This window comes from Pantoea sp. YU22 (assembly GCF_003970755.1).
GTDB classification, from domain to species: Bacteria; Pseudomonadota; Gammaproteobacteria; order Enterobacterales; family Enterobacteriaceae; genus Pantoea; species Pantoea piersonii.
The window spans coordinates 285599-510843 of sequence record NZ_RYDU01000001.1; the positions used below are offsets into that span (position 1 = coordinate 285599).

The window sequence follows — 225245 nt, forward strand, 5'->3', positions numbered from 1 at the left end:
GCTGGTCAAAATAATCGCATTTGGTTAATTAAAGAAAAGCGGGATTATACAGGAAACCCCTTTGTTAAGCACTGCATGGTTCGGATTAACCCTGAGACAAACAACGCCTTTTTCCTTACTGCATCCAGGAAAAAAACTGTTATTCTTAGTTTGTTACGCGGTCACGATGAGATTCCGATGAAATACCAACAACTCGAAAATCTTGAAAGTGGATGGAAATGGAAATACCTGGTGAAAAAACACCGGGAAGGTGAACTGATCACGCGTCACCTTGAACTCAGCGCTGCGCAGGCGGCCGTTGAGGAGCTGCTCTCAATGGAAAATCGTCCGGTCGATGTGGCTGAATGGATCGCGCAACATATTCACCCGGACCTGGATAATCGTCTTAAACAGACGATTCGCGCGCGTCGCAAGCGGCACTTTAATGCGGAACATCAGCATACGCGTAAAAAGTCGATCGATCTGGAGTACCTGGTGTGGCAACGCCTGGCGGGACTGGCGCAGCGTCGCGGCTGTACGCTGTCGGAAACCATCGTTCAGCTGATTGAAGATGCGGAACGTAAAGAAAAATACGCCACGCAGATGTCGAGCCTGAAACAGGATCTGCAGGCTATTCTTGGCAAATCGGAAACGGGCAGCGAATAACGCGGCGCGTAAACGCTAATCAGCAGACATAAAAAAACCCCGCTTTGCGGGGTTTTTCTTACGGAGTAACTTAAGCCTGCGGCTGAGTTACAACGTCTTTGATACCTTTCACGTCGATTTCTACGCGACGGTCCGGACCCAGGCAGTCGATCAGAGCCTTACGGCCTTTCACGCTGTCACAGGTGTTGCCGGTAACTGGGTTAGATTCGCCCATGCCACGTGCAGAGATCTTGTTAGACGGGATACCTTTAGATACCAGGTAGTCAACCACAGACTGAGCGCGTTTCTCAGACAGTTTCTGGTTGTACTGGTCAGAGCCGATGCGGTCAGTGAAGCCCAGAACGACAACAGAACCGTCTTTCGGATCCATTGAGCTCAGCTGGCTATACAGCTGATCCAGAGCCTGCTGGCCTTCCGGCTTCAGGGTAGCTTTGTTGAAGGTGAACAGCACGTCAGACTTCAGGGTGAAACGCTTGGTTTCAACAACTGGAGCCGGAGCCGGTGCCGGAGCTGCAACCGGTGCAACTTCATCCTGACCGAAGCGGTATGAAACGCCTACGCTCAGCATGCCGTTGTCAGGACGTGCGCCAACAGTCTGCGCATCACCGATGTTGTTAACCCACTGGTAGTCCAGACGAGTTGCCCAGTTCTGAGTCAGAGCGTATTCAACACCCACTGCTGCCAGCGGAGAAACGCCGGTGTCGTGGTCGCTGATGCGGCCATTAACAACGTTGTTCTGAGTTGCGTCAGCGCGCCATACCATACCACCCAGACGGGTGTAGACATCCAGATCGTCAGTGATCGGATAGCTCAGTTTAGCAGCCAGCTGAATGCCCTGTGCTTTGAATGCGCCGTTGTTTACGGTGCCTTTGTTCGGCATACGGCCAAGCCAGTCGTAACCCAGCTCGAAGCCCAGGTACGGGTTAGCCTGGTAACCCAGGAATGCACCAGCGCCAAGCTGAGATTCGTGAGTCGGGCCGTTGTTGTTGCCATAACCGTTACCGTAGTAACCAGTATCATGATACTGAGACCAGCCCAGTTTAGCACCGGTATACCAGGTGTCATCTTTCGGAGCGGCCTGCGCTACGGTAGCGAAGCCAGCCAGTGCCACTGCAATTGCGATAGCTGTCTTTTTCATTTTGCGCCTCGTTATCATCCAAATAGGCAATGAGCAAAAAGGGATGCTCTTGGTTGTAATCCTTCGCCGGGTTAATACGCTCGCTTATGACTCTACCGATAAAAAACGGAGATTATTGAGCACCCTGGCGAGGTAAAGTCTACAACGAGATTGGAAAGTTACAAGTATGATGTGAGGGGATGCTGCAAAAAAACAGGGCTTTATACACATATTCTAACATTTGACCCGGTCTTAATGTCGGCCTCTTTTTGAGCAAAATGCAGCTAAACCATTGTCAAAGCTGGAAGGAAAAGAATCAGTGGCTTAGCTGAAATAAAAAAGGCAAAAGGCGCGAGAAAAATCCTAATTTTACTCAATGAAACAAATCCGACTGAATTTTTAGCCCTTTATTTGGTCGCAGCGTGGTCGCGGAGCTCCCGTTTGGGCGCATAATCAATCCCAGCGCTTTTCCTTCCGCTGCCGCCTGCTCCAGTTCGCGTCGCTCTTCTTCATCGAGATCATAAGGGATCCAGGCGAGCACCACGCTGTAATTCCCTGTACGCAAAGCTTTAATCATCGCTTCTACGGAGGTGCAACGCTCTGAGTCCGCAACGTGCATGCTTTTTTCCAGCGGCAGACCTGACTGCTGCAGCCAGGCGCGATTAAGCTTATGCGCGGGCGTCAGCCACAGCTGCCAGCGAGACTCCTGGCTGAGCTGTTGCAGTAACGGCAGCAGCAACATTTGCATCATGCCGGGCTGTTCGCTGTAGCGCAGTTCCGTGATCCAGCCGCTGTGCTGCGACGGCTTAGAAGAGGAGACATGACGGTGGGCAAAGCCTGCATTATTAAAGTGTTGGGTGCGCATAAGTTAACCACTCAGCATTGGACTGTATGGATATACAGTAATGACTTCCTGGATAAAGATCAACCTCAAATTTGGAAAACGGCTCGCAAAAACGGGAGAAGGTGAGACGGGAACGCAATAATTAATTGAACCCTTAACGGATTTTTTCTATATCTCTAACGGACTGATAGACATGACTTTTTAGTCGTATTTTTGCACAAGGAGAGCGTGCCATGAAAAAACAGCACCCTATCGTAGAACGGTCACGTCACCGTCTGGCCGCCTTAGGCCACATCGAATCGCGTACACAGTTTGGCGGCTATGCGCTGGCGGTTGAAAAAGTGGTTTTCGCGCTGATCAATGATGACGCACTCTATCTGCGCGCCAGCGAAGCATTACGGGAATATGCGGCGCGAAAACCGATGCAGCCGCTGATATTTCGCAAGCGCGGCGCCGCTGTCAGCCTCAATTACTACCGCGTCGACGACGTGCTGTGGAGTGATTCTTCTCAGCTGCTGGCATTGTCCGCCGCTTCGCTACGCACCGCTCAGGAAGAATCTCTGGCCAGACAGGTGCCGCTGCGGCTGAAAGATTTGCCGAATCTTAGCCTGCGAATTGAGCTTCTGCTGCATGAGGCAGGCGTCAAAACCGTGCGGCACCTGATCGACCTGGGATCCAAACAGTGCTGGCTCAGACTCCGGGCGATAAACCGGCATATCGGGTTTAAAACTTTGCTGGCCCTTGAAGGCGCAATAAAAGGGCGGCATGAAGCCGCCTTGCCCCAGGCCGTCAGGGCGGAACTCAATGAGTGGTATCAGCAGGCGCTAAAGGGAGACGCCTCTTAAGAGGGCGCCAGCGTGCGGCGCAGGCGGGCAATCTCCGGCAGCAAGGCCACCAGCAACCCTAACTGCTGTAACACCAGCGGCGCACGCGTCTCCTGATTGGCCGCCATATCGCTGATACGCTGCGTCAGGGCGCTCTGCATACTTTCCGCCTCGGCATCGCTCACCACCTCGGTTTGCAGCACATCTTCGACATAGCAGACCGTGTCGTCGAGCAGCGTCAGCAGCGCACTGTCGTTAAGCTTATCGCGGTGCGCGCCCAGCGCGGAGATATAGCTCAGAAAAGAGTGATTAAGACAGAGCAGCTGGAAAGCGGACTCTTTGTGTTTCTGGTGCGTACGCGACTCGCCGCTCATATTTGAGACCACGGAGGCCAGCTCCGCATCGGCGTTATGGGCGTCGCGTCGCGCGATACGATAAGCCAGGCGATTATCTTTGCCCTGGTGATACTGCTCCATAATCGCATCCAGATAGCGGCAGTTAGCGTTCAGGGTCCGCTCCGCCACCGCTGGCAGCTGCCGGAAGCGCCAGTCGGGCCAGATAAAGGCCACCGCCAGCCAGGCGAGCGCGCATCCCAGCAGCGTATCCACAATGCGCGGCAGCGCGACCTCAAAGCCTTCTCCCAGCAAATTGAAGCAGAGCAGCACCAGCAGGGTGATAAACAGCGTCGCCTGCGCATATTGCACCTGACGAAAAGCGAAAAACAGCACGCCGCTGACCACAATCAGCGCCAGCTGACCTTCGGTTGAGGGCACCAGCCAGAGCACCGGCAGCCCGATAGCAATGCCCGCCAGGGTGCCGCCGATACGCAATGCCAGCCTGCGTCGCGTGGCGTTATAGTTGGGCTGACAAACAAACAGGCTGGTCAGCAGGATCCAGTAGCCGCGGTCAAGACCGGTGAGCTGGATAAAACCATAACCGATACAGAGCACGACAGTCATGCGTACCGCATGACGGAACAGCGCGGAGGCGGGCGTCATATGACGGCTCAGCCGCAGGCGGATGTCGCTCCAGCCGCTCAGTCCCTCACGCGATAGCCGGTTATCGCCCGGCGGGGTTTCGCTGGCCAGAGACTGTTCTGACTCTATCGACCCCAGCTGCGCGTCAATCGCGCGCAGATTGCGCAACAGCCAGAACAGCGGACGCAGATGCGGCGCGTCAGGCTCGTTTTGCTGCAGACGCTCCAGCGCGGTCTGCAATCGATCGAACGCCCGCTCGAAGCGAGGATCGTGCTCCCAGCGCTCACGCATTAAAATGCACTGCGACAGCTGGCGACACGCCTGCGCCTGCATATTCAGCAGCCGCTGAAAGCGGAACAGAATTTCGTTATAGCGCCAGTCGTCGCGCAGCAGATGGTATTGCAGATGGGATGAGCTGGCGCGCTCGTGAATATCCTGCGCCACGAAATAGTAATGCAGGCTGCGACGGGTGCTGCGCGATCCGCGATCGCCGCGCAGACGGCTTTGCAGCGTGGTTTTAGTCAAATTAAGCTGCGCCACCAGCTGGCTGTTAACCATCGCGGTGCGGATCAGCGTAGCGTCATCCTGCGCGTCGCCGTCGGGATCGAACAGGTTCGCTTTGGCCTCAAGATATTGCGCCAGCTGCGCATAGCTGCCCGCCAGTTGCTCCTGCACCGGCCGCACCGGAAACATCAGGTGGCCGAGCAGCGTCAGCAGGTTGTACCAGAGCGCGCCGACCAGCAGCAGTATCGGCTGCATATACCACTGCGAAAAAAGCCCGATGCCCAGCATGGTGTAAACCGCAATCAGCAGCGCGCCAAAGGCGATAGTGGCGTAACGCTGGCCGAGCGCGCCAAGCAGAATAAAGCCCCAGGTTGAGAGCGCCAGCCCGGCCATAAATGCCAGCGGATGCGGAAACAGCAGCTCTACCGAGACCGATGCGATACAAAAGCAGAGCAGGGTGATCAGCAGGTTCCGCAGGCGGCCGCTGAGGCGGTCGTCCAGATCGGCCAGCGCGGCAGCCACCACGCCGAGCGTCAGCGGGATGGTCCAGTCTATCTGATGCAGCCACCAGGGCACCGCCGCACAGCCGGCCAGCGCCAGAAAAATGCGCAGCAGGTAACGCCAGCTGCTGTTAAACAGGTAGTTGCGCCAGCCCGGCAAGGCTTTGGACATCATGTTGCGACCTCAGTAGCGACGACGGGCACTGGCTTCGCGCGCGGCCCGGGCTTCTTCCACCGATACCACGCGGCGGCCGACCGGCCAGAGTGCAATGGCGGCGATCTTGAAATTAGCGAGACCCACTGGAATGCCAATGATGCTGATGCACTGGACGATGCCGGTGGAGATATGCGTCAGACAGAGCCACCAGCCGAAAAAGATCAGCCAGAAAATATTGAGAAAGGTGCCGCCGGTATTCAGCAGCGCGCTTTTACTCTCCGGGCGCAGCACATCCACATGCACCGCCTCGTTGCCGTAAGGTACTAGGGAGAGTTTGGTAATTTCCCAGCAGGAGCGCGTCAGCGGAAGGGTAAAGATCAGGACGATACTCACCAGCGTGGCGAACAGCCAGCAAAGGGTGGTGATAAACCCGCCGAGAATAAAATTAAGAATGTTCAACACTGTGCGCATGGCGTTCTTTTCCTTTTGCTTTCCGCAAGATGTGCCGCCAAGTTTAGCCTGTTTTAAGGCTGGAGCGCCAAGAGTCTGACAGGTAAACTCCCGATATTCTTTTTTCAGGTTCGACGGTGTGGACATGGAACTCAAAGCGACATCGATGGGCAAACGGCTTGCCCAGCATCCCTATAACCGGGTTCGCCTGCTGGCGGCTGGGGTGGAAGTAAGCGGTGACCGGCACGAATACCTGATCCCTTTTAACGAACTGCTGAATATCAGCTGCAAGCGCGGCATGGTCTGGGGCGAACTGGAGTTTTTACTGCCTGACGATAAGGTCGTGCGGCTGCACGGCACCGAATGGCAGGAGACTCAGCGCTTTTATCACTATCTGCTGCAGGCCTGGCAGACGTGGAGCGCAGAGATGAGCGCTATTTGCGCCGCCGTTTTAAGCGAGCTAAAGCAGGAGATCGACCGCTTCGGCGCGCAGGATCGCTGGCTCAAGCGCGGCGAGCTACAGGCGCTGCGCGCCACCATTGAAAAACAGTTCGCCGCGCTGCCGCTGCCGCTGGCGCGCCTGGAGGAGTTTAGCGACTGCCGCGCGCTTTACCTTGATTGCCAGCGCTGGCTTGAGCAGGGCGAAACGGCGCTGCGCCAGCGCAACCGCGACTGGACGGCGCGTATGCTGCAGGAGCATCACGACTTTTTCGCCACGGTGGAAACGTCGCCGCTCAACGCGTCGCAGAGCGAAGCCGTGGTTAACGGCGAAGACGCGGTGCTGGTGCTGGCGGGCGCAGGCAGCGGCAAAACGTCGGTGCTGGTGGCGCGGGCGGGCTGGCTGCTGCGGCGAAAACTGGCCGCAGCCGATCAGATCCTGCTGCTGGCGTTCGGCCGTCAGGCGGCGGAAGAGATGAACGACCGCATCCGTTCCCGGCTGGGCGTCGCCGACATTCAGGCACGCACCTTCCACGCGCTGGCGCTGCATATCATCCGCGAAGGCAGCAATAAGCAGCCGACGATTAGCAAGCTGGAGAGCGATACTGCGGCGCGTCACGCGCTGCTTATCGACATCTGGCGTCAGCAGTGCCACGAGAAAAAAGCGCAGGCAAACGGCTGGCGTCAGTGGCTGCGCGACGAGCTGGAGTGGGAGCTGCCCGAAGGCGATTTCTGGCAGGACGATCGGCTGGCGAAACGGCTGGCGTCGCGCCTTGAACGCTGGCTGGGGCTGATGCGTATGCACGGCGGCGCGCAGGCGGCCATGATCGCCGAGGCGCCGGACGAAGTGCGCGAACTGTTCAGCAAGCGAGTGAAGCTGATGGCGCCACTGCTGAAAGCCTGGAAGAGCGCGCTGAAAGAGGAGGGCGCGGTAGATTTTTCCGGGCTGATTCATCAGGCGATCGCGATCCTGAATAAAGGGCGTTTTATCAGCCCGTGGAAGCATATCCTGGTGGATGAATTTCAGGATATCTCGCCGCAGCGCGCCGCTTTGCTTGCGGCGCTGCGCCAGCAGAACAAGCGCACCACTTTGTTCGCCGTGGGTGATGACTGGCAGGCAATCTATCGCTTCACCGGCGCGGAGATGACGCTGACCACCGCCTTTCATCACTATTTCGGCGAGGGGGATCGCTGCGTGCTGGATACGACCTATCGCTTCAACGATCGCATCGGCGATATCGCGAACCGGTTCGTCCAGCAGAATCCACATCAGTTGCGTAAGCCGCTCAACAGCCTGACGAAGGGCACTAAAAAGGCCACAGGCCTGTTGCCGCAGGAGCAGTTGGAGCCGCTGCTGAACAAGCTGAGCGGATACGCCAAACCCGATGAACGCGTGTTGCTGCTGGCGCGTTATCACCATCTGCGTCCGGAAGTGCTGGATAAAGCCAAAACCCGCTGGCCGAAGCTCAACCTCGACTTTATGACTATTCACGCCAGTAAGGGACAGCAGGCCGATTTTGTTATCCTGCTGGGTCTACAGGCGGGCAAAGAGGGGTTTCCCGCTGCGGCGCGTGAATCGGTGATAGAGCAGGGATTATTGCCGCAGCCGGAAGATTTCCCGGATGCGGAGGAGCGGCGTCTGGCTTATGTCGCGTTAACGCGCGCGCGTCAGCAGGTGTGGTTGCTCTACGATCGCGAGCAGCCGTCACGCTTTGTCGAGCAGTTTCGTCAGCTCGGCGTGCCGCTGCTGCGTAAAGCCTGATCAGTTAAGGCGCGCCTGCAGGTAACGCTCATAGTCTGGAATGGCAATCTCTACTGACTGCGCAAACAGCGGTGACTGAATAATAAAGTTAGCCGTTGCGAGGTTGGTGGCGACAGGGATATTCCAGACGGTCGCGAGACGCAGCAGCGCTTTGACATCGGGGTCATGCGGCACCGCATTCAGCGGATCCCAGAAGAAGATCAGCACATCGATTTTTCCTTCCGCAATCAGCGCGCCAACCTGCTGATCGCCGCCCATCGGGCCGCTCAGCATCGCGTTCACGTTTAATCCGGTATGGCGATTAATCAGATTGCCGGTGGTGCCGGTGGCGTAAAGGGTGTGAGATTCCAGCGTGGGCTGGTTTTGTTTCACCCAGTCAAGCAGTGAAGCCTTGCAGTGATCGTGCGCAACGAGCGCGATATGTTTGCTGGGGCCAAGCGTACGTGTGGTCTGTTCCATAAAGGCGTCCTGGTAAAATCGCGTGCTGAGAAGAGAGTCGCACGAGTTTACCCTGCGCCTTTCCCGCCTATCAACTTGTCCTTAACAATTTGACCAGCGACATAAATTGCTGACGGGTGGCTTGATCAAAGCGATGAAACCACTCCTTAATCGTCGGCGACTGCGCCTCATCGACCCAGACGAATTCAGCCTCGACGGGTGGGGTGGCTGATGCGCCGTCGCGTACGGCTGCAAACTGGGGGACGGAGGCGACCTGGCCGTTACGGTTGTAAAGCATCATCGCTTTTTCCATATCGCTTTCAGCGGAAAGCGGCAGGCGATCGCGCCTGATATCGATCGCCTGTCCATGTTCGTCTACCAGCTGGAAATTGAGCGTGCGATCGAAATAGTGACGCTCGCGGCGAGTCTCCAGCGCAGGCAGACGGATAGTGATGGTTTTCACCTGCGCGTTAAAGGTCACGATCATGGGCGCGGACTGATAGCGCAGCGAGGCATCTTTATGGGCGTCGCGCAGCTGCTCGACTCGAAACAGAAACTGGTGCTGGCCGCGCTCCAGCTCAAGACTATCGGCACCTTTGAGCAGCGAGCCGGAAATTTTGCGCCCGTCCAGCACCAGCAGATCAATCTGCGGATCAAGCTTCAGCGTGATGGCCTGACAGGTTGCCGAGACGAGGAGAACAGTCAACCCCGTCACGACCAGAGAGAGTTTCATGTAGACTCCAGAATAGGGCGCAAAGTTTTGTGTGTAGCAAATTCTTACATTATGGCAGTAAATTTACATTTGAACATATATTTTTGTGCGCCAGTGCAAAATATTGCTGTCTGGAAAGAAGCGGCAGGAAAAGGCGCCACTACATTTAATGCTCTGAAATGAGGAGAAAAAGATGAACGATCAAACTATTCGCGAGGTGTTAACGCGCACACAGCGTATTGCGCTGGTAGGCGCCAGCGATCGTCCCGATCGACCGAGTTATGGCGTGATGAAATATCTGCTGGATCAGGGATACGAGGTCATTCCGGTCAGTCCAAAACTTGCCGGTCAAACGCTGCTGGGGCAGAAAGCTTACGCGAAGCTGGAAGAGGTGCCGGGCAAAATCGACATGGTGGATGTGTTTCGCAATTCAGAAGCGGCGTGGGGCGTGGCGCAGGAAGCGATCGCTGCGGGCGCAGATACGCTCTGGCTGCAGCTGGGCGTCATCAACGAGCAGGCGGCCGTGCTGGCGCAGGATGCCGGTCTGACCGTTATTATGGATCGCTGTCCTAAAATAGAAATTCCGCGGCTGGGCGTGACGCGACAAAAGCAATAGAATTTACAGGCGGCGTCTTGTTGCCGCCTGCGATCAATGCCGCAGGCGCGGCGCCTGCAGCTGCTGGCGGATCGATGCGGCCAGTTCGTCCATCTCCGGCTGTTCCGGATGCTCCGAACTGGTTTCGCCGGAAAGCTGAATCTCTGCGATATAGGTGTGTACCTGATCGCCTTCTTCATCTTCCATCACCACATGATACCAGGGCGCGCGGCGCAGCGTTTCAGTCGCGCCGACCTCGTCCAGCTTCGGCGTATCCAGCGAATATTCGGGATCGACATCCACTATTACGCCCAGCACGCCTGAAAGACGATGCCGAACCTGCTGACCAATACCAAACTTAGTGGCAATCATAGTGACCTCCAGAAAAACTGCCTCCTGATCAATATGGCGTCAGAAGGCACTTTTTCAAGTCACACCACACGACATGCAAAACCTTTCAGGTAGAGACCCTCAGGATAGCTGGCGATGACCGGATGATCGGCCGCCTGGCGGAACTGCTCGATAAACTGCGCTTCGCGGCCCGCATCCAGCGCGGCGTCGGCCACGATTTTCTGGAACAGGTCGGTCGCCATCAGCCCAGAACAGGAGAAGGTCATCAGAATGCCGCCGGGATTAAGCAGCTGCATCGCCAGCATATTGATATCTTTATAACCGCGGCAGGCGCCCGCCAGCTGATTTTTGTTTTCGACGAATTTCGGCGGATCCATCACGATCAGATCGAACTTCTCTCCGGCGTCGCGGTAGCGGCGCAGCAGCTTGAATACGTCGTCGCGCAGGAAATGCGCGCGCGAGACGTCCAGCTCGTTAAGTTCGACATTCTGGCGCGCCACGTCGAGCGCTTCCTGCGATGTATCCACGCTGATCACTTCGCGGCAGCCGCCCATCAGCGCCGAGACGGCAAACCCGCCGGTATAGGAGAAGCAGTTAAGCACGCGCGCATCCTGCGCATAGCGGCGCGTCGCCAGACGGCTGTCGCGCTGATCGAGGTAGTAGCCGGTTTTATGGCCGCCCTGAATATCGACCAGCAGCTTCATGCCGTGTTCGGTAATCGGCAGCAGCGGCGGCGGGATTTCACCGGTGACCGGCCCCTGCGTCAGCTCCAGCCCCTCTTTTTTACGCACCGCCACATCGGAACGGTCATAGATAGCGCATTGCGGAAAGCAGTGCTGCAGCGCGGAGAGAATCGCGGGACGCTGATATTCCGCGCCTGCAGAGAGCAGCTGCAGTACCAGGAAGTTGCCGAAGCGATCGATGGTGACGCCGGGCAAACCGTCAGACTCGCCAGCGATCAGACGGTAGCTGTCTAGCCCGTCTTTTTGCGCCAGCCAGTCGCGCCACTGCCGCGCCTGTTCGAAACGGCGCACGAAGAAGGCGATATCAATCGATTCATCCTGTTGCCAGCTCCAGACGCGGGCGCGAATTTGCGACTGCGGCGAATAAGCCGCGCGCGCAAGAAATTTGCCGTTATGGTCACAGACGTCAAGGGTTTCCCCCAGTTGCGCTTTACCTTCAAGGCGCGCGACGGCACCGGAAAACACCCACGGATGGCGGCGGAGCAGGGATTTTTCACGTCCCTTAGCGAGAATCAATCGAACGGTCATAGTTTGCTATGCTTACCTGAAAAAATGAGGCGCCATTGTCCGGCGGATAACGGGAAATTGCAACGCACAGCGGCAGGAGAGAGTGATGACAACAGCCTGTTATAAAATCTGGGTGCATGGCAGGGTGCAGGGCGTGGGGTTTCGCTACGGCACTCAGGCGCAGGCGTCGCAGCTTGGTGTGCTGGGTTACGCCCGTAACCTTGATGACGGCAGCGTCGAGGTGCTGGCCTGGGGCGAGTCGGAAAAGGTCGACGCGCTCATCGCGTGGCTGAAAGCGGGCGGGCCACGCGGCGCCCGCGTCGATCGCGTCCTGATGGAGCCGCATCAGCCTGCGGAGCCGCCGCGCCGTTTTACGACCGGTTGATCAGAGACACTTCGCCGGTTTAGGCAGGCCGGCGATTTTAGTCGCCTGTTTCGCCGGGCCGTCCGGGAAGAGACGAAAGAGGTAGCGGCTGTTGCCTTTCTCTTCGCCATACTTTTGCGCCATTGCTTTTACCAGCATACGAATGGCGGGCGAGGTGTTGTACTCCAGATAGAAGGCGCGTACGAAACGCACCACTTCCCAGTGCGCGTCGCTCAGAGCGATGCCCTCATTTTGGGCGATCTGCTCAGCAAGCGCCTCGTTCCAGTCATCGCGATGTTTTAAATAGCCTTCGCCGTCGACGTCGATGGTTTTACCGTTAAATTCCACATGTGCTCCTTACTGCCTGATACGGCGGCATTCTAGCAAATTGCGCCGCCAGAAAAAGCAAAACCCCGCCGAAGCGGGGTAGGGATGCCAGTCAGGCTATCTGCGTCTCAGCGCGTTATTAATCGTTGCGCGCAAAGCCTAACAGGCTCAGCAGGCTGACAAAGATGTTGTAGAGCGAGACGTAAAGGCTGACGGTGGCGCGAATATAGTTAGTTTCGCCGCCCTGAATGATATTGCTGGTTTCCCACAGGATCGCGCCGGCTGAAAAGAGAATAAACAGCGCGCTAATCGCCATGTGCAGCGCAGGCAGCTGCAGGAACAGGTTAGCGATAACCGCCACCAGCAGCACGACAAAGCCCGCCATCATCATGCCGCCGAGGAAGGACATATCGCGGCGCGTGGTCAGCACATAGGCCGAGCAGCAGAAGAAAACCAGCGCGGTGCCGCCTAACGCCAGCGCAATCACGTCAGCCATGCCTGCGGCTAAAAATGTGCTCAGGATCGGGCCAAGGCAGTAGCCGAGAAAACCGGTGAAAGCGAAGGCCGCCAGGATGCCCATCGGGCTGTCAGCCAGTTTGTGGGTAAGGAACATCAGGCCGTAGAACCCGACCAGCATTAAAATCAGACCCGGACCGGGCAGGCCCAGCACGGTGCTGGCGGTGGCGGTCACGGCGGAAAACGCCAGCGTCAGGCCGAGCAGGAAATAGGTATTGCGCAGCACTTTGTGGGTGCTAAGCAGCGATGTCCGCGAGGACGAAGCAATAAGTCTGTCCATAATGCGCTCCTTTATCAGAACACGACGTTTGCGCTGAGAATACGCAGCGGCCACAAAACGGGAAAGGCGTTTTACCCTTCTTTACGCGATAAATCGCTGTTTCTCTGAGCGGAATGGTGATTTCGCCAACGAATAACACCGTTTTGGCTGTTTTTCAGGCGAATGAATTCGCACAGGCTTTACATCCTTCGGGGGGATGTTTATAGTGCGCCTCATTGCGGAGGGGTGGCCGAGCGGCTTAAGGCAGCGGTCTTGAAAACCGCCGATGGGAAACCATCCGAGAGTTCGAATCTCTCCTCCTCCGCCACTTTCCTGCTCAGTCAGGAACAGGCGATGCGACAATGTCGTTTTGCCGATGCGTAAAGCATCAATCCGGAGGGATGGCCGAGTGGCTTAAGGCAGCGGTCTTGAAAACCGCCGATGGGAAACCATCCGAGAGTTCGAATCTCTCTTCCTCCGCCACACCAGAAAGGCCAGCACAATGTGCTGGCCTTTCGCATTTCTGCCTCTTCGCTTTTTACGCGTTCCGCTCTTCTCAGGCCGCTTTTGGTCAACTCTGCTATAGTCCACACACGGTTTTTGCAAACATCGGGCGCTTTTCGCGGCCTGGTTAGGTTACACTGTGGGTCGCTATGCTCTGAACAGAGCTAATTGGTTGATAGCCAGAGTGTTTCTCTACTGAACAAATGGAATAGGCACAATGATCAAGAAACTGAGTCTTTGCGCACTGTCGGTACTTGCCGCACTGCCGATCGGCATGGCGGCCCAGGCCGCTGATGGCGACATGCAGCTGCAACAGGTACTGATGTTTAGCCGTCACAACCTGCGCGCGCCGCTGGCCGATAACGGCAGCGTGCTGGAACAGTCGACGAAGAAAAGCTGGCCGCAGTGGAGCGTTCCTGGCGGACAACTCACCACCAAAGGTGGCGTGCTTGAAGTCTATATGGGCAACTACACGCGTCAGTGGCTGGCGCAGCAGGGCCTGGTGCAAAACGGCAGCTGCCCCGACAGCAGCAACGTTTTTGTCTATGCCAACAGTCTGCAGCGCACCGTCGCAACGGCTCAGTTCTTTGTCAACGGCGCTTTTCCGGGCTGTGATATTGCTGTGACCCATCAGGATGCGATGGGCACGATGGATCCGGTGTTCAATCCAGTCATTACCGACGACAGCGAAGCCTTTAACAAAAAAGCGCTGGCGGCGATGACGGCAGAAAACGAGAAGCTGGCGCTGAAGCCTGCGCTGCAGCAGCTGGATAAAATCGTTGATTACAAATCCGCGCCAGCCTGCAACAACAAAAAACAGTGCGATCTGAGCAGCGGCGATAACGTGTTCAGCGCGGAAAACGGCAAAGAGCCGAACGTAAGTGGCCCGCTGAAAGTGGGCAACGCCTTAATGGATGCCTTTACGCTGCAATATTATGAAGGCTTCCCGCTTGAGCAGATCGCCTGGGGCCAGATCAAGACGCCAGAGCAGTGGAAATCGCTCTCCGCCATTAAAAATGGCTATCAGGATGCCCTGTTCACCAGCCCGGACGTCGCGCGCGAAGTCGCCGCGCCGCTGGTAGATTACATCCGCAGCCAGCTGGTGGATCAGGACAAAGCCAACGCGCCGAAAATCACCCTGATGGTGGGGCACGACTCCAACATCGCCTCGCTGCTGAGCGCGCTGCAGGTCAAGCCTTATGAACTGCCGGGTACCTGGGAAAATACGCCAATCGGCGGCCAGGTCGTGTTTGAACGCTGGCACGATGCGAAAAACAACAAAGATCTGCTCAAGCTGGAGTATGTCTATCAGACCGCCGATCAGCTGCGCGACGGCGAGATGCTCAACCTGAAAAATCCGCCAAAGCGCGTAACGCTGCAGCTGGAAGGCTGCCCGACGGACGGCAACGGCTACTGTAGCTGGGAGCAATTTACTCAGGCGCTGAACGGCGCGCTGCAGGGTACGCCGATGGAGCCAGCCGCGCAGCCGCAGCCAGCGGCAGCGGCCGCAGGCAATAGCGACGCCGACAAGCCGGCGGACAGTAAGCCAGCTGCAGATAAAGCTGCCGCCGATAAAGCCGCCGCTGACAAAGCCGCAGCAGAAAAGGCCGCAGCGGAAAAAGCTGCCGCGCAGAAAGCGGCTGAAGCGAAAGCGGCAGAAGAGAAGGCGAAAGCCGCTGAGGAGAAAGCGAAGGCAGAGCGCGCCGCTGCGCAAAAAGCAGCCGCCGAGAAAGCCGCAGCTGAAAAAGCGGCAGCAGACAAGGGCAGCGCCGCCGATAAGCCTGCCGACGCGCCTGCTCAAAAGCCCGTTGAGTCCGCTCAGAACAGCGACGCGAAACAGACCGTCACGCAGTAAAACCTGCAGATGTGAAAAACCCCGCCTCGGCGGGGTTTTTTTATGGGCGGAGCAGATTAACCTGCAATCACCACCAGCTTCTGGTTGGCGAACTCTTTAAGGCCGAGATCTGACAACTCGCGGCCATAGCCGGAGCGCTTAACGCCGCCAAACGGCAGTTCAGCCGCGGTATCGCTTTGCGAATTGATAAACACCATGCCGGTTTCAATCGCCGAGGCGACGCGACGGCCGCGTGTAGTGTCGCACGTCCAGACAGAGCCGCCCAGCCCGTAATGAGAGTCATTAGCCAGCGCAACGGCGGCGTTATCGTCGCCCACCACGTAAATCTGCGCCACTGGTCCAAAAAACTCCTGATAGTAAGCGGGATTGTCCGGCCTGATATCGGTCAGGATAGTGGGCTGGAAGTAACAGCCGACGCCTTCGACCGCTTTGCCGCCGATCAGCAGTGTCGCGCCGTTCTGCACCGCTTCGTCGACCTGTTTCGTCAGGCGATCGCGCGCATCTTTTGAAGAGAGCGGGCCGAGCGTGGTCTGCTCGTCCAGCGGATCGCCCAGGCGGGCCGCTTTCAGCGCTGCGCTGAATTTATCAATAAAGGCGCTGGCAATCTTTTCATGCAGAATAAAACGCTTGGCGGCGGTACAGACCTGGCCACAGTTGCTGAGACGAGCCTGCGCGCCCTGACGCACCGCCTCGTCGATATCGGCATCGTCAAGTACCACAAAGACGTCGTTGCCACCCAGTTCCAGCGTCGATTTCTTCAGATATTTGCCCGCCTGCTGCGCCACGGCGCTGCCGGCGCGTTCTGACCCCGTCAGCGCGACGCCCTGCACACGGTCGTCGGCGATCAGCTCTGCCACCTGGTCGCTGTCGATAAACAGGTTCGTCCAGGCGCCTTCCGGCGCGCCCGCCTCTTTAACCAGCTTGTCAAACACGTCGGCGCAATGCGGCACGATATTCGCGTGCTTCGCCAGCACCGGATTGCCCAGCGCAAGGTTAGGTGCCAGCACGCGCATCAGCTGATAGTAAGGAAAGTTCCACGGCTCGACGGCGACCAGTACGCCAATCGGATGGTACTCTACCCAGGCCTCGCCCAGCTCGCTGGGGTAGGGCTGTGGTTTCAGAATCTCCGCCGCGTGTTCGGCGTAATAACGCGCGATCTGCGCGCAAATTTTTACTTCTCCGCGGCTCTGACCAATCAGCTTGCCCATCTCCTTGCTGGCGATAGCGGCCAGCTCGTCAACCCGGCTTTCAATCAGATCGGCCAGCTTCGCCAGCACCTGCAGACGCGGCTCCATATCGCCTTTGCTCCATGAAGAGTGGAACAGACGATCGGCGGTCTCCAGCGCCTGGCTTACCGCTGCGGCGTCGTGAGACGGCCAGCTTTTCAGCAGCTGATTATTCGCGGGGTTAATGCTCTGATAGGAAGACATAGATTCTCCTTGGTCAGTAAAAAAAGGTGAGGCGGGAAATCCCGCCTCGCAATCAGATATTTTTACGCTCTACCGGCGTGTCGTCCCATGTCAGGACGTCGGCGTCCGTCTTGTCAAAGGCGCGAAACAGCACGTCATCATTGCCTTGCTGACGCCAGATCTCTTCCGCCAGCTTTTCGTCATAGTTGGCCACTTCGAAAATGGCTTCCGCGATTTCCGGGGAGGTGTGACGCAGCGTGGCCCATTCGCCCACGTGGTGTGCTTTCGCTTGATCGTTTGACATAATCTTCTCCTGAGTGAACTTACCCTTTAAGTTTTACCGTCAGCCCGGCAACATGCTCGCCCTGATAGCGGGCGATGTTCAGTTCCTCTTCCGTGGGCTGGCGCGAACCGTCGCCTCCCGCCAGGGTGGTGGCGCCGTAAGGGGTGCCGCCACGAACCTGCGAGATATCAAACAGCTCTTTCGTACCGTAACCAATCGGAACAATCACCATGCCGTGATGCGCCAGCGTGGTCCAGACCGAGGTAATGGTCTGCTCCTGGCCGCCGCCGGTTCCGGTTGATGTGAAGACGCTGGCGACCTTGCCGTGCAGCGCGCCGGAGGCCCATAAGCCACCGGTGCGATCCCAGAAGGTGCGCATCTGACCGGACATATTGCCGAAACGCGTCGGCGTGCCGATCAGAATGGCGTCATACTGCGGCAATATCTCGGGCGTCGCTTCCGGCGCTGCCTGATCGGTTTTTCCGCCGACCTGGGCGAAACGCTCCGCATCCATTGTTTCCGGCACGCGCCGGATATCGACGTCAACGCCCGGGACGCGGCGCGCGCCTTCCGCAACCGCATTCGCCATGGTTTCGATATGTCCATACATTGAGTAATAAAGCACCAGAATTCTGGCCATTGCGCTCTCCATAGGATGTGAAAACCTAAGCAGAAGTATAGAAGAGCTTTCCAGCCCTGCGGCGAGATCGCGAAATTTGCGGTTTTTCTGATGCATTGCATTCCCGTCTCGACCTGCGCACAATGGCGCCCATTGAATCGCTGAAGGTGAGATATGTCGGACGTTTCCCGCACCCTGGCCCTGCGCGTAACGCGTGAAGAGCTGGTGCTGATTTTTATTACCATGATCTGGGGCGGCACCTTCCTGGTGGTGCATCACGCAATGGCCTGGACAGGGCCATTCTTTTTCGTCGGTCTGCGCTTTGCCACCGCTGCGCTCATTCTCGCCTTTCTGTTTCGTCGCGCGCTGGCAGGCACCACGCGGCAAGAGCTGGTCGCTGGCGCACTGATCGGCCTGTCGATTGCGGGCGGTTACGGCCTGCAAACCTGGGGCATGCAGACCATCTCCAGCAGCCAGTCCGCCTTTTTGACCGCGCTCTATGTGCCGGTCGTGCCGCTGTTGCAGTGGCTGTTTCTGCGGCGTCCGCCGGGATTAATGGCGTGGTGCGGCATTCTTCTGGCCTTTCTCGGGCTGCTGCTGGTGGCTGGCCCGCAGGATGGCCGTATCAGCCTTAACCAGGGCGAAATCGCTACCTTACTCAGCACGCTGGCGATTGCCGCCGAAATTATCCTGATAAGCCGCTTTGCCGGACAGGTCGATGTGCGTCGCGTGACGCTGATTCAGCTTACGGTCGCCTCGCTGTGCGCCTTCGCGCTGATGGTGCCGAACGGTGAGTCGCTTCCGGCGCCCAGTCCGACCCTGCTGCTGAGCGCGCTGGGCCTCGGCGCGGCCAGCGCGCTGATACAGGTGACGATGAACTGGGCGCAGCGCAGCGTGTCGCCGACGCGCGCCACCGTGATATATGCTGGCGAGCCGGTCTGGGCGGGCGTGGTAGGGCGCATCGCGGGGGAGAGGCTGCCTGCGGCCGCTATCCTTGGCGGCGCGCTGATCGTCTGCGGCGTTATCGTCAGCGAGCTGAAGCTGAGACGAAAAAAAGCGGCGTCTGCCGCGCCGCTGAAATAGTTACCCCTGCTGTCGCGCCGGGCGCTCCGTCAGGGCCGCGCCGCGACGGCGCAGGATGGCGTTGAGCAGGATAGCGCCAAAGGTGGCGGTGCCGATGCCGCCCAGGGTAAAGCCGCCGATCTTCAGCGAGAAATCGCCTGCGCCCAGCACCAGCGTCGTGGCGACCATAATCAGATTGCCGTTCTGGCTAAAGTCCACATGGTTCTGCACCCAGATCCGCGCGCCCGCGACTGCAATCAGGCCGAAAACCACAATCGAGGCGCCGCCGATCACCGGCGCGGGGATGGCGTGGATCAGCGCGCCAAACTTCGGCGAAAAACCGAGTATCAGGGCGATCACCGCCGCCGCGACGAACGCCAGCGTGGAATAGACTTTGGTGACCGCCATAACGCCGATATTTTCTGCATAGGTCGTGACGCCGCTGCCGCCGATGGAGCCGGAGATAAGCGTCGCCAGGCCATCGCCGACAAAAGCGCGGCCCATCCAGGGATCGAGATTGCGGCCGGTCATGCCCGCGACAGCCTTCAGATGGCCAAGATTCTCCGCGACCAGAATAATCGCTACTGGCGCAATCATTACCATCGCCTGGATATCAAAACCGGGCGCGGTGGTGTGCGGCATGCCGAACCAGGCCGCCTGCGTGACGCCGCTAAAATCGACCGGCTTGCCGAACCCCAGCACGTTGGTCAGCAGCGCGTAAAGCGCCCAGGCGACGATTAACCCCACCAGGATCAGCAGGCGCTGCACCATGCCGTGCGTAAAGACCGCCACCAGCCCGATAGCGAGCACCGTCATCACCGCCATCCAGCTCTCAAAGTCCGAGGCCGCCACGCTGTGTACCGCAATGGGCGCGAGGTTAAGCCCAATCGCCATGACCACGGCGCCGGTGACCACGGGCGGCATCAGACGTTCTATCCAGCGCGTGCCGACTTTCATCACCACCAGACCGATAAGCGTGTAGAGCGCTCCGCAGGCGATAATCCCGCCGAGCGCGACGCTGAGATGTGGATTGAGTCCCTGACCATTAAAGCCGGTCACGGCGATCACTACGCCGACAAAGGCCGCGCTGGAGCCGAGGTAGCTGGGCACGCGTCCGCCGGTTACCACAAAAAAGAGCAGCGTGCCGATGCCTGACACCAGAATCGACAGATTGGGATCGAGGCCCATCAGCAGCGGCATCAGGACGGTCGCGCCGAACATCGCCACCGCATGCTGCAGCCCGAGAATGACCGTTTGTCCAAACGGCAGCGTCTCATCCGGGGCGATAAGTCCGCCGTCCGTCAGCGCTGACTTTTTACGCCATTGAGGAAACCAGGAGCTTGCCATCGTTATCTCCAAAAGTGAGGGATCGTGCCGCGCAAGGCGGATTAGCGGGCATCCTGCCGCAGCAGCGGACAATAGCCGCGATCGAACCAGGCCAGCCCGTGTGCATCGTCGCTGCGACTTAGCGCCAGCACCTCGCAAAACAGCACGTCATGGGTGCCGACGCGGGTAATTTCACTGATGCGGCAGTCGAAAGAGATCAGCGCGCCTTCGAGCATCGGGGAGCCGGTCACGCCGCGGCGCCACTGCGCCGCCTGAAAGCGCTCCGCCACGGGCGTTTTACCGCCAAACAGGCTGGACAGCGCTTCCTGACCCGCCGCCAGGGTATTGACGCAGAGCTGGCGGTTAGCGTCGAATACCGACCATACCGAGGCCGAACGATTGAGACAGACCAGCAGCGTCGGCGGCGTGTCGGTCACGCTGCATACTGCCGAAGCGGTGAACCCGGCGCGACCGGCCGGGCCATCGGTGGTGATGATATTGACGGCAGCGCCAAGGCGCGCCATCGCGTCGCGAAACGCCTGTTTTTCTATCGCAACGGCGTCAGGCATAAGGGAAAGGGTGCTCATCAATGTCTCCTCAGCTGGCGGCGCGCGACGGCGCGGCCTCGCTCTGGTTAAGCCACTGCAACAGCAGCGCATTAAAGCTTTCGGCATCGGTCACGCTCATCGCATGACCGCCCCAGGCCATCGTAATCTGCTGCGCGTTGGGCAGCGCATCGACCAGCTGCGCGCTGCAGCTCCAGGGCACCAGCATGTCATCCTGACTGCAGATCGCCAGCACTGGCTGCCGGATGCGCGCGGCCATCGGCGTGAAGTCGGCGCGCATCAGGGCCTCCAGACGGCGCAGCAGGTTGTCGCGTCCCTGAAAATGGGCGATATGCGCCGCCTCCTCCTCGGCAAGACGCTGCTGGTGCTGCGCCATCCACTCCGCCGGATAGAGAAACAGCGGCTGCGCGCGCGCAAAGGCCTCAGTGCCGACCTTGAGCAGCAGATCCTGCCGCACCTGAAAGCAGCGCCGGGTATGGGGATGCAGCCGCAGCCAGCCGTTGATCACCGCCACGCGCTCCACCTGTTCCGGGTAATCCAGCGCCAGCTGCAGGCCCACCAGACCGCCCAGCGCATGGCCAATCACGCCAAAGCGCGCAATGCCGCGCCGCGCCAGCGCCGCCGCCAGCTCGGTCGCCATCATCGCCATGGTGTAGTCGACCGGCAGCGTCTCCGCGCTGCGCCCGGTGCCGCGCTGGTCGTAGAGCACTACGCGATAGCGCGCGCTTAGCGCCGCCAGCTGCGGCTGCCAGAAAGCCGCTACGCCGCCCAAACCCGATGCGAGCACCAGCGTCGGTGCCGCTGAATCCTGACGTCCCACTATCTCCAGATGCATCACGCCTCCCGCTGACCGATATGCGCTACGCTGGCGATCTCAACCAGCGCATCGGGTTTTACCAGGCCGCACTGAATGCAGAAGCGCGCGGGTTTGTCACCAGCGAAATAGTCGGCATAAACCTGATTGATAGCGGCGTAGTCGCGCCAGTCGGTGAGAAAAATAGAGTTGAAGGTGACATCTTCAAGCGTGCCGCCCGCGGTTTCTATTACGTTTTTAATCGTTTCCAGGACGTGACGCGTCTGCGCGGCGGCGTCGCCGATATGGACGACGTTGTTCTCTTTGTCGAACGGCAGGGTGCCGGAGACATACACCACGCCGTCAGCCAGCGTGCCCGGGACAAAAGGGGCGATCGGCGCGGAGGTGCCCGGCGGAATAATGACAGATTTCGGCATCGCGTTACTCCTTATGGCCCTGCAGGCTTTCGCAGAAGGCGTCTACGCTGGTGACCCAGCCAAAAAAGGTTTCGATATTGAAAATCGCCGCCTGCTGGGCGAAGGGCGGGCCCGCCTGGTAAGTCGCGTCTTCCAGCACCACGCCGAAATATTCAAGGAAAAAACCGTCGCGCAGCGTCGACTCCACGCAGACATTGGTCGCGATGCCGGTAAAAATCAGATGACGAATGCCGCGGCTGCGCAGGATGCTGTCGAGCGGCGTATTGAAAAAGCCGCTGTAGCGCGGTTTCGGCAGCACAATGTCGCCTGGCTGCGGCTGCAGGGCATCCACCAGCGCATAATCCCAGCCGCCCTTCGCCAGCAGCGTGCCCTGCAGCTCAGGCCGTTTACGCATGGTTTTCAGCGCGTTGGATTTATGAAAATTGGGCGAACCGGCGTCGCCCGCCTCGATATAGTGCGGGTCCCAGCCGTTCTGGAACCAGATAATCTGCACGCCTGCCGCGCGCGCGGCGGCAACAGCCTGCGCGATCTTTTCTGTTACCGGCGCGGTGGCGGAAACGTTGAAACCCGCCAGGTCGAGATAGCCGCCAGGCGTGGCGTAGGCGTTTTGCATATCCACCACGATCAGCGCGCTTTGCGCAGGCGGAAAGGCGATCGCTTCCGGGCGCGCGGGCAGCTCAACCTGCGGCAAGGTCTGGGTATGGGCGCAGTAAACGGTACTCATCAGGCGACCTCTCTGTTGTCGTTAATCTGGCGGCGGCACTGCATCAGCGGCTGGATATGCTGGCCAAAATCCTCAATGCCCTGCAGAAAGTCATCGAAGGTGAGCAGCACGCCCTGGGCGCCCTCAACCTGCGCCACCTCGTCCAGCATGCGTGCCACACTGGCGTAGGAGCCGACCAGGGTGCCCATATTGATATTGACGGCGGAAGTAGGATCGGCCATTTGCCGTACGTTGGTATCGCTGCCGGAACGCTTATCCTGCTGGCTTTGCGTGGTTAGCCAGGCGAGCGCTTCGTCGTCGGCACCAGCTTTGTAGTGCTCCCATTTCGCGCGCGCCGCCTCGTCGCTCTCGGCGGCGATAATCATAAACAGCACGTAGGAGCCGACATCGCGACCCGCCTTGTCCGCCGCCTGCTTCATGCGCGCGGCGGTCGGGGCGAAGGCGGCTGGCGTATTGACGCCCTTGCCAAAGCAGAAGTTGTAGTCGGCATGCTGCGCGGAAAACGCCATGCCCGCGTCGCTTTGACCCGCGCAGATGACCTTCATCGGCTTCTGCGGCTGCGGACTGACGCGGCAGTCGTTCATCGTGAAGAACTCGCCTTTGAAATCGGACTGGCCGCTGCCCCAGAGATCGCGCAGCACGGTGACATATTCAGTCAGGTAGTCGTAGCGGCGGCTAAAGTAGTCATCGCCCGGCCAGAGGCCCATCTGCTCATATTCGGGTTTCTGCCAGCCGGTCACCAGATTGACGCCGAAGCGGCCGCCGGAGATGGAGTCGATGGTGGACGCCATGCGCGCCACGATGGCGGGCGGCAGCGTCAGCGTGGCGGCGGTTGCATAGATTTCAATACGCGACGTGACGGCGGCCAGGCCTGCCATCAGGGTGAAGGATTCCAGATTGTGATCCCAGAACTCGGTTTTGCCGCCGAAGCCGCGCAGCTTGATCATCGAAAGCGCAAAGTCGAAGTGGTAGCGCTCCGCCTTTTGTACGATCGCCTTGTTCAGTTCGAAAGTCGGTTTGTACTGCGGGGCGTGGGTGGAAATCAGCCAGCCGTTGTTACCAATCGGAATGAAAACGCCAATCTTCATGTCAAACCCTCTTTGCCGGTAGTTAAACGGTTTGTCGCGCTGCGCGGCGTCCTGCTTCATCCCTGAGAGCAGCGCTTGCTGACAAATTTGCAAAGGTTGTGCCACAAAACAAAAGGTTTTCTTTAACAATGGGTTAAACAAGAGACGCAAAAAAGCTGGACCAGATGGTCAAAAATCGCTGCACGTTTTGCAGGCACGCTGGGCAAAAAAGGTGCAGTCGCTGAATTGGGCAGGCCGGAACGGCTTTGCTATCATGCCCCTACGCTTAAGGAATGAGGTAACGCTGTGAAATCCGATGAAAAAAAACCGACGCGACGTTCGCGCGCCACCGCTGCGAAACGCGCCGCCATTCTGGATGCCGCGCTGGCGCTGTTCTCTCAGTTTGGTATTCATGGCACGCGTCTGGATCAGGTTGCCGAGCGCGCCGACGTCTCGAAAACCAATTTGCTCTACTACTATCCCTCGAAAGAAACGCTCTACGTCGCAGTGCTGAAGGAGATCCTCGACGTCTGGCTGGCGCCGCTGCGCGCGCTGCAGCACGATATGGATCCGCTCAGCGCCATTCGCCGCTATATCCGCCTCAAGCTTGAGGTATCGCGCGACCATCCGCAGGCGTCGCGTCTGTTCTGCCTGGAAATGTTGCAGGGCGCGCCGCTGCTAAAAGGCGAGCTGGCGGGCGATCTTAAACAGCTGGTGGATGACAAGGCGGCGATTGTTGAGCGCTGGATTAACGAAGGCCGTCTGGCTGGCGTTCAGCCGCAGCACCTCTTTTTTATGCTGTGGGCCGCGACGCAGCACTATGCGGATTTCGCCAGCCAGGTCGAGGCGATTACCGGCCAGACGCTGAGCGATCCGCAGTTTTTCGATGAAACGGTCGAAAATGTGCAGCGCATGATTATCGAAGGGATCCGCGTGCGCTGATGCGCCGCGTTTAACCTTATCCCCGCGTCAACGTCCGGCCTGTGATGTTTTCTGCCGCGGAGTCACTTCGATGCGCGAACAGCAGGGGCACATCACCATTGCGGATTTATGCGTGGGAAGAAGGGAAGAACGCTACCTTTACCGGTCCCGGTCAAACGACCGGGACCACGCGTTTTTAACGGGCGGCGCGACGGCGCAGCAGCCAGCCCATGGTAAGCATAACAAACCACAGCGGCGTGACTATCAGCGCCTGACGGGTATCATCCTGCAGCGTCAGCAGCACCAGCACGAACGCAAAGAACGCCATCACCACCCAGCACATCACCTTACCCAGCGGCATCTTAAAACCTGACGCCGCATGGCGCTCCGGATACTTTTTGCGGTAGGCCAGGTAGCTGCAGAGAATAATGGTCCAGACGAACATAAACAGGATCGCTGAAACCGTAGTAACCATAGTGAAAACGGTCATCACGTCCGGGATCAGGTAGATCAGCGCGACGCCCGCCAGCAGACAGAAACAGGAGAAGAACAGACCGGCAGTCGGTACCGCGCGAGCGGAAAGCTGACCAAAAGCGCGGTGCGCCACGCCCTGCTGCGACAGGCCGTACAGCATACGGCTGGTAGAGAAGATGCCGCTGTTGGCAGACGAAGCCGCCGAGGTCAGCACCACAAAGTTAACGATGCTGGCCGCCGCAGGCAGCCCGATCAGCACAAACATCTCAACAAAGGGACTGCGATCCGCCAGCACCTGCGTCCAGGGCGTAACCGCCATGATCACCATCAGCGCCAGCACATAAAACATAATCACGCGCAGCGGAATGGCGTTAATAGCGCGCGGCAGCACCTTATGCGGATCGTGCGTCTCCGCTGCCGCCGTACCGACCAGCTCAATGCCGACGAAGGCGAAGACCGCAATCTGGAAACCGGCAAAAAAGCCGCTTATTCCTTTCGGGAACAGGCCGCCGTGATCCCAGATATTGCTGAGCGAGGCGGTGCCGCCGCCCGGCGAGGGGTAGTGAAGAGTAACCAGTACGATGCCGGTTACGATCAGCGCCACAATGGCGACAATCTTGATAATGGCGAACCAGAACTCCATCTCGCCAAACATTTTCACCGTGGCGATATTGAGCGCGAGGAAAACGAAGACGCACAGCAGGGCGCTCATCCACACGGAAAAGCCAGGGAACCAGAGCTGGAAGTAGGCGGATATCGCCACCACGTCGGCAATGCCGGTGACGACCCAGCAGAACCAGTAGGTCCAGCCGGTAAAGTAGCCCGCCCAGGGGCCAAGCAGATCGGCGGCGAAATCGCTGAATGATTTGTACTCCAGATTGGAGAGCAGCAGCTCTCCCATGGCGCGCATCACAAAAAACAGCATAAAGCCGATGATCATATAAACGAAAATGATTGACGGGCCCGCCAGACTGATGGTTTTGCCGGAGCCCATAAACAACCCGGTACCGATAGCGCCGCCGATGGCGATAAGCTGAATGTGACGGTTATGCAGATTGCGCCGTAGCTTGTCAGGGTTCTCCTGCTCAGCAACGGTATCTTTTGTTTGATCAACCATAAAATCATTCTTCCTGTCTGGATGTTGTGTCAGCTCTGCTGGCTGTTTGTGGTTTCTTGCCTCAGGGCAAGTTGGCATAAGATAGAGGAATAAGACAAAATCCCGCTAATTGTTTTTCTTACAAATGCGACCTTTACATCTTAGTAACATGTCAGTAAATCTTTACGCGGCACAAACTTGCGGCACAACGCTGCTGTTTTAAACGAAAAGCGCCGTTACCAGCGCTAAACCGGCGCGTAGCTTCTACACTTTTGTTCTCTAAATCAAGCTGCTGCGAGAGGGAGAATGCGCGCGATCGTTCTGTTGCTGGTGCTGATAGCCGTCGGATGGTGGAGTCTGCCATGGCTGAAACAGCATTTGCCGCCCCAGTTCAACCCCTTTACGCCGCTGGCGGTCACCGATCCGCCTGGCTGGATGACGCGATATAAACTCAAGCGGCTGGCGGGCAATCCTGAAGCGTGTCTTGACGTTATGCGACGCGCTGAGCAGGCGGGAAGGGTAACCTTTAACGCGCGTCCCGACGTGACGGGCGGCTGTCCGCTGCAAAATCCGCTGCGCATTCAGCGTTTCGGCAAGGTCAGTTTAAGCAGCAGCTTTCTCGCCAGTTGCCCGATGGCCGTCGCCAGCACCATGTATATTCTGCAAAGCCAGCAGCGTCTGGCGCATACATCCGCCTCGCCGCTGGTGCGCATCAGCCATGTCGGCAGCTATGCCTGTCGCAACGTTTATCACCGTAAAGAAGGGCGACTAAGCGAGCATGCGACCGCAGACGCCTGGGACGTCACCGGCTTTCAGTTTGCCAATGGGGAACGCGTCGATGTGGGGAAAAACTGGACGCAGCCGGAGAATAAATCCGCTCTGCTGCATCTTCTCTGGCAGGAGGGCTGTAATAATTTCGGCAACGTTTTGGGGCCGGATTATAACGCCGCGCATGCCGGCCATTTTCATTTTGGCATGCGCGGAACGGGATACTGTCGGTAAATTAGACCGCCGGGTTCAAACCGCGTTTAATCAGGAAATGATTGGCAGGCCAGGAAAATATAAATCCGGTCAGCGTAGCGAGCTGCAACATAAACCAGAAAGCCGCCAGCAGAGGATCGATTTGTTGATTAAGCACAAATTTAAGGGCCAGACTCATAAAGAGGAAAATGCCCGCCTGATAAACCAGCAGCGGAAACGCCTCGGTACGAAATGCTAACAGCAAGGCGCGCCAGACTGAAAGCGCGTCGCGCTGCTTAATCGCCAGAAATTGTAAAAACAGGCCGCTTATCAGCGAAATAGCGAGACAGATAATTGCCTGCATCCAGAGCGGCGTAGCGAAATGATAATGATTCAGCAGGGTGATAATCGGAAGTGTAATCAGTTCGCTAAAGATGCAGGCCGCAGCGGAAAGGGAAGTCGAAATAAATATGGTCGGCCAGCTCGCATAATGATGAATTTTTTGCGGTACTAATAGCGCAAGTTTAAGCTGACGAGAGGGTTTCCGTCCAAGATACCACCAGGCCAGCCAGCCGATGAACGGCATGTAAAGACCGGTCAGCGGCCAGATAATGTTCATTATCCCGACTGGGTGAGGATGGCGGAAAATATCTTTCAGGATCATCAGAGCGGTACAGCCTCCTAATACCAGGAAGGGTAATGCCAGCTGATTCAACATAGTGTGTCCCACCTGCAAAAGTTAAAGCGCATCCGTCAAAACGGCTGAAGGCTGCCAGACGCCTGCCGGCCGTACGTAAAGGTTGTGCAAAGAGTCCGTGTTAAGCGTAGCTCCGATCGCAATACATAGAAACGCCAGGCTTATAAGCCGAGCGGCAAAAAGCGCACAGATTTTAACCTTGGGTCGCTTTTTGGCTTTAGAATAGCTTAACTCTATGTTTACAAATAAATTACGGCGCTAAACTAATTTTACTTAATAGCCATGCTGAATGGCGGTCAATGTATGCGAATTTATTGTCGTTATGCAGATTGAATCTCATTAAGAAAAATCTTATTCTGTTTTTCCAGCCGCTATAATGCTGTGAATGGGATCACCTTTCGTGAAGCACAGGAAACACGTTTTAAGTAAAACACGCACAACCGGACGTAACGTGGTTTTTACTTGCATGCCTGTTTTTTTCTCAATAAAACTTTTTTCTCTTATAAATTTATTTTTTTAAAATGAACAACCTCAATAACCAGACGCATCAGCGTGAGGATAACGCCGAGGCAATATGACTAACGACAATTATTTCGTCTGGCGACGAGAGACGGAAAAAGAATTTCAGGCTATCACTTCAACCGAGGAATTGAAGACGCTCATTCAGACTCAGGTAGTGTCATTAGGCTTCGATAGCTATTCCTTTCTGATTCAGCACCCTGTGCCTTTTACCCGGCCGCGTATTTTTTTGCATAGCACTTACCCGAAAGCCTGGATTAAACGCTATGAGGAAAAAAACTATTACGCTATCGATCCAGTTTTAATGCTATGCCAGCAGCCCGGACGGGGCTTAGAGTGGACGCACGACCTCTTCACTGGCGCCGGTGATTTGTGGAAAGAGGCGCAGGAGCACGGCCTGAATAGCGGTTTTTCCTGCTCCGCCATGGCATCAAATCGCGCCATTGGTATATTATCTATAGCATCCCGCCTGGCAAGCCGGACGCAACATCAACATGTCGAGCTGGAAGTGAAACTGCACTTTCTGGCGGAACTGAGTTTGCGTTCACTTCAGCGTTTTTCTGATGATGCGCTGATGGTGCTAAAAAATGATTTCAGTCAGCGCGAGTTAGAGATTTTGAAATGGACCGCAGAAGGGAAAACCTCGGCTGAAATTTCGCTTATTTTAGCAATTTCGCAACACACAGTGAACTTTCACCAAAAGAATATGCAAAAGCGATTTAATGTTTCCAATAAAACTCAAATTGCCTGTTATGCGGCGGCAATTGGACTGATATAGAAAAAGGCAACTACTAAATTTAGTAGTTACGTTGCCGGAAGCAGTTGTCTACCCTGCGCCGGGACTTTGCCAGGCTGGCGTAGCGTAAATCAATGCAAACATGAGGATGTCAGGGGCGCATGATGAAGATAATTCAAACCCAGTTAAAGGATATGCCGTCCTCTCTGCTGGCCGAACTAGGCAGCTACCGTTATAGCGTATTTGCGCGTGGAGAAGGCTGGTCGATCCCGCCTCGTCTCAGCACGCCGGGTCAGGAGTACGATCGTTTCGATCGTTCGGATGTGACCTGGCTGCTGGCCTGGAACGCGCGTGACGGCATCAGCGGCTGCGCGCGACTGATGCCGTGGCATGAGCCAGCCCAGAGCGAAGGGCTGGTGGTGCCGTTCAGTCACGAAAAAGTATGGGAAATGTCGCGCTTCTCGGCGAAGCTGGAACTGGATGCGGAACTGCCGTTCAACCTGTTATGGCACGCCGTGCAGCTTGCCGAACTTAATGGTATGGAGTATTTGATCAGCTCGGCGACGCCGATGCTGGAGAAGATGTTTGAGGATCACCAGGTCGCCTATGAGCCGCTTACGCCCGGTCTGATCCAGTCGGAGGACAATCTGTTCGCCATTCGTATCCCGGTCGTGCAGCCGGCGCTGGCGGAAAAGTATCGCGGCACGCGGCGCTTCAGTCCGGAAGAGGTACTGCCGTCACTGGGTGTCTCTGTGAACTGGCAGTCGCATACCTGACAGCGCGCCCCCGCTTCGGCGCGGGGGCGAACGCATCACTGACGATACGCAGTCTTAATCTGCTTTATGGTATTGCTGAATACTTCCGCCTGCGGCTTATCACCCAGAGTTTGCACGTAGCGTTCCATATTAATAATCACTTTTCCGGCATCCGCCTGGCCCATTCCTTTCAGAATCAGCGTCACCATCATTTTCAGACAGGCAACTTCATCAGCCAGCTTCAGCGTGTCGTGCGAGGTAACAAATTCTTCATCGCTCATCGTGTTCTCCTTGGGGTTAATCGATCGTGCCGGCATGTTCCGCGCAGCCGTGCATGAGTATATCACAGCGAGCCAATTGCCTGCGAAAGCGAAGCGTAACGGCTGACGATTGCTGTACAGGATATTATTTAAAGTAGCAGTTGAATAATTTTCACAGCCCGGCCGCGACACATTTAAGTCTATTTTTGAATTTTTAGACTGATATAATTTAAGCCTTTGAAAATATTGATTAAATAAAAAGGGTAAATGAACATATTTCATCCGGTCGACATATTTTTGTACTGACTGGAAAGTGTTGATGTAAATCAGCGAATACGGTCAAACATTCGGCCCGTTGATGTTCTTTATTGCGAAAAGCAGGTATCATGCGCGCATTCAATATCAGATTTATTCCTCACTTTAGCTAGCGGAGTGTTCCCCGTTGATCAGTGTTCTTCTTGTTGATGACCATGAACTGGTACGCGCCGGTATTAGACGCATACTGGAAGATATGAAAGGTCTTACGATCGCGGGAGAGGCTTGTTGCGGCGAGGACGCGGTGAAGTGGTGCCGGGCTAACCAGGTCGATGTGATTCTGATGGATATGAATATGCCGGGCATCGGCGGGCTGGAAGCGACGCGCAAAATTGTGCGCTACAACCCCGATATCAAAATTATCATGCTGACGATCCACACCGAAAATCCGCTGCCCGCCAGGGTGATGCAGGCGGGCGCAGCAGGCTATCTGAGCAAAGGCGCCGCGCCGCAGGAAGTCGTGAGCGCCATTCGCTCCGTACACGCCGGTCAGCGCTATATCGCCTCGGATATCGCGCAGCAGATGGCGCTGAGCCAGATAGAGCCGCAAAAAGCGGAATCTCCCTTCAGCTGTTTGTCGGAAAGGGAATTGCAGATTATGCTGATGATCACCAAAGGGCAAAAGGTGACGGAAATTTCCGAGCAGCTCAATCTCAGTCCTAAAACCGTTAACAGCTACCGTTATCGCATGTTCAGCAAGCTGAACATCAGCGGCGACGTAGAGTTAACGCATCTGGCCATTCGACATGGCCTGTTCAATGCGGAGCCGTTAATCAGTAGTGAGTGAAGTTTTCAACGCCAAAGCCTTTCTCAGCACGGTGACCAGTCAGCCGGGCGTGTACCGCATGTACGATGCCTCGGACACCGTGATCTATGTAGGAAAAGCCAAAGATCTCAAAAAGCGCCTCAGCAGCTACTTTCGCAGCCATGTCGGCAGTCGAAAGACAGAGGTGCTGGTCAGTAACATCCATCATATAGACGTCACCGTCACGCATACCGAAACGGAAGCATTGCTGCTGGAGCATAACTACATCAAGCTCTATCAGCCGCGCTACAACGTGCTGATGCGTGATGATAAATCCTATCCGTTTATCTTTCTCAGCGGCGATACCCACCCGCGTCTGGCCTATCATCGCGGGGCGAAACACGCTAAGGGCGAATATTTCGGGCCCTTCCCGAACGGCTACGCCGTACGCGAAACCCTGGCGCTGATGCAGAAAGTGTTTCCAATTCGCCAGTGTGAAAACAGCGTTTACCGCAACCGCTCCAGACCTTGTCTGCAGTATCAGATTGGACGCTGCCTCGGCCCTTGCGTCGCCGGACTGGTGAGCGAAGAGGAGTATGCGCAGCAGACGGAATATGTGCGGCTGTTTCTGTCCGGCAAAGATGACCAGGTGCTGAACATGCTGGTAAAACGCATGGAAGAGGCGAGTACCGGGCTGCGTTTTGAAGAGGCGGCGCGTCTGCGCGATCAGATTCAGGCGGTGCGCCGGATCACCGAGAAGCAGTTTGTCTCTAATCAGGGCGACGATCTGGACGTAATGGGCGTAGCCTACGACGCGGGCATGGCCTGCCTGCACGTACTCTTTATCCGACAGGGCAAGGTGCTGGGCAGCCGCAGCTACTTCCCAAAAGTTCCGGCGGATACCGAGCTGGCGGAAGTGGTTCAGACCTTTGTCGGCCAGTTTTACCTGCAGGGCAGCGAAGCTCGCACTCTGCCTGGCGACATTCTGCTGGACTTCAACCTGCCGGAACGCGAGCTGCTCTCTGCATCGCTGAGCGAGCTGGCGGGACGCCGCGTAACGATCCAGAGCAAACCGCGCGGCGATCGCGCGCGTTACCTCAAGCTGGCGCGCACCAATGCGGCGACGGCGCTGACCACGCGCCTGTCGCAGCACTCTACCATCCAGCAGCGGCTGGCGGCGCTGGCACAGTTTCTTGAACTGGACAAAATCAACCGCATGGAGTGCTTCGATATCAGCCACACCATGGGAGAGCAGACTATCGCATCCTGCGTGGTGTTCGACGCCAACGGGCCGCTGCGCAGCGACTATCGCCGCTATAACATTGAAGGCATTACGCCTGGCGATGATTACGCAGCGATGAATCAGGTACTGCGCCGCCGCTACGGCAAAGCGCTGGAAGAAGATAAAATCCCTGACGTCATTCTGATTGACGGCGGCAAGGGGCAGCTTTCGCAGGCGAAGCAGGTTTTTGCCGAACTGGAGGTCGAGTGGGATAAGTCCCGGCCGATTTTACTGGGCGTGGCGAAAGGCAGCGATCGTAAAGCGGGACTGGAAACGCTGTTCTTCGAGGCGGAAGGCGAGGGCGTTTCTCTGCCCCCGGACTCTCCAGCGCTGCATGTGATCCAGCATATTCGTGATGACGCTCACAATCATGCAATTTCGGGCCACCGAAAAAAACGGGCGAAAGTGAAGAATACCAGCGCGCTGGAAAGCATCGAAGGCATCGGCCCGAAACGTCGCCAGCAGCTGCTTAAGTATATGGGGGGCCTGCAACCGTTGATGAACGCCACGGTTGAAGAGATCGCTAATGTGCCCGGTATTTCGTTCGCGCTGGCGGAAAAAATATATCATTCGCTAAAACACTAGCATTGAAACAGGTGAGGCAATGTAGGAACATAGGGGAAATTCTACCCATTCCAGACAGTTACCGGCATATGCAATTTAACATTCCGACGTGTCTCACCCTGTTTCGAGTCGTCCTGATCCCTTTCTTCGTGCTGGCTTTCTATCTGCCTTTCTACTGGGCGCCTTTCGCCACCGCGCTGATCTTTGTGATTGCCGCCGTGACCGACTGGTTTGACGGATTTCTTGCGCGCCGCTGGAAGCAAACCACGCGCTTCGGTGCCTTTCTCGACCCGGTAGCCGATAAGGTGATGGTGGCGATTGCGCTGGTTCTGGTGGCGGAATATTTTCACTCCTGGTGGATCACCTTACCGGCTGCAACCATGATCGCGCGTGAAATCATTATTTCCGCGCTGCGCGAATGGATGGCGGAAATTGGCAAGCGCAGCAGCGTCGCCGTCTCCTGGATCGGCAAGGTGAAAACCACGGCGCAGATGCTGTCGCTGGTCGCGTTGCTGTGGCGTCCTGATACGACAGTTATCGCCGTAGGCGTAGTGGCGCTTTACATCGCCGCCGTGTTAACTTTCTGGTCAATGTTTCAGTATTTAAGCGCTGCGCGTGGCGATCTGCTCGATAGCTGATCGAAGCGACTTAAAAAGCAGCAAACGGACGCGCTGTGAGGATAATTCTGTTGACTCAGTGCGTCAGGTCAGTAGAATGCATCGCATCGAACGGCAGCGAGGCTGCCAGAAGATAAAGAAAATCAGCAAGTTCCGTTAAATTGCTGAACAATGCGGGAATAGCTCAGTTGGTAGAGCACGACCTTGCCAAGGTCGGGGTCGCGAGTTCGAGTCTCGTTTCCCGCTCCAGTTTTGCAGGTCAGGATAACCTGGCGGCACAGCGGATAAAGGCGCGTTGGCAGAGTGGCCATGCAGCGGATTGCAAATCCGTCCACCTCGGTTCGACTCCGGGACGCGCCTCCACTTTACACCCTGCCCGGGTGGTGAAATCGGTAGACACAAGGGATTTAAAATCCCTCGGCTGTATGGCTGTGCGGGTTCAAGTCCCGCCCCGGGCACCATCTCTACCGATTAAAAATTTCGAATTAAAATAAAGCAGTAGTAAGCAATGTCGTGACCGCCTTCAGGGCGGTTTTTTTGTGCCCGCCTGTCAGACAAAAAACCCGGCGTTAACCGGGTTTTATCGTTAAAACTTAAGACTGCGGCTGTCCCACAGGGCCTGAGCCCAGCGTGCCGCCCGGCGACGCCTGGCCGCTTGGCGCATGAGGACGGCCATCCGATTTAACCGCATCGCTCCGGTGCATACAGCCCGCCAGTGCCAGCACGGCCAGCGTAATGCAGATCCCTTTTTTCACGTTATTCATCGTTGCCACCTCATTCTCCGGTATTGAAAAAGAAAGTATAAAAACGCAATGAAATTAAAGCGTAGCAGGCTGTCGCCAACGCACCAGTCGCAAAGTCTTAAATTCCGTCAGGCTGAAAAATTTGACCCGCCTCTCATCTGATGCAGCCTGGGGTGCAAATCCAGGCGGTATGCGATACTTTCACGCCTCAATAACGCGGCACGGGCCGCGGTGATACAGAAGGAAGCGAGATGCAGGGCGTCGTGAAGTTTATTAAAGGCTGTCTACTGTTTTCCCTGCTGTGGGGCCTGTTTATGTGGTTCTGCTTCTGGCAAAAAGAGGGAATGGAGGTGGGGATGGCGATCGTAAAAAGCCTCTACGCAGGCGTTATCTATCAGGCAATGACGACGATGGTTGCACGCTATAAGGCTCGTCGCCAGGCTAAACCGCTTTAACAGCGATGCGGCGGCCGCCGCATCGCTTACTTACTTTTCCCGCTACTTACTCAAACTTACCGGTCAGGCGACGATGAAAATCGCTGCTGCGCGTATCCAGACCGACAATGGTTACCTGCGCGCCGTGGCGCTGATAGCGATATTCAATGCCGTCGAGAGCGGCGACTGATGACGCATCCCATATTTGCGCATGGGTCAGATCGATAGTGACCTGTTTCGGGTCATGTCCATAATCGAAATGTTCAAACAGATCGTTGCTGCTGGCGAAGAAAAGCGGGCCGCGCACGCGATAGCACACCGATTTGCCGTCGGGACTGACTTCGCGCTCAGCATGAATAACGTGAGCGATACGGCGCGCAAACAGCACGATGGCGACGATAACGCCCGCCAGCACGCCCAGCGCCAGGTTGCCTGTCCACACCGTCACCATAATCGTTAGCGCCATTACCAGCGTCTCTGACCAGGGCATACGTTTGAGGGTGGCTGGCTGCAGGCTGTGCCAGTTCACGGTCTTCACGGCAACCACCATCATAATTCCCGCCAGCACGACCATCGGGATCTGTGCCATCAGCGCGCTCAGGCCGGTCACCAGCAACAACAACACCAGGCCGGCAACGACGGTTGAGACGCGCGTGCGCGCCTTACCCAGCTCGACGTTTACGATAGTCTGGCCGATCATCGCGCAACCGGCGATGCCGCCGTAGAACGCGGCGAAAATGTTGGCCACGCCTAAACCCCATGACTCGCGGCGCTTGCTGGAGAGGGTATCGGTCAGATCGTCCACCAGTTTGGCGGTGAGCAAGGATTCCATCAGGCCGACAAAGGCAATACTGAGCGCAGTCGGCCAGACGATCTGCAGCGTCTGCAGGCTAAGAGGCACCTGTAACGCATTCAGACCGGGCAAACCCGCACTCATAGGACCTTCATCGCCTACGTTGGGCACGCGCCAGCCGAGCAGCAGCGCGACGGCGGTCACGACAACGATAGCGACCAGCGGAGAAGGCACGCTTTTCAGCACGCGCGGCAGCAGCAGCACAATCGCCAGCGTGATGGCAAACAGCAGCCACACCAGCGAATGTTGCCCCCAGACGTGCGGCACCTGCGCAAAGAAAATCAGGACACCCAGCGCGTTGACGAAGCCAAGCATGACTGAGCGCGGAATATAGCGCATCATGCGCGCCAGGCCGGCTATACCGAAGAGGATCTGGATCAGGCCGCCCAGCACCACGGCCGGCAGAATATAGGCTACCCCGTGCGCATGCACCATCGGACCGATCACCAGCGCGACCGAACCGGCTGCGGCGGTAACCATTGCCGGACGCCCGCCCAGCACCGAAAGCGTCAGGCACAGCACCACAGATGCCACCAGACTGACCTTCGGATCGACACCGGCGATAACCGAAAAGGAGATCACCTCTGGAATAAGCGCCAGCGCGGTGATCACGCCAGCAAGACACTCACGGGTGAGCAGGGCAGGGGAACGCAAAACGCGGCCCACGGTCAGGTCGTTGTCCACGGCTTGAGGCGCGGCAACGTCGTTGGGTTGGCTCATAAATTGCAGGCTCTTTTTAATAGTCGTTCTTGCGGCGAAAGCGAAGAACGCAGACGAAATTAAGCAGAAGAGAGTACTGTCTGAGAGGGAAATTTGCCAGCGATCACAAAACTAACAGAATGACTCCGTCCCTGGAGCCAGCATTACACCGACAGATCGTCAGGTGTCTTATGCACAACCAGTTCAAGCAGTTGACGATAGATGTCGAGCGATACCACGTCCGACTCCAGTTCCAGCCGATGGATCAGTTTAGAGATGATCGCTTTATTAGTGACAGGCTTACCCGCCTGTAAAATCTCAGCCACCACTAATCCTAATATTTCCATCTCACTGGCCGCTTTACTGGCCGCTGCGTTGAAGTAATCACCAATTTCTTTATCGGTTTGTGGAATAGCGTTTTGCATGTGTCAGTCCTAAAACAGTCCCAACGTCCAGGTCGGATACCAGATCAATTTACGATGAAACTCCCCTTACATGGACAGATATAAAGGGCCCCAAGTCATCAAAAAAGGACCTCTGAAGGTGGAAATCCACTTACACCTTCAGAGGCGACGCAAACGCATCATTCGTTACGGAATCGTTATCCGATTCATGGGGGCTAAAGTTATACAATGAAGGTGTACACGCACAAGGAGAAATTTGAACGATTTGTGCTATCTGTTAATTATCATATAGATAAATGAGTGCTTCGTGAAGAAAAGCTGTACAAGCTGTTTGTACAATGGAGGGGTTGTATCGATCAGCGGGAAAAAAATGACTTTTTCCCGCGCTGTTTTAGCTAAAAAGTTTTAACTTTGATGTGAGTTTTCGGACCGATTGTTTCTCACCGACCAGCGCCAGGCCCAGCAGCCGCCACTCTTTTGCCGGTATTTCGCGCATCGCTGCGCTAAACGCCGCGTAATCAGTGGTGGTTTGACCTTGTTCAGGAAAGAGCACCAGATCGCACGCCAGCTCCGCGCAGCGGGCGCGCAGATCGTCCATCTCCGCATGGCTGGCTGCCAGCACGGGGATGCCAAGCGGAATCAGGCCGGGGTAGCGGCTGGCATCCGCATCCTGTAAAGGGTCGCCGATCAGCGCAGGATGACGCTGGCCGAGGGTGAGGGCGATCACCGCAGCGGCGTTAGCGGCTTTTCCCGGGGCGAGATCGTTTTGCAAAATCATGACGCAACGAGGGTCTTGCATAGCACTTCTCCAGACAGAAAAAGCGCATTGTGACCAGGCGTTCAGCCTGCGTCTGGAAGATTTGTGCACGCTTGCTGATAGCGTGCCGGAGTGAGATGGCAGGCGCGTTTAAACCAGCGGCCCAGATGGCTCTGATCGGCGAAGCCCAGGTCGGCGGCGACGTCGGCGGCTGCGCTGCCGGCCGCAAGCTGGCGACGGGCCTGGGATAAACGCCACTGCACCAGCCAGGCGTGCGGCGGCAAACCCCACTGTGCCTGGAAGAGGCGAGAGAGGCGGAAGCGATCCACCTGTACGGCATCGGCCATCGCCTGTAAGCCCGGATTAAGCGCATGATGGGCAATCAGCCAGTCGCGCGCCTGCTGCGCCAGCTGACGATCGCGGTCCGCCGGACGCGTTTCGCTGCGCCATAACGGATGCTGGCCCAGCTGCATAAATAAGCGGTCCAGCGTCGCCTCTTTGATCAGTTCGGGATGATCGTGCCACAGCGCGTCAAAACAGTGCCAGACAGCGTAAGCGAGCGCTTTGTCGTTACGCAGCGTGGCGGCGAAGTGCAGCTCGCCGCCCTGGTCGGTGCCGAGCGGCGCCAGCTGCCGGGATAGCTGCTGCGGCGACAGGTAGAGCATGCGATAGGTAAAGCCCTGCGCGTCCACCGCGTCGCCATCGTGCAGCTCCTCCGGCTCCAGCATAAATACCGTGCCGGGCCGACTCTGATGCTGTTTACGGCGCGAGTGAAACTGCTGCACGCCTTGCTCCGTCACGCCAATCAGATAGCTGTCGTGCCAGTGAGGATCGTAGGCATGTCCGGTAAAATGCGCGCGAATCGTCTCGATGCCGCGCGAGGGGTCACGACGCAGATCTATCCAGTTGTTGTTGCGATCGGGCATAGTCAACTCCGGTTTTTCTCCGTCTGGATATGTTCAGGCGCTTAAAAAGCCTGACAACAGAGGCGTCATTTTTTAACGACATGTGCTATTTTCATTAGCAATTTGCTCTGCGTATAATAACGCATTCATTTAGTTAGAAGTCTAACAATTAGGTCGCTACACTTTGACTCTGCACTATAACACGTTCACCCATTTGCTCTATCAAGCTGCCCACGCCTGGCGGCTTGCCGTGGATCGCCATCTTAAACACAGCGGCCTGAGCATGAGCAGCTGGCTGGCGATTGGCCTTATTGCCAGCGAAACGCGGCCCTATACCCAGACAGAGCTTGCGCAGTTACTCGGTCTGGAGGATGCCAGCATGGTGCCACTGATCGATCGGCTGGTGAAGCAGGAGTTGCTGTCCCGCGTGCAGCCGCCGGAAGATCGCCGCAAACGGCATCTGGTGCTGACGGAGAAGGGCAATCAGGCTTTTGCCTTAGTGAAAAATGAGGCGGACGCGCTGCGCGCTGCGCTGCTCGGCGATATCGATCCTCAGGAGCTGGCGACGACGGAGCGGGTGCTGCAACAGCTGCTGACGCGCATGGGAAATATGTAACAGTGGCCAGACGCAATCCCTATGCGCCGCGAGAATGGTTGCCGCATGAAAAACCCATGCTGCCGGGATCGCCTTCAACCCCGATTCATTCGCCGCCAAAACGGATCGCCTTTGGCCTGATCGGCTTACTGATTTCGCTTACCGGCGCGCTGAGCAACGCGCTGGTCACGGCGAACCTCTCCAATCTTCAGGGCACTTTCGGCGCTTACTCCATTGAAATTGCCTGGCTGCCCGCCGTTTACGTGATGGGCAATATCTCCATCAACCTGTTGCTGGTGAAGTTTCGCCAGCAGTTTGGCCTGCGCGTTTTCACCGAAGCCTTCCTGGTGCTCTATGTGCTGGTGGCGTTTTTCCATCTCTTCGCCAACGATCTCAGCTCGGCGATCATCGTGCGCGCCGCGCATGGCATGGCGGGCGCGGCGCTCAGCTCGCTGGGGATCTATTACCAGATACAGGCGTGGCCGGCGAAACATCGGCTTAAGGCGTTGGTGATCGGCCTGACCGCCTCGCAGTTCGCTATTCCGATGGCGCGGCTTTTTTCGACCGAGCTGCTGCAGCTGCAGGAGTGGCGTGGGCTTTACCTGTTTGAGCTGGGTCTGGCGATGATTGCGCTGGGGTGCGTGCTGGTGGTGAAACTGCCGCCGGGCGACCGCATCAAGGCGTTTGAAAAACTCGATTTCGTCACCTTTATGCTGCTGGCACCCGGTATGGCGCTGCTCTGCGGCGTGCTGTCGCTGGGGCGCATCGAATGGTGGTTTACCACCTCCTGGCTCGGCATCAGCCTGGCGATCGCGCTGGTGCTGATCGTCGCGGCGATCGTCATTGAGCACAACCGGAAAAATCCTCTGATCAATACGCGCTGGCTGAGCAGCGGCACGATGGTGCGTCTTGGCATTGTGATGATTATGATACGCATCGTGCTGGCGGAGCAGAACACCGGCGCGGTGGGTTTTTTGCAGCAGCTGGGCCTGCTGAACGATCAGATGCGCGGCCTCTCGCTGGCGATTATCGGCGGCATGACGCTCGGTATCGTCACCAGCGCCCTGACCATCAAGCCGACACATCTTAACTGGCCCATCGTTGTCTCGCTGGCGGTGATGATCGTCGCCTCGCTGATGGATGCGCACTCCAGCCCGGTAACGCGCGCCAACAATATGTATATCAGCCAGTTTTTGCTCGGCTTCAGCAGCACCTTCTTTATGGCGCCCGCGATGCTGATCGGTATCGGCAGCGTCGTGACGCAGCCGAAAAATCTGGTGAGCTTTGTGGTGCTGTTCGGCATGAGCCAGAACCTGGGCGGCCTGATCGGCTCTGCCATTCTCGGAACCTTTCAGGTCTGGCGTGAAAAATATCACTCCAGCCTGCTGGGCGATCAGCTGTCGCTGCTCGATCCTAACGTTACGGATCGCCTCAGCCAGTATGGCGCGCTGTTTAGCAGCCAGGTAGGCGATTCTGTTTTGCAGAGCGCGCAGAGCACCAGCCAGCTACAGAGCGTGGCGACGCTGCAGGCGAACGTGCTGGCCTATAACGATACCTATTTACTGACGGCGGCGCTGGCGCTCATTACCCTGATGTGGGCACTGTGGCGTCTTTCCCGTCAGCGATACCTTAGCTGGCGACAGGCGCGCTTCAACCTGAAGGAGCAGCGCCTGGCGGCCGCGTCACAAGAATCTATGGAGTCACAATGAGTCAGCAGGATGAACTTCAGGCGGCGGAGCGCGAGCGCGCCAACCGTCGGCGTATTCTTTCTATTGCGGCAGGAAGCGGCATCGTTATTCTTGGCGTCCTGATTATTCTCTACGCCTGGCAGCTCTGGCCCTTTACCAGCGCAGTACAGAGCACCGAAAACGCCTATGTGCGCGGGCAGGTGACCTTTATCAGCCCGCAGGTCAGCGGCTATCTGACCTCGGTCGAGGTGGTGGATCTGCAGCCGGTGCAGAAAGGGCAGCTGCTGATGACCATTGACGATCGCATCTATCGTCAGCGCGTGCATCAGGCGCAGGCGCAGTTAGCGATGAAGCAGGCGGCGCTTCGCAATAACCAACAACAGCGCCGCAGCGCTGAAGCCACTATCGCCAGTAATAAAGCCGCGCTGGAGAACGCCAGAGCGCAGGCGCTGAAAGGGGGCTTCGACCTGAAACGCGTCGAGAGCCTGGCCGCCGACGGCTCGCTGTCGGTGCGTGAACGCGATGCGGCGCGTGCCGCTAACGCGCAGGCGCAGGCGCAGGTACGCCAGGCGGAGGCGCAGGTAGCGGTAGCGCAGCAGAACCTGCAAACCGTTATTGTCAATCGCGCCTCGCTTGAAGGCGATGTCGCCAGCGCCCAGGCAGCGCTGGAGCTGGCGGAGATCGATCTGGCAAATACCCGTATCGTTGCGCCGGATGCCGGTCAGCTCGGCCAGCTTTCGGTGCGCAAAGGAGCCTACGTGACGGCTGGCACGCGTCTCACCTCAGTGGTGCCGGACCATAAATGGATTATCGCCAACATGAAAGAGACGCAGATGGCGGCTATTCGTCCTGGCCTGCCGGTGACCTTCCGCGTTGACGCGCTCAACGGCAAACGTTTTAACGGCCATGTGGAATTTATCTCGCCGGCGGCGGGGTCGGAATTCAGCGCCATCTCGCCAGACAACGCCACGGGCAACTTTGTCAAAATCGCCCAGCGTATTCCAGTCCGTATCGCCATCGAATCTGAAGATATGCGCGAGCTGCGGCCCGGCATGTCGGTAGAGGTCAGTATTGACACTGCCGCGCAACCTCGCAGCAAGGCGGTGGAGTGATGCGGCGGCTGTTACTCGCCAGCCTCGCGGCGCTGACGCTGGCCGGTTGCGCCACCGAGGTGGAAAAAGCGCCTTCATCGCTGCCGATCCCGCCGCAGTGGCGTAATCAGGTCGGGCCCGCCGCCGCGCCGGAAGCGGAATGGTGGCACGCCTTTGGCGACGATAACCTTAATCGTCTGGTGGCGCAGGCGCTGCGCAATAACCTCGATATCCTTACGGCGCGTTCGCGCGTCGAGCAGTATCGCGCCCAGCTGCGCGCGGCGCAGGGCGATAATTTCCCTACGCTGAGCGCAGGCGCAGGGGTGACGCATCAGCGCGCGTTGTCTTCAGTTACCGGACAGCCGTACGAGAACGCTGTCTATCAGGGGCTGCTGCAGGCTAACTACAATGTCGATTTCTGGGGGGCGCGCAGCAGCAGCATCGCGGCCAGCGAAGCGTCGCTGGAGGCACAGCGCGCCGCGGCATCGGCGGCAGAACTGACCGTCGCCAGCTCGGTAGCGTCGGGCTATATGAGTCTGGTGGCGCTGGATGAGCAGCTGCGCGTCACCGAAGCGACGCTGGCGACGCGCGGCAATTCGCTGCGGCTGGCGCAGCGCCAGTTCGAAACGGGCTACAGCTCGCGCCTTGAGTGGATGCAGGCGGCGTCCGAATTTCAGACCGCGAAGGCGCAGGTGCCGCAGCTGAAGCATCAAATCGCCCAACAGGAGAATGCCCTGAGCATTCTGGTGGGCATGAACCCGCGCGAGATTGCGCGCCGACCGCAATTCAGCCAGCTTATGCCACAGCAGATGCCGCAGGTGCTGCCGTCGCAGCTGCTTAACCGACGGCCCGATATCGTGCAGGCCCAGCGCCTGCTGCTGGCGGCAGATGAGACGCTCGCCTCGTCAAAAGCGAAGCTGCTGCCAACGCTCAACCTTACCGCGAGCGGCACTCTGCAAAGCAACGAGCTGCACCAGCTGCTCGACAATCCGTTTCGTCTCTGGAGCATAGGCGGCAGCGTGCTGGCACCGTTGCTGAACCGCGAAGCGCTGACGGCGCAGGTCGATGTTTCGATGGCGGCGCGCAATCAGGCGCTTTACAGCTATGAAAAGGTTGTTCGCAACGCTTTTTCAGAGGTGAACGACGCAATGGATGCGATTCTGCAGGGGCAGGCGCAGCTGGCGGAGCTGCAGAAGCAGGAAGAGTATGTGTCCGAGGCGCTGCGCATCGCCAGCAATCGCTATCAAAATGGTTACGCCTCGTATCTTGACGAGCTGGACGCGCAGCGCACGCTGTTCAACACGCAGCTCAATCTGGTATCGGTGAAGAATAATCTTCTGCTGGCGCAGGTCGCGCTTTATCGCGCGCTGGGCGGCGGCTGGCAGGCGCGCTGAACGATATAGATAAACTGAACGCTTTTGCTGCGCTATCAGTAAATCTTTTAATCATTCTGCTTATGAACGACTGGTTCATAAGCATACTTTTGCTTACGTGTCTTTACATTATCTGTTAATATAGTGCGGTTTCGATTGGATCTAAGTAGAAAGGTGTGGATCGGTACGATCCACGCTCAGTAAGCGTATGGAGCTTTCCGCCTGCCTGTAACAGGTAATAAAGGAATAAAAACATGTCTAAGCATTCTCTTATCATAATGACTATTGCGGCAACGTTATTAACGGGCTGTGCACGCACTGCGCCTGTTCATAACGTCGACCAGTCACTTACGCAGCATTATTCTGATAACCAGATGAAAACCGCGATTATTGAGGCAGGGCTCGGTCGCAAATGGGTGATGACGCCCGTCGCGCCAGGGGTAATTAATGGCCGCTATGCGCAGCGCGAGTTTGTTGCCAACATCCGCGTTACCTACACGCCGCAAAGCTATTCCATCCAGTACGTCAGCAGTCAGAACCTGAATGCAAAAGACGGGAAAATTCACGCCAATTATAACCGCTGGGTGAATAATCTTGACCAGGATATTCAGCTGCGTCTGGCCGCTCAGGCTCTGAAATAATGTTGCTCCTGCCGTCGTCATCCTCAGGCGACGGCAGGTGTTTTCCTAAAGAAAAATTGTGGTTTGCCGATATTAAAAATCGCTGCACCTTCATGTTCTGCCGTGTTATGCACGTCAGAGCGTTGTGAAGGCCACACCAGCAACTATCCGTTTTTTTCAATCAGGACATCGAAACATTGCCTGGCTGGCGCTGATTTCGCAAGGTACAAAATAAGAGCGCAGTTATGAATTTGGCATATTCACTTGTTGAATGGCAGGCACTGGCTCCGGGACTGGCCAGTCGGGATGTATGGCAACGCTGGGCGCAGCAACCTCCTGTTTTAGATCCGAATCTTCCTGTGGCAAAACCTCAATTCCTGCCGATGATGACTGCTCGTCGTCTGAGCAGCGGTAGCCGCGCGGCCGTAGAGTGCGGACTCGCCTTACTGGCGCGCCAGCCCGCGGACGCGGTGGTTTTTACCAGCCGTCACGGCGAGCTGGAGCGTAATCTGCGCATCCTTACGGCGCTAGCGGAAGAGCAGGCGCTTTCACCGACCGATTTTGCAATGTCGGTGCATAACTCTGCCGTTGGCAGCCTGACTATCGCCGCGCAGCAACCGCTGGTTTCAACCTCGATCTCTGCGGGGATCGACTCCTTTCAGCAGGGCCTTATTGAGGTCACTGCGCTGCATCAGGCAGGATATAAAAAGGTGCTGTTAGTCGATTTTGAGGGCGCTATCCCCGATTACTATTCTCCCTGGCTGCCGGAGTGCGCTGGACAGGTGCCTTATGCGGTCGGGCTTGTGCTTGCCGTGGGCGACAGCCTCAGATGTTCTGCTCGTTTGCAAACGGGCAAGCTGCCCGTTGCGCTGCCTCAAAGCCTGGCGTTTCTGCACGGTATGCTGAGCGATGCGTCTGAATTTATTCTGCCGGGCGCGCGTATGGACTGGCAGTGGGAGAAAAGCCATGGCTGATTCTTCTCTCGTCATGCGTCGTCGCTTGAACGTTAACTACTACTGGCGGCTGGTGATGACCGCCGTAAGCTTTAGCTTGTTCAGCGTAGGCGGCCTGTTGCTGTCGCTTATCTGGTTTAATCTGCTGCTGCTTTTTCAGCGCAATACAACGCGCCGCCGCGCGCTGGCCCGCCGCAGTATCGCCTGGAGCTTCCGCTGTTTCCTGCGCTTCTGCCGGTTTGTCGGCGTCTATGACTATCGTATTATCGGCGCGGAGCTGTTGCAGCAGGACAAAGGCTGCCTGATTGTCGCTAACCATCCCTCGCTTATTGACTATGTGATGATCGCCTCGGTAATGCCGGAGATGGACTGTCTGGTTAAAGCGGAGCTGCGGCACAACCTTTTCTTCCGCGGCGTGATACGCGCGGCGGACTATCTGATTAACAGCGAAGCTGAAACTCTGCTCCCTGACAGTCAGCAGCGTCTCGCCCGCGGCGACACCATCCTGATCTTTCCTGAAGGAACGCGCACGCGCTACGGCGAAGCGCTTAAGCTGCAGCGGGGCGCCGCCAATATTGCGGTGCGCGCTGGCTGTGCGCTGCGCGTGGTCCATATCAGCTGCACACAGCGAATGCTCGACAAACAGAGCCGCTGGTATCAAATTCCGCCGGTTAAGCCGCTGTTTACCGTGCGCGTACAGGCGCAAATCAGCAGCCATCCCTTTCGAGCAGCCAGCGAGGACGCGCAGCCTCTGGCGGCGCGTCGCCTGACCCGCTACCTGCAGCAGGCACTGGTTCCACCCCAAGAAAAAGACGTTTGACGGAAACACAATGGACGCACTTATCAACACTTTAAAAGAGATGATCATTGAGACGCTGAATCTCGAAGACATCACGCCCGATGATATTGAAACCGATGCGCCGCTTTTTGGCGAAGGCCTGGGGCTGGATTCAATCGATGCGCTTGAACTGGGCCTGGCGGTGAAAAACCGCTATGGCGTGGCGCTTTCCGCTGAAAGCGAGACGCTGCGCGCGCACTTTTTCTCCGTTGCCACTCTGGCGACATTTATTAAACAGCAACAGGCATAAGCGTCAGGAGCCAACCTGTGATGAATAAAGATGAAATCTATCAGGAAGTCGCTTCGTTGCTGACCAGCCTGTTTGAAACCGATCCTGAGGCTATTCGCCCGGACGCGCGTCTGTATGAGGATCTTGAGCTCGACAGTATTGATGCGGTCGACATGGTGGTGCATCTGCAAAAGCGCACGGGCCGCAAAATCAAGCCGGAGACCTTTCGCTCCGTGCGTACTGTGCAAGATGTCGTGGATGCGGTTGATCAGCTAATGCGAGAGAGCGCCTGAGCCGATGTTGTCTGCCGCGTTGCGTCTGCTGAATGCGCTTTCGCTGCTAATGTGGCCGTTTATCGTGCTGCTCGTCGCAGCCCATCCGGAATGGCAGATCCTGTTCTGGCCACTTAGCGTCATGTTTGCGCTGCGCTGGTGGTGGTTGCGCGGTAAGCCCGCTGCGATGACGCGGCTCAGCGCCTGGCTGTCGCTGTTCGGCGCAATCTTTACTTTCAGCGCCGGCGCGCTGCGCAGCCTGCATCTGCTGTTGTGGTATCCGGTACTGGTTAATTTGCTGCTGCTCATTATGTTTGCCGGTTCACTGCGCGGTCCGATGCCGCTGGTGGAGCGTATCGCGCGCCTGCGCGAACCCAACCTGTCGCCGCAAGGCGTCAACTATACGCGCCGCGTCACCTGGCTGTGGTCGCTGTTCTTCTTGTTTAACGGCAGCGTCGCCGCAGCGACCTGTGTGGCAGGAAACCTTAACTGGTGGACGCTGTGGAACGGTGGCGTCAGTTACCTGCTGACAGGCTCGCTGATGGCAGGGGAGTGGCTGGTGCGCCAGCGAATCAGACAAGAAAGATGAAGATATTACCGGTCAGCTTATGGCTAAACGCGCCAGAGGGCGTGGTCGCCTTTCGCGGCGAGCGTCCGCTGCTGCGCAGTACCATGCGCCGTCAGGCCGCTGCGCTCGCCGCGCGCTTCGCCGCCGTGCCGGAGAAGCGCTGGGCGCTCTGTTTCGACGACACCTACCGCTTTTGCGTGGCGCTGCTGGCGGCCTGGTACGCGGGTAAGACGCCGGTGATTCCAGGCCACTGTCGCGCCCGGCAGCTGGAGGAGATGCGTGCGGAAATAGACGGCGTCGTCAGCGATATGCCTCTTGATATCAGGCTGCCGCATCTGATGTGGCATGAAGAAGAAAGCGAGGACGCGCTGCCGCCGCTGCCTGACGATGCTGCGCTGGTGCTTTTCACCTCTGGCTCTACCGGTACGCCGCGCGCCGTACGCAAGCCGCTGGCGGTGATGGAGCGTGAGGCGCAATGGCTTATTGAACGCTGGGGCGCTCAGGCTGCATCGTGTCGGTTTATCGCCTCCGTCAGCCACCAGCATCTGTATGGGTTAAGTTTCCGCCTGTTTATGCCGATGGCGCTCTCTTGTCCGTTTGCGGCGCAACAGATCCTGTACAACGAGCAACTGACGCAGCTGGAACGAGATAAGCCTTACGTTTTTATCAGCAGTCCCGCTTTTTTACGTCGTCTTGACGCATCGCTTGCCGCGCCAGAGTGCGCGCTGGTTATTTCCGCGGGCGGCATGCTGGAAGAAGAGCATGCGGAGGCCGCGCAGCAGGCGCTGGGCTGCCGCATCAACGAGATTTACGGCAGTACAGAAACAGGCGTGATCGCCTGGCGCGAGCATGATGGCGAAACGCCGTCCTGGCGCTGCTTTCCCGCTGTTCGCCTGAACAAAACAGCGGGCGAACGCTGGCAGATTTTCTCAGATTTGCTTCCTGACGCCAGCGGCTGGCTGCTGGACGATCGGCTGGAGACAGACGAGACCGGGCGTTTTCAGCTGGCGGGACGCCACGATCGCGTAGTGAAAATCGAAGATAAACGCGTCTCGCTGAGCGAAGTGGAACGCCGCGTACTGGCGCTGCCAGGCGTAAAAGATGCCGCCGCGCTGGTGATGACGCGCGGCAGCCGTCGCGCCGTCGCCGTTGCCGTACAGCTTGACTGGCAGCCAACAGCCGTGGAGCTGAGTCGGCTAAAACGCCTCTGGCGCGGGCAATTGCATCCCTGGCTGGAGCCGGTCGCGCTACCGCGCTACTGGCGCGTCGTAGAAGAGATGCCTGTCACCAGTCAGAGCAAACGCGCCTGGACACACATTGAGGAGCTTTTTCATGTTGCCGATTGAGCGCAGCCGTAAAATCAGCGGATCGCAGGCGCTGTTTCACTTTCAGGTTGAGGCCGACCTTTTCTGGTTTCAGGGCCATTTTCCCGCGCTGACCATTCTGCCCGGCGTGGCGCAACTCGACTGGGTTATGCACTATACGACCACGCTGCTGGCGCCAGGCAAGGTTTTCAGCGCGCTTGAAAATATTAAATTTCAGCAGCCGGTGCCTCCTGGTTCCCATCTCCAGCTTGAACTCGACTGGGATGAAAGCAAATCCCGTGTCAGCTTCCGCTATCTGCTGCTGCGCGATGGCGAGCAGCAAAGCGCCAGCAGTGGGAAGATCCTGCTGTGCTGAAGACCGACTTTTCGCCCTGCGTGGTGATCCCTTGTTATAACCATGGCGCAACCATGGCGTCGGTGCTTGCGCGGCTGGCCCCTTTTAAGTTGCCGATCATTATCGTGGATGACGGCAGCGACGCCGCGACGCAGCAGCAGCTGGCGCAGCTTCACGCCGATCAGCTTGATATTTTGCGCCTGCCCGCGAATCAGGGAAAAGGGGCGGCGGTGATTTTTGGGCTGCGCGCCGCGAGACAACAAGGTTATACCCACGCCCTGCAGCTTGACGCTGACGGCCAGCATGCCATTGAGGATGTGCCTCTGATGCTGGCGGAGGCGCGCCGCTACCCGGAACAGCTGATCTCGGGTCGTCCTCGCTATGATGACTCGGTGCCTAAAGCTCGACTTTATGGACGCTATGTCACCCACTTTTGGGTATGGGTAGAAACGCTGTCATTCTCCATTAAGGACAGCATGTGCGGCTTCCGCGTTTATCCTCTGGTGCCCGCGCTGGCGCTGTGCGACCGGCGCTCAGTTGGTCAACGAATGGATTTTGATACCGAGATTATGGTGCGGCTCTACTGGCAGGGCACGCCGAGCCGCTTTATCGCAACGCGCGTGGTCTATCCCGAAGCGGGCCTGTCGCATTTCGATGCGTTGCGGGACAATCTGCGTATTTCGTGGATGCATACCCGGCTTTTTTTCGGCATGTTGCCGCGCATCCCAAAGCTGGTGGCGATGCGCAGGCAGCAGAGACACTGGTCTGGCGAGCCAGAGCGACGCGGGCAGACCGGGCTGCGTTTTATGCTGGCGCTGTGGCGCTACGGCGGGCGGTTGCCCTTTACGCTGCTGCTCTGGCCGGTGGTGGCGGTCTACTGGCTGACCGGCTTGAACGCGCGTCGCGCGTCGCAGCGTTATCTGCAGCGCGTTGCCGCCTATGCGCAAAGCCGCCACGTCACGCTTCCGCAGCCGCTCAATAGCTACCGTCACTTTTTGCGCTTTGCTGAAGCGATGCTGGATAAAGTCGCCAGCTGGCGCGGCGACCTGCGCTGGGGCAAAGAGATTGACTTCGCCCCGGGTGCCGAAGTGACGATACGCCGGGCTGAAGGGAAAGGGCAGCTGATTCTGGCCTCTCATCTGGGCGATATTGAGGCGTGCCGCGCTATGGCGCAGCAGGTGAGCGGACTGGTTATCAATGCGCTGGTCTTTACCGATAACGCGCAGCGATTTCGCGCTGTGCTGGAAACTATTGCGCCAGATGCTGGCGTTAATCTACTGCCTGTATCCAGTATCGGCCCGGAAACCGCCATCCTGCTGCAACAAAAAATCGATGCGGGCGAATGGGTGGCGATTGTTGGCGATCGAACCGCAGTAAATCGTCAGCGCGGCGGCGTATCGCGCGTAGTCTGGAGCGATTTTCTTGGACAGCCAGCCCCGTTTCCTCAGGGCCCCTTTGTGCTGGCGTCGGCGCTGCGCTGCCCCGTAATGTTGATGTTCGCGCTGCGCGAGCAAGGGATGTTGCGCGTCTACTGCGAACCCTTCGCCGATCCGCTGCTGTTGCCGCGCGCCACGCGCCAGCAGGCGCTGCAGGAGGTAGTGGATCGCTATGCGCAACGGCTGGAGGCTTACGCGCTGAAGGCGCCGCTCGACTGGTTTAATTTTTTTGATTTCTGGTCGCTGCCTGAGAACCGGGCGCGCCGCGAGGAGTCCCCGGATGAATAACAATCTGCACGCCGTCGAGGTGACGATAACGGTCTCCTTTCACGACTGCGATCCCATGGGCGTGGTCTGGCACGGCAACTACTTTCGCTTTTTCGAACAGGCGCGCGAAGCGCTGCTGCGCCAGGTCGGCTACAGCTACGCTGAGATGGCGGCCAGCGGCTATGTCTGGCCGGTGGTTGATGCCCACGTAAAATATCGCCAGCCGCTGCGCTGCGAAGAGATCGTCCGCGTTAGTGCGCGCATCACCGAATATGAAAATCGTCTGCGCATAGATTATGAAATAAAAAACGCCGCGGGGCAGGTCACGACGCGCGCCCACACGTTGCAGGTGGCGGTAAGCCAGCAAACGCAAGAGATCTGTTTTGTTTCACCAGATGTTCTACTGGAAAAACTGGGAGTAAAGGGATGTTGAAATATCTGCTCAGCGCGCTGCTGCTATGGAGCAGTGTCTCCAGCGCCGTCACGCTGACCGAGCTGCAACAGCGGTTCGCCAGCCAGCCCGTGATCCGCGCCGATTTCGTTCAGACGCGCACTATCGCTGGCATGGCGCAGCCGCTGATATCACGCGGGGAGCTGCTGGTTGCCCAACCGCAGGGACTATGGTGGCATCAGCGCACACCTTTCGCTATGACGCTGCTGCTTGATGATAAGCGTATGGTTCAGACCCTCAACGGTCAGCCGCCGCAGACAGTGACCGCTGAGGCTAACCCGCAGATGTTTCAGTTCAATCATCTGCTGCGCGCGCTGTTTGAAGCGGATGAACGCGTACTGCGAGAGAACTTTACGATCGATTTTCAGGATAAAGGCGACGCGCGCTGGTCGCTGGCCCTGACGCCGAAGTCTGCGCCGCTGAATAAAATCTTCAGACGCATCGATTTGTCGGGCGAGACGTTTCTCGAGCGAATCGACCTGAACGATGCGCAGGGCGATCGCACGCATATCGAACTCAGCAATACCCGTACTCAGCCGCCACAGCTTAGCGCCGAGGAGCGTGCTCGCTTTGCCCCGTAACGCTCGCCTGCTGGCAGGTCTCTGGCTGATTTTCTGCGTCGCGCTGGCGCTAACGCTGGCGTTTATGCTGCCGCGCAGCCCGCTTAACAGCAGCGTGCTGGCGCTGCTGCCGCAGCAAACGCTTGGCGCCGCGCCGTCTGAACTGCAGCAAGGCTTTATGCAGCGCCTCGATCGGCAGCTGGTCTGGCTGGTGACGGCGGACGGCGACAAGGGCAGGCAGGCCGCCGTCTGGTGGCAGGCGCAGCTGCAGACGTTACCGGAGCTGAAAGCAGTTGAGGGCGCGCTGGATGAACAGCGTCAGTCAGAGTGGGGACGGTTCGCCTGGTCCCACCGCAACGGCTTAATCGACGACGCCACGCGTGAACGGTTACGCAATCAGACGCAGGCTGACTGGATACTGGCGCAGCTTTTTTCCGCCTTCGCCGGCGTGAGCAGCAAAGAGATGCAGGGCGATCCGCTTATGCTGACGCGCGGGTCGCAGCTGGCCCTTCAGCAAAACGCCGATCGTATGGTGCTGCGCGATAACTGGCTGACGGTACAGGAGAGCCCGGGAAAGCGCTGGTATTTTCTGCATGGTGAGCTGGCGACCAACGCCTTCAGCATCAAAGAGAATCATGCGCTGGTTATGCGGCTTAAGTCTCTTGAGCAGCAGCTAAAATCACGCTGGCCTGACGCGCAGCTGCTGACGCGTGGCACCGTACTGTTCAGCGACGACGCCAGCCAGCGGGCGCAAAAGGATATGGAAACGCTGGGCGCAGTGACCATCGGCGGCGTGCTGCTGCTGGTGCTGCTGGTCTTTCGTTCGCTGCGTCCGCTGCTGCTCAGCATCGCTTCAGTCGCCGTCGGCGCGATGGCCGGTACGGTAGCGACGCTGCTCTGCTTCGGCGAACTGCATCTGATGACGCTGGTGATGAGTCTCAGCATCGTCGGTATTTCGGCGGACTATACGCTCTATTATCTGACGGAGCGGATGGTGCATGGCGCGCACGCCTCGCCGTGGGAAAGTCTGCATAAGGTGCGCGGCACGCTGCTGCTGGCGTTGGGCACTACGGCGATCGCCTGGCTGTTAATGCTGCTGGCGCCGTTTCCTGGCCTGCGCCAGCTGGCGGTATTTGCCGCCAGCGGCCTGACCGCTTCCTGCCTGACGGTGATCCTGCTCTATCCATGGCTGGTACGCGGTCTGCCAGTTCGTCCAGTGCCGCTGATGGTCTGGCTTGGGCGCTGGCTGGCGGCGTGGCGCCGCAATCGCTATCTGCGCGTCGGCCTGCCGCTGAGCCTGGCGATCTATGCGATCGCGGGCGTCAGCCAGCTGCGCGTCGATGATGATATTGCGAAATTGCAAAGCGCGCCTCCGTCTTTACTGGCGCAGGATCGCCTGATCGCGGCGCTGACCGGTCAGCACACAGATCAAACCTGGTTTGTGGTCTGGGGCGATACGCCGGAGCAGACGCTGCAGCGTCTGGCTAAGCTATCGCCTGCATTGCAGCAGGCGAAGCGAGCAGGCTGGCTGGAGACAACGCGCATCCTGCCGTTACGTTCGCTGCAACAGCAGCAGGAAGATGCGGTGCTGCTGCGCGACGCGGCCCCGCATATTATGGCAAGGCTGCAACAGGCAGGTCTGACTCTGCCGTCGCCCCATATCGAACCCATGCCCGTTACGCCGCAGGCCTGGCTGACCAGCCCGCTCAGCGCAGGCTGGCGGCTATTATGGCTGTCGCTGCCGGATGGGCGTAGCGGCGTGCTGGTACCGGCAGGCGGGGTGCACAACAGCGCAGCGCTGCAGCATCTGGCCGAACAGCTGCCGGGCGTCAGCTGGGTTAATCGCAAGGCGAGCTATGATGCGCTGTTCAGCTTCTGGCGTACGTTGCTGAGTAGTCTGCTGGCACTGGCGCTGCTTTTTATCGCGCTGAGCTACGTGCTGCGTCTGGGAGTAAAGGCGGGTTTGCGCAGCGTCACGCCATCAGCGCTGTCGTTAGCCGTGGCGCTCGCTACGCTTGGCTGGATCGGCGCCTCGCTTAATCTCTTTGCGCTGCTGGCGCTGACGCTGGTGCTTGGCATCGGTATCAATTACACCCTGTTTTTCAGCAACCCGAAAGGCACGCCCCTGACCTCGCTGCTGGCGGTGTCGCTGGCGATGATGACCACTTTGCTGACGCTTGGGATGCTGGTATTCAGCAGTACCAGCGCCATATCCAGCTTCGGCGTTGTGCTGTGCAGTGGGATTTTCAGCGCCTTTCTGCTCTCGCCGCTGGCGCTGCGGCCATCTAAATCAAGGAAAAGAAAATGCGGCGAGTCGTTCTGACTTTGTTGTCGATTTTACTGATGAGCGGTTGCGCCAGCCATGCGCCCGATAGCGCGCGGCCTACCGCCTGGCTCAAGCCTGGCGTGCGCGTCACGCTGCCGCCGCCGGGCTTGACGCCAGGATTCCAGCAACAGCAGTTGCTTACCGGCGAGGTCGGGGGAAAAAGCCAGTCGCTGCTGGTGCTGTTAAACGCGGACGGCGAGAAAATCGAACTGGCCGGATTGTCCTCGGTGGGGATTCGCCTGTTTCGCGTCACCTACGATGCCCAGGGCATTCACAGCCAGCAGCTGATGCCTCTGCCGCAGCTGCCGCCAGCCAGTCAGGTGCTGGCGGACGTCATGCTCAGCCAGTGGCCGGTTGAGGTGTGGCTGCGAACGCTGCCGCCAGGCTGGAAGCTGGAAGATGTGGGGATGACGCGGTTACTGCGCGACGCGCAGGGCAACGTCGTCACGGAAATTGACTACCTACAACGTGGCGGCCAGCGCGAGCCAGTTAGCATCCGGCAGCGAGCGTTTGGCTACCAGATCCGTATTCAACATCTGGATGCATCATGATTTACATCTCCGCTTTTGGCATGCTCAACGCACTTGGTAATGATTTAGCGACCATTGCGCAAAATCTGGGGCGCGGTCTCGCGCCGGGCATGCAGCCGCGTGACGGCTGGCTGAGCGGCGGACGACGCTGCTGGCTTGGTGCGGTAGAGGGCGAATTGCCCGCGGTGCCCCCACATCTGGCGGCGCACAATACGCGCAATAATCAGCTACTGCTGGCAGCACTGGCGCAAATTCGGCCAGAGCTGGATGCGGCGGTGGCGAAACACGGTGCCGGGAGAGTCGCGATTGTGCTTGGCACCAGCACCTCAGGGGTAGATGAAGGCGATCGATACAGGCGCGCGCCTTATAGTGACTATCACTATCAGATGCAGGAGCTGGGCGATCCGTCGCGCTTTCTGGCGAATTATCTCCAGCTTGACGGCCCGGCATACACTATCTCCACCGCCTGTTCGTCCAGCGCGCGCGCCATTATCAGCGGCCAGCGGCTGATCGCCGCCGGGCTGGCGGACGTGGCGCTGGTCGGCGGTGCGGACTCGCTCAGCCGTATGCCGATTAACGGTTTCGACAGCCTGATGTCGCTTTCTGAGCAGCGCTGCGCGCCTTTTAGCCGCGAGCGTGACGGCATCTCTGTCGGCGAAGGCGCCGCGCTGATGCTGTTGACGCGCGAGCCGCAGCCGCTGGCCTTGTTGGGCGCAGGAGAGTCATCGGATGCCTGGCATATGTCGGCGCCACATCCTGAAGGCGAGGGCGCCCAGCGCGCCATGCAGATGGCGCTGAGCAGCGCGGGCATAACGGCGCAGGAGGTGGGCTATATCAACTTGCACGGTACGGCGACGCCGCTTAACGATCAAATCGAATCCAGAGTGGTGCATCGTTTATTTGGCGACCAGGTTCCCTCGAGTTCGACCAAGCATCTTACCGGCCATACATTAGGCGCTGCGGGCGTTATCGAAGCGGCTCTCGCCGCCTTGATCCTGCGCGACAGTTTACCGTTGCCTCCCCAGGATTTTTCAACGACAACCCAGGATGAGAGCCTGCCCGACTGCGGGCTGCTGCTGGTGCGACAAAGGCTGCAAAAACCCGTTATCGCCTCGAACTCTTTTGCATTTGGCGGTAATAACAGCTGCCTGATTTTAGGACGTTTATGATGAGTAAAGCGCTTTCCGCCCGCGACTATTTGCCACATCGGACGCCAATGGTTCTGGTTGACCATGTCATTGCCGTAGATGATGAGAGCGTACATTGTCAGGTTTCCACTGCGCCCGACGGCGTGCTTGCGCCTTTCCTTAATGCGCAGGGCGAGCTGCCCGCCTGGTTTGGCGTCGAGATCATGGCGCAAACCGTGGGGGTCTGGTCCGGCTGGCATGCCAGACGCGCGGGGGCACAACAGATCCAGCCCGGTATGTTGCTGGGAGGCCGAAACTGGCGCGCGGCGGCGGCAACCTTTCCCGGCGCGATTACGCTGGATATTACGCTGCGTCTGCTGATGCGTGACGATCGCATGGGCAGTTTTGAGGGTGAAATCCGTTATGGCGATCGCGTACTCGCCAGTGGCAGGCTAAACACCTATCAACCTGACGAACAAGAGTTACAACAACTGATTTTACAAGGAAAACAGCCATGACGCGTTCCGTGTTGGTTACTGGCGCAAGCAAAGGGATTGGCCGCGCCATCGCACTGCGCCTGGCGCAGGACGGCTTTCAGGTCGCGGTGCACTTTAACCGCGACCTGGAGGGCGCAGAGCAGACGCTGGCGCTTATCCAGACAGCAGGCGGTAGCGCGCGTTTGCTGAGTTTCGACGTGGCGGATCGCACTGCGACGCGCAACGCGCTGGAAAAAGATATCGATGCCCATGGCGCTTATTACGGCATCGTCAGCAACGCAGGTATTACGCGCGACGCCGCTTTCCCCGCACTGACCAGTGATGAGTGGGACAGCGTTATTCATACTAATCTCGACAGCTTTTACAATGTTATCCAGCCTTGTGTAATGCCGATGATCGGCCTGCGTCAGGGCGGACGCATTATTACGCTCTCTTCCGTTTCCGGCATTGCGGGCAATCGCGGGCAGGTTAACTATAGCGCGGCGAAAGCCGGCATTATCGGCGCCACCAAGGCGCTGGCGATTGAGCTGGCGAAGCGCAAAATCACCGTGAACTGCATCGCACCCGGATTGGTTGATACCGGCATGGAGGGGCTGGAGCCGCATGTGGTGGAGGAAGCGCTGAAAATCGTCCCGATGAAACGTATGGGCGCGGCGGAAGAGGTGGCCGGACTGGCGAGCTATCTGATGTCTGACATCGCCGGTTATGTTACGCGCCAGGTTATTTCTATCAATGGAGGCATGCTGTGACGCATCGTGTAGTAGTAACCGGTATGGGCGGCGTCACGGCTTTCGGCGAGCAGTGGCAGGAGATAGCGACGCGGCTTCGCGCCGGTAAAAATGCGGTGCGTCGCATGCCGGAGTGGCAGGTTTACGACGGCCTTCATACGCTGTTGGGCGCGCCGATCGATCACTTTGAATTACCGGCACACTATACCCGAAAACGTATTCGCTCTATGGGGCGCGTATCGCTGCTGGCGACCCGCGCGACTGAACTGGCGCTGGAGCAGGCGGGCTTGATTGATCATCCTGCGCTGGTCAGCGGCGAAACCGGCATCGCCTATGGATCTTCCACCGGCAGCACGGGGCCGGTAAGCGAATTCGCTACCATGCTGACCGAGAAACACACCAATAACATCACCGGCACCACGTACGTACAGATGATGCCGCATACCACAGCGGTTAACGCCGGTCTGTTTTTCGGCCTGCGCGGACGCGTTATTCCTACTTCGAGCGCCTGTACCTCAGGCAGCCAGGCGATCGGCTATGCCTGGGAGGCGATCCGCCACGGCTATCAAAATGTGATGGTCGCAGGCGGAGCAGAAGAGCTGTGTCCTTCGGAAGCGGCGGTATTTGATACGCTGTTCGCCACCAGCCAGCGCAACGACGCGCCCGAAAGCTCGCCTGCCCCTTTCGATCATCAGCGCGATGGTCTGGTGATCGGCGAAGGCGCCGGCACCTTGATTCTTGAGTCGCTGGAGCATGCGCAGGCACGTGGCGCGACCATTTATGCTGAGCTGGTGGGATTTCATACCAACTGCGATGCGGCGCATATTACGCAGCCGCAGCGCGAAACCATGCAGATCTGTATTGAGCGTGCGCTGCACAGCGCTAACCTGACGCCGAAACATATTGGCTATATCTGTGCACATGGTACCGCCACCGATCGCGGCGATATCGCGGAAAGCCAGGCGACGGCGGCCGTGTTTGGCAACAGGACGCCTGTTTCATCGTTAAAAAGCTACTTTGGTCATACGCTAGGCGCGTGCGGCGCACTGGAAGCATGGATGAGTATTGAGATGATGCGTGAAGGCTGGTTTGCGCCGACGCTGAATCTGCTTCAGCCCGCGGCCGAATGCGGTGAGCTGGACTACATTATGGGCGAGCCGCGGCTGCTGGAAACCGATTATATTCAGTCGAATAACTTTGCCTTTGGCGGCATTAACACGTCACTTATCTTTAAACGCTGGCGCGACGCCTGACGTTATCCCTTACTCACTGAACTGCCACTCCTGTGCGTCGCAGGAGTGGCAGTAGCCTGCTTTTAACGGCATCTAGCCGTATGCCACGCTTGTGCCAGTTCGCCTGCAATACGATTTTGCTTGCAATAAAAGTAAGGCTACGCATAATCGCAAACCGTAATAATAATGATTATCAGTAACCTTAGCATTAGGGATCGACTATGCGCCGTTCGCTTTCTTCTCCCGGATTTAAACCGACGCTGCTGGCTCTGTTCGTCAGCACCGGTTGTTTGCCAGTGATGGCTGCTACCACCAGCACCAGTACCGCTTCTTCTTCAGCGACCCGCGAGGCCGCGCCTGCCGCCAGCAGCAGCGAGCAGACCCTGACCGTTACCGCCGCGCCGCAAAGCGACTTCAAACCCGGCGGCGACCAGCTGGTGCCCGCCTATCTTGATGGCCAGATCGCCCACGGCGGCCGTCTCGGTATGCTGGGCGAGCAAAACGCCATGGACGTTCCGTTCAACGTCATCGGTTTTACGTCGAAGATGATCCAGGATCAGCAGGCGAAAACCATCGCCGACGTGGTGAAAAACGACGCGGGCGTGCAAAACGTTAAGGGCTACGGCAATTTTGCTGAAAGCTACCGTATTCGCGGCTTTGAGCTTGATGGTGATGATATGACCTTTGGCGGTCTGTCTGGCGTCGTGCCGCGTCAGGTAATGGACGCTTCACTGGTCGATCGCGTTGAGATTTTCAAAGGGGCAAACAGCCTGCTGAACGGCGCGGCAAGCACCGGCGTCGGCGGCGTGATTAACCTGGAGCCGAAGCACGCGGACGATCTGCCGCTGACGCGCGTGGGAGTCGACTACACCTCCGATTCTCAGACCGGCACCACTATTGATACCGGCCGTCGCTTTGGCGATGACAACCAGTTCGGCGTGCGCCTTAATGCCGTTCATCGCGAAGGCGAAACCGGCGTAGACGGCGAGAAGAAAAGGACCACGGCGGCCTCTGTTGGGCTGGATTATCGCGGCGAGCGCCTGCGTACCTCGCTGGATGTCGGCTACCAGAAAAAAACTTTCCATGACGGGCTACAGGGCGTCAACATCAGCGGCGTCGATTTTATTCCTGCTGTGCCGTCAAACTCTCATAACTACAGCCAGAAATGGGTGTACAGCAATATGGAGTCGGAATTCGGTATCGCGAAGGCGGAGTATGACCTGAGCGACAACTGGACCGCCTATGCGGGACTCGGCGCGCAGCATGCGCACGAAACCGGCAACTACGGCACGCCGAAACTGACGAACAGCGATGGTGACGCGACCATCAGCACGTTCAATACCAACCGTATTCAGGACAATATGAGCGGTATGGCAGGCATGCGTGGACATTTTGCGACCGGCTTCGTCACGCATCAGGTCAATGTCGGCTATTCCGCGCTGACCACCAATGCTAAAAATGCTTACAACATGTCTCTGACCGGGACAGCGACCAATATCTACGCGACTGACGACATTGATGCGCCGTCGCCCAACTTCGCCGGCGGTAAATTCTCCGATCCGCTGACGACGGCGCGCTCGCGTACTCAGGGCTATCTGTTGAGCGACACGCTGGGGTTCTTTGACGACTCGGTACTGCTGACGCTGGGGGCGCGCCATCAAAAAGTCGTGGTGCGCAACTACAACTACAATACCGGCGCGGAAGATACCTCGTCGCGCTATACCAATAGCCGCTGGATGCCGACTTACGGCCTTGTCTATAAACCCTGGCAGAGCATTTCTCTCTATGCGAATCACACCGAGGCGTTACAGCCGGGAGCGGTTGCGCCAGATAACAATACGGTCACCAACCCGGGCGCAATAACCGGTATTGCGCACTCGAAACAGAATGAGGTTGGTGTAAAGGCTGACTTTGGCCGCGTTGGCGGCTCGCTGTCGCTGTTCGATATTCGCAAACCATCCGGCATTATCAACGCTGCTGGCGCCTATGCCATGGATGGCGAAGAGCGTCATCGCGGTATGGAGACCAATATTTTCGGCGAACCTGTGCTGGGGCTGCGTTTGAACGCAAGCGCCACCTGGCTTAATCCAGAGATGGAAAAAACGGAGAGCGGCACCTATGACGGTAAGCAGGCGATCGGCGTGCCCCGTTATAACTATGCGCTCGGCGCCGAGTATGACATAAAACCGCTGGAAGGCCTGACCGCGACCGCCTTGCTGAACCACTCAGGTTCGCAATGGGCCGACTCCGCCAACACGAAAAAGATCGACAGCTATACCACGCTGGATTTAGGGCTGCGCTACCGTATGAAGCTCAACCAGAATGATATGGTCTGGCGCGTGGCGGTCGAGAACGTGACCAATGAGAAATACTGGGCTAACGTCGACAGCACAGGGACTTATCTGACCCAAGGCGACGGCCGCACGCTGAAAGTCGGCGTCAGCTACGACTTTTAACCGGCTAAGAGGGACGCGTTTCGCGTCCCTCTTTTTTGGTACCAGAAAACGCTGGCGGGTCAGCCGGTTTCATTTACACTGTTCGGTGCCGCAAGTCAGCGGCGAGCCACTGATTTCTGTTGAGAACCTATGCTTCCACTGTCGCCGCACGATCCGCAAGATGAGCCCCTTCGCCAGTCGCTGGACGATGCGCACTTCGCCATTCTGGTGCTTGCGGTGACCTCTGTTACGCTTATAATCTTTGTCCTGATGGTGACGCTCTGGATGAGCTAAAGAGAAAATCGTAAGCGGCAGGGATGTTCAGAAGGAGCAAGTATGGAATCGCGAGATGACAAACTGATCGCCATTATTGGTCTGCTGGCCGCCTGTCTGATTGGCGTGGTATTTCTTTTTACTATGACCTGGCTCACCGATGTCCGTCATCCTGCCGATCCTTCGCTTGAAGTGCAGAGCTGCACGCCAAAAAAACCGCCTGCTCACGCCTCCTGAAATCGGGTCTGAAACTTAATTTGCTGACTGCGTAGTACCAGCGCTAAACCTTCATGCAGCGTGCGGTTGCCATTGGGATCGCCAAGCCCAAACAGCGCGCCCGGCGAACGACGATCGTCAGCCCAGGCGGGATACTCCACGACGGGATAGAGCGAAACGCCCTCCAGACCGATGCCCTGATCCAGCGCCAGCATCGCCTCTTCGCTGATATGCTGCAACCAGGGCGCGCGCGCCTCGCCCTCTGCGCCGGTTTCCGCCAGCAGCAGAGGGCGCTGATAGCGCTGCCAGCACTGGGCCAGCAGGCGATGCAGCGGCTGACGCAGCGGATGCGTCGCCGGCATCGGTTCGCCGGGAAAGAACCAGTGATTGTCGGGATAGTAGTTTAACCCGAGAATATCGAGGCAATCTTCGCTGCCGCCCAGTTCGCTGTCGATACGGCCCGCCAGCATATCCCAGGCTTCGAACTGCGCCTGATGCTGCACATCGGCATAGGGTTTGCTGTCCAGGTTATGCGGATCGCTGGCGATCTGCACCAGCGGATCGGTCAGGACGAAGCGCGCATCGGGATAAACTTCGCGGATCGCATGGATCGCCGCCAGCGACGCGCGCACCAGCTGACGCTTCAGCTCCTTGCCGCGGTTGGTGACGTGCGGATTGAACCAGGCGACATCGGCACCGGCCCATGCCCAGAATGAAATCTGATTGATGGGCGTGAAAAAGGGGCGTTCAATGCCTTCATCGCGCATCAGCTGCGCCATCGCGCGGGCGAAACGGGCAAAATGCTCTATAAAGGATGCTTTCCAGATATTCAGATGGTCGGGATAGCCGAAGTGCGCCAGCTCCCAGATAATCTCCATCTCATGACGTCTGGCCGCCTGCAGCATCGGCAGAAAGCTGCTCCAGTCGTAGCTGCCCGGTTCTTTCTCAATCAGATACCAGCGCGCGCCGTCGCGCGCCGTATGCAGACGCTGCGCCGACAGCGCGGCGTAATCTTTCTCCAGCAGCATATCGTGACCGCTGCTGATCACCATATCCAGCCGTTTGCCTGCGGTGCGGCAGGCGGTAGAGCAGGGGAAGCTGCCCTGGAAAAAACTTTTAAACAGCCGGGGATGATGGCGCTGAAGCAGGGATGAATCTGACGTCATGGTCCGCTCCTGTAACTGGCCGGTCGTGATAGTCTGGCTAAGTCTAGCTGAAAAAACGGCGCTGTCTGGCCGTTCTAAGACTGCGCGTATAGCCATAACCGGCGAAGCGTTAAATAATAAGATCGTGTCGATTATTCAGGGAACCCCAATGACCGAAGCGTTAAATCTGCTGACTGAACTGCCTGATGTCAGCTGGCTTGAGGAAATTATCGGCCCGCGCAGTGCCCGCCATCCCGGCCTGAGCGGCATCCATCCGCTTGCGGACGGGCTGGACGCGTTCGCCGCGCGTTACCTGCTGATGGGCAAGGCGGAGCGCACGCTGGATGTGCAGTACTATATCTGGCAGAACGATATGTCGGGACGCCTGCTGTTCTGCGCGCTGCTGGAGGCCGCTGGTCGCGGCGTTAAGGTGCGGCTCCTGCTGGATGACAACAACACGCCTGGCCTGGACGATACCCTGGCGCGTCTCGATCGCCATCCCAATATTACGGTAAAGCTGTTTAACCCGTTCTCGTTCCGTACCATTCGCGCGCTGGGCTACCTCACCGATTTCGCCCGGCTCAACCGCCGCATGCACAATAAAAGTTTTACCGTGGACGGCGTGGCGACCATCGTCGGCGGGCGCAACGTCGGCGATGAATATTTCGCTACCGGCAGCGAACCGCTGTTCGCCGATCTTGACGTGCTGGCGATAGGCCCGGTCGTCGCAGAGGTGACGGAAGATTTCGAGCGCTACTGGCAGAGTAAACCGGTGGCGCCGTTAAAGAAGGTGCTGGACGAGAGCGAACACCAGAAAGGTCTGGTGGCGCTGCCGCCCGACTGGCGCGACAGCGAGGCGGTGCAGCGCTATCTGGCGCGTCTTGACAGCTCGCACTTTGTCAGCCAGCTGGAGCAGGGAACGCTGCGTATGACCTGGGCCCGGGCGCGCCTGCTGAGCGACGACCCGCGTAAAGGGCTGGGCCGCGCAAAGCGCAAGAGCCTGCTGCCGCAGCGCATGCTGGACGTGATCGGCGCGCCGCAGCGGCAGTTCGATATTATATCCGCCTATTTTGTCCCCACGCGCGCTGGCGTCGCGCAGCTGCTGGCGCTGAGACGGCGTGGCGTAAAAATCGCTATTCTGACAAACTCCCTTGCCGCGAACGACGTTTCGGTGGTGCACGCCGGTTACGCCAAATGGCGTAAAAAGCTGCTGCGGCGCGGCATTGAGCTTTATGAGCTGAAGCCGCAATCGGGCGTACCTGACGCGCCTCATGACCGCGGTCTGACCGGTAACTCCGGCTCCAGCCTGCATGCCAAGACCTTTACCGTCGATCAGGAAACGCTGTTTATCGGCTCGTTCAACTTCGATCCCCGTTCGGCGGTGCTGAACACCGAAATGGGGCTGGTGATTGAGAGCGAAGCGCTGGCGCGACAGACCCACCAGCGCTTTAACGCCGCGATGCGCGATCGCGCCTGGACGCTGCGTCTCGATAAGTGGGGACGCGTCAACTGGGTAGAGTATGCAGGCGAAGCGCAGGAGGTGGTGCATAAGCATGAGCCGCGCTGTACCTGGGTGCAGCGCCTGCTGGTGCGGCTGGTGTGGCGTCTGCCTATTGAGTGGCTGCTCTGAAGGTCAGCCGCCCAGGCTAACAGAGACAAACCGCGGGTAACAGGGGCGATTCCCCTGTTACCCGCGTTCTTGCCCTATTTCTTCTGCGGTTTGCCGGAGAACAGGAAGCGCAGCAGCGGAATGCGCAGGTGAATTTCATACAGCAGAAACGCCACGCCGAACACCAGCGCCAGCCCCACAAAGAAGCCCAGCGTGTTATTGCCAATCTGCGGCGTAATAAAAATGCCGTAGAGCAGCGTCAGCGGGTGGTGCACCAGGTAGATAAACAGCGAGGCGTTAACCAGATACATAATGCGCGGCGAGTGGGAATTCAGCATGCGGTGGCCGAAGCTGAAACAGACATTCAGCATGCATAATCCCATCAGCGTGGTAATCAGCGCATCCAGCTCATAGAGCCAGCCGTCGCCGCTGCTGTAACGCTGGTTAAGGCTGTAGGCGATAAAAACCAGAATCGCGCCGAAGCACATCACCGGATTAAAACGCACAAACAGCTGCTTCAGGGCAGGGTGCTTCCACGCCAGCGCGCCCAGCATAAAGAAGGGCAAAAACAGCAGCGTCTGCATCACCATAATGCTGAACAGGCCGTCCATCAGCAGCGCCGGGAAAAAGGTAAATATCGCGCGCCGGAAAAGATCCCACAGCAGCGCATAGCCCATCACCGCCAGCGTCACTTTGCCCCAGCCGATGCGGCTGTAATCGATATGACGATGCTGTCGACGCAGCCAGTTAAAGGTCAGCATGCCGAGCGTGGTCAGTATCACCAGCACCAGCAAAAACCACAGGTGCGAGATCAGTTCCCACATCAGGTTATTGAACTTGCCGTAAAGCGTTAGCGTGTCCCAGTTACCTATCTTGTCCGTCAGCGCACGCAGCATAAAAAACTGAGGCAGCGTAATCAGCGGCACTGCGGTCAGCAACGGAATGCCGACGCGCTCAAGACGCACTTTCAGCCAGCGCTTCGCCTCATAGCGCAGGTAGAGCATGTAAGAGAAGTAGCCTGAGATAACGAAAAAGACCTGCATGCGGAAGGCGTGAATAAAATCATTCAATACGGTCAGCCAGAGTGAGGCTTCCTGACTATTGACGGCCCACTTCTGCGTGGAATAGATGAGGGAAACGTGAAACGGCACCCCCAGCAGCATCAAATACGCCCGAATCGAATCGAGAAAATATTCACGTTCAGGTTTTGCTGTGCTCATAAAGTTCCAGTTTGTTAGTCCGTTTCGGCCAGTTTCGCCCTGAAACTGATTTATGCCGGAGGGAAATTCTACCTGCTGTAAACAGCGTATACTATCAGTTGATTCTGGAACGTTTAATTGTCCTAAAAGCAGGCGTTGTCCTGACGAAACCATGGAACATTCTTTTGGATATGCTGTCGGAAAACCGAATAATCCTTTAAGATAAATGGGTTTGTACTTAGCACACGAAAGGGGGGGATGTGCTGATTAAAGTAGAAAATAAAGGCGGACTGATGAAAATGCGCTGGGTTGGCGCGGCAGTTCTGCTGGCGTTGTACGCCAATAATAGCTGGGCGTTTAACCTTGATGATGTCGCAAAAGAAGCTAAAACGCTGGCAGGGAAAAGTTTTGAAGCGCCTAAGAGCAATTTACCCTCTCAGTTTCGTGAAATGAAATTTGCTGACTACCAGCAGATCCAGTTTAACCACGATAAAGCGTACTGGGGCAAACTGCGTACGCCGTTCAAACTTGAGTTTTACCACCAGGGCATGTATTTCGACACGCCGGTAAAAATCAACGAAGTAACGGCTAACGCGGTGCGCGAAATCAAATACAGCCCTGACTATTTCAACTTCGGCAACGTTAAACACGATGCCGACGCGGTGAAAAACTTAGGGTTCGCCGGTTTCAAAGTGCTTTATCCGCTCAACAAGCGCGATAAAGATGACGAAATTACCAGCTTCCTCGGCGCAAGCTATTTCCGCGTGATTGGGGCCGATCAGGTATATGGCCTGTCCGCGCGCGGTCTGGCGATCGACACGGCGCTGCCGTCCGGCGAAGAGTTCCCGCGCTTTAAGGAGTTCTGGATCGCACGTCCGAAACCGCAGGACAAACAGCTGGTGATCTATGCGCTGCTCGACTCGCCGCGTGCGACGGGCGCCTATCGTTTTACCGTGCATCCGGGTAAAGAAACCACTGTCGATGTGCAGTCGAAGGTCTATCTGCGCGATAAAGTCGGCAAGCTCGGCATTGCGCCGCTGACCAGTATGTTCCTGTTTGGCACCAATCAGCCTTCGCCGGTTACCAACTTCCGTCCGGAACTGCATGACTCCGACGGCTTGTCGATTCACAACGGCAACGGCGAATGGATCTGGCGGCCGCTCAACAACCCGCGTCATCTGGCGGTGAGCACCTACACCATCGAAAGCCCGAAAGGCTTCGGTCTGCTGCAGCGCAGCCGCGATTTCAGCCACTATCAGGATCTCGACGATCGCTACGATATGCGTCCGAGCGGCTGGGTTGAACCGCTGGGCGACTGGGGCAAAGGCCGTGTCGAGCTAGTAGAAATCCCGACGGCGGACGAAACCAACGACAATATCGTCGCCTTCTGGACGCCGGAAAATCTGCCGGATCCGGGCAAAGAGATGAACTTCAGCTACCGTCTGCACTTTACGCGCGACGAAAGCCAGCTTCACTCTGACGATACCGCCTGGGTGAAAAACACGCTGCGTTCGGCAGGAGACGTGAAGCAGTCTAATCTGGTGCGTCAGCCGGATGGTTCTATCGCCTTTACCATCGATTTCGTCGGTAAAGCGATGAGCCAGATGCCGGATAACAGCCAAGTCGCGCCGCAGGTCAGCGTGGGCGACAACGGTGAAGTGGTTGAGCAGAGCGTGCGCTATAATCCGGTCACGAAAGGCTGGCGTCTGGTGCTGCGTCTGCGCGTCAAAGATAACAAACAGCCTACCGAAATGCGCGCCGCGCTGGTTAGCGGTGACAAGACATTGACGGAAACCTGGAGCTATCAGTTACCTGCCAATGAATAATCCGACATTTATTCCAAAAAACTACGTGGAAGCCCTGCCGCTGGATGCGGCAGGAAAAGCCCGGTTAAGCGCCTCGCTGCAACACGCCGAGGCGTTTCACTTCATACACGATACGCTTGGCCAGGATGTAGCCGCCAGCGATCGTCCTGATGATGCGCCGCTTAAGTCAGTTTCCGCCCGCGTCAAAATGGCGTGGCCGGAATCGCTGGCCGACGGAAAGCAGTTCGGTAAGGATTACCTCGATCGCACCACGCTGAAGGCGATGCCAAAGGTCAAACGCTCGCTGATGTTCCCGGAAGCCTGGCGGACCAACCCGCTGGTGCGCGCCTGGAACTCGCTGCGCGGCGAAAAGCTGACGCATCGCTACGCCAGCGCGGAAGAGCAGCGCGCCGAGGAGAAGTGGCGTCATGTCGGATCTATCCGCCGCTATGTGCTGCTGATCCTGACCCTGTTCCAGACGGTTATCGCCACCTGGTACATGAAAACCATTCTGCCTTATCAGGGATGGACGCTGCTCGATCCGATGGAGATGCTGAATCAGAACTGGCAACAGTCGGTGATGCAGATCCTGCCTTATGTACTGCAGACCGGCATTCTGTTCCTGTTCGCTATTCTGTTCTGCTGGGTCTCGGCGGGATTCTGGACCGCGCTGATGGGCTTTTTGCAGCTGCTGATTGGGCGCGACAAGTACAGCATCTCTTACTCGACGGCAGGCGATGAGCCGCTTAACCCGGAGCACCGCACCGCGCTAATTATGCCCATCTGTAACGAAGATGTGGAACGCGTCTTCGCGGGCCTGCGCGCCACCTGGGAATCGGTGGTTCGCACCGGCAACGCGGAGCACTTCGACGTTTACGTGCTGAGCGACAGCTACGATCCCGATATCGCGATTGCGGAGCAGAAGGCGTGGATGGAGCTGGTGCGCGACGTTGGCGGGGCAGGCAAGATTTTCTACCGCCGTCGTCGCCGCCGCGTGAAGCGTAAGAGCGGCAACATCGACGACTTTTGCCGTCGCTGGGGCAGCAACTACAGCTACATGGTGGTGCTGGACGCGGACAGCGTAATGAGCGGCGAATGTCTTACCGGCCTGGTGCGCATGATGGAAGCGAACCCTAACGCCGGTATTATCCAGTCTTCGCCGAAAGCGTCGGGCATGGACACGCTTTACGCGCGCTGTCAGCAGTTCGCCACGCGCGTTTACGGGCCGCTCTTCACCGCCGGTTTGCACTTCTGGCAGCTTGGCGAATCGCACTACTGGGGACATAACGCCATTATCCGCGTGAAGCCCTTTATTGAGCACTGTGCGCTGGCGCCGTTGCCGGGCGAGGGCTCCTTCGCCGGATCGATCCTGTCGCATGACTTTGTCGAAGCTGCGCTGATGCGCCGCGCCGGCTGGGGCGTATGGATCGCCTACGATCTGCCGGGCTCGTATGAGGAGCTGCCGCCGAACCTGCTGGACGAGCTGAAGCGCGACCGACGCTGGTGTCACGGCAACCTGATGAACTTCCGCCTGTTCCTGGTGAAAGGCATGCATCCGGTGCACCGCGCGGTGTTCCTGACTGGTGTAATGTCCTATCTCTCGGCGCCGCTCTGGTTTATGTTCCTGGCGCTCTCCACGGCATTACAGGTCGTGCATACGCTCATGGAACCGACCTACTTCCTGCAGCCGAGGCAGCTCTTCCCGGTCTGGCCACAGTGGCGTCCTGAACTGGCGATCGCGCTCTTCTCGACAACGCTGGTGCTGCTCTTCCTGCCGAAGCTGCTCAGCGTGGTGCTGATCTGGTTCAAAGGGGCGAAACCTTACGGCGGCGCGTTCCGTCTGTTTATTTCGCTGCTGCTGGAAATGCTCTTCTCCGTCTTGCTGGCGCCGGTGCGTATGCTGTTCCACACCGTGTTTGTGGTCAGCGCTTTCCTGGGCTGGGAAGTGGTGTGGAACTCGCCGCAGCGCGACGATGACGCCACGCCGTGGAGCGAAGCATTCCGTCGTCATGGCTCGCAGATGCTGTTAGGCATTGTCTGGGCGGTCGGCATGGGCGTGCTGGATCTCAACTTCCTGTGGTGGCTGGCGCCGATTGTCTTCTCGCTGATCCTGTCGCCGTTCGTATCGGTGATGTCGAGCCGCGCGACGGTGGGGCTGAAGAGCAAGCGCGCAAAACTTTTCCTTATCCCGGAAGAGTACGAGCCGCCGAAAGAGCTGGTGGATACCGACCATTATCTGCAGCTCAACCGCGAGCGCGCCCTGAAGCATGGCTTTATGCATGCGCTGTTCCATCCGGCGTTTAACGCGCTGGCGACCGCGCTGGCGACATCGCGTCACAGGCAGAGTCAGCTGCTTGATTATGCGCGCGATCGCCGCGTCGATCAGGCGCTGAGCGACGCGCCTGAGAAGCTGAGCCGCGAACAGCGTCTGCAACTTATCAGCGACCCGGTGGTGCTGGCACGCGTTCACTCGCGTCTGTGGGAAAACGGCGATAAGTATCATCAGTGGGTGGAAAGCTATCAGAAGCTTGCGCTGAACCCGCTGGCGCTACCGCCGCAGGCGGGTTAAGATTCATAATTGTGTAAAGCGGCAGCAATGCCGCTTTTTTTATGGGCGCATTTTAACGGCATCATTACGTTTTACTGGCGTAATAAGGCGACAAAAGACCTGACGCATTATCTACAATAGCGGCGGGCTGGAATGAGTAACGCGTGTGAAAAGTTTGCTGAAAATAATGATTGTCGCGCTGACGGCGCTACTATTAAGCGGGTGCGGCAGTATTATCAGTCGCGCCGTGCCCGGACAGGGACACGGCAACCAATATTATCCTGGCGTGCAGTGGGATGTGCGCGACGGTCCATGGCGCGTACTGACCATTCTCGACCTGCCGCTGTCGCTGGTGGTGGACACCATGCTGCTGCCGGTTGATGCCCACCACGGACCTTATGAATAATCAGAGCAGTCGATCTGACTCGCTGTTATCATCTTCCCACTCTTGCGCCGCCGTTTCGCCCTCTTCGCTGTCGAGCGGAGGCTCAAGCTGAAATTCCCCTTCATCCCATTCGTGCAGCGTATTCTCGGCTAACCACTCCTGACGCAGCTCGACCTCGTCGAAATCGCCGTCAAAAATTGCCTGTGCCGCTTCGCCGCTGCGGATCGGCAGACACTCGCCCGATTCGCCTTCCTCTTCAAAGAATTCTGCCTGCCACATAATATCGCCATCCTGCATAACGTACTTCTGCAGGCCAAACTGACTGATGCTGGCATCCTCTTCTTCAATGTCGGGATGATCGGCGAGAAACTCTTCACGTGCAGCCTCGATGGCTTCTTCTAAGGTACTGAACATGCTCATTACTCTTCTCCTTGCCTCATTAAAGGGATGTCAGAGAAGGATAGACGAAATTTTTCAGGGGAAAGTACGAAAAAGAGACGGCGGGAGAGAAAGTCATCCCGCCGTCATCGATCAAAGTGATTTTTGCGGAAAGTGCAGCACCGGACGCACCGTTTCACGCATAACGGGCGCAGAGTAGCGAATACAACATTTAATGCAGGGTTTCACTTTTTTAAAATTAATTCGCGCAATAGATAATGCCTGATTCAGGTTATATAGCGTGCCGATAAAAACGATATCTTCTTTACCAGGCATGCGCTTACACTCTTTGCGGTGTAAATAATGATAATTATCCTGATCGGTACTGATGGTTACGTAGTAATAGATGCCTTTATTCATTTTTATGTTCCTGCTAGAGGTTTGCTGTGTGTAATCTTTTTATATTTTTAAAAGAGCAGCTAAATAATTAACTGCTAAGAGCGAAACTACCGATATGTATCTAAATTTTCAAATTCCATAAAGGTATAAAGCAGGCACCTGAAAGGCATAATACTTATATACGACAGGTTTAATCAGACAATGCCTTGTAAAATAAGTTAATTTTACTGCATACATAAGCTAAAGCAAAGAATTGTCAATGAACAAATAAGAAAAGACCTGGAGATAATATAAATCAGATCCAACCAGGATAAATCTCAAACATTAATTTTACAGGTAAAGAATAACGCTATTAAGGGCCGTAAACGCTTTTCCGTCAAAATTAATACAGCAGGCATAAACAATAAATTATTGAGGCAAACCAGCGCAAGTTGTCCTTTAGTTTAAAATGGACCTTACGGAAAGGTCTGTAAGTTTTTAACCTTTAAAAACAAGGAGTTGAGCCGTGATGCGGCTTATTGTAAGCGTAAGCGGTAGTAATGCTTAACGCCAGCGGGTGTAAGAGCACCCGCTGGCGAGAGATTAGTAGCGTGAAGGCTCGCCTTCGGGGCGGGTTTTAAAGCGGCGATGCAGCCACATATATTGCTCAGGCGCCAGCAGCACGCCTTCTTCCACCACTTTATTCATTTGCGCGGCGGTTGCGACATCGCTGTCGAGCGGCATCTGCTCGCTGACGTCAGGTAAAATCAGCATCTGGTAGCCGCGGCCGTGCGGCAGACGACGCGGAACAAAAGGCACCACGTGCGGCTTGCCGCTGCGGATCAGCAGATAGGTGCCCACCGTGGTAGCGGCTTTTTCCACCGCAAAGAAGGGCACAAACACGCTGCTGCGCGGGCCGTAGTCGTGATCGGGCGCGTACCAGATAATATCGCCGTTTTTCAGCGCGCGGATCATGCCTTTCAAATCCTTGCGATCGAGCATGCTTTTGTTGGAGCGCATACGGCCCCAGGTCTGCAGCCAGTCGAGCAGCTTATTATCGTTAGGTCGATAAACGCCGATGCCGGGATTGTAGATGCCAAAAATACGCGCGCCTAACTCCAGCGTCAGAAAGTGCATACCGATAAGCAGCACGCCGCGCTGTTCATCTTTGGCTTTTTGAATATGCTCAAGACCTGAAACATCAAACCACTTTTTAATGCGCCAGTCGGGCCAGAACCATGCCATGCCGGTTTCGATTAACCCCATGCCTACCGACTCAAAGTTATGCTTTACCATCGCATCTCGCTCGCTGGCAGGCATATCGGGAAAGCAGAGTTCCAGATTACGCTGGGCGATGGCGACGCGGCGCTTTAAAAAGCGCATCGCGATACGGCCTAAGCCGCAACCGAGCACGTAGAGTAACGGGTAGGGCAGCAGGACCAGCAGATAGAGAAAAGCGATGCCCAACCAGGTCAGCCAGTAACGGGGATGAAGGAGCTCTCGGGAAAATTGCGGCAGTTGAGTCATAGAGAAAAGCTTATCCTGCGTAAGGCGCCCATTGACGCCAATATCTCGTTGATTTTCCCCTATTGTGCCAGCTTTTCTTCTGCGCTGAAATAAATGCGGGCTGATTGCGCATGCGGCGAACTGAAAATAGCCAGGCCAGCAGAGCGGTTAAAAAGGGGGCCAGATCAATTTTCTTTGCATCCTGGTGCTTTGCTGTATCATGTGCGGCGCAATTTTTTATCCAAAACAGGAACGAACACCATGCCAGTGTTACATAACCTTGTTAACAACAAAGAGCTGAAGGCGCGCATGCTGGCGGAAACCGAACCGCGCACGACCGTCTCGTTCTACAAATACTTCCACATCGCCGATCCCCAGGCTTTTCGCGACGCGCTTTATCTCGGCCTGACCGAGCTGAAGGTTTTTGGCCGCGTCTACGTGGCGAAAGAGGGCATCAACGCGCAAATCAGCGTGCCAGCCAGCCTCTATGAAAAAATGAAGGCTTTTCTCTACGGCTTTGATGCGGCGCTGGATAATTTGCGCATGAATATCGCGCTTGATGACGACGGCAAATCTTTCTGGGTGCTACGCCTGAAGGTACGCGATCGCATCGTGGCGGACGGTATTGAAGATGAGAGCTTCGACGCCAGCGATGTTGGCACCTACCTGAAGGCGGCGGATGTTAACGCGATGCTGGACGATCCTGACGCAGTGTTTGTCGATATGCGCAACCACTACGAATATGAAGTGGGCCGCTTTGACAATGCAATGGAGATTCCGGCCGATACCTTCCGCGATCAGCTGCCGATGGCGGTCGAGATGCTGCAAGAGCAGAAAGACAAAAAAATCGTTATGTACTGCACCGGCGGCATTCGCTGCGAAAAGGCGAGCGCCTGGATGCGTCATAACGGTTTCGAGGATGTGTACCATATCGAAGGCGGCATTATCGAATATGCGCGCCGTGCGCGCGAGCAGGGTTTGCCGGTGCGCTTCAGGGGCAAGAACTTCGTCTTCGACGAGCGAATGGGCGAGCGGATCTCAGACGATGTGCTGTCGCAATGTCATCAGTGCGGCGCGCCGTGCGATACCCACACTAACTGCGTCAACGACGGCTGTCATCTGCTGTTTATTCAGTGCCCGAGCTGCGCCGAGAAGTTTCACAACTGCTGCAGCCCGCTCTGTATGGAAGAGTCGCAGCTGTCGCCGGAAGAGCAGCGCGCGCGCCGCGCCGGTCGTGAAAACGGCAATAAAATTTTCAATAAATCGCGTGGCCGTCTGACGATGGCGATCCCGTCGCCAGAGAAAGAGTAACGCTTCGAGCCTGACGCGCCTGCGTCAGGCTTTTTTCTCTCTTCAGCGGTCGAAGCGGGAAAGCGAGAAGGGCGCGAGATCAAACGAAAAGGGTTTATCAAGCGCAAACTCCGTCGCCAGCTCACCCAGCACGCTGGCAAACTTAAACCCATGTCCGCTAAGGCCGGTAATAATCAGGCGATTTGGCTCATCCGGCAGGGTATCGATAATAAAATCTTCATCTGGACTCACATCGTAGCTACAGGCTTCGCCGTGCAGGCAAACGCCCACCCCAGGCAAGAATTTACGCAGAAACGCAAAGGCGTCACTGCCGTCTTCGGCGAAGCTGCCGAATGGCTTGCGATCTTCCGGCTGCTTCATCGGTTGGCCGCCGTCATGGCGTCCTAATTTCAGCGCATTGTTGTCCGCCGGGAAGCCGTAAAACTGGCTGCCATTCTCCATCTCTACCGTAAAGCCAGGGAATTTATTGTTTTCGCTGTAGCGGCCGTCGGCCTGATACCAGGCGAACACTTTGCGCGTCGGCTTCAGCGGCAAATTGGGCACCAGCTTGCCGACCCAGGTTCCGGCGCTGATCAGCAGTTTACGCGCGCGGAAGGTGCCGTCTGCCGTCACCACCTGCTGCAGATCGCCGTCACGGCCAATCTGCGATACGCCGCAGTTAAACAGCTGCGCGCAGCCCGCCTGCTCGGCGAGCGAAATCCAGCTGCGCACCGCCTGCTCGCACTTCAGATAGCCTGACTGAGGCTCAAACACGCCGATATAACCGTCAGGCACGCTGATCTGCGGCCAGCGCTGCCGAACTTCATCTGCCTGCAGCACCTGCACGTCGAGCTTCCACGCCTGCGCGCTCTCGATCACGTTGCGAATGAATTCTGAGTGAAGGGGCGCAAGATTGATAATGCCGCTGCGGTGCATGATGCGTTCGCCAGCCTGCTTCTCCAGCTCGTCCCACAGCGTCTGCGCGCGTAGCACCAGCGGAACATAGCGTTCGCCTTCGCCGTAGGCGTGGCGGATCAGGCGCGTTTCGCCGTGATGCGTGCCCTGGTTATGCGGCGGATGGCTGGAATCGATCATCAGCACCGACAGGCCCGCCTGGGTGGCATAAAAGCCTGCGGCGGCGCCTACGGAACCGCTGCCCACCACAATCAGATCATAAATCATTGAATGGAAACTCCTGTAAGCCGTAACACGCTCAGCAGCATAACAGAATCAGAAATGAAAAAGGCACCCCTGAGGGTGCCCGTTCATCTGGCGGAGACTAATGTTTGGACTGGTAACGTTCCATCTGCTCGGCCGATTCGATCTTGGCAATGCCAGCTTCGAGAATAGAAATAAATTGCCTTGCCACGTCTGTTGTCAGCCAGTAGGTCGGTCCGACGTCTGCTTCTTCTTCTTTTTGATCCTGCGATGAAAGCGAGTGTAAGCGGATCATCATAGCGTCGTAGCTGTCTACGGTACTGATATCCCAGCCCACCAGCGGGTGAGTCTGAATAACGTCTTTATTATTACTGTCCATTATAACCTCCTTATTACTCGTTAAACGAAGTGCATGATGAGGTTCAATGCGGCTTTTTTATCCAGTAGCGAGACAATTATAACAGAAAATAAGCTCTATCCGATTAAAAAGTGCGGCGAACAAAAAGTGAGCGAAATATTCGGCGTTAAAAAAGGCATTAAAAAAAATAAAATGCCTGACGCATCAGGCAGTTTTTTTGTACGGTGACGCGCGGAAAAAATCAGGCCAGGGGGTCAGCCGGCTGCGCGCTGTGTGGCTTTTGCAACGTCAGCGCCAGACGGGCGAAATGCTGTTGCAAATGTTCGTCATGGTTCTGGTTTTGCGCCTCAAGCGTCAGGTGATGTACCAGCAGCTGAGCGGCGCGCTCGTCGAGGCAGAGAGTAAGACTGGAGAAGGCACTTTCCAGCACCGTCAGGCGACGCTGCTGTTCAGCAATCAGCGCCAGCAGCTCACCGAAGGTCATGGCCTCTTCCGGGTTTTCGGTCATCATTTCGTCGCACCTCCTGTTAAGCATAACGAGCGCAAGAATAGGCGATTGATCGATCTGAGTCTAGATGCAGGAAAAAGTTCTGGCGAGAGGAGAGAGCGATAAAAAAGCCGGATGGCGACACCCGGCAAAAACTGCGCAGTGGCGGTTAATCGGTAATAAACCAGTCGTCAGCGCTTTCCCAGGTTTCCTGTAAAATATCGCTGATACGATCGCGCGTCTCTTTACCGCCGCCCAGCACACTAAGCTGGTTCGCAGTGGCATAGCGCACCTTGACGTGATTCTGGTCGTCGGGAAACTCTTCATCGATACGGCGGGAAAGTTCTGCCGTCAGCGCCTCCATGGCGCCGGACGGAAGCGGGGACGTTTTGGCAACGGTAATTTCAACACGCATAGCAGCCTCCGGATTAGATGCTGTATATATTTACAGTATATTCGGGCCGGAGGCAAGCGAAAGCGCAGATCAGATTTTTACGCGCCAGTTTAAGGTCTCGCCAGCCAGGAAAGGAACCAGCGCATGCTCGCCCATGCTGATGCTCTCTTCTACTTTCCAGGGTTCACGCACCAGGGTCAGCGATCCTTCATTCAGCGGCAGGCCGTAAAAACGCGGGCCGTTCTCCGAACAGAAGGCTTCCAGATGTTGCAGGGCGCCCAGCTCCTCAAAGACGGTGGCATACGCAGGCAGCGACACAGGGGCGTTAAAGACGCCCGCACAACCGCAGCTCGCCTCTTTCAGATGACGCAGATGCGGCGCCGTATCGGTGCCGAGGAAAAAGCGCGGATGACCGCTGGCGACCACGTTGCGCAGCGCTTCCTGATGGATGTTGCGCTTGAGGATCGGCAGGCAGTAGAGGTGCGGACGCACGCCGCCGACCAGCATATGGTTGCGGTTGAACATCAGATGCTGGGGCGTGATGGTCGCGCCAAGCTTGTCGTTGCCCGCCTCGACATACTGCGCCGCTTCCCGCGTCGTAATGTGCTCGAAGACGATTTTCAGTTCCGGATAGGCTTTGCGCAGCGGCTCCATGACCGTCTCAATAAAGCGCGCCTCGCGATCGAAAATATCGATATCGGCGTGGGTCACTTCGCCATGGATTAACAGCGGCATGCCAATCTTCTGCATACGCTCCAGCACGTTGCTAATGGCGGCAATATTCGTAACGCCGTGGCTGGAGTTGGTGGTGGCGTGCGCCGGATAGAGTTTCGCGGCGGTGAAAACGCCCGTGGTAAAACCCTGTTCAATCTCGTTGGGATCGAGCGAGTCGGTGAGATAGCAGGTCATCAGCGGGGTGAAGCGGTGCTCAGCCGGCAGTGCGGCCAGAATGCGTTCGCGGTAGGCGACAGCCGCGGCGACGCTGGTCACTGGCGGCACCAGATTAGGCATCACGATGGCACGTCCGTTAACCGCGCTGGTATAGGGCAGGACCGTATTTAGCATCGCGTCGTCGCGCAGATGAATATGCCAGTCGTCAGGGCGGCGGATAGTAAGTTGCTGAGGGTGTGCAGTCATCAGTGAAGCTCCGGCTAGTCAGGAAACGTAGAGGCGCGTTTTGGCCGGGTACAAAGCATAAGGCGTCGGGCAACCGTTTGCACTTCTTTTCTTACAGGAAAAACGGTCAGGTTCCGATGGCTGGATAGATAACGTGCAAAGGTGGGCGACATGGCCCGCTCGCAGAGCGGTAAAAGCGCCATCCATGGCGGCTCAGCCCGTGCGGTCACGTCGGTAACCGGGCCAGTGCGCGGCCGTCGCTTCTCCGGCGCGGACGCCGTGCTGACGCCCGGTCGGCGCGCGCTTCACTTGTACAGGCGACTTACTGGGTAAAAGGGATTACCAGCTGGCCAGGCTCAACCTTCAGCCCTTTAGCGAATTTCTTCGCCAGCGCCTCGCCTTTGCTGCGATCGACGCTCAGCACGTAGGCTGGCTTCTGATTGAAGTAGCTTTTCAGCGACTGGTTCAGGTAGGGCGTCAGGCTTTTCATAACCGCTGCCATTTTCTCCGGCTGCACCTGCGCGTCGACGATTTCCAGATCGCGCAGATAGACGGCGCCCTGCTGCGCATCAAATACCGGCTGCGCCTTCATTTTGAGCTGCATATCCGCGTCCTGCGGGCCAAACAGCGAGGTGACGCTGATTTTTGCCCTGCCGGTAAGCGTCACCTTGTCCGGCTCTTCGCGGCCGATCTGGCTGCTGAGATCGGTTAACAGAATATGGGCGTTCACCAGACCGGCTACGCCAATATCTTTTTCATAATTGTTGTGTTTTGCCAGCGCCTGGTTCACTTCCTGCTCGCTGATGGTGTACTGCGTAAGCTGATTGCAGCCGCTAACCAGCACGGCGAAAAACAGGGCGACCAGCCCAGGAAATGCCTTTTTCATATTGTCCTCATCCGGATTGATCTAATGCAGGGCATAGGGTGCCTGAATGCGGAAGAGGTGTCATTAAGAAGGCGATGAGAAACGCAGCGCGTCTCTCATCGAATCACGTCAGATGGCAATGGAGGAGAGCAGATTGACCTGCGTCTGTTTCGCCATATTATCGCGGTAGTCGGCGACGCGGCTGGGCCAGTCGATACCGGCCACCAGCGTCAGCGAGCGCAGCAGCGGAAAGAGGTGAATATCATCTTCCGACAGCTCGCCGTTGACCGCATTAGGTTTAACGATCAGTTTGTCGAGCTGACGCAGATCGTCGCTGATCTTTTTGATCAGGCCTGGCGCATGGCTCTTCAGCTCCGCAAAATCGCCCATCGCCGCCTCTTTCTTGTTGCGGAAATAGCTGCGCGCCTCTGGCGTGGCAAACTCGGCAAAAGCGGCTTCAGCGATGCGCGGCAGCAGCAGCTTGTTGATATAGCCGTTTACATGACGCAGCCAGTCGCTGATAGCTGGATTCATCTTGCCATTCAACAGCGGCTCTCGGTCGCTTTTATCGATAAAGCGCACAATATCCATGCTTTCCGGCATCGCGCTGCCGTCATCTTTTTGCAGGATGGGCGCGACCTTCTGACCCACCAGTTTTTTCGGCGTGGCTTCATCGTCGTTAAGCATCACGATCAGTTCTACCGGCAGGTTTTTCAGGCCGAAAATCATGCGTGCTTTGACGCAAAAGGGGCAGTGGTCGTAGATGTAGAGTTTCATCCCGGTCTCCTTTTGATATTCAGGGCAACGGACGCCACCCTGATTGAGGACGTGCCGAGAGTATGGAAGAGATTAGCGGCAAGGGCAAACCGACGCCGCAGGCGGGCCGGGATTTACAATATAAAATCAAGGCGTTTGGCGTCGGCTGTTAACGAATATTTTACCGCAGCAGGGGTGACGGTTATAGTGAAAGCAATGTGTTGGCACCGCTTTCTTTAAGCCTCAGATTTCAGGAGTCATGATGTTTGGCTATCGTTCTGCCGCGCCCAGGGTGCGATTAACCACCGACCGGCTGGTGGTTCGTCTGGTTCATGAGCGCGACGCCTGGCGGCTGGCGGATTACTACGCCGAAAACCGCGCCTTTTTAAAACCCTGGGAGCCGGTGCGCGACGAGAGCCACTGTTATCCTTCAGGCTGGCAGGCGCGGCTGGGCCTGATCGCCGACATGCATAAAAGCGGTTCCGCTTACTATTTCATTCTGATGGATCCTGAGGAAAGCGAAGTGCGCGGCGTCGCGAACTTCAGCAACGTGCTGCGCGGCTCGTTCCACGCCTGCTATCTCGGCTATTCGCTGGGGGAGAAATGGCAGGGGCAGGGACTAATGTTTGAGGCGCTACAGGTCGCCATTCGCTATATGCAACGTCAGCAGAATATTCATCGCATCATGGCGAACTATATGCCGCATAATCAGCGCAGCGGCGCGCTGCTGGCGCGCCTGGGCTTTGAGAAAGAAGGGTATGCGAAAGATTATCTGCTCATCGACGGTCGCTGGCAGGATCATGTGTTGACCGCGCTGACGCGTCAGGACTGGACGCCGGATCGGCGTGGCTAATAAGGAGATAAGAATGAAAATGGCACTTTCACCGCTGGCGTTGCGGATTCTTGGCTGCCTGCTGGAGAAGCAGGTCACTACGCCGGAACAGTATCCGCTGTCGCTGAATGCGGTAGTGACCGCCTGCAATCAGAAATCGAACCGCGAGCCGGTGATGAATCTCACGGAAAGCGAGGTGCAGGATGAACTGGACCGGATGGCGAAAAAACATCTGGTGACCGCTAACAGCGGCTTCGGTCAGCGCGTGGCGAAATATGAGCAGCGCTTCTGCAACTCCACCTTCGGCAACCTGCAGCTTAGCAGCGCCGAGATAGCGATCCTGACGCTGCTGTTCCTGCGCGGCGCGCAAACGCCGGGCGAGCTGCGCACGCGCAGCGGCAGGCTGCACGAATTCGCCGAGGTCGCGGAGGTTGAAAGCACGCTGGCCGGGTTAGCCGAACGAGAAATGGTGGCGCGGCTGCCGCGCGAGCCGGGCAGACGCGAGAGCCGCTATCTGCATCTGTTTGGCGATGAGAAAGCTCCCGCCGAAGCGGAAACGCCGCTGGAAGATAACAGCGATCTCAGCGCGCGCGTCGCGGTACTGGAGCAGTCGCTTTCTGCCTTACAGGCGCTGGTGCAGGCGCTGCTGCATAAAGGAGGGTGAGATGAGAGTGCGAATTGGCGTCGTCGGGCTGGGCGCGATTGCGCAGAAAGCCTGGCTGCCGGTACTGGCGCAGGCGGAGAGCTGGACGCTGGCTGGCGCGTTCTCGCCTGACCAGCAGAAGGCGCGGACGCTGTGCGACAACTACCGCATGGCCTGTTTCTCCTCGCTGAATACGCTGGCGGACGCCTGCGATGCGGTCTTTGTCCACAGCAGCACCGCTACCCACTATGAGATCGTCAACGCGCTGCTGCTGGCGGGAAAAGACGTGCTGGTGGATAAGCCGCTGGCTGACAATTATAGTCAGGCCGAGGCGCTGGTGGCGCTGGCGGAAAAGCGCGGCCGCAAACTGATGGTGGGCTTCAATCGCCGCTTTGCGCCGCGCTATCAGCAGCTACGGGTGGCGATGCCGCAGGCTGCCAGCCTGCGTCTGGAGAAGCACCGCAGCGACAGCGTGGGGCCGCAGGATCTGCGCTTTACGCTGCTCGATGACTACCTGCACGTGGTGGATACCGCGCTGTGGCTGGCGGGCGGTCGCGCCAGACAGCTTCATGGCCATATCAGCACCAACGAGCGCGGCGAGATGCTCTATGCCGAGCACCATTTCAACGCCGGAGGCGTGCAACTCACTACCAGCATGCATCGCCGCGCAGGCAGCCAGCGCGAGCGTGCGAGCCTGGTGGGCGATGGACGATCTATTGACGTGCTGGAGATGCGCGACTGGCAGGAAGAGCGCGGCGACGGCGTGCGCATCGACCCGCCGCCCGCCTGGCAAAGTCACCTGGCCCAGCGCGGCTTTAGCGGCGCGGCGCACCATTTTATTCAGTGCGTGCAGAATCAGACGATGCCTGAAACAAGCGGCGAACAGGCGCTGCTGGCGCAGCGCGTCGTAGAAAAAATGTGGCGCGAGGCGGAAAAGGAATAACGCCTTGTAACACTCCGTGCTGGTCATTTCCCGCCATGGCAGTAGACTATCGCCGGGCGCCGCTGGGCGCCCGCGCTAAGTAGCTCATTTTGCCGACTCTTTTCAGGACGCGCGCCAATTATGAATCTGTTGAAATCGCTGGCAGCGGTCAGTTCCATGACCCTGTTTTCCCGCGTATTGGGTTTTGCCCGTGACGCCATTGTGGCGCGGGTGTTCGGCGCCGGGATGGCCACGGACGCCTTCTTCGTCGCCTTTAAGTTGCCTAACCTGCTGCGGCGTATTTTTGCCGAAGGCGCTTTTTCCCAGGCTTTCGTGCCGATCCTCGCCGAGTATAAAAGCAAGCAGGGCGAAGAGGCGACGCGGCTCTTCATCGCCTACGTCTCCGGCCTGTTGACGCTGGCGCTGGCGCTGGTGACGGTCGCGGGGATGGTCGCCGCGCCCTGGGTGATTCTGGTTACTGCGCCCGGCTTTGCCGATACCGCCGATAAGTTCGCGCTCACCAGCGCGCTGCTGCGCGTGACCTTTCCCTATATTTTGCTGATTTCGCTCGCTTCGCTGGCGGGTGCCATCCTCAATACCTGGAACCGCTTCTCCGTTCCCGCCTTTGCGCCTACGCTGCTGAATATCAGCATGATCGGCTTTGCGCTTTTCGCCGCGCCGCACTTCCATCCACCGGTCATGGCGCTGGCGTGGGCGGTTGTGGCTGGCGGCGTGCTGCAGCTCTTCTATCAGCTGCCGCATTTGAAAAAAATCGGCATGCTGGTGCTGCCGCGCATTAATCTGAAGGATGCGGGTGTCTGGCGCGTAATGCGTCAGATGGGGCCGGCGATCCTTGGCGTCTCCGTCAGCCAGATCTCGCTTATCATCAATACCATTTTCGCCTCTTTCCTCGTCTCCGGCTCCGTCTCCTGGATGTATTACGCCGATCGTCTGATGGAGTTCCCCTCGGGCGTGCTGGGCGTGGCGCTCGGCACCATTCTGCTGCCGTCGCTGGCGAAGAGTTTTTCCAGCGGCAATCACGACGAGTATTCGCGGCTGATGGACTGGGGGCTGCGCCTCTGCTTCCTGCTGGCGCTGCCGAGCGCGGTGGCGCTGGGCATTCTCTCCGGGCCGCTGACCGTCGCGCTGTTCCAGTACGGCAAGTTCTCCGCCTTTGACGCCCTGATGACGCAGCGCGCGCTGATTGCCTATTCGGTAGGGCTGATGGGCCTGATCGTGGTGAAAGTGCTGGCGCCGGGGTTCTATTCGCGTCAGGACATCAAGACGCCGGTCAAGATCGCCATGATTACGCTGGTGATGACCCAGCTGATGAACCTGGCCTTTATCGGCCCGCTGAAGCATGCCGGACTGTCGCTCTCAATCGGCCTGGCGGCCTGTCTCAACGCCGGGTTGCTCTACTGGCAGCTGCGTAAACAGCAAATTTTTCAGCCGCAGCCGGGCTGGGCGAGCTTTCTGCTGCGCCTGCTGATTGCGGTGGTGGTAATGGCGGCGGCGCTGGTGGGCATTCTTTCGCTGATGCCGGCGTGGGAAGAGGGCGCGATGGTCTGGCGTTTGCTGCGTCTGGCGGCAGTCTGCGCGGTGGGCGGCGGTGCTTACTTCCTGACGCTGGGTCTGCTTGGCTTTCGACCGCGCGACTATGCGCGTCGGGCGCATACGTAAAACAGCAAAAATCCCGCTCAGAAGGCGGGATTTTTTTACAGGTGGCTCAAAAAGCTAACGTGCAAGTGACAGAGACGCAGCACAAAGCGTCCCGCCACCTTCCGGTCGCGGGACGCGCAAGCATAACTGTGATGAGCGGCTTGACGGTCGGGTACTGTTACGCCCGCACGTTCACCGCAATCCACTCTTTTATACTTTCCGGCTCAGCGTCGTCTGACCTTTACCCAGCCCGTCCGGGCCGTAAAACGCCTGCGTCTGATGCGGCTTGAGAACAGCCAGCGCCTCTTCGGTAAAACGGATCTGCTGATTAAGCAGCAGACCGCTATGGGTATTGGCGTTATTTAAGCGACGCGTCATCTGGCCAATGCTCTGCCAGCGGCGCGTCATATCACTGTGACCAGCATAAGGCGCCTGGGTGCCGAGCTGACGCTCGGTGCTGCGACGCATCTCGTCGAGATAGCTCAGCGTCGCCAGCAGCGCGCCTTTATCTTCGGTAATGCGCTGCAGCAGATTACTGTTAATCCTGCCCGCGGAGAGTTGAAGCTGCTCCTCTTCGATAACGTTCGAAAGGGAGGAGAGCACCTCCTGCATCTTATCCAGTGTGGTCAACAGGTTGTTCATGGGGATTATTTACCCTCTAAATACGCCTTAGTGTCGGCAATCAGCGCATCGGCGATCTTGCCGGTATCCATTTTCAGTTCGCCATTGCGAATGGCGGTTTTCAGCTGTTCGACGCGCGCCACGTTAATATCATTGCTGCCCGACTGGGTCAGCTGCGACTGCGCGTTGCTCAGGCTAACCTGAGCGGCGGCGGGCGCGGTTGTCGTTGCGGTCGTGCTCGATGCCTGGCGCGTTTTACCGGCTGCGGACTCGTTGTTTTCACGGGTCTGCACGGTGGCGACGGGCTTCAGAGGTTGCGTTCTGTCGATGCTCATATTCGGGCTCCTGTACGGTCAGGGGGAAACTGCCACCTGAATCAGAATAGCGTAATCGCTTAGTTGATTTCTCTATCGGCAGAACAGTAGCGTTCTTTAGTGCCTTATAGCGATATCAGAATATTCCCATCCGCATCGACTTTTCCGCTCACCACCTGGCCATTATCCATGCGCACGCGCACCGACTGCGCCAGTATGGCATTGTTTAACGCTTTGCCTTCGCCGCTGGCGTTAAAGCCCTCTCCGCTGGCGATAACCATCACGCTCTGACCCGCCTTCACGCGCCATGGCTGACGCATCATCGACAGCGTCACCGGCTGGCCCGGCTGAATATCGCGCAGCACGACGGCGTCTGCCACTGAACTGACCTCCAGCAACGCGCGCGCCGGCAGGGTGTCGAGACGGCCGCTCTGCAGGCGGAAATCGTCGGCGCTCACCGTAGAGCCGCGCGCCAGCAGACGCGTCGCCACCAGATATTGGCCGGTGACCTGCACCTGCACCTGAAGAAAACGCCGCGTATCGCCGCAGGTAGCGGCCACGCTCATTGGTCCCCACAGGCGAGTGTTGCCGGGCAACGTAAACTGGGGCGCGTCGCAGGTCGGCCATTGCGCCTGCGGCGTCTTAATTTCAACCATCATGCCTGCCGCATGCTGCACGTCGCGAGCCTGGAAAAAGTGCGTCAGCTGAGCGGGCAGATCGGCGGCGCTGGCGGGCAGGGCGATGAGCGCCAGCAGGCCGGCCAACAGGTGAGTAATGTTACGCATCAAAAGACTCCTTGCTGCTGATGGCGACGAGTGTACTCGCGTCGCGACAAAATCAAGGCGAAAAATAGCTGTGGTTTTTGGCGTTATTCAGACGATAGCCCTTGCTTTTTCCCAATTAAGCTGTCCGCTCGAAATTCTCATTCGCGGAGGAAGCATGCTCGACAAACTTGATGCTGCGCTGCAATTCGGCACTGAAGCCCTCAACCTGCGTGCTCAACGCCAGGAGATCCTGGCGTCAAACATTGCCAACGCCGATACCCCTGGCTATCAGGCACGGGATATCGACTTTGCCAGCGAGCTCAGTCGGGTAATGAAAAACGGCCGCGCCGAAGGCAGCAGCATGGCGCTGAAGGTGACCTCGCCTCGCCATATCGAAGCGCAGGTCAACTCGGCGGCATCGGCAAATCTGCTTTATCGCATTCCCGATCAGCCTGCGGCCGACGGCAATACCGTCGATATGGATCGCGAACGTACCCAGTTCGCGGACAACAGTCTGAAGTATCAGACCGATCTCACCCTCATCAGCAGCCAGATCAAGAGCATGATGAGCGTGTTACAGGGGCAATAAACATGGCACTGCTGAATATTTTTGACATTGCCGGGTCAGCGATGACCGCGCAATCCCAGCGTCTCAACGTTAGCGCCAGTAACCTGGCGAACGCCGACAGCGTCACCGGCCCGGACGGCAAGCCTTACGTGGCGAAGCAGGTGGTGTTTCAGACCGATGCGGCGCCTGGCGCGGCGACCGGCGGCGTAAAAGTGGCGCAGGTGCTGGACGATCCCTCTCCGGCGAAGCTGGTGTATGACCCAGGCAACCCGCTGGCGGACGACAAGGGCTACGTGAAGATGCCGAACGTGGACGTGGTGGCGGAATCCGTCAACACCATGTCGGCGTCGCGCAGCTATCAGGCCAACGTCGAGGTTCTGAACACCGTGAAGTCAATGATGATGAAAACCCTGACGATGGGTTCCTGAGGAAGATAAAACATGGGCATTGCAGTAGGCGTCAATGAGAAACTGGACCCCACGGTCCTCAGCTCGTCCAGCACCGGCACCAGCAACAGCGCACAGGATCTGCAGAACCAGTTTCTGACCATGCTGGTGACGCAGTTGCAGAATCAGGATCCCACCAATCCGATGGACAACAGCCAGCTCACCACGCAGCTGGCGCAGATCAACACCCTGAGCGGCATTGAAAAACTCAATACCACGCTCGGCTCGATCTCCGGTCAGATCAGTACCAGTCAGTCGCTGCAGAGCTCGACGCTGATCGGCCACGGCGTGATGGTTGACGGCTCGCAGGTGCTGGTCGGCAAGGGCACCACAACGCCGTTTGGCGTTGAGCTGACTACCGCCTCTACCGCCACGACCGCCAGCATTAAAGATTCCAGCGGCAACGTGGTGCGCACCATCGATCTGGGCGCGCTCTCATCCGGCGTGCATACCTTCTCGTGGGACGGCACCCTGGCGGACAGCTCTACCGCGCCGGACGGCAAATATACGGTTTCAATCGCCGCCAGCAATGGCAGCACGCAACTGGTGGCCCAGCCGCTCAGCTACGCCTATGTCAACGGCGTATCGACGGCAGACAGCACTACCAAACTGGATCTCGGCACCATGGGCTCCGCAACCCTTGATGAAGTACGTCAGATTCTCTGATTAACCTGTAAGCAGGAGAAATAAACATGTCATTTTCCCAAGCGGTGAGCGGCCTGGGCGCTGCCTCCAGCAACCTGGACGTTATCGGCAACAACATCGCCAACTCCGCGACGGCGGGCTTTAAGTCCAGCACCATCGCCTTCGCCGATATGTTCGCCGGTTCTAACGTCGGTCTCGGTACCAAAGTGGCGGCGGTGATCCAGAACTTTAACGACGGTTCTACCACCACCACCAGCCGCGGCCTGGACGTCGCGCTGAGCGGCAACGGCTTCTTCCGCGTGGCTGACGCCAGCGGCGCGGTCTACTACTCGCGCAACGGCCAGTTTACGCTGGATGCGAACCGTAACCTGGTGAACACCCAGGGCCAGTTTGTGACCGGCTATCCGGTAAGCGGCACGCCGCCGACGGTACAGACCGGCGCCAACCCGGTCGCGCTGAGCATTCCAACCACCCAGATGACGGCGCGCGCGACCACTACCGCGACTCAGGTGGCGAACCTGAACTCTACCAGCACCGTTCCGACGGTGACGCCTTTCAGCGCCAGCAATGTCGACAGCTATAACGCGAAAAGCACCATGACGGTCTATGACTCGCAGGGTAACGATCACACCCTCGACATGTACTACGTCAAAACTGCCGACAACAACTGGACGGTGCACGCGATCGACTCCACTACCGGCACCAGCGCGGGCGATTTCACCGCGGCGTTCGACAGCAGCGGTAAAATGACCGGCCTTAACGGCGGTACGGGTTCAACCGTAAACCTGACCATTAACGGCGCAAACGGCGCGGCGGCAAATCAGACCATTGCGCTGAGCATGCTGGGCAGCCTGCAGCAGAACACCGGCACCACCACCTTCGGCAACCCGACTCAGGATGGCTACGCGCCGGGCGACCTCACCAGCTACGCCATTAACGACGACGGCACCATTACCGGTAGCTACTCGAACCAGAAAACGCAGCTGCTGGGACAGATCGTACTGGCCAGTTTCTCTAACCCGGAAGGGCTGCAGTCGCAGGGCGACAACGTCTGGTCCGCCACCAGCTCCTCCGGCCAGGCAGCGGTCGGTGTGGCAGGCACCGGCACCTTCGGTTCGCTGACCTCCGGCGCGCTGGAAGCGTCGAACGTCGATATGAGTAAAGAACTGGTAAACATGATCGTGGCGCAGCGCAACTATCAGGCGAACGCCCAGACCATCAAAACTCAGGACCAGATTCTTAACACCCTGGTTAACTTGCGTTAATTCACTAACGGGATTGCTTTATGGATCACGCGATATATACCGCGATGGGCGCGGCCAGCCAGACGCTGGATCAGCAGGCCGTAACGGCCAGCAACCTCGCCAATGCCTCAACGCCAGGCTTTCGCGCGCAGCTCAACGCGCTACGCGCGGTGCCGGTCAGCGGCTGGTCGCTGCCGACGCGCACCCTGGTGGCTGCCTCGACGCCCGGCGCCGATATGAGCCAGGGCGCGATGGACAATACCGGACGCACGCTGGATGTGGCGATGGGGCAGGATGGCTGGCTGGCGGTACGCACCGCCGACGGCAGCGAAGCCTATACCCGCAACGGCAATATGCAAATCAGCTCGACCGGCATTCTGACCGTGCAGGGCAATCCCGTTATGGGCGATGGCGGCCCAATCGCGATACCGCAGGGCGCTGAACTGACTATCGCCGCGGATGGCACCATCACCTCGCGTAATGCGGGCGATGCGCCTAACGCGACGGTGCAGATCGGCCGCCTGAAACTGGTGAAGGCCACTGGCAAAGAGCTGCAGCGCGGTGACGACGGCATGTTCCGTCCCACCCAGGCGACGCAGGCGACGCGCGGCGCGGCGCTGGCCAGTGACGCCACGGTGCAGGTGATGCCGGGCGTGCTGGAAGGCAGCAACGTCAAGCCGGTCGAAACCATGGTCGATATGATCGCCAACGCCCGACGTTTTGAGATGCAGATGAAAGTCATCACCAACGTCGACGAAAACGAACAAAAAGCCAACCAGCTGCTTAACATGAGCAGCTAAGGCAGAGGAAAAAAGATGATTCGTTCTTTATGGATCGCCAAAACCGGTCTTGACGCCCAGCAAACCAATATGGACGTCATCTCCAACAACCTGGCAAACGTCAGCACGAACGGTTTTAAACGTTCGCGCGCGGTTTTTGAAGATTTGATGTACCAGACTCTGCGCCAGCCGGGCACCCAGTCTTCCGAACAGACCACGCTGCCGTCGGGCCTGCAGATCGGTACCGGCGTGCGTCCGGTCACTACCGAACGTCTGCATACCCAGGGCAACCTGTCGCAGACCAGCAACTCCAAAGACGTGGCGATCAATGGCCAGGGCTACTTTGAAGTACAGCTGCCGGACGGTACCTCCGCCTATACCCGCGACGGTTCGTTCCAGGTGGATCAAAATGGTCAGCTGGTAAACAACGCCGGCTATCCGGTACAGCCAGGCATTACGATCCCGGCTAACGCCACCAGCATCACTATCTCGCGCGACGGCGTAGTGAGCGTGACGCAGCAGGGCCAGACTAACCCGGCTCAGGTAGGGCAGCTGACGCTCAGCACCTTTATTAACGACGCCGGTCTCGACAGCATGGGTGAAAACCTTTACCAGGAAACCCAGGCGTCAGGCGCGCCAACCCAGAGCACGCCGGGTCAGAACGGCGCGGGTCTGCTCTATCAGGGTTATGTGGAAACCTCTAACGTCAACGTGGCGGAAGAGCTGGTCACCATGATCCAGACGCAGCGCGCTTACGAAATCAACAGCAAGGCGATCAGCACCTCCGATCAAATGCTGCAGAAATTAACACAAATTTAATTCCGGTTATCAGGGCCAGCGCAGGCTGGCCTGAAGTCAACACATCTATAAGGTCGTGACTCCGTGGCGAAGCAACTGAATATTAAGCCTGGACATTGGTTGGTGGCGGTCGTGCTGCTGACCCTTAACGGTTGTGCGTTAGTGCCGCGCACGCCGCTGGTGGCAGGCGCAACGACGGCACAGCCTCTGCCTTCCGCGCCGCCGGTGGTCAACGGCTCTATTTTCCAGGGCGTCGCGCCGCTCAACTACGGCTATCAGCCACTGTTTGAGGATCGTCGTCCGCGCAATATCGGCGATACGCTCACCATTACGCTGCAGGAGAACGTCAGCGCCAGCAAGAGCTCCTCAGCCAACGCGACCCGCGACGGCAGCGCCAGCTTCGGCCTCGATGCCATTCCGACCGGCCTGAATGGTCTGGTTGGCTCCGACGGCGCCAAAGCCAACCTGGGCGCCAACGGCAAAAACGATTTCGCAGGTAAAGGCGGCGCAACCGCCAACAACACCTTTACCGGCACCATTACCGTCACCGTGAATCAGGTACTGTCAAACGGCAACCTGCACGTCGTCGGCGAGAAACAGATCGAGATCAACCAGGGCACCGAATTTATTCGCTTCTCCGGCGTGGTGAACCCTCGCACGATCAGCGCCAGCAACTCGGTATTGTCAACGGCGGTGGCCGATGCCCGTATCGAATATGTCGGCAATGGTTATATCAACGAAGCGCAGACGATGGGCTGGTTCCAACGTTTCTTCCTGAACATCTCGCCGATGTAATGAGGTCATGATGAAAAGTATGAAAAGTTTACTGCTGGGCCTGAGTCTGGCATTCGGCCTCAGCCTGAGCGCCCACGCGGATCGCATTCGCGATCTGACCAGCGTACAGGGCGTGCGCGATAACCAGCTGATCGGCTACGGCCTGGTCGTGGGCCTCGATGGCACCGGCGACCAGACCACCCAGACGCCGTTCACCACGCAGACCGTCAGCAACATGCTCTCCCAGCTCGGGATTACCGTGCCGCAGGGCACCAACATGCAGCTGAAAAACGTCGCGGCGGTTATGGTGACGGCACAATTGCCCGCCTTCGCCCGTCAGGGACAAACCATCGACGTAGTGGTCTCGTCGCTGGGTAACGCCAAAAGTCTGCGCGGCGGCACGCTGGTGATGACGCCGATGAAAGGCGTCGATAACCAGGTTTACGCGCTGGCCCAAGGCAATATTCTGGTCGGCGGCGCAGGCGCGTCGGCGGGCGGCAGCAGCGTGCAGGTTAACCAGCTTAACGGCGGCCGCATCACCGGCGGCGCAACCGTCGAGCGCGAACTGCAAAGCAACTTCGGCAGCCAGAACACCCTTAACCTGCAGCTGAACAATGAAGATTTCTCGATGGCGCAGCGTATCGCCGATGCCATCAACGCACGCGGCGGCTATGGTATGGCGACGGCGCTCGACGCCCGTACCGTACAGGTGCGCGTATCGCCCAACAACAGCTCTCAGGTTCGCATGCTGGCGGAGATCCAGAACATTGACGTCTCTATCCCGGTTGAAGACGCCAAAGTTATCATCAACTCGCGCACTGGCTCGGTGGTGATGAATCGTGAAGTGACGCTGAACACCTGTGCGGTGGCGCAGGGCAACCTGTCGGTCACGGTCAACCAGTCACAAAACGTCAGCCAGCCGAATACGCCATTTGGCGGCGGTCAGACGGTGGTGACACCGCAAACGCAGATCGATATGCGTCAGAGCGGCGGCGCGCTGCAGCACGTCAGCGCCAGCGCCAACCTGAACAACGTGGTGCGCGCGCTCAATGCGTTAGGTGCCTCGCCAATCGAACTGATGTCCATTCTGCAATCGATGCAGAGCGCGGGCTGTCTGCGCGCCAAACTGGAAATTATCTGACGATGGATACGCAATCGCTGATGAACGCGGCTTTTGACAGCCGCTCGCTGAACGACCTGAAGCGCGAAGCCAGCACCGACCCGAAAGGCAAGGCGCTACAGGTCGCGAAGCAGGTCGAGGGAATGTTTGTGCAGATGATGATGAAGAGCATGCGCGAAGCGCTGCCGCAGGACGGTATCTTCAGCAACGAATCGACCAAAATGTTTACCTCAATGTACGATCAGCAGATTGCGCAGGAGATCGGCAAACGCGGACTGGGTATGGCCGATCTTATCGTCAAGCAGATGCAGCCGGCGCAGGAGCCCGACGAGCGCGCCGGCACGGTGCCGATGCCGCTCGACGAGAGCTTTATCTACAGCGCGGCGGCCTCAAGCCAGCTGGAACAAATGGTGCGCAAGGCAGTGCCACGCCTGCCGGTTTCCCCCGCAAACCTGCCGGCCGACAGCAGCGAGTTTATCGCCCAGCTGGCGCAGCCCGCGCAGGCCGCCAGCGCCCAAAGCGGTATTCCGCACCACCTGATCCTGGCGCAGGCAGCGCTGGAGTCGGGCTGGGGCCAGCGCCAGATCCTGACCCGCGACGGCAAGCCGAGCTATAACGTGTTCGGCATCAAGGCGAGCGGCGACTGGAAGGGCGAGACCACCGATATCATGACCACCGAGTATGATCAGGGCGAGGCGAAGAAGGTGCGCGCCAGCTTCCGCGTCTATCACTCCTATTTCGAGGCGCTGACCGACTACGTGAAACTGCTTTCGAACAACCCGCGCTACGCCGCCGTCACCACCGCGCAGAGCGCCGAACAGGGCGCGCAGGCGCTGCAGGCCGCCGGTTACGCTACCGATCCGAAATATGCCCAGAAACTGGTGGGAATGATCCAGCAATTCAAAAATATGGGCGACAAAGTCGTGAAGGCGTACAGCAAAGATTTAACCGATCTCTTCTGAAGCTTAAGCCTCAAGTTTCACTTAAGCGCGCCGATAATACCAGCAGATGCCAGACGCGTTTTTTGCGCACGGGCGAGCACTGATGACTGCCAGCCCGCTTAACGGGAAAGAAAGGAACCGAGATGTCCAGCATAATAAACTCTGCGATGAGTGGGCTGAGCGCCGCACAGGCGGCGCTGAGCACAACCAGCAATAACATCACTAACTACACGGTCGCGGGCTACTCGCGCCAGACGATTCAGTTGGCGCAGGCGAACAGCACGCTGCAGGGCAACAGCTATTACGGCAACGGCGTCAACGTCAGCGGCGTGCAGCGCGAGTATGACGAGTTCATTACGGCGCAGCTGCGCGGTTCCAGCGCCACCTACAGCGCAGCTAATACCCAGTATTCGCAGATCTCCAACATCGACGATCTGCTCTCGACCTCGACCACCAGCCTCTCTACGTCGATTCAGGGCTTCTTTACTAACCTGCAGAACGTGGTGAGCAACGCGAACGACCCCTCTGCGCGCCAGTCGATGCTGAGCAATGCTCAGGGTCTGGTAAACCAGTTCCAGACTACCGCGCAGTATCTGACCAATATGCAGGGCAGCGTCAACACCGATGTCGCCTCAAACGTTGATCAGATCAATACCTACACCAGCCAGATCGCCGACCTTAACAAGCAGATCGGCAAGCTCAGCACCGCAAGCGGCGCGCAGCCGAATGATCTGATGGATCAGCGCGATCAGCTGGTGAACAACCTGAATAACATCGTCGGGGTGAGCGTCTCTAAGCAGGACGGCAACTATATTGTCTCCATGGGTAGCCTGACGCTGGTCAACGGCAACAAAGCCACCAGCCTGGTGGCGATGCCTTCCAGCAGCGATCCGACGCGTACCGCCGTCGGCTATGTCGATAACAGCGCAGGCAACGTCGAGATCGCCGATAAAAGCATTACCACCGGCTCGTTAGGCGGCCTGTTGACTTTCCGTTCGCAGGACCTCGACACCGCGCAAAACCAGCTCGGCCAGCTGGCGGCCGCTTTTACCACCAGCTTTAACGCGGTGCATAAGCAGGGCTATGACAGCAACGGCGATCAGGGCACTGACTTTTTCACCATCGGCAGCCCGACCGTACAGAGCAACAGCAAAAACAGCTCGTCCACAACCGTGACGGCAGCCTGGACCGATACCAGCGCGCTGAAAGCCTCCAACTACACCGTGAGCTATGACGGCAGCAGCTGGAACGTCACGCGCGCCTCCGACAACGTGAAGATCACTGCGACGGCGGGCACGGACGCGTCCGGCAACGCCACGCTGAGCTTCGACGGTCTGCAGCTGACCGTGAACGGCACGCCGAGCGCGCAGGACAGCTTCCTGGTGAAGCCGGTGCAGAACGTGATTGGCGATATGTCTGTCGCCATTACCAGTGAATCGCAGATTGCCGCAGCAGGCGCGACCGGCGGCGAAAGCGACAACCGCAACGCCCAGAAGCTGCTGGCTCTGCAGGACGCGAAAGTCGTGAACGGCAACGCCACGCTGTCCCAGGCTTACGCCAGCATCGTCAGCACCGTTGGCAACAAAACCAGCACGCTGGAAACCGCCAGCACTACTCAGAAAAACGTGGTGGATCAGCTGACCGATCGCCAGCAGTCGGTCTCCGGCGTCAACCTCGACGAAGAGTACGCCAACCTGACCAAATATCAGCAGTACTACATGGCGAACGCGCAGGTGCTGCAAACCGCCAGCTCGATTTTCGACGCGCTGCTTAACATCCGCTAAGGAAAAGAACCATGCGACTCAGTACAAACATGATTTTTAACCAGCAGGTGCGCGGTATCAGCGATTCGCAAGCCTCCTGGCTGAAAGTCGGCGAGCAGCTCTCCAGCGGCCGCCGCGTTAACAATCCATCAGACGATCCTATCGCTGCGTCACGCTCGGTGGTGCTGGCGCAGACCCAGGCGCAGAGCAGCCAGTACGCGCTGGCGCGCACCTTTGCGAACCAGGGGCTGTCGATGGAAGAGAACACGCTCAGCAGCGTGACCAGCACCATTCAGGATGCGCAGACGCTGATCGTTTACGGCTCTACCGGCACGCTGAGCGACGACGACCGCGGCTCAATCGCCACCCAGCTGGAGGGCCTGCGCTCTCAGCTGCTGAACCTGGCAAACAGCAAAGATGGTAACGGCCGCTATATCTTCGCCGGTTACAAAACAGACAGCGCGCCGTTTGCAGACAACGGCAGCGGCGCAGTGAGCTATACAGGCGGCACCGACGCGATTACGCAGAAGGTCGATACCAGCCGCACCATGACTGTGGGGCACACCGGCGACGATATCTTTATGTCGATCACCGGCAACGCGACCAAAGAGCCGGACGGCAGCGCCAGCGAAACCAATCTTTTTAACATGCTCGACAGCGCGATTGCCGCACTGAAGACGCCGCAGGCGGATGCTGACGCCGCTACGCAAAAGACCTTCCAGGATGCGATGGATAAAACCAACCGCGGCCTGGGCAACTCGCTGAATAACGTGCTGACCGTGCGTTCTGAAATCGGCACCCAGCTCTCTGAGCTGAGCACGCTGGATGGGCAGGGCGACGATCGCGACGTTATCCTGAACACCGAAATGAGCAACCTGGTCGATACGGACTACACCTCGGCTATCTCCAGCTACACCATGCAGCAAACGGCGCTTCAGGCCTCTTACAAGACCTTTACCGACATGTCCAAACTGTCGCTGTTCCAGCTTAACGCCTGACAATAAAAAGGAATTCGAGCATGCCTGAACCGGACATGCTCATTTTGCCCCACGACCCTGACCGGTATCGTGGGATTTTTTTTGCCTGTAACAGGGCGCTGCGACGAAAGAAGGGATGGGCAGGCTGATGCGCATGGTGCAAGCGGTTACCTCACCCGTGCTGGCCCAGAGACAGAAATAAAAAACCCCGGCAAGCCGGGGTTTTACTGTGTTGCGTCAGATTATTCCGCGCTTTCAGGTCGGGTCGCAGGCGCGGTGGCCTGATGCGTCGCGCTGTGACCGCCAGCGGAGCCTTTGCCCTCGAAGGCGAACGGCGAGCGTACCCAGTCGCTGTGGCGTACCGGCTCCGGCTGCCAGGCTGGTGCCGGCGCTTTGGTCATCGGCGCGGTGGCGTGATGGGTAAAGCGGACGGCAGCTTCCTGCGGCGCGGCATCGCGCGCCGGGACGGGCGCATGCGGTTCGCTGATCGGCTCAGGTTTGCTTTCCGCCGCAACCGGCGCGTTCAGCACTTCCTCAACCTGCGCTTCTGCTTCCGGCGTGACGTCATGCGCGGCTTCAGCGGCGATCTCGGTAGCGACAGCAGGCGTCTCTTCCTCGACCGGGGCGGCCGGAACAGCCTGTTCGGCAATCGCTTCCGCTTTCGCTTCGTCAGCGGCCGGGATAACGGCAGGCTCATGGTTCACCGGCGCGTCAATCGGCGTGGTGTTATCCGTATTAACCAGCGTTACCGGCGTTTCCGCCTGCGGTTCAGCCTGATGCACCTCGTCAGCAATCTGCGGCGCGATCTCTTCCGCGGCGACCGGCAGCGCAATGACGTCTGCGGTCTCTTGCTGGCTGTAATCCGGCGCTTCCTGCTGCGGCTGCTGAGCCTCAACCGGCTGTGCGACCGGATAACGTACCCAGACTTTGCCGGATGCCATCTCTGGCGAAGCAGCGGCAGCGGCAAGCGGCATGGCGGACTCGGTCGGATAACGCTCGTCACGGTAGCGACGACGACGCTGGCCGCTGACGCGCAGGTGGCGCGGCGAACGGCGCGAGCGGCGTGGCATATTGCCGTTGTCGCGGCTTTCCGCCTCATCCTGATCGTTCAGCACAGGTTCTTCGCTCTGCGGCAGGCTGCGCGCCACTTCTGGCTGCGGCTCAACAGCTTCAGCTACCGGCTGCGTGCTCTCGTCGATAATGCGCACTTTCTGCGCCAGCTGGCGCGGTTTGCGGCGCGGCATGACCTGAACGCGCTCTTCTTCCTGCGCTTCCGGCGTCTCGACCACTTCAGCAACAGCCTGCTCGACGACTTTGCTCGCTTCCTGCTGCGCGCGTTTCTCTTCCTGACGACGACGCTGACGCTCAGCGCGCTGTTCGCGACGCTGCTGTTGTTGCTCTTCACGCTGCTGGCGCGCTTCGTCGCTCAGAACAGGGCTGCGCTCTTCGCGTGCCTCATTCTGCGGCGCCTGGCGCTTATTGCGGCGGTTATCGGCGTTATCGCGCGGCTCGCGGCCTTCACGCGGCTCACGGCTTTCGCGTGGTTCACGGTTTTCACGCGGCTCGCGGCTTTCGCGCGGCTCGCGGTTTTCGCCGTTGCGCGGCGTACGCTCGCGACGGTTATTGTTGCGGCGGTTATTGCGACGATCGCCGCGCTCTTTGGCGCTGCTGTCGCTCTCTTCACTGCTGGCCTGCGGCGTCGGCGTCGCTTCTACGGCCGGGGCAGCCGGTGCGGCTTCATTGCTGCCGAACAGCTTTTTCAGCAGGCGGCTGAAGAAACCGGTGCCGGTAGTGCTGGTGCTTGCTGCGGCCGGTGTCGCGGCGGCGGCGGCAGGTTTGGCCGCAGGCTGCACATCGGCTTTCGGCTGTTCTGCCGGGGTCTCTGCAGGCACCGGCGGCGCGTCAGGCATTACAAAAGCGGCCAGCGCAGGCTGCTCAGGACGACGGCGCTCGGCATGTTCCTCTTCAGACGGCATCGCCATTTCGGCTTCATGCAGCTTCGGCAGGTGATAGCTGAGAGTCTGCGTTTCTTCGCCTTTACGTACGCGCAGCACGGAGTAGTGCGGCGTTTCCATCCGGTCGTCCGGCACGATAATGGCGCGGACGCCGCCCTGGCGCTTCTCAATCGCGTTCACCGCTTCACGTTTTTCGTTCAGCAGGTAAGAGGCGATCTGCACCGGAACAATGGCGTGCACCTCTTTGGTGTTGTCTTTCAGCGCTTCTTCTTCAATCAGGCGCAGAATAGAGAGCGACAGTGATTCATTGTCACGGATAGTGCCGGTGCCGCTACAGCGCGGGCAGACATGATGGCTCGACTCGCCCAGCGACGGGCTGAGGCGCTGACGCGACATCTCTAGCAGGCCAAAGCGTGAAATATGGCTGATCTGAATGCGCGCGCGATCCTGACGTACCGCTTCGCGCAGGCGATTTTCCACCGCGCGCTGATGGCGCACCGGCGTCATATCGATAAAGTCGATAACGATCAGGCCGCCCAGGTCGCGCAGACGCAGCTGGCGCGCGATCTCATCGGCGGCTTCCAGGTTGGTGTTGAACGCTGTCTCTTCGATATCGCCGCCGCGCGTGGCGCGGGCTGAGTTGATATCGATAGCGGTCAACGCTTCGGTGCTGTCGATAACGATAGAGCCGCCGGAAGGCAGGCGCACTTCGCGCTGGAAGGCGGACTCAATCTGCGATTCGATCTGATAATGGCTGAACAGCGGGATTTCGCCGGTGTAGAGCTTGATCTTGCTGCTGAAGTCGGGACGACCGAGGGCGGCGATATGCTGGCGCGCCAGCTCAAGCACCTTCGGGTTGTCGATCAGAATCTCGCCGATATCCTGGCGCAGATAGTCGCGGAAGGCGCGTACGATAACGTTGCTTTCCTGATGGATCAGGAAGGGAGCGGGGCGGTTTTCTGCGGCTTTCTTGATCGCTTCCCAGTGTTTCAGACGGAAGCTCAGATCCCACTGCAGCGCGTCGGCGGATTTACCTACGCCCGCGGTGCGCACAATCAGACCCATACCGTCCGGCAGCTCCAGCGAGGAGAGCGCCTCTTTCAGCTCGGTGCGATCGTCGCCTTCGATGCGGCGAGAGATGCCGCCCGCGCGGGGGTTGTTCGGCATCAGCACCAGATAGCTGCCCGCCAGAGAGATAAAGGTGGTCAGCGCCGCGCCTTTATTGCCGCGCTCCTCTTTATCAATCTGAACGATCACTTCCTGACCTTCGCGCAGCACGTCTTTAATATTCGGACGGCCTTGTGCGTTGTAGCTGGCAGGGAAGTATTCGCGGGAGATTTCTTTCAGGGGGAGAAAACCGTGGCGCTCGGCGCCGTAATCGACAAACGCAGCTTCAAGGCTGGGTTCAATGCGGGTAATTTTACCTTTGTAGATGTTGGCTTTTTTCTGTTCGTGTCCGGGGCTTTCGATATCCAGATCGTACAGACGTTGTCCATCAACCAGGGCAACGCGCAACTCCTCCTGCTGAGTTGCATTAATTAACATTCTTTTCATCGTTTCTGACTCGTTATTCTCACATGAGTGATAAAGCTGCGGGCATAGTTACCCTGGACGAGTTTTGACCGATGGCCCCGTGACTAAGTGCTTTACGTCAACCTCCCGGTTGTCGACTGCGCGAGGGGCGCAAATAACGTCGGTGGCCTGTTTTTCATAAGGGAAAACAGCGCCGTTGCGCTGAAATGCCGGAGAGAAACTGATAACTCCTGCATCTCAAAATTCCGTCCAGGCCGCAACCCGCAGCCCGCTAAGTGCCTGAATTAACATCACGTCTTACGCCATTGCTGCGTGTCCGTTTCATCCGGCAAAATGACTAATTAGCTCTTTTTCTGGCCTGAAGTGCATCAGACGAGAAACTTAAGCATTATTCCATTGCTAACCTTCATATAGCAAGGCGACTTTTATCGCCTGATGAAGATTAGTGATGCATAACACCTTAATATGTCGGACGAATGAGCAGGCTGCTGAAAAAGCCAGCGCACGCTGCGCTTTTTCGTGCGACAAGAGGAGAGTTAAGCACAGAAAAAGGGGTGGCGCTATCACAGGACACTATTTAGAATCGCCGCCATGAAAACTGAGAATCCTGGCGTACAGCTTGTCGCCATCACGGCTGAAAATGCCGGACAACGCATTGATAACTTTTTACGCACCCAGCTTAAGGGCGTGCCGAAAAGCATGATTTACCGCATTCTGCGTAAAGGCGAGGTGCGGGTGAATAAAAAGCGCATCAAGCCTGAATACAAGCTGGAAGCGGGCGACGAGGTGCGCATTCCGCCGGTGCGTGTCGCCGAGCGCGAAGAGCAGACCGTTTCGCCTAAGCTGGAGAAGGTGGCGGCGCTGGCGGAAGCGATCATCTTTGAAGATGACCATATCCTGGTGCTGAACAAGCCGTCCGGCACGGCGGTGCATGGCGGCAGCGGGCTGAGCTTTGGCGTGATCGAAGGGCTGCGCGCGTTGCGTCCGGAGGCGCGTTTCCTTGAGCTGGTGCATCGCCTCGATCGCGATACCTCCGGCGTGCTGCTGGTCGCCAAAAAGCGGTCGGCGCTGCGCTCGCTGCATGAGCAGCTGCGCGAAAAGGGGATGCAAAAAGATTACCTGGCGCTGGTGCGCGGCAGCTGGCCCTCACACCTGAAAGTGGTGCAGGCGCCGCTGCTGAAGAATATTCTGCAGAGCGGCGAACGCGTAGTGCGCGTCAGCAGCGAAGGCAAGCCGTCGGAAACGCGCTTTAAAGTCGAAGAGCGCTTCGCCTTCGCCACGCTGGTCAAGGCAAGCCCGGTTACCGGACGTACTCACCAGATCCGCGTCCATACGCTGCATGCCGGTCATCCTATCGCCTTCGACGACCGCTACGGCGAGCGTGAATTCGACAGTCAGCTGGCCGCTACCGGGCTGCGTCGTTTGTTCCTGCATGCCGCCGCGCTGACGTTTACTCATCCCAACAGCGGTGAGACGCTGCGTTTAGAAGCGCCGCTTGATGAAGAGCTTAAACGCTGCCTGAAGGCGCTGCGTCAGCAGAAAAGCTAACGCAGGGCCGGCGTCACCCCAGCGGGTTGATGCCGACCGTCCGCAACATGCTGTTAAGCGCGATGAGCGGCAGGCCGACCAGCGTGTTCGGGTCGCGCCCCTCCAGCCGTTCAAACAGGCAAATCCCCATCCCTTCGCTTTTAAAACTCCCTGCACACTGTAAAGGCTGCTCTTTTTCTATATAGGTGCGGATCTCCTCATCACTGAGAGGGCGGAAGTGCACCACAAAAGGTTCGCAGCACTGCAATAGCCGCTGGCTGCGGGGATGGTAGAGCGCCAGTCCGGTGTAAAAGGTGATGGCGTTGCCGCTCGCCTGACGTAGCTGCGCAAAGGCGCGCGCGGGGGTATGCGGCTTGCCGGTAATCGCGCCGTTGAGCACGCATACCTGATCCGAGCCGATAATCCAGCTATCGGGATAGTCGGCGGCCAGCGCCTGCGCTTTGGCGACGGCGAGGCGCGTGACCAGCGTTTCCGCATCTTCACCGGCGTGCGGCGTTTCATCCACCTCTGGCGCAGCGGTAATAAAAGGCAGGCCGAGCTTGCCTAATAATGCCTGGCGGAAAGGCGAGGTTGAGGCTAAAAGAATTGAGACAGGCATTTTTTCACAATAGTAATGGCGAATTGGTGACACTCATTTTAAACTGTGCGCCGCACTGGATGCGAATAACTGGTGAAAGATGCTGTTACACGGCCTTTTTCTTTGACTCTATGACGTTACAAAGTTAATATGCGCGCCCTATGCAAAAGGTAAAATTACCCCTGACGCTGGATCCGGTCCGCGCCGCTCAAAAACGCCTCGATTATCAGGGCGTTTACACCCCTGAACAGGTGGAGCGCGTAGCCGACTCAGTTGTTAGTGTGGACAGTGATGTGGAATGTGCCATGTCGTTTGCGGTTGACAGCCAGCGCCTCGCCGTACTGCAAGGTACAGCGGATGTGCAGGTTACATTGCGCTGTCAGCGCTGCAACCAGCCGTTTCCTCACTCTGTCCACGTAAGCTATTGCTTCAGTCCTGTCTCAAATGATGAGCAGGCCGAGGCACTGCCGGAAGCCTACGAGCCGATCGACGTCGATGATTTTGGCGAAGTCGATCTGCTGGCGGTGATCGAGGATGAAATCATTCTCGCGCTGCCGGTCGTTCCGGTGCATGATTCTGAACACTGTGAAGTGTCCGAGGCGGACATGGTCTTTGGCAAATTGCCTGCAGAGGCGGAAAAACCAAACCCATTTGCCGTATTAGCCAGTTTAAAGCGTAAGTAATAGGAGTAAGGTCCATGGCCGTACAACAGAATAAACCCACCCGTTCTAAGCGTGGTATGCGTCGTTCGCACGATGCGCTGACCACCGCTGCCCTGTCTGTAGATAAAGTTTCTGGCGAAACGCATCTGCGTCACCACATCACTGCGGATGGCTACTACCGCGGTCGCAAGGTTATCACCAAGTAAGACTTGCGCTTAGCAAGGTGATACTTTGACACGTTTGACCCTGGCTATTGATGCCATGGGCGGGGATTTCGGTCCCTGCGTGACAGTGCCTGCAGCATTGCAGGCACTGGCCTCTCATTCGCATCTCAATCTTCTTCTGGTCGGCATTCCCGACGACATCACTCCATTGCTTGCCAAAGCGGATTCCTCCTTACTGGGGCGTTTGCAGGTTGTGCCTGCGGAGTCAGTTATTGCAAGCGATGCGCGGCCCTCACAGGCGATCCGCAACAGCCGCGGCAGCTCAATGCGCATTGCGCTGGAGCTGGTGAAAGAGGGACGAGCGCAGGCCTGTGTCAGCGCCGGCAATACCGGCGCCCTGATGGGGCTGGCGAAATTAATGATAAAACCGCTGGACGGCATTGAACGCCCGGCGTTAATGACCGTGCTGCCGCATCAGCAGCGCGGTAAAACGGTGGTGCTGGATTTAGGCGCTAACGTTGAGTCGGACAGCGAAATGCTGGTGCAGTTTGCCGTAATGGGCGCGGTGATGGCGGAAGAAGTATTAGCGATCCCCAATCCTCGCGTCGCGCTGCTCAATATTGGTCAGGAAGAGACCAAAGGGCTGGAGAGTATCCGCGGCGCCGCCAGTATGTTAAAAGCATCCGAACACATTAACTATATTGGTTACCTGGAAGGCAACGACCTGCTTACCGGCAAGACAGATGTGCTGGTGTGTGACGGATTCGTCGGCAACGTCACGCTGAAAACCATGGAAGGCGTGGTAAGAATGTTCCTTTCCCTGCTGAAATCTTCAGGGGAGGGGAAAAAACGGTCATGGTGGCTGAAGCTGCTGGGGCGCTGGATTCAGAAACGTCTGGCGCAGCGCTTCGGGCATCTCAACCCCGACCAGTATAATGGCGCTTGTCTGTTAGGATTGCGCGGAACAGTGATCAAAAGCCATGGCGCAGCGAATCAACGCGCCTTCGCCGTGGCGATAGAGCAGGCAGAGCAGGCGGTGCGACGGCAGGTTCCCGAACGAATCGCCGCGCGCCTTGATGCTGTATTAGCCAGGAGTGACAAAGCCTAGATGTTTACCAAAATTATCGGTACGGGCAGCTATTTGCCTAGCCAGGTGCGTTCGAATGCGGATCTGGAAAAAATGGTGGAGACGTCGGACGAGTGGATCGTAACCCGCACCGGCATCCGCGAGCGCCGCATTGCCGCGCCGGATGAAACCGTGGCCAGCATGGGCTTCGCCGCCGCGCAGCGCGCGCTGGAGATGGCGGGCGTAGAGGCCAGCGAGATCGGACTGATTATCGTCGCCACCACCTCATCCAGCCATGCGTTCCCCAGCTCGGCCTGCATGATCCAGCAGATGCTGGGCATCAACGACTGTGCCGCATTCGATCTGGCGGCAGCCTGCGCAGGCTTTACCTACGCTCTGAGCGTCGCGGACCAGTACATCAAAAACGGCGCGGTAAAACACGCGCTGGTGATTGGCTCCGACGTGCTGGCGCGCACCCTTGACCCGAACGATCGCGGCACCATTATTCTGTTCGGCGACGGCGCGGGCGCCGTGGTATTAGGCGCGAGCGAAGAGCAGGGCATCATCTCTACTCACCTGCACGCTGACGGCCGTTATGGCCAGCTGCTGACGCTCCCTTACCAGAATCGCGCCCATCAGGACGAACCCGCCTATCTCACCATGGCTGGCAATGAAGTCTTTAAAGTCGCGGTGACCGAACTGGCGCACATCGTTGACGAAACGCTGCAGGCCAACAATCTCGATCGCGAAATGCTCGACTGGCTGGTGCCGCATCAGGCTAACCTGCGCATCATCAGCGCGACGGCGAAAAAACTTGGCATGGGCATGGACAAAGTGGTGGTCACACTGGACCGTCACGGCAATACCTCGGCGGCCTCGGTGCCCAGCGCGCTGGATGAAGCCGTACGCGACGGCCGTATCAAACCCGGACAACTGATTCTGCTGGAAGCCTTTGGTGGCGGTTTCACCTGGGGTTCCGCACTGGTTCGCTTTTGATTCACAGGAACTGAAGATGACGCAATTTGCATTTGTTTTTCCCGGTCAGGGTTCACAGACCGTCGGCATGCTGTCAGAGCTGGCGGCAAGCTATCCGCAGGTGGAAGAGACCTTCCGCGAAGCGTCTGACGCGCTGGGATATGATTTGTGGCAGCTGGTCAGCAACGGACCGGCTGAAGAGCTGAATAAGACCTGGCAGACGCAGCCTGCGCTGCTGGCCGCTTCCGTCGCGATCTATCGCGTCTGGCAACAGCAGGGCGGCAAGCAGCCGTCGCTGATGGCGGGTCACAGCCTGGGCGAATACTCCGCATTGGTGTGCGCAGGCGTTATTGATTTCGCCGATGCGATCAAGCTGGTGGAGCTGCGCGGCAAACTGATGCAGGAAGCGGTACCGGAAGGCACCGGCGCGATGCAGGCGATTATCGGCCTGGATGACGCCTCGATTCGCAAAGCGTGCGAAGAGAGCGCGCAGGGCCAGGTCGTTTCGCCGGTTAACTTCAACTCGCCGGGTCAGGTGGTGATCGCCGGAAATAAAGAAGCGGTCGAGCGCGCGGGCGCAGCCTGTAAAGCCGCTGGCGCGAAGCGCGCGCTGCCGCTGCCGGTCAGCGTGCCGTCGCACTGCGCGCTGATGAAGCCCGCAGCGGACAAGCTGGCGGTCGCGCTGGAAAAGATGACTTTCAACGCACCGTCTGTTCCGGTGGTGAACAACGTTGACGTAAAATGCGAAAGCGATGCGGCGGCGATCCGTCACGCATTGGTGCGTCAGCTTTATAGCCCGGTTCGCTGGACCGAGAGCGTAGAATTTATGGCGTCACAGGGCATTACTCAACTGCTGGAAATGGGACCGGGCAAAGTGCTGACGGGTCTGACCAAACGCATTGTGGACAGCCTGACGGCGGCAGCGGTAAACGATCCGACGTCGCTTTCTGCGGCCCTTGAACAGGAATAAGAGGAAAATCATGAGCTTTGAAGGTAAAGTTGCGCTGGTAACAGGCGCGAGCCGCGGTATCGGCCGCGCTATCGCGGAAACGCTGGTTGCACGCGGCGCCAAAGTTGTTGGCACCGCGACAAGCGAAAGCGGCGCAGAAGCCATCAGTGCTTACCTCGGCGATAACGGCAAAGGTCTGCTGCTGAATGTGACCGATCCCGCATCGATCGACAGCGTGCTGGAGAAGGTTCGCGCAGAATTTGGCGAAGTAGACATTTTGGTCAATAATGCAGGCATTACGCGTGATAATCTGTTGATGCGCATGAAAGACGACGAATGGGCGGATATCCTGGATACCAACCTGACGTCGGTTTTCCGTCTGTCTAAGGCAGTTATGCGCGCCATGATGAAAAAACGTGTGGGTCGTATCATTACCATCGGTTCCGTTGTTGGCACCATGGGCAACGCGGGCCAGGCAAACTACGCAGCAGCCAAGGCGGGTTTGATTGGCTTTAGCAAATCACTGGCGCGCGAAATTGCGTCACGTGGCATTACCGTAAACGTCGTGGCACCGGGCTTTATTGAGACGGACATGACGCGTGCACTGAGCGAAGAGCAACGTTCCGGCATTTTGGCGCAGGTTCCGGCAGGTCGTTTAGGCGACGCGCAGGAAATCGCCAATGCTGTTGCATTTTTAGCCTCTGACGAAGCAGCCTACATCACGGGTGAGACGCTGCACGTCAATGGCGGCATGTACATGGTCTGATATTCACGAAATCATTTGCATTATTTGCGGTAAAAACCGCAAAATAGCGTAAAATCGTGGTTCGACCAGCCGGGATTTTGTTGCATCTTTTTCAACATTTTATACACTACGAAAACCATCGCGAAAGCGAGTTTTGATAGGAAATTAAATAGTATGAGCGATATCGAACAACGCGTTAAGAAAATCATTGCTGAGCAGCTGGGTGTGAAAGAGGACGAAGTAACTAACTCTGCATCTTTCGTTGAAGACCTGGGTGCTGATTCTCTTGACACCGTTGAGCTGGTAATGGCTCTGGAAGAAGAGTTTGATACTGAGATTCCAGACGAAGAAGCTGAGAAAATCACTACCGTTCAGGCAGCGATCGACTACATCAATAGCCACCAAGGCTAATGAATATCTTCAGGCGGTCGCTCGACCGCCTGAGTTTTATGCTTGTCCCACAGAGTTTATATTTCCCCTCCCTGGAGGACGAACGTGTCTAAGCGTCGTGTAGTTGTGACCGGTCTTGGCATGTTGTCTCCTGTCGGCAAAACCGTAGAGTCTACCTGGAGTGCTCTCCTTGCCGGTCAGAGCGGCATTAACCTGATCGACCATTTTGATACGAGTGCCTACGCAACCCGATTTGCTGGCATTGTAAGAGATTTTAATTGTGATGAAATCATCTCGCGCAAAGATCAGCGCAAGATGGATGACTTCATCCAATACGGTATTGTTGCCGGCGTGCAGGCTATGCAGGATTCGGGTCTGGTCGTGACCGATGAGAACGCTGGTCGTATCGGCGCGGCGATTGGTTCCGGCATCGGCGGACTGGGTCTGATTGAAGAGAACCACACCTCGCTGGTCAACGGCGGTCCGCGCAAAATCAGTCCGTTCTTTGTTCCTTCGACCATCGTCAATATGGTTGCTGGGCACCTGACGATTATGTACGGCCTGAAAGGCCCCAGTATCTCTATCGCGACAGCCTGTACTTCAGGCGTGCACAACATCGGCCATGCGGCGCGCATTATCGCCTATAACGATGCTGACGTGATGCTGGCGGGCGGCGCAGAAAAGGCCAGCACCCCACTGGGTGTCGGCGGCTTTGGCGCTGCGCGCGCGCTCTCTACGCGCAACGATAACCCGCAGGCGGCAAGCCGTCCGTGGGATAAAGATCGTGATGGCTTCGTGCTGGGCGACGGCGCAGGCATTATCGTGCTGGAAGAGTATGAGCACGCTAAAAAACGCGGCGCGAAGATCTATGCGGAAATTGTCGGCTTCGGCATGAGCAGCGATGCTTACCACATGACTTCGCCGCCGGAAAATGGCGCAGGCGCAGCGCTGGCGATGGAAAATGCGCTGCGTGATGCGCAGCTGTCGCCGGAGCAAATCGGCTACGTTAACGCGCACGGCACGTCTACGCCAGCGGGTGACAAAGCAGAAGCGCAGGCGGTAAAAACCATTTTCGGCGCTGCAGCGAAAACCGTTATGGTCAGCTCGACCAAATCAATGACCGGCCATCTGCTGGGTGCGGCAGGCGCGGTAGAGTCTATCTACTCGATCCTGGCGCTGCGCGACCAGGCCGTTCCGCCGACCATCAATCTGGATAACCCGGATGAGGGTTGCGATCTCGACTTCGTGCCCCACACGGCGCGTCAGGTCAGCGGCCTGGAGTACACGCTGTGTAACTCCTTCGGCTTCGGCGGCACTAACGGCTCGTTGATCTTCCGTAAAGTCTGACGATTCACGTTCTGGCAAAAGGCCCGCAAATGCGGGCCTTTTTTCTATTCAGAAAGGCTCTGAAACGGATTATCACAATACAAAGCGCTACCATAGCGCTTTTCCTTGCGGGAGAGTCCCATGTGGATCAACGGAACGGAGCAACTTACTCTCTCAGCCAGCGATCGCGCGACGCAGTTTGGTGATGGCTGTTTTACCACGGCGGCGGTCGATAATGGCCATATTCAGCTGCTGGACGCGCACCTGCGGCGGCTGCGCGAGGGCTGCGAACGGCTAATGATGCCCGAGGTTGACTGGACGCGGCTGGAGAGAGAAATGCGCGTTGCCGCGCAGCCGCACAAGCAGGCGGTACTAAAAGTCATTATCAGCGCTGGCTCAGGCGGACGCGGCTACAGCCGCAAAGGTGGCAGCGGCGCCACGCGCATCGTCTCGGTTGCGCCATGGCCGCACCATTATCTGCCGCTGCAGGCGCAGGGCGTTAAGCTGCAAACCAGTCCGGTCCGGCTGGCGCAGAACCCGCTGCTGGCGGGCATTAAGCACCTGAATCGCCTGGAGCAGGTATTGATCCGCGCGCATCTCGACCAGAGCGACGCCGAGGAGGCGCTGGTGCTTGACACTGCGGGCTACGTGGTGGAATGCTGTGCGGCCAATTTATTCTGGCGGCAGGGCGATCGTATCTTTACGCCCGACCTGACGCAGTCCGGCGTCGATGGCGTCATGCGGCGCTATCTGATGGCGCAAATGGCCGCCGCAGGCCAGATTTGTCATGTGGTACGCTGCGAGCCAGCGCAGCTGCTGGCGGCCGACGAAATCGTTATCTGCAATGCCCTGATGCCGGTGTTGCCGGTGCGGCAGCTGGACGACAGATTATTCAGCGAACGCACGCTTTACCGCCGGTTACAGGAAAGCGGCTATTTAATGGAAGCAAAATGAGTCGAACTAAAAAAATTTTCGCCGTCGCTGCGGCGATTTTGATCCTTGCGGCGGCCTTTAGCTACTGGCAGATCCAGCGCTTCGCCGCGGCTCCGTTAACCATTGACCAGGAAACTATCTATACCTTGCCGGCGGGCACCGGCCGGGTAGCGCTGGAAGCGCAGCTGGAGAGCCAGCATCTTATTCCGCAGAGCATCTGGTTTGGCCCGCTGCTTAAGCTGGAGCCGGAACTGGCCCGGTTTAAAGCGGGCACCTACCGGCTGGAGAAAGGAATGACGGTGCGGGCGCTGCTGCAGCTGCTCGCCAGCGGTAAAGAGGCGCAGTTTCCGCTGCGGCTGGTAGAAGGCCAGCGTCTTAATGAATGGCTCGCCGAGCTGCGCGCCGCCCCCTATCTCCGACACACGCTGAAAGATGATCAGTTCGCCACGCTGGCGAAAACGCTTAATATCGATCCGCTGGCGTTGGAAGGGAGCTTCTATCCGGATACCTATCTCTATACCGCCAATACCAGCGACATCGCGCTGCTGCAGCGCGCGCATGCCCGCATGACGGCGCTGGTGGACCAGATCTGGCGGGAGCGCATGGCGGATTTGCCCTACAAAAATCCGCAGGAGATGGTGACCATGGCGTCGGTCATTGAGAAAGAGACCGCCGTCAGCGCCGAACGCGCGCGCGTCGCCTCAGTGTTTATCAACCGGCTGCGCACCGGCATGAAGCTGCAAACCGATCCTACAGTGATTTACGGCATGGGCGATAAATATACAGGCACGCTGACGCGTAAAGACCTTGAGACGCCGACCGATTACAATACCTACACGATTAACGGTTTGCCGCCAGGCCCGATCGCCGCGCCGAGCAAAGCCTCGCTGGAAGCGGCGGCACATCCGGAAAAAACCAGTTACCTCTATTTTGTCGCCGACGGCAAGGGCGGTCACACCTTTACCACCAATCTTGCCAGTCATAACCAGGCGGTACAGGCTTACCGGCAAACGCTAAAGGAAAAAGATGAAAAGTAAGTTTATCGTCATTGAAGGCCTGGAAGGCGCCGGGAAAACCACTGCGCGCGAGGCGATTGTCGCCACGCTGCGCGAACGGGGCATTCAGGATATCGTGTTCACCCGCGAGCCGGGCGGCACACCGCTGGCGGAGCAGCTGCGTGTTCTGGTGAAGCAGGGCATCGAAGGCGAGCAGGTGACAGACAAAGCGGAGCTGCTAATGCTCTATGCCGCGCGCGTGCAGCTGGTCGATACCGTCATTAAGCCTGCCCTGGCGCGCGGCGCATGGGTGATTGGCGATCGGCACGATCTCTCTTCGCAGGCCTACCAGGGCGGCGGACGCGGAGTGGACAGCGCGCTGATGCGCACCCTGCGTGATGCCGTGCTGGGCGATTTCCGTCCCGATCTTCAGCTCTATCTCGACGTTACGCCGGAAATTGGCCTGCAGCGGGCCCGGGCGCGCGGCGAGCTGGATCGCATCGAGCAGGAATCGCTGCGCTTTTTTGAACGCACTCGCGAGCGCTATCTGGCGCTGGCGGCCGAGGACCGCAGCATCCTGACCGTGGACGCCACGCAGCCGCTCGCCAGCGTTACCCAGGCGATTAAAGCGACGTTGACGCGCTGGCTGGAACAGCAGGCATGAACTGGTATCCGTGGCTGAACCAGCCTTACCGCTATATCATCGGTCAGCACCAGGCGGGTCGCGCTCATCATGCGCTGCTGATCCAGGCGATCGCGGGCATGGGGGATGATGCGCTGGTGTGGGGCGTCAGCCGCTGGCTGATGTGCCAGCAGCCGGACGGGCTGAAAAGCTGCGGCCTCTGTCACGGCTGCCAGCTGATGCAGGCGCAGACGCATCCCGACTGGTATCGGCTGGAGGCGGAAAAAGGCAAAAGCACGCTGGGTATTGACGCGGTGCGCCAGGTAACGGAGACGCTCTATCATTTCGCCCAGCAGGGCGGTGCGAAAATCGTCTGGCTTCCCGATGCCGCGCAGCTGAGCGAATCAGCGGCGAATGCGCTGTTAAAAACCCTGGAAGAGCCGCCGGCCAATAGCTGGTTTTTTCTCAGCAGCCGTGAACCTTCGCGACTGTTAGCCACGCTGCGCAGCCGCTGTATGGCGCTCTCTCTGGCGCCGCCGGATGAGGCGCAAAGCCTGCAGTGGCTGAGCAAGCAAACACCGCAGGAGACGGCCGCGCTACAGACTGCGCTGCGCCTCAGCGCGGGCGCGCCGGCGGCGGCGCTACAGCTGCTGGAGCCTGCGCGCTGGCAGGCGCGCCAGACGTTGTGCGACGCGCTGCCAGCCGCGCTGCAGCAGGATATTCTGTTGCTGCTTCCGGCGCTCAACGCCGAGGATGTCGCCGCGCGCATCAGCTGGCTGATGGCGCTGCTGGTGGATGCGATCAAATGGCAGCAGGGCGCGACGCGCTGGTTGAGCAATCCCGATCGGCAGGATGTGGTTGCGCTGCTGTCAGAGACCTTCTCCGCCCGGGCGCTGGATGAGAGCGCGCGCGAGTGGATGCAGTGCCGGGAACAGCTGCTCCACGTGGCCGCCGTTAACCGCGAACTTCTGTTAACCGACCGACTTCTGAGCTGGGCTGACAAACGTAAGCCCGGCGTAGTCGCTTAACGACAAAACGAGACCGTTATGTTTATTGTGGATTCACACTGCCATCTTGATGGCCTGGATTATGAAAAGAACCATCGCGATCTCGATGACGTGATCGCTAAAGCTGCCGCGCGCGACGTGAAATTTATGCTGGCGATCGCCACCACGCTGCCGGGTTTTCATACGCTGAAAGCGCTGGTCGGCGAGCGTGAAAATATTGCGCTCTCAGTAGGCGTGCACCCCCTGAATCAGGAAGAGCCTTACGACGTGGAAGAGTTTCGTCGTCTGGCCGCCGATCCGCGCGTCGTGGCGCTGGGTGAAACCGGCCTCGACTACTATTATCAGCAGGAAACTAAGGCGCAGCAGCAGGCGTCGTTCCGCGAGCATATCCGCACCGGTATTGCGCTGAACAAGCCGATTATCGTGCATACCCGCGACGCGCGTGACGATACGCTGGCTATCCTGCGCGAAGAGCAGGTCGAGCGCTGCGGCGGCGTGCTGCACTGCTTTACCGAAGATCAGGCGACGGCGGCGAAGCTGCTGGATATGGGTTTCTACATCTCTTTTTCCGGCATTGTGACCTTCCGTAACGCCGAACAGCTGCGCGAAGCGGCGCGCTATGTTCCGCTGGATCGCATGCTGGTGGAAACCGATTCGCCTTATCTGGCGCCGGTGCCGTATCGCGGCAAAGAGAACCAGCCAGCTTATACGCGCGACGTAGCGGATTATCTTGCCGTGCTGAAAGGGGTAGATATTGAAACCCTGGCTGCCGCCACCACGCAGAACTTCTCTACGCTTTTCCGCGTGCCGTTAAGCCGACTCGGTGGTTAAGGTTTTATTTCATAGTCTGTAATAATTCGATAATAACGATTAATAGCCCTGCTTTTTAAGGCAGGGCTACTGTTTTATGGGGGTAAACCGCGCGCTGTCAGTCAGAATATACTGATATCCAGCGCCATGTTTCCTGGAAACGTGATAGTCATCAAAGTAACGCCAGCTGATTTATTTTACCCTTCGTAATAATTACAAGGCGGTCACCGCCAGACGGGTTGCGGATCCTCCCCCACGACCCAGCGCACTGCGCAAAATCGCACTCATACTCAGGAGCTTCAGGCTATGTTCAAGAACGCATTTGCGAACCTGCAAAAGGTCGGTAAATCGCTCATGCTGCCGGTATCGGTTCTGCCGATCGCCGGTATTTTATTAGGTGTTGGTTCGGCAAACTTTAGCTGGCTGCCAGCCGTCGTTTCCCATGTTATGGCGGAAGCGGGCGGCTCGGTGTTTGCTAATATGCCGCTGATCTTCGCTATCGGCGTGGCGCTCGGCTTTACCAATAACGACGGCGTTTCCGCGCTGGCGTCGGTGGTGGCGTACGGCATCATGGTGAAAACCATGGCGGTAGTCGCGCCGCTGGTGCTGCATCTTTCGGCTGAGGATATTGCCGCGCATCATCTGGCGGATACCGGCGTGCTGGGCGGCATTATCGCCGGTGCGATTGCAGCCTATATGTTCAACCGCTTCTACCGTATCAAGCTGCCGGAATACCTGGGCTTCTTTGCCGGTAAACGCTTTGTGCCGATTATCTCCGGCCTGACGGCGATCGTTCTGGGCGTCGTGCTCTCCTTTATCTGGCCGCCGATTGGCTCGGCAATTCAGGAGTTCTCACAGTGGGCTGCCTACCAGAACCCGGTTGTCGCCTTCGGTATTTACGGCGTGGTTGAGCGCGCGCTGGTGCCTTTCGGCCTGCACCATATCTGGAACGTTCCTTTCCAGATGCAGATCGGCGAATTCACCAACGCGGCAGGTCAGGTTTTCCACGGCGATATTCCGCGTTATATGGCGGGCGATCCGACGGCGGGCAAACTCTCTGGCGGCTTCCTGTTCAAGATGTACGGTCTGCCGGCAGCGGCAATCGCCATCTGGCACTCAGCGAAACCTGAGAACCGCGCCAAAGTGGGCGGTATCATGATCTCCGCTGCGCTGACCGCGTTCCTGACCGGCATCACCGAGCCGATCGAGTTCTCCTTTATGTTCGTTGCGCCGATCCTCTATGTGATCCACGCGATTCTGGCCGGTCTGGCGTTCCCGATCTGTATTCTGCTCGGTATGCGTGACGGCACCAGCTTCTCGCACGGCCTGATCGACTTTATCGTGCTGAGCGGCAACAGCAGCAAAATCTGGCTCTTCCCGGTTATCGGCATCATTTACGGTCTGATTTACTACACCATTTTCCGTGTGCTGATCGTGAAGCTGAATCTGAAAACGCCTGGCCGCGAAGAGACGACGACCGAGTCCTCTTCCGCGACCGGCAGCGAGATGGCTGGCAAACTGGTCTCCGCTTTCGGCGGCAAAGAGAACATCACGAACCTGGACGCCTGTATTACCCGACTGCGCGTCAGCGTGGCTGATGTCAGCAAGGTTAATCAGGCCGAGCTGAAAAACCTTGGCGCCCGTGGCGTCGTGGTGGCAGGCTCCGGCGTTCAGGCGATTTTCGGCACCAAGTCCGATAACCTGAAAACCGATATGGACGACTACATTCGCAGTATGTAACGGCAATAAAGAAAAAGCCCCGTAAGGGGCTTTTTTTGTTTGCGCTAAGTATTCAGAGATAGACCCGCAGGTACTCCGTCAGGCATAGCAGCGCCATCGCCTGTCCGTAAGGCATTGAGGTCAACGGAACGGTGCGGTAGTAGTCAAGATCGCTGCCCATTGCGGTGCCGAACGAGACCTGTTTCAGCTCGCCTTCCTCATCAATATTGGCAATAACGCCGCGCAGCGCATTAAGCCCGGTAGGCAGATACTCAGCGCTGAGATAGCGCTTGCGCACCGCCTTGATAATGCCGTAGGCGAAGCCCGCAGTCGCCGACGCTTCGAGATAGCTGTCGGGATCGTCCAGCAGCGTATGCCACAGACCGCTCGGATGCTGGCAGTCGCGCAGCGCTTTCACCTGGCTCTCCAGCACCTGCAGCAGGAAGCGGCGCGTCGCGTGCTGTTCCGGCCAGTTCATCATCTCAAGAAAGTCAGGGATCGCGATGGTGATCCAGCTGTTGCCGCGCGCCCAGCGCGCATTAGCGAAGTTATGACGACCCTCGAAGTTCCAGCCGTGAAACCAGAGTCCGGTCTGCCGATCCATCAGATATTGCGTGTGCAGCAGGAACTGATAGCTGGCTTCTTCGATAAACTCCTGACGATTAAGCAGCTGGCCGATTTTCGCCAGCGCCATCACGCTCATCATCAGCGTGTCGTCCCAGAGCTGCTGGTGGTTTTCATTGTTGTAGACGATATGCTGCAGGCCGCCTTGTTCAGTGCGCGGCATCTCATACATTACCCATTCCGCCCAGCGCTCCAGCACCGGACGCCAGGCGGCGTTGCCGGTCTCTTCATAGCGCCAGGCCAGCGTCAGAAAAGGCGCCACGGTATTGACGTTTTTGGTCGGCGTGCCTTCCGCAAGGCGCGCAGCGAACCAGTCGTCGATAATCCCCAGCGTCTCTTTATCGCCGGTTTGCTGATAATAGTGCAGCATGCCGTAAAGGCCGATGCCGTGCGTCCATTCCCAGCCTGCCCAGCCTTTGGTATCAATCACGCGCCCGTCGTCAAGACGCAGCAGGAAGTCTCCCGTTTCATCGGTGATGTTCACCAGGTTTTGCGTCAGCTTGTGAATCAGTTGCAACAGCTCCCGGCGCGGCAGCAGAAATTCTGGTTGGCACAACAGCGCACTCTGTTTCACAGGGAATACAGTCATGGTTCATTCCTATCGTTTCAGGGTCGTAGTCAGGGGAGAAGTGAGCGGACGCGCGGACGTCAACGGCGGCGCGGCCGGTTTATGACGGTTAAGGAAGCCGATATTGTTATTGCCCCACAGATTTTCATAAGGCATGCCGGCCAGCGTTTCGACGATGCTGCGGGCTTCCGGCGTAATGCGCTCCGGCAAAACGCGGTCAGCTTCACGCATCTTCTGCGTCTCTTCACGCAGCACGGTGTGGGTTTGCAGATTAAGTTTGAAACGCAGCGAGACCAGGAAACCGCACGCCAGTACGCACAGGGTGCCGAGGCTGAGAATGCCAAGAATGGTATGGCTCACGCTCGGGGCCTGCGTCGCCTGGCCCGAGACGAAGCCGGAAAGCTGCAGCACGATGCCGACCAGCATCACCGCGCCCGCCTGAGACGCTTTGCGGGTCAGCGTCATAATACCGGCGAAAATCCCTTCGCGGCGCTGACCCGTAATCACCTCATCCACGTCTGCGATATAGGTATAAATATTCCAGGGAACGTAGTTGATGCCGCCGCGTCCAAGGCCCGCCAGCGCGGAGATCAGCAGCAGCAGGGAGAAGTTGTCGTTCATGCCCGCATACCAGAGGCCGGCGTAGGAGATCGCGGCGGCGGCAAACAGCGTCACGACCAGACGATAGGCGGGCGCCGGACCCAGACGGATACAGAGCGGGATCATGCCCATCACGGCGATAAACTGCAGCACCGCCATAGTGCCCATCAGGCTGGAGGCGATCTGCGCGCTCTGCATCAGCACGAATACCACATACCAGGTAAAGACGGCGTTAAAAACGTCCTGCGCGATATAGCCGCCCAGATACATGCCGAGATGCTGACGAAAAATGCGGATGCGCAGCGTGGAGGCAAGCTCGACATAGAGACGCTTCAGGTTCTGCAGCAGCGTCAGCTGCCGTTTCTCCTCCTCAGCGCGGCGCGACTCTTCGGAGAAATCGGCCGGATCGCGCTCCCAGGTGAAGAGCCAGACCAGCGTCAGCACCAGCGCGCAGATAATCGAGAAGACCAGGCTGGCGTAAAAGAAGGAGAGCGGATTATCTTTGCCCAGCGCGCCGATCAAAATGCCCGGCAGGAAGGCTGCCAGAATCGCCGACAGCTGCGCCAGCGCGATACGTGCGCCGGAAAAGCGGGTCTTTTGTTTGAAATCGTCGGTCATTTCCGGCACCAGAGTCTCATAGGGCACCAGAATCATGGTGTAGACGATATCGAACAGCAGATAGGTGGCGAGATACCACCAGAAACTCATATCGCCGATCCACATCAGGCTGTAGCTGAAGACGCAGGGAATGCCGAGCAGAATAAAAAACTTGCGGCGGCCGAAGCGCTTGCCCAGCCAGGTTGAGCCGAAATTATCAGTCAGAAAGCCCATCAGCGGGCTGACCACCGCGTCCAGCACGCGCGCGGCGGCGAAGATAAACGTCGCCTCGATGGGCGTCAGGCCGCAGAAGGTGGTATAAAAATAGAGCAGCCAGGCGGCGGTAAGTGCCGTGGTGCCTGCGCCGAGAAAGTCCCCGGAGCCGTAAGCCAGATAGTGGCCAAAACCAATTTTACGCGTTCGCATACGGATGCTCCTTTATAGCCATAGTCACTACATCCTTTGTTATCCGGACGACACACTCGGAATGAATAGAAAGTAGAGCCCCAGCGCGGGGCAAACCTTCGCAATTTCGACAGGGCCGTCTCCTGGCTGGCAATGACGCAAAGAAAAGGGCGGCGTATTTCTAATTTATGAAACAGCGTTTCATTTTAACGTCAGGCAAAGCGGTAAATTGCGAAGCGGCGCACAGGAAAAAGAAGTTGTAAAAACGGTGTAAAGGCAGGCAGTTAATCAGGGAAAAGTGGTCCTGAGCTTGAAAGAAAACAAATTCCTCACGCATACTGATTGACTGTCAAACAGGCTTAAGGAATTGCACCATGGCTGAAGAAACTATTTTCAGTAAAATCATCCGTCGCGAAATCCCCGCCGACGTGGTGTATCAGGATGAGCTGGTCACTGCGTTTCGCGACATCTCTCCCAAAGCGCCGACCCATATTTTGATCGTCCCTAACGTGTTGATTCCCACCGCTAACGACGCGCTGCCCGCTCACGAGCAGGCGCTGGGCCGTCTGTTTACCGCTGCGGCGAAAATCGCGCGCGCCGAGGGCATCGATCAGGACGGCTATCGCCTGATCGTTAACTGCAATCGTCACGGCGGTCAGGAGGTTTATCACATTCATATGCATTTGCTCGGCGGGCGTCCGCTGGGTCCAATGCTGGCCGACTGATTTTCCCTACGGAAGCGACTTATGCGTCAATGGCTGACAGGCCTGCCGCTCCTGCTGACTCTGGCAGGCTGCAGTAGTGATAAACCGATGATCGACACATCGCAGTCGCTGGTGATGGAGTCTTCAGTGCTCTCTGCTGGCATCATTACCGACGAGCCGGTGGTAGACGAAGAAGATGGACAGCAGCGCGCGCGCAGCGTGCTCTATAACCAGCGCGAGACGCCGGTGGTGATCCACTATCGTTATTACTGGTATGACGACAAAGGGCTGGAAATAACGCCGCGCGAACCGGCGCAGAGAGTCATCGTTCCGGCGCACGGCAGCATTGTCGCCGCTTCCCAAATGGGCAACCTGACGGCCAGCAAGGTTCGTCTCTACCTTTATCTCTGAGGACTGTTACGTGATTCGCCGACTCCCTCGTTCCGGAGCGCTACTGATGGCGCTCATTCTTTCCGGCTGCGTGATTAAACAGCAGCAGCCTGCGCCTGTAGAACCGACGCAACCCAACGAACCCACGCAGCCGCAGCCCGTACCGCAGCCGCAGCCGATACCGGAGCAGCCGACGCAGCCGGTGCCGCAGCCGCCGAAGCTGAAAACCATCAACTGGGACGCCAGCGTGCAGCCGCTGGTGGCGCAGATGCTGCGTTCGTCCAGCAGCGCCACACCGGGCAGCGTACTGATGGTCGATCGCATCAAAAACAGCACCAACGGCGCGCTGCAGAGCGAAAAAGCCACCGACGCGATTCAAAACGCGCTGGCCAACAACGGCAAGTTTACGCTGGTGACCAGCGATCAGCTGGCGCAGGCCAAGCAGACGCTGGGACTGTCGCCAGACGACAGCCTTAACTCGCGCAGCAAGGCGATTGGTCTGGCCCGCACGCTGAACGCGCAGTATGTGCTTTACAGCACGGCGCAGGGCGACGTAAAAACCCCGACGCTGCAGATGCAGCTGATGCTGGTGCAGACCGGCGAGATCGTCTGGTCAGGCAAAGGTGTCGCCCAGAATTGATCCCTTGCTGCTTGCGCGGATAGAAAAACGGCTGCCGGGCTTTACGGCGGGCAGGCTAACGCCGCTGCAGGGGCTCACCGGACAGAGCAGCAAACTGGAAAACGGGCAGGGCGCCTTTATTGTGCGGCCTGCGCCGCAGCCGCCGATACCTTTTGTTGAACGCCAGCGCGAAGCGCGCCTGCTGCGCAAACTGCACCCCAGCGGCCTGACGTCGCGTCCCTTAGTGGGTGACGCGCAGCTTCTGCTGCTGCCGTGGCAACAGGGCGAACCCTTGTCGATGCAGATGTTTCAGCAGCGGCGCGAAGAGGTCATCTCCCTGCTGCTGCGGCTGCATCGTCAGCCATTAACCGGCTATGCCCTGCGGCTGCTGCCGCTGCTGCAACGCTACTGGCAGCTGTGCCGACAGCGGCACGTTCGCTGGCAGCGCGCGCTGCGCCAGCTAGCGCGCGTCGGCGAGCCGCGGCCGCTGCGCCTGACGCCGCTGCATATGGATGTCCACGCCGGAAACCTGATTGCGGATGAGAAAGGGCTGCATCTGATCGACTGGGAATACGCCGCAGACGGCGACGTGGCGCTTGAGCTTGCCGCGCTGTGCGCCGCCGATCCTGAGCAGGCGAGCCGCTGGCTGGAGGCGTATGCGCAGGCGGCCTGCCTGCCGCCTGCGGCGCTTGCGCGTCAGGTTGCCCGCTGGCAGCCCTGGCTGCGGCTGCTGATGGCGAGCTGGTATCAGCTGCGTGCTGAGCAGAGCGGCGATGCGGCACTGCAACAGCTGGCGCGGCAGAGCTGGCAACACATTTAATTCGCGCGGCGATGGCGCCGCGCCAGGAACAGATTATGACAACACAACTTCCCGGGCCGCTGATGCTGGATGTCGCAGGCTTTGAACTGGACGCTGAAGAGCGGGAGATCCTGAAGCACCCCACGGTGGGCGGCGTGATCCTCTTTGCGCGCAACTATCACGATCCGGCGCAGCTGGCCGAACTGGTGCGCCAGATCCGCAGCGCGTCGCGCACGCGGCTGGTGGTGGCGGTCGATCAGGAAGGCGGACGCGTGCAGCGCTTCCGCGACGGCTTCACCACCTTACCCGCGATGCAGTCTTTCGCGGCGCTGCACGACGAGGAAACCGGCGGCGAACTGGCGCAGCAGGCGGGCTGGCAGATGGCGGCAGAGATGATCGCCATGGATATCGACATCAGTTTCGCGCCGGTGCTGGATCTGGGCCATATCAGCGCGGCGATTGGCGATCGCTCTTTCCATGAGGATCCGCAGATTGCGCTGGCGATGGCGCGCCGCTTTATTGCCGGCATGCATGAAGCGGGCATGAAAACCACCGGGAAGCACTTTCCCGGACACGGCGCGGTCAGCGCCGATTCGCACAAAGAGACTCCGCGCGATCCGCGCGATCTGGAGACCCTGCGCCGTCACGACATGGCGATCTTCCAGGCGCTGTTCGACGAAGGCGCGCTGGATGCCGTCATGCCGGCGCACGTTATCTATACTGAGATAGACCCGCTGCCCGCCAGCGGTTCCCCTTACTGGCTGAAAACGGTGCTGCGTGAGCAGCTGGGCTTCGACGGCGTGATCTTTTCAGACGATCTCTCAATGGAGGGCGCGGCGATTATGGGCAGCTACGCGGAACGCGCGCAGCAGTCGCTGTCGGCCGGATGCGACATGATTCTGGTCTGCAACCATCGCGAAGGCGCCATCAGCGTGCTGGATAATTTGATCGCGATCGGCGCTGAACGCGTGCCGCGGCTGTACCATCGGGGAACTCTTACCCGCCAGAGCCTGCAGCAGAGCACGCGCTGGAAGCAGAACGCGCAGCAGCTGAGCAATCTGCAGGCGCGCTGGCTGGAACACAAAGCGTCAGGGAAGTAAGGCATTCTCCTGGCGCGCACAACGCTGAGGAGTGTCATGATTATTTATCTGCACGGTTTCGATTCCAGTAGTCCGGGCAACCATGAAAAGGTGCTGCAGCTGCAGTTTATCGATCCTGACGTCAGGCTGATCGGCTACAGCACCCGCCATCCCAGACACGATATGCAGTTCCTGCTGAAAGAGACCGACAAGATGCTGACGCACGGCGGCGGCAGCCAGCCGCTGATCTGCGGCGTCGGACTGGGCGGCTACTGGGCGGAACGCATCGGTTTTCTCTGCGGCATTCGCCAGGCCATTTTCAACCCGAATCTGTTTCCCTTTGAAAATATGGAGGGGAAAATTGATCGGCCAGAAGAGTATCTGGATATCGCTACCAAGTGCGTCAGCGATTTTCGCGAGAAGAACCGCGATCGTTGCCTGGTATTCCTGTCGCGCCGCGATGAGGCGCTCGACAGCCAGCGCAGCGCGGAAACGCTGCATCCCTTCTATGAAATTATCTGGGACGAGGCTGAGGGTCATAAATTCAGGAATATCTCGCCGCACCTTCAGAGAATTAACGCTTTCAAAACATTAAGTTAAACCAGCGGGCGTCAGACAGGCGCCCGGCTGCTTCGCGTCATATTCCGGCCGATCCAGTACGTAATTGATGTGGATCAATTTTGGTATGACCATCTTCCCTGCCCATGCTATTCTGCCCTTAGCAGCGATTTTAACTTCGCCAACCCTATGTTTATTAAGGTTTAATTTAACCATTGATTAACTATTGGTTCACATCTTGAGGGGGTCTTGTTGACTACATCCATGAAAAAAATCGTTATTGTCGGCGGCGGCGCGGGCGGACTGGAGATGGCCACGCAGCTCGGCCATAAGCTGGGCCGCAAGAAAAAGGCCGAGATTATTCTGGTGGATCGCAACCACAGCCACCTGTGGAAGCCGCTGCTGCATGAAGTGGCGACCGGATCGATGGACGAGGGCATTGACGCGCTGAGCTATCTGGCGCACGCGCGCAATCACGGTTTTCAGTTCCAGCTCGGCTCGCTGACCAATATCAACCGCGAGCGTAAAACCATAGAGCTGGCGGAGATGCGCGACGACAACGGCGAAGTGCTGGTGCCGCAGCGCGAGCTGGCTTACGACACCCTGGTGATGGCGCTGGGCAGCACCTCGAACGACTTCGGCACCCCGGGCGTTAAAGATCACTGTATTTTCCTCGACAACCCGCATCAGGCGCAGCGTTTCCACAATGAGATGCTGAACCAGTTCCTGAAATTCTCCGCCAGTGAAGGCCGTCTGGAGAAGGTCAATATCGCCATCGTTGGCGGCGGGGCGACTGGCGTTGAGCTCTCTGCCGAGCTGCATAACGCGGTTAAACAGCTGCACAGCTATGGCTATAAAGGGCTGAGCAGCGAGGCGCTGAACGTCACGCTGGTGGAAGCGGGCGAGCGCATTTTGCCTGCGCTGCCACCGCGCATCTCCGCTGCGGCGCACAGTGAGCTCACCAAACTGGGCGTGCGCGTGCTGACGCAAACCATGGTGACCAGCGCGGATAAAAACGGCCTGCACACCAAAGGCGGCGAATTTATCGAGGCGGATCTGATGGTGTGGGCGGCGGGCATCAAAGCGCCGGACTTCCTGAAAGAGATCGGCGGCCTGGAAACCAACCGCATCAACCAGCTGGTGGTGAAAGAGACGCTGCAAACTACGCGGGATGACGATATCTATGCCATCGGCGACTGCGCCTCCTGCGCGCTGCCGTCGGGCGGCTTCGTGCCGCCGCGCGCCCAGTCGGCGCACCAGATGGCGTCGCGTGCGATGGAGAATATCCTCGCCCAGCGCAGCGGCAAACCGCTGAAAGCCTATGTCTATAAAGATCACGGCTCGCTGGTCTCGCTGTCGCGCTTCAGTACCGTAGGCAGCCTGATGGGCAACCTGATGCGCGGCTCGATGATGGTAGAGGGCCGCATCGCGCGCTTCGTCTACATCTCTTTATATCGTATGCATCAGATTGCGCTCCACGGCTACTTCAAGACTGGTCTGATGATGCTGGTAGGCAGCCTGAACCGCGTTATCCGTCCGCGTCTCAAGCTGCACTAATGATTACCAGGCGGCGTAAGCCGCCTTTTCCCGCCTCTGTTGCTCGTTAACCTTCTGACCCATAACACAAATTAATTGAAGTTCTTGTGTTGACCCCCTCAGAACTCTCCGAAAAGCTGGTCCTGATCCGGCTCCGGTGCGTTTTCCTCCATTAATCTGATGTTGCAATTTCGGGCCATCTGTAAAACTTCCTGCAACGATACGGCGGGTCGTGCACGCCGTTCTGTGCCATAGCGACAGGGGACATCGTCGCGGCACGCATGCACGGTAACAACTTCAGGAGGACAATCCTGTGAATAAATCAATGTTAGCGGGTATCGGTATCGGTGTTGCAGCCGCTTTGGGCGTGGCCGCCGTTGCCAGCATGGACGTATTCGATCGTGGTCCGCAGTATGCGCAGGTGCTTTCAGCGACGCCGATCAAAGAGAGCATCAAGCAGCCGCGGCAGGAATGCCGCAACGTTACGCTGACTCATCGTCGTGCAGTGCAGGACGAGAACCGCATTGCCGGTTCAGTGCTGGGTGCGGTAGCGGGCGGTGTGCTGGGCCACCAGTTCGGTGGCGGACGAGGACGCGATGTAGCGACGGTCGCAGGCGCGCTGGCGGGCGGCTATGCCGGCAACCAGGTGCAGGGCGGCTTGCAGGATCGCGACACCTACACCACCTCAGAGCAGCGTTGCAAAACGGTTTACGATAAACAAGAAAAGATGCTGGGTTATGACGTGACCTATAAAATAGGCGACCAGCAGGGCAAAATCCGTATGGAAAACGACCCTGGTACCCGCATCCCGCTGGACCGTAACGGCCAGCTCATCCTGAACAGCAATCAGGCTTAACGGGGCAAAGATTCCCACACAGCACACACATAACAAAAAGGCACATCGCAAGATGTGCCTTTTTTCATGGCGGCGTCGCAGCAGACGAGCCTTCAGAAAAGCAGGGCGGCGAACCGCCCGCATTATCAACCGATGGTCATCAGGCTGGCGTTGCCGCCCGCCGCAGCGGTATTGACGCTCAGCGAACGCTCAATCAGCAGACGCTCCAGCAGCAGATGCGTTTCGCCGCGGGCGAAGCCCTGCACCGACACAATCGCGCCGTCGCGCGCCGCAATCTGCTCGCACAGCGTGCGCAGCTGATCGGCGTCGCCATGGTAGATCACCGCGTCAAAGTGGCTGGCAAAATAATCTTTCGCCAGGGTGATGCGCGCCTGCACCGTCTGCGGCAGCTCATGGCGCAGCTTGCGGTGCAGCTCATCGTCCGGCCACAGCGCCTGACTGCCGACGCTGGTCACCGCCGCCAGCTGTACCAGCGCATCCTGCTCGTTATCAGCGAGGCAGAGCACCTGTTCACGCGGCAGCAGCGAGAAGGTGTTGCGCTCGCCGGTCGGGCCGGTCAACAGCCGTACGGTGCCCGCCTGCGCCAGGGTGGCGTAGCGCTGACAGAGCGCGGCCAGTTCAGGTTTGTCCTGCTGCGCCCAGGCGCTCAGCGCCTTGTGCGGCACCAGCAGCGCCTCGCGCAGCGTGCCGTCCGCCGGACGCTCAGCATCCTGACGGTTAAAGGTGGCGCTCAGCGCCTCCTCCGGACGGCTGGCCAGCAGGCGATAGAGATAGAGCGGCCCGCCCGCTTTCGGACCGGTACCGGAAAGCCCTTCGCCGCCGAACGGCTGCACGCCGACGACCGCGCCCACCATATTGCGGTTAACGTAGAGGTTGCCGACTTTGGCGTTTGCGGTTACCTGCGCGATGGTTTCATCGATGCGGGTATGAACGCCCAGCGTCAGGCCGTAGCCACCAGCGTTGATCTGTTCGATCAGCTGCGGCAGGGCGTTGCGCGCAAAGCGCACCACGTGCAGCACCGGACCGAAAATCTCTTTGTCGAGATCGCTGACCTGGTTAATCTCAATCAGCGTCGGCTTGATAAAGGTGCCGCTTTGCCACTCCGAACGATCCTGCGGATTATCCTGTACCGCCTGGTAGACGGTATTGCCCTTATTGCGCATCTCCTGAATATGACGCTCGATACCCGCTTTCGCCTCGGCGTCGATCACCGGACCGATATCGGTAGAGAGACGCTCCGGGTTGCCCATGCGGCACTCGGCCATCGCGCCGCGCAGCATCTTCAGCGTGTGGTCCGCCACGTCTTCCTGGATGCAGAGCAGACGCAGCGCCGAGCAGCGCTGTCCGGCGCTGTCGAACGCCGAGGCGAGAATATCGACGACGACCTGCTCGGTCAGAGCAGAGGAGTCGACGATCATCGCATTCAGACCGCCGGTTTCGGCGATAAGCGGCGTCGGGCGCCCTTGCGGATCGAGGCGGCCAGCCAGGTTGCGCTGCAGCAGCGTCGCCACGGCGGTAGAGCCGGTAAACATGACGCCGCGCACGCGCGGGTCGCGCGTCAGCTGCGCACCGACGGTTTCGCCGTTGCCAGGCAGTAGTTGCAGCACGCCCGCAGGCACGCCCGCGTCCAGCAGGATCTGCACTGCTTGCGCGGCGATCAGCGGCGTCTGCTCCGCAGGCTTGGCCAGCACGCTGTTGCCCGCCGCCAGCGCGGCCGCAATCTGGCCGGTAAAGATCGCCAGCGGGAAGTTCCACGGGCTGATACAGACCACCGGACCGAGCGGGCGATGCGTTTCATTATCGAAATCGTCGCGCACCATACCGGCGTAGTAACGCAGGAAATCGACCGCCTCGCGTACTTCGGCGATAGCGTTGTTATAGGTTTTGCCCGCTTCGCGCACCAGAATGCCGATCAGCTGCTGCATTCCGTCTTCCATATACTGCGCGGCGCGATCGAGGATCGCCGCACGCTCGTCCGGCGGCGTCGCGAACCAGATCGGTCCGGCGTTCACCGCGGCGTCCAGCGCCAGCGACACTTCCGCTTCGCTGGCTTCGCGCACCTGACCGACGATATCGCCCGGCGCGGCCGGGTTGATCACCGCGCGTGTTTCGCCTTCGCCCAGTTCGCCGTCAATGATCGGCTGCGCCAGCCAGGGCTGCGCGGCGCTGCTTAGCAGGGCGCTGGAGAGCGATGCCAGACGATGTTCGTTGGCCATATCGATGCCTGCCGAGTTGCTGCGTCCCGCGCCGTAAAGATCGCGCGGCAGCGGAATTTTCGGGTGGGGCAGACCAATCGCGCCTTCGCTCGCGCCCAGCTTTTCAACCGCCGCAACCGGGTCGGCCACTAGCTCGTCAAGCGGCAGGGAGGTATCGGCGATGCGGTTAACAAAGGAGGTATTGGCGCCGTTTTCCAGCAGGCGACGCACCAGGTAGGCGAGCAGCGTTTCATGGGTGCCGACCGGCGCATAGATGCGGCATGGACGATTCAGCTTGCCGTCCGCCACTTTGCCGACCACCTGCTCATAGAGCGGTTCGCCCATACCGTGCAGGCACTGGAACTCATACTGGCCCGGGTAGTAGTTATTGCCCGCCAGCTGATAGATCGCCGCCAGCGTATGCGCATTGTGAGTAGCGAACTGCGGGTAGATGAGATTCGGCACCGCCAGCAGCTTGCGCGCGCACGCCAGGTAGGAGATGTCGGTGTAGACCTTGCGGGTATAGACCGGATAGCCCTCGAGACCTTCTACCTGGGCGCGTTTGATTTCGCTGTCCCAGTAGGCGCCTTTCACCAGACGGATCATCAGGCGGCGGCGGCTGCGCTGCGCCAGATCGATCAGCGAGTCGATCACGAACGGGCAACGCTTCATATAGGCCTGAATGACAAAGCCGATGCCGTTCCAGCCTTCCAGCTCCGGCTCGAAGCAGAGCTTCTCCAGCAGATCGAGCGACAGCTCCAGACGGTCCGCCTCTTCGGCGTCGATATTGATGCCGATGTCGTAAGAGCGCGCCAGCAGCGTCAGAGATTTCAGGATAGGGTAGAGCTCTTCCATGACGCGATCGTACTGGGCGCGGCTGTAGCGCGGGTGCAGGGCGGAGAGCTTGATGGAGATGCCCGGTCCTTCATAAATGCCGCGCCCGTTGGAGGCTTTGCCAATGGCGTGGATCGCCTGCTGGTAGGAGACCAGATAAGCTTTGGCGTCGCTGGCAGTCAGCGCCGCTTCGCCCAGCATATCGTAGGAGTAGCGGAAACCTTTTTCCTCCAGCTTGCGCGCGTTCGCCAGCGCCTCGGCGATGGTCTCGCCGGTGACGAACTGCTCGCCCATCAGACGCATCGCCATATCCACGCCTTTACGCACCAGCGGCTCGCCGCTCTTGCCGATAATGCGGTTCAGCGAGCGCGACAGGTTGGCTTCGTTATGGGTGGAGACCAGACGGCCAGTAAACAGCAGACCCCAGGTAGCGGCATTCACGAACAGGGAAGGGCTGCGGCCCAGATGCGACTGCCAGTTGCCGTTACTGATCTTGTCGCGGATCAGCGCGTCGCGCGTCGGCTTGTCGGGAATACGCAGCAGCGCCTCTGCCAGGCACATCAGCGCCACGCCCTCCTGAGAGGAGAGCGAGAACTCCTGCAGCAGGCTTTGCACCATTCCGGCGCGTCCGGTTGCACCTTTTTGGTGCCGCAGCTTGTCCGCGAGGCTGTAAGCGAGCTGATGGGTTTTCTCCGCCAGCGCCGCGGGCAGACGCGCCTGTTCCAGCAGCATCGGCACCGCGTCGGTCTCTGGGCGACGCCAGGCGGCAGTAATGGCAGCGCGCGTCACCGACTGCGGCAGAATATGCTCGGCGAAGTCGAGGAACGGCTGGTGCGTCTCTTCAGGCGCGCTCTCTTCCGGCTCTGCCAGCGAGCCCGCCGTCAGCGGAATTTCCGGCAGCGCGGCACCGCTCTCCAGCTGACCGAGGTAGTTAAAAATCGCCTGTTTAATCAGCCAGTGTGGCGTGCGGTCAACCTTCTGCGCCGCCAGTTTAATGCGTTCGCGGGTGGCCTCATCCAGCTTCACCCCCATTGTTGTCGTGCCCATGACCTTTCTGCTCCTGTATCTGTATCTCACTGCGTGGGCAGCACTATCACTGATGTTGCAACTTTGTGCAACCGTGTTAAGTGTGACCTGCGTAACAGCCTCTTTAATGATTAATTTGTTAATGCTTTAAAAGGCGGCACGGAACTTGCTGCAAGAATCTCGCCAGAATTGTGCGGCGCTAACCTGCTGCATTACCAGGGGTTTACGTGGGTGCAACTTCTGAATTGTGAGCGAGTGCAACCTGTTGACAAAATTTAGCCAGTAACAGGTGAAATCGCTGTAACGCCTGTGTTAAATCCATTGTGCGCGTCGCGCCTTTCCGGCAGGATACCGCGCCTCAGGAAACGTCAGGCGCCTGAATCTGAACAAAACCTGTAGCCTCGCCCCGTTCCGACGAGGCCACAGCGTGCGGTTTCTCACGGGAAATCAACTATAAAAGTGGAGAGACGAATGAGTGTAAGCACACCGATGCTGGTGACTTTTGTGATCTATATCCTTGGAATGGTGCTGATAGGATTGGCGGCCTACCGTTCCACTAAAAACTTTGACGATTATATTCTGGGCGGCCGCAGTCTGGGCAGCTTCGTCACCGCGCTCTCGGCAGGGGCGTCAGATATGAGCGGCTGGCTGCTGATGGGCCTGCCGGGCGCGATATTCCTCTCCGGCATTTCGGAAAGCTGGATCGCCATCGGCCTGACCATCGGCGCCTGGCTTAACTGGAAAATCGTGGCGGGCCGTCTGCGCGTGCAGACCGAACATCATGACAACGCCCTGACGCTGCCCGACTTCTTTACCAGCCGCTTTGAAGACAACAGCAAAATCCTGCGCGTTATCTCGGCACTGGTGATCCTGATTTTCTTCACCATCTACTGCGCATCAGGCGTGGTAGCGGGCGCGCGCCTGTTTGAAAGCACCTTCGGCATGAGCTATGAAACCGCGCTGTGGGCCGGTGCGGCGGCAACCATTCTCTATACGCTGATTGGCGGCTTCCTCGCGGTAAGCTGGACCGATACCGTACAGGCGAGCCTGATGATTTTTGCCCTGATCCTGACGCCAGTTATCGTGATTGTCGCCGTGGGCGGACTGGACAGTTCGCTGGCGGTGATAGAAGCGAAAAGCATTGAAAACCTCAATATGCTGAAAGGGCTGAACTTCGTTGCAGTGATTTCGCTGCTGGGCTGGGGACTCGGCTATTTCGGGCAGCCGCATATTCTGGCGCGCTTTATGGCGGCCGATTCGCACCGCTCCATCCGCACGGCGCGCCGCATCGGCATGGCGTGGATGGTGCTCTGCCTGGCAGGCGCGGTCGCGGTCGGCTTCTTCGGCATCGCCTACTTCCAGAATCACCCGGAGCAGGCGGCAAACGTCAGCGGCAACGGCGAGCGCGTATTTATCGAACTGGCGCGCATTCTGTTCAACCCGTGGATCGCCGGTATCCTGCTTTCAGCAATCCTTGCGGCGGTTATGTCGACGCTGAGCTGTCAGCTGCTGGTCTGCTCCAGCGCCCTGACTGAAGATCTCTACAAAGGCTTCCTGCGCAAAAATGCCAGCCAGAAAGAGCTGGTATGGTTTGGCCGCGCGATGGTGCTGCTGGTGGCGCTGATCGCCATTGCGCTCGCCTCTAACCCGGATAACCGCGTGCTGGGGCTGGTGAGCTACGCCTGGGCCGGTTTCGGCGCAGCCTTTGGTCCGGTAGTGCTGTTCGGCGTCTGCTGGAAACGTATGACGCGCAACGGCGCGCTGGCGGGCATGATCATCGGCGCGGCGACGGTGCTGATCTGGAAACAGTATGGCTGGCTGGGTCTCTACGAGATTATTCCGGGCTTTGCTTTCTCCAGCATTGCGATTGTGGTCTTCAGCCTGCTGGGCCGCGCACCTTCCGCCGCCGCGCAGCAGCGCTTTGCAGCAGCAGAGGCGGAGTACCTCGCTAAGTAACGCGTTCCCCTATAAAGCCCGCTCTCTTTTAAGGGAGCGGGCTTTTTTTTTGCCTGCGGTCAGCGAAATAATTTCGGTCCATTACTTGTTTTTTTTCTTGCGATAATGATAATCGGTATCGTTCGCATTTTACCCAACTTTACCTGCGGTTGACGCTATATAACATTCAAGAGGTCGGCGATGTTTGTTCCTTTTCTTATCATGCTGCGTGAAGGCCTAGAAGCGGCGCTGATCGTCAGCCTGATCGCCAGCTATCTGAAGCGTACTGGCCGCACCCGCTGGTTCCCGGCGCTGTGGGCTGGGGTATTTATTGCCGCGGCGCTCTGCCTGGCGCTTGGCATTATCATCAACGCGACCACCGGCGAGTTCCCACAGAAACAGCAGGAGCTGTTCGAGGGGATTGTGGCCGTAGTCGCCGTAGCGATCCTGACCTCAATGGTGTTCTGGATGCGCAAGGTGGCGCGCAATATGCGCGTACAGCTTGAACAGGCGGTCGACCAGGCGCTGAACCAGAGCGGTCGCGGCGGGCTGGCGCTGGTGCTGATGGTGTTTCTCGCCGTTGCGCGCGAAGGACTGGAGTCGGTGTTCTTCCTGCTGGCGGCCTTTACGCAGGATGTCGGCTATGCGCCGCCTGCGGGCGCGGTGCTGGGGCTGGCGACGGCGGTGGTGCTGGGGATGCTGCTCTACTGGGGCGGCGTTCGCCTGAATATGGCGCACTTCTTCCGCTGGAGCAGTCTGTTTATTCTGTTTGTCGCTGCCGGACTGGCGGCGGGCGCTATCCGCGCATTTCATGAAGCGGGACTCTGGAATCACTTTCAGTCTGTCGCCTTCGATCTGAGCAACGTGCTCTCCACGCATTCGCTGGCGGGCACGCTGCTTGAGGGCGTACTGGGCTATCAGGAGACGCCCAGCATCAGCGAAGTGGCCGTCTATTTTCTTTATCTTATTCCGGCGCTGCTGCTGTTTTTACTGCCGGCGCGTCCGGCGCGCCAACTTTCTACTAAACAGGGATAACTTTATGATGATTCGCTTTCGCCGCAAAACTCTGCTGGCTTCTCTGCTGGCGCTGTCGGGAACCGCTGCGGCTGCCGATATTCCGCAAGTTACCGTCAGCGTGACGGATACCCAGTGCGAACCGATGCAGCTAACGGTCAAGGCAGGTAAAACCCAGTTTCTGATTAAGAACAACAGCCAGAAAGCGCTGGAGTGGGAGATTCTGAAAGGCGTTCTGGTGGTGGAAGAGCGTGAGAATATCGCGCCGGGCTTCAGCCAGAAACTGACCGCTAATCTGGAAGCGGGCGAATATGAGATGACCTGCGGCCTGCTGAGCAACCCGAAGGGCAAGCTTATCGTGCAGGGCGACGCCTCGCCCGCCGCGAAAAGCGGCAAGCCCGATGTGCTGGCGCTGGCGGGCCCTATTACCGCATATAAAGCTTACGTGACGCAGGAAGTGGCGCAGCTGGTGACAAGCACCGAAGCCTTCACGCAGGCGGTAAAAGCGGGCGATATCGAAAAGGCTAAAGCGCTCTATGCGCCGACGCGCCAGCACTACGAGCGTATCGAACCCATCGCCGAGCTTTTCTCCGATCTCGACAGCAGCATCGACGCGCGCGAAGACGATTATGAGAAGAAAGCGGAAGATCCAAAATTCACCGGCTTCCACCGTCTGGAGAAAGCGCTGTTCAGCGATAACAGCACCAAAGGTATGGAGGGCTACGCGACGCAGCTTAACCGCGACGTGAAGGATCTGCAGACCCGCATCAGCGCGCTGGCCTTCCCGCCGGTGAAAGTGGTCGGCGGCGCAGCAGGCCTGATTGAAGAGGTGGCCTCCAGTAAGATTTCCGGTGAAGAAGATCGCTACAGCCGCACTGATCTGTGGGATTTCCAGGCGAACGTCGACGGGGCGCAAAAAATTGTCGATCTGCTGCGTCCTCAACTGCAGCAGGCGAACCCGGAGCTGCTGGCGAAGGTCGATGGCAACTTTAAAAAAGTGGACGCTATTTTGCGTAAGTACCGCACAGGAGAGGGCTTTACCTCCTACGAGAAGCTCACCAGCGCGGATCGCAATGCGCTTAAAGGGCCGATTACCGCGCTGGCGGAAGATCTCTCTTTACTGCGCGGTACCTTAGGGCTGGATTAGTATGAGTCGTAAACAGGATGAGGCGCAGCCCGCACGGCGGCGCCTGTTAAAAGGTCTGGGTCTGTTCGGCGGCGTGGCCGCCCTGGGCGGCGGTTGTCCATTTCATGCCGCAGCCGACAGTTTCTCTCCCGGAACGGTTGCGCCCGATGCGCGACAGCAGGTACAACCTTTCTACGGGCAGCATCAGGCGGGCATCACCACGCCGCAGCAGGCCTCGATGATGCTGGTCGCCTTCGACGTGCTGGCCAGTGACAAAGATGAACTGGTACGGCTGTTTAAGCTGCTGACCGCGCGCATCGCCTTTTTGACCACAGGCGGTGCGGCGCCGGCGGTTCCCAATCCAAAACTGCCGCCGATGGATTCCGGTATTCTGGGCGCGGAGATCGCGCCGGATAACCTGACCATTACGGTTTCGGTGGGCGTATCGCTGTTTGACGAACGTTTTGGCCTGCAGGCGCTGAAGCCGAAAAAGCTGCAAACCATGACGCGCTTTCCCAACGATTCGCTTGATGCCGCCCAGTGCCACGGCGATCTGCTGCTGCAAATCTGCGCCAATACCCAGGACACGGTAATCCACGCGCTGCGCGATATCGTTAAATATACTCCCGATCTGCTGGGGGTACGCTGGCGACGTGAAGGCTTTATCGCCGACCACGCCGCGCGCAGCCAGGGCAAAGAGACGCCGATTAACCTGCTGGGCTTCAAGGATGGTACGGCGAATCCCGACACTCAGGATAAGCCGCTGATGGATCAGCTGCTGTGGGTGACGGCCGATCAGGACGAGCCAGCGTGGACGCGCCACGGCTGCTATCAGGCGGCGCGCATTATTCGTTTTCACGTGGAGATGTGGGACCGCACGCCGCTCGGCGAGCAACAGACCATTTTTGGCCGCGACAAGCTGAGTGGCGCGCCGCTGGGCATGCAGCATGAGCATGACGTACCCGATTATAGCCGGGATCCGGATGGCGAAATCATCGCTCTTGACGCGCATATCCGCCTTGCTAATCCACGCACGCGCGAGACGGAAAGCAGCCTGATGCTGCGCCGCGGCTACAGCTATTCGGCGGGTACCACCGCATCGGGGCAGCTCGATATGGGCCTGCTGTTCGTCTGTTATCAGCACGATCTGGAAAAAGGCTTTATCACGGTACAGAAACGGCTCAACGGCGAAGCGCTGGAAGAGTATGTTCGTCCCATCGGCGGCGGCTACTTCTTTGTTTTGCCTGGCGTTCCTGACGAAAAGCACTATCTGGCGCAGCCGCTGCTGGAAGCCTGATCTACCTGCGCCGCCGCTACGGCGGCGCGGTTTTTCCCCCTCTCAAAAAAAAATATTTCCCGCGTCTCAAAGGTAATTCCTTAATTTATCTGCAAAAGAATTTTTCTCCTCGCTGGTCGCCGCCTGCTGTTTTTGATTTCCTGGAGTGCTCGTAAAATTAATGTTGCCAAGTCTGTTAAAATTAGTGCAAGTTAATGGGTAAGCGGGTTGTATCGCATACTGAGGTCGCGCATGGGAAGGTCCTTTACAGGACAGACAGTTTCACTTCAGGTTTCACACTCTTCAGCGAGGGCCAGCGCGCCTTCGACAGCACACTCTTCTTTATCAAATTGTAATTTCCACCTCCGAATTTACCGGTGTGCGGCTGCGCTTCGGTGCGGCGGCACATCTTTATCAACGGCACGTCATGGCTCTAAAGGAAGCCAATCAAACCTCTAAAGCGTTCAGTTAATCGTGACGGGCAGCGGCCCAACGCGGGAAATGAAACCAACTGTAAGGTGCGACTATGGGAAGACAGAAAGCAGTGATCAAAGCGCGTCGTGAAGCCAGAAGGGTGCTTCGTAGTGACTCTCGCAGTCATCGTCAGCGTGAAGAAGAATCGGTCACTTCGCTGGTGCAGATGGGTGGGCTGGATGCAATCGGGATGGCGCGCGATGTGCGCGACCGTTCGCCGATAGCCGCCAGAAATGATGCTCAGGCGCACTATCTCCATGCCATAGAAACGAAGCAGCTGATCTTTGCGACCGGTGAGGCCGGATGCGGTAAAACCTGGATCAGCGCCGCGAAAGCGGCAGAGGCCCTGATACATAAGGATATCGACAGGATTATCGTCACACGGCCGGTGCTACAGGCTGATGAGGATCTGGGATTCCTGCCAGGCGATATCTCAGAGAAATTTGCCCCGTATTTCCGGCCGGTCTACGACGTTCTGGTTAAACGTCTTGGCGCTTCCTTTATGCAGTACTGTCTGCGACCCGAAATCGGCAAGGTGGAAATCGCGCCTTTCGCCTATATGCGCGGGCGCACGTTCGAAAACGCAGTAGTGATCCTCGATGAGGCGCAAAACGTCACTGCGGCCCAGATGAAGATGTTCCTGACGCGCCTTGGCGAAAACGTCACGGTGATTGTTAACGGCGATATTACCCAGTGCGACTTGCCCGCTGGGGTGCCTTCCGGTCTTGCGGACGCGCTGGCGCGATTCGAAGAGGACGAGATGGTCGGCATTGTACGCTTCGGCAAAGATGACTGCGTGCGTTCGGCGCTCTGTCAGCGAACGCTCCATGCGTATGGCTAATTGAGTCAGTCTGTGTAGCAAGCAAAACCCGGCCTCGGCCGGGTTTTTTTAGAACTTAATAAAGTCTGAACCAGCCCACCGACTTATCAGCAAGAGCAAGCATCACTTTTTTCCTTCCCTTTACGGCATTCCTCCACATCAACACATCGATCAATTACTGCGTGGCTACATCCGCATCTCAAACATCACTGCATCTTTGCCCGTTATAAACATTGCCTGTGTGTCGTCCGTGCAGTTGAAACACGTGCGCAGCGGCACAGGCACGAGTTGGTTAGCTGCAGGGTTAAGACTAAAAATCAGGCAGGAAAGGCGGCGGGGGTAATCAGCGGAGTTTACTTACTGTGAGAAGCCCTTCTGTTGAATTCAGCGCATCTCAGGCAGTTGGCGATTTGTGTACATATGTATAAATTTGCTAAAATCATTACGTTTTCATTACGCTTTGCATGCGAGTTTATAACAATGATTTATGATTGCTTTTTATACTACGATGAAGACCTTCTTCTTGAATTAAGGCTTAATACTCTGCATGCTCACGTTGATAAATTTGTCATTGTCGAGTCGCTTTATACGTTCACCGGTAAGAGGCGGGACAAGCTCAATTTTGACATTGAGAAGTTTAGTGTCTTCCGCGATAAAATAATTTATGTCGTGAACGACACGCCGCCAACATTTTATAAACAAGCATTTTATTCAAACAGCTCTCTGGTTAAAGCGGGTGAAACCGATCCCTGGGAAAACGAATCTACAGCGCGCAACTCCATTATGAAGGGGCTTGTTGATGCTAAAGACAAAGATGTTATTATCGTTTCTGACGTCGATGAAATACCTCGTCCGGAGGCTTTAACTCGATTTAGCCGCAGGCATATCTGCACAACGCTTTATCAAAACTTCTATAACTTCAAATTCAATGTGCAGGTTCTGAATGACGATGGTTCCCCGCGGCTGTGTAAATTACCCAAAATGGTCACCTTTAAGCGTCTGAAGCATTTTTTCCATGGGCAACCGGAGTTGCTTCGAAATGTTAAGCGTAAAGGCACGCCTGTCCGGGAAAGCTGGTGGCGCTGGAGGCTCCTCAGGCTGCGAACGCACATCGTTTATGATGCTGGCTGGCACTTTTCCTGGGTAATGAGTGATGACCGCATTAGCGAGAAAATGGCTACTATTTCTCACACTGAGCATAATTTACCGGCGTTTAATAACCCGGATCACATTCGCCGTTGCGTTGAACAAAACATTGATATCTGGAATCGGCCTCGCAAAATGGCAATCAGGCCTGTTACAAAGGAATTGATGCCAGACTGGCTGGTAGATAATCAAAGTCGTTTTAAAGATTTTATTAAGTAACTCAGAAGAGCTGCAGCCAGGGCTCTTCCGTATTATTCTGTAAATATTTAAGCCGCGACGGCATCTCATTACAGCGCTTATAACGACGCTTTCAACGCCCGGCAATTTTTCGCTGATTTTGTATAAAAAAAGTAGAAATACAAAGCTGGCAACTTTACCTGGAAGCAGGCCGCCATATTACTTATTGTCCATTAGGCCAGTTGCTCCAGGGCATCTCTTACCTTCGTCTTTCCAGTTATGATACGGTCGTGTTCTGATTTAGGCCTGCCATCAATGGCTTTAAGAATTTCGTCCCTACATCGTCTCGCCACAAAACGCGGTGCATTTTCTGCCGAGGGTGTCATTTCGGTTTCCTATAGGCAATAAAAAATCCCGCCAAGGCGAGTTTTGACAGTTTGGTAAGTTATTATTTTGAAAGTAGTAAAATGCCAGAGTAAGAAATAGCATAGATAATCATACTTAGCATAAGTAGCGCTAAAGAAAAGAAGCCGATCACAGATAAAATATCTTTAATGAAAATGTAGCTCTTCTCTCTCTTTTTAACTCTTTCCCATTCCTCCTTTAAAACTAAGTGTGAGGAATTTAATAACTCATAAAAATATGGGGTCATTTTTGTTGGTCCAGTCCCTACACTCCCATTAAGGGTAGCTATTGCTTTTTGAAGCCTTATTTCATTAGGCGATTTATTCCCATGATTTAAGTGAAGGTTGATGCTCGCAATCACCTCATTGATTTCGTTATTTTTTCTTTCCTCTCTTTTGAGGATAGTTCAGAGTCGGTTCTGATGAATCCATACAGGTAAAAAAGCCTTGCGACGTGGCTTCTTAACTCCTTGGTTATAACCATTCCTATAAACGCTATGAACCCTGCAATTAGCGCTGCAATTATTGCTCCCCACGGATTCATTTCTCCTTCTGATAAACCGGGTCTGTTCCCCGTTGAAACTTCATCGACTCTTCCCTGTAGAACTTTAGCTGCACGGGCGATAAAAAACGCCGTGGCAAGGTCTGTTGGAATGTCTGATTGTTACTGCAGAGAAAACTGCCATAAGCCAATAGCCTTACGAACAAGGACCATGGTTTTCTCTTCACCGTCAATAACTACATAATACTGGTCTTTTACTTTCAATGACCTCGGGAACTCTTCGTTACCTTCATAACGTACAGTGATTTTATTCCCGAACATTTCAGCCACAGCGCTCTTATCAAACTGAGGAAGATAGATTGTCTTTTTCACGCCTGCACATCCTTCTGATTCATCGGGTCCGTTCCCCGCGGATACTTTGCTGACATTTCCCTGTAGAACCTCAACCGCTCCTGAAAGTATTCCCGAAGCGCCTCAGGCTGCTGTGCGCAGCTGGGAATGGGAGATTTGGGCCGCGCCTGAAAGTATGGCGGCAAATACCAGCGACTCGGGGGTGCAGCGACCATCACACAAAATTTACTCCGATAGTAATCGCAAGTCAGTCAACCACATTTTAGTCGGAATAATCTTAAATGTGTGGGTTGCTGCAAAATTTCGTATCGGAATTTTTAGTAATCTGCTATCAGCCCCTTCAAGAGCTAAGCCATTACGAGTGCCGGAGATAAGCGCCGGGTGGGGCATATTCAAATTCAAAAAGGTCACCTGCGGGTGGCCTTTTCTCGTTTTCGCCCCTGCCAATCACTGCACACTTCGGTTTAGCGACCTGTGGTAGAAGGCGATTTTTACCCATAAAAAAATCCGCGCACAGCGGATTCTTCAACGTTGACTACGCAACGGCAAAGCGGGGCTTTTTCTCTCGACAAGTTAAAGCTAACCGGGCTTGCTCAGTTCAGAAAGTAGACAATTCCTAATCGAGCCAGCTTCCTCACTGAGGGGATCACATGAGTGTCGATATGAGCAAACTGGATTCGGGCGCAGCGTATGGCGCGTCTGCCGGGACAATTGCCAACGGTCTTCTGACAAGGCTGAGTCCCGATGAATGGAGCGCCGTAGGTGTCCTGGCCGGTATTGTGGTCGCCCTGCTAACGCTCGGCATCAACTGGTATTACAAACGCAAAGCCACACTGGCGCAGATCAAAGCTCTCCAGCGCTGGCCGACCCGCGCCCGACCTCCACGAGAAATAACCCATGGCAATGTCAAACTCACTGCGGAATAAGCTGATTGCTGCCGCAGGTGGCGGAGCCATGCTTATCGCTACGGTATTCCTAGGCGGCAAGGATGGTGTGGAAGGGCGGGTGTACGTACCTTACGAAGAAGACGTGGCCGGGGTCTGGACAGTTTGCGACGGGCATACGGGTACCAACATCGTAAGGGCAAAACCTACAATAACCGCGAATGCGATCGCCTGATGTGGAATGACCTACAGCCGGTAAAGAAAACCGTGGACGGTCTGGTCAAGGTTCCGCTAAATGAATATCAGCGCGCTGCGCTCTACAGCTTCACCTACCACGTCGGTTCCGGCGCATTCTCTAAATCAACGCTACTTAAGAAGCTGAACGCAGGCGATCAGGATGGTGCATGTGAAGAGCTGCGCCGCTGGGGTTATGCCGGAGGAATGAAGTTTCGTGGCCTTATGAACCGCCGCGACATGGAACGCTCGATGTGCCTGGCGGATGGTCCAAATGACATTTAGCTGGCGAGCATTAATTATTGGCCTGCTGCTGGTGGCTCTCATTGTGGTCTGCCGTATAGCAAGCCTCTACCACGGTAAATACGTTACCGCTGACAGCCTGGCTACCGAGCGCCAGCAGACAATTGATGATATGCAGGTGCGTCAGCGTGACGTGGCGGCGCTCGACGCGAAATACACAAAGGAGTTAGCCGATGCTCAGGCAACTATCGATCAGCTGCATGATGACATTGCTTCTGGCAAGCGTCGGTTGCAGCTCAACGCCACCTGCACGAAGCAATCCGCCACCGGCGCCGCCAGCATGGATGATGCAGCCAGCCCCGGACTTACTGACTCCGCTGAACGGGATTATTTCACCCTCAGAAGTCGAATCGAACTCGCCGCAAAGCAAATAGCTGGCCTGCAGCAGTACATAAGAGAGCAATGTCTGAAGCGATCATCACAGGGCGCGTTAAAGCATTGCGCCCGATGATGGCTGCATGAGCATATCCTGCGTGTAGCGGTTAGTGACGATGAGAAGCGGCGCAAAAATGATTTTTCTTTCTCAAGAATTACCGCCCTTGTACGATACTCCTTTTTAGAAAAGGAGGTAGCTGGGTTAGTACTTGGGGTACCGTTTGCGTCGGAATCATCTCTTCACTATCTGCGCTAATAGCTTGCTGGATGGCTAACAAATCAGCAGAGAAAAGACTTGATAAACAAATTGAGTTGGAAAGGCAAAGGGAATGGCAAAAGGTAAGAATAGGTAAAGCTGAAGAGATATATGCATCCTTAATAAACTTTAACTCCTTAATTTTTTCTGCGCATATGCAGTGGATATCATTTACTAAAAAGGAAACCACTCTAGACAAAATGTTAGAAAACATTGAGGCTCAGCCGAAAAAAGATGTTCCCTTGATGAAAGCTAGAATTGGTATTTACTTTACCGAGTTGTTGCCAGATTTTATAGGGGTAAAAAATCTAACCGAACCAGCTAACAAATGTTATTTTTCCATGTTTCAGGGGAAAATGTTGATGATGCAGAATGTAGAGAATTTATAAAATTATATTTGAATCAAATGAAAGGTTTAGTGCTGGGATTGACTCTTTACTTGCAAAACTCAGCAAGAAGATATTCGAACAGTAACCGCCTTCGGGAGGTTTTTTATTGCAAGAATTATCAAAGCCACTCATTGAGTGGCTTTGATAATTTCTGCTCGATTCATTCTTTATTGCTAAGATATTGAAGCAATGTGTCGTAGATATCTTTATTGTCGCCTGACTCAAGACCTTTATCAACATAATGCTTAGCAATCATTTTAATGACATTAACAAAATTATTATTGCTAGCTTCGTTGGCCTAATAACTCTCGACTGGGCTGGCTATGGTTCAAAATACTGGAACTTTTATTCATCTGGCAACGCTAATGCACCTGGATCATGGGTAAATGGTTCCGGCCAGAGACATAAAAGCAATATCGAATGCGTGAAGAATCCGCTTACTGCGGTTCTTTCATGGAGGGGCTGCACCTATGACAAGCAGGATGGCGGTTCAGAGGTCGGGCTTGGGCTTATAGCTCAGAACGTAGAGTCATTTTGCCCGGTAGCAGTCATTAACATTGGCCGGAGAGAATTTTCGGACAGGAAAGTTATTGAAGACTTCAAGTCGCTCAATACGCAGGGGTATCGGCGGCCTATCACATTGAAGCAATAAAGGCGCTTTTCAGCCTGGTTGAGTTAGCTCTCACAGAGCCCGATACTGCGTTGAAGCACATTGACGAAATCAAGGCTTCAATTGCTTTAGTTGGTGATAAATAAAAAATTATAGTGACGGAGAAATATATTGCACGGTATCTTAATCAGTGAGAGGGTTACTAATGGAGAGTGATTTTTCTACAAATAAAAACTCTGCAATAAATATCCCGATCTAATCGGAGTAACTGGTGGCAATAAATAGTGCTTGATAATGTAATTGGCACTGAATGGCTGAAATTGCCAGCTTAATAAAATAAGGCAGAGTGGATTGCCACCCTCTCTATTACGCTACATTATTGCTTTGTTTTTGTGATGTGGCGTTCATGTTGGGTTTTCTGACGTGGCTATCGAACCTAGCCAAAATAAACTTCCTGCATGGGCGCTCTATTATTTTCCAGGTTGCAAAAGAAACCGAAAGACATAGTGTCCAGAAAATTAAAGGTCCCAGCCAGTAGCTGTCTTTGAATAACACGGATGGCGCGTAATTAGCTATGCAACGGGCAACAATTTCATGTGTCATATAAAGCGAAAAGCTCGCCTCTCCCAGCAGAACCATCCACCTGCAGCCAATAAACTTAGATGGCGCACCCCTGCCAAATGCAAAAACGGCAATAATGGTAGCAAACATGGGTGCAGCTAAGGTCCTGGTTAACCAGCTACCCAACACATATCCATCGAAACTTATTGAAATTATGTGCGGGAACCAGCATAGCGTAAACAAACCTAATAAAAGAGATGCCACTTCTAAACAGGTGAATAAATACGAATTATCGACTACCTTTTTCTTGATTCTTAACCAGAAAGCACAAGCTAGAATGCCGGTCAGAAATTCAGTTAGTCTTACTAGTGGTAATGTTCCTGATGCCCACTGATTAGGGCCCATAAGAGGATCGCCGTAGTGAAGCATAGGCAACGCCATTTTTTGTACAGCCATTACAACTGCTAAGCCAGTTATAAACGCTAGTATTAATTTAAAGTGCCAGTTCTTTTTAAATCGATAAAGAAGGAAAGGAAATAATACGTAAAAGAATAACTCGACAGATATACTCCATGAAGGGCCATTAAAAGAAAAAAAGTATTTCGCGTATGGAATCCAGGCGTGCATCAAAAAAAGGTTTGCCAGAATTTTTAGCCATGCGACTGACTCCCCCGGATAGCCCCATGGCGAGGGAAAAATGCAGAGCACCATTAGAAGACAGGCAACGTGCAGAGGCCATATCCGAGCAATTCTCGCAACAATAAATCTGATAGATTGACTTTTCGTTGAGATGTTATTGTGAGTGTAATAAAGAATGAATCCAGATAATACGAAAAAGAAAGTAACACCTAAATCAGCATCTATATGATCATCAATGTACTTACTTAAAGGGTACATCCATGCCGTGTGATGAAATGCAATGAGGGCAGCAGCAATGAATCTCATGCCCGAAAGAGAATTCAAAAGTTCTCGCATTGTTTTATGTCCAGCAGGTATAAGAGTTTTCTCGCATTGTAAAGGAACGCCAAATAACTTAGAACCAATAATTAAGATAATCGCTAAGATTATCTACTAAAAAAGCCCCGGCGACGGGGCAGCTACGTATGGCGCCTGTCTCAGCAAGCTGCGGGGTGGAGGGCTATAGTTTAGCCACTCGAGTCGACGCCTTCCGCAAAAATCCCTTTCGCATCATGCCTCTTACAAAACCACCAAACGCAGCGGCTTGCCAAAAATCACGCCTGATATTACTGGTTTTATATACAGTAATTTTAACAGGGTAGTAATCATGGCGCGCACGTACGGAATCGGCTGGGCATTTCGAGACGCAATCAAACTGGATGGTCGCAGCAGACGGATAGTGACAACAAATGAATTCCGGCTTGCGTTAGCAAAATACAATCACATTTGGACGCTGGAGCAGTGCAACGGTATATCCTGCGCTACTAGTTGAATTTCCTTGAGATAGACGCTGTGAAGGAAAACAAGACGTGGGCGCTACGCAACATGGGGTACGTGATGTGACAGCCTCCTTTGAGCTGTACGATATGCACCATTCGCAGGTGGACTATTCGCATTTCATATCGAGCAGCTTCCGCATTGAAACTCAGGATGGCTTTGTCATCGTGGACAGCGCGGAACGGGTGAAGCCTGGTGATGAAGTGGCGTTTCAGTACGACGGCTATCCCATGATCGGGATTCTGTTCGCGTCCGGGCTAATCACACCAGATGGCGAAACGCTGGAAGGTGAGGTGATGGAGAGGATTATCGTGCTCGGGAAAGTGACGGCTACGATTCTCGACGATGAGGACCCGTACCAGCCGACGATCTGAGCGTCAGGAAAAGCACATATAAGGAAGAAGGGTGTTGCGATAGGATTGCAGCACCTTGAAATATTGCGTTGCAATTAGACACAAACAGAAAAGCCCCTGGCGTTAACCAAAGGCTTTTTCTTTGCATCTGAGATGCGCGTGCATTTCACGTGCACTTTTTTGTACTGCTTTTGTAGTTCCGTTGTCTTTATGTAGTCTTTGGATTCAGTCTACACGCGGGTTTGTCCGCTCAACGTCCTACTAATTATGGCGGTGAGAGGGGGATTCGAACCCCCGATACGTTGCCGTATACACACTTTCCAGGCGTGCTCCTTCAGCCACTCGGACACCTCACCACATTTTGTTTGCCGACCTTGCTGGGTCAACGGGGCGCTACTATAGGGAGTCGGCTGAAAAGGGTCAAGCACTATTTTTCTCTTTTTTTCTATCCGCTTAAGCTCTGTTCGAATCGATTTATCACTGCGCAGCTCGGTCAGATTGTCATCAAAAAGAAATCCCGCAGCCACAAAAACGTCACCAAAGCATCACAGACTTAACGACTGAAACTTCTGGTAAATTTTGCTAATAAGGGAACACAAGATGAAACAGATGCGCCTCTTTACCTTTTCGCTGCTCGCTTCAGTGGTGAGCTTCTCTGTTCATGCCGAAACCGCCAGCGCGCAAACGGACGCAGCCTGGTCGCGCGCCGCAACCGGAGACATTACTCAGCACGGCGGCGCACGTCGCCTGACCGGCGATCAGACAGAGGCGCTGAAAGCGTCGCTGCGCAACACCACGGCGAAAAACGTCATTCTGCTGATCGGCGACGGCATGGGCGACTCAGAAATCACCGCGGCGCGCAATCTGGCGGAGGGCGCAGGCGGCTTCTTTAAAGGGCTGGACGCGCTTCCGCTTACCGGTCAGTACACCCACTATTCGCTGGACAAAAAAACGCATAAGCCAGACTACGTTACCGATTCCGCCGCGTCCGCCACCGCGTGGGCCACCGGCACCAAGAGCTATAACGGTGCTATCGGCGTCGACGTCAACGGCAAAGATCAGCAAACCCTGCTGGAGATCGCCAAAGCGGCAGGTAAAGCGACCGGCAACGTCTCTACGGCGGAGCTACAGGACGCCACGCCCGCCGCGCTGATGGCGCACGTCACCAGCCGCAAATGCTACGGCCCGGAGAAAACCAGCGAGCTGTGCGCCAGCAACGCGCTGGAGCAGGGCGGCAGAGGATCGATCAGCGAGCAAATTTTGAAAACGCGCGCCGACGTGGTGCTGGGCGGCGGCGCAAAATCCTTTAACGAAGTGGCGAAAGCGGGCGACTATCAGTGCAAAACCCTGCGTGAGCAGGCGCAGGCGCGAGGATATCAGCTGGTGAGCGACTGGCAGGGGCTGAACGCCGTGACCGCCGCCAGTGACCAGAAACCGCTGCTCGGCCTGTTTGCCGACGGCAATATGCCGGTGCGCTGGAAAGGGCCGAAGGCGAGCTATCACGGTAATATCGACCAGCCAGCAGTAACCTGCGAGGTTAATAAAGAGCGTCCGGTCGCTACCCCGACGCTGGCGCAGATGACCGCAAAAGCGATAGATCTGCTTAAAACCAACCCGAACGGCTTCTTCCTGCAGGTGGAGGGCGCATCGATCGATAAAGAAGATCACGCGGCGAACCCGTGTGGCCAAATCGGCGAAACCGTCGATCTCGACGAAGCGGTGCAGCAGGCGCTCGCCTTTGCGCGCGAAGAGGGCAATACGCTGGTGGTCGTCACGGCGGATCACGCGCACAGCAGCCAGATCATCGCCAATGGGACGAAGGCACCAGGCCTGACGCAGGCGCTCAACACCAAAGATGGCGCGGTGATGACCATCAGCTATGGTAATTCAGACAGCGACTCGCAGGGGCATACCGGCACGCAGCTGCGTATTGCGGCCTATGGCCCCTGGGCGGCGAACGTGGTGGGACTGACCGATCAGACCGATCTCTTTTTTACGCTGCGCGATGCGATGGCGCTGAAATAAAAACAACGTCTCCCGCCTGGCGGGAGACGTTGCCTTTTACCCTAACGATCAGATGCGGTTTTCGCGCAGCTGGGCCATAAAGCCCTGCACCCACTCCATACGCAGTTTGCGCTCGGCCAAATCACGCGTAAAGCGCAGGCGGGTCGGGCCATCCAGCTTCCACTGCTGCGGCTCCTTCTGCAGCAGGCTAATCAGCCAGCCGGGATCGACGCTGTTCTGCGGCGCAAAATCAAAGAAGCCGCCTTTATCGCTCACTTCGATCTTACGGATGCCGAGGCTACGCGCCATCAGCCGCAGCACCGCGATATCCAGCAGATTGCGCGCCGCATCCGGCAGCACGCCGAAGCGGTCGATCATCTCAACCTTCAGCTCCTGCAGCTCCTCTTCGCTGTCGGCGCTGGCGATGCGCTTATAGAGCGACAGGCGCGTGTTGACGTCGGGAATAAAATCCTCCGGCAGCAGGGCGGGCATACGCAGCTCGATCTCGGTCTGATTGCTGGTGAGATCTTCCAGCGACGGCTCGCGCCCCGCCTTCAGCGCATCCACCGCGTTCTCCAGCAGCTCCATATAGAGCGAGAAGCCCAGCGTCTCCATCTGGCCGCTCTGCTCTTCGCCCAGCAGTTCGCCCGCGCCGCGGATCTCCAGATCGTGCGTCGCCAGCGCGAAGCCCGCGCCAAGATCCTCCAGCGAGGCGATCGCCTCCAGACGCTTCTGCGCGTCCCCGGTCATCGCCTTGGGCGGCGGCGTCAGCAGCCAGGCGTAAGCCTGGTGGTGCGAACGCCCGACGCGGCCGCGCAGCTGGTGCAGTTGCGCCAGACCGAAGTGGTCGGCGCGCTCGATAATAATGGTATTGGCTGTCGGGATATCGATACCGGTTTCGATGATGGTGGTACAGACCAGCACGTTGAAGCGCTGATGGTGGAAGTCGTTCATCACCCGCTCAAGGTCACGCTCGCGCATCTGACCGTGGCCGATGGCGATACGCGCTTCCGGCACCAGCTCTGCCAGCCGCTGCGCTGCCTTTTCAATATTTTCAACGTCGTTGTAGAGATAATAGACCTGGCCGCCGCGCAGCACTTCACGCAGGATCGCCTCGCGTACTACCAGCGCATCGTACTCGCGCACAAAGGTCTTCACTGCCAGTCGCCGGGCGGGCGGCGTGGCGATAATCGACAGATCGCGCATGCCGCTCATCGCCATATTCAGGGTGCGCGGGATCGGCGTCGCGGTCAGCGTCAGGATATCAACGTCGGCGCGCATCGCCTTGATGCGCTCTTTGTGGCGTACGCCGAAACGGTGCTCTTCGTCGACGATCAGCAGCCCTAAATCGTGCCACTTCAGATCGCTCATCAGCAGCTTATGGGTGCCGATCAGAATATCGATTTTGCCTTCGCTCGCCTCCTGCAGCACCTGTGTCTGCTCTTTGGCACTGCGGAAGCGTGACAGCATCTCGATGCGCACCGGCCAGTTGGCGAAGCGATCGCGGAAGTTGTCGTAGTGCTGCTGCGCCAGCAGCGTGGTCGGCACCAGCACCGCGACCTGCTTGTGGTTCTCGACGGCGAGAAAAGCGGCGCGCATCGCCACTTCAGTTTTGCCGAAGCCGACGTCGCCGCACACCAGGCGATCCATCGCCAGCGGCTGGCACATATCGCTCAGCACGGCGTTAATCGCCTGTGCCTGATCCGGCGTGGTTTCAAAGGGGAAGCTCTCGCAAAAGAGCTGATACTGTTCGCGGTCGTGTTTAAACGCGTAACCCGCTTTCGCCGCGCGCTGGGCGTAGATATCGAGCAGCTCGGCGGCGACGTCGCGCACTTTCTCCGCCGCTTTTTGCCGCGCGCGCGTCCAGGCGTCGCTGCCCAGCTTGTGCAGCGGGGCATTTTCATCCGCGCCGCCGGCGTAGCGGCTAATCAGATGCAGCGATGACACCGGCACGTAGAGCTTGGCATCGTTGGCGTAGGAGAGCATCAGATACTCCGCCATAATGCCGCCCGCTTCCAGCGTGGTCAGGCCGATATAGCGGCCGACGCCATGTTCCAGATGCACCACCGGCTGACCGGGCGTCAGCTCGGCCAGATTGCGGATCAGAATATCGGGATTGATGGTGCGGCGCGTATCCTGTCGGCGACGGCTCACGCGCTCGCCCAGCAGATCGCTTTCGCAGATCAGGGCGCGGTCGCGCAGCGTATCCACAAAGCCGCGCTCGCTGGCGCCGATCATCAGCGTAAAGCGTTCGTCGTTTGCCTCATCGAAACGCTGTACCGTCTGCGGGCGCAGTTTAATGCGCGCCAGCAGCTCCTGCAGGCTTTCGCGGCGGCCTTCGCTCTCTACCGAGAAGGTAACCTGACCGCTGAAGCCATCGAGGAACTGCCGCAGCGGATCGAGCGGCGCTTTGGCCTGCGCCTGCACCGCGATATCCGGTAGCGACTGATAGCCAAGATTGGTGTTGGCGGCTTTCTCCGGCAACGCCTCGTTGGTCATCTGCATGCGCGGCCAGTGGTTCAGCTCGCCCAACAGCGCATCCGGACGCAGCCACAGCGTGGTCGGCGTCAGCAGCGGGCGCATCGGATCGACGCGGCGGTTTTCATAGCGCGCTTCGACGTCCTGCCAGAAACGCTCCGCGCTGCCGTTAAGATCGCCACAGTTCACAATCAGCGTATTGTCGGGCAGATAGCTGAACAGCGTCGGCAGCTCCTGCTCAAAAAAGAGCGGCTGCCAGTATTCGATTCCGGCAGGCAGCGTGCCCTTGCTGACCTGCTGATAGATATGTTCCGGTTCGCGGCGCACGTCGAACAGTTCGCGCCAGCGGGTGCGGAACAGCTCGATCGCCGCTTTGTCAGTAGGGAATTCATGGGCCGGCAGTAGATTGATCGCCGGCACCGCTTCCAGCGTACGCTGGCTGTCGACGTCGAACAGACGCAAGCTGTCGATCTCGTCGTCGAAAAAGTCGATGCGATAGGGCTGCTCGCTGCCCATTGGAAAGAGGTCGAGCAGCGCGCCGCGCGTGGCGTATTCGCCATGCTCCATCACCTGGTCGACGTGGCGGTAGCCCGCCTGCTCCAGCTGATCGCGCAGGCGATCGCGCGACAGTTTCTGTCCCTGCTTCATCACCAGCGCATGGCCGTGCAGATAAGGATGCGGACAGACGCGCTGCATCAGGGTATTCACCGGCATAATCAGCATGCCGCGTGCCATCGTCGGCAGCTGGTACAGCGTCGACAGGCGGGCCGAAATAATATCCTGATGGGGCGAGAAGCTGTCGTAAGGCAGCGTTTCCCAGTCGGCGAGGTGGCTGACGGGCAGATCGGTAAACTGGCGGATTTCATCCAGCAAACGCAGCGCGGTTTGCATATCGGGAGTGATCATCAACACCGGACCGTCGTGGCGCTCGGTAATGCTGGCGCATTCCACCGCGTGCGCGGCACCGATCAGCTGGCCGAGCTGGCGACGATCGCCGGGTTTTACGGGCAGGGCATAGCGGGTCTGTTCGGACATGGGATCTTGTGGTTCTCTCCATTTTTTCCAGGGCGCCATGATTCCACATTACGCCCTGGCGATCACCTGCTGCGACGGTTTTTCCTTTGCGCGGTGGCCGAGTTATTTAGCGGATGGTTGGGTATAGTGCATGCGCGGACGATCAACATTCGCCCAGCTCAACTCTGTTTCCAGATGATAGCTGTGGTTGCCGTCGTCCCATCTGACGTAGTAACCGGCTGGTGCGTCTCCCTGTTCAAAAACGTTAACGATCTCGCCCTTAATCTCTCCCGATTTGTGTTTCACAATGCTGCCTTTGGGATATTTGAACATGGTGTTTACTCCCGCGCCTGAAGAGCCGGTTGCTGACTACACCCTATAGTGTAGCTTACCCGCACGGCAGGTGATTAAACGCGCAACCAGCAGCGTCGGGATTTCTTTTTAACAAAAACGGCCACACTTTGCCGCGTACTCAGAGGGTTAGAGGTTTCATAAACCGAACGCCTCCTTTATCATCACTGGTCTACTTTCAGGCAACTGCCAAGACGGAATACATGTATCAACCTGTCGCGCTATTTATCGGCCTGCGCTATATGCGTGGGCGAGCATCGGATCGCTTTGGTCGCTTCGTTTCCTGGCTCTCCACTATCGGCATCACGCTCGGCGTGCTGGCCCTGGTCACCGTGCTGTCGGTGATGAACGGCTTTGAACGCGAGCTGGAGGGCAATATCCTTGGGCTGATGCCGCAGGCGCTGATCACCAGCGACAAAGGCAGCATTAACCCGCAGCAGCAGCCCGCCGACAGCCTTAAGCTGGCGGGCGTCAGCCGCATGGCGCCGCTCACGACCGCCGACGTGGTATTGCAGAGCGCGCATAACGTGTCGGTCGGCGTGATGCTCGGGATTCAGCCCGATCAAAAAGATCCCCTTACGCCGTTTCTGGTTAATACGCCGCAGAGCGTGCTGCAGTCGGGCCAGTATAACGTCATCCTCGGCGAGCAGCTGGCGACGCAGCTTGGCGTCAAACGCGGCGACGAGCTGCGTCTGATGGTGCCGTCGGTTAGCCAGTTTACCCCGATGGGGCGCGTGCCGAGCCAGCGGCTGTTCACCGTTGCAGGCACCTACGCGGCTAACAGCGAGGTGGACGGCTACCAGATTCTGGTTAACCAGCAGGACGCCTCGCGCCTGATGCGCTATCCGGCGGGCAACGTCACCGGCTGGCGGCTGTGGCTGGATAAGCCGCTGCAGGTGGATGCCCTGAGCCAGCAGTCGCTGCCTGCCGGGCTGGTGTGGAAAGACTGGCGCGAACGCAAAGGCGACCTGTTCCAGGCGGTGCGCATGGAGAAAAATATGATGGGGCTGCTGCTCAGCCTGATCGTTGCTGTCGCCGCTTTTAATATCATTACGTCGCTGGGCCTGCTGATCATGGAGAAGCAGGGCGAAGTGGCTATTCTGCAAACCCAGGGGCTGACGCGCCGTCAGATTGTCGCGGTCTTTATGGTGCAGGGCGCCAGCGCCGGGATTATTGGCGCGCTGCTCGGCACGCTGCTGGGTGTGCTGCTGGCCAGCCAGCTTAATAATCTGATGCCGGTTATCGGCCTGTTCCTGGATGGCGCGGCGCTGCCGGTCGACATCAATCTCTGGCAGGTGGTGACCATCGCCGTGACGGCAATGGTTGTCGCGCTGCTGTCGACGCTCTATCCCTCCTGGCGCGCCGCCGCCGTTCAACCCGCTGAGGCTTTACGTTATGAGTAACACCCCTTTGTTGCAGTGCCGCGAGCTGTGCAAGCGCTATCAGGAAGGCAGCGTGCAGACTGATGTGCTGCGCAACGTCACCTTTAGCCTGCAGCCCGGCGAACTGGTGGCGATTGTCGGCAGCTCCGGCTCCGGCAAAAGTACGCTACTGCATCTGCTGGGCGGCCTGGACGCGCCGACCTCCGGCGATGTGGTATTTGACGGCCAGTCGCTGAACGCCATGTCCTCTTCCGCCAAAGCGGCGCTGCGCAACCGTGAGCTGGGCTTTATTTACCAGTTCCACCACTTGCTGCCCGACTTTAACGCGCTGGAGAATGTGGCGATGCCGCTGCTGATCGGCAAGACCGGCAAAGCGGAAGCGCAGCAGCGCGCGCGTGAGATGCTGGCGGCGGTGGGGCTGGAGAAGCGCGCGCATCATCGTCCGTCAGAGCTGTCGGGCGGCGAGCGCCAGCGCGTCTCTATCGCCCGCGCGCTGGTGAACCGTCCGCGCCTGGTGATGGCGGATGAGCCAACCGGCAACCTCGACGCGCGCAACGCCGACGCTATTTTTGAACTGCTGGGTGAGCTGAATGTCCGCCAGGGCACCGCCTTTCTGGTGGTGACGCACGATCTGCATCTGGCGAAACGCCTGTCGCGTCAGATGGAGATGCGCGACGGTCAGTTAAGCGAGCAGGTGACCTTAGCAGGAGCGCTCTGATGGGTTCGTCGTTATCCCTGTTGTTAGGGCTGCGCTTCAGCCGCGGCCGCCGCGGCGGCGGTATGGTGTCGCTGATTTCCATTATCTCGACGCTGGGCATCGCGCTGGGCGTGGCGGTATTGATCATCGGCCTGAGCGCCATGAACGGTTTTGAACGTGAACTGAATAACCGCATTCTGGCAGTGGTGCCGCACGGCGAGATCGAGGCGGTGAATCAGCCGTTCCGCAACTGGCAATCGCTGATCGCGCCGGTAGAGCAGGTGCCCGGCATCGCCGCCGCTGCGCCCTATGTTAACTTCACCGGGCTGATCGAGAGCGGTGCGAAGCTGCAGGCGCTGCAGGTTAAAGGCGTTGACCCGGCGCAGGAGCCGCGCCTCAGCGCGCTGCCCCAGTTTGTCGAAGGGGATGGCTGGTCAACTTTCGCCGCAGGCAAGCAGCAGATTATTTTAGGCGGCGGCATTGCGCGCGCGCTTAACGTGAAGCAGGGCAGCTGGATCACTATCCTGATCCCTAACAATGATGGCGGCACGAAACTGCTGCAGCCGAAGCGTATTCGCCTGCAGGTGAGCGGTATTCTGCAGCTGAGCGGCATGCTGGACCACAGTCTGGCGCTAGTGCCGCTGGCGGACGCGCAAAACTATCTCGATATGGGTGACAGTGTCACGGGCATCGCCCTGAAGATGCGTGACCCGTTCCAGGCGGTGAAGCTGGTGCGCGATGCGGGCGAGGCGACGCACGCTTACGTCTATATTCGCAGCTGGATCGGCACCTTTGGCTATATGTATCGCGATATTCAGATGATCCGCGCCATTATGTATCTGGCGATGGTGCTGGTGATTGGCGTAGCCTGTTTTAATATCGTCTCGACGCTGGTTATGGCGGTAAAAGACAAGAGCAGCGATATTGCGGTGCTGCGCACGCTGGGCGCGAAAGATGGTTTGATCCGCGCCATTTTTATCTGGTACGGCTTGCTGGCTGGGCTGCTCGGCAGCGTCAGCGGCGTGGTCATCGGCGTGCTGGTGGCGCTCAATCTCACTACCTTAGTGCGCGGGCTGGAATCGCTGACCGGCCATCATTTGCTGGCGGGCGATATCTACTTTATCGATTTTCTGCCTTCAGAGCTGCACTGGCTGGACGTTTTCTCCGTATTGCTGACGGCCATTGTGCTTAGCCTGCTGGCGAGCTGGTACCCGGCGCGACGCGCCAGCCGCATCGATCCGGCGCGCGTGCTGAGTGGCCAGTAGCAGGGCGGAAACGGCGGCATTGCGCTGTCATACGCGGCCGCTACACTTGAGATTTTCTGGCGGCGACCCGACGTCGCCCACAAGGAGTTTTTATGCGCACACCGCGTCGACGCTTGCGGCTCGCCCGTTATAAGAAGAACCGCCGCAAGGTGCATCAGCGTTTTCGCCAGCGTATTTTTGAACGCGATCGTCAGGTAGAGCTGGCGGCCCACCCGCAGCCGTTTGTGGTGGTGCTGACCGGCGCGGGCATCTCGGCCGAATCGGGCATCCAGACCTTTCGCGCCGCCGACGGCCTGTGGGAAGAGCATCGCGTTGAAGATGTAGCGACGCCGGAGGGTTACCGCCGCGATCCCGAACTGGTGCAGCGTTTCTACAATGCGCGCCGTCGTTCACTGCAGTCGAGCGAGATCCAGCCTAACACCGCGCACAAGGCGCTGGCCGAGCTGGAGCAGGTGCTGGGCGACAACTTTTTGCTGGTGACGCAGAATATCGACAACCTGCACGAGCGGGCTGGCAATAGTCGCGTGCTGCATATGCATGGCGAACTGCTGAAGGCGCGCTGCACCAGCAGCGGGCAGGTGATTTCATGGAGCGAGGATCTCACGACCGAAGATCGCTGCACCTGCTGTCAGTTTCCTGCGCCGCTGCGCCCGCATGTGGTGTGGTTCGGTGAAATGCCCATCGGCATGGAGGAAATTTATCACGCGCTGGAGAAGGCGGATCTTTTTATCGCCATCGGCACGTCCGGACACGTCTATCCGGCGGCGGGCTTTGTGCATGAAGCCAGACTGCAGGGCGCCCATACCGTGGAGCTGAATCTGGAACCGAGCCAGGTCGGCAACGAGTTTGCTGAGCGTCACTACGGGCTGGCGAGCGAAGTGGTGCCGCACTTTGTCGATAGTTTCTTACGCAGCCTTTACAAGTAACCTTCTGTTTTACAGACGGCTTAGCGGTTAAGAGGCGGGTACAATAAAAAGGCGGCCTGGCCGCCTTTTTTTTAACGTCCCGCCTTTAACTTCTGGAACAGCGTCTCATACAGCACGCTGGCGTCGCCGACGTCGTTCTGCCATTCGCCGTTCTTAATGATGTCAGCTGAAGGGTAGAGCGACGGATCCTCCGCTACCGCTTTCGGCAGCAACGCCTTCGCGGCCAGGTTCGGCGTCGGATAGCCGATGGTTTCCGCGACCTTCGCCGCCACGTCGGGACGCAGCAGGAAGTTGATCAGCTTCAGCGCGCCCGCCTTGTTTTTCGCGTTAGCGGGGATCGCCAGGTTATCCATCCAGAAAATCCCGCCCTCTTTCGGCCAAACCACCTCAAGCGGCGTGCCCGCCTGACGCGCCACATAGGCGGAACCGTTCCAGATCATGCCGAGATTCACTTCGCCTTCCATAAAGGGATTGCCGGGATTATCGGAGTTAAAGGCGAGCACGTTCGGCATCAGCTTCTTCAGCTCTTCATAGGCGGCGTTGATCTCTTTCGGATCGCGGGTATTGCCCGACAGGCCCAGCTTGCGCAGCGCCATCTGGAACACTTCGCGCGCGTCGTCGGTCAGCAGCAGGCTCTGCTTATACTCCGGCTTCCACAGATCTGCCCAGCTCTGCACCGACTTCGCGTCGACCACGTCGGTATTGACGCCAATCGCCGTCGCGCCCCAGATATAGGGAATCGAATAGTCGTTACTGGGATCGAACGGCTTATTCAGCAGGTTCGGATCGAGGTTTTTGAAGTTGCTCAGCTGCGTCTTGTCGATCTTTTGCAGCATGCCTTCATTGCGCATTTTCGCCACAAAGTAGGTTGAAGGCACCACCAGATCGTAGGCGCCATCCTTCCAGGTCTTCAGCTTGGCATACATGCTCTCATTGGACTCATAGGTAGAGTAAATCACCCTGATGCCGGTCTCTTTAGTGAACTGCTCCAGCAGCCCCGGCGGCACATATTCGGTCCAGTTGTAGAAGTAGAGCGTTTTGCTGTCGTCAGCCTGCGCGCCCTGCATGCCAAGCGCCAGCGCCCCAGCCGCCAGCCAGTGAGACCATTTCTTCATTATCCAATCCTCTGTTTGGTTTTATCACGGAGCAACAGCTGACTGACGCCGACCAGCAGCAGCGACAGCAGCAGCAAAATCGTCGCCAGCGCATTCACCTCCGGCGAGACGCCGACTTTTACCATCGAATAGATCTTCAGCGGCAGGATCTCGAACGTTGGGCCGGTCACAAAGGAGGAGACCACCACATCGTCCATCGACAGGGTAAAGCTCAGCAGCCAGCCCGCCGCCACCGCCGGCATCGCCAGCGGCAGAATGATTTTACGCAAGATAGTGGTTTCGCTGGCACCCAAATCTTTCGCCGCCTCCAGCATCCGCACGTCAAAGCCTTTCAGCCGTGAATAGACGGTGATCACCACAAAGGGCAGGCAGAAGGTGATATGCGAAAAGAGCAGCGACCAGAAGCCGAGCGAAATGCCCAGCAGCATAAACAGCACCAGCAGAGAGATCGCCATAACAATATCCGGCGACATCATCACCACGAACAGCATGCCGCTGACGAAGGGTTTGCCGCGAAAGCGGTAGCGGTAGAGCGCCACGGCGGTGAGCGAGCCGATCAGCGTCGCGCAGCTGGCGGAGAGCACGCCCATCATCAGCGAATGTTGCGCCGCCTGGATCAGGCTGTCGTTATTCACCAGCAGGCTGTACCACTGGGTGCTGAATCCCTGCCAGTTGATGCCGAAGCGCGACGCGTTAAACGAATTCACGATCAGGATCGCGATGGGGATATAAAACCAGGCGTAAATCGCGGTCATAAAGCTGCCGCGTAGCAGGCGTGCGATCATTCCAGCTCCACCTTTTTATTCAGCAGGCGCGCGGCGCGCCAGTAAAACAGCAGCATCAGGCCCATCAGCAGCGTCATTACGATGCTGGTCGCCGCGCCGAACGGCCAGTCGCGGATATTCAGGAACTGGCTCTTGATGACGTTGCCGATCAGCAGGTTCTTCGCACCGCCCATCAGATCCGCCACGTAGAAAAGGCCCATCGCCGGAATCAGCACCAGCAGACAGCCCGCGACAATGCCCGGCATCGTCAGCGGCAGGATAATGCGGAAAAAAGTCTGCGCTTTGCTGGCGCCGAGGTCGCGCGCCGCTTCCAGGCAGGCGCGATCCAGCTTTTCCAGGCTGGAGTAGAGCGGCAGCACCATAAAGGGCAGCAGAATGTAGATCAGGCCGAGGATCACCGCCTGAGGCGTATACATAATGCGAAACGGCGTCTCAATTACGCCGAGCCACAGCAGAAAGTCGTTCAGCCAGCCGCGCGTGCTGAGGAAGATTTTCAGCCCGTAAATACGGATCAGCGAGTTGGTCCAGAAGGGCACAATCAGCAGAAACAGCATCAGCGGGCGCAGGCGCGCCGACAGCTTTGTCAGGCACCAGGCGAAGGGATAGCCCAGCAGCAGGCAGCAGAGCGTAGCGATAACCGCCATATTGAGCGAGTGCAGCAGCACTTCGCCATAGAGCGGATCGAGCAGCCGCGTATAGTTGCTGAGGGTGAACGCCAGGCGAACGAAGTGCGCATCGTCGCGCGTCAGAAAGCTGGTGATAAAGATCATCAGGTTCGGCAGCAGCACGAACAGCGCCAGCCAGCCGACGATCAGCGCCGTCACGCTTTTCTGAAAACGGTTACGCATCAGCTTCATAGGGCAGTACCACCTCCCAGCTGGGAACCCAGTTCACCGCCATTTTTTGATTGAGGGAGTGATCGAAGTCGGGATCGTCCTCGTTAAAGAATTCGCTGACCGTCACCAGCTTGCCATTTTCCAGCTCGACGGTGGATTCCAGCGTCATGCCTTTATAGTTGCGCTCGCGTACGTAGCCGATCAGGCCCTCTATCGTCTGGTCGCTGTGCACCTCCTCAACGCGCAGATCTTCCGGACGCAGCAGAACATGCAGGCGATCGCCAGCGCTGACCGGAAAGGCGCAGTGGATATCGCATTCGCGGCCTTCGACGCGGGCGCGCACGCGTGGCGCATCGCTGGCGTCGATAACGTCGGCGTCAAACACGTTGATCTCGCCGATAAAGCGCGCTACGAAAAGATTCTTCGGCTCTTCGTAGATTTCGCGCGGCGTGCCGTCCTGCTCAATCTTGCCGTCGCGCATCACCACGATACGGTCCGACATGGTCAGCGCCTCTTCCTGATCGTGCGTCACGAACACAAAGGTGATGCCGAGCCTGCGCTGCAGCGCTTTCAGTTCGTTCTGCATCTGCCTGCGCAGCTTGTAATCGAGCGCCGAGAGCGACTCGTCGAGCAGCAACACTTTGGGACGATTCACCACCGCGCGCGCAATGGCGACGCGCTGCTGCTGACCGCCGGAGAGCTGATGAGGGCGACGATCGGCGAAGCTTTCCAGCTGCACCATCGCCAGCGCCTCGTTGACGCGCGCGGCGATCTCCGCATTTGGCGTTTTCTGCATGCGCAGGCCGAAGGCGACGTTTTCAAAAACGGACATGTGCGGGAAGAGCGCGTAGCTCTGAAACACCGTGTTGACGTGGCGATGCTCGGCAGGCGTGTCGGTGATGTCGATATCATCCAGCACCACGCGGCCGCTGTCGACCTCTTCAAGCCCGGCAATCAGGCGCAGGATAGTGGTTTTGCCGCAGCCCGACGGACCGAGCAGGGTAATAAATTCGCCGTGGTCAATGGTCAGGTTAAAGTCGCTGATAATGGACTTGCCGTCGAAAGCTTTACTGATGCCAGAAAGCGTAACCAGCGCCTGCTGCGCGCGTGTTTGCGTCATTTTAGTCACTCAGTCGGTAATAAGGTCGAACAGGTTACAGCATAGCCGCTTACGTCGGCCAGCCAGCGAGAGGGCGCGATGATACCTGAAAAACGCGGCAATGCCATGTTTTGGCGGTGAAAAGAGGCGAATGCGCGTTTATAAACTCCCCTGACGACAGATGTTAAGCGCTGCGGTAAAAGATCCTTCTGCAAATGCTCAGCGCAGGTTAACCTGTCAGTTAATGATATGACGCAACATGCGTCGGACGCGGCTGTTGATAATAATAGTCGGCTTCTTTTGAAGGATGGCATATGGATCAGTTACTTGAACGGTTTTTGAGTTATGTGGCGGTAGAGACGCAGGCAAAACCGCAGGCGCGTCAGGTGCCCAGCAGCGAAGGGCAGTGGACGCTGGCGCGCAAGCTGCAGGAAGAGCTGATTGCGCTTGGTTTTATTGACGTATCGCTTAGCGATCACTGCTGCGTAATGGGCACGCTGCCCGCTAATGTCGACTGGCCGACGCCGGTGATCGGTTTTATCTCGCATATGGATACCTCGCCCGACTTTACGGCGAAGAACGTAAACCCGCAGATTATCGAAAACTACCGCGGCGGCGATATCGCGCTCGGTATGGGTGAAGAAGTGCTGTCGCCGGTAATGTTTCCGGTGTTGCATAAGCTGACTGGCCATACCTTAATCACCACCGACGGCAAAACGCTGCTCGGCGCTGACGATAAGGCGGGCATCGCCGAGATCATGACGGCGATGGCGCGTCTCGCCAAAGGGGATATTCCGCACGGCGCTATCCGCGTCGCCTTTACCCCGGATGAAGAGATCGGCCGCGGTACTTCCCATTTCGACGTCGAAGGTTTTGCCGCCGACTGGGCCTATACCATCGACGGCAGCGATCTGGGCGAATTTGAATATGAGAACTTTAACGCCGCATCGGCGGTGGTGAAGGTTGTCGGCAATAACGTCCATCCCGGCTCGGCGAAAGGCGTGATGGTGAACGCGCTGGATGTGGCGACGGCGTTTCATGCCGAAGTGCCGGCAAAAGAGCGTCCGCAGTTTACCGAAGGCTACGAAGGTTTTTATCATCTGCATCAGATGAAGGGGACGGTAGAGCACGCCGAGCTGCAGTACATTATCCGCGATTTCGACACCGACTCTTTCGAGCAGCGCAAGCAGGTACTGACGGCGATTGCCGAACGCATCAACGCCGGGCTGCATAAAGACTGCTCTGTAACGGTGGAGATCAGCAACAGCTATCGCAATATGCGCGAGAAGGTCGAGCCGCATCCGCATATTATCGAGCTGGCGCTGCAGGCGATGCGCGACTGCGGCATTGAGCCGAAGGTGAAGCCGATTCGCGGCGGCACCGATGGTTCTGCGCTCTCATGGAAAGGGCTGCCCTGTCCGAACATCTTTACCGGCGGCTATAACTACCACGGCAAGCACGAGTTCGCTTCGCTCAATATTATGGCGCAGGCGGTGGATGTGATCGTGCGGCTGGCGGAACTGGCCGCAGAGAAAAAGGCATAAAAAACGCCTCCGTCAGGAGGCGTGTTGCTGGCGCGGGTGGCGTTGCTTTTCGGCTCACGCTACCCGCGCTTTCACGTCTGCGCCGTCTGCTGGTGTTTACTCGGCGTCGCCGAAGTACCAGTAACCGGCGTTAACCAGCGCCGCGATCTGCGCCAGCAGAGACGGGTCGTCCAGCGCCTCGCCGAAATCCTCCAGGCTCAGCGTCTGACGACGCGCCAGCGCCTTCAGCACCTCCGGCTGCGAACACTCGACGCGCTCGCCGTTGACGAAAACCGCATCGCCAATCGTCAGCACGCGCAGGCCACCAAGACGCGTCAGCGTATCGCCCTGCTGCAGCGCATCGTAAACTTCATCAGGCTGATAGGGCGGCTCCGGCGGCGCGACGTCCAGCTCGTGACGCGACTGGGAGATAAACTCGCCGAACCAGTTAGCAAAGTGCTCTGGCTGGTCGATAACGTCGAGCATCACCTTGCGAATGCCTTCAATCTCCTGCGGCAGGATCTGCGACGGGCAGTCGCGCGCCGGCACCTCGGGATCGCTGTAGCGGTAGCTGCCCAGCTCGCGTGCCAGCACATAATCAGCGAAGCCGCTGATCAGCTCGCGGCCGTTGGGCGCGCGGAAGCCGACAGAGTAGTTAATGGCGTTCTCCAGCGAATAGCCTTCGTGCGGGAACCCCGGTGGAATATAGAGAATATCGCCCGGCTCCATCTCTTCATCGATGATGGCGTCGAAAGGCTCGACCTGCAGCAGATCGGGGTGCGGGCAGTGCTGTTTCATCGGCACTTTCTCGCCGACGCGCCAGCGACGACGACCGGTACCCTGAATAATAAAGACGTCATACTGATCGAAGTGCGGACCCACGCCGCCGCCCGGCACGGCAAAAGAGATCATCAGATCGTCGATGCGCCAGTCCGGCAAAAAGCGGAAGGGGCGCATCAGCGCTGCGGAAGGCTCATGCCAGTGGTTCACCGCCTGCACCAGCAGCGACCAGTTGTTTTCGCCCAGGTGATCGTAGCTCTCGAAGGGACCATGGCTGACCTGCCATTTACCGTCGTTATGGCTGACCAGGCGGCTGTCCACCTCATTTTCCATCGCCAGTCCGGCCAGCTCGTCAGGAGAAATGGGATCGATAAAGTTTTTAAAACCGCGCTTGAGCAGCACCGGGCGTTTTTGCCAGTAGCGCTGAATAAAGTCGGGCCAGTTAAGATCGAGCTGATAATCCATAGAGTAGTTCCACACAGGGCTGTAAATGCAGGCAAGTATAACAGCCTGCGCGCCTTTCTACTCGCGGCGATGTTCGACTTCCTGACGTCTGAAGATCACTTCCATTCGCGCGCCGCCCAGCGCGCTGGAGGTGGCGATAATCTGGCCCTCATACTGCTCCAGAATATCGAGCGCCACCGCCAGGCCTAAACCCTGGCCAGGACGCAGCGTATCGGCGCGCTGGCCGCGCACGAACACCAGGTCACGCTTGCTTTCAGGAATGCCGGGGCCGTCGTCGTCGATAAACAGATGCAGCGTCTGATCGGTCTGCCGCACGCTCACTTCGATAAACTCCAGACAATATTTACAGGCGTTGTCCAGCACGTTGCCCAGCACTTCCATAAAGTCGTTTTTATCGCCGATAAAGGTCACTTCCGGCGAGACATCCAGCGTAATCTCAACCCCTTTGAGCTGATAAACCTTGTTGAGCGCCGAACAGAGGCTGTCGAGCAGCACTGACACCGGATGCAGGTCGCGCAGCAGCGGATTGTGATCCGCGTGCATGCTGGCGCGGTGCAGGTAGTAGCCGATCTGCTGCGAAATACGGCTGATCTGCTCCAGCATCACCGGCTCAGCCTGCTCGATGGTGATATCCTTGCCGTTACGCAGCGAACGCAGCGTGCTTTGCAGCACCGCCAGCGGCGTTTTCAGACTGTGCGTCAGATCGGAGAGGGTAGTGCGGTAGCGGGTATAGCGCTGGCGCTCGTTGCTCAGCAGCAGGTTCAGGTTGCGCACCAGACTGCGCAGCTCCTGCGGCGGCGAATCCTCCAGGTTTTCACGCTGGCTGGTTTCCAGCTCCCGTACCTGCGTAGCGAGATGACCAATCGGGCGCAGGCTCCAGTGCGCCGCCAGCCACAGCAGCGGGATCACCAGAATAAGGTTAGCGGCCAGCACGTAGCTGAACCATGACCAGACCACGTCGGAGTGCTGCAGCTCCTGGGGAATAGAGTCCACCACCACAATGGTCAACGCCGGCAGGTTGGTGGTGGCGTCATAGCGGTTGACCGCGACGGAGTGGGTAAAGGTGTCGTTGTTATTGTTATCAATGGCATGCAGCCGCTTCTGCGCCGAGAGATCGTTGCCTATCGCCATCGCGCTGGTGCGGTTACTGGTGTCAATCTCGTAAAAGTCGGGCTTCAGCAGCCACTCATGGCGGATTTTGGCGCGAATTTCCGGCACGTCACGCTGCTGCCACAGCAGCTTGCCGTGCTCATCGTAAATAAACACCAGCGTCGGAAAGTTGAGCGTCATCCGCTCCGGCTGGGCGATAGTGAGGCGGTTATTTTGCCACTGCGCCAGCGTAAAGAAGAGGTTGCTTTCGCCGCGCATCACGCGATAGGTGTTCTTGTCGAAGCTCACCACATAGCCGATCACGGCCACCATGCCGTACGACAGAGAGAGAAACAGCACAATAGCTGAACATGCCAGTAAAAAGCGGGCGCGTAGCGAAAGCGGACGATAACGTTGGAACCAGCGCATCAGAGATCGAAGCGGTATCCCTGACCGCGTACGGTAGTAATCACCTCATCCGCATGCAGCGCCTGAATTTTTTTACGCAGTCGACCCATCAGCACGTCGATAGTATGGCTTTCGCGCAGTTCCGCATCGGGATAGAGCTGCAGCATCAGGGAGTCTTTGCTCACCACTTTACCGGCGTTGCGGATCAGCGTTTCGACGATGGTGTATTCAAAAGCGGTCAGCTTCACCGGTTGCTCATGGATAGTCAGCTCGCGGCGCGAGAGATCGACCTGAAACGGCGCCATGTCGATAATTTGTGAAGCGTGTCCGCTGTTGCGGCGCATCAGCGCCTGCAGGCGCGCGGCCACTTCTTCAATATGGAAAGGTTTGGTGACGTAGTCATCGGCGCCAGCTTCCAGCGCTTCGACTTTGGCCTGCCAGCCTTCGCGCGCGGTCAGTACCAGAATCGGCTGCCGCACCGACTGACTGCGCCAGCGGCGGATCAGCGACATGCCATCTTCATCCGGCAGGCCAAGATCGACCAGCGCAATATCCGGCAAATGCTCCTGTAAAAAATAGTCGGCTTCCTTTGCGTCCTCTGCTGCGTCTACCTGATGGCCCATTTCACGCAGTTGAACTGCAAGATGATGGCGCAGCAGAGCATTATCTTCCACAACCAAAACACGCATGGCTTTTCCTTACTCTCAGAGCATTTAAGTTAGGATAAAGTATACGCAAAAACATTTAAACAACAGCTTAACGCAGGCGGGACTGGCCCGCCTGCGTCTGCGCTTATTTCAGATCGTCGACCATCTGGATGGCGCGGCCGAGATAGTTAGCCGGCGTCATCTGTTTAAGGCGCGCTTTTTCCTCTTCCGGCAGCGCGAGGCTGTCGATAAAGGCCTGCATGCCGGCCGCGTCAACGCGCTTGCCGCGCGTCAGCTCTTTCAGCTTCTCGTACGGCTTTTCGATGCCGTAGCGGCGCATCACGGTCTGAACCGGCTCAGCCAGCACTTCCCAGTTATGATCCAGCTCGTCCAGCAGACGTTCGCGGTTCACTTCCAGCTTGGAAATGCCTTTCAGCGTCGCCTGATAGGCGATCAGCGCGTAGCCGACGCCGACGCCGAGGTTGCGCAGCACCGTGGAGTCGGTGAGGTCGCGCTGCCAGCGCGATACCGGCAGCTTGCTCGCCAGGTGCTGCATTACCGCATTCGCCAGGCCCAGGTTGCCCTCGGAGTTTTCGAAATCGATCGGGTTGACCTTGTGCGGCATAGTGGAAGAGCCGATTTCGCCCGCAATGGTTTTTTGTTTGAAGTGGTTAAGCGCGACGTAACCCCAGATATCGCGATCGAAGTCGATCAGGATGGTGTTGAAGCGCGCCATGCAGTCAAACAGCTCGGCGATATAGTCGTGCGGCTCGATCTGAGTGGTGTAGGGGTTCCAGGTAATGCCCAGCGAGGTGACGAACTGCTCGCTCAGCTGGTGCCAGTCCACCTCCGGATAGGCAGCGATGTGTGCGTTGTAGTTGCCTACCGCGCCGTTGATCTTGCCCAGGATCTCAATCTTACTCAGCTGGCGCTGCTGACGCTCCATACGGTAAGCGACGTTCGCCATCTCTTTGCCCATGGTAGAAGGCGTAGCTGGCTGACCGTGGGTGCGCGACAGCAGAGGAATATCGCGATACTCGTGCGCCAGACGTTTAACCGCGTCGATGATCTGCTGCCAGTAGGGCAGGATCACGTCGCGGCGCGCGCTTTCCAGCATCAGCGCATGCGACAGATTGTTGATGTCTTCAGAGGTACAGGCGAAGTGGATAAACTCCGACACCGCGTGCAGCGCCGGCACGCTCTCAACTTTCTCTTTCAGGAAATATTCGACCGCTTTTACGTCGTGGTTGGTGGTGCGCTCGATAGTTTTGATGCGTGCCGCGTCCTCTTCGTTGAAATTAGCAACGATTGCGTCGAGGAAAGCGTTTGCGTCGGCGTCAAATGCAGGAACTTCCTTGATCTCTGCGGTGGCCGCCAGTTTTTGTAACCAGCGTACTTCAACCTCAACGCGGAACTTCAGCAAACCGTATTCGCTGAAAATGGCGCGCAGCGGGCTGACTTTATCGCCGTAACGACCATCGACAGGTGAGACGGCGGTCAGAGAGGATAATTCCATCAGTGCAACTCCTGAATCGTTTACAGTGTGGGCTTCGCCGGCTTAATAAGCCGGAGAGAGCCGGGATAAAATGGTTTTTGCCTCGCCCAGCAGACGCTGGCGTGAAAACATCAGCTGAAAGCGACCGCCGCCGACCTGCTGCCACAATACGGCGGCGCGAATGCCCGCCAGCAGCGTTGCGCGTACGCGACACTGCAACAGCGGGTTTTGCAAGACGGCGGGCGAGCCGGTGACCTGAATGCGCGGACCAAGCGGGCTGATGACATCGACATAGATGCCGGCCATGGCGCTGGTAATGGTTTCCGAACCGAGTTCGTAGTGCGCCAGCTGGCGATCGAGCTGGCCGATGCGCTGCGCCAGGGTAGCCAGCGCCGTTTTATTGCCGCTCAGCTTGCGCTCCAGCACCATCATGCTCAGCGTATAGCGCGTCAGTTCCGCGCCCATGCCCTGACGACTGCTGCTGTTGAGCACCGCCATCAGCGTTTCCAGTCCAAGGCGCAGGTTAGCTTCGTCATTGCCGAACACCGCCAGCGTCGAGCCGGGATTTAAATCAATCACGCTGCGCAGCGAGACGTTGAGCGCTTCCGGCTGGCACTGGCCCTGATGCGCCAGCTGCTGAACCAGATGCGCGGCCTGACAAATGCCCGCCAGCGCCAGCGTGATGTCGTAATAATTTTTAGCCACGGTTACTCCTGTCTACGCGTCAGCAAAGCCGACTCAATCCGCGGTCAGCGGCAGCCGCTCTTCGATAATGCCGCCGCCGAGGCAGACTTCGCCGAGGTAGAAGACGGCGGACTGGCCCGGCGTCACCGCCGCGACCGGCGCGTCGAAACGCACCTCGATGCGATCTTCGCCGCGCGGCACGATCTCGCAGGGAATATCTGTCTGGCGATAGCGCGTTTTCACCGTACAGCGCAGCGGTGCGGTGACAGGCTGGCGATCGACCCAGTGCAGCTGCTGAGCGATCAGACCCACTGACATCAGGCGCGGATGGTCGCCGCCTTGCGCCACGATCAGGCGATTACGCGCGACGTCTTTATCCACCACGTACCAGGGATCGTCATTGCTCTCTTTCAGACCGCCGATGCCCAGGCCCTTGCGCTGGCCCAGCGTATGGTACATCAGACCCTGATGCTCGCCGACCACCTGCCCATCCACGGTTTCAATCACGCCCGGCTGCGCCGGTAAATAGCGGCCAAGGAAGTCGCGGAATTTGCGTTCACCGATAAAGCAGATGCCGGTGGAGTCCTTTTTCTTCGCGGTGATGAGATCGAGCTCTTCGGCGATGCGGCGCACCTCCGGCTTCTCCAGTTCGCCCACCGGGAACAGGCTCTGCGCGATCTGTTCATGGCTCAGCGTATAGAGGAAATAGCTCTGATCTTTGTTGCCGTCGAGGCCGCGCAGCAGCTGGCTTTTGCCGTCGACGTCCGCGCGGCGCACGTAGTGGCCAGTGGCGATGTAGTCCGCGCCGAGATCTTCTGCCGCAAACTCCAGGAAGGCTTTAAATTTGATCTCTTTGTTGCAGAGAATATCAGGATTGGGCGTGCGGCCCGCTTTGTACTCTTCGAGGAAGTGCTCGAAGACATTGTCCCAGTACTCTGCCGCAAAGTTGATTTTATGCAGTTTGATGCCGAGTTTATCGCAGACCGCCTGCGCATCCGCCAGATCGTCCGCGGCAGTACAATACTCCTCGCCGTCGTCTTCCTCCCAGTTCTTCATGAACAGGCCTTCTACCTGATAGCCCTGCTGCTGCAGTAACCAGGCGGATACGGAAGAATCGACGCCGCCGGACATACCGACGATCACTTTTTTCTGGCTGTTGTCAGACATGACGCACTCTTGATTACGATAAAAAAACAGGCGGCGTATTCTATCACGCGTCGGCGTGGTGCGCACCCTCGTGAAACGGCCACTGAAACGGCGCGATCAGATGCAGCGGATAGCGCGCGCCCTGTTGCCACAGCCTGACGCTTTCGGCGACCAGCGGCGAACGCAGGTTATCTGCGGCGATAATCTGCTCCGCTGTGCGCCACCAGCAGCAGTCGATATCGCTGTCCTGCGGGGCGGTGGGCAGTTTTTCGGGCAGATCAACGCCAAACAGAAAACGCACAAAAGGCGTATTGTCCGGCGCGATCCACTGCTGGACGCCGAGGAAATAGTCGAGTGCGCAATCAATCCCGGTCTCTTCACGCAGCTCGCGACGGGCTGCCTCCAGCAGCGTTTCGTCCGCTTCCAGATGACCGGCGGGCTGGTTCCAGGTGGCGCGACCTTTAACCCGCTCCTCTACTACTAACAGTTCCCCTTCGGCCTGAACGATACAGGCGACGGTGACATGAGGTTTAAACATCGATCCTCCGGGATTGTTAACCTGACGTTATGAAAAAAGAACGAACAGCCTTACGCCGAATCGTTTGCCTCGCGCCACTCGCCAGGCGCTAACGCATCGAGCCGATAGTCGCCCATCGCATAGCGGATAAGGCGCAGTGTAGGGTGGCCGATATGCGCCGTCATGCGCCTTACCTGGCGGTTGCGGCCCTCATAGAGCGTGACCTTGAGCCAGCTGGTCGGAATCGCTTTTCGTTCGCGAATCGGCGGCTGACGCGGCCATAGCCAGGCGGGCTCGTCGACCTTTTCTATGCCTGCGGGCAGCGTAGGGCCATCTTTCAGATTAACGCCACTGCGCAGCGCCGCGAGATCCGCCTCCTGCGGCTCGCCCTCGACCTGAACATAATAGATTTTACCCGTGCGTTTGCCGGGCTGCGTCAGCGCCGCCTGTAGCGCGCCGTCGTTGGTCAGCACCATCAGCCCTTCGCTGTCGCGATCGAGGCGACCGGCGGCATAGACATCGCTGACCGGGATAAAATCCTTCAGCGTCTGGCGGCCAGCCTCGTCGCTAAACTGTGGCAGAACATCGAATGGTTTGTTAAATAATATGACGCGCCGTGGTCCGCGTGGGCGCGGCGGTTTGCGCTGAGCGCCGCGTGGCGCGCGGTCAGGGCGTTTATGCTGGTGAATTTGCTGAGAACTTTTTCGCATGAGCTTTGCAGTCGGTGACAATCGGCGCATTATAACGCGAAACGGTGACGATTGGCGCGGCGTAAATATTCAAGTATCATGGCGTCACATCTTACAATTTATTAACAAAACGCCCAGGAGAGGTTAATGGAAAGCAAAGTAGTTGTTCCGGCGGAAGGTCAGAAAATCACCCTGGATCAGGGCAAGATCAATGTGCCGAATAACCCGATCATTCCTTACATTGAAGGTGATGGCATTGGCGTTGACGTTTCTCCGGTCATGCTGAAGGTCGTCGATGCTGCGGTGAAAAAAGCCTATAACGGCGAGCGCAAAATCTCCTGGATGGAGATCTATACCGGTGAGAAATCGGTAGAGCTCTACGGCCAGGATGTCTGGCTGCCGCAGGAAACCCTCGACCTGATCAAAGAGTATCGCGTTGCTATCAAAGGCCCGCTGACCACGCCGGTTGGCGGCGGCATCCGTTCACTGAACGTTGCGCTGCGTCAGGAGCTCGACCTCTATGTTTGCCTGCGTCCGGTTCGCTACTACAAAGGCACCCCGAGCCCGGTCAAACGTCCTGAAGATACCGATATGGTGATCTTCCGTGAAAACTCTGAAGATATCTACGCTGGTATCGAGTGGAAAGCGGGTTCTGCCGAAGCGGACAAAGTGATCAAGTTCCTGCGCGAAGAGATGGGCGTGAAGAAAATCCGCTTCCCGCAGGATTGCGGCATCGGCGTGAAGCCGTGTTCGGAAGAGGGCACCAAACGTCTGGTGCGCGCGGCGATTGAGTATGCGATCACCAATGACCGCGACTCTCTGACGCTGGTGCACAAAGGCAACATCATGAAGTTCACCGAAGGCGCATTCAAAGACTGGGGCTACCAGCTGGCGAAAGAAGAGTTCGGCGCAGAGCTGCTGGACGGCGGCCCGTGGATGAAGATCAAAAACCCGAACACCGGTAAAGATATCATCGTTAAAGATGTCATTGCCGATGCGTTCCTGCAGCAGATCCTGCTGCGTCCGGCGGAATATGACGTTATCGCCTGTATGAACCTGAACGGCGACTATATTTCCGACGCCCTGGCGGCGCAGGTTGGCGGCATCGGTATCGCACCGGGCGCGAACATCGGCGACGAATGCGCGCTGTTTGAAGCGACTCACGGCACCGCGCCGAAATATGCTGGTCAGGATAAAGTGAACCCAGGTTCCGTTATTCTGTCTGCAGAAATGATGCTGCGTCATATGCAGTGGTTCGAAGCGGCTGACCTGATTGTTAAAGGCATGGAAGGCGCTATCGCCAACAAGACCGTGACCTATGACTTCGAACGCCTGATGGATGGCGCTAAGCTGCTGAAATGCTCAGAGTTTGGCGACGCAATCATCGAAAACATGTAAGTTAGCGTAGTTAACTTTAAAGCCAGCATAGCTGTTACAGGCATGCTGGCTTTTTAATGCGCCAGATTCTTTCCCAAAATCGTTTTCCAGAACCCTGTAAATTTCACGCTTCAGACGGCAATGGCTATCTTGTCTTTTCCTCTGTTGCTATTTATCTGCCGGGTATTGTAAAGCTTATGCGCCAGCCATATTGGGGGCATTTCCTGCCCGCAATCACTTACACAGGCAAGTTAACGTGTTTCTTGGGCAGCTTCATCAGTAAATAGCAGCGGGTAAAAGCTTCAGATGAAAGTGCTAAAATAATAAATGCGATTAGATCCTCTTCTTATAAAAACAGCTAACGCTTCATAAATACCATCAGGCGAGGCGGGGCGTTCCCTGGCATTGTTAAGCCTCAATCCTGCCGCTATATAAATTACCTTTACCCCTTTACATCTTCTTATTTTTTATCATGGCTGCCATTTTGGTAAGTATAATCTTTGCTTTTTTACGCGTGATATAGATTATGGTGATAGCGGATATATTCGTACTTTCAACTTTAACAAGGAGTTAACCTCCCTATGAAAAAAGAAATGATAGTGCTGTTACTATTACTGGCAACCTTGCCGCACCTCGCTTTTGCTGTGACCGATTCCTGCAAAGATAAAATTGCAGTCCTTAATAAAAAAATTGAACAGGCTAAAAAATTCAATAACAAGAAGGAAATGTCCCGATTCAACATCGCACGGACTAGAGTGAAAATGAATTGCAATAAAGAGCGCCAGGCGCAGCGGGCGAATCAAAACGGCAGCAGGCAGCCGTTAAGCGTCAAAAAGGCGGAGACTGAGCCGCAGAAGGCTCAGCAGGCGTTGAAAGAAACGAAAGCAGAAGCGCATCAGGATAGCCTTGCAGAAAAAAGCGTAGGGCTGAAGAAAAGCAATTAATGCTTGAAAAAGCAAAGAAAACCGTAGAGCACGCTCAGGCTGACGCGACACGGCTGAATTGAACGACCGCAGGTATTCTGGTTCATTCCAAGTTCATCTGCGTGAGCCTGTCATACTGACCGAAACATCGCCAGGCTGTAATGGCTCTGGGTTCACTCTTTATTTTTCAACACCCATAAGTCCTTGCTGAAAAAATAGTATCGCTGCCCATAGTGTTATTTCATTATCAAGAAAGCGTAAAATAAAAGGAAGCTGGCTGGCAGTGTTGTTTATGGCTTTAGCGCCGCTGGAAGCCCCTGCGCGTCAGGCAGAGGGACCGGCACACAGGCCATTTGCGTCCATTTTTGCAACCTTGCAACTCGTCTTCTCATTTGAGAAAGATAACGAATTCACCGCTTCGCTAAAGTTGACTAAGGTCACAAAATAAAAGACCAGTCTCATTAGAATTAGCGGCTGAGGTTGTTAAGTTACCCGGCTCAAACAACCTCATCAAAATGTGATCTTTGTATTTTGGCTTGTTAAATCTTACCCTGTTTGCGCAGGGTATTTTTTTGCCAGATTTTAGCGCTGTTAAAATCGCTCAGGAAGAAGGTCAGCAAGTTTTATTTAAACAGGTAACGTCAGTTTGCAGCGATTATTTCGCTCCTGCGGCTACGCTGAGTCTGCTGGCAGGCAGCCACTTCCATACGAGGCCGGTTGCTATCTGATTCGCAGGACGCTGCCTGCATTGCGACAGACACCGTTCTGTTTTTTACCGCCAGCGGCAAATCAGGCTCCAGCGTCACCCCACTTGCCGCTGATGACTTCAGTGAGGCGACGTTGAAAGGCAATCCCTGGCGATTAACCCTTAGTATTTACTGGTGCTGACCGTAACCTTCCTGATGATTGTTATGACGCGTCTGATGAAAAAACGCCAGCGAGCTTTATGGCTGCAGCTTTCGATCGGGAACTTATCGCTGGTGGCGGTAGCGTTGAGTTTATTTACCGCTTCCTGTTACATCGCAAAGATAAATTATCGCTCTGCTTGCAGGCCTGTTATAAATTCAGTCCTCTGACGAGGCTTATATTGATCGGGTCTGGCAAGGGGGAAGTCAGATTATTGTAGCGGTAACTGGCGGTAAAATACGAAATTTAAGCACCATTAAATAGTGGAATAAACGGGTAAGCAGGTTATGGAAATATTATTGCTGCTATATTTATCGGTGGGTCAGCATAAAGAATGCTACTCTTTAATTTCTGGGTACGTTGTCATGAACGCAGGAAAACCCGCTACGACATCATTACAAGATGCCGTTCACTGCCAGGCATTCATGAGTGTCTTTAAAACAGCGCTAGCTGATCGAGCCACTTATGAAAGAGGGTTTCTACTGGGTTAAATCGGGGAGCGATCCGCTGCAAGTCTGGTACTACGTATCTCAGTTTGGCTGGTATCGGCCGCAAACATCGATCCCTGTTACTACGACTTACTTCAGGCTTATGGCTTTTGAAATAATAGGGGGGAGGTTATTACCGCCTTCTTCCTTTGATGCGCCAGATAATGTCTGACCATGACGGGATGGCTTACTGCGCTACGCTGATAATAGCGAAGCGGCAAAAGCCGCAGCGGCGTAAATGTCGATTTGCCTTAAAGAATCAGCTTTATTTGATTTAAAACAAATTTGCGCGGCGAATGAAAGTCTGGTAGCAAGAAAACTTTTTTGAACACTTATGTTTTATCCGCTTGCATTATAATATCCAGGCCCACTCTCTTTTCGGGCGAGTGCATTAATTTTTATCAGGTGAATAAAGTGAATTATAAGCAATTTCAAAACAAAATTGAGTCATGGGAGAAAATCTCTTTTACCGCCGTCATATACAGTCAATATGGCGCGGATTTTGAAGTGTATGCCATTGATGAGCATAGCAATACAAAAAGCCGAATTTTCCTTTGCTACGCCGAAAATGAAGCCGAAGCGCAAAAGCTGGTTGAACAGTATTCCCTGTGGCTGGTCAAACTCAATAGCCTCACGCGGAAGCGTCTTAACAGCGAACAGGCGATGAGGGATGTGTTACTGCAGCAGGAGTAGCGCGGCCGACATTTTCGTCACAGTGCCTTAAGAAGAGGGCGCCGTTACAGCGGCTTTGAGCTGGCAACAGGCTGACGGGCTCGACAAGCGGTGCGGTAAGGCGCTCTTATAAAACAAAAATTTATTTTTAACTTGCTTATGACCGGCGGACATGCGTTAATAGTCCGTCGGTCTGATTAGCAGACAGCTTCAAGGTTAGTTCATATTGTATTTCTCATCTCAGTTAGTGCCGCTTCAAGCCTTTCTTTTTGAGTCTACCTCAGGTTCTGATTTATTTCTGCAATTCAGCCTCTTTTGCCGTAAGGCTAACTAAAAGGTCATATACTATGTCGAATAAAATTTTCGGAACCGTTAAGTGGTTTAACTCAGAAAAAGGTTTTGGTTTTATCTCTCCGGAGAATGGCAGCAAGGACGTTTTCGTCCATTTTTCTGCTATCCAGGGCACTGATTACCGCTCGCTTGACGAAGGTCAGCGCGTTGAATTTTCTGTTGAACAGGGTCCGAAGGGTCCGTCAGCAGTAAACGTTGTAGGGCTTTAATATTAGCCTTTCAGCCATACGCTTCCGATGCCCGTGCTGCCAGAGCTCACAATATCGTGTCTCTGCGTTTGATCAGTGCAAAACTAATCCCCATGGCGCAAAATGCATTTTTTGCAAAACCGCTATGATTCTTGCAGGCGTGTTCGAACGTTAATATTCTCGCTCCTTGCCGTGCAGGTAAGGGCGGAAAGCCGCGCATCAGCTTATTAAGGCATCCTTCGGGATGCCTTTTTTATTGCCTCACGGGCAGAAAAAGCCATGCATCGCGCCTCAGGATAAAAAAGCCCCCAAAAGGGGGCAAGGGGTTGGAGTAACAGCCGCTCAGTAAACGTTGTGGATTTCATTACCGAGCCGCTTAAATATAGCCAATGCTGCAGATCATTGTCCGTTTAATGGTCATTGTGATAAATGTAGATACCTAATCATTAGCCTTCTGGTTAAAACGAGTGTTTGAAAAATATTGTTTTTTTCGGCCTGAAAACGATTACTAAGAATGCTCTGTAAATAAAAGCGGACAGGCGAGATAACCAGATTCGTATGGACGGGCCATTATTTCCTGTTGAAAAGCGTTTTCAACGAAGCGTGCGGACGCGGCGCATTCTGTCAGGAAAACGGTTCAGGCCAGGAAAGAGAGATGATTATCAGAGGGAAATAAAAAAATACCCCCGCAAAGCAGGGGAGAGTCATATGAGATATGAAGCGGACTCGTAGAGCAATATCTCTGGTGGAGGCTTGGGCTCAGAATTCATTTTAAGCATAACATAGTTAATTACTGCCGCCACTCATTCCAAAATAAATAATTACCCGCTTCTCTAATTGTCAGGTCTCTAACTTTTGCAGCTATTTTGTTATTTTTTTCTATTAAAATGACAGAGTTAAAAATAATTTCGGCTAGAAAAAAGAAAGTACGCCCTGACTAATACAGCTTAAAAAGAGGAATCACAGCTAGGGGCAAAAAAAAGCCCGAATCAGCATTGACTGGGCGATTAAAAATTAACAATCAGGGATTGAAGGCGATGCGGCGAATGAGGGAAACGCAGCATCGCGTTGTCACTGGCAGGTAAAGCTAATGACAATCTGAAAAGTAGTCGAGAAGGGCGAAAAAACAAGGCGAAAGAGACATTATTTCTAAGGCGCTCACATGGTCATATAATCGCCATATCAGTTTGAATTAAGACGAGATTTTGTGCAGAACGCGGCCAGACGCTGCAACCTTACAAAAAATAATTCCTTCGGCGTCAGAGGGTTCAACATTTTTGCTACCGGCGCGCCTTGATTAAATCATGAGTTTGATATTACTGTATTTATATACAGTATCGAGCAGAAGGAGTCTTTCTCATGAAGTTATATCGCCCCGCGGAAGTCCGCGACCTGTTGCCGTTGCCGCTTTACATTGAGCGTGTGCCCTGCGGTTTTCCGTCCCCGGCACAGGATTACATCGAAAAACGGATCGATCTGAATCATTTAATGGTGCAGCATCCCAGCGCGACGTACTTTCTTCGCGTCAGCGGCGATTCCATGATCGAAGCAGGCATAGGCGAAGGAGATATGATTGTCGTTGACTCCTCGCTGAAGGCAAAACATGGCGATATTATCGTGGCTGCCATCGATGGCGAATTTACCATTAAGCAGCTCCGAATCCATCCTTCCCTTTCACTGATGCCTGCCAACAGTAAACACAGCCCCATACCCATTCATACGCCGGAAGGACTGCAGGTGTTTGGCGTAGTAACCTACGTTATTAAATCGACACACTGATATGTTCGCGCTGGTCGACGTGAACAGCTTTTATGCCAGCTGTGAAACCGTCTTTCGCCCCGACCTGAAAGGGGTACCCGTGGTGGTGTTGTCCAACAACGACGGCTGCGTCATTGCCCGCAACGACGAGGCGAAAGCGCTCGGCATTAGCATGGGTGTACCCTTTTTCCAGCTGAAAGAGACGCTGCGCCGGCACAGGGTGCAGGTATTCAGCTCAAACTATGCACTTTATGCTGATATGAGCCATCGGGTGATGACGACGCTGGAGGAGATGGCACCAGCGATAGAGAGGTACAGCATAGATGAGGCTTTTCTCAACCTGAGCGGCGTCAGTTTCTGTCAGCCGCTTGTGGCGTTTGGGCAAGCCGTTCGGGAACGCGTGGAAAAAGAGATTCATCTCAAGGTGGGCGTAGGGATTGCGCCCACTAAAACGCTGGCGAAGCTGGCGAACTACGCCGCTAAAAAATATCCCGCGACAAAGGGGGTAGTCGATCTTTCGCATGCGGAGCGGCAGCGCAAACTCATGGCGCTGGTGCCGGTGGGAGAGATATGGGGCGTCGGCGCACGCATCGGCAAAAAGCTGCAGCAGCTGGGGATTGAAAACGCGCTGCAGCTGGCCGAAAGCTCAACATGGGTGATACGCAAACATTTCAACGTCGTGCTGGAGCGCACGGTACGCGAGCTGCGCGGCGAGTCCTGCCTTGATATGGAGGATATTACGCCGACAAAACAGCACATTGTTTGCTCGCGCTCGTTTGGCTCGCGCCTCACTGATTACAGCGAGGTGCGGCAGGCGGTTTGTCAGTATGCCGAAAAAGCCGCAGAGAGGCTGCGTCAGGAAAATCAGTACTGCCGTCAGGTGTCGGTATTTTTGAAAACCAGTCCGCACGCTAAAAATGAGGCTGGTTACGGCAATCAGGCGACTGCACAGCTGCTGACGCCATCGAACGATACGCGCGATATCGTACGGCTCGCGACAGAGGCGCTGGATCGCATCTGGCTGGACGGCTATCGCTATATGAAAGCGGGGGTCATGCTGGGCGATTTTTTTAGTCAGGGTGTGGCACAGCTGCAGCTATTTGACCCTTATGGACCGCGAGCCAACAGCGAGGCGCTGATGAAGGTAATGGATCATATTAACGAGGCGGGCAGGGGAACGCTCTGGTTTGCCGGACAGGGTATTGAAAAAAGCTGGGCAATGAAGCGAGAGATGCTGTCGCCAGCCTATACCACCCGCTTTTCGGATCTGCCGATCGCCAGGTGAGCGATCGGCCTGCAAGTTCAGTGTTTTTTCGCGTTTGCCGGAGCGCGCTCGCCATAGCTACGCGGCGGCGGTTCGGTAACGGCGCGCGCCGAGGAAAATTCCTGACGTATCTCCGCCAGCGCCAGCGCCAGCGCCTCTTTCCGGTCGCTGTCTTTCTCCGTCATCGCCATTACTTTCAGACGGTTCGCCAGCGATGCGCCGGAGATCGACGCATCCTGCTCAAGCAGCGCAGCAACGGCTTCGCCAATCACATAATCTGTCAGTTTTTCAATTTTACTTCTGTACATACCCGCATCTCTTATTACAGTGTTTGCCCGTTAACGGGACAGAGTGACTGGAAGCAAGCCGTCTGCGTTGGGTCGCCTGCGGCCTGTGTCCGTCATTAAGGCTCTGCCTGACACGTTCCACTGTGAATCATGCTGCGGGCAGGTGCTGAACGCAATGGGTCAACCTGCAAATTAAAACTAACGCTTGAATAACAATCTGATTAACTTTTGATAATGCTGCTCTTCTTCCGGGCTGGTCGCCAGTTCCAGCCGGGCAAGCAGTTTGGTGCAGAGTGTTTTCCTGTTGAGCTGTTTACCTGCGCGCAGGATCTCCACCACAATCCGTCCTAAGGTCTCCTGCTCGCATGGCAGCACGGCCTTATTAAAGTAGTGGGCGATATCACTGGCTGAAGTTGGTCTGTCTCCGGTCTGGCGCATAACAACCCTTAAATATCCGTATGATTAAAACATCATCAGTTAAGTCAGGCCTAAAGTTATACAATTTGCCCAAAGTTGTACAGGATTACCTGTTACGGCCAGCGTTTATTTTTTGTGCTTTCAGACTATATCAACGTTAACAACAGGTTAGATAAAATCGGGCAGTGAGAGGGTCGCTGCCTTTTGGGATTCAGTTTAATTTATTGGCTAACAGACGGATGGCGCGTTCGCAGGCCGCCTCTGTTGCCGGGTCTTCCGCACTGGCACCAGTACGGTAGAGCGCGCCGATTATTTCCTGTAAGGGAAGCGCTTCGCCTGGCTGCAGGAGCTGCGCCACGACGCGACCGAGTAAAGCATAGACCTCTTCGTTATCAGCGGTTTCATTAGGGTTCACTCTGCCTCCTGAAAGGCGATAACAAAGGGGGTGCGGGTAATTTTTGAATACATTATCTCTTTTACTGTTTAACCAGAAATAACACAGAGCGCTCGGCCAACGGAAAAAGCGCTCGGTGCGGAATGTATTTAGGAAATTCTTATTTCCTAATAGAGCACATGTATTAATCCAGAATGCCAAGCAGCATATTAATCGTTTCTGCGCCGTTAGTCACATCCTGAACTTTACCGACAACGCGCATGCCGAACGCCACGCATAGCAGCAGGCCCGCTGCCGTTTCCGCATCCAGCGCGGCAGAGACAGATCCATCCTCCTGTCCTTCCCGGATAAGCGACAGCAGAAAATTACGGTTGCGCAGCACCGCCTGGCGCACCAGATCCGACAGCTCTTCATCAAGGCTCTGCAGTTCGACGGTGCTGCCCACCACCAGGCAGCCGCGGCGTCCTTCAATTTCACGCGCCGAGTCGAGATAAAACTGCAGCAGCTCAGCGATGCGCGCTCTGCCGCTGGGAAGCGGCTGAAGGCGGGCGCGCAGGTCGGTGCCGCGGAGGCTGATATAGCGCTCAAAGACGCGCAGAAAAAGGGTGCGCTTGTCTTTAAACGCTTTGTAGATACTGCCTGCTGTCAGGTTCATGGCTTCGCTGAGGTCGGCCACCGACGAGGCGTGGAACCCCTTTTGCCGGAAGACGATCATGGCGTTATCAAGGGCGGTGTCCATATCGAAAGCCCTGGGTCTGCCGCGTTCCCTGGCGGGCGGGGTGGATGTGCGGGATGTCGTCATCGATAAGCTTAAAGGAGGATTTGTTTGCAAATTACCATAATGGCAAGCAACAGGAAAAATTAAAAGCGCCGCTGCCAGCGAGGTCGGTAAAACAAAAGGGCAGACGAGAGGGAAATAAGCAGGCTAAGTAATCATTTTTATTAACCCTGTTAAAGCAGTGACGTCTCGCCTCGCGGGTTCTCGGAAATTTCAGATACGCAGCGCGAATTTTTACGCTGGCCTGTGTGCTGTCCTAACCTGTGGGCGTCAACATAAAAAAGGACGACTTATGAAATTGCTGTCAATCTTTGGTGCCACTGCACTTGTGGCTTACGCTTTCTCCGCGACGGCGGCTGAGCCAGCCACGATGAAAAATCCCATCAGCGTTCACGTGCTGAATTTACAAACCGGCATCCCTACCGCCGGCGTGTCGGTTGAACTTGATCAAAACCTCAACGGCAAGTGGATAACGCTCGCTACCGGCGTCACCGACGCCAGCGGCAGAATTAGCGCGCTTTATCCTGCGGGCAAGCAGGCGGAACAGGGCACCTATAAAGTTGTGTTTAAAACCGGCGACTACTACGCCAGCGTGAAGCAAAAGACCTTCTTCCCGGAGATCCCGGTGATTTTCACCCTCGACAACACCAGCCAGCACTACCATATACCGCTACTGCTCAGCCCTTACGGCTACTCAACCTATCGCGGCAACTAAGCGAGAGAGCATAAAAAATCGGGCCTGAAGCGGGAAGCCGCCTCAGGCCATTTTTTTATAGCGCGGCGCACGAGGCGAGCGACAGCAACCTGAATGGCAAGCGTAAAGCGGCGAAATTAAGCAAAAACTAATCTTTATTACGTAAGCTGCACTCACTGATAACGCCAGCCGTAACGGTCAGGATGGTGCCCAGGGGAAAAGGAATGCCCGGTGCCGCAGCGCATTTTATAAGGCAAACCGGACGTTGATTGTTTTGACGGGAGCCTACCTCTTGCTGCGATTGCTTTTTTTATTAATGGGCGGACCGATGCTGCGCGCCAGCTGGTCAGGGCTGCTGGTGGCCGGCATGCTCTGCCTCGGCGCCAGCGCGGGCATTGTGCTGGAGAGCCTTTATCACGGCACGCTGTCGGTTCCGCTCTGCCTGCTGGGCGTTTTTTTAACGTCTGAAGGATTAATTCAGGCCTGGCGCGCGCGGACAGGTTTCGACACCGGCTGGGCGGCAAAGAGCAAAGCGCTAACGCTGTTACTGCTCGGCACGGCTTTGCTGGCCGCGCCGCATGAAAAGGGCAGCTGCGTCGCCTGGCTGTTTGCGCTGGCTTTTTTCCTGGACGGCGGTTTCCGCATTATCTCCTGTTCGCTGATGCGCTGTCGCCGCTGGCACAGCAAGCTGGCGATCGGCGGCGGCGAATGGCTGTTCAGCCTGATGATTGTGACGAACTGGCCGCTTCCGCATCGCGTGCTGATCCCGATAGGGTTTGCCGTGGTGCTGCTGGGCTGGGCCCTCTCCTTGCTGCAGATGGTCTGGCAAATTCGCGCCTTGCCGCCAGAAACCAGCGTCGCGGCGCTGCCGCTGTTTACCCGGAAAGGGGTGCGTAAACCGCACGGATTCGATTATCGCCACGTAGCCTGCCATGACGCGCCTGCCAGCGAGCCGCTGACTATCTATATCTGGACGCCGCTGGGGTCGGGCAGCGTTGCTGGACGTCGCCCCTGGTTTGACCGCTGGGTCGCCGCCATCGATCATCGCGGCAAAGTCTCAACCGGACATACTTCGCTGGCGATGGGCGACAAACTCTACGTCAGCCTTTATCCGGTTGAGGATATGACCGGCAGTCTGGGCGGCGTATGGCAGATGCTGCACGCGCGGGAAGAGAATGACGTGGCTGGCTTTCACCAGCCTTCGCTTGAGCGGGAAATAAAGGACTGGTGCCTTCCCGATAAACGCCTTTCGCTACTGCATTACAACCAGCAGGCACTGATAAACTACTGGGCGAGTCACGGCCAGGATTGTCGCTACAACCTGACGTCGCGCAACTGCTCGACCAGCGTCATGCAGGCGCTGGACGTCGCGACCGAAGGCATGCTGGGACTCCGGGGCTTACGCGGTTACGCCGTATTGCTCGATCCCGATTTCTGGCTGCTGAGCCTGATCCGCAGCCGGGCGGAAGGCATGACCTGGACGCCGGGTCTGGTAATGGATTATGTTCAGGTGCTGCGCCGCGTGCTGGCACCACAGCCAGCCGGCTATGGCAGCAGATATTTATTCTCCAGACAAAAGCAGAGAAATAATAACGCCTGCCCGACAGAGCGTGGTTAATTATTCATCGGGGTAGTGCTAAGTTGAGTCGGGGCGAAGGCAAGAGCGGAAATAAAAAAGCGCCTGGGGAAAGGCGTTTTTAAATAAAGCGGCGAGAAAGGTTTTCCCGGCGCTCTCTAATATTAACTGGCACTTTTATCTGCTGCAGAACGACGGCTGAGTTTGCCGCCGACTCGACCCGCCTCGACTGCGCGTTCACGATTATATTTAAAGTTGCCGCTACTCATCTGGCCGCCTTTTTTACCTGCTTCCCGCGCCCTGTCGGGATTTTCAGCAAAATTACCTGCTCCACCACGTCGCTGAGTCATATCAATTCCTCTCTGTTTAAAATAATAAATAAAAAGAGTTTCAATGCGCTTTAACTATGGAAGAGAATGCCGATTTTGCAATGTAATATCTGAGATGAATATTTGGCTTTTCCTGTCCTTAAAATAAGGCTGCGTCAGCAAGCGAAGCCTAATTCCTTACCGCTTAAAGAAAATTTAATTAAATTTGTACACCCTTTCTAACGGCTGTACAATTTAGCTTATAGTGCTAATTTGTGATGTGTATCACATTTAAAATCGCTTTTTCTCATTATGAAATGCCCTAAAAACGCAGCGCCCCGATCCTGAAGGCGCTGCGTGCGATTAGAGGGGGTCAGGGACGGCGGAACAGGGCGATACTGCGGCCCTCCAGCTCGAAATCCTTCTCTTTGGTAATCACCAGTCCATGTTTATCGCTGTCGGAGGTGGTCAGCTCCAGTACCCAGCCGCCTTCGCCAAACTGCGGAATGCGGAAAGGCACTGTGCCTTCAAACGGGTTGATCAGCATCAGCACATCGTGCCAGATGCCTTCTTCAGCTTGCAGATCCGGTCGGCCGATATAGACGCCCAGCGTTGAGCCTTCCTCCCACTGCTCTTCCTGCTGAAAACCGCCGCCCGCGTTGAACCATTTGATCTCCATGCCGTCACGCCAGTTTTCACGGCGCAGCAGCGGCTGCTCGGCGCGCAAGCGGATAACGTGACGCGTAAATTCGCGCAGCGCCTCCGCACTGGCCGGCAGGTTATCCCAGTGCACCCAGGAGATCTCGCTGTCCTGACAGTAGCCATTGTTGTTGCCCAGCTGGCTGCGTCCGAACTCGTCGCCTGCCAGCAGCATCGGCGTACCGTGAGAGAAGAAGAGCGTGGCGAGGAAGTTGCGCTTTTGACGCTCGCGCACCGCATTAATGCCTTCATCCTCGGTCGGGCCTTCCGCGCCGTAGTTATATGAGCGGTTATCGTTATGGCCGTCGTTGTTGTCCTCGCCGTTCTCCTCGTTGTGCTTCTCGTTGTAGGAAACCAGGTCGTTCAGCGTAAAGCCATCATGGGCAGTGATAAAATTGACGCTTGCCCAGGGACGACGGCCGCGCTGATCGTAGAGATCGCCGGAACCGAGCAGGCGAGCGGCAAAATCGGTAGAGACGTTATCGCCTTTCCAGTATTCGCGCACCGTATCGCGGTATTTATCGTTCCACTCCGCCCAGCCCGGCGGGAAGCCGCCAACCTGATAGCCGCCAGGGCCGATATCCCAGGGTTCGCCAATCAGCTTCAGTTTCGACAGCACCGGATCCTGCATCATGGCGTCGAAAAAGCCGCCGCGCTGGTCGAAGCCTTCCGGTTCGCGGCCCAAAATGGTGCCCAGATCAAAGCGGAAACCGTCGATATGCATCGATTCCGCCCAGTAGCGCAGCGAGTCCATTACCATCTGCAGCACGCGTGGATGCGAGGTATTCACCGTATTGCCGGTGCCGGTATCGTTGATGTAGTAGCGGTGCTGGTCGGGCAGGGTGCGGTAGTAAGAGAAGTTATCAATGCCCTTAAACGAGAGCGTTGGGCCAAGCTCGTTGCCTTCCGCCGTGTGGTTGTACACGACGTCGAGGATCACCTCGATACCGGCATCGTGGAAGGCGCGCACCATATCGCGGAAGCCCTGAATGCCGCGCGGCCCGTAATAGCGCGGCGCAGGCGCGAAAAAGCCGATGGAGTTGTAGCCCCAGAAGTTTTTCAGCCCTTTATCCAGCAGGTGCTGATCGTCCGGGAACCAGTGCACCGGCAGCAGCTCGACCGAGGTGATGCCCAGGCTTTTGATATAGTCGACCGTAGCTTTATGTCCCATCCCTTCGTAGGTGCCGCGCAGCGCTTCCGGCAGCGCCGAATTAAGCTGGGTGAAACCTTTAACGTGCGTCTCATAAATCACCGTATTCGGCCAGGCGATATTCGGACGGTTGCTGTCCTGCCAGTCAAACTCGTTGGGATCGATCACCCGGCACTTCGGCATAAAGGGCGCGCTGTCGCGCGTGTCGAACGTCAGGTCCTTATCCTCATGCAGCAGATCGTAGGCGAAGTGCGCCTCGTTCCAGTCGATATTGCCCGCCAGTTCGCGCGCGTAAGGATCGATCAGCAGCTTGTTGGGGTTAAAGCGGTGCCCGTTTTCCGGATCGTAAGGGCCATAGACGCGATAGCCGTAAAGCGCGCCGGGCTTGAGACCCGGCACATAGCCGTGCCACACCTCATGGGTAAACTCCGGCAGTTCAAGACGGGCGATCTCATGCTGCCCGCTCTCATCAAACAGACAAAGCTCGACGCGCTCGGCGTGAGCGGAAAAGATGGCAAAATTAACGCCTTCGCCGTCATAGTTAGCGCCTAACTGCTGGCCCGAACCCGACGTAATAGCAAAATGTGTACCCTCAGACATTTAACCCTCTCCATTCAGTAAGACGCTATCCACAAAAACCGCGATAAATGACATAGTTCTCTCCCGCCTGTCAGACGCTGATCAGCACCAGCGGCGCGCCGCTGTTGAGTGCGACCAGGCTTAGCCGATCGGTCAGGTCACTCACTTCTCCTGTAAAAATATTGCGGTAACGACGCTGCGCCAGCGGCTCCTTCAGGGTAATAAAGGTCGCCTCGCTGTAGCGCGGACGAGCGAAAGCGAGGCGCGGCACCACCACAATCAGCGCGCTCTGCGCATCCGCGCGGGCGAAGGCGACCGCATGCGAGGCCTCAGTGCCGTTGACCACCAGCGGCACATAGTCGCCATGGCGGAACAGGGCGTGCTGCTGCTGGCGCAGCGGCAGCAGCGTGGCGATAACCTGCTGCTTGAGCTGGCCGCTTCGCCAGCCTTCCGGCGCAGAGAAATCGCCGCTTTCGCCCAGCATCTGCTGCAGCGCGTCGAAATCGGGCTCAAGACGGTTGTCGGGATCGACCAGGCTGAAGTTCAGCGCTTCGCTGCCCTGGTAGATATCGGGCACGCCGGGCGCGGTAAGTTTAATCACCGTCTGGCTGAGCGAGTTAATCAGGCCCGCGGCGATAAAAGGCAGCAGCGTCTGACTGAAGTCCGCTAAAAAGCGGGTGTTCGCGGGCGAAAGCAGGCGGCGCGCATAGTCGAGCACCGCCGTTTCGTAGGCTTCATTGCTGTCGGCCCAGTTCGTGCGCAGCTTCGCCTCGCGCAGCGCTTTCTCGACAAAACCGATAAAGCGCGGTTCGATAGCCGCGAGCTGAGCGGCATCGGGCGTGCCGGATGCGGGCCAGACGCCCGCCAGCGCCTGATAAAGCATCCACTCTACCGCCGGTTCCGGCGCGGGGCCGCCGTCGAGCGCGATCACCGCGTCACGGTTCATCTGCCGCCAGCGGGCAACATGCTCCGCCCAGCGCTGCGGCGCCTCCGACAGGGTGTAAAGGCGGGCGCGCGCATCTTCGCCGCGCTTGGTGTCGTGCGTCGAGGTGCCGGTCAGGCCATCCGGCTGGCGTTCGCGGCGGATCTGCATTTCGTCGTGAAAGCGCGCCAGTGAAAAGGGGCGCGGCAGCGGCTCTGCGCCGACCTCATTCAGCGCCAGCGCCATGTGCTGGCGGAAAAAGAGCGTATCCTCGACCGATTTCGCCATCAGCGGGCCGGTCAGTTGCTGGAAGCGAGTGCGGAAGGTGGCGGCGTCGTGGGCGAGGGCGGTATCGAGTTCGCCGTTCATAATGCGCAGCAGAAAGTCGAGCGCCGCGGGCTGGAGGCGGGGCGCTTCGCGGCGTACCGTTTCAGCCACGCGCTGCAGCAGCGCTGCGCCTTCGGGCGGCATACCTGCTGGCGTGCCGTAGCTGCGATAGACCGGAAAGGCGACCAGCAGTTCGCGCAGCGCGGCGCGCAGATCGCTCTCCGCCAGCGTCACCTCTGACGCACTGGCCATCGCGCCTGCCAGCTTCAGCAGGGTGGTGAATTCACCTGCGAAATTCTTGTCAGCCATCAGCTGTTTGGCGGCGCGCAGTTCGGCGCGCATATCCACCGGCTCGCCGACCGTCTGGTCGTAGGCCTGGCGCAGCGCGGCAATCTGACGGCCATCCACCAGCGCATCGGAGAGCGAAGCGATAAATTCATAGCCGGTGGTGCCGGAAACTGGCCAGTCGGGCGGAAGCTGCTCGCCTTCGCCGAGAATTTTCTCCACCGTGATGTAGCACTCCGGCCCGGCATGCTGACGCAGCTGCTCCAGATAACCTTTCGGATCGGCCAGACCGTCGACGTGATCCACGCGCAGCCCGCTGACCGCGCCCGAATGCACCAGTTCCAGGATCAGCCTGTGGCTGTCGTTAAAGACGATCGGATCTTCGACCCGCACGCCTGCCAGCCCGGTAATTTCAAAAAAGCGGCGGTAGGAGAGGTCGCTCGGCGCGTCGCGCCACGACATCAGCCGGTAGGGCTGGCGATCGTGCAGCGCCGCAATCTGCGCCTTATCGGTCAGCGCCAGCACTTCGGCTTCCTGTCCCTGCCAGCTCTCTGGCGACAGCGGATAAAAGCTTTCGTAATAGGCGATCGCCGGTTTGCCGCTGGCCGGATCGGCCTTTATCGCGATTTCGCCCTTTTCCAGCGCCGCCTCGAAGGTATCGCCGAGGAAGGGCAGCGTCAGGCGTCGCGTCCAGTCGATATCGAAGTAGCGCGCGTAGCGGCTCTGCTCGCCGTGTTCTATCACGTCGCGCCACCAGGCGTTCTCCAGCGAGGCGGCCATATGGTTCGGCACGATATCGATAATCAGCTCCAGTCCCGCCTGCTTCAGCGTCCCGACCAGCCGGTCAAAACCGGCGCGGCCGCCGATAGCCGGATCGATCTCATTGGCGTCGGTCACGTCGTAGCCGTGAGTAGAGCCGCTGGTGGCGGTAAAGATCGGCGAAGCGTAGAGATGGGTGATGCCGAGCCGTTTAATATAGGGCACCAGCGCCGCCGCGCGGTCGAAGGTCATGCCGTTGCGAAACTGAATACGGTAGGTTGAGGCTGGAATACTCATTTGGCGTCTCCTTTAGCCAGGCGCACGACGATCGCGTTTTGCGGCAGATCGCGGCTGTTCTCCGGCCAGGCGAAAATCGTCTCTCCTGGCTGGTCAGGCAGCGGCTGCGGCGTCTCGCTGATATTCAGCGCCAGCGACAGCGTGCCGGCGGGGAAGCGCCAGCTGACCTGGATAAAGCCCTCCGCGCTGCGCTCCACGCGGCCAGCATGACCGCCCGCCGAGGCGAGCAGCGGCACGATATGCTGCTGACGCAGCGCCAGCAGACGACGCGACAGCGTCAGCCAGGCTTTCCCCTCTTCGCTCTGCAGCTTGCTCCAGTCGAGCTTCGAACGGGTAAAGGTCTCTTCAGCGTTGGGATCCGGCACGCTTTCGCCTTCATGCCCGGCGTGACCGGCAAACTCCTTCGCGCGTCCTTCGCGCACCGCTTTAGCCAGATCGCCGTGGAAATCGGTAAAGAAGAGGAAAGGGTGAGTTTCGCCATACTCTTCGCCCATAAACAGCAGCGGAATATGCGGCGAGAGCAGCAGCGTGGCGAGCAGCACCTTATTGCGCTCCGCGCCGATAAGGGTGATCAGCCTTTCGCCCAGCGCGCGGTTGCCCACCTGATCGTGGTTCTGGATAAAATCGACAAAAGCCGCAGGCGGCTGGCCGCGGCTGTCGACGCCGCGCGCCTCGCCGCTGTGGGGCGAGACTTCGCCCTGATAGGCGAAGCCTTCCGCCAGCACGCGGGCGACATATTTTTCCGGGTGCGGCGTGAAATCCTGGTAATAGGCGTGGGTTTCGCCGGTGGCGAACACGTGAACGGCGTTGTGGAAATCATCGTTCCACTCGCCGCTGAAGAGCGGCGCATTGCCCTGCGCGTCGCGCGGATGCAGGAAAACCACGTTGCGGCTGTCTTCCGTCGTGAGATGGATCGGCCGGTCGGGGATCTCCGCGCGGATGCGTTCGGCGATCTCGATCAGCGCATGTTTCTCCGATGTGTCTTCGATCTGATCGATAGCGTCGAAGCGCAGCCCGTCGAGGCGATACTCCTGCAGCCAGTAGAGCGGGGCTTCGACGATATAGCGGCGCGCAGCGTCGACGTCATAGGCGATGCCTGCGCCCCAGGGGGTGGCGCGCTCTTTATGGAAAAAGTCCGGCGCCAGCAGCGGCAGATAGTTGCCCTCCGGGCCGAAGTGGTTCAGCACGATATCCAGCACCACCGAGAGCCCATAGCCGTGCGCGGCGTCGATAAAGGCTTTGAAGTCATCAGGCGTGCCGTAAGCGGCGTGCGGCGCATAGAGCAGCACGCCGTCGTAGCCCCAGCCGCGGTTGCCGCCGAACTGCGAAACCGGCAGAACCTCAATCATAGTAATACCAAGCTCCGCCAGGTAAGGCAGCTTTTCAATCGCCGCCTGGAAGGTGCCTGCCGGGGTAAAGGTGCCGATATGCAGTTCATAGACCACGCTCTCTTCCCATGCGCGGCCTTTCCAGTCCTGGTGCTGCCAGACATAGTGCGCGGGATCGACCACCAGCGACGGGCCGTTGACCTCATCTTTCTGCGCGCGCGAGGCGGGGTCCGGCACGACCGTGCCGTCGGCCAGCACAAAATTATATTCGCTGCCGGGCGCGACGCCGGTTGACAGCAGTTCGAACCAGCCATCCTCAGCGGGACTCATCTGTGTATCCTGACCGGCAAGCCGCAGGCTGACGCTCTGCTGACCGGGCGCCCAGAGACGAAAGCGAACGGCATCGTTGGCGACATATTCAGCGCCCCAGCTTTTGGTAAATGATGCTGACTCCATTCAATAACCTCGTCTGAATCAAATGTGATCGTTAAACCACACCGCGCGGCTCAGGTCCGGCGATGCAGATTGCAAAGGTAAGACGGAAACGTATACGAAACGTCGTTGGCGGAGAGGGCTTATCTGCCGCGCCGCGATGCGGGGATGCCGCAACTGGCTCTCTGCTACGCCATACGACAATCAATCATAGTCCACGCTGGAAGAGTTGCCGACGCGGCGCACGCGGCGCGGCGGCGCGCCTGGCGCTGAATGGCGGAGAAATCAGGTGACGACCATTACAAATCGGAAAGTGCATCTATACTTGTCACTCTTGCCTGTGTTGGTGAAATTATGAGCTAATTCAGGGTGTTGATACTTATGGGGTGACTGTGGAGCAGAATAAAACTGAATCAAACGACAGTGGAGCGCCTTCGGCTGATACCGTTCGCCAGCGGCTCTTTTTCGTTGTGCTGGTAGCGACCATGGGCGCGCTCGCCTTTGGCTACGACACCGGTATTATTTCCGGCGCACTGCCCTATATGACGCTGCCGCCTGCGCAGGGCGGACTGGATTTAACGCCCTTCACCGAGGGGCTGGTGACTTCGTCGCTGATCTTCGGCGCTGCGGTCGGCGCCTTTCTCAGCGGCTATGTCTCGGATCGCTTCGGCCGCCGCATAACCCTGCGTAGCCTGGCACTGCTCTTCGTCGCAGGCGCGATCGGCACCGCCGTCGCGCCTGACGTCGAGGTGATGGTTGCCATGCGTCTGCTGCTGGGTATCGCGGTGGGCGGCGGCTCGTCCACCGTACCGGTCTTTATTGCCGAAATCGCCGGGCCGCGCCACCGCGCGCCGCTGGTGAGCCGCAACGAGTTGATGATCGTTTCTGGTCAGCTGCTTGCCTATGTGGTCAGCGCCCTGATGAGCTACCTGCTGCACGACCCGAAAATGTGGCGCTATATGCTGGCGCTGGCGATGATCCCCGGCGCGTTGCTGTTTATCGGCACGTTCTTCGTACCGGCGTCGCCGCACTGGCTGGTGGCGGAAGGGCGTATTAAAGAGGCGATGCGCGTGATGAAAAAGCTGCGCGAGACGCCGCGCGAGGTGCGCAAAGAGATGGCGGCGATGCGCAAGCAGGCGCGGGAAGCGGAGCGCGGCCCGTCGGCCGGGGCGCTGCTGCGTGAGAAATGGGTGGTCCGGCTGCTGCTGCTGGGGGCTGGCATGGGTATCGTTATCCAGTTCACCGGCGTCAACGCCTTTATGTACTACACGCCGATTATTCTGAAAACCACCGGTATGGGCACCAGCGCCTCTATTGCCGCCACTATCGGCAACGGTGTGGTCTCCGTGCTGGCGGTAATGGCGGGTATTCGCGCGGTAGGACGCTTTGGCCGCCGTCCGATGCTGATTACCGGGCTTTGCGTGGTTATTGTCGCGCAGCTGGCGCTGGGGGCAGTGCTGGTCTTTATGCCGCAGAATATGACGCAGAGCCTGCTGGCGCTCGGCTGCATTATGCTGTTTCTGTTCTTTATGCAGATGTGCATTTCGCCGGTCTACTGGCTGCTAATGTCGGAGCTGTTCCCGATGAAGGTGCGCGGCGTGCTGACCGGCACCGCCGTCTCTTTCCAGTGGATTTGTAACGCGGCGGTCGCTTTCGCCTTTCCGCCGCTGCTGGCTCTGGCAGGCAACAACACCTTCTTTATCTTTGCGGTAATTAACGTGGCGTCGCTGGCGTTTGTCGCTTTCATGCTGCCGGAAACGCGCGGCAAATCGCTGGAGCAGATCGAAACGCTGATGCGCGAGCGCTTCGGCGAAGCGGATAAAGTGGCTGCGAGCGACGCGGCGTAAGCCCAGGCTGCGGATTATCACGCTGATAATCCGCAGCTATTGCACTAAATACTATAACCGTCTGGTGGTCGGCGTGGCGTCCGGGAATAATCGCAGCATGACTACTTATCGAATCAAAGTGGGATTTCATAATCCCTCCGCGCTGACCTTCCGGGAGCTGGATATGATTCTGGCTGAAGCGTCATTCCGCGCCGCGCAGTCACAGCGCGCTGGCGTACGTTATTTCACTGAGTATGAATATGAGTCGGAAGGGGATCTCTGTTCTGTGTGCGCGCTGGCCTATAGCCACGCCTGTAAAGTGAAGAAATGTCCGCTGGTGCTGGTGGAGATGCAAAAGGCCGAGGCGGGCGTCTGAGCCGCGCCTCAGCAGGTTACAGCATTTCGTCGGCCTGGATCGGCTGCGGATGCCAGCGGTTAACCGCCTCTTTGACTTCATCTTCGCTGGGATGGCCTTCCGTCGCCACGTTATAGCGTTTGCCGTCTACCGCAATCACCGTGACGGGCAGCACGTATTGCTGGAGTTCTTCACGCTCCGGCGAGGTGCTGCTCTCCGTCTCTTCCGGCGCTTTAATCTCTACCTCTACTTCCACCTGGCCGGCTTCAAAGCTTTTCACTTCGCCGTGATAGCCCGCGCCAAAAATCAGATAATCCTGGTTCATAGTCTCTCCTGTGCGTAAGCGGCATCGCACAGCGCGATGCCGTCTGTGGCGCGTTATGCCTGTTTCGGCTGCCCGTTAGAGGCGGTGAGGCCGCCGTCGACCGGCAGATTGACGCCCGTGATATAGCGCGCCTCGTCGCTGGCGATAAACAGCACCGCGCTGGCGATATCTTCCGGCTTGCCGGCGCGACGCAGCGCGATGCGGTCGTAGAAGCGCTCCAGCAGCGCCTCATCATTTTTCATATCTTCAGTGAGATCGGTAAAGGTGAAGCCGGGGCAGATGGCGTTGACGCGCACGCCGTCGGCGCCGTAATCCATCGCCAGCGAGCGGGTAAAGTTCGTCACCGCGCCTTTAGCCGCATTATAGACGCTCATCCCCCAGTCGCCGCCGAGGCCGGAAACCGAGGAAATATTCACGACGTTGCCCTTAGTTTTAAGCAGGTCGGGCATAAAGTGGTGAATGCAGTAGTAAACACCGTCCAGATCAACCTTCATCAGCTTATGCCAGTCGTCTGGCTGCACCTCATGAATGCGCCCCTGCACCACGCTGCCTGCGTTGTTGACCAGCACGTCGACGCGCCCGTACTTCTCCGCCACGCGATCGCGCAGCGCCTTAACCTGATCAACCTCGGCGACGTCGCACGGCGCCACCAGATGATCGCCCGCCGTCAGCATCGCCAGCGTCTTCTCCAGCTTTTCCCGGGTTCTGCCGACCAGCACCACAGCGGCGCCTTCACGGGAAAACTGTTTCGCCGTAGCCTGACCAATACCCGATCCTGCTCCGGTGATAACGACGACTTTTCCTGTAAATCTCGACATGTTCTCTCCTTACGGTGGGGTGATTAACATTACCTTTAAGTCTGGCAGCCAGACGGGATCGTTCAAGCCAGACGGCAATATCCCTGCAATAAGTCTGTACTTTATCAATGACAGCTGGCCTACACTGTCAGGCGATAACCGAGGAGCTACCATGCCATCACAGACGCTTTCCGCTGACTGCTGCATCGTCGGCGGCGGCCCGGCGGGCCTGATGACCGGATACCTGCTGGCACGCGCGGGCCTGCAGGTGGTCGTGCTGGAAAAACACGCCGATTTCCTGCGCGACTTTCGCGGCGACACCATTCACCCCTCCACGCTGGAGGTGATGCACCACCTTGGCCTGCTGGATAAGCTGCTGGCGCTGCCGCATCAGCGCGCCGAAAAGCTGCAGGCGGAGATGGGCGGCGAAGAGGTGACGATGGCGGACTTTTCGCGTCTGCCGCTGCGCTGCCGCTTTATTGCCTTTATGCCGCAGTGGGATTTTCTTAACTTCCTTGCCAGCGAAAGCGCGACCTTCCCCGGCTTCAGGCTGTTGTCCTCAACGGCGCTCAGCGATCTGATTGTAGAGCAGGGCCGGGTGTGCGGCGTGACGGCGTTGCGCGACGGACAGCCGCTTACCATTCGCGCGCAGCTGGTGATTGGCGCGGACGGGCGGCATTCGGCGGTCAGAGAGAAAGCGGGGCTGGCGAGCCGGTCATTCGGCACGCCGCGCGACGTTATCTGGTTCCGGCTGGATAAGCAGCCGGAAGATCCGACGCTGGGCAGCGGGCACACCGGGCCGCGCAATAACTTTATCGTTATCGATCGCGGCGATTACTGGCAGTGCGGCTTTACCATCCAGAAAGGGGAATTTGAGGCGCTGCAGCGCGACGGGCTGGCGGCGCTGAAGCAGCGCATCGCCGCAGTGGCGCCCTTCAGCGCCGCGCGTCTGGAAGCGATTGACGACTGGTCACAGATCCGACTGCTGTCGATTCGCATTGACCGGCTGGAGAGATGGATGAAGCCCGGCCTGCTCTGCATCGGCGATGCGGCGCACGCCATGTCGCCCATCGGCGGGGTAGGCGTTAATCTGGCGATTCAGGATGCGGTCGCGGCCGCCAACTATCTTACGCAGCCGCTACAGCGCGGCAGGGTAAGGCTGCGCGATCTGGCGCGGGTGCAGAAGCGACGCCAGTTTCCCACCGTCGCCACCCAGTTTCTGCAAATTAAAATGAGCCGTAACCGGCCGGGTACAGGCGCTAAAAACCCGATGCCGGGCATCCTGCGGAAATGGCCATTCCTGCGCTTTGTCTTTGGTCGTCTGCTGGGCATGGGGTTCCGCATGGAAAAACCGCGCCGCTTTATCGCGCGCTGAAGCCGAACGCGCGACGAAACCCTATACTTGACCCCATTGAGCGGCCCGTCACTAAGGATACGCCTGTGGAAAATCCTCAACTGCTTGCGCAGCGTCAGCGACGCGCGCTGATTGCTGGTTCGGTCGGCAACTTTATTGAATGGTATGAGTTCGCTGTTTATGGCTTTCTCGCCACGCTGATCGCGCAGAACTTTTTTCAGCTGCAGGGGGCCTCGGCGCTCAGCAGTCTGATCCTGACTTACGCCTCGTTCGCCATCGCCTTCTTTTTTCGTCCGCTCGGTGCCGTTATTTTTGGCCGCATCGGCGACCGCGTCGGCCGCAAACCGACGCTGATCGCGGTGCTGCTGTTGATGACGCTGGCGACCACGCTGACTGGCCTGGTGCCAACCAGCGCGGCGCTGGGCATCGCCGCGCCGCTGATCCTGACCGGGCTGCGTATCCTGCAGGGGCTGTTCGCGGGCGGCGAGTATGGCGGCGCGGTGTCGCTGATGACCGAGTTCGCACCGCCGGGCAAGCGCGGGCTTTACGGCGCATGGCAATCCTTTACCGTCGCGCTGGGGCTGCTGGCGGGCGCGGGCGTAGTGGCGCTGCTTTCCGGGCTGCTGAGCAGCGATGCGATGCTGGCGTGGGGCTGGCGGGTACCTTTTCTGCTGGCGCTGCCGCTCGGGCTGATTGCGCTGTGGCTACGGCTGAGCATGGAGGAGACGCCGAGCTTTATTCGGCAGCATCAGCAGCCGCGGCCGCAGGCGAGCGCTATGCAGACGCTGAAAATCATTTTGCTGGCGATAGCGCGCGTGATGCTCTGGTCAGCGGCGGGCTATACCTGGCTGGTGATTATGCCCAGCTATCTGCAGTCTGCGCTGCATACCGGCTTTAACCAGGCGCTGCTGAGCGCGGTCATATCGAACCTGGGCTTTGCGGCAACCATTCTGCCCGCCGGGTGGCTCAGCGATAAAATCGGGCGGCGGCGCGTAATGGTAGCGGCCAGTGTGTTACTGCTGCTGCTCGCCTTTCCGCTGTTAAAGCTGCTGCAGGACGAGACAACTTCGACAGCGCTCAGCGCGCTGGTGGTATTTATCGCTGGCGGCATCGTCGGGATGCTGGCGGGACCGGGCCCGGCGATGCTCGCGGAGATGTTTCCCACACAGGTGCGCTACACCGGACTTGGGCTGGCTTACTCGCTGTCGAACGCGATCTTTTCAGGCTGCGCGGGTCTGATTATTACCGGGCTGATGAAGCAGACCGGCAATCTGGATATTCCGGCATGGTATGTGATGGCGACGGCGCTGGTCAGCATTCCGGCGCTGATGACGTTGAATAAAACCGACCATCAGCAACGGCTGTAGGCTGCGCCTACATCAGCACAATGCCAAAGCGTTTTAGCAGCAGCGCCCACAGGGCGAAGAGCGCCACGGTGATGACGCAGGAGATGCCCAGCGTAGGCCAGAAGCCGGTGCGCTGGTAGAGAAACGGAAACAGAATAAACATCGGCAGCGTCGGCACGACATACCAGAAGGTGTACCAGGCGTGGGCGGCAATCTTCTCCTGCGCCTGTCCCTCCAGCTTCATCCAGATCAGCACCAGTACGGTGACCAGCGGCAGGGCGGCCAGCAAACCGCCCAGACGATCGCTGCGCTTCGCCGTTTCGGATATCAGCACCACCATAAAAGCGGTTATCGCATATTTTGAGATAAGCCAGAGCATTGTTTTTCCTGTTAGTGATTATTGAGCCGGCAGGCAGGCGCCGTAGCGGATTGTCTACTTCAGATAAGAGCGAATAACCGCCACGATCTCTTCCAGATCTTCGTTTCGCTCCTGCGGGGTGGCCGCTTCATTCATCAGGTGTTCGCGGATATGCCCTTCCAGCAGTTCGCTCATCAGGCCATTAATGGCGCCGCGCACCGCCGCGACCTGCTGCAATACCTTCAGGCACTCTTCACCTGACTCCAGGGCTGTCTCCAGCGAGGCGGCCTGGCCTTTAATGCGGCGGACGCGGGTCAGCAAACTCTTTTTGTTTTTTAAGGTATGCGCCATTGGAATCTCCTGAAAGCCGCTATCTATACTGGGGTATAGTATATGGAGGGTGATAATAGGGCCTGTGCGAGCGGCTGGCAACTGGAAACGCTGCTAAAAGTCAGGGTGAGAAACGATGATGGCTGTTATGACGGTGCGCGTAAGGGCAGGGAAGAGGCGAGTCGCGGCAAGAGAGCTACGCTGGCCTGGCGGGAAGGGACAAACGCCCCTTCCCGACCTCCTCACGTTATGTGAGGAGGCGCGCGGGGTTATTTACGACCCAGCAGGAAGCCGATAAAGACGCCGACGCCAGCAGCCACCGCCAGACCGGCAAGCGGATTGGACTGAACCTGGTCTTTAATGCAGTCAGCCGCGTCGCGCGCAGCATAGGTCGCCTGGTTGGAATAACGGCGCGCTGCGCCGCGAACGCGATGACGCGGAGAATCGGTGGCTTCGCCCCATTGCTGCTCAGCGGCACCGGCAACTTCTTTTACGGTATCTTCGATTTTTCCTGACATAGTTCGTCTCCTTTGGGTTGGCATTCACTAAAAGCGTAGCAAAGCCCGGCGGTTATGCTGGAAGCTTACGCTTTTGTTACGCTTTTCATCTCAGGATTGTGGCTGACCGACCGGGCCGCTGCCGCCCGGTGCGCCCGGTGGTTGCTGCCCGCTGGGCGCATGTGGCGGCGCTGGCGCGTCATGCGGACGCGGCGCGCAGGCCGTAACGGCGACTGCGCCGATCCCCAGCAAAAAAATCATTACCAGCTGTTTCATACGTTCTCTCCCGGCTAAAAAAACAGGTGCTGAAAGCGTAGCGGGCGAACAGGCAGAGGGCAAACGAGGCGCCGTAAATGCACAGCGCGCTGGCAAAGCAGGGGGGAAACGGAAGCGTACTGCGGTGGTGAGGTCGCTTTAACAGGCAGGTTTTTGCAACCGCTCAACCTGAGGCTGGCGTAACGGGGGCCAGCGCAATGGCTATTTTTTACGTAAAAGAAATGCTGCGATTGCCGTCATAACGCCGATAAAGGGCATAGTTCCGGCACCCGCAAGAAAGTTATGCTGATCAATTCGGTTTTCTCTGCGTATATCCATAAAACGAGTAAGCGCATGGTTTTCATTCGTTGCGCAGATCTCTTCACGCTGTTTTTCATAGCCCTGTTTAAGCAACAGAGCGGCGCCTGAAGCATCTGCACTCATCAGCGCAACAACTTTTTTGCCTTTTTTATAGAAATGGTACTCAGGCATCTGATCCTCCATGCTGTAGGGATGTGATATGACAATACGCCTGATCTGTTCAATTGCCTGTATTTTTGCTGAGCGGCTTCCCACAGACTAACTTATTAGCTGTCATGCATTTACAACAAGCCAAAATTCTGCCGCGACTGGCGGTGATACAATGGATTTTAAATGATTGAACATATGCTTGCACAATATGGCTCGCTTCCTTTGCCGGTTGATTTGCTGCGCGCCCAGCTTGAAAAATGGATATCAATGCAGGAAAGCTGGTGTTCTGACAAATCTTTTTCAGCACGCTTTCCCTGGCGTGAAACAGGATTACCTCAAAACGCTTTTTTACAGCAAAAATTATGCATTAACGGCAAATATTTTCTGACCGGCCCTCGCTATAAGGCAGGAGATATAAGTCGCCCGTTTATTGATATTGTCGCGTCGGATTCCGTTGTAGATAACCCTGTACTGGACGTTATCAGCAAAGCGTGGGCAAGGATAAAGCCTGAATATATCCGCGTGCTTGTACCAGGATGCCATACACCTGCGGGCATCGCAGACCAGCTTATCTACTCGACTCCTCTTGATTTTGTTTCTGCTCCGCAGGATGAGCGCGCACTGAGTCTGATACGCGCAGTTCCTACTGATTTTGCATGGTGTAAATATTCTATTATCGAGGCTTATGAACACGCCTGGTCTGCTATACCCGGCTTAGCTGGCAGCTTATGCGCAACGGAGAGCGGTGAGCTGCAACAGCATATCCTGAATGGCGATACCTGGATCCTCTTTGAACAGGGCAAACGGGTTGGTCTGATAATTTGTGAAAAAGCAGATACGGCTTTTTTACCGGGCTTTCGTATTTCCGAAGAAATTATCCTGCCTGCTTTTCGCGGACGTTCTCTCGCGTCCAGAGCACAGCGCATGTTGTGCCGCTATCTCTTTCAGAATAGCCAGCCGACCTCTTTGCTATCTGGAACTATCAGCCCTCAAAATTTACCTTCTGTAAAATCAGCAGAGAAAGCAGGACGAACCTGTATTCTCAGTTATCAGTTTCTTCCAGCTAAGCAGAGTAATAACAAACGAGAAAAGTGTGTACAGCCAGATATGTTCCCCGATAATTAGCGCCGCGAAGAATTAATGATGCTATCCGAGTATCTCTATAGCCTTAATGATGGCTGCTTTTCGCAGCCCGCCCGCTTCTGTTATCAGCAGGCCGTTAAGTTTATCGATCAGGTTCGCGCGGGTAATGGAATCAGCGCTATAAAAAAGCGCCTCAGATGCTTCACCGATGATGATATGGGCAGCTCTGACTTTTTGCTCTTCAGACATCTTTCCCCCTTAACCGGCTGAAACAGCAGGCACCTGACAGGCACCTGCATCTGAAAGGTCAGTAGAAGTTAAAAGGTTTCCCAGTTAGCGCCAGAAGGCGTGGCTAACGCCGGCGTATTTTTGCTGCTTCTCTGAACCGGGGCTTTTGGCGCGATTAGTCCAGAGGAGGGGACGCGGAAAACAGAAACCGTTCTTTCCAGCTCCAGCGCCTGCTCTTCCAGGCTGCTGGCCGCAGCGGAGGACTCCTCAACCAGCGCGGCGTTCTGCTGTGTAGTGGTATCCATCTCTGTCATGGCCAGAGAGATTTGGCTAATACCGCGATTTTGCTCATCCGAAGCAGCAGCGATTTCGCCCATAATATCCCGCACCTGAGAAACCGATTTAACGATATCTCCCATCGTATCGCCGGCACGATTAACCAGCGTGGTGCCGTCATTCACCCGGTCCAGAGACTCGCGAATCAGCGCTTCGATTTCTTTAGCCGCCACAGAACTGCGCTGAGCCAGGTTTCTTACTTCACCTGCAACGACAGCAAAGCCGCGACCCTGCTCGCCAGCGCGCGCCGCTTCAACCGCCGCGTTAAGCGCCAGAATATTGGTCTGGAAGGCAATACCGTTAATGACCGTGATAATTTCACCAATTTTACCGGCGCTATGGCTGATCCCGCCCATGGTGGTAATGACGTCATGGATGATTTCACCGCCACGGCTGGCGTTATGCGACGCCTCTGTTGCCAGCTGGCTGGCATGATGCGCATTTTCTGCGTTCTGTTTTACGGTAGATGTCAGTTCTTCCATGCTGGCTGCTGTCTCAACAACCGCAGCCGACTGCTGTTCTGTGCGTGAAGACAAATCAGTATTTCCCGCGGCAATCTCAGAAGAGGCGCGGGCGACGCTGTTAACGCCGTCGCGTACCCGAACAATAATGTTGCGCAGGCTCAGGTTCATCGCGCCAACCGCTGACATCAGTTGTCCCAGTTCGTCAGAGCGTGTGCTGGCGATTTCTGAGGTCAGGTCGCCTTCAGCGATGCGCTGGGCAGAGAAAAGCGTTTCTTTTAGCGGAACAGTGATGCTTCGGGTCATTCTCCACGCCACCAGAAGGCTCAGCACAATACAGGCTATCGTCGTAAAGCCAATCTGCCACAGCGCCGTGTGGATATACTTATCTCCCATTTGCGTCTGAAACAAAGATAAGTCGGTTACAGCCCGATTCAGCGTCTCCGCTGCGTGGGTCATCTCATCCGAAGCCTTTTTTTCATCACGAACGAGCAGCATATAGTTTTTTAACAGAGCGGGAGTCGCTGCTGTTTTTTGCGCTGCGGAGTTTAATAATTCACCCAGCTTCGCATCAGGATCGGCTTTGAGTTGCGAAATAAAAGGGGTGGTTTCACCCTGAATCTGTGTGATTTTATTTAGCGACGTGTCGTCCGGCGTCTTTATAAAGTCCTGAATCAGTAAAACCGTTTGATCAATCTTCAGCGTAAGTGAAAAAAGCGGCGCGGCTGAACCCGCAGCCACAGCAGATTCCTGTGCGGCAAGCTGTTCTGCTAACAGCGGTAAGCCTGTTGAATTTAATTCATTTAAGGAGAGCAACGACTTATCCGTGCTTTCCAGGAACGCCTGCCGCTTTTCTTTGTACTGATTTAATAAAGATGCCAGCTGAGACAGTTTATTCTGACCCTCAGCAGACCAGGCGTACTTTTCCAGGCTCTGTTTCAATTGTGAAAGCCGATCCATCGCCTCTCCATTGATAATGATGAATTTTTTATCGCGAGTGTATTGAAATAAGGTGCGGTTGAGTCTGGCCTTGCCCAGCGTGTCCAGCATTTCTACGGTAATGTCACGCTTCACGGAGTTTTCCTGAATGTTTAAAAAACAGCGCAGCGTGAGCAGGGAAATAATCAACGAAGCCAGTATAACCAGCGAGAAACCCAGGAATAATTTTCCGCCTATTCTAAGATTAGAAAGATTTTTTATAAATTTCATTTAGATAACCCTGTATTGTAGAGAAGGCCTGAGTCTGAAAATTTTCCGCTCTGGGCATCAATCTATATCGGCATAGAAAACAGGGTTTTTAGCATTGTTTCTATTTTTTAATAGTAATGTTGAGGTTAATTGATTTGGATCACGTTCGTGAGTTTTAAACGATTGCGAACAGCTGTGATTGTTTAGCAGGGAATGATTTGAGTCCTAACCTAATAAGGAGGATATAGACCGCTACCCGCATCGTAGATAAATGGGCAGAGATTTATCAGGTTGACCTGAATAACAAAATAAAAGGGAAGCGGCTGTTTTTGCTGAAAGTATAAGAGAGCTTCTGCCTGAGTGAACTCACATTATTCCACGGCGGACGATCACCGCCGTGAATCATGCATGTATCACAATGACAGGTCGATAGCCATTTCCATGCAGCGCAGCTCTGCGTTAGCCAGTTTTGAGAAGTAAAGGCTTTCTCTGAGGGATTTAAATCCCTGTTTTTCATAAAAGGTTATTGCATCTGGCGTTGAAGATAAGGTCAAACGGCTAAACCCGCGTTGACGAGCTTCATCTTTAATTTTTGTGAGAATCATGCCGGCACAACCTTTTCTGGCATGGTCTGGCGATGTGAATATTGCCTCAACGCTTGCTGACGCAATATCAAGGTATCCGGTTGCTACGGGACGGGCATCAGGTCCCTCAACAATAAAGAAAGGATTTTCCTTAATAACTTCTCTGTACCTTTCGGGCATAGCTTCAGGCGTCCAGGCGGCGATGACGGCTGGGTCGTAACTGCTTTTGCAACCGTGCCTGATAGCCAGATTTCTAATGTTCCAGCACGCCTCTGCTTCATCAGGTCTCGCGAGTCTACTCTTCATCTTTTACCCTTGATATTTGCCTTGAAGATAAAAATGTTTAAACGCTTTATCCAGCGCATTAAGGTTCACGTCTGGAACGTAGCAGTGCATCGGAAAAAGGCCTCCTGTAAGGGAGGCGCAGATATGAAATCGACAAGCGGACTCAGGTAAGGTCGTGCAGCGGCTTGCTTCGAGGTTGACCCAGGGAAAAATCGCAGAAGGTGACTTCAAAGCCTTGTCTTTCTGGGGTACAAGCCATCACGCCCACAAAGCGTTTTTGATGCTGAGGCCAGTAACACAGCCGCAGCAGCGGCCAGGTTTTACCCTCTGTAGAATACTGTATTCTGAGCGCTTCGTTTTCCAGGGTAGCACGCATCCAGAACTCTTGTGGATTACCGGGGAAAAGGCCGGTTGACCAGTCAGATGTGTCACGCGTAACCACACAGCCTACCGCTGGCTGGTCGTCATTAAATTCTATTCCTGCCTTCACCCAGCGATCGGCTTCATCCAAAATGAAGATGCCCGCCTGATCATAAAGATCTGAAAAGTCAGCCATCACTTTTACCTGAAGGGTGAAATCGCTCTCCACGTAAAATCCAAATGCATGACCGGTGTGCCGCTGAAAGCCATAGTAGGTCTGTTTCCAGAAATCCGTATTGGCTTCCGTTGTGAACCGCAACTTGCCTTTCTCAAAAGCGTAATGTTCGGGCGGGTTGATCCAGACTCCACCCTCTGCTTCCAGCGAATTAATCGTGCTCATCGGTTTTCTCCAGGTTGCAGGTTGGTCATTTCAACATCCGGTTGCCTGAAGTCATTCACCGCACTCTTCAGGATTCAGTTTGCTGCTGGCACTAAGCAAAAAGAGGGGTTTTATCCTCTGAGAGCGAGCAGTGGAAGCAGAACAAATATAAGAGACTGGTCATCATCTCATCAGTTACTGCTCCTGCCGCAGCGCAGTCATCAATTATCGAACGCGGCACCAGCATAATATAAGAGCAAACTTAATCAGGCATACTGTTATCGAAAATAAACTCAGGTTCATAGCTGACAGGGAAATTCACTGACCTGGCGATAAAACAAACTTTATGGATCTCATGATGAATAGCGGTGGCAGCCTCGATATCCGTACCGGGTAATACTGTAATTTTTGGCTTAAGCGTGGCTGAAATAAAGCGGCCAGCGCCACTTTTTAAAACTTCACCTGTCGCCACAGGGGAGTCTTCATAATCCATTACGGTAATGCCTGCATCTGATGCCAGATGCAAATACCACAACATATGGCATGCGGAAAGAGAGGATATCAGCAGATCCTCCGGATTCATTTTACCCGGGTCGCCTCCCAGTAACGGATCGTTAGAGCAATGTATTGGTTCCTTACCGGCTATTGAAATATCCCAGGTTCGCGCATAGGACCGGTAGCCTGATGTGCCTGTTCCCAGGTTGCCTGTCCAGGATATATGCGAAGAATAACGGTGTTCCATTAATTTATTGCTCCCGTTCTGCATAGATGATATGTGAAAAAGTGTTCCAGGCGTTCTGTAATATCAGGGTGTTGATATGCTGAAATATGCACATGATCTGCACCGTATGATGCGGCCCCGGCTTTCCCTTTAAACAGAACTGTATTTAATGCAGCGGCTAACTAAACCACCCTGATAGCGTGACGGTATACTATTTGGCTGAGAGGGGCCACAGGCAGGTCGCTGCATGCGTGACGATTGCAGTTATTGCACAGGGACGCGCTTTATCAAATAACATGCTGCGCGACCCTGTTAGTCAGCTCAGGAGTTTTCAGAGGACTGAACGGCATAGAAGCGCGTTTTCTGTCGCTTATTCTTTTTACGAGGCACGATCAGGCTGGCGGCGATAATCGCCAGCGTGAGGCCGCCAGTTGCCAGCAGCTCGGTCTGATGCTGAGCGTTGAACAGCATAGAAACCAGCACGGTAACGATAAAGAGTATGGTAATCCAGGTCAGGCCGGGGAACAGCCACATACGGTAACTCAGCTTTTCGCCCGCTTTTTCGCGCTTTTTGCGCAGTACCAGATGAGAGGCGGCAATCACCAGATACACCAGCAGGGCGATAGCGCCGGAACTCGCCAGCAAAAATTCGAATACCACGCTGGGCGCCAGGTAGTTAGCCACAACTGCGACAAAAGCGGCAGCGGTTGAGAGCAGCACGGCAACCCATGGCGTACCGCTGCGATTCGTGCGTGAGGCCGCCGCGGGCGCATCTTTGCGACACGACAGTGAATAGAGCATGCGTGACGAGGTATAAAGCGCCGAGTTAAGACAGCTGCATACCGCCATTAACACGACGATATCCACAATCAGCCTGGCGTGCGGGATATTCATCGCCTGAAGCGCGGCCTGATAAGAACCATGCTCAATCAGCGCCGGGGAATTCCACGGCACCAGCGCCACCACAAAGAAAATCGACAGCAGGTAGAACAGCGCGATACGCCAGATAACCGAATTAGTGGCCCTGGTGATTTGCTTGCCTGGATCCTTTGATTCGGCGGCGGCGATGGTAACAATCTCGGTGCCCATAAAAGAAAACATCGTGGTCAGAATCGCCGCCATCACCTTACCCATGCCGTTGGGCATAAAACCTTGCGTATCGTAGAGATGCTGAAGGCCGCTGGTGCTACTGTTGGGCATCAGGCCAGATACGGCCAGGCCAGCAGCACACAAAAACGCGACAATCGCCGCTACCTTGAGCAGCGCAAACCAGAATTCAAACTCACCATAATTTTTCACGCTCAGCAGATTGGTGATGGTTAAAAACAGCGTGATAGCCAGGGTGAACTGCCAGATGGCGATCTGGGGGAACCAGGCGTGCAGGATGGTGCCGGCAGCGTTGGCTTCCAGCGGGATAACCAATACCCAAAACCACCAGTAGAGCCAGCCGATAGTGAAACCGGCCCAGCGGCCCAGCGCCTTGTCGGCATAGGTTGAAAAAGAACCTGAATCGGGCAGCGAGACCGCCATTTCAGCCAGCATGCGCATTATCAGCACTACCAGCGCACCGGCGGCGGCATAGGCGATCAGCACCGCCGGACCCGCCTCGTAAATCGCGTGGCCGGAGCCCACAAACAGGCCGGCGCCAATTACGCCCGCAATTGACAACATGCGCACGTGGCGCGGCTTCAGGTTTTGTGCCAGTGCATCTTCATTTGCAGTCTGCGTTGTTGTCATCAGAACGTCTCCAGAACGATCCCCGGGCTTTTGTGTCCGGGGCGAGCAGGGGATGGGCTCGCCGCAGCGAGCCGGGAAGGATCAGGCCGTTACGACGCTTTTTTCGACGTCAGCGGCGCAGTGGTTGAGAACCGAGGTTAAAATGTCCAGCGCCTGGCGGAACTGCTGGTCAGGAATGGTCAGCGGATAAAGAAAACGTATAACGTTGCCTTTTGCGCCGCAGGTCAGCAGCAGCAGGCCATTCTCCATCGCTTTTTTCTGTACCGCCTGCGCGGTGGCGGTCTCGGTAAATTCAACGGCCACCATCGACCCTAACGCGCGGACATCGGCAATCGCGGGACACTGCTTACGGAAGGTCTGTAGCTCGGCCTCAAGCCTGCCGCCAAGCTCAGCGGCCCGGGCGCAGAGTTGCTCCTCGTCGATTACGTCAAGCACCGCATGCGCTGCGGCGATCGCCAGCGGATTGCCAGCATAGGTGCCGCCGAGGCCGCCCGGACCTGGCGCATCCATCACCTCTGACCGCCCTGACACGGCGGAAAGCGGCAGGCCGCCCGCCAGACTTTTCGCCATAGTGATGAGATCCGCTTGCACCGGATAGTGCTCCATGGCGAACAGCTTACCGGTGCGGGCAAAACCGCTCTGCACCTCGTCGGCGATAAGCAGAATGCCGTAGCGATCGGCCAGCTCACGCAGCCTGACCATAAACTCAACCGGCGCCGCATGGAAACCGCCTTCGCCCTGCACGGGCTCCAGCACGATCGCGGCTACGTCCTGCGGCGCGATATCCTGAGTAAAAAGGGCATCGAGGCTGGCTAGCGCCGCGTCGATACTGATGCCCTGTACCGCGCTGGGATAGCGCGCATGAAACACCGAGGCGGGCATCGGGCCGAAATCACGCTTATAGGGGGCGACCTTGCCGGTCATCGCCATGGTCATCAGGGTGCGACCGTGAAAGGCGTTGCCAAAGGCGATTACGCCAGGGCGGCGGGTATAAGCACGGGCGATTTTGACCGCATTTTCTACCGCTTCTGCGCCAGTGGTGAAGAAGGCTGTTTTAGCCTGGCCGGCAACAGGCACCCGCTGGTTGATGCGTTCAGCCAGGGCGATATAGCTTTCGTACGGAGTGATTTGAAACGCGGTATGCGTAAATTTTGTTAACTGATGGGCTACTGCCTGTTCGATGCGCGGATGGCGATGGCCGGTGTTGAGCACCGCGATGCCGCCAGCGAAATCGATCCAGCTGTTGCCCTCGTTATCCCACAGGGTCGCGTTTTCCGCCCGCGCCACATACCAGTCGCACAGCGTGCCGGTGCCGCGGGGTAAAGCCTGTGCTTTGCGCTGCTGCATCAGGATATTTTGTTCGCTCATCTCATCCACCTCGCTCATATGCTTATTTACATTTCCCGACAAACGCTTTTATTTATGCGTGCGAGAAGGTAAGTTGCCAGAGCCAATTTCAGAGAGAGGGATGGAGCCAATTGCAGCTGCTTTACGCCGATCACTTATTAGCACGATTGCAGTTTTTACCGAGTGGCTCACTGCAGCAGCGACTGCTGACCTGCATGCAGGCCGCAATCATTGAGGGCGTTTTTCCACGCGGCGGGCGCTTGCCGCCGACGCGCGATATGGCCCGTGAGCTTGGGGTGTCACGCAACACCGTACTGCATGTTTATGAAAGTTTGATGGCGCAGGGCTACGTGACGGCACGCACCGGCAGCGGCACCTGGATTGCGGAGACGCTGCCGGAAATCTGTCTGCAAAGCCACGCCACCGATCTGCTACAGCCTGCCTCCACGCCGCTGCCGGCGACCCTGTCAAAACGGGGCGCGATGCTGTTAGGGCATGCCACCGCCTCGCCCTACCAGTGGGGAGCCTTTGTACCCGGCGCGCCCGACGTCACGGAGTTTCCGCATAAGCTTTTTAGCCAGATTCAGGCAAAGCTGAATCGCGATCCCGATGTCTATCGGTTGATTTACAGCAGCGGCGGTGGCTGTCCCGATCTCCGCCATGCGCTGGCGGAGTACCTGCGTGTGGCGCGTTCGGTCAAGGCGGATGCAGATCAAATCCTGATAACCGAAGGCGTGCACCAGGCGGTCGATCTGGTCACCTGCGTGCTCTGTGACCCGGGCGATCTCGTCTGGATGGAGGAGCCGGGGTACTGGGGCACGCGCAACCTGCTGCGTAAAAACGGACTTAAAATCCGGGCGATGCCGGTGGATAACGAAGGGATTGTGCCAAAGCCCGGGCTGCCGCCCAGGATGGTATTTGTGACGCCTTCACATCAGTATCCGTTGGGCGTTCACCTTAGCCTGGCAAGACGAAAGGCGCTTTTAGCGCTGGCAAGGCGTCATCAGAGCTGGATTATTGAAGATGATTACGACAGCGAGTTTCGCTTCTCAGGCCAGCCTTATCCCTCCTTGCAGGGGCTGGAAGCGGATGCGCCGGTGATCTATATGGGCACCTTTAGCAAGACGCTTTATCCGGCACTGCGCATTGGTTACATAGTGGTGCCCAAAATGCTGGCCGAACCGTTGCGCATCGCGGCGGCTGAGCTTTATCGCGGCGGTCATCTGCTGATCCAGCGAGCGCTGGGGGAGTTTATACGGCAGGGGCATTATATGGATCATATCCGTCGCATGCGTTTGCTTTATGGCCAGCGGCGTCAGTTTTTATGCAAACTGATTGAGCGCTATCTGGGGCCGTCCTTTCTGTCGCCGGTCAACCACGACGCGGGATTACATCTGGTGCTGCATCTGCCATCTGGCTGCGACGATGTGGCTATTGCCGCTCAGGCGCTGAAGCGCGGCGTTAAGGTGCGGCCGCTGTCGCAATACTATATGCATCCGCAGAGCTCACGCGGGCTGCTGCTCGGTTACGCCTGCGTGAATGAACGGCAGTGTCAGGATGCGTTCGGCGTGCTGAAAGGGTGTTTGATCGCGGCGGGTATTCAGATTGATGCTTCAGCTAAGTGACTTCTGTTCAGGACAAACAGCTGACATCAGCCTGGATTCCTGCGCCCGGCTGTAACGCCTTGCTTTTGGATAGCAGGCATATCCTCTGGTTTGGTCGTGATTAACTTAGATCCCCGAAAACGAACATTTTCAGGCTGGTTATTAAAAGAGTATTGAACATGCAGTCGACTGGCAGGGCGGAACAGGAGCTAACCGTGGAGAATAAAAGCTGCAGCTGAAAAAAACTCCTGGCTCAGGCTTTGTTTAATGCGCCAGTTGCCAGGGGAAGGAAGCAGATATCAACACATTCCGTCTATACAACTGGCTATTTAGCACATAGTACATTGTGCTTCTGTGGCAGATTAGCTGAAATTCATGACAGATAAAGGCTGAAAGGAAATGGCTATAATATTTATCCCAGCATTGATTGCATTGCTTGAATCGAAAGAGAAGGAAACCGGACATGAATTGACCCGTGATGAAGTTGAGACGATACGTGATAATGCTACCGTTATTCAGTTACCAGATGAAATTGCAGCAGAGATGGTAAGAACCCGTGGCTATTCGGATATTGATGCGGAAAACGTCTGGAATGCGTGGTTAATATACAAGTTGAACAGGATGTCATGAAAAGTATTGAAGAGTTGAGATTAGCGCTTCTTGTTATAGGCGAGCGTCTCGGCGGGGGTATCAGACCGAATCATTATTTTATTATCCCTGACAAACCAGATGGCCTCGCGACTCCCTGGCTGGAAATTAACGGAAAAGAATACCATTTCGTTATCAGTGAACGGGGCATGGAAACAGAGCGTAAGATTACCTTTAGCGAAGATGAAATACTTTACTGGTTCGCTGATTGTGGTGTGCGTGCTTTAGCTTCACATTATGCAGCTTCAACGAGCTATCCAGCCGGGAGGTTCAGGGAGACATATTTCCGGAAACAATTCTACTTAATGCTGTCAATCAAGCCAGAATGGGCGACCAGAAAGAAAAAGGAGTTTCTGACCATTATCCAGCCATGACTGGTTTGCTACATAGACGTTAAGCGCTAACAGTCGTGGCACACTTCGCTGGCATCCCGTATAGCTTCGCCTCTGGTACAAACCAGATAATCACTCTCCGCCGTCTCCAGTCAGGTATTTCACCGCTTTTGCCAGCTAAGCCCCCTGTGCCTTCCTGCAGACGTCTGGTTTGCAGGCTGCGTCAATCCTGACTACTGTTTCTGGATACTCATTTACGGCGGCCGACAGGGTGAAACAGGAGGAGCAATGAAGCGCGACGTATTAAATGAAGATGACTACGATGAAGTGTGTCGCGTGATTGGCGATGCAGTGGTCGTGCTGGCCGAATCGGGCCGGGAGACGCGGCGGGACGATATTTCAGATCTGCTGAAACGCGCACGTCAGCATCGTTCGCACAGCGAGCGCGATGAGCAGCGTATGCTGGAGCACGCGATTCGTCTGGTTAAGCCGTGAAAAAGCCAGGGGCCAGGAGCGGGCAAGCATAAATAGCCGTGTCTGGAGGTCAGGAAAGCGCCGTTTGCGTCGGCGCTGATGGCTATGCCTGCTGCGCCAGCAGCCTAGGGCGACTGGCTGGATACCAGCTCACCAGAAAATGCCGCAGATGATCAAAGCACCACTCCGCCTCGTCGCGCTGCTGGCAGTAGTACATCACCGTCACCTTCTCATATTCCCGCGCGCGCTGGCGCAGCGGTGACCAGCCCCAGTCCAGTACGCAGCGTGCATAATTAAGTAAGGCGTCCGGCTCCATACGATGCTGCGTCGCCTGCTCGCGCAGATAGCGTTCGAAAGCGTTATCAAGCGTCAGGGTCTCTTCCTGGGTGACAGGCAGTTCAGGGCGAAAGGCGAAATCGATAAAGCCGCACACCGCGTCGGCGCGCTGCTGCCAGTCGCAGGCCAGCGTCATAAACAGCCCGTCCTGCAGATTGACCTCCTCCAGCAGACGACGAAGATTCGCCGACTGCGCCAGCACCGCAATCTCATCAATACGCTCCGTTTGCAGCGTAAGATCGATGCCGCAGGGGTTCACTGAACCATCCTCATTGCGCGTGGCGGGGAAGGGGAAATCAATATAGCCGTTATTATCCAGTCGCTTTTCCATAAGAGATGAGCCTGCAGCCTGACAAGCCATGACAATAGACTATCTGGCCGCAGGACGCACGTCTAAGGGCACGTCCAGGTAATCATGGTGTCTTCGTGCGGATTAATCAGGCGGAACTGCTTATCCGACAGCCGCTGCGCGTAGTAGCCTTCAGGCGTGACGGCGGAGGGGACATATTTGAAACGATCCAGCGATTGCAGTGTCCCACTCTGCACTTTGACGCCATCGCGGCTGATGGTGAAGGCGTTGACGAGGTCAAAAATTGTTGCCCGCGTCTGTCCCAGCGGCTGGCCGTAAATGGTGCTGACCTCGCCGGGGCAATCCACCCCTTTCGGGCCGGAGGCACAGCCAGCAAGTAGCGTAATAAAAATGCAAAAGGTGAGTCGCAACATATCCTGTACCTGCTTCAATCCCTGGGAATCCCGTGGCGCTGATGTTTGATGCGTTGCGTCCCGGCTATTGTGATCATAGCAGGTCTGGCGCGGCATCCAATTTGCACTTTGATTAATAGTTAAGCTTTAAACGTGCCAGAGGGTGACTTGAGTAGCATATTAAAGGTATTCTTGCCATCTTTGCGCACCAGTTGGGCGATTTAAGGGAAATTTAATGAAAGAAGAAGAAGCCAGTCTAATGATTATTCGTCATGCGATCGAGAGGCTTGAAGCGGAAAAGAAGCAGCAGGTAGTCTCCTGCGTTGCTGCGATCCGCGATGTTATGCAGGGATACGACGAGGAAAACGCCTCGCTGGCGTTAATGCTGGTCGCCGCCGAGGTTGCGGCGGAATAAACTTCAGCCCGGGGTTGCATGATGCGGCGCCGGGCTTCTACGAATTCATTTCCTTTACCAGCCAGCGGTGGATCACGCCGACAATCCACGCCTGCTGCTCGCTGGTCAGCGGTTGATGGGCAGCGATGCTGTGCCACTTCGCCAGACAGCCACGACAGCAGGTCGCCGTAGCGTGCTGAGCGATAAACACCGGATGACCACGCATCGGCGTCTGTTTGCCGTCGTTCTTCGGCTCCGCCTGCGCCAGGCGCTGTGCGACAAAACCCGCCGCGTGCCTGTCAATAACCTCCGGTCCTTTCGCCAGACAGTAGTCGCGCTCTTTTACGCCCAGGTGGAAGCGGCGGCGAAACGGCGACTGTGCCAGCCGCTGGAACAGGGCATCTTCCCGGTTCATAGAATCTCCTTTAGGAATCAATACGTTTTAAACCTTATCCTGGTTTCGCTTTCGTTATGCTGTGCTAAACCTAAAGCGAAACCAGCAAGGGAGGATATATGAAAAAAACGCTGATGCTGACTGGTGCGCTGAGCCTGAGCCTGCTGCTGGCCGGCTGCGCTAATGACCATATTCTGCATACCAACGACGGCCGTACCATTGTGACGCAGGGCAAGCCGAAGGTGGATGACGACACCGGTATGATCACCTACAAAGATGTCTACGGTAAAGAGCAGCAAATTAATCGCGACACCATTAAAGATATGTCGCAGGTCGGGAACTAACGACAGCTTTTGTCACAATTCGGCCCGCCCCATGCGGGTCGTTCCGCTTTTCCCGTCCGTCTGGTGTGTTACTCTGAAAAAAGATAACCAAATCAGAGCATAACTTCGACGGAGCCTGAAAATGAAAGCCACTCTTTTCACCCTCGGCTTGCTGAGCTGTTACATTGCGCCCGCGTGGAGCGAAACCCAGTTCCAGATCACCTGTCCCGGTCGCCCCACAATGACCATCTCCCGCGCCGAATATGGCCTGAGCACCTTAACCTGGCCGCAGCACCACTTTCAGATTGCCGCTGGTCAGCAGCGCACCCGCTTAGAGAGCGGCGACAACGTTTCCATTACCCGCTTCCGCAACGGCGACCAGCTGATCGTCAACAACGCGAGCGAAGAGACCTTCTTCGTTTACCACGACAGCGACCGGCTGATACCCTGTAGCCGCAGTGAAACGCGCGATGTCGATCAGCTGTCGCTGGAGCCTTATGACGATCGCGACCATCCGCACTCTTAACCCGCTTTAGCCGGAGAGTCTATGCAACTGAACGTTACGGATGCGGTCACGCATCAGGATCTGGATGAGGTGCGCCTCGGTCTGAATAGTTTTAACAGCCGTTTTATCAATATCGACGAATTGAAGTCCATCGGCGTTTTCGTCACGGACGAGCATGGCAAAAAGCTGGCGGGGCTGACCGGCTCTACCACCGGCAACTGGCTGCGCATCGATATGCTGTGGGTCAGTGAGGCGCTGCGCGGGCAGGGTGTCGGCAGCAGGCTGCTCAACGCGGCGGAAGAGGAGGCGCGTCGGCGCGGCTGCTGCTATGCGCAGGTCGATACCGCCAGCTTCCAGGCGCGCCCCTTTTATGAAAAGTCAGGCTATACGCTGCGTTTCAGCCTGGATAACTACCCGCGCCATCATCAGCGTCACTATCTGAGCAAAACGCTGTAATCAAAACAGCGGCTGCTGGCGCATATCCAGCGGCTGCTGTTCCGCCTCGTCAATCGCCGCCAGCCAGCTCTGCAGCGTGACTTCGACCCACGAGAGGTGGCCGCGCGTGGTACTCATCAACACCACATCGGGCCGCAGCGTGCGGTAGAACTCCAGCGACTGCTGCAGCTCGTGCGGATTGCTGTCCGGGGCGAGAAGAGTAACCCAGCGATGGTGGTCGCGCGTCAGGGTAGCGCCGACGAACAGGTAGGTGCGGCCCAGCGGCGAGGCGTAAAGAAAGCTGCTGCTGCCTGGCGTATGGCCCGGCGTCGGCAGCAGATGGAAGTCGCCGAAGTGCGTCTCCTGCTGGGTAAAGGTGTCATCCGGCTCCAGCACCCGGCTGACGGGGCCGATAGAGCGGCTGTGGCAGTAAAGCGCGCTGTTAAAGCGCTGCTGGATGGCGATGGCACCGGGTGCGGCTTCGTGCCAGTGAGTCAGATAGTGGCGAATCACGCCGCCTTCGTCGGCCAGCACTTCATGATCGAGCGGATGCTCCACGCGGCCAATCAGCAGATTGCCGCGCGGATGACGCAGCATAAAGCCGTGCATCATTAAATCATCAACAGTCTCTTCCCCCGGAAATTCCGGCGTGGAGATCCACAAATCGTCGTACAGCGGCTTCAATGGCGATCTCCCTGAGAACGGCTTAATGCTCGGGTAAAACGGGATGGCCAGTGGCCTGTAGTTCAGCCTGATGGTTCGCCACGCGCAGCTGCGCGCGCGCGCCGATCGGCAGCGTCACGGTATCCGCATCGTGGCCAAAGGCCAGATCGCTGATTACCGGCAGGCCGGTCACGTCGCGCAGGTACTGCCAGACGCTGGCGTAATCAAAACCGTTGTCATAGTCGCTCATCGCGGTGCTGGTAAAGCTGCCGGTAATAATGGCGCGCTGCCGCGCCAGGATGCCGCTCTGCTGCAGCTGGATCAGCATGCGCTCGACGCGGAACGGATGCTCATTCACATCCTCGATCACCAGAATGCCGTCGTCGAACTGCGGCAGCCACGGGGTGCCGATCAGCGAGCAGATCATCGCCAGATTGCCGCCCCACAGCGTGCCCTGCCATTCACCGCTGTCCGGCGTCTCGCTGCGCCAGCCAACATTGACTGTAGGCGAAGTCAGCGCCTGCCAGAAGTGAGCCAGCGTAAATTCAGATAAAACCTCCGCGCCGAAGTTACCCGCCAGCATCGGCGCGCTGAAGCTGACGAGACCGGTCTGCGCCAGCAGCGCCAGCTGCAGGACGGTAAAATCGCTGTGGCCGCACAGCGCCAGCGGCTGATTAAGCAGACGGCGCTGCAGCGCGACGTAATCGATATGCGCCAGCAGGCGGCTGGCGCCGTAGCCGCCGCGTACCGCCAGCACGATGTCAGGCAATGTCTCAAGCTGCGCCAGCTGGTTGAATTCGGCAAGACGTTCGGCGTCGGTACCGGCGAAACGCTGAAAGCGGCGGCCGATCGTCTCAAGATTATTGACCTGATGGCCCGCCGCACGCAGGCGGTCGACGCCGCGCCATGCGGCAGGCTGGTTATGACAATATCCGGAGGGCGAAACGAGATGAAAAGAACGCGAAATCATAAGACTATTCCTGCAGTTAGCGGGTAACTATCTGGCCGATGATGACGAAAAGCGCGACGGAAGTCACTGCGCGACACGGTTTTTTACGCAATTAGGATAAACGGTAATTTTGCTGCGGCGCGCGCCAGGTATGATAGCCTCCGACCCTATTGCATCAGGATGAAAAATTGGTGAAATTTCGATATCTTGCCCTTTCTGCGTTGCTGCTGACCGGCTGCGCCAGCGAACCGTCAAAACATGTCGTCAGGCAGCCAAACACGCCGTTAACCCAGGCGCCGCCCTCGAATATCAATGCGGCCTGGTCGATGTTCACCGAAGATGCCGCCAGTCATTATGGCGTTGATGAGAAGCTGATCAGCGCCATTATTACTGTCGAATCGGGTGGCAATCCCGGCGTCGTCAGCCGCTCCAACGCGGTGGGCCTGATGCAGATCAAAGCCTCGACGGCGGGCAGGGAGGTCTATCGCGTGCAGGGACGTCGCGGCCAGCCCTCTAATGCTGAACTGCGCGATCCGGCGAAAAATATCGATATCGGCACCGCCTATATCCGCATCCTGCAGCAGTCGGCGCTCTCCGGCATCCGCAATCCGCTGACGCTGCGCTACGCCACTATCGTCTCGTACGCCAACGGCGCAGGCGCGCTGCTGCGCACCTTCTCCCGCGACCGCGACCGGGCTATCGCCATGATTAACGCTATGTCGCCGGACGAGTTCTACCAGCACGTCCAGAACAAGCATCCCGCTGCGCAGGCGCCGCGTTACCTGTGGAAAGTCACCACGGCGTACCGCACTATTTAAGGCTTTACTCCACCAGCAGCCGCGCGGTGGGGTAATCCACAATCAAGACGTTAACGTAGCCGCCGCGCAGCGCGCCGCGAATGGCGTGCGCTTTTTCCTTGCTGCCCGCCAGCGCGACCACCTGCGGACATTTGCGCACCTGCGCCAGCTCCATGCCTATCACCGGATCCTCCTCCGCGCTCAGCACCGGTTCGCCCTGCGCGTCGAAGTAGTGCAGGCAGATATCGCCCACCGCGCCGCGCTGCGCCAGGGTGCGCAGCATCTCCTCATCATAATAGTTGCCGGAGTTGCGCAGCAGCGCCGACGGCTCCAGATCGCCGATGCCGACAATAGCCAGATCCACCTGATCGAACTTCTCCAGCACCTCCGCGACGTCAGGATTCGCCGCCAGCCGCTGACGATCCTGCACCGAGTGCTCGATCGACTGCGAAGGCAGCAGCCAGGAGGGGCAGTTAAGCAGCGCCGCCAGGTTCTGGGTCAGAATGGTCGCCTGCACGTTGCCGTTAGCGCCGACGCCGCCCAGCAGCTGGATCACCCCTTTACAGGCGGCGTTAAATGGGTGCAGCGCATCCACCATGGCACGAATGGTGCCGCTCCAGGAGGAGATGCCAATCAGCTCGTCGGCGCGCAGCCGCGTCTCCAGATAGTGCGCCGCCGCCGAACCGATCGCCTGCTTGATCTGCTGCTGCGAGGCGTTTTCCGGCACGTCCACCACAATCGCCTGCGGCAGCCCGTAGGTCTGTTCGATCGCCTTCTCCAGCGCCGGAAAGATATTTGCGGGCGGCACGACGCTGATTTTCACCACGCCTTCCTTCACGCTGCGGTTGAGAATGCGCGAGACAAAAGACTGCGACAATTTCAGCATCTGCGCGATATCTGACTGCTTCATCCCTTCGCTGTAGTAAAGCGTGGCAATCTTCACCATCAGCCGTTGCTCATCCTGTTTCGCCATTCATCCTTCCTCTCTGTTTCGGCCTGGTATTGTTAACCAGGATGCGAGAAATCACAACGCAGGACATTTTGTGATCTTTTTCGCTTTTTAAACATTCAGGGTTGCGCGCCCGGCAGAGGCGGGTGCATAGTCATATTGCATATAAAATCGCAATTGAATATTTATTCAAGCGGAGAATAAACGATGAACGTACCTCTCGTCAAAATTACCCTACTGGCTTCACTGATGGCGCTTTCGACCGCCGCGCTCGCCGCTGATAAAGGCCTGCTGGCGATCATTACCCCTTCTCACGACAACCCCTTCTTTAAAGCAGAGGCGGACGGCGCGCAGGAAAAAGCGAAAGCGCTCGGCTACACCACCCTGGTGGCGTCGCACGACGATGACGTTAACAAGCAGAACCAGCTGATCGAAACCGCCATCGCGCGCAAGGCGAAGGCGATTATCCTTGATAACGCCGGGGCGGACGCCACCGTCGGCCCGGTGCAGAAAGCCAAAGATGCAGGCATTCCTACCTTTCTTATCGACCGCGAAATCAACAAAACCGGCATCGCCGTGGCGCAGATTGTCTCCAACAACTATCAGGGCGCGCAGCTCGGCGCAGAGAAGTTCGCCAAACTGCTGAACGGCAAAGGCAGCTACGTCGAACTGCTGGGCAAGGAGTCCGACACCAACGCCGGCGTACGTTCGCAGGGCTATCACGACGTGCTGGATGACTACAGCGACATGAAGATGGTGGCGCAGCAGAGCGCTAACTGGAGCCAGACCGAGGCGTTCAGCCGCATGGAAACCATTCTGCAGAAGAACCCGAACATCGTCGGCGTGATCTCCGGCAACGATACCATGGCGCTGGGCGCAGAGGCAGCGCTGAAAGCGGCGGGTAAAACCAACGTTATCGTGGTGGGCTTCGACGGCAGCGACTACACCCGCGACTCCATTATTAACAAAGGCAACATCAAGGCTACGGTGCTGCAGCCGGGCTGGGCGCAGGCGCAGATGGCGGTAGAGCAGGCGGACTACTACCTGAAAAACGGCAAAGCGCAGAAAGAAGAGAAGCAGCTGATGGACTGCGTGCTGATTGACGACAGCAACGCGTCGAAGCTGAAAAACTTTAACCTGGCGAAGTAACCGGAGGCGGCATGAAACGGACGAGAGCGACGCTGGCCGTCATCCTGGCGATAGCAGTAAGCGGCTGTACCGTGGTGGATCTCGACGCCAGCGGCAATCCGATCATGCCGAAAGATCCGCATGCGAAACCGAGCTACAGCAATCAGACGCCGCAGCAGATCGCGGAGGCGAGCTGGCAGAGTCGGGTGCTCGACACCGCCCGGCAGCACGCCATGAGCTGGGCGGATATGGAAACCAAAAGCGGAACGGTGAAGGCGGGCGGCAGTGAAAGCGTCTTTGTGCGCGCCAGCGGTACGGTCACGGCGGTAGACGACAGCAACAGCCGCGAGCGCACCCTGACCCTGACGCTGAACGGCAAGCCGGTAACAGTGAGCCTCGGGCCGGTTATCCGCAGCAACGCGCTGCGCGATGCCGCGGGTTTCCGCTTCGAGGAGTTCACCAATCAGGTGCAGTACGCGCAGCTGACCCGGGCGCTTAACCGCCACGCGGTGCAGCAGCTGCCGAAGGTGGACGCCAGCTGGGTAGGCAAACCGGCGCAGGCGCTGCTGGCCGTAGAGATGGGCCACGGCGTGGTCAACGACGTGATGGCGGTAGAGCTGAAGCCGGGAGCGACACCATGAGCGACGATATCATCCTGCAGGCAAACCATATCACCATGCTGTTTCCCGGTACGCTGGCGCTGGATCGCGTCGACTATCGCGTCTGGCGCGGCAAGGTCAACGTGATTATCGGGGAAAACGGCGCGGGCAAATCGACCCTGATGAAAATTCTGGCGGGGGTGCAGCAGCCTACCAGCGGCGAACTCTTTCTTAACGGCGAAAAGGTGGTGCTGAGCAGCACGCGCGCCGCCGCGAAGCTCGGCATCGGCATGGTGCACCAGGAGCTGAACCTGTTTGAGAACCTGTCAGTGGCGGAGAACATTTTTCTTGGCCGCGAGCTGCAAAGGGGCATCCGCCCCATTAACGAAGCGGAGCAGGAGCGCCGCGCCGCCGCGCTGATGGCGCGCCTTGATCAGCCGATTTCGCCCAGAGAGCACGTCGGCAATCTCAAGGTCGGGCAGCAGCAGCTGGTGGAGATCGCGAAGGCGCTGGCGGAAGACGCCGATATCCTGATCCTCGACGAGCCCACTTCGGCGCTCAGCAAAACCGAAGTAGAGATCCTGTTCCGCGTCATCCGCGAGCTGACGCGTCAGGGCGTCTCCATTATCTATATCTCCCATCGCCTTGAAGAGCTGATGGCGATCGGCGACGTCATCACCATCCTGCGCGACGGCCGCTTTCAGGCGGAAGCGCAGGTCAGCGATATTGACGTGCCCTGGATCGTGCGCGAAATGCTCGGCAGCGAGCCGATGAGCAACTTTCTGCCGGACCAGCGCACCTTTGGCGCAGCGGTGCTGGAGGCGGAGCACATTACCTGCGTCAGCCCCAACGGCAACACGCTGGTGGATGACGTCACCTTTAACGTGCGCGCCGGGGAGATCGTCGGCATCTACGGGCTGATGGGCGCGGGGCGCACCGAGCTGTTCGAGTGTTTGCTCGGCAGCGAACGCAACTATCTCGGCAAAATCTGGCTCGACAGCAAGCCGGTGCCGACGCGCCTGCCGCCCGCCGAGCGCATCCGTATGGGCATGAGCCTGGTGCCGGAAGATCGCAAGCGCGCCGGCATTTTTCCGGTGTCGTCGGTGGCGAGCAATCTCACCATCGCCAGCCTGTGGCGTCGGCTGTCGCATCGCTTCGCCATCGCCCAACAGGAGGAGCAGGCTGCAGTGACCAGCACCGTCGGCAACCTGGCGATCAAAATCTCTTCGCCGGAGGTGGCCATCAGCGCCCTAAGCGGCGGCAATCAGCAGAAGGTGGTTATCGGACGCTCGCTGCTGACTAATCCGCGTCTGCTGCTGCTGGACGAGCCGAGCCGCGGCATCGACGTCGGCGCCAAGGCGGAGGTGTTCCGCATGATGGTGCGGCTGTCGGAGCAGGGCATCGCGGTGCTGTTCTCCACCTCCGATTTGAAAGAGATCATGGCGGTGGCCGATCGCATCCTGGTGATGTCGGGCGGCAAACTTACGGCTGATATTCCGCGCGGCGACGCGGAAGAGTCAGCGCTGGTAAAAGCAAGCGCACAGGGGTTCTGAGCATGAAAGGCAATAACGCTATGACGATGGCAGGACAACCGGCGAAAGCGTTCAACTCGCGCGAGAGCATTATTCTGCTGCTGCTGAAGCTGCGCACCTTTATCGCGCTGTTTTTAATTGTCGGCTTCTTCGCGATTACCGTACCGGATTTTCTCGCGCTCGGCAGCCTGGTAATTATGGTGAAGCATATCGCGATCAACGCCTTTCTGGCGCTGGGCATCACCTTCGTCATTATTACCGCCGGTATCGATCTCTCCATCGGCGCGACGCTTGGGCTGTGCGGCATGATCGCCGGCTGGCTGATTACCAAAGGGATCGTTCTGCCGATGTTCGGCATCGCCATCTTTCCCAGCGTCTGGGTGATAGTGCCGCTGGTGCTGCTGGTGGGCGGCCTGATCGGCGCGGCGAACGGCTGGATTATTACCCGCTATAACGTCGCTCCCTTTATCTGCACGCTGGGCACCATGTATATCCTGCGCGGCGCGGCAATGCTGACCTCGGGCGGCGAAACCTTTCCCGGCTTACAGGGCAACCCGCTGCTCGGCAATACCGGCTTCGACCGCATCGGCGCCGGATCGCTGCTCGGTCTGCCCTACGCCATCTGGATGATGATCGTGCTGGCGCTGGTAATCGCCTATATCGCCCGTCGTCTGCCCTTCGGTCGCCAGGTCTACGCCATCGGCGATAACGAACGCGCCGCGGAGCTTTCCGGCGTCAAAGTGAAGCAGGTGAAAATCTGGGTCTATACGCTCTCCGGCTTCTGTGCGGCGATAGCGGGCATCGTGGTGTCGTCGCAGCTGGTCGCCAGCCACCCGGCTAACGGCACCTCGTTTGAGATGAACGCTATTGCGGCGGTGGTGCTGGGCGGCACCTCGCTGGCGGGCGGACGCGGCACCATTCTCGGCACGCTGGTCGGCGCGTTTGTGATCGGCTTTCTCGCCGATGGCCTGATCATGATGGGCGTCAGCGAATTCTGGCAGATGGTGATCAAAGGCATCGTTATCATCATCGCCGTCATCATCGACCAGATGCAAAACCGCATGCAGCAGAAAGCGGCGGTGGTGGCGCAGAAGGCGCTGATCGAGGAGGGCGGCGAAGCGAAAAGTTAATCGGTGGCGGTGCAGGCGGGTTCCTTTGCTGCACCCCCTTTTTTTACCCGTTACGAATATATATTCGGATGTGATTTTTAATTCAGAGGTGACACATGAATCCTTTCAAGCTTCCGGTCGACGAACTGCAGCGTAAAGCGCGCGCCGTGCGCCGCCGCATTATTCAGCTTAACGCGGGCAGCCCGGCGGGCGGCCATACCGGCGCGGATCTGTCGCAGGCTGATATTCTGACCGCGCTCTACTTCCGCATTCTTAACTGCGCGCCGGATCGCGTCGAAGATCCACAGCGCGATATCTATATCCAGTCAAAAGGTCATGCCGTCGGCGGTTACTACTGCGTGCTGGCGGAGGCGGGCTATTTTCCCGTCGACTGGCTGCCGACCTATCAGCACTCGGATTCGCACCTGCCGGGCCATCCGGTGCGGCAGAAAACCCCGGGCGTGGAGCTGAATACCGGTGCGCTCGGCCACGGACTGCCGGTCGCGGTGGGTCTGGCGCTGGCGGCGAAAAAAGATGGCAGCAAACGGCGCATCTTCGTGGTAACCGGCGATGGCGAGCTGGCGGAGGGCAGCAACTGGGAAGCAGCGCTGGTGGCGGCTCATTACGGCCTCGACAACCTGATCATCATCAACGACAAGAACAAGCTGCAGCTGGCGGGCGCCACGCGCGACATTATGAATACCGATCCGCTGCCGGAAAAATGGCGCGCTTTTGGGCTGGAGGTGACGGAGTGCAACGGCAACGACATGGCGGAGGTGGTCAACACCATTGAAAGTCTGCCGCAGAACGGCAAGCCGCAGGTCATCGTGGCGCACACCGAAAAAGGCTATGGCGTCTCCTTTATTCAGAGCAAGGCGGAGTGGCACCACCGCGTGCCGAAAGGCGAAGAGATCGAACTGGCACTGGAGGAACTGAAAGATGAGTAATGCACAACATTTAGCCAGCGTAATGGTAACCGCCTTTATCGACGCGGTGAATCGCGGTGTGGATCTGGTGCCGGTGGTGGCGGACTCCACCTCCACCGCAAAAATTTCGCCTTTTATCAAAGCTTTTCCCGATCGGCTGGTTAACGTCGGCATCGCTGAACAGACGCTGGTGGGCACTGCTGCCGGTCTGGCGCTGGGCGGCAAGATCGCCGTAACCTGCAATGCCGCGCCGTTCCTGGTTTCGCGCGCCAACGAGCAGGTTAAGGTGGACGTCTGCTACAACAACACCAACGTCAAGCTGTTCGGTCTGAACGCCGGCGCCAGCTACGGCCCGCTCGCCAGCACGCACCACAGCATCGACGATATCGCGGTGATGCGCGGCTTCGGCAATATCGAAATCTACGCGCCCTCCTGCCCGCTGGAGTGCCGCCAGATAATCGACTACGCCATCGAACATGTCGGTCCGGTCTATATCCGTCTCGACGGCAAAGATCTGCCGCAGCTGCATGATGAAAGCTACCGCTTCGAACCGGGCAGGATCGATCAGCTGCGCGAAGGCAAGGATATCGCGCTGGTGGCGATGGGGTCGACGGTGCATGAGATTGTTCGCGCGGCGGAACTGCTGGCTGAAAAAGGGATCTCGGCGGGTGTGATCAGCGTTCCATCCATCAGACCTTGTGATACCCAACAGCTGCGCAACCTGTTAAATCACTATCCAGCCGCCATCAGCGTGGAAGAGCACAACGTCAACGGCGGCGTCGGCAGCCTGGTGGCTGAAGTGCTGGCGGAAGGTGGCTGCGCTATTCCGCTGCTGCGCCTGGGCATTCCTGACGGCCAGTACGCTATTGCGGGCGATCGCGCCTCAACGCGGGCGCATCACGGCATCGATGCCGCGAGCGTCGTTAACAGTGCAGTGCGCATTTGCGCGGGAGCCTGACCATGGATGACGCCCTTATTCTGGCGATTGACGAAGGCACCACCAATGCCAAAGCGATCGCCGTTAATCGCCTGGGCCGCGTGGTCGCGCGCGGCAGCCAGCCGCTAACGCTGTCGCATCCGCAGCCGGGGCTGGCGGAGCAGGACGCGCTGGCTGTCTGGCAGGCGGTGCAGCAGGCAGTGACCGACTGTCTGGCGCAGTGCGGCGGCGCGCCCGTCGCGGCGGTGGCGATCAGCAATCAGCGCGAGTCGGTGCTGATCTGGCAGCGGCGCGACGGCAAACCACTGACGCCGCTGGTGAGCTGGCAGGATCGCCGCTCGGAGGCGTTCTGCCGCGACCTGCGCGCCGCGGGCAACGCCACGCGCATCACCGGATTGACCGGCCTGGTGGTGGATCCGATGTTTCCGGCGGCCAAGCTCACCGGCATGCTGGCGGCAATCCCGGACGGCGCGGCGCGCGCGGCGGCGGGCGAGCTTTGCATCGGTACGGTTGACAGCTGGCTTAGCTGGCAGCTGAGCGCGGGAGAAATCTTCGTCACCGATCACGCCAATGCTGCGCGCACCCAGCTCTACAGCCTGCACAGCAATGACTGGGACGATGAGCTGCTGCGGCTGTTCCAGCTACCGCGCGCCGCGCTCCCGACCATTGTGCCGTCGGCCAGCGAGCAGGGCGCGGTAGTGATTAGCGCGATACCCGGTCTGGCGCCGGGCACGCCGATCCTGTCGCGCATCGGCGACTCCCATGCGGCGCTGCAGGCACAGCGCCGCGGCGACGAGGAGGTCGTAAAAGCGACCTACGGCACCGGCTCCTCTCTGATGATGTCGATGGCGTCGCCGCTGCTGACCGACAACGGGCTCAGCACGACCGTGGCCTGGCACGACGGCGCGCTGCGCTTCGCCTTCGAAGGCAATATCACCCATACCGGCTCCGGCGCGGCCTGGCTGGGCAAAATGCTCGGCATTCAGGACCCGCGCGAGCTGACCGCGCTGGCGCAAACCACGGATCACAATCAGGGCATCTATTTTGTGCCGGCGCTTTCCGGGCTGGGCGCGCCCTGGTGGGATCTTCGGGCGCGCGGTATGGTATGCGGCCTGACCGACGCCGCCACGCCCGCGGTGCTGGCGCGCGTAGCGCTGGAGTCGATCGTTTTTCAGATCGCCGACGTTTTTTTCGCTATGGAGCAGGCGAGCGGCCAGCGGCTGTCGGCGCTCTGCGTAGACGGCAGCGCGACCGCCAACGACTGGCTGATGCAGCTGCAGGCGGATGTGCTGCAACGCCCGCTGCTGCGCGCGCCGACGGCGGAGGTCTCGGCGCTCGGCGCGGCGCTGCTGGCGGGCAAGGTGCTGGGATGGTGGCAGCAGGGCAGCGAAATGCAGGCGCTGCAGGGTGGCACGCGCGTAGAGCCGCGTACCGAACTGGCGCAGACGATGCGGGAGAATTACCAGGGCTGGGTTGAGGCGGTGGCGCGCTGCCGGTTTCAGCCGGCGTGAATGTTAGCCAGGGAGACAGGGCGTGTAAAAGAGGAGGCGCCGCTGCAGAGGCAGCTGCCGGGTCACGGACGTTTCGGCCGATCGCAAAGACCGCATAACGCATCCCTGCGCCTCGGCGCGGGCCGTCCCTGGCCCACGACGCTTTGCTCTTCGGCTGAAACGTCCTTTCCCTTTTGGTATCCGCGCGGTGTTGGTCTATCAGGCCCGGCGCGCTTCCTGCTCGTCGTTCTCGGCGCGCAGCATCTCCACTGGCGGTATCCGGCCGCCGCTGAACTCTACCTGACGGATCGGGAAGGCGAAGCGGATATCGCGCTGCTCCAGCGCCGCCATCAGCTGCAGGTTAATCTCCTGCTGAATATCCATATATTTGTTGTAGTCGGCGTCGAGCACGAAATAGACCACTTCGAAGGTCAGCTTTGAATCCTCAAAAGCGAAAAAATGGGCGCGGTCGAAGCGGGTCAGCTCAATGCCCTGAATAATCGACTTCACCAGATCGCTGACTTCTCGCACCTGCGCGGAAGGCGTGCCGTAGCTCAGCCCGAAACGAAACAGGATGCGTCGCTGCTGCATGCGCTTGTAGTTATGGATCGTCTGCTGCAACAGAATGGTATTCGAACAGACGATCTGCTCGCCGCTCAGGCTGCGCAGGCGGGTGGTCTTCAGGCCGATATGCTCGATAGAGCCAGCGATATCGCCGAACACGATAAAATCGCCATGCTCGAAAGGCTTGTCAAAGCCAATCGCCAGCGAGGCGAAGACGTCGCTCAGCACCGTCTGGATCGCCAGCGCGATGGCGATACCGCCCACGCCGAGACTCGCCACCAGCGCGGTAATATTGATGCCCATATTCGACAGAATAGCGAGCAGCATCATTACCCAGACCACCACGCGCAGCAGAATGCCGAGGATTACCGTGGTCACCGGATTACGGACGTGCAGCGGATCGCGCAGCAGATTATGCAGCCACAGACGGATGCCGCAGTCGATCCACATGGCGAGCTGAACGGCGAACGCCAGGAACCAGCCATGGGAAATAAACGCGTTCCAGCTGGGAGGCACGTCGATAAAGCGCAGGGCGATCAGCAGCGAAAAAATCAGCAGCAGCAGCTGGCTGGTGCTGCGCAGGATCTCCACCAGAATCGAGGTGAGGCGCACGTGGCGATCTTCGCTGTAGCGCGCGATGCGACTGGAGATAAAACGGATAGCGCTGCGCAACAGCCAGTAGATCACCAGCGTTCCCGCTACCACGATAGCGCTGTTGATCCAGAACGTTTCATTTAGAAAAAGACGTTGAAAAAAGCCAGATGAGAGCCATTTTTCCATGGGGACGTTTCTCCTTGCCCGGAGGCGATTTAAAAAAGAGAGCAAGGAGAAGCATAGCCTGGATGCGCCTGGGGGCAGCGCAAATCACTGAATAATTACTGAAATCGATTCGCTTTATCGCGCGCCAGGCGCTCAAGGGCGAATATTACCTGCTGCAGCTGACGCTCCTGCAGCGGCTCTATCGCGGTAAAGCGGAAGCTGAGACGCGGCGTTACGCGCGTTTCGTTTTTGCTGCTCACCACGCTGCGCTCACCGATATGCAGCAGCTGCGCGCCCACCTCGAACTGACCATATTCGCCCAGCTCAACCCGCAGATTTTTAAACTTGTCGCCGCTGTTCAGCCCATCCGGCAGCGCCTCGTCCACCAGCACGCCGATGCCGCCCAGCGAGAGATCCTGCAGGCGAAAACGCACCTTTTTGCCGTTGGGCCACTCGCTGTGGCAGTAAAAGGTCGGCTCCAGCGGGGCGGAGATGCGGAAAAACTCCCGGCGCTGAATTTGCCACAGCAGCTCAGGCAGCGGTGCGCTAAAGGCGGGAAGGCCTTCAAAAAGCGTTTTCTCCAGCCCGGCCAGGCTGAACTCCACCCTGGCACCATGGGTTTCAGCAGAGATGCTGACGTCGTGGCTGGAAAGGATATATTCGTTGTCGAGATTATTGCTGCCAAGATCGAAGATAATGCGTTCCTGGTCGGCGTCCAGCATACGGCTGATAAACTGACCGCGTGAAAAAGTGACCATCAAGGGCGTCTGAAAACGTAGTAAATCTTTCATCACGCCTAAAACCGCCAGCGTGCCACGTTTGAGATACTGTTCTTTATCGGCTTCTTTCACTTACTGGCTCCAAAAGAGGGTAAAGTTGCGGTTCGTTAATCCTTTATTCTCTGACCGTTATCGGCGTCCCCTGGCGAAGCTTTAGGTTTTTAAGTCAATTTTTTGCATCGGTTTTTGCTGCAGATGAGAATTTCCTGTCTATACTTACTTTTGTAATTCTCCTGATTAATCAGGCGGTCACAACCTAAACAAAAAGGAAGGAGTAGTCGATGGGTATCATTTCATGGATCATCTTTGGTTTAATCGCCGGTATTCTCGCTAAATGGATCATGCCGGGTCGCGATGGCGGCGGTTTTATTGTAACGGTGATCCTGGGGATCATTGGTGCGGTAGTCGGCGGCTGGATCAGTACCCTGTTCGGCTTCGGCAGAGTAGACGGCTTTAACTTCGGCAGCTTTGTGGTTGCGGTAATCGGCGCCATTGTCGTGCTGTTTATCTACCGTAAAGTCCGTAGCTGACACGCGTAGCGTAAGAACTGCAACGGGACGACGTAGTCGTCCCGTTTTACTTTTTCTGCCAGAAAACCTTTCCCGCCAGTCCCCGCAGCAAGCGCTTTCCTCCCCAGCAGCAATAGCCTCCCGCACCAAAATAGGACGATCGGTCAGGTTAGCCGCCTTAATTTCAGGGTTTGTTAAATGAGAGCAGGGTGTAAAGGGAAAGGGAAGAGCGCCGGAGCGCCCTTCGCCTGAGCGGGTTATTTCGCCGCCGTGGTGGCCTGCGGGATATCCTTCACGCTGTTGCAGGTTTTATCTTTCGGGCAGTACTTGTCGAGCAGCATCAGCGTAACGCCGTTGGTCCAGCCGAAGCCGTCCTGCAGCGGATATTCGCCGCCGCCGCCGCCGCCGAGGTTCGGCCCGTCTACCACATACTTCTCGACCAGCTTCTGCTCTTTGTCATAGGTGGTCTGCACGTTCTGCAGGAAGCGCAGGCCGACCTGCTGCGCCAGCTGCGGCTTGTTGTAGTGCTCCAGACCTTCCACCGCGACCCACTGCAGCGGCGCCCAGCCGTTAGGCGCATCCCACTGCTGGCCGTTATTTACCGTGGTGGTGAGCAGCCCGCCCGCTTTCAGCAGCTGCTTCTCTACCGCCGAGGCGGTGCGATCGGCCTGCTTGTCGCTGGCCAGCTGCATATAGAGCGGGAAGAGCGTCGCAGCGGTCAGCTGCGGGCTGACCTGGCGCGTTTTGATATTGTAGTCGGCGTACCAGCCCTGTTTGTCATCCCACAGATAGCGATTCACCGCCGCCTGACGCTTTTCCGCCAGGTCGGCATAGTGTTTCGCCTTATCCTGCTGCTTGTCGAGCCGGTACGCTTTGGCGAGCGTCTGCTCCAGATGGAACATCAGGCTGTTAAGATCGACCGGCGCCAGCTGAGTGGTGCGAATCGAGGCGATATTATGCGCGTCGCTGAACCAGCGTGAGCTGAAGTCCCAGCCGGAAGCCGCACCGGCGCGCAGATCGCGGTACAGCTCGCCTTTATCGCGCTGCGGCGCTTTCTTCGCGGTATTGACGTCATCCAGCCAGGATTCGGTACGCGGCGCGTCGCGCGAATCCCAGTAGCGGTTGAGCAGGGTGCCGTCCGTCAGTTTAATCACGCGCTTGCTCGCCTGTCCGGCGGCGACGCTGTCGCTGTCCGCCATCCAGTAGTCATACTCTTTCTGCAGCTGCGGCAGGTATTTGCTGTAGGCCGCGTCGCCCTCGTGCGTCGCCAGCAGGTCAACCATCAGGCTGAAGAACGGCGGCTGGGAGCGGCTGAGATAGTAGCTGCGGTTGCCGTTGGGAATATGGCCGTAGGTATCCAGTTCCCACGCGAAGTTATCAATCATATCCTGCACGCGATCCCAGTGGCCGCTCTCCGCCAGACCGAGCATGGTGAAATAGCTGTCCCAGTAATAAACCTCGCGGAAGCGGCCGCCCGGCACGACGTAAGGCTTCGGCAGCGGCAGCAGCGAATCATAGCGCCCGGCGCTTTTAGCGGTACGCGTCAGCACCGGCCAGAGGCCGTCGATATGCGCGCGCAGGCTCTGTCCGGCAGGTGGCACATACTTTTCACCAGCGGCGGGCAGAGTAAAGTTGCTGGCGACGAAACGCTTAAGATCGAAATTGCGCTGATTTTTCTGCATCTGCCAGTCCGCCAGAATTGACGCAGGGTCGAACTTTGGCACCGCGTCGGCGAACGTTTTCTGATCGGGGTAGAACTGAGCCTGCTGCACCGCGTTAAACAACGGGCCAAGCCGCACATCCGGTGGCTGCGGCTGGCTGCTGAGCATACGTGAGTTATCGTCTGCGTGCGCTGCCAGCGCAGGCAAACCCAGCAGCAGAGTCAGCACCACTGGCGCGACTCCCTGACGCCCGAGAGGCGCGGTTACGACAGTTTTTTTCATCGGTTTTTCTCCTTGTCCGAAAGGCGGCCGCGCGTAACGCATTGACCACTCGACTAACTTTAGTCGTAATCTCACAACCTGGCGCGGCGACGCTGTGGAAATGTGAAGCAGCCCAGGAGAGCGTCAGACGGACAAAAGGCGGTTTTTGCTTGCCCTGACGCCGCTTTTACCGGAGGCTGAGGGCAAAAAAAAGAGGGGTAAAATGGATATTATCTGGTATCACCCGTCTCAGGACGGCGAGGTCTGGCTGGAAGGCATGCGGCGGCGTCTGCCGCAGGCGCGCGTACGGCGCTGGCAGCCGGGCGACGACGCGCCCGCTGACTATGCCATTGTGCGTCAGCCGCCGCGCGAGCTGCTGGCGGCGCGGCAGGGGCTGCGCGGCGTGTTTGCGATGGGTGCAGGCGTGGATGACATTCTCGCTCAGCTGGCGCGCTACCCTGACATGCTGCCGCAGTCGGTGCCGCTGGTACGGCTGGAGGATAGCGGCATGGCGCGGCAGATGCAGGAGTATGCGGTGTGCTGCGTGCTCGGCTGGTTCCGTCGCTTCGACGACTACCGTCGACAGCAGCAGCAGGCGCAGTGGCAACCCCTGCCGCCGGTAGCGCGCGAGGCGTTCAGCGTCGGCGTGCTCGGCGCGGGTGTGCTGGGATTAAGCGTCATCGAGGCCCTTAAGCCCTGGGGCTTCCCGCTGCGCGTCTGGAGCCGTTCGCCAAAGCAGATCGCAGGCGTAGAGAGCTTTGCCGGACGCGAGACGCTCAATGACTTTCTGCGCGGTGCGCAGGTGATTATCAATTTGCTGCCCACCACGGCGGAAACCCTCAACCTGTTTAACGCCGATACGCTGGGCCAGCTGCCGCAGCACGCCTGTTTCCTGAATATGGCGCGCGGCGCGCAGGTGGTGGAGAGGGATCTGCTGGCGGCACTGGAGAGCGGGCAGCTGCGCGCCGCCGCGCTGGATGTGTTCCAGCAGGAGCCGCTGCCGCAGGATAACCCGCTGTGGCGTCATCCGCGCGTCACCGTTACCCCGCATATTGCGGCATTAACGCTGACGGATGAGGCGATGGACGCCATTACGCGCGCCATCGGCGCCATTGAGGCGGGCGGCCAGCCGTCGGGCTGCGTCGATCGCCAGCGCGGCTACTGATTATTCCGGTTAACTTATTTCCCGCCCGGTCGGGCGGCGTGAAGGAGAAGATGATGTACCCTGTTGATTTACACATGCACACCGTCGCCAGCACCCATGCCTACAGTACCCTGCATGACTACGTCGCGCAGGCGAAAAACAACGGCATCCGGCTGTTCGCCATCACCGATCACGGCCCCGATATGGCCGACGCGCCGCACTACTGGCACTTCGTTAATATGAAAATCTGGCCGCGCGTCATTGACGGCGTCGGCATTCTGCGCGGTATCGAGGCGAATATTAAAAACCAGCAGGGCGAGATTGACTGCTCCGGCCCGATGCTCGATTCACTGGATCTGATTATCGCTGGATTTCACGAGCCGGTTTACGCGCCGCGTGACAAGAGCCATCACACCGATGCGATGATCGCCACCATGGCGAACGGCGTGGCGCATATTATCAGCCACCCGGGCAACCCGAAATTCCCGGTGGATATCCGCGCCATCGCCGAGGCGGCGGCGCACTACAACGTGGCGCTGGAGATCAACAACTCCTCGTTTACTACCTCGCGCCCCGGCAGCGAGCCGAACTGCCGCGCCATTGCCGAAGCGGTGCGCGACGCGGGCGGCAAGCTCGCCTTTGGTTCCGATTCCCATACCGCCTTTACGCTGGGGAATTTTGAGCACTGCCTGCGCATCACGCGCGAAGTGGATTTTCCTGAAGATCGCGTGTTAAATGTCACGCCGCGCCGCCTGCTCGATTTCCTTGAGCAGCGCACCGGCAAGCAGATTGCCGAACTGGCGGATTTCTAACCCTTTTACCTCTGGAATAGTGCATGAACGAGTTTTCCATTCTGTGCCGCGTCATCGGCTCTCTGTTTAACCGTCAGCCGCAGGATCCGTTGCTGGTCCCGCTGTTTACGCTGCTGCGCGAGGGCAAACTTGGCGCGCAATGGCCGCTGGAGCAGGATGAGCTGCTGCAGCGTCTGCAGCAAAACAGCGATCCGCAGGCGCTGGCGGCGGATTACAATGCGCTGTTTGTCGGCCCCGACTGTAGCGTCCCGCCTTACGCCTCTCAGTGGCCGGAGGGCAAGCCAGAGCCGGAGGTGCGCGCTTTTCTCGCCTCGCGTGGTATGCCGCTCAGCGATGCGCCAGCTGACCATTTCGGCGTGCTGATGCTGGCGGCTTCCTGGCTGGAAGATCAGTCGGCGGAAGATGAAAGCGAGGCGCAGTTTGCCCTGTTCGATAGCTATCTGCTGCCCTGGTGCGGCGCGTTTCTCGGCAAGGTCGAGGCGCACGCCACCACGCCCTTCTACCGCACGCTGGCGGCGCTGAGCCGCGAGGCTATTCAGGCGATGTGGGATGAGCTTAATGAAGCCGCCGGAGACGACGGCGAAGATCAGGTCTAACTCAGCCCGGTTTTACCAGCGCGCCGGATGCCTGCCCGGCGCACAGCCCGGCGTCGCGCAGAGCTGCGGCGTGCCGGGCAGTCGTGCGGCGGCGCGCAGACGTTCACCCACTCCCCATGGCGTAAGTTCCACCATCGGCAGCGTATCGTGCTGATGCGCGAGGATGCCCGCTGAGGGGCTCTTTTCCCTGTTGGGATGCTGCTGCAACAGCAGGGCGGTGCGCGCCAGCGACAGTCGCGCCTGAACGCCATAGCCGCTTGCGCGCCGCTGGCGCAACCCTTCCAGCGCCGCGGCGGCCATCAGATAGCCCGTTGCGTGATCCAGCGCCTGAACCGGCAGGGGGGTCGGCGTCTCGCGTCCTGACCAGCGCATGCCGCTATCGGCGATGCCGCACGCCATCTGCACCAGACTGTCGAAGCCGCGGCGGTTGCGCCAGGGACCGCGCCAGCCCCAGGCATTAAGGCCGATATCGACCAGGCCCGGCGACAGCGTCGCGCGCGTTTCAGCGTCAAACCCCAGCTGCTCGAGTGCGTCGGCGCGATAGCCATGCACCAGCAGATCGGCCTGTTCCAGCAGCTCGCGCAGCGTCTCGCGGCCCGCCGCCGTTTTAAAATCGACCACGGCGCGCCGTTTGCCGCAGGTAATCTCTTCATCCAGCGTCGGCTCGTGCCAGCCGGGCGGATCGATACGCAGTACCTCCGCGCCCAGGCTGGCGAGAAAACGCGTCGCGACCGGCCCGGCGATAACGCGTGTCAGATCTAAAACGCGCACGCCGAGCAGCGGTCGGGCAGCAGGCATCGGCCAGCGGCGCGCCGGGGCGGCGACGCCGCGTTGCCAGTCGATCAGCGGCTCTTCGCGCACCGCCTGACCTTGCGGATGCTGTTGCCACTGCTGTTCGCTGCGCATCTGCGCGGCGCAGCCGCCCGCATCGACGATCGCCTGCTCCAGCGCGCCAGCCTGCCAGCGCGCCACCTGGTGCGCCAGCGCGTCGCGGTCGGGCTGCTCTCCCAGCACGCGCGTCATCGCTGCACGATGATGCGGCGCATTGGTATGCAGGCGGATCCAGCCGTCGGCGCTGCGATAATCCCCGGCAAAAGCGTCCCAGAGCGCGGGCGCGGGGCGGTTGCGGGGAACAAAGCTGCTCTGAAACCAGCGCGAGGCGAGGCGCACGTTCACGCTGACCGGCTGGTCACTGCCGATGAAATCCGCCGTCGCCTGCGTCGCCAGTCCGATGCTGGCGGCGGCCAGTTCACTGACGGCAAAGGCGGATGAGAAGGTGGCAGTATCGAGAAAAGTGGGTGCGGCGGTTACGTCATCAGAGCCACGCAATCCTTGCCGCAGCTGCTGCCACAGTGACGCGGCGAGCTGATAATCCATAATGGTTCTCCAGAAACAGACGGTATTCAGAGCATAGCACCGCTTTTTCAGCGGCGGCGCAGGCGCGGGAAGCGCGCATGCATCCGCAGGCTGCGCACGTTGATGACCGCTATCGCCGTACCGCAGATCACCAGCGAGGCGCCGATGATTTTAAAGCTGTTAAGGCTGTCGCCCAGCACCACAATGCCCATCAGCACCGACAGCACCGGGGTCAGCAGCGAGTAGGGCATAATCAGATTGACGTTGTACTTCTTCAGCAAGCCATACCACAGGGTATAGGCGACTATCGAAGAGGCGATGGCGCTGTAGAGAATGCCGAACCAGCCGCGCCATCCCGCCTGACTCAGCGCGTAGAACTGATGCGATTCCATGACAAAACTCGACAGCCCAACGATGGGTACCGCCAGAAAAGCGATCCAGCCGGTCATAGTAAGGGGCTTAATCGGCGGCGATTTTTTGACGATAAGATTGCTGACCGCCCAGCCGGTAGCGCTGCAGAGCAGAATAACCAGCACCCACCAGGCGGGTATGGTCGGGCTGCCGGAGAGCACCGCGACGCCGCTCAGTGAGATGGCGATGCCGACCAGCTGGATAGCCTTCAGCTGCTCCTTCAGCACCACCATCGCCAGCAGCATGGCGACAGGCGTGCCGAGCTGCACCACAATCGCGCCGGTACCGGCGTCGGTATAGCGCATGCCGACAAACAGCAGCGAAAAGTGCATAAAGCCGAAGGTAAAGGCGAGCGCGAGCAGCCAGGGCAACTGCTGACGCGTGATGCGACAGAAGGGGATAAGCACAATCGCCACT

General features: G+C 57.4%; 231 protein-coding genes, 6 tRNA genes and 1 pseudogene (2 of these 238 running past the window's edge). 139 read left to right on the forward strand and 99 right to left on the reverse strand.

All coding sequences use genetic code 11. The features are described from left to right. A protein-coding gene (locus EKL29_RS01310) for a Lon protease family protein (protein ID WP_311778965.1) crosses the window boundary here: on the reverse strand, positions 1-15 show its 5' portion. It extends 1743 nt beyond the left edge of the window; the window shows 15 of its 1758 coding nt (coding positions 1-15); it begins with the start codon at positions 13-15; the stop codon falls past the left edge of the window. 162 nt (positions 16-177) lie between these two features. Between EKL29_RS01310 and matP the strand changes: the two genes are divergently transcribed. Beyond that, a complete protein-coding gene (gene matP, locus EKL29_RS01315; protein WP_148104572.1) occupies positions 178-645 on the forward strand; it encodes a macrodomain Ter protein MatP in 468 nt (155 codons plus the stop codon). Positions 646-715: 70 nt separating this feature from the next. Here the strand turns inward: matP and ompA are convergent, their stop codons facing one another. Both ompA and sulA read right to left on the reverse strand, forming a co-directional pair. Next, the gene (ompA, locus tag EKL29_RS01320) at positions 716-1783 is read right to left on the reverse strand and encodes a porin OmpA (protein WP_120451878.1); all 1068 of its coding nucleotides are present in this window, start codon (positions 1781-1783) and stop codon (positions 716-718) included. Between the two features lie 352 nt (positions 1784-2135). Beyond that, positions 2136-2627, reverse strand: a complete 492-nt coding sequence (sulA, locus tag EKL29_RS01325) for an SOS-induced cell division inhibitor SulA (protein WP_120451880.1) — start codon at positions 2625-2627, stop codon at positions 2136-2138. Positions 2628-2839: 212 nt separating this feature from the next. On the opposite strand from sulA, the gene EKL29_RS01330 reads away from it, so the two are divergent. Further along, positions 2840-3451 (forward strand): TfoX/Sxy family DNA transformation protein, encoded by a 612-nt coding sequence (locus tag EKL29_RS01330; protein WP_126688657.1) that lies wholly within the window; start codon positions 2840-2842, stop codon positions 3449-3451. Here EKL29_RS01330 and yccS read toward each other — a convergent pair. Beyond that, a complete protein-coding gene (gene yccS / locus EKL29_RS01335; RefSeq protein ID WP_126688658.1) occupies positions 3448-5586 on the reverse strand; it encodes a YccS family putative transporter in 2139 nt (712 codons plus the stop codon). The two genes, EKL29_RS01330 and yccS, sit on opposite strands and share 4 nt — an antisense overlap. A gap of 9 nt (positions 5587-5595) precedes the next feature. After that, positions 5596-6039 carry a YccF domain-containing protein gene (locus EKL29_RS01340; RefSeq protein ID WP_126688659.1) on the reverse strand — a complete coding sequence of 148 codons (444 nt, stop codon included), beginning with the start codon at positions 6037-6039 and terminating at the stop codon, positions 5596-5598. Between the two features lie 124 nt (positions 6040-6163). Here EKL29_RS01340 and helD point away from each other — a divergent pair, with 124 nt between their 5' ends. Beyond that, positions 6164-8218: a DNA helicase IV gene (gene helD / locus EKL29_RS01345; protein ID WP_126688660.1), complete on the forward strand. Its 2055-nt coding sequence runs from the start codon at positions 6164-6166 to the stop codon at positions 8216-8218. On the opposite strand, the gene mgsA is transcribed toward helD, so the two are convergent. Together mgsA and EKL29_RS01355 are read right to left on the reverse strand one after the other, a co-directional pair. Next, complete coding sequence (gene mgsA / locus EKL29_RS01350; RefSeq protein ID WP_120451890.1) at positions 8219-8677, reverse strand: methylglyoxal synthase; 459 nt, start codon at positions 8675-8677, stop codon at positions 8219-8221. Positions 8678-8747: 70 nt separating this feature from the next. Further along, positions 8748-9389: a DUF2057 family protein gene (locus EKL29_RS01355; RefSeq protein ID WP_120451892.1), complete on the reverse strand. Its 642-nt coding sequence runs from the start codon at positions 9387-9389 to the stop codon at positions 8748-8750. A 172-nt stretch (positions 9390-9561) separates the two neighbouring features. Here EKL29_RS01355 and EKL29_RS01360 point away from each other — a divergent pair, with 172 nt between their 5' ends. Further along, complete coding sequence (locus EKL29_RS01360) at positions 9562-9984, forward strand: CoA-binding protein (RefSeq protein WP_120451894.1); 423 nt, start codon at positions 9562-9564, stop codon at positions 9982-9984. Between the two features lie 33 nt (positions 9985-10017). Here EKL29_RS01360 and hspQ read toward each other — a convergent pair whose 3' ends face one another. Together hspQ and rlmI are read right to left on the reverse strand one after the other, a co-directional pair. Then, complete coding sequence (gene hspQ / locus EKL29_RS01365) at positions 10018-10335, reverse strand: heat shock protein HspQ (RefSeq protein ID WP_033751160.1); 318 nt, start codon at positions 10333-10335, stop codon at positions 10018-10020. 59 nt (positions 10336-10394) lie between these two features. Next, a complete protein-coding gene (rlmI, locus tag EKL29_RS01370; RefSeq protein ID WP_120451896.1) occupies positions 10395-11585 on the reverse strand; it encodes a 23S rRNA (cytosine(1962)-C(5))-methyltransferase RlmI in 1191 nt (396 codons plus the stop codon). Between the two features lie 85 nt (positions 11586-11670). Between rlmI and yccX the strand changes: the two genes are divergently transcribed. Next, on the forward strand, positions 11671-11949 hold the full coding sequence (yccX, locus tag EKL29_RS01375) for an acylphosphatase (RefSeq protein ID WP_120451898.1): 279 nt from the start codon (positions 11671-11673) through the stop codon (positions 11947-11949). Here yccX and tusE read toward each other — a convergent pair whose 3' ends face one another. Both tusE and yccA read right to left on the reverse strand, forming a co-directional pair. Next, the gene (gene tusE / locus EKL29_RS01380) at positions 11950-12276 is read right to left on the reverse strand and encodes a sulfurtransferase TusE (protein ID WP_126688661.1); all 327 of its coding nucleotides are present in this window, start codon (positions 12274-12276) and stop codon (positions 11950-11952) included. Positions 12277-12394: 118 nt separating this feature from the next. Continuing rightward, positions 12395-13051, reverse strand: a complete 657-nt coding sequence (gene yccA / locus EKL29_RS01385) for an FtsH protease modulator YccA (protein WP_126688662.1) — start codon at positions 13049-13051, stop codon at positions 12395-12397. Positions 13052-13270: 219 nt separating this feature from the next. Here yccA and EKL29_RS01390 point away from each other — a divergent pair. The 3 genes from EKL29_RS01390 to agp all read left to right on the forward strand — a co-directional run bounded on the left by EKL29_RS01390 (position 13271) and on the right by agp (position 15389). Then, positions 13271-13358: transfer RNA gene (locus tag EKL29_RS01390), tRNA-Ser, on the forward strand. A gap of 67 nt (positions 13359-13425) precedes the next feature. After that, positions 13426-13513, forward strand: a tRNA-Ser gene (locus EKL29_RS01395). Between the two features lie 238 nt (positions 13514-13751). Further along, positions 13752-15389 (forward strand): bifunctional glucose-1-phosphatase/inositol phosphatase, encoded by a 1638-nt coding sequence (gene agp, locus EKL29_RS01400; protein WP_126688663.1) that lies wholly within the window; start codon positions 13752-13754, stop codon positions 15387-15389. 56 nt (positions 15390-15445) lie between these two features. Here agp and EKL29_RS01405 read toward each other — a convergent pair whose 3' ends face one another. From EKL29_RS01405 to wrbA, 3 genes are read right to left on the reverse strand one after another with little or no spacing between them, the layout of a single operon-like run. Then, positions 15446-16819 carry an NAD-dependent succinate-semialdehyde dehydrogenase gene (locus EKL29_RS01405; protein ID WP_126688664.1) on the reverse strand — a complete coding sequence of 458 codons (1374 nt, stop codon included), beginning with the start codon at positions 16817-16819 and terminating at the stop codon, positions 15446-15448. A gap of 52 nt (positions 16820-16871) precedes the next feature. Continuing rightward, positions 16872-17102, reverse strand: a complete 231-nt coding sequence (locus EKL29_RS01410; RefSeq protein WP_120451909.1) for a YccJ family protein — start codon at positions 17100-17102, stop codon at positions 16872-16874. 19 nt (positions 17103-17121) lie between these two features. Beyond that, positions 17122-17721, reverse strand: coding sequence for an NAD(P)H:quinone oxidoreductase (gene wrbA, locus EKL29_RS01415; protein ID WP_120451911.1), 600 nt, complete (start codon positions 17719-17721; stop codon positions 17122-17124). 153 nt (positions 17722-17874) lie between these two features. Between wrbA and EKL29_RS01420 the strand changes: the two genes are divergently transcribed. Continuing rightward, on the forward strand, positions 17875-18783 hold the full coding sequence (locus tag EKL29_RS01420) for a DMT family transporter (protein ID WP_126688665.1): 909 nt from the start codon (positions 17875-17877) through the stop codon (positions 18781-18783). Here the strand turns inward: EKL29_RS01420 and rutG are convergent, their stop codons facing one another. The 6 genes from rutG to rutA are packed head-to-tail and all read right to left on the reverse strand — an operon-like array spanning position 18784 to position 23696. Next, positions 18784-20109 carry a pyrimidine utilization transport protein G gene (gene rutG, locus EKL29_RS01425; protein ID WP_126688666.1) on the reverse strand — a complete coding sequence of 442 codons (1326 nt, stop codon included), beginning with the start codon at positions 20107-20109 and terminating at the stop codon, positions 18784-18786. Between the two features lie 41 nt (positions 20110-20150). Then, positions 20151-20675, reverse strand: coding sequence for an NADH-dependent FMN reductase RutF (rutF, locus tag EKL29_RS01430; RefSeq protein WP_126688667.1), 525 nt, complete (start codon positions 20673-20675; stop codon positions 20151-20153). A gap of 10 nt (positions 20676-20685) precedes the next feature. Next, entirely contained in the window at positions 20686-21489 is an 804-nt protein-coding gene (rutD, locus tag EKL29_RS01435) for a pyrimidine utilization protein D (RefSeq protein ID WP_126688668.1), read from the reverse strand. Then, on the reverse strand, positions 21489-21884 hold the full coding sequence (gene rutC, locus EKL29_RS01440) for a pyrimidine utilization protein C (RefSeq protein WP_126688669.1): 396 nt from the start codon (positions 21882-21884) through the stop codon (positions 21489-21491). The genes rutD and rutC overlap by 1 nt, the downstream gene beginning before the upstream one ends. A 4-nt stretch (positions 21885-21888) precedes the next feature. Further along, positions 21889-22608 carry a pyrimidine utilization protein B gene (rutB, locus tag EKL29_RS01445; RefSeq protein WP_126688670.1) on the reverse strand — a complete coding sequence of 240 codons (720 nt, stop codon included), beginning with the start codon at positions 22606-22608 and terminating at the stop codon, positions 21889-21891. Further along, positions 22608-23696, reverse strand: a complete 1089-nt coding sequence (gene rutA / locus EKL29_RS01450) for a pyrimidine utilization protein A (RefSeq protein WP_120452854.1) — start codon at positions 23694-23696, stop codon at positions 22608-22610. The genes rutB and rutA overlap by 1 nt, the downstream gene beginning before the upstream one ends. 285 nt (positions 23697-23981) lie before the next feature. Here rutA and rutR point away from each other — a divergent pair, with 285 nt between their 5' ends. Continuing rightward, positions 23982-24617, forward strand: a complete 636-nt coding sequence (rutR, locus tag EKL29_RS01455; protein WP_120451924.1) for an HTH-type transcriptional regulator RutR — start codon at positions 23982-23984, stop codon at positions 24615-24617. A 175-nt stretch (positions 24618-24792) separates the two neighbouring features. Here rutR and cycA read toward each other — a convergent pair whose 3' ends face one another. Then, entirely contained in the window at positions 24793-26187 is a 1395-nt protein-coding gene (cycA, locus tag EKL29_RS01460; RefSeq protein WP_126688671.1) for a D-serine/D-alanine/glycine transporter, read from the reverse strand. Positions 26188-26472: 285 nt separating this feature from the next. On the opposite strand from cycA, the gene EKL29_RS01465 reads away from it, so the two are divergent. Next, positions 26473-27168 carry an extensin family protein gene (locus tag EKL29_RS01465; protein WP_120451928.1) on the forward strand — a complete coding sequence of 232 codons (696 nt, stop codon included), beginning with the start codon at positions 26473-26475 and terminating at the stop codon, positions 27166-27168. A gap of 1 nt (position 27169) precedes the next feature. Here EKL29_RS01465 and EKL29_RS01470 read toward each other — a convergent pair whose 3' ends face one another. Next, positions 27170-27844 carry a DUF4396 domain-containing protein gene (locus EKL29_RS01470; protein ID WP_120451930.1) on the reverse strand — a complete coding sequence of 225 codons (675 nt, stop codon included), beginning with the start codon at positions 27842-27844 and terminating at the stop codon, positions 27170-27172. A 553-nt stretch (positions 27845-28397) separates the two neighbouring features. On the opposite strand from EKL29_RS01470, the gene sdiA reads away from it, so the two are divergent. Both sdiA and EKL29_RS01480 read left to right on the forward strand, forming a co-directional pair. Beyond that, entirely contained in the window at positions 28398-29120 is a 723-nt protein-coding gene (gene sdiA, locus EKL29_RS01475; RefSeq protein WP_120451932.1) for a transcriptional regulator SdiA, read from the forward strand. 122 nt (positions 29121-29242) lie between these two features. Then, on the forward strand, positions 29243-29854 hold the full coding sequence (locus EKL29_RS01480) for an acyl-homoserine-lactone synthase (RefSeq protein ID WP_120451934.1): 612 nt from the start codon (positions 29243-29245) through the stop codon (positions 29852-29854). 35 nt (positions 29855-29889) lie between these two features. On the opposite strand, the gene EKL29_RS01485 is transcribed toward EKL29_RS01480, so the two are convergent. Next, positions 29890-30114 carry a DUF2594 family protein gene (locus EKL29_RS01485; protein WP_033751095.1) on the reverse strand — a complete coding sequence of 75 codons (225 nt, stop codon included), beginning with the start codon at positions 30112-30114 and terminating at the stop codon, positions 29890-29892. A 421-nt stretch (positions 30115-30535) separates the two neighbouring features. Here EKL29_RS01485 and uvrY point away from each other — a divergent pair, with 421 nt between their 5' ends. The 6 genes from uvrY (at position 30536) to EKL29_RS01515 (ending at position 34077) form a co-directional block, all read left to right on the forward strand. Further along, a complete protein-coding gene (uvrY, locus tag EKL29_RS01490) occupies positions 30536-31195 on the forward strand; it encodes a UvrY/SirA/GacA family response regulator transcription factor (protein ID WP_120451937.1) in 660 nt (219 codons plus the stop codon). Further along, positions 31188-33020, forward strand: coding sequence for an excinuclease ABC subunit UvrC (uvrC, locus tag EKL29_RS01495; protein WP_126688672.1), 1833 nt, complete (start codon positions 31188-31190; stop codon positions 33018-33020). The genes uvrY and uvrC overlap by 8 nt, the downstream gene beginning before the upstream one ends. 68 nt (positions 33021-33088) lie before the next feature. Beyond that, complete coding sequence (gene pgsA / locus EKL29_RS01500) at positions 33089-33637, forward strand: CDP-diacylglycerol--glycerol-3-phosphate 3-phosphatidyltransferase (protein ID WP_120451941.1); 549 nt, start codon at positions 33089-33091, stop codon at positions 33635-33637. 152 nt (positions 33638-33789) lie between these two features. Beyond that, positions 33790-33865, forward strand: a tRNA-Gly gene (locus tag EKL29_RS01505). Between the two features lie 40 nt (positions 33866-33905). Continuing rightward, a tRNA-Cys gene (locus tag EKL29_RS01510) sits at positions 33906-33979 on the forward strand. A gap of 11 nt (positions 33980-33990) precedes the next feature. Further along, positions 33991-34077 (forward strand) — tRNA-Leu (locus tag EKL29_RS01515). Positions 34078-34209: 132 nt separating this feature from the next. Here the strand turns inward: EKL29_RS01515 and EKL29_RS23160 are convergent. Beyond that, positions 34210-34380, reverse strand: coding sequence for a hypothetical protein (locus EKL29_RS23160; protein WP_167456944.1), 171 nt, complete (start codon positions 34378-34380; stop codon positions 34210-34212). A 230-nt stretch (positions 34381-34610) separates the two neighbouring features. On the opposite strand from EKL29_RS23160, the gene EKL29_RS01520 reads away from it, so the two are divergent. Then, positions 34611-34814 (forward strand): DUF6404 family protein, encoded by a 204-nt coding sequence (locus EKL29_RS01520; RefSeq protein ID WP_126688673.1) that lies wholly within the window; start codon positions 34611-34613, stop codon positions 34812-34814. A 46-nt stretch (positions 34815-34860) separates the two neighbouring features. On the opposite strand, the gene EKL29_RS01525 is transcribed toward EKL29_RS01520, so the two are convergent. From EKL29_RS01525 to EKL29_RS01540, 4 genes are all read right to left on the reverse strand, one after another. Beyond that, a complete protein-coding gene (locus EKL29_RS01525) occupies positions 34861-36366 on the reverse strand; it encodes a SulP family inorganic anion transporter (protein WP_120451945.1) in 1506 nt (501 codons plus the stop codon). A 143-nt stretch (positions 36367-36509) separates the two neighbouring features. Continuing rightward, positions 36510-36770, reverse strand: a complete 261-nt coding sequence (locus EKL29_RS01530; protein ID WP_126688674.1) for a biofilm/acid-resistance regulator YmgB/AriR — start codon at positions 36768-36770, stop codon at positions 36510-36512. 370 nt (positions 36771-37140) lie between these two features. After that, complete coding sequence (locus tag EKL29_RS01535; protein ID WP_126688675.1) at positions 37141-37548, reverse strand: DUF2000 domain-containing protein; 408 nt, start codon at positions 37546-37548, stop codon at positions 37141-37143. A gap of 41 nt (positions 37549-37589) precedes the next feature. After that, positions 37590-38438 carry an AraC family transcriptional regulator gene (locus EKL29_RS01540; RefSeq protein ID WP_376749693.1) on the reverse strand — a complete coding sequence of 283 codons (849 nt, stop codon included), beginning with the start codon at positions 38436-38438 and terminating at the stop codon, positions 37590-37592. Positions 38439-38595: 157 nt separating this feature from the next. Between EKL29_RS01540 and EKL29_RS01545 the strand changes: the two genes are divergently transcribed. The 24 genes from EKL29_RS01545 to EKL29_RS23170 all read left to right on the forward strand — a co-directional run bounded on the left by EKL29_RS01545 (position 38596) and on the right by EKL29_RS23170 (position 60396). Beyond that, positions 38596-39027, forward strand: coding sequence for a MarR family winged helix-turn-helix transcriptional regulator (locus EKL29_RS01545; RefSeq protein WP_120451953.1), 432 nt, complete (start codon positions 38596-38598; stop codon positions 39025-39027). A gap of 2 nt (positions 39028-39029) precedes the next feature. Further along, positions 39030-40715 carry an MFS transporter gene (locus EKL29_RS01550; protein ID WP_126688677.1) on the forward strand — a complete coding sequence of 562 codons (1686 nt, stop codon included), beginning with the start codon at positions 39030-39032 and terminating at the stop codon, positions 40713-40715. Next, complete coding sequence (locus EKL29_RS01555) at positions 40712-41806, forward strand: HlyD family secretion protein (RefSeq protein WP_120451957.1); 1095 nt, start codon at positions 40712-40714, stop codon at positions 41804-41806. The genes EKL29_RS01550 and EKL29_RS01555 overlap by 4 nt, the downstream gene beginning before the upstream one ends. After that, a complete protein-coding gene (locus EKL29_RS01560) occupies positions 41806-43179 on the forward strand; it encodes an efflux transporter outer membrane subunit (protein WP_120451959.1) in 1374 nt (457 codons plus the stop codon). Before EKL29_RS01555 ends, EKL29_RS01560 begins: the two co-directional genes overlap by 1 nt. Positions 43180-43412: 233 nt before the next feature. Next, positions 43413-43799: a hypothetical protein gene (locus EKL29_RS01565; RefSeq protein WP_126688678.1), complete on the forward strand. Its 387-nt coding sequence runs from the start codon at positions 43413-43415 to the stop codon at positions 43797-43799. A gap of 224 nt (positions 43800-44023) precedes the next feature. Next, positions 44024-44752: a beta-ketoacyl synthase chain length factor gene (locus tag EKL29_RS01570; RefSeq protein ID WP_126688679.1), complete on the forward strand. Its 729-nt coding sequence runs from the start codon at positions 44024-44026 to the stop codon at positions 44750-44752. Continuing rightward, positions 44745-45551 (forward strand): 1-acyl-sn-glycerol-3-phosphate acyltransferase, encoded by an 807-nt coding sequence (locus EKL29_RS01575; protein ID WP_126688680.1) that lies wholly within the window; start codon positions 44745-44747, stop codon positions 45549-45551. Before EKL29_RS01570 ends, EKL29_RS01575 begins: the two co-directional genes overlap by 8 nt. Positions 45552-45561: 10 nt before the next feature. Next, positions 45562-45819: a phosphopantetheine-binding protein gene (locus tag EKL29_RS01580; protein WP_126688681.1), complete on the forward strand. Its 258-nt coding sequence runs from the start codon at positions 45562-45564 to the stop codon at positions 45817-45819. 17 nt (positions 45820-45836) lie between these two features. Then, complete coding sequence (locus EKL29_RS01585) at positions 45837-46091, forward strand: acyl carrier protein (RefSeq protein ID WP_126688682.1); 255 nt, start codon at positions 45837-45839, stop codon at positions 46089-46091. Positions 46092-46095: 4 nt separating this feature from the next. Continuing rightward, the gene (locus tag EKL29_RS01590; RefSeq protein WP_126688683.1) at positions 46096-46659 is read left to right on the forward strand and encodes a hypothetical protein; all 564 of its coding nucleotides are present in this window, start codon (positions 46096-46098) and stop codon (positions 46657-46659) included. Continuing rightward, entirely contained in the window at positions 46656-47984 is a 1329-nt protein-coding gene (locus tag EKL29_RS01595) for an AMP-binding protein (RefSeq protein WP_126688684.1), read from the forward strand. Before EKL29_RS01590 ends, EKL29_RS01595 begins: the two co-directional genes overlap by 4 nt. Further along, positions 47971-48318: a hydroxymyristoyl-ACP dehydratase gene (locus EKL29_RS01600; protein WP_126688685.1), complete on the forward strand. Its 348-nt coding sequence runs from the start codon at positions 47971-47973 to the stop codon at positions 48316-48318. The genes EKL29_RS01595 and EKL29_RS01600 overlap by 14 nt, the downstream gene beginning before the upstream one ends. After that, the gene (locus tag EKL29_RS01605) at positions 48312-50021 is read left to right on the forward strand and encodes a glycosyltransferase (protein ID WP_126688686.1); all 1710 of its coding nucleotides are present in this window, start codon (positions 48312-48314) and stop codon (positions 50019-50021) included. Before EKL29_RS01600 ends, EKL29_RS01605 begins: the two co-directional genes overlap by 7 nt. Further along, positions 50014-50433, forward strand: coding sequence for a thioesterase family protein (locus EKL29_RS01610; protein ID WP_126688687.1), 420 nt, complete (start codon positions 50014-50016; stop codon positions 50431-50433). Before EKL29_RS01605 ends, EKL29_RS01610 begins: the two co-directional genes overlap by 8 nt. Further along, the gene (locus tag EKL29_RS01615) at positions 50427-51032 is read left to right on the forward strand and encodes an outer membrane lipoprotein carrier protein LolA (protein ID WP_126688688.1); all 606 of its coding nucleotides are present in this window, start codon (positions 50427-50429) and stop codon (positions 51030-51032) included. Before EKL29_RS01610 ends, EKL29_RS01615 begins: the two co-directional genes overlap by 7 nt. Next, the gene (locus EKL29_RS01620) at positions 51022-53334 is read left to right on the forward strand and encodes an MMPL family transporter (protein ID WP_311778953.1); all 2313 of its coding nucleotides are present in this window, start codon (positions 51022-51024) and stop codon (positions 53332-53334) included. Before EKL29_RS01615 ends, EKL29_RS01620 begins: the two co-directional genes overlap by 11 nt. After that, positions 53316-53888: a DUF3261 domain-containing protein gene (locus EKL29_RS01625; protein WP_126688690.1), complete on the forward strand. Its 573-nt coding sequence runs from the start codon at positions 53316-53318 to the stop codon at positions 53886-53888. Before EKL29_RS01620 ends, EKL29_RS01625 begins: the two co-directional genes overlap by 19 nt. Next, positions 53885-55036, forward strand: a complete 1152-nt coding sequence (locus tag EKL29_RS01630) for a beta-ketoacyl-[acyl-carrier-protein] synthase family protein (RefSeq protein ID WP_126688691.1) — start codon at positions 53885-53887, stop codon at positions 55034-55036. The genes EKL29_RS01625 and EKL29_RS01630 overlap by 4 nt, the downstream gene beginning before the upstream one ends. After that, complete coding sequence (locus tag EKL29_RS01635; RefSeq protein WP_376749695.1) at positions 55036-55512, forward strand: 3-hydroxy-fatty acyl-ACP dehydratase; 477 nt, start codon at positions 55036-55038, stop codon at positions 55510-55512. Before EKL29_RS01630 ends, EKL29_RS01635 begins: the two co-directional genes overlap by 1 nt. After that, a complete protein-coding gene (locus EKL29_RS01640; RefSeq protein ID WP_126688693.1) occupies positions 55509-56240 on the forward strand; it encodes a 3-ketoacyl-ACP reductase FabG2 in 732 nt (243 codons plus the stop codon). Before EKL29_RS01635 ends, EKL29_RS01640 begins: the two co-directional genes overlap by 4 nt. Beyond that, positions 56237-57472, forward strand: a complete 1236-nt coding sequence (locus tag EKL29_RS01645) for a beta-ketoacyl-ACP synthase (RefSeq protein WP_126688694.1) — start codon at positions 56237-56239, stop codon at positions 57470-57472. Before EKL29_RS01640 ends, EKL29_RS01645 begins: the two co-directional genes overlap by 4 nt. Before the next feature lie 200 nt (positions 57473-57672). Next, complete coding sequence (locus EKL29_RS01650) at positions 57673-59907, forward strand: TonB-dependent siderophore receptor (protein ID WP_126688695.1); 2235 nt, start codon at positions 57673-57675, stop codon at positions 59905-59907. A gap of 129 nt (positions 59908-60036) precedes the next feature. After that, the gene (locus EKL29_RS23165; protein ID WP_167456945.1) at positions 60037-60180 is read left to right on the forward strand and encodes a hypothetical protein; all 144 of its coding nucleotides are present in this window, start codon (positions 60037-60039) and stop codon (positions 60178-60180) included. Positions 60181-60222: 42 nt separating this feature from the next. Next, positions 60223-60396 (forward strand): hypothetical protein, encoded by a 174-nt coding sequence (locus EKL29_RS23170; protein ID WP_167456946.1) that lies wholly within the window; start codon positions 60223-60225, stop codon positions 60394-60396. Here EKL29_RS23170 and EKL29_RS01655 read toward each other — a convergent pair. Then, positions 60384-61541 (reverse strand): beta-glucosidase, encoded by a 1158-nt coding sequence (locus EKL29_RS01655; protein WP_120451963.1) that lies wholly within the window; start codon positions 61539-61541, stop codon positions 60384-60386. The two genes, EKL29_RS23170 and EKL29_RS01655, sit on opposite strands and share 13 nt — an antisense overlap. Positions 61542-61689: 148 nt before the next feature. Here EKL29_RS01655 and EKL29_RS01660 point away from each other — a divergent pair, with 148 nt between their 5' ends. Continuing rightward, positions 61690-63150 carry a phospholipase D family protein gene (locus tag EKL29_RS01660; RefSeq protein ID WP_126688696.1) on the forward strand — a complete coding sequence of 487 codons (1461 nt, stop codon included), beginning with the start codon at positions 61690-61692 and terminating at the stop codon, positions 63148-63150. Positions 63151-63224: 74 nt separating this feature from the next. Here the strand turns inward: EKL29_RS01660 and mdoC are convergent, their stop codons facing one another. Further along, a complete protein-coding gene (gene mdoC / locus EKL29_RS01665) occupies positions 63225-64349 on the reverse strand; it encodes a glucans biosynthesis protein MdoC (protein WP_120451965.1) in 1125 nt (374 codons plus the stop codon). Positions 64350-64618: 269 nt separating this feature from the next. Here mdoC and EKL29_RS01670 point away from each other — a divergent pair, with 269 nt between their 5' ends. From EKL29_RS01670 to EKL29_RS01680, 3 genes are all read left to right on the forward strand, one after another. After that, a complete protein-coding gene (locus EKL29_RS01670) occupies positions 64619-66154 on the forward strand; it encodes a glucan biosynthesis protein G (protein WP_179256403.1) in 1536 nt (511 codons plus the stop codon). After that, positions 66147-68702 carry a glucans biosynthesis glucosyltransferase MdoH gene (gene mdoH, locus EKL29_RS01675; RefSeq protein ID WP_120451969.1) on the forward strand — a complete coding sequence of 852 codons (2556 nt, stop codon included), beginning with the start codon at positions 66147-66149 and terminating at the stop codon, positions 68700-68702. The genes EKL29_RS01670 and mdoH overlap by 8 nt, the downstream gene beginning before the upstream one ends. Before the next feature lie 166 nt (positions 68703-68868). Further along, positions 68869-69087, forward strand: coding sequence for a YceK/YidQ family lipoprotein (locus tag EKL29_RS01680; protein WP_179256404.1), 219 nt, complete (start codon positions 68869-68871; stop codon positions 69085-69087). On the opposite strand, the gene EKL29_RS01685 is transcribed toward EKL29_RS01680, so the two are convergent. The 3 genes from EKL29_RS01685 to EKL29_RS01695 form a co-directional block, all read right to left on the reverse strand. Next, entirely contained in the window at positions 69088-69486 is a 399-nt protein-coding gene (locus EKL29_RS01685; protein WP_120451973.1) for a MysB family protein, read from the reverse strand. Positions 69487-69597: 111 nt separating this feature from the next. Then, positions 69598-69864, reverse strand: a complete 267-nt coding sequence (locus tag EKL29_RS01690; RefSeq protein WP_120451975.1) for a hypothetical protein — start codon at positions 69862-69864, stop codon at positions 69598-69600. Between the two features lie 561 nt (positions 69865-70425). Then, positions 70426-71349 (reverse strand): Kdo(2)-lipid IV(A) acyltransferase, encoded by a 924-nt coding sequence (locus EKL29_RS01695; RefSeq protein WP_120451977.1) that lies wholly within the window; start codon positions 71347-71349, stop codon positions 70426-70428. Positions 71350-71589: 240 nt separating this feature from the next. Between EKL29_RS01695 and EKL29_RS01700 the strand changes: the two genes are divergently transcribed. Then, positions 71590-72639 carry a rhodanese-related sulfurtransferase gene (locus EKL29_RS01700; protein ID WP_120451979.1) on the forward strand — a complete coding sequence of 350 codons (1050 nt, stop codon included), beginning with the start codon at positions 71590-71592 and terminating at the stop codon, positions 72637-72639. 42 nt (positions 72640-72681) lie between these two features. Here the strand turns inward: EKL29_RS01700 and solA are convergent, their stop codons facing one another. The 7 genes from solA to grxB form a co-directional block, all read right to left on the reverse strand. Beyond that, a complete protein-coding gene (gene solA, locus EKL29_RS01705; RefSeq protein WP_120451982.1) occupies positions 72682-73800 on the reverse strand; it encodes an N-methyl-L-tryptophan oxidase in 1119 nt (372 codons plus the stop codon). A 97-nt stretch (positions 73801-73897) separates the two neighbouring features. Further along, entirely contained in the window at positions 73898-74155 is a 258-nt protein-coding gene (gene bssS, locus EKL29_RS01710) for a biofilm formation regulator BssS (protein ID WP_120451984.1), read from the reverse strand. Between the two features lie 220 nt (positions 74156-74375). Next, positions 74376-74645 carry a hypothetical protein gene (locus EKL29_RS01715; protein WP_120451986.1) on the reverse strand — a complete coding sequence of 90 codons (270 nt, stop codon included), beginning with the start codon at positions 74643-74645 and terminating at the stop codon, positions 74376-74378. Between the two features lie 145 nt (positions 74646-74790). Beyond that, positions 74791-75036: a DNA damage-inducible protein I gene (dinI, locus tag EKL29_RS01720; protein ID WP_120451988.1), complete on the reverse strand. Its 246-nt coding sequence runs from the start codon at positions 75034-75036 to the stop codon at positions 74791-74793. A gap of 69 nt (positions 75037-75105) precedes the next feature. Next, positions 75106-76152 carry a dihydroorotase gene (pyrC, locus tag EKL29_RS01725; protein ID WP_126688697.1) on the reverse strand — a complete coding sequence of 349 codons (1047 nt, stop codon included), beginning with the start codon at positions 76150-76152 and terminating at the stop codon, positions 75106-75108. Between the two features lie 301 nt (positions 76153-76453). Further along, positions 76454-77017, reverse strand: a complete 564-nt coding sequence (locus tag EKL29_RS01730) for a lipoprotein (protein WP_126688698.1) — start codon at positions 77015-77017, stop codon at positions 76454-76456. Between the two features lie 108 nt (positions 77018-77125). Next, a complete protein-coding gene (gene grxB, locus EKL29_RS01735) occupies positions 77126-77773 on the reverse strand; it encodes a glutaredoxin 2 (protein WP_120451995.1) in 648 nt (215 codons plus the stop codon). Positions 77774-78014: 241 nt separating this feature from the next. Between grxB and rimJ the strand changes: the two genes are divergently transcribed. The 4 genes from rimJ (at position 78015) to murJ (ending at position 81829) form a co-directional block, all read left to right on the forward strand. Then, a complete protein-coding gene (gene rimJ / locus EKL29_RS01740) occupies positions 78015-78605 on the forward strand; it encodes a ribosomal protein S5-alanine N-acetyltransferase (protein WP_120451997.1) in 591 nt (196 codons plus the stop codon). A 13-nt stretch (positions 78606-78618) separates the two neighbouring features. Then, positions 78619-79248 carry a YceH family protein gene (locus EKL29_RS01745; RefSeq protein WP_126688699.1) on the forward strand — a complete coding sequence of 210 codons (630 nt, stop codon included), beginning with the start codon at positions 78619-78621 and terminating at the stop codon, positions 79246-79248. A 1-nt stretch (position 79249) separates the two neighbouring features. Next, entirely contained in the window at positions 79250-80170 is a 921-nt protein-coding gene (locus EKL29_RS01750; protein WP_126688700.1) for a Gfo/Idh/MocA family protein, read from the forward strand. A gap of 120 nt (positions 80171-80290) precedes the next feature. Then, positions 80291-81829, forward strand: coding sequence for a murein biosynthesis integral membrane protein MurJ (gene murJ / locus EKL29_RS01755; protein WP_120452003.1), 1539 nt, complete (start codon positions 80291-80293; stop codon positions 81827-81829). A gap of 189 nt (positions 81830-82018) precedes the next feature. On the opposite strand, the gene EKL29_RS01760 is transcribed toward murJ, so the two are convergent. The 3 genes from EKL29_RS01760 to flgA all read right to left on the reverse strand — a co-directional run bounded on the left by EKL29_RS01760 (position 82019) and on the right by flgA (position 83528). Next, complete coding sequence (locus tag EKL29_RS01760) at positions 82019-82450, reverse strand: flagella synthesis protein FlgN (RefSeq protein ID WP_120452005.1); 432 nt, start codon at positions 82448-82450, stop codon at positions 82019-82021. Between the two features lie 5 nt (positions 82451-82455). Further along, positions 82456-82764, reverse strand: coding sequence for a flagellar biosynthesis anti-sigma factor FlgM (gene flgM, locus EKL29_RS01765; RefSeq protein WP_120452007.1), 309 nt, complete (start codon positions 82762-82764; stop codon positions 82456-82458). A gap of 104 nt (positions 82765-82868) precedes the next feature. After that, positions 82869-83528 (reverse strand): flagellar basal body P-ring formation chaperone FlgA, encoded by a 660-nt coding sequence (flgA, locus tag EKL29_RS01770; protein ID WP_126688701.1) that lies wholly within the window; start codon positions 83526-83528, stop codon positions 82869-82871. Positions 83529-83682: 154 nt separating this feature from the next. On the opposite strand from flgA, the gene flgB reads away from it, so the two are divergent. The 11 genes from flgB (at position 83683) to flgL (ending at position 93583) form a co-directional block, all read left to right on the forward strand. Then, positions 83683-84096, forward strand: coding sequence for a flagellar basal body rod protein FlgB (gene flgB, locus EKL29_RS01775; RefSeq protein ID WP_120452011.1), 414 nt, complete (start codon positions 83683-83685; stop codon positions 84094-84096). A 2-nt stretch (positions 84097-84098) separates the two neighbouring features. Next, positions 84099-84503: a flagellar basal body rod protein FlgC gene (gene flgC / locus EKL29_RS01780; RefSeq protein WP_033789486.1), complete on the forward strand. Its 405-nt coding sequence runs from the start codon at positions 84099-84101 to the stop codon at positions 84501-84503. A 12-nt stretch (positions 84504-84515) separates the two neighbouring features. Next, entirely contained in the window at positions 84516-85187 is a 672-nt protein-coding gene (flgD, locus tag EKL29_RS01785) for a flagellar hook assembly protein FlgD (protein ID WP_120452013.1), read from the forward strand. Positions 85188-85213: 26 nt separating this feature from the next. Next, positions 85214-86431 (forward strand): flagellar hook protein FlgE, encoded by a 1218-nt coding sequence (gene flgE, locus EKL29_RS01790; protein ID WP_120452015.1) that lies wholly within the window; start codon positions 85214-85216, stop codon positions 86429-86431. A gap of 20 nt (positions 86432-86451) precedes the next feature. Further along, on the forward strand, positions 86452-87210 hold the full coding sequence (locus tag EKL29_RS01795) for a flagellar basal body rod protein FlgF (protein WP_120452017.1): 759 nt from the start codon (positions 86452-86454) through the stop codon (positions 87208-87210). A 15-nt stretch (positions 87211-87225) separates the two neighbouring features. Next, complete coding sequence (gene flgG, locus EKL29_RS01800) at positions 87226-88008, forward strand: flagellar basal-body rod protein FlgG (RefSeq protein WP_120452019.1); 783 nt, start codon at positions 87226-87228, stop codon at positions 88006-88008. A 63-nt stretch (positions 88009-88071) separates the two neighbouring features. Beyond that, positions 88072-88782 carry a flagellar basal body L-ring protein FlgH gene (locus EKL29_RS01805; protein ID WP_126688702.1) on the forward strand — a complete coding sequence of 237 codons (711 nt, stop codon included), beginning with the start codon at positions 88072-88074 and terminating at the stop codon, positions 88780-88782. A 19-nt stretch (positions 88783-88801) separates the two neighbouring features. Beyond that, positions 88802-89902, forward strand: coding sequence for a flagellar basal body P-ring protein FlgI (locus EKL29_RS01810; protein WP_269949175.1), 1101 nt, complete (start codon positions 88802-88804; stop codon positions 89900-89902). Between the two features lie 2 nt (positions 89903-89904). After that, a complete protein-coding gene (gene flgJ, locus EKL29_RS01815) occupies positions 89905-90843 on the forward strand; it encodes a flagellar assembly peptidoglycan hydrolase FlgJ (protein WP_120452025.1) in 939 nt (312 codons plus the stop codon). 122 nt (positions 90844-90965) lie between these two features. After that, entirely contained in the window at positions 90966-92606 is a 1641-nt protein-coding gene (gene flgK, locus EKL29_RS01820) for a flagellar hook-associated protein FlgK (RefSeq protein ID WP_120452027.1), read from the forward strand. Between the two features lie 11 nt (positions 92607-92617). Beyond that, on the forward strand, positions 92618-93583 hold the full coding sequence (flgL, locus tag EKL29_RS01825) for a flagellar hook-associated protein FlgL (RefSeq protein WP_120452029.1): 966 nt from the start codon (positions 92618-92620) through the stop codon (positions 93581-93583). Between the two features lie 221 nt (positions 93584-93804). On the opposite strand, the gene rne is transcribed toward flgL, so the two are convergent. Continuing rightward, on the reverse strand, positions 93805-97071 hold the full coding sequence (gene rne / locus EKL29_RS01830) for a ribonuclease E (protein ID WP_126688703.1): 3267 nt from the start codon (positions 97069-97071) through the stop codon (positions 93805-93807). Positions 97072-97641: 570 nt separating this feature from the next. Between rne and rluC the strand changes: the two genes are divergently transcribed. Then, a complete protein-coding gene (gene rluC / locus EKL29_RS01835; protein ID WP_126688704.1) occupies positions 97642-98598 on the forward strand; it encodes a 23S rRNA pseudouridine(955/2504/2580) synthase RluC in 957 nt (318 codons plus the stop codon). A gap of 13 nt (positions 98599-98611) precedes the next feature. Here rluC and EKL29_RS01840 read toward each other — a convergent pair whose 3' ends face one another. Beyond that, positions 98612-99196, reverse strand: a complete 585-nt coding sequence (locus tag EKL29_RS01840; RefSeq protein WP_120452035.1) for a nucleoside triphosphate pyrophosphatase — start codon at positions 99194-99196, stop codon at positions 98612-98614. Positions 99197-99336: 140 nt separating this feature from the next. Here EKL29_RS01840 and yceD point away from each other — a divergent pair, with 140 nt between their 5' ends. The 14 genes from yceD (at position 99337) to ptsG (ending at position 111559) form a co-directional block, all read left to right on the forward strand. Continuing rightward, positions 99337-99858, forward strand: coding sequence for a 23S rRNA accumulation protein YceD (gene yceD / locus EKL29_RS01845; protein ID WP_120452037.1), 522 nt, complete (start codon positions 99337-99339; stop codon positions 99856-99858). Between the two features lie 14 nt (positions 99859-99872). Next, complete coding sequence (gene rpmF / locus EKL29_RS01850) at positions 99873-100043, forward strand: 50S ribosomal protein L32 (RefSeq protein ID WP_007885783.1); 171 nt, start codon at positions 99873-99875, stop codon at positions 100041-100043. A gap of 25 nt (positions 100044-100068) precedes the next feature. Beyond that, complete coding sequence (gene plsX, locus EKL29_RS01855; RefSeq protein WP_120452039.1) at positions 100069-101109, forward strand: phosphate acyltransferase PlsX; 1041 nt, start codon at positions 100069-100071, stop codon at positions 101107-101109. Next, positions 101110-102063, forward strand: a complete 954-nt coding sequence (locus EKL29_RS01860) for a beta-ketoacyl-ACP synthase III (protein WP_120452041.1) — start codon at positions 101110-101112, stop codon at positions 102061-102063. A 16-nt stretch (positions 102064-102079) separates the two neighbouring features. Beyond that, positions 102080-103012 (forward strand): ACP S-malonyltransferase, encoded by a 933-nt coding sequence (gene fabD, locus EKL29_RS01865; protein WP_126688705.1) that lies wholly within the window; start codon positions 102080-102082, stop codon positions 103010-103012. A gap of 10 nt (positions 103013-103022) precedes the next feature. Next, a complete protein-coding gene (fabG, locus tag EKL29_RS01870; protein WP_120452045.1) occupies positions 103023-103757 on the forward strand; it encodes a 3-oxoacyl-ACP reductase FabG in 735 nt (244 codons plus the stop codon). Between the two features lie 153 nt (positions 103758-103910). Next, entirely contained in the window at positions 103911-104147 is a 237-nt protein-coding gene (gene acpP, locus EKL29_RS01875) for an acyl carrier protein (RefSeq protein WP_025901771.1), read from the forward strand. Positions 104148-104231: 84 nt separating this feature from the next. Then, a complete protein-coding gene (gene fabF / locus EKL29_RS01880; protein ID WP_120452046.1) occupies positions 104232-105473 on the forward strand; it encodes a beta-ketoacyl-ACP synthase II in 1242 nt (413 codons plus the stop codon). Positions 105474-105593: 120 nt separating this feature from the next. Beyond that, positions 105594-106406, forward strand: a complete 813-nt coding sequence (gene pabC, locus EKL29_RS01885; protein ID WP_126688706.1) for an aminodeoxychorismate lyase — start codon at positions 105594-105596, stop codon at positions 106404-106406. Further along, entirely contained in the window at positions 106403-107422 is a 1020-nt protein-coding gene (mltG, locus tag EKL29_RS01890; RefSeq protein ID WP_120452049.1) for an endolytic transglycosylase MltG, read from the forward strand. The genes pabC and mltG overlap by 4 nt, the downstream gene beginning before the upstream one ends. Next, on the forward strand, positions 107412-108044 hold the full coding sequence (gene tmk, locus EKL29_RS01895) for a dTMP kinase (protein WP_120452051.1): 633 nt from the start codon (positions 107412-107414) through the stop codon (positions 108042-108044). Before mltG ends, tmk begins: the two co-directional genes overlap by 11 nt. Beyond that, the gene (gene holB, locus EKL29_RS01900) at positions 108041-109030 is read left to right on the forward strand and encodes a DNA polymerase III subunit delta' (protein WP_120452053.1); all 990 of its coding nucleotides are present in this window, start codon (positions 108041-108043) and stop codon (positions 109028-109030) included. Before tmk ends, holB begins: the two co-directional genes overlap by 4 nt. A gap of 18 nt (positions 109031-109048) precedes the next feature. After that, on the forward strand, positions 109049-109840 hold the full coding sequence (locus EKL29_RS01905) for a metal-dependent hydrolase (protein WP_126688707.1): 792 nt from the start codon (positions 109049-109051) through the stop codon (positions 109838-109840). Positions 109841-110125: 285 nt separating this feature from the next. After that, the gene (ptsG, locus tag EKL29_RS01910; protein ID WP_126688708.1) at positions 110126-111559 is read left to right on the forward strand and encodes a PTS glucose transporter subunit IIBC; all 1434 of its coding nucleotides are present in this window, start codon (positions 110126-110128) and stop codon (positions 111557-111559) included. Positions 111560-111611: 52 nt separating this feature from the next. Here ptsG and EKL29_RS01915 read toward each other — a convergent pair whose 3' ends face one another. Next, positions 111612-112751, reverse strand: coding sequence for a glycoside hydrolase family 105 protein (locus EKL29_RS01915; RefSeq protein ID WP_126688709.1), 1140 nt, complete (start codon positions 112749-112751; stop codon positions 111612-111614). A 9-nt stretch (positions 112752-112760) separates the two neighbouring features. Continuing rightward, the gene (locus EKL29_RS01920) at positions 112761-114353 is read right to left on the reverse strand and encodes an MFS transporter (protein WP_126688710.1); all 1593 of its coding nucleotides are present in this window, start codon (positions 114351-114353) and stop codon (positions 112761-112763) included. A 353-nt stretch (positions 114354-114706) separates the two neighbouring features. Here EKL29_RS01920 and hinT point away from each other — a divergent pair, with 353 nt between their 5' ends. The 8 genes from hinT (at position 114707) to EKL29_RS01960 (ending at position 120873) form a co-directional block, all read left to right on the forward strand. Beyond that, on the forward strand, positions 114707-115057 hold the full coding sequence (gene hinT / locus EKL29_RS01925; RefSeq protein ID WP_120452061.1) for a purine nucleoside phosphoramidase: 351 nt from the start codon (positions 114707-114709) through the stop codon (positions 115055-115057). Positions 115058-115078: 21 nt separating this feature from the next. Further along, entirely contained in the window at positions 115079-115447 is a 369-nt protein-coding gene (locus EKL29_RS01930; protein WP_120452063.1) for a YcfL family protein, read from the forward strand. Between the two features lie 10 nt (positions 115448-115457). After that, complete coding sequence (lpoB, locus tag EKL29_RS01935; protein ID WP_126688711.1) at positions 115458-116066, forward strand: penicillin-binding protein activator LpoB; 609 nt, start codon at positions 115458-115460, stop codon at positions 116064-116066. After that, positions 116050-116865: a thiamine kinase gene (gene thiK, locus EKL29_RS01940; RefSeq protein ID WP_126688712.1), complete on the forward strand. Its 816-nt coding sequence runs from the start codon at positions 116050-116052 to the stop codon at positions 116863-116865. Before lpoB ends, thiK begins: the two co-directional genes overlap by 17 nt. A 35-nt stretch (positions 116866-116900) precedes the next feature. After that, positions 116901-117944, forward strand: a complete 1044-nt coding sequence (gene nagZ, locus EKL29_RS01945; protein ID WP_126688713.1) for a beta-N-acetylhexosaminidase — start codon at positions 116901-116903, stop codon at positions 117942-117944. Positions 117945-117980: 36 nt separating this feature from the next. Next, a complete protein-coding gene (gene ycfP / locus EKL29_RS01950) occupies positions 117981-118523 on the forward strand; it encodes an alpha/beta hydrolase YcfP (RefSeq protein WP_120452069.1) in 543 nt (180 codons plus the stop codon). A gap of 210 nt (positions 118524-118733) precedes the next feature. Then, complete coding sequence (locus EKL29_RS01955; RefSeq protein ID WP_120452071.1) at positions 118734-120038, forward strand: NAD(P)/FAD-dependent oxidoreductase; 1305 nt, start codon at positions 118734-118736, stop codon at positions 120036-120038. A gap of 292 nt (positions 120039-120330) precedes the next feature. Next, positions 120331-120873 (forward strand): glycine zipper 2TM domain-containing protein, encoded by a 543-nt coding sequence (locus EKL29_RS01960; RefSeq protein WP_033750889.1) that lies wholly within the window; start codon positions 120331-120333, stop codon positions 120871-120873. A 125-nt stretch (positions 120874-120998) separates the two neighbouring features. Here EKL29_RS01960 and putA read toward each other — a convergent pair whose 3' ends face one another. Then, positions 120999-124949 (reverse strand): trifunctional transcriptional regulator/proline dehydrogenase/L-glutamate gamma-semialdehyde dehydrogenase, encoded by a 3951-nt coding sequence (gene putA / locus EKL29_RS01965; RefSeq protein WP_126688714.1) that lies wholly within the window; start codon positions 124947-124949, stop codon positions 120999-121001. Between the two features lie 450 nt (positions 124950-125399). Here putA and putP point away from each other — a divergent pair, with 450 nt between their 5' ends. From putP to EKL29_RS01995, 6 genes are all read left to right on the forward strand, one after another. After that, positions 125400-126884, forward strand: a complete 1485-nt coding sequence (putP, locus tag EKL29_RS01970; RefSeq protein ID WP_120452075.1) for a sodium/proline symporter PutP — start codon at positions 125400-125402, stop codon at positions 126882-126884. A gap of 180 nt (positions 126885-127064) precedes the next feature. Beyond that, positions 127065-127898 carry an iron uptake transporter permease EfeU gene (gene efeU / locus EKL29_RS01975; protein ID WP_126688715.1) on the forward strand — a complete coding sequence of 278 codons (834 nt, stop codon included), beginning with the start codon at positions 127065-127067 and terminating at the stop codon, positions 127896-127898. Positions 127899-127902: 4 nt separating this feature from the next. Then, positions 127903-129024, forward strand: a complete 1122-nt coding sequence (efeO, locus tag EKL29_RS01980) for an iron uptake system protein EfeO (protein ID WP_120452079.1) — start codon at positions 127903-127905, stop codon at positions 129022-129024. A 1-nt stretch (position 129025) separates the two neighbouring features. Further along, on the forward strand, positions 129026-130300 hold the full coding sequence (efeB, locus tag EKL29_RS01985) for an iron uptake transporter deferrochelatase/peroxidase subunit (protein ID WP_120452081.1): 1275 nt from the start codon (positions 129026-129028) through the stop codon (positions 130298-130300). 505 nt (positions 130301-130805) lie between these two features. Next, complete coding sequence (phoH, locus tag EKL29_RS01990) at positions 130806-131594, forward strand: phosphate starvation-inducible protein PhoH (protein WP_126688716.1); 789 nt, start codon at positions 130806-130808, stop codon at positions 131592-131594. A gap of 459 nt (positions 131595-132053) precedes the next feature. Further along, entirely contained in the window at positions 132054-132938 is an 885-nt protein-coding gene (locus tag EKL29_RS01995; RefSeq protein ID WP_126688960.1) for a benzoate transporter, read from the forward strand. A gap of 406 nt (positions 132939-133344) precedes the next feature. On the opposite strand, the gene EKL29_RS02000 is transcribed toward EKL29_RS01995, so the two are convergent. Both EKL29_RS02000 and EKL29_RS02005 read right to left on the reverse strand, forming a co-directional pair. Continuing rightward, positions 133345-133662, reverse strand: a complete 318-nt coding sequence (locus EKL29_RS02000) for a hypothetical protein (protein WP_126688717.1) — start codon at positions 133660-133662, stop codon at positions 133345-133347. 302 nt (positions 133663-133964) lie between these two features. After that, positions 133965-134174, reverse strand: a complete 210-nt coding sequence (locus EKL29_RS02005; RefSeq protein WP_126688718.1) for a hypothetical protein — start codon at positions 134172-134174, stop codon at positions 133965-133967. Between the two features lie 641 nt (positions 134175-134815). On the opposite strand from EKL29_RS02005, the gene EKL29_RS02015 reads away from it, so the two are divergent. The 5 genes and pseudogenes from EKL29_RS02015 (at position 134816) to EKL29_RS23520 (ending at position 137246) form a co-directional block, all read left to right on the forward strand. Further along, entirely contained in the window at positions 134816-135079 is a 264-nt protein-coding gene (locus EKL29_RS02015) for a class II holin family protein (protein WP_376749751.1), read from the forward strand. After that, positions 135051-135556, forward strand: a pseudogene (locus EKL29_RS02020) (lysozyme). The gene EKL29_RS02015 and the pseudogene EKL29_RS02020 overlap by 29 nt, the downstream one beginning before the upstream one ends. Next, a complete protein-coding gene (locus EKL29_RS02025) occupies positions 135546-136025 on the forward strand; it encodes a lysis protein (protein ID WP_126688721.1) in 480 nt (159 codons plus the stop codon). Before EKL29_RS02020 ends, EKL29_RS02025 begins: the two are co-directional and overlap by 11 nt. 191 nt (positions 136026-136216) lie before the next feature. Next, complete coding sequence (locus EKL29_RS02030) at positions 136217-136594, forward strand: hypothetical protein (protein ID WP_126688722.1); 378 nt, start codon at positions 136217-136219, stop codon at positions 136592-136594. A 241-nt stretch (positions 136595-136835) separates the two neighbouring features. Continuing rightward, the gene (locus EKL29_RS23520) at positions 136836-137246 is read left to right on the forward strand and encodes a tail fiber domain-containing protein (RefSeq protein WP_126688723.1); all 411 of its coding nucleotides are present in this window, start codon (positions 136836-136838) and stop codon (positions 137244-137246) included. 324 nt (positions 137247-137570) lie between these two features. On the opposite strand, the gene EKL29_RS02040 is transcribed toward EKL29_RS23520, so the two are convergent. Beyond that, positions 137571-138740 carry an acyltransferase gene (locus EKL29_RS02040; RefSeq protein ID WP_126688724.1) on the reverse strand — a complete coding sequence of 390 codons (1170 nt, stop codon included), beginning with the start codon at positions 138738-138740 and terminating at the stop codon, positions 137571-137573. Positions 138741-139252: 512 nt separating this feature from the next. Here EKL29_RS02040 and EKL29_RS02050 point away from each other — a divergent pair. Next, on the forward strand, positions 139253-139594 hold the full coding sequence (locus EKL29_RS02050) for a phage repressor protein (RefSeq protein WP_126688725.1): 342 nt from the start codon (positions 139253-139255) through the stop codon (positions 139592-139594). 247 nt (positions 139595-139841) lie between these two features. Here EKL29_RS02050 and EKL29_RS02055 read toward each other — a convergent pair. Continuing rightward, a tRNA-Ser gene (locus EKL29_RS02055) sits at positions 139842-139929 on the reverse strand. Between the two features lie 244 nt (positions 139930-140173). On the opposite strand from EKL29_RS02055, the gene phoA reads away from it, so the two are divergent. Then, the gene (gene phoA / locus EKL29_RS02060; protein WP_126688726.1) at positions 140174-141598 is read left to right on the forward strand and encodes an alkaline phosphatase; all 1425 of its coding nucleotides are present in this window, start codon (positions 140174-140176) and stop codon (positions 141596-141598) included. 48 nt (positions 141599-141646) lie between these two features. Here phoA and mfd read toward each other — a convergent pair whose 3' ends face one another. Continuing rightward, positions 141647-145090 carry a transcription-repair coupling factor gene (mfd, locus tag EKL29_RS02065; RefSeq protein ID WP_126688727.1) on the reverse strand — a complete coding sequence of 1148 codons (3444 nt, stop codon included), beginning with the start codon at positions 145088-145090 and terminating at the stop codon, positions 141647-141649. 102 nt (positions 145091-145192) lie between these two features. Next, on the reverse strand, positions 145193-145402 hold the full coding sequence (locus EKL29_RS02070; RefSeq protein WP_120452091.1) for a hypothetical protein: 210 nt from the start codon (positions 145400-145402) through the stop codon (positions 145193-145195). 221 nt (positions 145403-145623) lie between these two features. On the opposite strand from EKL29_RS02070, the gene lolC reads away from it, so the two are divergent. The 4 genes from lolC to cobB all read left to right on the forward strand — a co-directional run bounded on the left by lolC (position 145624) and on the right by cobB (position 149690). Next, positions 145624-146823 (forward strand): lipoprotein-releasing ABC transporter permease subunit LolC, encoded by a 1200-nt coding sequence (gene lolC, locus EKL29_RS02075; protein WP_126688728.1) that lies wholly within the window; start codon positions 145624-145626, stop codon positions 146821-146823. Then, a complete protein-coding gene (gene lolD, locus EKL29_RS02080) occupies positions 146816-147520 on the forward strand; it encodes a lipoprotein-releasing ABC transporter ATP-binding protein LolD (protein WP_126688729.1) in 705 nt (234 codons plus the stop codon). The genes lolC and lolD overlap by 8 nt, the downstream gene beginning before the upstream one ends. Then, complete coding sequence (gene lolE / locus EKL29_RS02085) at positions 147520-148764, forward strand: lipoprotein-releasing ABC transporter permease subunit LolE (protein ID WP_120452097.1); 1245 nt, start codon at positions 147520-147522, stop codon at positions 148762-148764. Before lolD ends, lolE begins: the two co-directional genes overlap by 1 nt. A gap of 92 nt (positions 148765-148856) precedes the next feature. Next, positions 148857-149690: a Sir2 family NAD+-dependent deacetylase gene (cobB, locus tag EKL29_RS02090; protein WP_126688730.1), complete on the forward strand. Its 834-nt coding sequence runs from the start codon at positions 148857-148859 to the stop codon at positions 149688-149690. Between the two features lie 71 nt (positions 149691-149761). On the opposite strand, the gene potD is transcribed toward cobB, so the two are convergent. Genes potD through potA form a run of 4 tightly spaced genes read right to left on the reverse strand, consistent with a single transcriptional unit; the run spans position 149762 to position 153546 of the window. Continuing rightward, a complete protein-coding gene (gene potD, locus EKL29_RS02095; RefSeq protein WP_126688731.1) occupies positions 149762-150805 on the reverse strand; it encodes a spermidine/putrescine ABC transporter substrate-binding protein PotD in 1044 nt (347 codons plus the stop codon). After that, positions 150805-151590, reverse strand: coding sequence for a spermidine/putrescine ABC transporter permease PotC (potC, locus tag EKL29_RS02100; protein WP_126688732.1), 786 nt, complete (start codon positions 151588-151590; stop codon positions 150805-150807). The genes potD and potC overlap by 1 nt, the downstream gene beginning before the upstream one ends. After that, entirely contained in the window at positions 151587-152447 is an 861-nt protein-coding gene (gene potB / locus EKL29_RS02105; RefSeq protein ID WP_126688733.1) for a spermidine/putrescine ABC transporter permease PotB, read from the reverse strand. Before potB ends, potC begins: the two co-directional genes overlap by 4 nt. Further along, positions 152431-153546, reverse strand: a complete 1116-nt coding sequence (gene potA / locus EKL29_RS02110; protein WP_126688734.1) for a spermidine/putrescine ABC transporter ATP-binding protein PotA — start codon at positions 153544-153546, stop codon at positions 152431-152433. Before potA ends, potB begins: the two co-directional genes overlap by 17 nt. Before the next feature lie 293 nt (positions 153547-153839). Here potA and pepT point away from each other — a divergent pair, with 293 nt between their 5' ends. Then, on the forward strand, positions 153840-155069 hold the full coding sequence (gene pepT, locus EKL29_RS02115) for a peptidase T (protein WP_120452107.1): 1230 nt from the start codon (positions 153840-153842) through the stop codon (positions 155067-155069). 96 nt (positions 155070-155165) lie between these two features. Here pepT and EKL29_RS02120 read toward each other — a convergent pair whose 3' ends face one another. The 8 genes from EKL29_RS02120 to rluE all read right to left on the reverse strand — a co-directional run bounded on the left by EKL29_RS02120 (position 155166) and on the right by rluE (position 163019). Next, entirely contained in the window at positions 155166-156293 is a 1128-nt protein-coding gene (locus EKL29_RS02120) for a cupin domain-containing protein (protein ID WP_120452109.1), read from the reverse strand. A gap of 57 nt (positions 156294-156350) precedes the next feature. Further along, positions 156351-157811 (reverse strand): two-component system sensor histidine kinase PhoQ, encoded by a 1461-nt coding sequence (gene phoQ / locus EKL29_RS02125; protein WP_120452111.1) that lies wholly within the window; start codon positions 157809-157811, stop codon positions 156351-156353. Next, entirely contained in the window at positions 157811-158479 is a 669-nt protein-coding gene (gene phoP, locus EKL29_RS02130; RefSeq protein ID WP_120452113.1) for a two-component system response regulator PhoP, read from the reverse strand. The genes phoQ and phoP overlap by 1 nt, the downstream gene beginning before the upstream one ends. A gap of 103 nt (positions 158480-158582) precedes the next feature. Then, complete coding sequence (gene purB / locus EKL29_RS02135) at positions 158583-159953, reverse strand: adenylosuccinate lyase (protein ID WP_126688735.1); 1371 nt, start codon at positions 159951-159953, stop codon at positions 158583-158585. 42 nt (positions 159954-159995) lie between these two features. Further along, positions 159996-160637 (reverse strand): high frequency lysogenization protein HflD, encoded by a 642-nt coding sequence (hflD, locus tag EKL29_RS02140; protein ID WP_126688736.1) that lies wholly within the window; start codon positions 160635-160637, stop codon positions 159996-159998. Positions 160638-160670: 33 nt separating this feature from the next. Next, positions 160671-161783, reverse strand: coding sequence for a tRNA 2-thiouridine(34) synthase MnmA (gene mnmA / locus EKL29_RS02145; RefSeq protein WP_126688737.1), 1113 nt, complete (start codon positions 161781-161783; stop codon positions 160671-160673). Between the two features lie 43 nt (positions 161784-161826). Further along, positions 161827-162300, reverse strand: a complete 474-nt coding sequence (locus EKL29_RS02150) for an NUDIX domain-containing protein (protein ID WP_120452120.1) — start codon at positions 162298-162300, stop codon at positions 161827-161829. Positions 162301-162350: 50 nt separating this feature from the next. Then, the gene (rluE, locus tag EKL29_RS02155) at positions 162351-163019 is read right to left on the reverse strand and encodes a 23S rRNA pseudouridine(2457) synthase RluE (RefSeq protein WP_311778954.1); all 669 of its coding nucleotides are present in this window, start codon (positions 163017-163019) and stop codon (positions 162351-162353) included. 96 nt (positions 163020-163115) lie between these two features. On the opposite strand from rluE, the gene icd reads away from it, so the two are divergent. From icd to umuC, 7 genes are all read left to right on the forward strand, one after another. Further along, a complete protein-coding gene (icd, locus tag EKL29_RS02160) occupies positions 163116-164366 on the forward strand; it encodes an NADP-dependent isocitrate dehydrogenase (RefSeq protein ID WP_120452124.1) in 1251 nt (416 codons plus the stop codon). Positions 164367-164926: 560 nt separating this feature from the next. Continuing rightward, positions 164927-165289, forward strand: coding sequence for a DUF1090 family protein (locus EKL29_RS02165; RefSeq protein WP_120452125.1), 363 nt, complete (start codon positions 164927-164929; stop codon positions 165287-165289). A gap of 1787 nt (positions 165290-167076) precedes the next feature. Continuing rightward, positions 167077-167355, forward strand: coding sequence for a hypothetical protein (locus tag EKL29_RS02170; RefSeq protein ID WP_120452129.1), 279 nt, complete (start codon positions 167077-167079; stop codon positions 167353-167355). A 326-nt stretch (positions 167356-167681) separates the two neighbouring features. Continuing rightward, positions 167682-167894, forward strand: coding sequence for a cold-shock protein (locus EKL29_RS02175; RefSeq protein WP_120452131.1), 213 nt, complete (start codon positions 167682-167684; stop codon positions 167892-167894). A gap of 1 nt (position 167895) precedes the next feature. Beyond that, positions 167896-168048 carry a hypothetical protein gene (locus EKL29_RS23175; protein ID WP_371315469.1) on the forward strand — a complete coding sequence of 51 codons (153 nt, stop codon included), beginning with the start codon at positions 167896-167898 and terminating at the stop codon, positions 168046-168048. Between the two features lie 1184 nt (positions 168049-169232). Continuing rightward, positions 169233-169652, forward strand: coding sequence for a translesion error-prone DNA polymerase V autoproteolytic subunit (umuD, locus tag EKL29_RS02180; protein WP_120452133.1), 420 nt, complete (start codon positions 169233-169235; stop codon positions 169650-169652). 1 nt (position 169653) lies between these two features. After that, positions 169654-170916: a translesion error-prone DNA polymerase V subunit UmuC gene (umuC, locus tag EKL29_RS02185; RefSeq protein ID WP_126688739.1), complete on the forward strand. Its 1263-nt coding sequence runs from the start codon at positions 169654-169656 to the stop codon at positions 170914-170916. Positions 170917-170933: 17 nt separating this feature from the next. Here umuC and EKL29_RS02190 read toward each other — a convergent pair whose 3' ends face one another. From EKL29_RS02190 to EKL29_RS02205, 4 genes are all read right to left on the reverse strand, one after another. Further along, positions 170934-171203, reverse strand: a complete 270-nt coding sequence (locus EKL29_RS02190; protein ID WP_120452137.1) for a hypothetical protein — start codon at positions 171201-171203, stop codon at positions 170934-170936. Positions 171204-171380: 177 nt separating this feature from the next. After that, positions 171381-171620: a regulatory protein YcgZ gene (ycgZ, locus tag EKL29_RS02195; RefSeq protein ID WP_120452139.1), complete on the reverse strand. Its 240-nt coding sequence runs from the start codon at positions 171618-171620 to the stop codon at positions 171381-171383. 190 nt (positions 171621-171810) lie between these two features. Then, a complete protein-coding gene (locus EKL29_RS02200; RefSeq protein ID WP_120452141.1) occupies positions 171811-172014 on the reverse strand; it encodes a hypothetical protein in 204 nt (67 codons plus the stop codon). Positions 172015-172177: 163 nt separating this feature from the next. Continuing rightward, positions 172178-172732, reverse strand: coding sequence for a TetR/AcrR family transcriptional regulator (locus EKL29_RS02205; RefSeq protein WP_371315468.1), 555 nt, complete (start codon positions 172730-172732; stop codon positions 172178-172180). Between the two features lie 331 nt (positions 172733-173063). Between EKL29_RS02205 and uraH the strand changes: the two genes are divergently transcribed. Both uraH and EKL29_RS02215 read left to right on the forward strand, forming a co-directional pair. Further along, positions 173064-173486, forward strand: coding sequence for a hydroxyisourate hydrolase (gene uraH, locus EKL29_RS02210; protein WP_126688740.1), 423 nt, complete (start codon positions 173064-173066; stop codon positions 173484-173486). 271 nt (positions 173487-173757) lie between these two features. Further along, positions 173758-175083: a hypothetical protein gene (locus tag EKL29_RS02215; RefSeq protein WP_126688741.1), complete on the forward strand. Its 1326-nt coding sequence runs from the start codon at positions 173758-173760 to the stop codon at positions 175081-175083. A 122-nt stretch (positions 175084-175205) separates the two neighbouring features. Here the strand turns inward: EKL29_RS02215 and EKL29_RS02220 are convergent, their stop codons facing one another. The 4 genes from EKL29_RS02220 to treZ form a co-directional block, all read right to left on the reverse strand. After that, a complete protein-coding gene (locus tag EKL29_RS02220) occupies positions 175206-175391 on the reverse strand; it encodes a general stress protein (RefSeq protein ID WP_033747833.1) in 186 nt (61 codons plus the stop codon). A gap of 331 nt (positions 175392-175722) precedes the next feature. Continuing rightward, positions 175723-177798, reverse strand: coding sequence for a glycogen debranching protein GlgX (glgX, locus tag EKL29_RS02225; RefSeq protein WP_120452149.1), 2076 nt, complete (start codon positions 177796-177798; stop codon positions 175723-175725). A gap of 70 nt (positions 177799-177868) precedes the next feature. Next, positions 177869-180367, reverse strand: coding sequence for a malto-oligosyltrehalose synthase (gene treY, locus EKL29_RS02230; RefSeq protein ID WP_126688742.1), 2499 nt, complete (start codon positions 180365-180367; stop codon positions 177869-177871). After that, positions 180364-182151 (reverse strand): malto-oligosyltrehalose trehalohydrolase, encoded by a 1788-nt coding sequence (treZ, locus tag EKL29_RS02235; RefSeq protein ID WP_126688743.1) that lies wholly within the window; start codon positions 182149-182151, stop codon positions 180364-180366. The genes treY and treZ overlap by 4 nt, the downstream gene beginning before the upstream one ends. A gap of 368 nt (positions 182152-182519) precedes the next feature. Between treZ and EKL29_RS02240 the strand changes: the two genes are divergently transcribed. Beyond that, entirely contained in the window at positions 182520-183974 is a 1455-nt protein-coding gene (locus EKL29_RS02240) for a sugar porter family MFS transporter (protein WP_120452156.1), read from the forward strand. A 97-nt stretch (positions 183975-184071) separates the two neighbouring features. After that, positions 184072-184329, forward strand: coding sequence for a hypothetical protein (locus EKL29_RS02245; protein WP_120452157.1), 258 nt, complete (start codon positions 184072-184074; stop codon positions 184327-184329). A gap of 16 nt (positions 184330-184345) precedes the next feature. Here EKL29_RS02245 and EKL29_RS02250 read toward each other — a convergent pair whose 3' ends face one another. Then, entirely contained in the window at positions 184346-184633 is a 288-nt protein-coding gene (locus EKL29_RS02250; RefSeq protein WP_120452159.1) for a hypothetical protein, read from the reverse strand. 53 nt (positions 184634-184686) lie between these two features. Further along, positions 184687-185451 (reverse strand): SDR family NAD(P)-dependent oxidoreductase, encoded by a 765-nt coding sequence (locus EKL29_RS02255; RefSeq protein ID WP_126688744.1) that lies wholly within the window; start codon positions 185449-185451, stop codon positions 184687-184689. A gap of 151 nt (positions 185452-185602) precedes the next feature. Here EKL29_RS02255 and EKL29_RS02260 point away from each other — a divergent pair, with 151 nt between their 5' ends. Further along, positions 185603-186805 carry an FAD-dependent oxidoreductase gene (locus EKL29_RS02260; protein ID WP_126688745.1) on the forward strand — a complete coding sequence of 401 codons (1203 nt, stop codon included), beginning with the start codon at positions 185603-185605 and terminating at the stop codon, positions 186803-186805. A gap of 65 nt (positions 186806-186870) precedes the next feature. Then, on the forward strand, positions 186871-188151 hold the full coding sequence (locus EKL29_RS02265) for an MFS transporter (RefSeq protein ID WP_240629426.1): 1281 nt from the start codon (positions 186871-186873) through the stop codon (positions 188149-188151). A 7-nt stretch (positions 188152-188158) separates the two neighbouring features. Here the strand turns inward: EKL29_RS02265 and EKL29_RS02270 are convergent, their stop codons facing one another. The 5 genes from EKL29_RS02270 to EKL29_RS02285 all read right to left on the reverse strand — a co-directional run bounded on the left by EKL29_RS02270 (position 188159) and on the right by EKL29_RS02285 (position 190062). After that, positions 188159-188509, reverse strand: coding sequence for a DUF3147 family protein (locus EKL29_RS02270; RefSeq protein ID WP_120452167.1), 351 nt, complete (start codon positions 188507-188509; stop codon positions 188159-188161). Between the two features lie 54 nt (positions 188510-188563). After that, positions 188564-188839 carry a metal/formaldehyde-sensitive transcriptional repressor gene (locus EKL29_RS02275; protein WP_120452169.1) on the reverse strand — a complete coding sequence of 92 codons (276 nt, stop codon included), beginning with the start codon at positions 188837-188839 and terminating at the stop codon, positions 188564-188566. A gap of 248 nt (positions 188840-189087) precedes the next feature. Beyond that, on the reverse strand, positions 189088-189336 hold the full coding sequence (locus EKL29_RS02280; RefSeq protein ID WP_120452170.1) for a YqjD family protein: 249 nt from the start codon (positions 189334-189336) through the stop codon (positions 189088-189090). Positions 189337-189426: 90 nt separating this feature from the next. Next, positions 189427-189591 carry a hypothetical protein gene (locus EKL29_RS23180; protein WP_269949150.1) on the reverse strand — a complete coding sequence of 55 codons (165 nt, stop codon included), beginning with the start codon at positions 189589-189591 and terminating at the stop codon, positions 189427-189429. Between the two features lie 201 nt (positions 189592-189792). Next, positions 189793-190062, reverse strand: a complete 270-nt coding sequence (locus tag EKL29_RS02285) for a hypothetical protein (RefSeq protein WP_126688747.1) — start codon at positions 190060-190062, stop codon at positions 189793-189795. Between the two features lie 162 nt (positions 190063-190224). On the opposite strand from EKL29_RS02285, the gene EKL29_RS02290 reads away from it, so the two are divergent. Beyond that, positions 190225-191166, forward strand: coding sequence for a GNAT family N-acetyltransferase (locus tag EKL29_RS02290; RefSeq protein WP_126688748.1), 942 nt, complete (start codon positions 190225-190227; stop codon positions 191164-191166). Positions 191167-191187: 21 nt separating this feature from the next. Here the strand turns inward: EKL29_RS02290 and EKL29_RS02295 are convergent, their stop codons facing one another. The 7 genes from EKL29_RS02295 to gabT form a co-directional block, all read right to left on the reverse strand. After that, positions 191188-191373, reverse strand: coding sequence for a hypothetical protein (locus EKL29_RS02295; protein WP_126688749.1), 186 nt, complete (start codon positions 191371-191373; stop codon positions 191188-191190). A gap of 68 nt (positions 191374-191441) precedes the next feature. Further along, positions 191442-193358 (reverse strand): methyl-accepting chemotaxis protein, encoded by a 1917-nt coding sequence (locus tag EKL29_RS02300; protein ID WP_126688750.1) that lies wholly within the window; start codon positions 193356-193358, stop codon positions 191442-191444. A gap of 392 nt (positions 193359-193750) precedes the next feature. Continuing rightward, positions 193751-194227: a GNAT family N-acetyltransferase gene (locus tag EKL29_RS02305; RefSeq protein WP_126688751.1), complete on the reverse strand. Its 477-nt coding sequence runs from the start codon at positions 194225-194227 to the stop codon at positions 193751-193753. 142 nt (positions 194228-194369) lie between these two features. Further along, positions 194370-194966 (reverse strand): DUF1349 domain-containing protein, encoded by a 597-nt coding sequence (locus EKL29_RS02310; RefSeq protein WP_126688752.1) that lies wholly within the window; start codon positions 194964-194966, stop codon positions 194370-194372. A 241-nt stretch (positions 194967-195207) separates the two neighbouring features. Then, the gene (locus EKL29_RS02315) at positions 195208-195687 is read right to left on the reverse strand and encodes an OsmC family protein (RefSeq protein WP_126688753.1); all 480 of its coding nucleotides are present in this window, start codon (positions 195685-195687) and stop codon (positions 195208-195210) included. Positions 195688-195987: 300 nt separating this feature from the next. Further along, entirely contained in the window at positions 195988-197403 is a 1416-nt protein-coding gene (gabP, locus tag EKL29_RS02320; RefSeq protein ID WP_126688754.1) for a GABA permease, read from the reverse strand. 81 nt (positions 197404-197484) lie between these two features. After that, positions 197485-198771, reverse strand: a complete 1287-nt coding sequence (gabT, locus tag EKL29_RS02325) for a 4-aminobutyrate--2-oxoglutarate transaminase (RefSeq protein ID WP_126688755.1) — start codon at positions 198769-198771, stop codon at positions 197485-197487. Between the two features lie 110 nt (positions 198772-198881). On the opposite strand from gabT, the gene EKL29_RS02330 reads away from it, so the two are divergent. The 4 genes from EKL29_RS02330 (at position 198882) to EKL29_RS02345 (ending at position 201829) form a co-directional block, all read left to right on the forward strand. Beyond that, the gene (locus tag EKL29_RS02330) at positions 198882-200375 is read left to right on the forward strand and encodes a PLP-dependent aminotransferase family protein (RefSeq protein ID WP_311778955.1); all 1494 of its coding nucleotides are present in this window, start codon (positions 198882-198884) and stop codon (positions 200373-200375) included. A 378-nt stretch (positions 200376-200753) separates the two neighbouring features. Beyond that, a complete protein-coding gene (locus EKL29_RS02335) occupies positions 200754-200984 on the forward strand; it encodes a hypothetical protein (RefSeq protein WP_120452183.1) in 231 nt (76 codons plus the stop codon). Next, positions 200981-201376 (forward strand): Imm63 family immunity protein, encoded by a 396-nt coding sequence (locus EKL29_RS02340; RefSeq protein WP_120452185.1) that lies wholly within the window; start codon positions 200981-200983, stop codon positions 201374-201376. Before EKL29_RS02335 ends, EKL29_RS02340 begins: the two co-directional genes overlap by 4 nt. Positions 201377-201622: 246 nt before the next feature. Next, positions 201623-201829 carry a DUF2767 family protein gene (locus EKL29_RS02345; RefSeq protein WP_120452187.1) on the forward strand — a complete coding sequence of 69 codons (207 nt, stop codon included), beginning with the start codon at positions 201623-201625 and terminating at the stop codon, positions 201827-201829. Between the two features lie 82 nt (positions 201830-201911). Here EKL29_RS02345 and EKL29_RS02350 read toward each other — a convergent pair whose 3' ends face one another. Both EKL29_RS02350 and EKL29_RS02355 read right to left on the reverse strand, forming a co-directional pair. Beyond that, positions 201912-202475 (reverse strand): hypothetical protein, encoded by a 564-nt coding sequence (locus tag EKL29_RS02350; protein ID WP_126688757.1) that lies wholly within the window; start codon positions 202473-202475, stop codon positions 201912-201914. A gap of 62 nt (positions 202476-202537) precedes the next feature. Then, positions 202538-202867 (reverse strand): hypothetical protein, encoded by a 330-nt coding sequence (locus tag EKL29_RS02355; protein WP_126688758.1) that lies wholly within the window; start codon positions 202865-202867, stop codon positions 202538-202540. Between the two features lie 214 nt (positions 202868-203081). On the opposite strand from EKL29_RS02355, the gene EKL29_RS02360 reads away from it, so the two are divergent. Beyond that, complete coding sequence (locus tag EKL29_RS02360; protein WP_126688759.1) at positions 203082-203261, forward strand: hypothetical protein; 180 nt, start codon at positions 203082-203084, stop codon at positions 203259-203261. A gap of 37 nt (positions 203262-203298) precedes the next feature. On the opposite strand, the gene EKL29_RS02365 is transcribed toward EKL29_RS02360, so the two are convergent. Then, positions 203299-203655: a DUF4186 domain-containing protein gene (locus EKL29_RS02365; protein WP_126688760.1), complete on the reverse strand. Its 357-nt coding sequence runs from the start codon at positions 203653-203655 to the stop codon at positions 203299-203301. A gap of 98 nt (positions 203656-203753) precedes the next feature. Between EKL29_RS02365 and EKL29_RS02370 the strand changes: the two genes are divergently transcribed. The 3 genes from EKL29_RS02370 (at position 203754) to EKL29_RS02380 (ending at position 204918) form a co-directional block, all read left to right on the forward strand. Further along, positions 203754-203978: a YgdI/YgdR family lipoprotein gene (locus tag EKL29_RS02370; protein ID WP_126688761.1), complete on the forward strand. Its 225-nt coding sequence runs from the start codon at positions 203754-203756 to the stop codon at positions 203976-203978. Between the two features lie 121 nt (positions 203979-204099). Next, entirely contained in the window at positions 204100-204483 is a 384-nt protein-coding gene (locus tag EKL29_RS02375) for a hypothetical protein (RefSeq protein WP_126688762.1), read from the forward strand. Between the two features lie 21 nt (positions 204484-204504). After that, positions 204505-204918 carry a GNAT family N-acetyltransferase gene (locus EKL29_RS02380; protein WP_126688763.1) on the forward strand — a complete coding sequence of 138 codons (414 nt, stop codon included), beginning with the start codon at positions 204505-204507 and terminating at the stop codon, positions 204916-204918. On the opposite strand, the gene EKL29_RS02385 is transcribed toward EKL29_RS02380, so the two are convergent. Both EKL29_RS02385 and ldcA read right to left on the reverse strand, forming a co-directional pair. Further along, the gene (locus EKL29_RS02385; RefSeq protein WP_120452202.1) at positions 204919-205581 is read right to left on the reverse strand and encodes an MBL fold metallo-hydrolase; all 663 of its coding nucleotides are present in this window, start codon (positions 205579-205581) and stop codon (positions 204919-204921) included. A 22-nt stretch (positions 205582-205603) separates the two neighbouring features. Further along, positions 205604-206530 (reverse strand): muramoyltetrapeptide carboxypeptidase, encoded by a 927-nt coding sequence (gene ldcA, locus EKL29_RS02390; RefSeq protein ID WP_126688764.1) that lies wholly within the window; start codon positions 206528-206530, stop codon positions 205604-205606. 167 nt (positions 206531-206697) lie between these two features. Between ldcA and emtA the strand changes: the two genes are divergently transcribed. Beyond that, the gene (gene emtA, locus EKL29_RS02395; RefSeq protein WP_126688765.1) at positions 206698-207327 is read left to right on the forward strand and encodes a membrane-bound lytic murein transglycosylase EmtA; all 630 of its coding nucleotides are present in this window, start codon (positions 206698-206700) and stop codon (positions 207325-207327) included. Positions 207328-207331: 4 nt separating this feature from the next. On the opposite strand, the gene EKL29_RS02400 is transcribed toward emtA, so the two are convergent. Continuing rightward, positions 207332-208279, reverse strand: coding sequence for a sugar-binding transcriptional regulator (locus tag EKL29_RS02400; RefSeq protein ID WP_126688766.1), 948 nt, complete (start codon positions 208277-208279; stop codon positions 207332-207334). A 183-nt stretch (positions 208280-208462) separates the two neighbouring features. On the opposite strand from EKL29_RS02400, the gene EKL29_RS02405 reads away from it, so the two are divergent. From EKL29_RS02405 to EKL29_RS02435, 7 genes are all read left to right on the forward strand, one after another. Then, on the forward strand, positions 208463-209404 hold the full coding sequence (locus EKL29_RS02405; protein ID WP_126688767.1) for a D-ribose ABC transporter substrate-binding protein: 942 nt from the start codon (positions 208463-208465) through the stop codon (positions 209402-209404). Between the two features lie 11 nt (positions 209405-209415). After that, on the forward strand, positions 209416-210024 hold the full coding sequence (locus EKL29_RS02410; protein WP_126688768.1) for a DUF2291 family protein: 609 nt from the start codon (positions 209416-209418) through the stop codon (positions 210022-210024). After that, positions 210021-211535, forward strand: coding sequence for a sugar ABC transporter ATP-binding protein (locus tag EKL29_RS02415; protein WP_126688769.1), 1515 nt, complete (start codon positions 210021-210023; stop codon positions 211533-211535). The genes EKL29_RS02410 and EKL29_RS02415 overlap by 4 nt, the downstream gene beginning before the upstream one ends. A gap of 2 nt (positions 211536-211537) precedes the next feature. Then, complete coding sequence (locus tag EKL29_RS02420) at positions 211538-212644, forward strand: ABC transporter permease (protein ID WP_120452216.1); 1107 nt, start codon at positions 211538-211540, stop codon at positions 212642-212644. A gap of 95 nt (positions 212645-212739) precedes the next feature. After that, positions 212740-213570 (forward strand): transketolase, encoded by an 831-nt coding sequence (locus EKL29_RS02425; RefSeq protein ID WP_120452218.1) that lies wholly within the window; start codon positions 212740-212742, stop codon positions 213568-213570. Further along, positions 213563-214507, forward strand: coding sequence for a transketolase family protein (locus EKL29_RS02430; protein WP_126688770.1), 945 nt, complete (start codon positions 213563-213565; stop codon positions 214505-214507). The genes EKL29_RS02425 and EKL29_RS02430 overlap by 8 nt, the downstream gene beginning before the upstream one ends. 2 nt (positions 214508-214509) lie before the next feature. Beyond that, a complete protein-coding gene (locus EKL29_RS02435) occupies positions 214510-215997 on the forward strand; it encodes an FGGY family carbohydrate kinase (RefSeq protein ID WP_126688771.1) in 1488 nt (495 codons plus the stop codon). Between the two features lie 198 nt (positions 215998-216195). Here the strand turns inward: EKL29_RS02435 and EKL29_RS02440 are convergent, their stop codons facing one another. Together EKL29_RS02440 and EKL29_RS02445 are read right to left on the reverse strand one after the other, a co-directional pair. Further along, positions 216196-217320: a mechanosensitive ion channel family protein gene (locus EKL29_RS02440; protein WP_126688772.1), complete on the reverse strand. Its 1125-nt coding sequence runs from the start codon at positions 217318-217320 to the stop codon at positions 216196-216198. Between the two features lie 95 nt (positions 217321-217415). After that, complete coding sequence (locus tag EKL29_RS02445) at positions 217416-218150, reverse strand: flagellar brake protein (RefSeq protein WP_120452225.1); 735 nt, start codon at positions 218148-218150, stop codon at positions 217416-217418. Between the two features lie 209 nt (positions 218151-218359). Between EKL29_RS02445 and EKL29_RS02450 the strand changes: the two genes are divergently transcribed. After that, the gene (locus EKL29_RS02450) at positions 218360-218608 is read left to right on the forward strand and encodes a GlsB/YeaQ/YmgE family stress response membrane protein (RefSeq protein ID WP_120452227.1); all 249 of its coding nucleotides are present in this window, start codon (positions 218360-218362) and stop codon (positions 218606-218608) included. 236 nt (positions 218609-218844) lie between these two features. On the opposite strand, the gene treA is transcribed toward EKL29_RS02450, so the two are convergent. Continuing rightward, a complete protein-coding gene (gene treA, locus EKL29_RS02455; RefSeq protein WP_120452229.1) occupies positions 218845-220530 on the reverse strand; it encodes an alpha,alpha-trehalase TreA in 1686 nt (561 codons plus the stop codon). A 202-nt stretch (positions 220531-220732) separates the two neighbouring features. Here treA and ghrA point away from each other — a divergent pair, with 202 nt between their 5' ends. Genes ghrA through EKL29_RS02470 form a run of 3 tightly spaced genes read left to right on the forward strand, consistent with a single transcriptional unit; the run spans position 220733 to position 223061 of the window. Continuing rightward, positions 220733-221674, forward strand: coding sequence for a glyoxylate/hydroxypyruvate reductase GhrA (gene ghrA / locus EKL29_RS02460; protein ID WP_126688773.1), 942 nt, complete (start codon positions 220733-220735; stop codon positions 221672-221674). Positions 221675-221727: 53 nt separating this feature from the next. Continuing rightward, positions 221728-222465 (forward strand): phosphatase, encoded by a 738-nt coding sequence (locus tag EKL29_RS02465; protein ID WP_126688961.1) that lies wholly within the window; start codon positions 221728-221730, stop codon positions 222463-222465. Between the two features lie 23 nt (positions 222466-222488). Then, positions 222489-223061 (forward strand): molecular chaperone, encoded by a 573-nt coding sequence (locus EKL29_RS02470; protein WP_120452235.1) that lies wholly within the window; start codon positions 222489-222491, stop codon positions 223059-223061. A gap of 12 nt (positions 223062-223073) precedes the next feature. Here the strand turns inward: EKL29_RS02470 and EKL29_RS02475 are convergent, their stop codons facing one another. Then, positions 223074-224438, reverse strand: coding sequence for a CoA transferase (locus EKL29_RS02475; protein WP_126688774.1), 1365 nt, complete (start codon positions 224436-224438; stop codon positions 223074-223076). Positions 224439-224485: 47 nt separating this feature from the next. Further along, positions 224486-225245, reverse strand: the 3' portion of a protein-coding gene (locus EKL29_RS02480; RefSeq protein ID WP_126688775.1) for a DMT family transporter. It continues 125 nt past the right edge of the window; 760 of the gene's 885 nt are visible here — the last part of the coding sequence; its start codon lies off the right edge, out of view — the gene reads right to left on this strand; it ends in the stop codon at positions 224486-224488.

Excerpts from the sequence above, each read along its gene's own strand:
- matP (WP_148104572.1), top strand. The coding sequence starts at position 178 with ATGAAATACCAACAACTCGAAAATCTTGAAAGTGGATGGAAATGGAAA.
- ompA (WP_120451878.1), bottom strand. The coding sequence starts at position 1,783 with ATGAAAAAGACAGCTATCGCAATTGCAGTGGCACTGGCTGGCTTCGCT.
- sulA (WP_120451880.1), bottom strand. The coding sequence starts at position 2,627 with ATGCGCACCCAACACTTTAATAATGCAGGCTTTGCCCACCGTCATGTC.
- EKL29_RS01330 (WP_126688657.1), top strand. The coding sequence starts at position 2,840 with ATGAAAAAACAGCACCCTATCGTAGAACGGTCACGTCACCGTCTGGCC.
- yccS (WP_126688658.1), bottom strand. The coding sequence starts at position 5,586 with ATGATGTCCAAAGCCTTGCCGGGCTGGCGCAACTACCTGTTTAACAGC.
- EKL29_RS01340 (WP_126688659.1), bottom strand. The coding sequence starts at position 6,039 with ATGCGCACAGTGTTGAACATTCTTAATTTTATTCTCGGCGGGTTTATC.
- helD (WP_126688660.1), top strand. The coding sequence starts at position 6,164 with ATGGAACTCAAAGCGACATCGATGGGCAAACGGCTTGCCCAGCATCCC.
- mgsA (WP_120451890.1), bottom strand. The coding sequence starts at position 8,677 with ATGGAACAGACCACACGTACGCTTGGCCCCAGCAAACATATCGCGCTC.
- EKL29_RS01355 (WP_120451892.1), bottom strand. The coding sequence starts at position 9,389 with ATGAAACTCTCTCTGGTCGTGACGGGGTTGACTGTTCTCCTCGTCTCG.
- EKL29_RS01360 (WP_120451894.1), top strand. The coding sequence starts at position 9,562 with ATGAACGATCAAACTATTCGCGAGGTGTTAACGCGCACACAGCGTATT.
- hspQ (WP_033751160.1), bottom strand. The coding sequence starts at position 10,335 with ATGATTGCCACTAAGTTTGGTATTGGTCAGCAGGTTCGGCATCGTCTT.
- rlmI (WP_120451896.1), bottom strand. The coding sequence starts at position 11,585 with ATGACCGTTCGATTGATTCTCGCTAAGGGACGTGAAAAATCCCTGCTC.
- yccX (WP_120451898.1), top strand. The coding sequence starts at position 11,671 with ATGACAACAGCCTGTTATAAAATCTGGGTGCATGGCAGGGTGCAGGGC.
- yccA (WP_126688662.1), bottom strand. The coding sequence starts at position 13,051 with ATGGACAGACTTATTGCTTCGTCCTCGCGGACATCGCTGCTTAGCACC.
- agp (WP_126688663.1), top strand. The coding sequence starts at position 13,752 with ATGATCAAGAAACTGAGTCTTTGCGCACTGTCGGTACTTGCCGCACTG.
- EKL29_RS01405 (WP_126688664.1), bottom strand. The coding sequence starts at position 16,819 with ATGTCTTCCTATCAGAGCATTAACCCCGCGAATAATCAGCTGCTGAAA.
- EKL29_RS01410 (WP_120451909.1), bottom strand. The coding sequence starts at position 17,102 with ATGTCAAACGATCAAGCGAAAGCACACCACGTGGGCGAATGGGCCACG.
- wrbA (WP_120451911.1), bottom strand. The coding sequence starts at position 17,721 with ATGGCCAGAATTCTGGTGCTTTATTACTCAATGTATGGACATATCGAA.
- EKL29_RS01420 (WP_126688665.1), top strand. The coding sequence starts at position 17,875 with ATGTCGGACGTTTCCCGCACCCTGGCCCTGCGCGTAACGCGTGAAGAG.
- rutG (WP_126688666.1), bottom strand. The coding sequence starts at position 20,109 with ATGGCAAGCTCCTGGTTTCCTCAATGGCGTAAAAAGTCAGCGCTGACG.
- rutF (WP_126688667.1), bottom strand. The coding sequence starts at position 20,675 with ATGAGCACCCTTTCCCTTATGCCTGACGCCGTTGCGATAGAAAAACAG.
- rutD (WP_126688668.1), bottom strand. The coding sequence starts at position 21,489 with ATGCATCTGGAGATAGTGGGACGTCAGGATTCAGCGGCACCGACGCTG.
- rutC (WP_126688669.1), bottom strand. The coding sequence starts at position 21,884 with ATGCCGAAATCTGTCATTATTCCGCCGGGCACCTCCGCGCCGATCGCC.
- rutB (WP_126688670.1), bottom strand. The coding sequence starts at position 22,608 with ATGAGTACCGTTTACTGCGCCCATACCCAGACCTTGCCGCAGGTTGAG.
- rutA (WP_120452854.1), bottom strand. The coding sequence starts at position 23,696 with ATGAAGATTGGCGTTTTCATTCCGATTGGTAACAACGGCTGGCTGATT.
- cycA (WP_126688671.1), bottom strand. The coding sequence starts at position 26,187 with ATGGTTGATCAAACAAAAGATACCGTTGCTGAGCAGGAGAACCCTGAC.
- EKL29_RS01465 (WP_120451928.1), top strand. The coding sequence starts at position 26,473 with ATGCGCGCGATCGTTCTGTTGCTGGTGCTGATAGCCGTCGGATGGTGG.
- EKL29_RS01470 (WP_120451930.1), bottom strand. The coding sequence starts at position 27,844 with ATGTTGAATCAGCTGGCATTACCCTTCCTGGTATTAGGAGGCTGTACC.
- sdiA (WP_120451932.1), top strand. The coding sequence starts at position 28,398 with ATGACTAACGACAATTATTTCGTCTGGCGACGAGAGACGGAAAAAGAA.
- EKL29_RS01480 (WP_120451934.1), top strand. The coding sequence starts at position 29,243 with ATGAAGATAATTCAAACCCAGTTAAAGGATATGCCGTCCTCTCTGCTG.
- EKL29_RS01485 (WP_033751095.1), bottom strand. The coding sequence starts at position 30,114 with ATGAGCGATGAAGAATTTGTTACCTCGCACGACACGCTGAAGCTGGCT.
- pgsA (WP_120451941.1), top strand. The coding sequence starts at position 33,089 with ATGCAATTTAACATTCCGACGTGTCTCACCCTGTTTCGAGTCGTCCTG.
- EKL29_RS23160 (WP_167456944.1), bottom strand. The coding sequence starts at position 34,380 with ATGAATAACGTGAAAAAAGGGATCTGCATTACGCTGGCCGTGCTGGCA.
- EKL29_RS01520 (WP_126688673.1), top strand. The coding sequence starts at position 34,611 with ATGCAGGGCGTCGTGAAGTTTATTAAAGGCTGTCTACTGTTTTCCCTG.
- EKL29_RS01525 (WP_120451945.1), bottom strand. The coding sequence starts at position 36,366 with ATGAGCCAACCCAACGACGTTGCCGCGCCTCAAGCCGTGGACAACGAC.
- EKL29_RS01530 (WP_126688674.1), bottom strand. The coding sequence starts at position 36,770 with ATGCAAAACGCTATTCCACAAACCGATAAAGAAATTGGTGATTACTTC.
- EKL29_RS01535 (WP_126688675.1), bottom strand. The coding sequence starts at position 37,548 with ATGCAAGACCCTCGTTGCGTCATGATTTTGCAAAACGATCTCGCCCCG.
- EKL29_RS01555 (WP_120451957.1), top strand. The coding sequence starts at position 40,712 with ATGAGTCAGCAGGATGAACTTCAGGCGGCGGAGCGCGAGCGCGCCAAC.
- EKL29_RS01560 (WP_120451959.1), top strand. The coding sequence starts at position 41,806 with ATGCGGCGGCTGTTACTCGCCAGCCTCGCGGCGCTGACGCTGGCCGGT.
- EKL29_RS01565 (WP_126688678.1), top strand. The coding sequence starts at position 43,413 with ATGTCTAAGCATTCTCTTATCATAATGACTATTGCGGCAACGTTATTA.
- EKL29_RS01570 (WP_126688679.1), top strand. The coding sequence starts at position 44,024 with ATGAATTTGGCATATTCACTTGTTGAATGGCAGGCACTGGCTCCGGGA.
- EKL29_RS01575 (WP_126688680.1), top strand. The coding sequence starts at position 44,745 with ATGGCTGATTCTTCTCTCGTCATGCGTCGTCGCTTGAACGTTAACTAC.
- EKL29_RS01580 (WP_126688681.1), top strand. The coding sequence starts at position 45,562 with ATGGACGCACTTATCAACACTTTAAAAGAGATGATCATTGAGACGCTG.
- EKL29_RS01590 (WP_126688683.1), top strand. The coding sequence starts at position 46,096 with ATGTTGTCTGCCGCGTTGCGTCTGCTGAATGCGCTTTCGCTGCTAATG.
- EKL29_RS01595 (WP_126688684.1), top strand. The coding sequence starts at position 46,656 with ATGAAGATATTACCGGTCAGCTTATGGCTAAACGCGCCAGAGGGCGTG.
- EKL29_RS01600 (WP_126688685.1), top strand. The coding sequence starts at position 47,971 with ATGTTGCCGATTGAGCGCAGCCGTAAAATCAGCGGATCGCAGGCGCTG.
- EKL29_RS01610 (WP_126688687.1), top strand. The coding sequence starts at position 50,014 with ATGAATAACAATCTGCACGCCGTCGAGGTGACGATAACGGTCTCCTTT.
- EKL29_RS01615 (WP_126688688.1), top strand. The coding sequence starts at position 50,427 with ATGTTGAAATATCTGCTCAGCGCGCTGCTGCTATGGAGCAGTGTCTCC.
- EKL29_RS01625 (WP_126688690.1), top strand. The coding sequence starts at position 53,316 with ATGCGGCGAGTCGTTCTGACTTTGTTGTCGATTTTACTGATGAGCGGT.
- EKL29_RS01630 (WP_126688691.1), top strand. The coding sequence starts at position 53,885 with ATGATTTACATCTCCGCTTTTGGCATGCTCAACGCACTTGGTAATGAT.
- EKL29_RS01635 (WP_376749695.1), top strand. The coding sequence starts at position 55,036 with ATGAGTAAAGCGCTTTCCGCCCGCGACTATTTGCCACATCGGACGCCA.
- EKL29_RS01640 (WP_126688693.1), top strand. The coding sequence starts at position 55,509 with ATGACGCGTTCCGTGTTGGTTACTGGCGCAAGCAAAGGGATTGGCCGC.
- EKL29_RS01650 (WP_126688695.1), top strand. The coding sequence starts at position 57,673 with ATGCGCCGTTCGCTTTCTTCTCCCGGATTTAAACCGACGCTGCTGGCT.
- EKL29_RS23165 (WP_167456945.1), top strand. The coding sequence starts at position 60,037 with ATGCTTCCACTGTCGCCGCACGATCCGCAAGATGAGCCCCTTCGCCAG.
- EKL29_RS23170 (WP_167456946.1), top strand. The coding sequence starts at position 60,223 with ATGGAATCGCGAGATGACAAACTGATCGCCATTATTGGTCTGCTGGCC.
- EKL29_RS01655 (WP_120451963.1), bottom strand. The coding sequence starts at position 61,541 with ATGACGTCAGATTCATCCCTGCTTCAGCGCCATCATCCCCGGCTGTTT.
- EKL29_RS01660 (WP_126688696.1), top strand. The coding sequence starts at position 61,690 with ATGACCGAAGCGTTAAATCTGCTGACTGAACTGCCTGATGTCAGCTGG.
- mdoC (WP_120451965.1), bottom strand. The coding sequence starts at position 64,349 with ATGAGCACAGCAAAACCTGAACGTGAATATTTTCTCGATTCGATTCGG.
- mdoH (WP_120451969.1), top strand. The coding sequence starts at position 66,147 with ATGAATAATCCGACATTTATTCCAAAAAACTACGTGGAAGCCCTGCCG.
- EKL29_RS01680 (WP_179256404.1), top strand. The coding sequence starts at position 68,869 with ATGATTGTCGCGCTGACGGCGCTACTATTAAGCGGGTGCGGCAGTATT.
- EKL29_RS01685 (WP_120451973.1), bottom strand. The coding sequence starts at position 69,486 with ATGAGCATGTTCAGTACCTTAGAAGAAGCCATCGAGGCTGCACGTGAA.
- EKL29_RS01690 (WP_120451975.1), bottom strand. The coding sequence starts at position 69,864 with ATGAATAAAGGCATCTATTACTACGTAACCATCAGTACCGATCAGGAT.
- EKL29_RS01695 (WP_120451977.1), bottom strand. The coding sequence starts at position 71,349 with ATGACTCAACTGCCGCAATTTTCCCGAGAGCTCCTTCATCCCCGTTAC.
- EKL29_RS01700 (WP_120451979.1), top strand. The coding sequence starts at position 71,590 with ATGCCAGTGTTACATAACCTTGTTAACAACAAAGAGCTGAAGGCGCGC.
- solA (WP_120451982.1), bottom strand. The coding sequence starts at position 73,800 with ATGATTTATGATCTGATTGTGGTGGGCAGCGGTTCCGTAGGCGCCGCC.
- bssS (WP_120451984.1), bottom strand. The coding sequence starts at position 74,155 with ATGGACAGTAATAATAAAGACGTTATTCAGACTCACCCGCTGGTGGGC.
- EKL29_RS01715 (WP_120451986.1), bottom strand. The coding sequence starts at position 74,645 with ATGATGACCGAAAACCCGGAAGAGGCCATGACCTTCGGTGAGCTGCTG.
- dinI (WP_120451988.1), bottom strand. The coding sequence starts at position 75,036 with ATGCGTGTTGAAATTACCGTTGCCAAAACGTCCCCGCTTCCGTCCGGC.
- pyrC (WP_126688697.1), bottom strand. The coding sequence starts at position 76,152 with ATGACTGCACACCCTCAGCAACTTACTATCCGCCGCCCTGACGACTGG.
- EKL29_RS01730 (WP_126688698.1), bottom strand. The coding sequence starts at position 77,017 with ATGAAAAAGGCATTTCCTGGGCTGGTCGCCCTGTTTTTCGCCGTGCTG.
- grxB (WP_120451995.1), bottom strand. The coding sequence starts at position 77,773 with ATGAAACTCTACATCTACGACCACTGCCCCTTTTGCGTCAAAGCACGC.
- rimJ (WP_120451997.1), top strand. The coding sequence starts at position 78,015 with ATGTTTGGCTATCGTTCTGCCGCGCCCAGGGTGCGATTAACCACCGAC.
- EKL29_RS01745 (WP_126688699.1), top strand. The coding sequence starts at position 78,619 with ATGAAAATGGCACTTTCACCGCTGGCGTTGCGGATTCTTGGCTGCCTG.
- EKL29_RS01750 (WP_126688700.1), top strand. The coding sequence starts at position 79,250 with ATGAGAGTGCGAATTGGCGTCGTCGGGCTGGGCGCGATTGCGCAGAAA.
- murJ (WP_120452003.1), top strand. The coding sequence starts at position 80,291 with ATGAATCTGTTGAAATCGCTGGCAGCGGTCAGTTCCATGACCCTGTTT.
- EKL29_RS01760 (WP_120452005.1), bottom strand. The coding sequence starts at position 82,450 with ATGAACAACCTGTTGACCACACTGGATAAGATGCAGGAGGTGCTCTCC.
- flgM (WP_120452007.1), bottom strand. The coding sequence starts at position 82,764 with ATGAGCATCGACAGAACGCAACCTCTGAAGCCCGTCGCCACCGTGCAG.
- flgA (WP_126688701.1), bottom strand. The coding sequence starts at position 83,528 with ATGCGTAACATTACTCACCTGTTGGCCGGCCTGCTGGCGCTCATCGCC.
- flgB (WP_120452011.1), top strand. The coding sequence starts at position 83,683 with ATGCTCGACAAACTTGATGCTGCGCTGCAATTCGGCACTGAAGCCCTC.
- flgC (WP_033789486.1), top strand. The coding sequence starts at position 84,099 with ATGGCACTGCTGAATATTTTTGACATTGCCGGGTCAGCGATGACCGCG.
- flgD (WP_120452013.1), top strand. The coding sequence starts at position 84,516 with ATGGGCATTGCAGTAGGCGTCAATGAGAAACTGGACCCCACGGTCCTC.
- flgE (WP_120452015.1), top strand. The coding sequence starts at position 85,214 with ATGTCATTTTCCCAAGCGGTGAGCGGCCTGGGCGCTGCCTCCAGCAAC.
- EKL29_RS01795 (WP_120452017.1), top strand. The coding sequence starts at position 86,452 with ATGGATCACGCGATATATACCGCGATGGGCGCGGCCAGCCAGACGCTG.
- flgG (WP_120452019.1), top strand. The coding sequence starts at position 87,226 with ATGATTCGTTCTTTATGGATCGCCAAAACCGGTCTTGACGCCCAGCAA.
- EKL29_RS01810 (WP_269949175.1), top strand. The coding sequence starts at position 88,802 with ATGAAAAGTTTACTGCTGGGCCTGAGTCTGGCATTCGGCCTCAGCCTG.
- flgJ (WP_120452025.1), top strand. The coding sequence starts at position 89,905 with ATGGATACGCAATCGCTGATGAACGCGGCTTTTGACAGCCGCTCGCTG.
- flgK (WP_120452027.1), top strand. The coding sequence starts at position 90,966 with ATGTCCAGCATAATAAACTCTGCGATGAGTGGGCTGAGCGCCGCACAG.
- flgL (WP_120452029.1), top strand. The coding sequence starts at position 92,618 with ATGCGACTCAGTACAAACATGATTTTTAACCAGCAGGTGCGCGGTATC.
- rne (WP_126688703.1), bottom strand. The coding sequence starts at position 97,071 with ATGAAAAGAATGTTAATTAATGCAACTCAGCAGGAGGAGTTGCGCGTT.
- rluC (WP_126688704.1), top strand. The coding sequence starts at position 97,642 with ATGAAAACTGAGAATCCTGGCGTACAGCTTGTCGCCATCACGGCTGAA.
- EKL29_RS01840 (WP_120452035.1), bottom strand. The coding sequence starts at position 99,196 with ATGCCTGTCTCAATTCTTTTAGCCTCAACCTCGCCTTTCCGCCAGGCA.
- yceD (WP_120452037.1), top strand. The coding sequence starts at position 99,337 with ATGCAAAAGGTAAAATTACCCCTGACGCTGGATCCGGTCCGCGCCGCT.
- rpmF (WP_007885783.1), top strand. The coding sequence starts at position 99,873 with ATGGCCGTACAACAGAATAAACCCACCCGTTCTAAGCGTGGTATGCGT.
- EKL29_RS01860 (WP_120452041.1), top strand. The coding sequence starts at position 101,110 with ATGTTTACCAAAATTATCGGTACGGGCAGCTATTTGCCTAGCCAGGTG.
- fabD (WP_126688705.1), top strand. The coding sequence starts at position 102,080 with ATGACGCAATTTGCATTTGTTTTTCCCGGTCAGGGTTCACAGACCGTC.
- fabG (WP_120452045.1), top strand. The coding sequence starts at position 103,023 with ATGAGCTTTGAAGGTAAAGTTGCGCTGGTAACAGGCGCGAGCCGCGGT.
- acpP (WP_025901771.1), top strand. The coding sequence starts at position 103,911 with ATGAGCGATATCGAACAACGCGTTAAGAAAATCATTGCTGAGCAGCTG.
- pabC (WP_126688706.1), top strand. The coding sequence starts at position 105,594 with ATGTGGATCAACGGAACGGAGCAACTTACTCTCTCAGCCAGCGATCGC.
- mltG (WP_120452049.1), top strand. The coding sequence starts at position 106,403 with ATGAGTCGAACTAAAAAAATTTTCGCCGTCGCTGCGGCGATTTTGATC.
- tmk (WP_120452051.1), top strand. The coding sequence starts at position 107,412 with ATGAAAAGTAAGTTTATCGTCATTGAAGGCCTGGAAGGCGCCGGGAAA.
- holB (WP_120452053.1), top strand. The coding sequence starts at position 108,041 with ATGAACTGGTATCCGTGGCTGAACCAGCCTTACCGCTATATCATCGGT.
- EKL29_RS01905 (WP_126688707.1), top strand. The coding sequence starts at position 109,049 with ATGTTTATTGTGGATTCACACTGCCATCTTGATGGCCTGGATTATGAA.
- ptsG (WP_126688708.1), top strand. The coding sequence starts at position 110,126 with ATGTTCAAGAACGCATTTGCGAACCTGCAAAAGGTCGGTAAATCGCTC.
- EKL29_RS01915 (WP_126688709.1), bottom strand. The coding sequence starts at position 112,751 with ATGACTGTATTCCCTGTGAAACAGAGTGCGCTGTTGTGCCAACCAGAA.
- EKL29_RS01920 (WP_126688710.1), bottom strand. The coding sequence starts at position 114,353 with ATGCGAACGCGTAAAATTGGTTTTGGCCACTATCTGGCTTACGGCTCC.
- hinT (WP_120452061.1), top strand. The coding sequence starts at position 114,707 with ATGGCTGAAGAAACTATTTTCAGTAAAATCATCCGTCGCGAAATCCCC.
- EKL29_RS01930 (WP_120452063.1), top strand. The coding sequence starts at position 115,079 with ATGCGTCAATGGCTGACAGGCCTGCCGCTCCTGCTGACTCTGGCAGGC.
- nagZ (WP_126688713.1), top strand. The coding sequence starts at position 116,901 with ATGACAACACAACTTCCCGGGCCGCTGATGCTGGATGTCGCAGGCTTT.
- ycfP (WP_120452069.1), top strand. The coding sequence starts at position 117,981 with ATGATTATTTATCTGCACGGTTTCGATTCCAGTAGTCCGGGCAACCAT.
- putA (WP_126688714.1), bottom strand. The coding sequence starts at position 124,949 with ATGGGCACGACAACAATGGGGGTGAAGCTGGATGAGGCCACCCGCGAA.
- putP (WP_120452075.1), top strand. The coding sequence starts at position 125,400 with ATGAGTGTAAGCACACCGATGCTGGTGACTTTTGTGATCTATATCCTT.
- efeU (WP_126688715.1), top strand. The coding sequence starts at position 127,065 with ATGTTTGTTCCTTTTCTTATCATGCTGCGTGAAGGCCTAGAAGCGGCG.
- efeO (WP_120452079.1), top strand. The coding sequence starts at position 127,903 with ATGATGATTCGCTTTCGCCGCAAAACTCTGCTGGCTTCTCTGCTGGCG.
- efeB (WP_120452081.1), top strand. The coding sequence starts at position 129,026 with ATGAGTCGTAAACAGGATGAGGCGCAGCCCGCACGGCGGCGCCTGTTA.
- phoH (WP_126688716.1), top strand. The coding sequence starts at position 130,806 with ATGGGAAGACAGAAAGCAGTGATCAAAGCGCGTCGTGAAGCCAGAAGG.
- EKL29_RS01995 (WP_126688960.1), top strand. The coding sequence starts at position 132,054 with ATGATTTATGATTGCTTTTTATACTACGATGAAGACCTTCTTCTTGAA.
- EKL29_RS02015 (WP_376749751.1), top strand. The coding sequence starts at position 134,816 with ATGAGCAAACTGGATTCGGGCGCAGCGTATGGCGCGTCTGCCGGGACA.
- EKL29_RS02025 (WP_126688721.1), top strand. The coding sequence starts at position 135,546 with ATGACATTTAGCTGGCGAGCATTAATTATTGGCCTGCTGCTGGTGGCT.
- EKL29_RS02030 (WP_126688722.1), top strand. The coding sequence starts at position 136,217 with ATGGCTAACAAATCAGCAGAGAAAAGACTTGATAAACAAATTGAGTTG.
- EKL29_RS23520 (WP_126688723.1), top strand. The coding sequence starts at position 136,836 with ATGCTTAGCAATCATTTTAATGACATTAACAAAATTATTATTGCTAGC.
- EKL29_RS02040 (WP_126688724.1), bottom strand. The coding sequence starts at position 138,740 with ATGCGAGAACTTTTGAATTCTCTTTCGGGCATGAGATTCATTGCTGCT.
- phoA (WP_126688726.1), top strand. The coding sequence starts at position 140,174 with ATGAAACAGATGCGCCTCTTTACCTTTTCGCTGCTCGCTTCAGTGGTG.
- mfd (WP_126688727.1), bottom strand. The coding sequence starts at position 145,090 with ATGTCCGAACAGACCCGCTATGCCCTGCCCGTAAAACCCGGCGATCGT.
- EKL29_RS02070 (WP_120452091.1), bottom strand. The coding sequence starts at position 145,402 with ATGTTCAAATATCCCAAAGGCAGCATTGTGAAACACAAATCGGGAGAG.
- lolC (WP_126688728.1), top strand. The coding sequence starts at position 145,624 with ATGTATCAACCTGTCGCGCTATTTATCGGCCTGCGCTATATGCGTGGG.
- lolD (WP_126688729.1), top strand. The coding sequence starts at position 146,816 with ATGAGTAACACCCCTTTGTTGCAGTGCCGCGAGCTGTGCAAGCGCTAT.
- lolE (WP_120452097.1), top strand. The coding sequence starts at position 147,520 with ATGGGTTCGTCGTTATCCCTGTTGTTAGGGCTGCGCTTCAGCCGCGGC.
- cobB (WP_126688730.1), top strand. The coding sequence starts at position 148,857 with ATGCGCACACCGCGTCGACGCTTGCGGCTCGCCCGTTATAAGAAGAAC.
- potD (WP_126688731.1), bottom strand. The coding sequence starts at position 150,805 with ATGAAGAAATGGTCTCACTGGCTGGCGGCTGGGGCGCTGGCGCTTGGC.
- potC (WP_126688732.1), bottom strand. The coding sequence starts at position 151,590 with ATGATCGCACGCCTGCTACGCGGCAGCTTTATGACCGCGATTTACGCC.
- potB (WP_126688733.1), bottom strand. The coding sequence starts at position 152,447 with ATGAAGCTGATGCGTAACCGTTTTCAGAAAAGCGTGACGGCGCTGATC.
- potA (WP_126688734.1), bottom strand. The coding sequence starts at position 153,546 with ATGACGCAAACACGCGCGCAGCAGGCGCTGGTTACGCTTTCTGGCATC.
- pepT (WP_120452107.1), top strand. The coding sequence starts at position 153,840 with ATGGATCAGTTACTTGAACGGTTTTTGAGTTATGTGGCGGTAGAGACG.
- EKL29_RS02120 (WP_120452109.1), bottom strand. The coding sequence starts at position 156,293 with ATGGATTATCAGCTCGATCTTAACTGGCCCGACTTTATTCAGCGCTAC.
- phoQ (WP_120452111.1), bottom strand. The coding sequence starts at position 157,811 with ATGCGCTGGTTCCAACGTTATCGTCCGCTTTCGCTACGCGCCCGCTTT.
- phoP (WP_120452113.1), bottom strand. The coding sequence starts at position 158,479 with ATGCGTGTTTTGGTTGTGGAAGATAATGCTCTGCTGCGCCATCATCTT.
- purB (WP_126688735.1), bottom strand. The coding sequence starts at position 159,953 with ATGGAATTATCCTCTCTGACCGCCGTCTCACCTGTCGATGGTCGTTAC.
- mnmA (WP_126688737.1), bottom strand. The coding sequence starts at position 161,783 with ATGTCTGACAACAGCCAGAAAAAAGTGATCGTCGGTATGTCCGGCGGC.
- EKL29_RS02150 (WP_120452120.1), bottom strand. The coding sequence starts at position 162,300 with ATGTTTAAACCTCATGTCACCGTCGCCTGTATCGTTCAGGCCGAAGGG.
- rluE (WP_311778954.1), bottom strand. The coding sequence starts at position 163,019 with ATGCGCCGATTGTCACCGACTGCAAAGCTCATGCGAAAAAGTTCTCAG.
- icd (WP_120452124.1), top strand. The coding sequence starts at position 163,116 with ATGGAAAGCAAAGTAGTTGTTCCGGCGGAAGGTCAGAAAATCACCCTG.
- EKL29_RS02165 (WP_120452125.1), top strand. The coding sequence starts at position 164,927 with ATGAAAAAAGAAATGATAGTGCTGTTACTATTACTGGCAACCTTGCCG.
- EKL29_RS02175 (WP_120452131.1), top strand. The coding sequence starts at position 167,682 with ATGTCGAATAAAATTTTCGGAACCGTTAAGTGGTTTAACTCAGAAAAA.
- umuD (WP_120452133.1), top strand. The coding sequence starts at position 169,233 with ATGAAGTTATATCGCCCCGCGGAAGTCCGCGACCTGTTGCCGTTGCCG.
- umuC (WP_126688739.1), top strand. The coding sequence starts at position 169,654 with ATGTTCGCGCTGGTCGACGTGAACAGCTTTTATGCCAGCTGTGAAACC.
- EKL29_RS02190 (WP_120452137.1), bottom strand. The coding sequence starts at position 171,203 with ATGTACAGAAGTAAAATTGAAAAACTGACAGATTATGTGATTGGCGAA.
- ycgZ (WP_120452139.1), bottom strand. The coding sequence starts at position 171,620 with ATGCGCCAGACCGGAGACAGACCAACTTCAGCCAGTGATATCGCCCAC.
- EKL29_RS02205 (WP_371315468.1), bottom strand. The coding sequence starts at position 172,732 with ATGGACACCGCCCTTGATAACGCCATGATCGTCTTCCGGCAAAAGGGG.
- uraH (WP_126688740.1), top strand. The coding sequence starts at position 173,064 with ATGAAATTGCTGTCAATCTTTGGTGCCACTGCACTTGTGGCTTACGCT.
- EKL29_RS02220 (WP_033747833.1), bottom strand. The coding sequence starts at position 175,391 with ATGACTCAGCGACGTGGTGGAGCAGGTAATTTTGCTGAAAATCCCGAC.
- glgX (WP_120452149.1), bottom strand. The coding sequence starts at position 177,798 with ATGTCTGAGGGTACACATTTTGCTATTACGTCGGGTTCGGGCCAGCAG.
- treY (WP_126688742.1), bottom strand. The coding sequence starts at position 180,367 with ATGAGTATTCCAGCCTCAACCTACCGTATTCAGTTTCGCAACGGCATG.
- treZ (WP_126688743.1), bottom strand. The coding sequence starts at position 182,151 with ATGGAGTCAGCATCATTTACCAAAAGCTGGGGCGCTGAATATGTCGCC.
- EKL29_RS02245 (WP_120452157.1), top strand. The coding sequence starts at position 184,072 with ATGACTACTTATCGAATCAAAGTGGGATTTCATAATCCCTCCGCGCTG.
- EKL29_RS02250 (WP_120452159.1), bottom strand. The coding sequence starts at position 184,633 with ATGAACCAGGATTATCTGATTTTTGGCGCGGGCTATCACGGCGAAGTG.
- EKL29_RS02255 (WP_126688744.1), bottom strand. The coding sequence starts at position 185,451 with ATGTCGAGATTTACAGGAAAAGTCGTCGTTATCACCGGAGCAGGATCG.
- EKL29_RS02260 (WP_126688745.1), top strand. The coding sequence starts at position 185,603 with ATGCCATCACAGACGCTTTCCGCTGACTGCTGCATCGTCGGCGGCGGC.
- EKL29_RS02270 (WP_120452167.1), bottom strand. The coding sequence starts at position 188,509 with ATGCTCTGGCTTATCTCAAAATATGCGATAACCGCTTTTATGGTGGTG.
- EKL29_RS02275 (WP_120452169.1), bottom strand. The coding sequence starts at position 188,839 with ATGGCGCATACCTTAAAAAACAAAAAGAGTTTGCTGACCCGCGTCCGC.
- EKL29_RS02280 (WP_120452170.1), bottom strand. The coding sequence starts at position 189,336 with ATGTCAGGAAAAATCGAAGATACCGTAAAAGAAGTTGCCGGTGCCGCT.
- EKL29_RS23180 (WP_269949150.1), bottom strand. The coding sequence starts at position 189,591 with ATGAAACAGCTGGTAATGATTTTTTTGCTGGGGATCGGCGCAGTCGCC.
- EKL29_RS02285 (WP_126688747.1), bottom strand. The coding sequence starts at position 190,062 with ATGCCTGAGTACCATTTCTATAAAAAAGGCAAAAAAGTTGTTGCGCTG.
- EKL29_RS02290 (WP_126688748.1), top strand. The coding sequence starts at position 190,225 with ATGATTGAACATATGCTTGCACAATATGGCTCGCTTCCTTTGCCGGTT.
- EKL29_RS02295 (WP_126688749.1), bottom strand. The coding sequence starts at position 191,373 with ATGTCTGAAGAGCAAAAAGTCAGAGCTGCCCATATCATCATCGGTGAA.
- EKL29_RS02300 (WP_126688750.1), bottom strand. The coding sequence starts at position 193,358 with ATGAAATTTATAAAAAATCTTTCTAATCTTAGAATAGGCGGAAAATTA.
- EKL29_RS02305 (WP_126688751.1), bottom strand. The coding sequence starts at position 194,227 with ATGAAGAGTAGACTCGCGAGACCTGATGAAGCAGAGGCGTGCTGGAAC.
- EKL29_RS02310 (WP_126688752.1), bottom strand. The coding sequence starts at position 194,966 with ATGAGCACGATTAATTCGCTGGAAGCAGAGGGTGGAGTCTGGATCAAC.
- EKL29_RS02315 (WP_126688753.1), bottom strand. The coding sequence starts at position 195,687 with ATGGAACACCGTTATTCTTCGCATATATCCTGGACAGGCAACCTGGGA.
- gabP (WP_126688754.1), bottom strand. The coding sequence starts at position 197,403 with ATGACAACAACGCAGACTGCAAATGAAGATGCACTGGCACAAAACCTG.
- gabT (WP_126688755.1), bottom strand. The coding sequence starts at position 198,771 with ATGAGCGAACAAAATATCCTGATGCAGCAGCGCAAAGCACAGGCTTTA.
- EKL29_RS02335 (WP_120452183.1), top strand. The coding sequence starts at position 200,754 with ATGGCTATAATATTTATCCCAGCATTGATTGCATTGCTTGAATCGAAA.
- EKL29_RS02340 (WP_120452185.1), top strand. The coding sequence starts at position 200,981 with ATGAAAAGTATTGAAGAGTTGAGATTAGCGCTTCTTGTTATAGGCGAG.
- EKL29_RS02345 (WP_120452187.1), top strand. The coding sequence starts at position 201,623 with ATGAAGCGCGACGTATTAAATGAAGATGACTACGATGAAGTGTGTCGC.
- EKL29_RS02350 (WP_126688757.1), bottom strand. The coding sequence starts at position 202,475 with ATGGAAAAGCGACTGGATAATAACGGCTATATTGATTTCCCCTTCCCC.
- EKL29_RS02355 (WP_126688758.1), bottom strand. The coding sequence starts at position 202,867 with ATGTTGCGACTCACCTTTTGCATTTTTATTACGCTACTTGCTGGCTGT.
- EKL29_RS02360 (WP_126688759.1), top strand. The coding sequence starts at position 203,082 with ATGAAAGAAGAAGAAGCCAGTCTAATGATTATTCGTCATGCGATCGAG.
- EKL29_RS02365 (WP_126688760.1), bottom strand. The coding sequence starts at position 203,655 with ATGAACCGGGAAGATGCCCTGTTCCAGCGGCTGGCACAGTCGCCGTTT.
- EKL29_RS02370 (WP_126688761.1), top strand. The coding sequence starts at position 203,754 with ATGAAAAAAACGCTGATGCTGACTGGTGCGCTGAGCCTGAGCCTGCTG.
- EKL29_RS02375 (WP_126688762.1), top strand. The coding sequence starts at position 204,100 with ATGAAAGCCACTCTTTTCACCCTCGGCTTGCTGAGCTGTTACATTGCG.
- EKL29_RS02380 (WP_126688763.1), top strand. The coding sequence starts at position 204,505 with ATGCAACTGAACGTTACGGATGCGGTCACGCATCAGGATCTGGATGAG.
- ldcA (WP_126688764.1), bottom strand. The coding sequence starts at position 206,530 with ATGATTTCGCGTTCTTTTCATCTCGTTTCGCCCTCCGGATATTGTCAT.
- EKL29_RS02400 (WP_126688766.1), bottom strand. The coding sequence starts at position 208,279 with ATGGCGAAACAGGATGAGCAACGGCTGATGGTGAAGATTGCCACGCTT.
- EKL29_RS02405 (WP_126688767.1), top strand. The coding sequence starts at position 208,463 with ATGAACGTACCTCTCGTCAAAATTACCCTACTGGCTTCACTGATGGCG.
- EKL29_RS02410 (WP_126688768.1), top strand. The coding sequence starts at position 209,416 with ATGAAACGGACGAGAGCGACGCTGGCCGTCATCCTGGCGATAGCAGTA.
- EKL29_RS02415 (WP_126688769.1), top strand. The coding sequence starts at position 210,021 with ATGAGCGACGATATCATCCTGCAGGCAAACCATATCACCATGCTGTTT.
- EKL29_RS02420 (WP_120452216.1), top strand. The coding sequence starts at position 211,538 with ATGAAAGGCAATAACGCTATGACGATGGCAGGACAACCGGCGAAAGCG.
- EKL29_RS02425 (WP_120452218.1), top strand. The coding sequence starts at position 212,740 with ATGAATCCTTTCAAGCTTCCGGTCGACGAACTGCAGCGTAAAGCGCGC.
- EKL29_RS02430 (WP_126688770.1), top strand. The coding sequence starts at position 213,563 with ATGAGTAATGCACAACATTTAGCCAGCGTAATGGTAACCGCCTTTATC.
- EKL29_RS02435 (WP_126688771.1), top strand. The coding sequence starts at position 214,510 with ATGGATGACGCCCTTATTCTGGCGATTGACGAAGGCACCACCAATGCC.
- EKL29_RS02440 (WP_126688772.1), bottom strand. The coding sequence starts at position 217,320 with ATGGAAAAATGGCTCTCATCTGGCTTTTTTCAACGTCTTTTTCTAAAT.
- EKL29_RS02450 (WP_120452227.1), top strand. The coding sequence starts at position 218,360 with ATGGGTATCATTTCATGGATCATCTTTGGTTTAATCGCCGGTATTCTC.
- treA (WP_120452229.1), bottom strand. The coding sequence starts at position 220,530 with ATGAAAAAAACTGTCGTAACCGCGCCTCTCGGGCGTCAGGGAGTCGCG.
- ghrA (WP_126688773.1), top strand. The coding sequence starts at position 220,733 with ATGGATATTATCTGGTATCACCCGTCTCAGGACGGCGAGGTCTGGCTG.
- EKL29_RS02465 (WP_126688961.1), top strand. The coding sequence starts at position 221,728 with ATGTACCCTGTTGATTTACACATGCACACCGTCGCCAGCACCCATGCC.
- EKL29_RS02470 (WP_120452235.1), top strand. The coding sequence starts at position 222,489 with ATGAACGAGTTTTCCATTCTGTGCCGCGTCATCGGCTCTCTGTTTAAC.
- EKL29_RS02475 (WP_126688774.1), bottom strand. The coding sequence starts at position 224,438 with ATGGATTATCAGCTCGCCGCGTCACTGTGGCAGCAGCTGCGGCAAGGA.